Raw genomic sequence first — 230,686 nt, forward strand, 5'->3', positions numbered from 1 at the left:
CGCGACGACAAGGTCATCGACTGCGTGCTCGACGTCTTCCGCGGCCTCCGATTCCCCTCCGCCGCGGACAGCAAGGGCGTCGCCAGCGTTGTCTATCCCGTCGTCTTCGGTGTGGACGACAACCGCTCTTCGGCCACCTCCTCCAGGTGACGCAGAGCGCAACCGCCGGCGGCCAGGCGCTGGTGCGCTGCCGTCCGAGCGGGGCCTTCATCAAGCACGCTCGCGGCGCGACGTGCAAAGTTATTTCCTTCTCTGAAGCCAGAGGGTAAGCATTTCCCTGATGAAGCTCTCGCTCTCCGAGCTCCAGGACATCCGCCGCACCCTCGCGGCGCGCACCGTCTTCGGCCTCTCCACGCCGGGCACCGAGATCGCCGCGCTCCCTGCCTACCTCGCGCCCCCGCCGGACGGGATGACCGGCCGCGCCGTCGTTGTCGACGCCGGCGGCACGAACCTCCGCGCCGCGATCGTGGAGCTCGCGCCGGGCGGCGTGTCGCGCATCGTGGCGGGGCCCGAGCCGGCGAAGTTCCCGGGCGGGCCGGAGATCACGGGCGACGCCTTCTTCGATGTCCAGGCGGCGCTTGTCGAGCGCCTCGGCGCCGTGCACGGCTTGCCGGTGGGCTATTGCTTCTCGTATCCGTCGGAGACGCTGCCGTCGCTCGACGCGCGGCTGCTCCGCTGGACCAAGGGCGTCCAGGTCGCGGGGGTCGAGGGCACCAGCGTGGGCGAGCGGCTCGGCCGGGCGCTCGCCGCGCGCAAGCTCCGGCCCGGCCCGGTCCGGGTGCTGAACGACACGGTGGCGAGCCTGCTCGGCGGCGCCTTCGCGCACGGCGGGTCGCAGCCCGCGGCGTTCATCGGGCTCATCGTGGGGACGGGGACGAACATGGCCACGTTCCTCCCTGCCGGCCGGATCCCGAAGCTCAAGACCGGGCACTTCGTCGCCCCGATGGCGGTCAACCTCGAGAACGGCAACTTCAACCCGCCGCACCTCCAGCCGTTCGACGCCGAGGTCGACGCGGGCTCCGAGAACCCTGGGGCCCAGCGCTTCGAGAAGGCGGTGTCCGGGGCCTACCTGCCGCGGCTCTTCGCGCGGCTGTGCCCCGACCACGTCCCCCTCGCGAGCTCTGCGGATCTCGTGCGGCTCCGCGACGAGGGCGCGGGCGACGCGCGGCGGGTCGCCGGCGAGCTGCTCCAGCGCTCCGCGGACCTCGTGGCGGCGGCGCTCGCGGCGGTCGTGGACGTGCTCGAGACGCCGCCTGGGGTCGGCATCCTCGCGGAGGGGAGCCTCTTCTGGGGCGACCCGCGCTACGCGCCGCGGGTGCAGGAGACGCTGCGCTCCCTCGTCGGCTCGCGCGTCGAGCCCCGGATCGGGCGGCTCGAGCACGTCAACCTGATCGGCTCGGCCTGCGCCGCGCTGTTCGCCTGAGCGCCCGCGCCGCCGCCCCGCGCGGCGCGGCCCCCCTGCTGGCCCGCTCGACGCGATCCGGGGGACGATCCGAGCGCATCGAGATCGGAGGGTTCACACATTTCTGGCCGTATCCGCCGTTTGCGACCACCATGGCGCAGCGTGGGCGACATGGGAGGGCCTGGCCGGTGAGGTGCGAAACAGCAGCGGGCTGCGGCCTGGCCGATCCCGTCGTGCGCCGCCGGTTGTCGCGGGCGGGCCCTGGTAGCCAGAATGGCTATTGTCATTAAAGAGATGCTCCCGTCGAACCGCAAGCTCGCGTTCCGAAGGCAGCCGCACCTTGTCGATGACAGCGGGAGCGTCGGCGTGTGGATCACCCAGCCGGCCGGGATGCTCGTGCAGCTCCTGCGGGATACGGCGGCGACGGGCGACATCGCGCGCTTCATCTCGGTCGACGCGTACCAGAAGCTCGTGGGGGTGATGCGCCCCGGGGAGCGGGCTTACTTCCTCTACGACATGGCGCACATGGTGCGGTACGAGACCGAGGCGCGCGTGATCCTGACCCAGTGGGGGCTCAGCGTGCGCGAGCGGATCGAGCACATCGTGGTCCGGCCGCCCCCGGAGATGAACAAGCTGGGGCGCATGGGCATCCAGACGATCGCGGCGGCGATGAGCCTCGCGGGCGTCCAGCTCGACGTCGTGGACGACCTCGAGCCGTTCCTGCGGGAGCGCAACCTGCGGCCGCGGATCAGCCTGACCTGAGCGGGGTTCCGGGGGCCGGGCGGCTCGGATGGCCCTGCTCAGGCCTGCGATGTCAGGACGGGAGTCTGGCGAGGATCAGTGCCCGCCGCCGGTGCCCTTGATGTCGAGCTGGGGACGGGAGGGGTGCGGCCAGTCGAGGTGGAAGAACTTGCCGCGCGGCTGATCCGTGCGCTCGTAGGTGTGCGCGCCGAAGTAGTCGCGCTGCGCCTGCAGGAGGTTCGCCGGCAGGTGCGCGGCCCGGTAGCCGTCGTAGTACGAGAGGGCGGACATGAACGCCGGGGCCCAGACGCCGTTCTGCGCGGCGATCGAGACCACCTTGCGCCAGTTGGACTGACCGTTCTTGATCTGCTCGTTGAAGTACGGATCGAGCAGGAGGTTCGTCAGCCCGGGATTGCGCGTGTACGCCTCCGTGATCTTCTGGAGGAACCGGGCGCGGATGATGCAGCCGCCGCGCCAGATGCTCGCGATCGTGCCGAAATCGAGCTTCCAGTCGTACTCGGCCTGGGCCGCGGCCATGAGCTGGAACCCCTGCGCGTAAGCGCAGATCTTCGAGCAATACAGCGCGTCGCGGATCGCGGTGATCGTCCCCTGACGGTCCTTCACCGGGGTCGGGGTCGGGCCCACGAGCTGCTTCGAGGCCTCGACGCGCTCGTCCTTCAGCGCCGACAGGCAGCGCGCGAACACCGCCTCGGCGATCGCGTTCGCAGGAATGCCCATGTCGAGGGCGTTGCTGCTCGTCCACTTGCCCGTGCCCTTCTGGCCCGCCGTGTCGAGGACGAAATCGACGAACGGCTTGTCCTTCTGGACAGGGTCCTTCTGCTGGAGGATGTCGGCGGTGATTTGGATGAGGTACGAGTCGAGATCGCCGCTGTTCCACTCGGAGAAGACGCGCGACATCTCGTCCTTCGACATCCCGAGCAGCCCGTCGAGGAGCGTGTACGCCTCGCAGATGAGCTGCATGTCGATGTACTCGATGCCGTTGTGGACCATCTTCACGTAGTGGCCCGCGCCGTTCGGCCCGATGTACGCCGTGCAGGGTACGCCGCCCTCCACCGGCTTGCCGGGCGTCGCGCCCTCGAGCGGCCTGCCGGTCTGGGGGTCGACCTTGGCGGCGATCGCGCGCCAGATCGGCTCCAGGTGCTTCCAGGACTCGGGGTCGCCGCCGGGCATCAGCGAGGGGCCGAAGCGCGCCCCGACCTCGCCGCCGGAGACGCCGGAGCCGAAGAACTTGCACTGCGACGCGTACTCCTTCTCGCGCCGGATGGTGTCGGTCCAGAGCGAGTTGCCCAGATCGACGACGATGTCGTCCGGCTCGATCCCCGCCTCGAGGAGCTGCTTGACCACCATGTCCACCGGCGGACCGGCCTTGACCAGGATCACCGCCTTGCGCGGCTTCTTCAGGGCGCGGACGAAGTCCTTCAGCGTCTCGCAGTAGACAAGGCCGCCGGGGGTGCTCGGGTTGCGGGCGACGAAGTCCTTCGCGACCTGCACCGTGCGGTTGAACACGGCCACCTTGAACCCGTGGTCGGCCATGTTGAGCGCGACGTTTTCGCCCATGACGGCCAGCCCGATCATGCCGATGTCGCAGCTGGATGTGGCATCATTCATCCCAGTTCTTCTCCTTCACACATTGCTCATGCTCCGTCAGCGACCGCTCTGTTGTGCGGATCGGCCGGCTCAGCAAGGCATCGTCCCGCGCGCCGTCGATCTTTGGGTCGGCTGGCAGCCACGGCCGCGCATTCTGAGCAGGCCAGCGGCGCGGCGTCCAGCGCCGTCGCGACCGGCCGGCGCGCGCGTCCCGCCCGCCGCCGCGCGCCTCCCGCCCGCGGCCGCGCCGCCGCGGCCGCTGTGGAGCCGCGCTCGGGCGCCGTGGTACGCTCGCGCCCGTGCGACCGGGCCCGGCGCTCGTAGGTCTCCTGCTCCTCGCCGCCGCCTCGGCCTCGGCCTGCATCCCCCCCACGTACAACGTCCGCGCCGCGCGCGCCTTCGCGAACGAGGACGCCCGCCGCGCGATCATCGACGATCGCACGGTCGATCTGGAGCGAGCGGCCGCCCTGGCCGACGAGGTCCTCGCGCGCACGCCCTACGCCCCGGGCGACGCGTGGATCGCCGCGCTCCGCCTCGACGACGAGGAGGGCGAGCGGCTCCGCGAGCGCTTCGAGGAGGCGCCCCCGTACGACGGCGAGCACGAGGTCCCGCTCGCCAAGCTCTACCGCGCGAAGCTCGACGAGGCGCTCGCCCGCGCGAGGGCGCCCCGGCCGTCGCCGCCCGCGTTCGCGCGGCTCTTCGACGCGCTCGCCGCGCTCGCGGCGCCGGCGCCAGACGCGACCGCTGCGGGCGGCGCGAGCGCGGCGAGCGGCCTGCCCGCCGCGTGGGAGGCGCTCGCGGAGCACGCGAGGGCGCTCGCGGCCGAGGAGCGGACCGTGGCGCGGCTCTCGGCCGGGAGGCCCCTCGGCGCCCCGGACACGCCCGAGATCGCCGCCGCACGCGGGGGGGCCGCCGCGCGCCGCCGGGCGCTCGCCGGAGCGCAGCGCGACATCGCGGGCGCCGCTGTCGCGCTCCGCGCCGCGAGCGCGGGGCACGAGCCCGCCGCGACGATCGCGCGCGACGCGCTCCGCGCCGTGTCGTTCCTCCTGCGCATGCACGTCGAGGCGCTCGCCGTGGCGCCCTACGTGGTGAAGCAGGCCCGGCGCGTCGCGCGCGGCGAGCCCGGCTACGCGGCCGCCGTGGCGCGCGCCGAGGCGCTCTCCCGGGTGCTCGAGGAGCAGCGCGAGGCGCTCGCCGCCTGCGCCGAGGCGCTCTCCGTGCCGGCGCGGACGCCGCTCGAGGACACCGCGGGCTTCGAGATGCAGGAGAGCCTGCTCGATCAGGGCAGGGCGATCAGCCTCGACGCCGTCCACCTCCGGCTGAAGAGCGACGTCGAGCTCCTCTTCTTCCACCAGATCGCGAGCCCGAACTCGTCCGGCGGCATCAACGATTACCGGGGCAGGACCCGGCGGCTCGCCTACGACGTCGACCCCGTGTTCATGGTCGGCGGCCGGGCGGTGATCACGTACGACTTCGAGCACGTGCGCGACGCCGCGCGCCTCAACGCCGGGTTCAAGACCGACCGGCTGTTCTCGTCGGGGGGCGACATCCGCTACGACAGCTCGCTCGGCAAGCTGATCGGCCTGAACGGCCTCGCGAGCGACGTCTTCGACATCGGCGCCGACCTCGTCGGCATCCGCACGAGCCTCAAGGTCGCGCGGTTCACCTCGGGCGACGTGGCCGAGATCGCCGTCGATCCGGCGACCGGGCGCGACGCCGGCGTCGTGGCGAGCGCTCCATTTCAGCTCCTCGTCCGCCAGATCGACGTCGGCTTCGACATGACGAAGCTCTTCCCGGAGGCGGCGGACGATCTCTATCTCGAGGAGCTGCTCGCCGGCTTCCGGTACATGGATTACAAGCTCCCGCGCATCTTCTATGAGCTCCGCGAGCGGGAGCCGGGCAAAGGAGATATCTACCTCTTCGAGCGGCAGAGCCCTGCCCAGAGCGTGACGTCGCGGTTCTACCAGGGCGGCTTCAGCCTGCGGATGGGCAACGGCGAGTGGCCGCGCCTCGCGCCGTTCGGCGACATCGGCCTGTACGGCGGCGCCGGCCCGGTGCGCTACGCCTTCTCGGGGGACCCCTCCGTCCCCGGCGGCGAGCGCGACGTCGACGAGGCGACGATGATCGCGTTCTCCGGCAACCTGTCGGTGGGGCTCCGGCTCCGGCTGACCTCGTACCTCAGCCGGCTCCGCCTGCTCACCGAGCTGTCCTACAACGTCGAGGCGGTCGGCCAGGGGATCGTGTCCAGCATCCACGCGACGAGGCGCGGCGACGAGACGACCTACACGATCGGCCGCAAGATCGACATCGGCGGGTTCGACCTGTTCCACGGTCCCCGGCTGCTCGCGGTGCTCGTGCTCTGACGAGGGCCCGCCGGGGCGCGGCGGCGCGCGCCGCGTCCAGCGGCAGCAATGGATCGTCGATCCAGCGCTCGGACGCTCACCGTGATTGACCTCGCGATCGTTGTAGGGACGTCGACCACAACCAGTTCCCGAGTGCAGGCGCGCGACCTCATGGTGTAAGCTCGATCGACGCGGTGCACCCATGTCGCTGAGCTTCGTCGAAGGGAGGCTGTTCGCAGGCAGGTACCGCGTCGTGCGCAACATCGCGACCGGCGCGATGGGCGCGATCTACGAGGTCGTCCACATCGAGACGGAGCGCCGGCGGGCGCTCAAGGTGATGCACCCGCACCTCGCCGAGAACCCGGAGTTCCATGCCCGGTTCAAGCTCGAGGCGCGCGTCGCCGCCCGCATCGCGACCGAGCACATCGTCGAGGTGTTCGACGCCGGCATCGACGAGGAGACCGGCATGCCGTTCCTCGTCATGGAGCTGCTCCGCGGCGAGGAGCTCAGCAAGCGCGTCCGCCGCGCCGGGCGCCTGTCGCCGGAGGAGACCGTCGCCTACCTGCGCCAGACGGCGCTCGCCCTCGACAAGACGCACGCCGCCGGGGTCGTCCACCGCGATCTCAAGCCGGCGAACCTCTTCCTGGCGGCGAGCGACGACGACGACCAGCTCCGCATCAAGGTGCTCGATTTCGGCATTGCCAAGCTCGTCGCCGAGACCGCTGTCGATTCGGCGACGACCGCGGCCCTCGGGACGCCGCTCTACATGGCGCCCGAGCAGTTCAGCGGCGCGTCGATCTCGAAGGCCGTCGATCTCTTCGCTTTCGGCCAGATCGCGTACACGCTCCTCGTCGGCAAGGCCTACTGGCTGAACGACATGCGGGAGTTCAGCAACACGCTCGCGTTCGCGGTGATCGCGATACACGGCCCGCAGGAGCCCGCGTGCACGCGCGCGGAGGCCGACGGGGTGAAGCTGCCCCCGGCCTTCGACGCCTGGTTCGCGAAGGCGACGGCGCGCGACCCCGAGGCGCGCTTCTCGACGGCGTGGGCCGCGGTCGAGGCGCTCGCCGCGGTGTTCGACATCGCGCCCGCGCCGGTGCTGTCCTCGCGCCTGTTCACGGCGGACGCGTCGGTCCCGCGCGGGGGCCAGGGGGCGCCGCCGTCGATGCGGGTCGCCGCCCAGTCCTCCAGCACGGGCGTGGAGACCAGGATCGAGGCCCCCAGGCCCCGGAGCCGGTCCGCGATCGCGTTCGTTGCGCTCGCGCTGATCGGCGGAGGCGCCATCGCCCTGGCGTCGCGGGGCGGGGGCGCGCCCGCCGCTCCCGGCGACGCGGAGCCCCCGCAGGCAGCCCGGGCAGCGACCTCCACCCCGTCCTCCACGGCGACCTCGTCCGGGCCGGTCCCCGCGCTCGACGAGACCTCCGGGGCGGCCAGAGCGCTCGAGCTCGCGGCGCCTGCGACGCCCGCGGCGACCGCCTCTTCGCCGCGCGAGGGCGGCGACCGGAGGCCCGTCCCCGCGGCGGCAGCCGCCGGCGCGAGGTCCTCGACGCCGCCGCCTCGCGAAGCGCCGCCGGCCAGCGCGGCGCCGCCGGCCAGCGCGGCGCCGTCGGCCAGCGCGGCGACGTCGGCCAGCGCCGGGCCCGCGCCGTCCGCCTCCGCGCCGGCCAGGCCCCGGGAGTCGCTCTACTCGGCGGACTGATCCCGCTGTCTGCGCGGCGGGCCGGCGCAGCGGCGGCGGAGCGACGACTTTCTTCCCTGGGGCGACACCAGGGATGGTATCTCATGCGCAACCGATGCGCCTCGTCTGGTCCGGGCCTGTGGTGGGCGGCTTGCTGAGCATGGCTATCGCCGCTCCCGCCAGCGCGCAACCCGACGCCGTCGCGGTGGCCGAGTCGCTGTTCAACCGCGGTCTCGCGGACATGCTGGCGGGCCGGTATGCGACAGGCTGCCCTGCCCTCAGCGAGAGTCACCGGCTCGACCCTCGCCCAGGGCGGCTGTTCACGCTCGCCGAGTGCGAGGCGCGGTGGGGGCGCATCGCCACCGCCGTCGCGCGCTACAACGACTTTCTGGCGCTGTATTCCCGCATGTCGGAGGCCGAGAAGCTCCAGCAGCACGAGCGCTACAGGGTCGCGGTCGAGCAGCGCGACGCGCTCGCGCCGCTCGTGCCGCAACTCACGCTGTCGCTGCCGGGCGACGCGCCCCAGGGCACGGTCGTGCAGCGCGACGGAATCACCCTGGGACAGCCGTCCCTCGGCATCGCGCTCCCCGTCAACCCGGGAGAGCACGTCGTGACGACGAGGGCGCCGGGCGGGCCCGTGCACGAGGTGCGGTTCACGATCGACAGGTCGGAGTCGAGGACGATCGAGCTCGAGGTGAAGCTCCCCGACGGAGCACGGCCGCCCGTGACGCCGCAGGGTCCGGGCGATCAGGCCATCGTGCCGGCGGGGGCCCGCGGCGCCCGCCCTGCGCTGCCGCCGCCGGACGCGGGGCCGAGCGGCCGGCGCGTCGTGACCTACGTGGTGGGCGGGCTCGCCGCGAGCGCGCTTGTCTTCGGGTCGGTGACGGGGTGGATGGCGCTCGACGAGAGCAGCGTGGCGGACAGGGAGTGCAAAGACGTCCCCGGTCAGCCCGGCGTGGCGACGTGCAGCGCCGTCGGGCACGCGGCCGGCAAGCGCGCGAACGACCTCGGGCTGGCGAGCACGATCGGCTTCGGCGCCGGCGGCGCGCTCGCCGTCGCGGCGGTGCTGCTCTTCCTGACGGAGCCGCCCCCGCCTCGCCCGCAGGTCGGGCAGGTCGGGCAGGTTGGCGCGACGCGCTTGTCGCTGCTCGCGGCGCCTACCGGCGGCGGCGTCGCTGTGCGCGGCCACTGGTGAGCTCGCTTGCGCGCCTGATTCGTCGAAATCGTGCGATCCGCAGGGGAGCACGGCGAATTGTAGTATCGATAGAAAACTACAGGTCGACACGCCCGGGCGGGGACGCGGTGACGAAGGAAAGGCAACTCATGATCACGAAGACCACGATGGCGATGTTCGGGCTCGCGGCGGCTGGCCTGCTCGCGGGCTGCACGGAGACGCTCGATTCGAAGCAGATCCGCACCGGGGGCATCTCGGCGACCCTGGAGGCGACCGCCGAGAGCGCGTCGTCGACGAGCCTGAAGGCCACGCTCAAGGTCGGCGGCGACGAGAGCAACACGTACGTCATCCTGAGCGGCGGAGACCGGATCTCGGCGGCGGCGGACGGCGAGGCGGTCGAGATGTCGGCCCAGGGCAGCGGGGTCTATGTGGCCCAGTTCGACGTCGGCGCCGGAGACACCGAGTTCACTGTGTCGCTCGACCGCGAGGACGACGACGACGCGCCGAACAACGCCGGGACGCTCCCCGACCCCTTCGACCTCGAGGAGCTGCCCGGCGACCCGGTGCCGCGCGACGAGGAGATCACGATCGCGTGGGCGCCGAGCGGGTCGGGCGACGACATGGTGATTGAGGTGAACGGCGACTGCATCTTCCGGGAGAGGATCGACGTGGGGGGCGACCCGGGGACCTACACAATCGCCGCCGGCGAGCTGGAGCCGACCCGCTCGCAGGATCCCGAGAGCTGCGATGTGGACGTCGTGGTGAGCCGCACGCGCAAGGGCACGACGGACAACGTCCTCGACCCGGAGAGCTCGTTCGAGCTGAGCCAGGTCCGTACGGGCCGCTTCACCTCGGCGCCCTGAGGCGCCCCGCCGCGCCTATCTGTAGAAGGCGACGTCGTCGATCCATATATCGAACGCCTGCCCCGCATCGAAGCTGAAATAGAAGCCCCAGAGCTGGTCCATGGCGGGCGCTTCGAACTGATCGCCGAACCCTCCCTGCTTGAGGCACTCCACAGGAATCTTGAAGTGCTTCCAGTCGTCCGCCAGCAGGACGTGCCGGTGGAAATGGTCGTAGCATCCATCCGCCTCGACGTCGCAGATGCCCCCCGTATCGCGCGTCTGCCGATCGATGAACATCACCTTCATCCTCCTGGCGGAGCTCTCCTCGGCGCGGGCCCAGAAGGTGATGCCACGGTACTCGGAGGCGTCGCCGAAGCCATCGTTGTACAGAAAGAATGCGACGCTGGCTCCATACTCACGGAAGCCGTCATTGGCGCCGGTGTGCACGGCAACATGGCTATCGCCGCGCGGAGGGTCAACGGTGCTCATGAGGTCGGCCTCGTTGTCAGGCTCCCGGATTCCTTCCGGTGACGGATCGTTGTCCATGAACCAGATCCCTGCCCGAGGGTTCTCCTTCTCCCCCGGGAGGATCGAGAGGTCTCCGTCCTCCATGTCGTCGATCATCGACCCATCCAGGAGCTCCCCCGGCATCACCTCGAGGACCTCGCAAGGACCCGCGCCGCCGCCTCCGGTGGCGGTCTCCCCGGCGCCGCCGTCGCCTGAGCCGCCTCCGCCGCTCCCCGTTGTCGCGCCCCCTGTCCCGCTGCCCGTGGTTGCGCCCCCGCCGCCGCTGCTCGCGGTCGCGCCGCCGCTGCCCTGGGTTGCGCTCCCGCCGCCGCCCTCGGAGGCCCCGCCCTCGATCTGGTAGTCCTTGTCGAAGCCGAAGATCTGCGCACATCCGAGCCCGAGCACCGCGATGGCACATTCACCGGCGCACCACGCGAAGGCCAGCATCGTCTTGGTTTTCATGGAGGTCATCCCGAACGTTGAATAGACCAATCTACGATCGTATTCACCCAGATGAAATGGCGGACGTGGCGGAGGGCCATGGCTGCCGCGGCCCGGCCCTCGACGCGCCGGTCGGCGCCGATTCCGCGGCGCGGCGACGAAGCTCGAGCGTGCGCTCCCCACATCCGGGGAGCGATGTGGGGAGCCCTGGAGCGTCAGCCGAACAACGCGGCGTAGTCGTCCTCGCGAAAGCCGACCAGCACCTTGTTCCCCTTCACCAGCACGGGCCGCTTGACGAGCTTCCCGTCCTCGGTGAGCCACCGCGCGACCTCCTCGTCGCTCGCGGCGTCCACCCGCGCCTTGCCGAGCGCGCGGTAGCTCTGCCCGCTCGTGTTGAGCCACCGGCGCACCGGGAGCCCGCTCGCCGGCACCCACCTGGCGAGCTCCTCGGCGGTCGGCGGCTCATCGACGATCGGCCGCACGGCGACGTCGACGCCGCGCTCGCCGAGCCACTTCAGCGCTTTCTTGCAGGTGCTGCAGCCTGCATACGACAGGATCTGAACCTTGCTCATGCCGGCCTTCTGCCCCCACCGCCGGCAAAGAGCAAGCGGCTCCTCGACGGAGATGAGAGAAGAAGAGAATCGAACCACAGAGGCACAGAGGGCACAGAGGAAGAGAGAAAATAAAATTCTCATCCTCTCTTCCCCTCCTCTTCTCTTCTTCTCTTCCTCTGTGCCCTCTGCGCCTCTGTGGTTCAAAATTCTTCTCCCATTCACTCCGCGCGGCGCTCGGTCAGGCGCCCGGCATTGAGCGGGTCCGCGACGAGCACGACGGCGGGACCGGCCGAGCCGCCGGCGTTGCGTCGGGCGTTCAGCGGCATCCGCCGCGCCGCTCGCGCCGGTTGTGCCGCTCACAACCAGGGCGCCCTCGCCGCCGGCGGGCCGATCGGGCCGCCCGCCTCCGATGGAAATGCGGGAGAGGCGCCGTCGTCGCCGGCGTCAGCGCAAGCGAGGGCCACCGCAGCGGCGATTTCCCATCGCGGGGGAGAAAAACGAGCTCTCCAGAGCAAAGACCTCGATCCGCGGGCGAGAAAAGCCCGGTTGGATACGGGTCGCCAGCGCGCCGCGACGCCGCCCGCCGCGGACGAAATGCCGCGGCGCGTGGCGGGGCGTCTGGTATACGTGCGCGGAAAGGAGCCGCCTCTGGCGGCAGCGACCCCTCGTGATCCGCCTCGATTCCATCAGCAAGCAGCACGGTAAGCAGATCCTCTTCCTCGAGGCCTCCGCGGCGGTGAACCGCGGCGAGAAGGTCGGCCTCGTCGGCCCCAACGGCTCGGGCAAGACCACGATCTTCCGCATGATCACCAAGGAGGAGGCGCCCGACGGCGGCCAGGTCGCGATCGACCGCGGCGTCACCATCGGCTACTTCAGCCAGGATGTCGGCGAGATGAAGGGCAGGAGCGCCGTCGCCGAGACCATGGACGGCGCCGGCCCCGTCTCCGTCGTCGCCGCCGAGCTCCGCGAGCTCGAGGCCGCCCTCGCCGACCCCGAGCGCATGGATGAAATGGAGAGCCTGATCGAGCGCTTCGGGCAGGCGCAGGCCCGCTACGAGGAGCTCGGCGGCTACGCGCTCGACGCCAGGGCGCGCGAGATCCTCGCCGGCCTCGGCTTCAGCCAGGCCGTGATGGACGACGACGTGGGCAACCTCTCGGGCGGGTGGAAGATGCGCGTCGCCCTCGCGCGCATCCTCCTCATGAGGCCTGACGCGCTCCTGCTCGACGAGCCGACCAACCACCTCGACATCGAGTCGATCATCTGGCTCGAAGGCTACCTGAAGCAGTATCCAGGCGCGCTCGTCATGACCTCGCACGACCGCGAGTTCATGAACCGCATCGTCACCAAGATCATCGAGATCGACGGTGGCGAGCTCACCAGCTACTCCGGCAACTACGAGTTCTACGAGCAGCAGCGCGCCATCAACGAGCAGCAGGCCGAGGCGCAGTACGAGCGCCAGCAGGCGATGCTCGCCAAGGAGATGCGCTTCATCGAGCGCTTCAAGGCCCAGGCCGCCAAGGCGGCGCAGGTGCAGTCGCGCGTGAAGAAGCTCGAGAAGATCGACAAGGTCGAGCCGCCGAAGCGCAGGAGGACGGTCCGCTTCGAGTTCAAGCCCGCCCCGCGCTCGGGCGACGACGTGGCGCGCCTCGAGGGGGTCAAGAAGACGTACGGCGGACGGCCCATCTACGACGGGCTCGACCTGCTGATCCGCCGCCGCGAGCGCTGGTGCGTCATGGGCGTGAACGGCGCCGGCAAATCCACCCTGCTCAAGCTCATCGCGGGGGCGGCCGCGCCGGACGCGGGCGCGGTGAGCGTCGGCGCGAGCGTCAAGCTCGGGTATTTCGCGCAGCACGCGATGGAGCTGCTCGACCCGACCCGCTCGGTCTGGGAGTCGATCGTCGCGAGCTTTCCCCAGGCCTCGATCGGCTCGCTCCGCACCCTCGCCGGCGCATTCGGCTTCTCCGGCGACGACATCGACAAGCCGTGTCGCGTCCTCTCGGGCGGCGAGAAGGCCCGGCTCGTTCTCGCGATCATGCTCTACGACCCGCCGAACTTCCTCGTGCTCGACGAGCCCACCAACCACCTCGACATGGCCACCAAGGAGATGCTCGTCGGGGCGCTCGCGTCGTTCGAGGGCACCATGCTGTTCGTCTCGCACGATCGCCGCTTCCTCGCCGCGCTCTCCAACCGCGTCCTCGAGCTCATGCCCGACGGGCCGCGCGTCTACGGCGGCGGATACCTGGAGTACGTCGCCCAGAGCGGGCACGAGGCGCCGGGCCTCCGGAGCTGAAGCGCGCCCTCGCGACGCGCGCCGCGCAGCCGCACGATCTCCGCCCAGGCTCGACTCACCCTCATCGATCCGGATCGGCGCGCGGCGCGAGGTGAACACATGCTCAAGGTTTCGCGCTATCGTAAAGGACCGCATGGATCAGCTCGGTAGACCGAACGAAGAGCGGCTCTCCGACTTCATCCGGCGCCACCGCGACGCGATCCTGGAGGCGTGGAAGCAGCGGGCGTACGCCCTGAGCCCGGCCAAGCTGCCGTCGGATCCGATGCTCACCGACCATATCCCGGGCGTCCTCGCCTATGTGGCGGAGGTCGCGGGCGGCGCGGGCACCGGCGCCGAGGTCGACCAGAAGCTCCGGGGCAACCCCGGCCATCACGCGCTGACCCGGCTGGCCCAGGGGTACGACCTCGCCGAGGTCGTGAAGGAGTACGCGGCGCTCCGCGCCGTGATCCTGGAGCTGTGGGGGCGGGAAGGCGGGGGCGGCGGGGGGGGCGAGCTGATCCGGCTGAACGGCGCGATCGACGACGCGATCGCCGACGCGGTGACGCGCTACCAGGAGGCGCGCGTGCGCCTGCTCCAGGCGCTCGACGCCATCTCGACGGCCGCCCTCGGCAGCAGCGACCTGGACGCGTTCCTGAAGGCGCTCATCCGCGCCACGCGCGAGGCGGCCGCGGCCGTCGACGTGGCGATGGTGCTGCTCGCGGACGGCGACGCCCTCGAGGTGCACGCGACAGCGGGCCTCGACGACGGGCCGCTGCTCGGCGCCCCGCTCGAGGCGGCGCGGGAGTTCGCCCGCGCGGTCCTCGCGCTGCGCGGGCCCGCGTCGCTCGACGCCGCGCTGCGGACGCTGCCCGTGACGGCGCGGGAGCTCCGGTCGAGGGGGCTGCGCGCCGTCTACGGCGTGCCGCTGATCCACGAGGGGCGCGCCATCGGGGTCGCGATCCTCGGCTCGCGCAACGCCGAGGAGTTCTCCGAGGAGGACATGCTGATGCTGCGCACGATGACCAGCCGGGCGACCGGGATCATCGTGCAGGCGCAGCTCGTCGCGAAGGAGCGCGCCTCGCGGCACCAGGCCGACGACGCCCGCGCGCTGCTCGCGACGGTGATCGAGCAGATGCCGGCGGGGCTCATCATCGGCGAGCGGCAGACGGGGCGCGTCCTGCTCACGAACCGGCAGGCCACGGAGATCTTCCGGCAGTCGTTCGATGGCATCCAGAGCATCGAGGGCTACATCGGCCGCGGCTTCCACCCGCGGTCCGGCAAGGCGTACGAGACGTGGGAGTGGCCGCTCTCGCGCACGGTCACGACGGGCGAGGTCGTGGACGACGAGGAGATCGACGTGCTCCGCGGCGACGGCACGTGGGGGCGGATCCTCGTGCGCTCGCGGCCGGTCCTGGACCCGGAGGGGCGCGTCTCGGCGGGCGTCGTGACGTTCTTCGACATGACCGAGCGGACGCGCGCCGAGCAGGCGCAGCGCTTCCTCGCGGCCGCCAGCGCCTCCCTGAGCGACAGCCTCGACTTCCAGGGGACGCTCGACCGGCTCGGCCGCCTCACCGTCCCCGAGCTCGCGGACTGGTGCGTCATCCACACGCTGCCGGAGGTCGAGGCGGCGCGGCGGGTCACGGTGACGCACGTGAACCCGGAGGAGGTCCGGCGGGCGCGCGCGCTCCTGCGCGAGATGGATCCGCCGCCGGGGCTGTCGGCGGTGATGGATCAGGTCCTCGGCGGCGAGCGCCCGGAGCTCTTCCGGGACTTCTCCCACCCGCTGATCGCGCCGCTCGCCGAGCACGCCGGCTTCCGCCGGCTCGTCCGCGAGCTCGGGATCACCTCCGTCATGCTGGTCCCGATGGTGGCGCGGGGCCGCGCCTTCGGCTGCATCGCGCTGGGGACCGCGGCGTCCGGCCGGATCTACGACGAGGCGGACCTCGCCGTCGCGCACGATCTGGCGCAGCGGGCCGCGCTCGCCGCGGACAACGCGCGGCTCTACGAGGCAGCGCAGCGCGCGATCGAGCTGCGGGACAACGTGCTCGCCACCGTGTCGCACGACCTCAGGAACCCGCTGAGCGCGATCATCACCGCGGCCGCGGTGATCACCAAGCGCGCGGCGGCGCGCGCCGGGGACAAGGGCGACGCGAAGGCGATCCAGGCGATCCAGCGCTCGGCGCACCGGATGGACAGGCTGATCCACGACCTGCTCGACTTCGCGAGCCTGCGCGCGGGCCGGCTGGAGCTGCGCCGGCAGCCGCAGGATCCGCGGGACATCGGCCGGGAGGCGGTCGAGACGTTCGAGCCGCAGGCGCAGGAGAAGGGGGTCCGCCTGGCCGCGACGTCGGACGAGGACGTGCCGCTCGTCGTGTGCGATCGCGACCGCGTGCTCCAGGTGCTCTCGAACCTCCTGAGCAACGCGCTCAAGGTGACAGGCGCCCAGGGGGCGGTCACGGTGCGGTGCGAGCGCCGCGAGGAGCACGTCGTCTTCGCGGTGGCGGACACCGGGCCGGGCATCCCGGAGGACGAGCTGCCCTACCTGTTCGAGCGGTTCTGGCGCGGCCAGCGGAACGGCTACAAGGGCACAGGGCTCGGCCTGGCGATCGCCAGGGAGCTCGTCGTCGCGCACGGCGGGGCCATCGGCGTGGAGAGCCGCGTGGGGGTGGGGACGACCTTCAGGTTCACGATCCCGTTCGGGAACGGCGCGGACTGAGCCGCGGGCGCGACGGCGGGCGGGCTCGCCGGCGGAGGAGTGGACGATCGAGCGCGCCGGCCCCAGGGGTCCACGGAAGGAGGAACCATGGGAGACGAGAAGACGCAGGACCAGCTCGGCGCGCCGCGCCCCGAGCGCGAGGTCAGCGAGGCGAAGCAGCCTCACCCGCAGGCGGATGTCCCCGGCGTCCGCGGGCCGATCACGTCGGCAGGTGAACGAGAAGACGCTCCCCCCGGCGAGGTCGAGACGTGGGGCAGCGAGGGCGGCGCCGGCTCGTACGAGGGCGGGCCGATCGTCTCGGACACGAAGCTCCCCGCGGGCAAATCGGGTCGCAAGCCTGCGTAACTGAAGAGGATTTAGGCGACGGCGCGGCCCGCGGCGGGCCGCCGGCTCACGGCTGCTGCAGCTGCCGGGGGCGGGGCGCGCACCGCTGGATGTAGGCCGGCTCGGGGCAGCCCTCGTGGGTCAGGATCTCGTCGTCCTGGCACTTCACGAGCGCCGCCCGGATGTCGAGGCACCTCCCCGGCCCCGCCGCCACGCACCGGTGCTCCGTCGTGGTCCCGAGGGCGCAGCCGTCGACCTGCCCCTCGGGGCAGTCGAGCAGCGGGCCGGTCGCGCAGTCGTTGCCCTGCCTGGCGACCGTGTCGTCCGTCGTCGACGTGCCCTGGGTCGCTTGCCGCGGGGTCGTGCAGGCGGCGCTCGAGGCGAGCGCGAGCCCCGTGAAGAGGAAGAGCAGGCCCCGCCGGGGCGAGCTGCTGCGCGTGTTCATGCCGGCGTTCTCCGTGGGTTGAGGGCCGGCCGGAACCCGAAAGGCAGGTCGCCGCCCGGCGCGTCCGGCAGACTACTCCACGGAGCGGCGCCTCCCCGGCTGTTTCGCCCCTCCCCCGGCCCTGTGCGGCCCGCGCGCCCCGGTCAGAACGCGCCGCCGCCGTGCGCGAGCAGCGCCCAGCTATCCCCGCCCGTCGGGGTCGCGGCGCCGCGCACGGCGAGGTCGTCGAAGAACGCGGGGCGGAAGCTCAGCCGGGCGCCCAGCTTGACGTTGCGCGTGACGAGCCGCTCCACCCCGGCGGTGAGCGGCACCGACAGCGCGAAGGCGTCGCCGCCCTCGCCCGCCCAGCCCGTGTAGCCCACGCCCGCGACGACGAACGGCTGCACGATCGCGTCGCCGGCGCGCAGGACGTTGTAACGCACCCCCGCGTCGAACGAGGTCATCACGAGCGACCTCCCCACCGTCGCGCGCTCGTTCACCGAGCCGATGTAGTTGCCCTCGATGGCCACGCGCGGCGACATGGTCCCTGTCACGCGCACGTTCCATGTGGGCCCGACGCCCGCGGCGCCGCCCACGTACCCGAGCATGCCGAAGCCGCCCTCGACCGCGAGCGCGGGCTCGGGGATCCGCCGGATGAGCGGCCGATCCGCCGGGGGGACGTTGCCCGCCGGCCGATCGCGCTGTTCCGCGCGCCCCGCGTCCTGCGCCCCCGCCGCGCCGGCGAGCGCCATCGTGGTGGCAGCGACGGCCATGGCCGCCGCCGCGCGTCGTCGCGTGCTCATGCAGTCCTCCCCTGTTGGACCCGTTGACCGGTGTTCCGACTACGACGACCGCCGCGTGCACACCTCAGGCCATGTGTAGCTGTGCAGCGCAGGTCCGGCGCCTCCGCCGCGCGCGCCCGCGCCCGTGCGGCCGCAAGGCCCCCGGCGTCACGCTGCGCGCCCGTCCGCCGTGCGCCGTCGCGGCGCCGCCCGTGAGCCGTCGCGGCGCCGCCCGTGAGCCGTTGCGGCGCCGCGGGGGGTCTGAGATGAAACGGGGCTCCGGACGCCGCCGGGAAACCGGATCACGCCTCGCCCGTAGGGGGTGCAGGCCCGTCGATGACGAGAACCAGAGGAGCACACGATGCTGTCGAAGAAGAGCATTTACGAGACCCTCGCCGCGCTGAGCACCGGCGCCATGGTGATGAGCGGCTGCGGCGGCGCGCAGGCGCCGGTCAACGCCACCGAGGTCCCCGCCGCGCCGGAGTCCGCCCCGGCGCCGCCCGCCGATCCGGCCGCGCCCGCCGCCCCGGCCGAGACGACCTCCGGCGACGCGGCCGCGGGCGCGAACGTCGCCGCGCCGGCCCCCGCGCCGCCGACCGACGTCCAGTCCGCGGCGACCTCGCCGATGGCCGCGCCCACCGCCACCCCGGCCCCCACAGCGCCCACGCCGCCCGCCGCCGCCGCCCCGGCGGCCAAGCCCGCCGCGAAGAAGGCGGCCGGCAAGAAGCCCGGCCACGCTGGGTGCGGCCAGGGCACCTGCGGCTGACCCCGGCCGGCCCGCCCTCCCCGTGCCCCCCATGACCGGCAGCGCGCTCACCGGCGTCGGCCTCGGGCTCCGCTGGGAGTTCCTCGATGAGGTGCTCGAGCTGCTCGACGGCGGCGCGGCGCTGCCCGTCCCCTTCTTCGAGCTCTCCCCCGAGAACTACATGCGCCGCGGCGGCTACTTCCCCGCCGCGATCGAGCGCGTCCGGGAGCGCTTCGCGATCCTGACGCACGGGCTCACGATGTCGGTCGGCGGGGTCGACCCGCTCGACGCCGGCTACCTGCGCGAGCTCGGTCGGTTCCTCGGGCGGCTCGACCCGCCGTTCCACAGCGACCACCTGTGCTTCTCCGGCGTCGACGGCAGGTTCGTCCACGACCTCCTGCCGCTGCCGCTCACCTCCGCGGCCGCCGCGCACGCCGCGGCGCGCATCCGCGAGGCGGAGGACCGGCTCGAGCGGCCCATGGCGATCGAGAACATCACCTACTACCTGGTCCCGGGCCGCGCCGCGCTCGACGAGGCCGACTTCCTCGGCGAGGTGCTCGAGCGCGCCGGCTGCGGGCTGCTGCTCGACGTGAACAACCTCTACGTGAACGCCCGGAACCACGGCGTCGACGCGGCCGCGCTGCTCGAGAAGATCCCGGCCGGCCGCGTCGTGGCGATGCACGTCGCGGGGCACGAGTGGCGCGACGACGCGGGGGTCCTCGTCGACACGCACGGCGCGCCGGTGATCGCGCCCGTGCTCGACCTGCTCGCCCGCGCCGTCGCGCGGACAGGGCCGGTGCCTGTCGTGCTCGAGCGCGACAACGACGTGCCGCCGCTCGAGGCGCTGCTCGCCGAGCGCGCCGAGGTCGAGGCGGCGTACAGGCGCGGGCTCGCCGCGCGGGGGGGCGGGGCGTGAGCGCGGCGCGCGGGACGAGCGAGGCGCGCGGGACGAGCGAGGCGCGCGGGACGCCGGGCCAGCCGCCGCCGGAGCTCGCGGCGCTGCAGCGGGCGCTCCAGCGCAGCGTGAGCGAGCCGGACGAGGCGGCGATCGCTGCCGATCCGCGCGCGTGGCTCGCCCGCGCCGGGCTCGAGGGGGCGGACCTCGAGGCGATGGCCTCGCTCCCGCCGGGGCGGCTGCTGCTCTACCGGAGCCTGATCCGGCGCGGGCTGACGGGCGCGATCCGCGCCGGGATCCCGCGGACCGCGGCGCGGCTCGGCGCGCGGTTCGAGGCGGACGTGGCGCGCTTCCTCGAGGTGGAGCTGCCCCGGTCGCGCTACCTCCGCGACGTCGCGCTCGAGTTCGTGGGCTTCGCGGCGCCGCGCTGGGCCGAGGACCCGGAGGTGCCCGCGTACCTCGCGGATCTCGCGCGCCACGAGCTCGCCGCCTTCGCGGCGTCGTGCGCCGAGCCCGACGGCGACGAGGCTGGCGGGCCGCCGGGCGCGGCGGGAGAGCCGGGCGCGCTGGACGCGGCCGGCGGGCCGGCGTCCGGCGAGGAGCTCTCGCTCGACCGGGGCGCGCGCTTCCAGCGGGCCGCGGCGCTCCTGCGCCACGAGCACGCGGTCCACCGGCTGGAGGACGGCGAGGCGGCGCGCGACGTGCCGGCCCGCGAGCCGACGAGCCTGCTCGTGTACCGCGACGCCGGGCACGAGGTCCGCTTCCTGGAGCTCACGCCGCTCGCGGCCGAGATCCTCGGCCGGCTCCTCGCGGGCGCCGCGCTCCGGGACGCCGTGGTCGAGGGCTGCGCCGCGCTGGGCCGCCCGGTCGACGGCCCGGTGCTGGAGAGCACCGCGGCCCTGCTCAGCGACCTCGCCGAGCGCGGGGCGCTCCTCGGCGCCGCCGCGCCGTCGCGCTTGCCCCGCGGCGCGGGCCGTGGGTAACGCAGGATCCGAGGACGTCGATCGACCCATGCAGCGCAAACTCTTCTGGCTGGCGGCCGGCCTGTGGCTCGGGTGCAGCAACTCCGGCGGCGGCCCCCCGAAGGGCGGGGCCCCCTCGGGAACCAGCGGTGACAGCATGGGCCAGGGCAACGGCATGGGCAGCAGCGGCGCGAGCGGCAGCAGCGGCGCGAGCGGCAGCAGCGCGAGCTCCGGCGGAGCGGACGGCGGCCCGCGGCCGGCGAGCGCGCCCCGGGTCTACGTCGGGGGTCGCAAGGGGATCTTCGTCTTCCGCCTCGACGAAGCCGATGGCGCGCTCTCCGCTGTGCAGGGCCCGATCGACGCCGAGATGAACCCGACGTTCCTCGCCGTCGACCCCGCGCGCCGGCGCCTCTTCGCCGTGAACGAGCTCGACGAGGTGGACGGCGTGATGTCGGGCTCGGTCAGCGCGTTCCGGATCGGCCCGGAGGACGGGACGCTCGCGCTCATCAACAGGGCCTCGTCGAGGGGCCAGGGCCCTGCCCACCTCGCCACCGATCGCGCCGGGCGCTTCGTCCTCGTGGCCAACTACGGCGGCGGCACCGCGGCGGTGCTCCCCGTCGGCCAGGACGGCGCGCTCGGCCAGGCGGTCGACGAGGCGGCGTTCGGGCCCCGGGCGCTGTCGCACCACGCCGTGACCGACCCGGCGAACCGCTTCGCCTTCGTCACCAACCTCGGGTCCGACGCGGTCGCCCAGTTCACGTTCGACGCGGACACGGGCACGCTCGAGCCGAACACCCCGCCGACCCTCGCGCTCCCCGCGGGCACGACCCCGCGGCACCTCGACTTCCACCCGAGCGGCCGGTTCGCCTACCTGATCAACGAGAACGCCGGCTCGATCACGACCCTGAGCTACGATCCGGCGCGCGGGGCGCTCTCCGCCGTGGCCACCGTCTCGACGCTGCCCGACGGCGCGAGCGCCGAGGAGAACGCCTGCGCCGAGGTCGCGGTGGCCCCTTCGGGCAAGTTCGTCTACGGCTCGAACCGCGGCCACGACAGCATCGCCATCTTCGCTGTCGACCCCGAGCGCGGCACGCTCACCCTCGTCGGCCACGCGCCGACCCAGGGAAGGACGCCGCGCCATTTCCAGCTCTCGCCGACGGGCAAGCTGCTGCTCGTCGCGAACCAGCGCTCGAGCACCATCGTCGCGTTCCACGTGGACGAGGCGACCGGCGCCCTGCGGCCGACCGGCCGCGTCACCGAGGTCCCCGAGCCCACCTACGTCGGGATCGTGGCCTCGCCGGGCCCGTGATCGCGCGCCGCGCAGCAGGCCTCGCGCTCGTCGCCGCGGCGCTCGCCGCGTCGGCGCTCGTCGCTGCGGCGCGCCCCGCGCGCGCCTCGTCCGGGGAGCAGACGGCGTCGCTGAGCTGGGTCCGGCTCGCCGGCGCCGAGGCGTGCGTCGGGGCGCGCGCGCTCGCGCAGGCGGTGGAGGCGCGCCTCGGGCGCGCGGCGCTCGTGTCGGCCGCCCGGGCCGAGCTCACGATCGAAGGGCGCATCGAGCCGGTCGGCTCCGGCGGGTGGCGCGCGGTGCTCGCGGTCGCCGATGCGGACGGCGCGCTGCTCGGGACGCGCGAGATCGCCACGGCGTCGCCGCGCTGCGGGGCGATGGACGACGAGCTCGCCCTGGCCATCGCGCTCATGATCGACCCCAGCGCGAAGCTGTCCCCCGGCGCGCCGCCCCCGCTGACCGCCCCGGCGCCGCTTCCGGCGCCATCACCCGCGCCCGCTACCGCGCCGCCGCCGCCGGCGGTCATCGTGCAGCGCGTGCTGGTCCCGGTCCCGCCGGCGGCGCCTCCGCCGCCGGCGCCATGGCGCGTCGAGGTCGGCGCCGGTCCGCTCCTCGGGCTCGGCCTCCTCCCCTCGCTCGGCGTCGCCGCCACGGTGCGCGCGCGCCTCACGCCGCCCCGGTTCTTGTCGTTCGAGGTCGGGGGGGTCGTCTGGCTCCCGGACGAGGCGACCAGCGGCGCCTCCGCGACGCGCTTCTCCTGGGGCGAGGGGTTCGTTTCCGCGTGTCCCGTCGCGCTCGGGAGCGCCACGCGGCTCTCGGCATGCGCGGGCGTCCGCCTCGGCGCGCTGCGCGTCGGCGGCGTCGGGTTCAGCGTCGACCACGCCGACGAGCGCCTGACCGCGGCCGGCGCGCTCGACGTCCGCCTCACCCGGCGGCTCGTCGGCCCGCTCACCGCGGGCGGCGGCCTCGGGCTGATCGTGCCGATCGTGCGCGACACCTTCTACTACACCGACGCACAGGACCAGACCCGCGAGGTGTTCCAGATGGCGCCGCTCGCCGGGACGGCGGACGTCCTGCTCGGCGTCGAGCTCCCTTGATCCCCGGACTCCTCTGGTTCCTCTGGTTCCTCTGATTCCTCTGATTCCCCTGATTCCCCACGATTCTCCATGATCTGCGCGCGGTCTCGCTTTCTTTCATAAAAGCTCGCCTTCGCGACCATCCAGGGCAGGGGCCGGCGTTCCTTGCGCCCCGGCCTCTCGCGATGACCCTCGAGGAGATTTTCGAAGAGAACGCGGCGTACGTGTGGCGCGTGCTGCGCAGGCTCGGCGTCGGCGAGGCCGACGTCGAGGACGTCTGCCAGGAAGTCTTCCTCACGGTGCACCGGAAGCTCGGCACCTTCGACGGCAGCTCGGCGCTGCGCACGTGGCTCTACGGCATCTGCCTGCGGCTCGCGTCGGAGTACCGGCGGCGGCCGCACCGGAGGCGCGAGGAGGTGGCCGAGGCCGTCCCCGAGCAGGTCATGGCGGCGCCGCAGGACGAGACGCTCGATCGCCGCCGCGCGCTCGACCGGCTCGACGCGGCGCTCGACCAGCTCGACGACGACAAGCGCGCGGTGTTCGTCCTGCACGAGATCGAGCAGATGCCGATGGCGGAGATCGCGAAGGCGGCGGGGTGCCCGCTGCAGACGGCGTACTCGAGGCTGCGCGCGGCGCGGGCGCAGATCGAGGCGGCGATGCGCCGGCACGAGCTCGCCGCGCCGCGGGCCGGGGCCGCGCGGGTGACCGAGGGGAGCAACGTATGAGCGGCGATCCTCGCAGGCAGATCGGCGCGGGCGGCGGCTCGGACGTGCTCCGCGTCGCCCTCGAAGCGGCCCGGCGCGACGCGCCGGACAGGGCGCAGCTCGCGCGGCTCGCGGCGCGGCTTCCGCTCGGCCTTCCGGGCGGACCGGGCGGCGGCGAGGGCCCCGGCGGCCTGCCGGACAGCGGCGCCCCGGCGACCGGCGGCGCGGGCGTCCCGGCGACCGGCGGCGCGGGCGCCCCGGCGACCGGCGGCGCGGGCGCCCCGGCGACGCTCGCTCCGTCAGGGGTCGCTGCGACGGGGGCGGCCGCGCCGGCGTCGGTGCTCTCCGGCCTGGCGGCCGGCGCGGCGCTCGGCGTCGTCCTCGTCGGGGCGGTGTGGCTCATGCCGTCGCGCTCGCAGGCGCCGCCCGCGCCGCTCGCGCCGCCCGGCGCCGCGGTGGTCGCGAGCGCAGCGACGGCGGGGGCCGCGGCAGCGCCCGCCGCGGGAACGGCGGAGGTGCCCGCGGACGTGCCCCCGGCGCCCCCTGCGGCGGAACCGCCGCGCGCGCCGCCCCCTGCGGCGGAACCGCCGCGCGCTCCTGCTCCGGAGCCAGCGCGCGCCCCGGCGGGCGCGCCGCTGCCCGCGCGCGCGTCCGCCTCGACGACCGGCGCGCCGGCGGCGCTGCCCGACGCGGAGACGGAGCTCGGCCTGCTGCAGCGCGCGCAGGAGGCGCTCGCGGCGCGCCCTGCGGAGGCGCTGGCGCTCGCCGACGCCCACCTCGCGCGCTTCTCGGGCGGCGCGCTCGCCCAGGAGCGCGAGGTGATCGCTGTCGGCGCGCTGAAGGCGCTCGGCCGCGGCGGCGAGGCGCTCGCTCGCGCGAACCGCTTCATCGCCAGGCACCCGAGCTCCGCCTACCGCCGCAGGCTCGAGATCCTCGTTCCGGAGCTGAGAGGCGCGCACCGGTGACAGCACGCCGCGGGCTGCCATCCCCCTGGCGAGGCCAGGGCGCCGGTCGGCGGATCTCTCGAGGTCGTCGACTCGCGGCGTTGTCACGCCGGACGTCGGTGGTGGCGACCGCGCTGCCCGCGGCAAAGGCAGCTTCCTCCAGGGCACGATCGAGCTCGTGGGCATCGGTGCCGCGAAGCTCGCGGTGAAGCTCGAGGGGACGACACCTTCGATATCCACGTCAGCGGCGTCCGCAGCGCGCTCCGCCGCCCCTGAGCGCCGCCCGCCGTCTTCTGCGCTGCGCTGAGGCTCATCGTCCTCGCTGCCGCTGCCTCGAGCGGAGCAGCGCCGCCGCCTCGATCAGGCGCACCGTCATACCCGGACGAGGCTCGATCGGGAGATCATAAAAACAGACGAACGACGCCATTCATGGAGTGACAACGGGCTGCGCTGACAGGCCCGGGGAGATATGAATGCGACGCCTCGTGAACACATCCATTTCATTGTTCCTTGGGCTGATGATGCTCCAGACCCTCGGCGCCGGATGCACCGCCCAGGTGGAGGTCGGCGATGACAGCGGCGACGGCGGCGATAAGGCCGGGCCCGATGATGACGCCGACGGGTCCGGGTCGTCCGCGAGCAGCGGCGGCGCCGGCGGCAACTCCAGCACCGGGGGCGGCTCGCCGGTCGGCGCCGGCGGCAACTCCAGCACCGGGGGCAGCTCGCCGGTCGGCTCCGGCGGCAACTCCAGCACCGGGGGCAGCTCGCCGGTCGGCGCCGGCGGCAACTCCAGCACCGGGGGCAGCTCGCCGGTCGGCTCCGGCGGCAACTCCAGCACCGGGGGCGGCTCGCCGGTCGGCTCCGGCGGCAACTCCAGCACCGGGGGCGGCTCCGGGCCGGCGACGGCCGGCGCGATCGCGCTCCTCGGGAGTCAGCTCCCCGATCCATCGGGTGAGCCCGGGAGCAGCTCCGCCACGGGCGGCGGACCTTCCCCCGATCCGGACGATCTCTACGTCCTCATCGGCGCCCCGGCGCTGTCCTGCGCGCATCCCTACGCCGGCTGCGACGCCTGGCACGCGAGCTTCATCATTCCCCCTGCGGCGCAGGTGCCCGGCGTCTACACCCTCAACGGGCGGGATCTGACATCGTCCTTCGGTGTGAACGGCCCCGACAGGGGCGGCGAGACCTGCGCGGCGTTCGGCGGCACCTTCGGCCCCGGCACGCTGGAGATCGTGAGCATCGACGCCACGGAGGTCGTGGTCCGGCTGAGCGGCACCCCTACCTCCGAGTTCGACGCCAACGGCGAATACACCGCGACTCGATGCCCCTGACGCCCCTGGCTCCGTGATGGAGAAGAATTTGAACCACAGAGGCACAGAGGGCACAGAGGAAGAGAGACAGAGAAAGAGAGAGATATAGAGAAGACTTTCATTCTCTCTCCCTCTGTGCCCTCTGTGCCTCTGTGGTTCGTTCTCTCTGGTTCTTCGAACCTCCTCGACACGGAGCTACGTCGCCGAGAGGCGCTTCTGCATCTCCTCCGGAGAGACGGCCTCGATCCGGCTCGCGACCCCCCAGCGGTGGCCGTACGGATCGCGGATCCAGGCCATCCGGTCGCCGTGCGGCTGGTCCTGCGGCGGGCGCTCGATCGTCGCGCCCGCCGCCGCGGCCTGCGCCACGAGCGCGTCCACGTCCTCCACGTAGACCACGACGCTCACGCTCGTGCCCCCCAGCGTCTGGGGGCCGACGGCGCCGAGATCAGGGTACTCGTCCGACAGGAAGAACCGGGCCCGGCCGATCGACAGCTCGGCGTGGCCGAGCCGCCCGTCGGGCATCTCGATGCGCGAGGCCGCGCGTGCCCCGAACGCACGCTCGTAGAAACCGATGGCTTCCGCGGCATTGCGCGTGCTCAGGTAGGGAAAGCACGTCTGACCTTCGGGGACGGGGTGGACCTGGCTCTTCGTCATCGTCGCGCTCCTTCATGCTCGCATCGCGCACGGGCGATCCGGTTGACCGCCAGCATGGAGGATCGCTCCGTCCAGGTATTGGAAAAATTTTACCTGCACGCCGGCCGGCGCCGGCTCTCGCGCGCGAGCCCGGCCTGGTTCCGCCCGCCAGAAGGCCGTCCAGGGATGGCCGGACTTTGCGCCGCTCCGCGGCGGCGTCGCGCGGGCGGCCCTGGTTTTGTTCCCTCGGGGCTCCGCCCGAACCCCAACGTCCGCTTCGCGGCCGCCCCTGGGATACGCCCTTTTGGCTCTTCTGTCCGGGCACTATCTCCGCCCCTCGGGGCAGGTCATCCGTTCGATGTGCAGATCCACGCCCGAAGGATCTCCAGGATCTCCTGGAGATTGCCGGGCCCACCATAGCCATGGAAGCGCCCATCCTTCACATCACATCGTACCCAGTCATCATCACTTCTCTCTTCCGAGACGGGCGCGGGCGCCTCGACATTACCCACGTCAGCCACGACGGACCATCCCGGGTTGTCCAACGTCTCAACCCGAACTCCGTTCTGGTGCTCCCACTGTCCATCGCATCGCGACCGGTACCATCGTTGAAGCCAGGTTAACGTGTCCCTCTCCATCGCCGTCTCCTAGCGCAGCAATCCTTCCCGTCGGGCCAGCTCGCGCGCCGTCCTGATGCTCGGACTCGACCTCCAGGCTGAAGACGCGCTGCACACTCGGTAGCACATCCACACCGGAAACTGGTCCTCCCCCGCTTCCGCGGACAGTTTCACTATGCCGCGAACGCGAGCCCCCAGAGGGCAGGACGAATGAGCAGCGCCTTCAAGATGGCGGGGGGACTCGCTCGGTTCCGATCAGGTTTGCTGAGGAACAAAAGACCAAGCCCCTCGGAAAAATTGCCGTACGTCAGGAGGAGCGATGTGAGGCATCACGTTCGTGCATCCTCTTCCAGCATGGCCTGAAGTTCCGGATGGGAGAGGAGCAGGGCCAGCAAGTTGGCTCGTCCCCCAGCAGCAGCGTACAGGAAGTACTCGCATGCGTCCGAGGGTTCCTCATGCCATGTGGTCACGACTTCCAGCGCGTTTCTAGTCTCGATGATGTTGTCGAGCGCATCATGAAGCTGCTCGGCTTCGTGCCCCACGCAGCAGAACTCTACGCACCCGAGATCGATCAGGTCCTTCGTTATCGCCTCCGCTTGCTGCCGCTCCGGTGGGTTAAAGACGGGCAGGAGCGTTACGAAAGGTCGCTGGATCGAGTGGTCGGCAGATGCTCCCAGCGAGCTGATAACGAGCTTCCGGTTTCCTGCGAGGGTGATGCTACGCGCTGCCATATCAATTGCCCCCTTTGAGCTTCTCGATGTTCTCCCTGCCCGGCGTCGAGCTCGCGTCCGGAACCCGCGGATCGTCATGGCCTTCCACAGTCACGCACCGGCGTCGTCGGCGCCCCCGGCGGACCGTGGCCCGCGTCCCCGTCCGCGCGCTTGATCCAGTCGCGCAGTGCCGTCTCGGTCAGGTCGAGATCCTTCGTCACCTGCCGATGCTCCGGTCGCCCGCCTTCGCCAGCCACCCCGTCCCCCTCGGGCCAGCCGTTGAGGCCCTCTCACCCGTGTGATGGGCATCAACCAGCCCAAGCGAGAGTGCATCAACCAGCTTGATTTTCAACAGACGCCAATATCCTGTCGGGGGAGGAGGCTGTCCCGCACGAGACCGCATGAATCCGGTGGGTTCCTGGGTGTCCGGACAGCCTGCGGTCACCACATCGTCAAGTTCCGTTTCTACGATTCCGTGATGGGCAAAAAAGTCGCCTGGAGGGCTCTAAATAAACCGCTTCCAAGATCCCAGCTTGCTCCATCCTTTCGAGAAGGTGCTCCAGACTCTTCTCGTCATCTGTGGCGACGTGCTCTCCGTCGAAGGTCAGGGTGGTTACTCCTATCGACTCCAAGTATTGGAGCAAACGCCAACCATCGACCGCATCCGGGAATAGGGCAACACCAACGTGAGCATCTACGATCGCCCCTGGGATTTCAAACGAGACGCCCGCTCCATGTCTAACATAGCTCCATCGCTGGGTCCCGACGCTCAGCTTTCCGGTTCGCTCGATGTCTGAGAATCGCTCCAAGTCATTCGGACGAACCTCGTCCAGGAAGCGCTCCACTAGTCGGCGCTGGAGATCGCAGAACGCAAGGACGACCGGTGCGGCGTTTCTACTAGAATCCACGATCATCGAGCGTCCCCGCATAGTGTCTGAAGAGTTGAGTAGCTTCCTCCGGCGAGTAGGGCTGTCGCACCCTAACAGGCACGTTCTTCACAGGGACTTTCGGCGACGCAGCCGCAGCGGCCCGATGGTGTCCATCCGTGATGTAAAGTGCCCCATCCACCTCTACCGCATCGATGGGCTTTGTGGCGTCGTATCCCTCTTTCCTCATCGACTTCGCGAGTTTTTCCACCTTATTTCGTGAGTCGAGACCGTGCGTGGGACGCAACGACCTCGCGTCGACCATTCGTGTTCCACCCGCGGCGCCCCCACCGCACGGCTCGGTGTTGTGGCTGAGGACGCGGAGCTCGGAGACGAAGTACTCATGCTCGGACTCGACCTCCAGGTTGAAGACGCGCTGCGCACCCGATAGCACCTCCACCCCGGAGACCGCAAGCGTGCCCGAGGCGGTCCTGACTTGCTCGCCCGACTGCAAGGTTGTCCGCCCTCACCCAGTCGCCGCGATCGACCGAGTAGAACCGGTGCGATGACGTCGCCTCGACGACCTCGCCCTCTCCGCTGAAGCGAAGCCGGACGATGTCGTTCGCCGTCTGGTTGATCGTGCTGAGCACGACCCGACCAGGCCCGACCGCGATCTGCGGGGCTGGCCCGATGTGCTTCACCACCGCCTCGCCGGCCAGCGAGATCTCCTCGTACGCCAGCCAGACCGTCCGCCCCACCGCAACCCCGTTGGCCGCGAGCCACGACGGCGGCCTGAGCAGCCGGATCTGGATGGTATCGCGCGCCCCCGCCCGGCTCGGCATCTCGAGCTCGACCAGCCGCCAGCTCTCGTCGACGAGCGTCTCGCTCCGGCCGTCCGACGTGAGCACCCGGTCGCCCACCGAGACGGTCTCGATCGGCACCAACCCGGACGAGGTCGCCACCTCCGTACCGGCGACGAAGCACAGCCCCGGAGCACTGCACATGCTGCCGACGCAGTTATCCGCCTGCTTGCCGAGATCGGCGACATCGTCCATGCGCCGGCCGGCGTCCGCGAGCTCGTCGCCGTGCTTGGCGACGACCTTGGCCGCGTCTGCGCCCGTGTCGACCGCCTTGCGCATGTCGTTCAGCTTGTCGGCACCTCGGGCTACCTTCAGCGCGGCGCCCGCACCGCCGGGCACGACGGGGAGAGCCAGCGCCAGCGCGTCGAGCGCCACACCGCCGGCGTCGAGCGCCGCGCTCCCCCAGTTGCCCTTCTGCACGTTGTCGACCAGCGACACAACGCCCATCCCCAGGCTGAGCGCGTCCCATGCCGACTCGATCCACTCCCCGTTCGGATCGACATAGTTCGTCGGGTTGTTGCCCGTGTACGCGTACAGGCTGAGGTTCACCGGCGCGTAGACCCCGAGCGCGGGCTGCCCGCTGAAGTACTGCGCGACCATCGGATCCGGGCTCAGCCACTGGCTCTGGCGCCCGTCGTAGTAGCGCGCTCCGAAGTAGTGGAGGCCCGTGCCGATATCGAGCTCCTTGCCGCTGAACGTGTAGCGGCGGGCCAGCTCGTAGCGAGAGTCGGTCTCATCCCGCCAGAGCTCGCCGCTCGGGAAGTACTCGTTGTGCTGGATGAGCGTCTGCTCTTCGTTGCTGGAGTACTGCGTGCTCCTGAGGTGGTCGGTGTGGAAGTACAGCGTCGGCGGGTAGTTCAGCCAGGCGCTGTCCATCTTGGACGCGAGCTGCGTCCCACCCGCGTACACGTGCTTGGTGAGGTAGCGGCCGTCGCGGATCGTGAGGTCCTGGCTGATGTACGCCGTCTCCTCCTGGCCCACGACGTCGTGCTTCGAGATCGCGCGCTGCCCCTCGCCGTCGTAGAGGTTCCTCGAGCGGGTCTGGTTGAAGAGCTTGATCTCGCTCGCGAGGTTCTCTTCGTTCCAGATGATCTCGCGGCTGGAGCGGCCGTCCCGCACAAGACGGCCTGCATCCAGTGGGCTCCTGAAGTGCCCCATCGACCTCTACTGCACCGAAAGGATTTGTGCCCCGGATCCCAAGCGGGCCCAGCCCCGGTGCCCGATGATGGCCAGGAGAAACGATCCCACCTGGGAGAGTGGTCGGCGTTCGCGCTCGATGTGCTCGCTCCTGTGGCGAAGAGGATCCAGGAGCGCGTGCTGGGCTCGTGCTACCTGCGCGCCGATGACACCGGGATACGCGTGCTGGATCAGGATCATCCAGCGGGGGTGAAGCGAGGGCACATTTGGTCCTTCGTCGGGGCGGAGCTCGTCGCGTTCGTCTACGCGCCGGACTGGAGGGCGAAGCATCCGGCGGCGCTGCTGCGGGGCTTCACGGGCTACCTGCAAGGCGATGGCTACGCGGGCTACGGCGCGATGCTGCGCGGAGACGACGATGGCGAGATGATCGTGCCCGAGGTGCGCCGGCTCGGCTGTGGAATGCACATCCGCGCGAAGTTCGAGAAGGCGGCGAAGGGCGGTGACGTGCGGGCCGCCATGGCGCTCGCGTACTTCAAGGCGATCTACCGCATCGAGGCCGCCTGCAAGGCCGAAGCGCTGTCCGCGGAGGCACGCCTGGCGCGCCGGCAGGAGCTGTCGCTCCCCGTGGTCGACGATCTATACGAGTGGGTTCACGAGCTACACCTGCGGCTCGTGCCGAATACACCCCTTTACGTCGCAACCCAGTACGCCATCAACCAGGAGGCAGCGTGGCGGCGCTGCTTCACGGACGGGCGTTTCGAGATCGACAACGGTGAAGTCGAACGGCGGATAAGATGCGTGGCGCTCGGGAGAAAAAACTACTTGTTCGCAGGCTCGGACAAGGGAGCTGAACGCCTCGCTGTCGGCTACACGCTATTTGGCTCGTGCCGGATGTACGGAGTCAACCCGCTCGCCTGGGCGACAGACGTGATCGGCAAGCTGCAGGCAGGCTGGCCGCGTGAACGGCTGGACGAACTGCTGCCCGACGCGTGGGCGCGCTCGTTGCCCGCTGCTACGGCCGCCGGCGACGCCGGCGCGCCCTGAACGACGCGGAGCTCGATCCTTGCCACCGAGGCGCCGGAGGGGGGCACCTCGCCGGCCCTCTCGTGCCCGCCCGCGTCCGCTCGCGTCCGCTCGGCCCCTGGGTAGTCGCCGCCCGCGCCCAGCATCGTCGACCCCGGCGATCACCGCAAGGGGTCGCGCCTATGGCGATGGCTGGGCGCTTACGGCCGGACCCGCACCACCCGCCCGTTGGGCAGCGCGATCTCGATCGGCTCCGGCGCGATGGGCGATGCGTCGGTCACCACGTGGACCGGCAGCAAGCTCGGTGCCTCCCCCGACGGCGACGACCGCGAGGGCCCGTCAGCCCTCAGCTTCCAGCGCCACCAGTACAGCTGCTTCGGCTTGTATCCTTCGCGCCGCGCGAACTTCTCGGCACTCAGCCCGCTCCGCTGCCATCGCTCCACCCGCTCGGCCCACTCCGCCCTCGTCGCCATCGCTTCCTCCTGCGTCGCGATGGGGACAGGTAACCGGCGCCGCCGGGGTGGTCACGATGGCCTTGATCGGACGGATACTCTGCGCCCGCCGAGGTGCCCCGGCGCCTCGCCTCGCTGCAACCGCGGTGAGCGGAGATCCACGTCGACGATGGCCATCACGGAGCCGGATCTTCCGGCCATCAAACAGCCTGCTCGGTAACACCTTGTTCGAAGTGGCCGAGTTGGTGCTACCCGACGACCCGTTGCGGCTTCGAGGACTGTTCCAGAAGGGTTACAACAATCGGGAGGGCGGTTGGTTCATCCTGGTGGGGGCGGAGAGCTCACGAGGATTGCTTCCTCATAACCAAGTTCGCCCTGAGCTTCCTTCTCCGCCAAGATCTTCTGCACCCTCTCGAGCTTGTCCCCCGGCGGAACGCTAACGGCGATCAGGTTGTGAGATGCATCAAGCTCCGTTTCGCAGCCGAGCTCTTCTAAAAGCTTTCGGAGCTCAGATGGATCGTTCTCGTAGTAAAGGACACGGAGAAGTGAGTTTCCGGAGCGCTTGATCATCGAGACGTAAAGAAGCTCATCGCCATCTCCAGCTTGATACCTCACCGTATCGCCCAGCGCTACGTCACGGCAGAAGAACGGTATGTTGTCAATAATCGCTGAGTTCTCATCGACGAGGGTGACCCATACCCTTTCGTAGTCAACGGGAGGATATCCCTCCTCGTCTCGCTCCAAAGGGAATACAAGTATTCCTCTCTTCATTTGTCCCACTTCTCCCGATTATACGATCTGAAGGATGGGCTTACCTTGCGCCTTCCGGCGCCCACGCTTGGCTTTGATTCGCGCAAACGACCGATGCGAGCGCAGGTCCCGCTATCTCTGCTGCGCGCCCTCTCGCGCTCCGGCTCTTCGGCCAAGTAGTCGGGGAAGGGAAAGCCTGAGCTCGATTCAGCTCTCGGACACAGGTGATTCCTGCGCCAACTCGAACAGCCGGTGAGCGAAGCGCCCCGATGAGACGACAGGTCGCAGCAGGCCACTCCGCGCCATTTGGTCCATCAGTTTGTCCATTTCATGCTTGGCAACGGAATACTCGATACCTTCAAAATGCACGGATGCAACCCCGAGCGATTCTAAGTACTCGAATAACCTCCCACCATCGATCCCTTCAGGATATTCGGCCATGGCGACATGCGCATTTACTCGAATACCCTCCAAACGGACGAACGTAACCCCTGCCCCGTGACGCTGGTGCGACCACGATGCGCCGGATTCCATCAGATATCCGTTGGAGATATCGAGAAATCTCTCCCGATCCTTCGGTCGATACTTGTCCAAAAATTTCCGCACCAACCGTCCTTGGAGCGACGCAAACTGCTTAACAAGGTACTCCGCGCTGCTCTCTGTCACTCAAAACCCCTTGTCGTCCAGAGTAGACGCCCAACCTCGAAACAAGTCCTGTGCCTCCTCAGGCGAATGGGGGGCCCGAACGTTGACAGGAACCTCATTGAGCTTCTTCTTGATAGCCGCGGCTTGCCGATGATGGCCGTCGACGATGTAGAGCGCTCCGTCACTTTCAACCGCATCGATTGGATCGAACGGACCAAATCCTTTATCGCCACCCATATGCTTGCTCATCTTCTCGGCCTGACTCTTGCTGGATAGCTGCTCTGTCGGGCGGAGGGCGCGCGGGTTCACCTTTCGAGCTTCAGTTCCTCCACCTGCACCTCCCCCACCGCACGGCTGGGTGTTGTGACTGAGGACCCGGAGCTCGGAGACGAAGTACTCATGCTCGGACTCGACCTCCAGGTTGAAGACGCGCTGCGCACCCGGTAGCACATCCACCCCGGAGACCGCAAGTGTGCCGGTGGCGGTCCTGACATGCTCGCCCGTCTCCAGGTTATCTGCCCTCACCCAGTCGCCGCGATCGACCGAGTAGAACCGGTGCGATGACGTCGCCTCGATGACCTCGCCCTCTCCGCTGAAGCGGAGGCGCACGACGTCGTTCGCCGTCTGGTTGATCGTGCTGAGCACGACCCGACCAGGCCCGGCCGCGATCTGTGGCGCCGGCCCGATGCGCTTCACCAGCGCCTCGCCGGCCAGCGAGATCTCCTCGTACGCCAGCCAGACCGTCCGCCCCGCCGCGACCCCGTTGGCCGCGAGCCACGACGGCGACCTGAGCAGCCGTATCTGGATGGTGTCGCCCGCCCCCGCCCGGCTCGGCATCTCGAGCTCGACCAGCCGCCAGCTCTCGTCCACGAGCGTCTCGCTCCGGCCGTCCGACGTGAGCACCCGGTCGCCCACCGAGACGGTCTCGATCGGCACCAACCCGGACGAGGTCGCCACCTCCGTACCGGCGACGAAGCACAGCCCCGGAGCACTGCACATGCTGCCGACGCAGTTATCCGCCTGCTTGCCGAGATCGGCGACATCGTCCATGCGCCGGCCGGCGTCCGCGAGCTCGTCGCCGTGCTTGGCGACGACCTTGGCCGCGTCTGCGCCCGTGTCGACCGCCTTGCGCATGTCGTTCAGCTTGTCGGCACCTCGGGCTACCTTCAGCGCGGCGCCCGCACCGCCGGGCACGACGGGGAGAGCCAGCGCCAGCGCGTCGAGCGCCACACCGCCGGCGTCGAGCGCCGCGCTTCCCCAGTTGCCCTTCTGCACGTTGTCGACCAGCGACACAACGCCCATCCCCAGGCTGAGCGCGTCCCATGCCGACTCGATCCACTCCCCGTTCGGATCGACATAGTTCGTCGGGTTGTTGCCCGTGTACGCGTACAGGCTGAGGTTCACCGGCGCGTAGACCCCGAGCGCGGGCTGCCCGCTGAAGTACTGCGCGACCATCGGATCCGGGCTCAGCCACTGGCTCTGGCGCCCGTCGTAGTAGCGCGCTCCGAAGTAGTGGAGGCCCGTGCCGATATCGAGCTCCTTGCCGCTGAACGTGTAGCGGCGGGCCAGCTCGTAGCGAGAGTCGGTCTCGTCGCGCCAGAGCTCGCCGCTCGGGAAGTACTCGTTGTGCTGGATCAGCGTCTGCTCTTCGTTGCTGGAGTACTGCGTGCTCCTGAGGTGGTCGGTGTGGAAGTACAGCGTCGGCGGGTAGTTCAGCCAGGCGCTGTCCATCTTGGACGCGAGCTGCGTCCCCCCCGCGTACACGTGCTTGGTGAGGTAGCGGCCGTCGCGGATCGTGAGGTCCTGGCTGATGTACGCCGTCTCCTCCTGGCCCACGACGTCGTGCTTCGAGATCGCGCGCTGCCCCTCGCCGTCGTAGAGGTTCCTCGAGCGGGTCTGGTTGAAGAGCTTGATCTCGCTCGCGAGGTTCTCTTCGTTCCAGATGATCTCGCGGGTGGCGCCGCGGAAGGTCCATGTCCGCTGATTGCCGCTCGCGTCGTACTGGTACACGCGATCGTCGCGCTGCGTCTCCACATGGAGCTTCTCGGAGGTCTTCGTGACCGCGTGAGGCCGGGGCCCCGCGTAGGTGTAGATCGCGTCGTACGTCTGCTCGGGGATGAGGTGATCGTTCCGCCACCCGTCAACTTCGCCATCCTGTCCATCAAGCGGAGAAGTGTCCGGCACCTGCCGCAAGCTGTTGTTCGTCTTCCTGGTGATGTTGTGGATGTCGTCGTACTCGAACGCCTGCGTGTAGCGATGCCTCTCATGGGACCTGGCCTGCACCGCGCCGGCCGCCTGCGTCAGGCGGTCCAGCGCGTCGTACTGGTACGTGTGCTTCAGGTTGCCGACGAGCACGCTGCCGTTCATCTGGTTATCGAACGGCGCGTCGTTCCGCAGCTCGGTCACGTTCCCGGCATGGTCGTACGTGTAGTCGAGCCGCTGGAACGGCCTCGCCGGCTTGTTCTGCTGACGCAGGAACGGGTCGCGATGGTCCGCGTTGACGTTGGCCAGCCTGCGCGTGCGCGGCTTGTACTGGTACGTCGTCTCGATGAAGTTGCCCGCGATGAGCCGGACCTTCTGCCCGAACTCGTCGTAGCCGATGTGCGCGAGGTAGATGGTGTTCGGCGACTCGTCGGGGTGCTGCTCGTTGATCTCCGTGTTCAACCCGAGGATGCTCTTGAGGTTGCCGCCGGCGTCGTAGCTGTAGCTGATCACCTCGCGGCTCGGATCGCCGAGCGGCATCTGGTCGGGGTTGGTCCCGACCCGCAGGTCCGGGAAGAGAATGCGCAGCACCCGTCCGAACGCGTCGAACTGATGCTCGACCTGGTAGCGGTAGGGACCGCGGTGCGGCTCCCGCAGCCGCGGGAACGTCACCTGGAGCTGGACCCTGTTGCCCTGCCGATCGTAGCGGAAGGTGCGCTCGCCGGCCTCGCTGGTCTCCGTCATGACGCGACCGGCGACGTTCCCGTTGGCGTCCCCCGCGAGCGACGGACCACCGTAGGTGTAGACCCGCGGCGTGCTCGTCGGATACGTGACCTGCCGCAGGCGATTGTAGTCGTACTGGTAGGTGATGCGCTGCGACGACGCCCGCAGCTTCGCTGTCTGCTTCTCCCGCAAGTTGCCGACCCGATCGTACTCCCACTCGATGAGCCCGGCGTCAGGGCTGTTCAGGCTCACCATGCGCCCGAGCGTGTCGAACGTCGCGGTCGTGACGTTGCCATGAGCGTCCTCGACCTCGACCAGGTCGCTCACGGCGTTGTAGCGGTACTGGGTGACGATCGGCGTGCCGTCCGCTGGATTCGCGCGCTCGGTCATCTCGACGACACGATCCATGACGTCACGGTGCTGGATGGTCATCCCGCTGTCGGGCTCCGTGACCGTGGTGCGGAAGCGCAGGACTCCCTCCTGGTCCAGCCCGAAGCCGTAGGTCGTATGGATCTCGACGAAGTTCTGCCCGATGTCCTCATGATCGGAGGGCGTCGTCAGCTTGGTCACGCGCCCGAGGGCGTCGTACTCCCACGTCGTGAGGAGCTCGTCCGAGTCGGATACGTCCACCAGGGCGGTGGCGGCCTCCGTGCTGAAGACGGGCTGGCCCTGCGCCTCCCGGCGCCCGCGCTCGTCGAACTGGAGATAGCCGCTGACCATCATCCCGACCTCGGTGTGGTCGCCGAAGTCCTTCTCCAGATCTTTCTTCGTCTGAATGACGCGGTCGAAGCCGTCGATGAAGGTGACCGTCTCGACGTAGTCGTGGAGCTGGGGCGGGGTCGTGGGCGCGTTCCGGGAGATGTCCTTGTGGCCCATGATCGCCCAGAACGGCGCGGCAGAAGCCCCCGGCTGCAGCCCGTACACGGCGCGCAGCGTGGGGACCACGCCCTCCTGCGCGACGGGATCCTCCACGAAGTCGTTCGGCCCCCACACCGCGATCAGGCGGCCGAAGGCATCGTACTTGTACCTCGTTCCGTGGCCGTTCAGGTCGGTCGTTGTCTCGACAGCACCGAACAGGTAGTTCGGGCTGCTCTCGGACGTGTAGCCGAACGAATCCGTGATGCTCGTCCGGTAGATCCCCGTGGCGTCGTACAGGTAGGTGAGCTCGTAGTCGTTCGGATCGATCAATTTGTGGATGTTGCCGAGCTCGTCCCGCTCGATCGTGACCGTGCTCGCGGCGTCGTTGTACGTCGCGGTGGAGCCCGGAATGCCGCCCCCGGTGATGTGATGGCTGAACGTCTCGAGCGCGCCCGTCGTGGGATGGTAGGTGGCCCGCCGGTCGCGCAGCACGGCGCCTGACGCGCTTCCGCTGCGCGCCACCACCCGGTCCGGCTGCGCGAGATACAGCTCGCTCGGGCTCGAATACCCGAAGCCGCGCGTGTCGTACTCGACCTTGTAGAACAGGTCGTCCGCGGTGCCCTCGTCGGCGCTCAGGAAGAGCGTATCGAGGCCGCCGTGGTCGAAGCTCCAGGTCCGCTGCTCCGCCGTGGACTTCTGAGCCGTCGCCTCTCCCTCGAACCACTCCGTCGTGCGGTGCGTCTCCGCGGGGAAGAACGAGCCGACGATGGGATCCGGCTTTGCCTGCACGCTCGCACCGCCGGGTGTCGGGTCTTCGTACGTGAACGTCTGGCGCGTGTAGGGGACGAGATCGCCGCTCGGCGTGAAGCCGCGCTCGATCGTCTGATGGACAAGCCCACGACGGTAGTAGTCCTGATTGACGTAGTGCGTCTCGATCTGCGAGCCGTCGCCCGAGCCGTCCACCCACTCGCCCTCGCTGTCCTTCACGCCGCGCGTCATCGTGACGATCGACGATCCGTAGTCCTCGCGCTCGAGGCGATCGTACTTGCCCGTCTGCGCGCGGGCGGCTCCGCCCGCCGGCGCCGTGTAGTCCAGGGTCTGACCGAGGGCCTGGCCACGGCCGTCCACCGAGACGACCGAGACGAGGGCGTAGCTGTTGCCCGGCAGGTCGACGCTCGGCTCCGCCTCGTCGCCGACCTCGTTACCATACCGCTCGTACTCGAGCTCGAACCTGCCGTCGAAGGGGCGATTGACGGCCTTGAGGAGGTTGGCCCTCCCGAGCTGGTTCAGCTTGACGTGGACCTGGGCCTGGCCGTCGACCTTGGCGACGTGGTCGACCAGCCCGTCGCCGTTCACGTCACGCCAGGCCACGTCGCTGCCGCCTGCCGTGTCGTTGTAGAAGCCGTAGACGCTGCCGCAGACGAAGAAGTAGCAGATCTCGGCGTCGAAGGTCGCGCTGTAGTCGCGCGAGCTGGAGAAGGTCAACGCCTCTTGCTTGCGCTTGTTGGCGTCGAACGTCTTCAGGATGTCCGAACCGACGGTGGCGAATTCATCCTCCACGTCGCTCGGCCATGGCGGGAGCTCCCACGCCTGCTCCGTGTCGAAGCGATCGCCCAGGTTCAGCTTGACCCGAAGGTGCGGGTCATACGGCAGCCGGCTGACGTGATCGAGCAGGCCGTCGCCGTTGACGTCGATGAAGTCCACCGCCTGCCGGTTGATGCTGTAGACGTACCCCGCGCCGACGTGACCGCCGCCCCCGAAGAGGCCCACGCTGAACGACGCGCCGACCGAGACGCCTGCGCTGAGCGAGCCGGTGTCCTCGTAGCGCGCCGCGTTCGGACCGGTCTCGACGTCCATCACGTTGATGGCATTCAGCACGTCCTCGCGGAGACCGATGCCGCTGGCACTCCAGTCCGGATTCGGCCACGCGATCGGCGCCGTGAGGCCGTAGCCGGTATTGAGGCGCACGACGGGATCTCCGCCTTCGGGGCTGAAGGACACGCGGTCCGGCAGGCCGTCCTGGTTGATGTCGAGCAGCTCCGTCTTCGCGGAGCTCACCGCGTAGTCGAGCCCGACGGAGAAGCTCGTGGACATGACCGCGCGTGTCCGGCCGCGCGTGTCCGTGTCCGGGACCGCCTGGTCCTTCTCGTCGCTGCCGCCGAGCGACATGCTCGCCTTGAAGCGCATGCTCTCCTGGTCGACCTCGCGGAACTCGTCGAAGTCGACCGCGCGCTTGGAGGTGAAGCCGCCGCCGGTATTGAACAAGACGCCGTTGCGCGTCACCAGGTCGGGCAGGTTGTCCCCGTTCATGTCGAGGAAGTCGACCTCGCCCGTTGTGTCGGCCGCGCCGATCCCCACGCTCGCCACGCCGAAAGCGCTGGCGTCCAGGCCATAGGTCCACGTATCGGAAAGCCGCAGCGCCTCGATGCCCGCGCTCCCCGAGAAGCCGCGGCCGGCCTTCGTGCGCCCGGGCGAGAACAGACCGCTTCCCACGAAGCTGTTCTGGCCACGCGTGCTGTACACGGGACCAGCGCCGCCTGCCATCCCCGCGCGGGAGATGGTCGCGAAGAAGAAGGGCGACGTGTCGCTGCTCACGTTCGCATGCTGGATCGCAGCTTCGCTGAAGGTCTGGTCGCCGCGATAGTCCCCGAACGACCACCGGTGATAGCCGCCCGCCATCATGTCGTGCGTGGGCGCCGGCGCCTCGGTGTCCCCGAAGTTCGGATCCAGCCAGCGGACATTGACGGGCGCGAGGTCCCCTCCGGTCGAGGGATCCCAGTACACCTGGCCATCACTGGGCGTCGCGCCGACGCGCATGAGAGGCGACTTGGAGATCAGGGTGAAGTAGATGGGCTCGCCCGGGGTGATGCCGACCGGAGCGGCGAGCGCGACGGGGCCCGTCGCCGTGGGGCCGAGGCACGCCTTCGAGAAGAGCTTGTTGACGCCCTGCACGAGGGCGCACACCGGGTGGCTCGTGACGCCCTTCATGAAGGTGCCCGCGCTGGTCGAGCCCTCCGCCGTCACCGGCGCCGTCGGCGCGCCGGCCTGCCACATGAAGACGGCGATGTTCACCTCCGGCCGGTGCACGATGAAGCTCACGGGCACCGGATCTTCCGGCGTCGGATCGTTCTCGATCTCGCAGACGAACGTCTCCGGATCTTCCTCGGAGGGACCGCACCCGAGCACGTCCCCCTCCACGTAAGCCTCGGCCTCCGGGTCGGGCCGGCTGTAGCGCGTGTACTCGACGACGGGCTCCCAGCCCACCCGCTCGGGATCCACCGGCGAATCCGACTTCAGCTCGAAGTAGAGCAAGTCGCCCGTCTCGACGCGGACGCCGGTCGCGGTGACCTGATACGCCCCTTCGAAGCCGGCGGCCAGGGGGGTGCTCGCCACGAGCTGCGCGTCGTTCCACTGGGCCGCAGTGGACGACACCTTGTAGACGTTGAGCTCGACGTCATCGGAGGTCGAGAGCTTGGTCCCCCCTCCGAGCACGCTGACCTCGCCCGGCGCGTTGGGGATCCAGGGCCGCTTCGGCATGCCCACGAGGCGGAAATCGTCGGCCAGCGACGTGCGGTAGACGAACGCGCCGTACACCTCGCGGTCGTCGACGCGGCCGGCGGGGATGCCCTGGTACGCGATCTCGGGAGACCACTGCACGAGGTCCTTGCGCGGGTCGTCGACGGCGCTCACGCGGAAGTAGAGGTCGTCCCCGACACTGAGCGCCTCCTGGAGCGGCGTGGAGCCGTTGCAGGCGTTGCCCGCGGTGGGCACGCACGGCGCCAGATCGTCCCCGGCGAACGTCCGGGTCCAGATCGGCGGGAGCGCGTCGTTCTTGAGGATGGAGACGGTGACCCCGTCGCCGCCCGCCGCGCCCTTCTGGATGGCGCCGCCGATCTGCACCGCGCCGGCGAACGGCGCCTTCCAGCGCGCCAGCGGGTCGACGAGGAAGAAGCTGCTCTTCTGGTTCTCCAGGCGGTCCGCGTTCGCGAACGCGATCATCGACTCGTCGTACGCGCCGAACGTCTCCTCGCCTCCGAAGCGGTCCTTCGCGCCCTTGCGGACCTTGATGGCGCCGTCGCTCACCCACACCTGATCGACGAAGCCATCGCCGTTGATGTCGGAGAGGATGTGGCGATCCTCGGCCTCCGTGTGGGCGAGGCTGCCGCCGAGGCCGAGAGCGCCGCCGAGCACGGAGATCCCCGCTCCGGCAGTCCAGCCGCCGGTGCTCGTGTATCCGAGCGAGTTCTCTACGACGCCAGGGATGCTCTTGTAGCTCAGGTGATCGAAGGGGGGCAGGAGGCGAGGCGCCGTGTTGACGCTGCTGCTCGTGCCGCTGAGGAGGTCGAGCATCCCGTCGCCGCTGACATCCAGGAGCGAGCGGCGCACACGGCTGTGCCCGCTGGAGCCGCCGAGGCTCGCGTTCGCGGAGATGACCGCAAAATTGACGCCGATGCCGCCGCCACCGCCGAAGCTCGAGCCCTTCGTCCGGGAGAGCCCGAAGTCCGTGCGCAGACCCGAGCCCGACTTCAGCGTGCCCCAGACCTCGGGCTCCCCGAAGGGGACCGGGGGCGTCTCCTCGTACTCGAAATCGTGCTTGTACAGCTCGGTGCCGTCCGTGCCGAGCAAGCCGACCTCCTCGAGCAGCGTCTTCTGGAAGGCGCCGAGCGTGTAGCGGAGATCGTAGCTGCGGATGACCGTGGCGCCGAAGGCGACCTCGACGCTCTCCAGGCGGCGCGACGTCTTGATCGGGAAGCCGGCCCGCGCGTCGACGCTGCGGTCGGGCCGCGTATCGGCAGCGTCGAGCACGAAGCTCACGTCGTAGGTCCCCTCGCAGTCGTCCTCGACCGCCGACCCGATGGCGCCGTAGCAGATCTTCTTCGGATAGACCTGCGGCATCGAGACGCCGGACATCGTCGGCTCGTCGTGGAAGTACTTGAACACGATCCGATTCCCGAACCGGTCCTCGGCGTACTCCAGGTTCCACTTGAAGATGCGGCTGGCGTCGTTGGGGTCGGCGAGGCGCGCGTTCGCTGTCTTGCCGTAGACCGACTTCACCCCGTTCTTGTCGGTCACCTCCCAGTAAACGATGCCCGGTTCGCCGGTCGGCAGCCGCAGGATGCGCTGGAACGCTCCCTCGACGCGGCGTTCATACCGCATGCCGCCCGCAGCGGGAGCGACGGCGGTGAGCTGCGCGCCGTCGAGCGCGTAGCGCACCGAGCCCGCGACGGAACCAGGGTGATCGTTCTGGATCTTGGTACCATCGTAGTCAGGGACGCCGAAGCGCGTGTCGTGCTGGATGCTCGAGATCTCCAGGTCCCAGCCGATGCCGAGCCAGCCGTTGCCCCGGGCGCTCGAGTACGTGAGCGCCAGAGCGGGGTTGAGGCCGTTGCGACCCGGCGGCACGCGCAGCGGATAGCCCAGGTTCGCCGTGCGCTGCGGGTTCGCGCTCGGCGGCTCGATCGAGTCCACGCCGGCCGAGGGGCTGCCGAGCTCGATGCCGTTCATCTCATCGGGCAACGTGTTCTTGGGCCCCGGCGCATCCGGCGCCGGGAGCGTGGCGTTCATGAACTCGGTGAAGTGGTCGGTCTCGCTCACCATCACGCCGCCGCTGGCGTCCGCCACCTTGGGGATCGCGCGCCACAGGCCGACCGGCACGTCGAAGTAGAGGGTCGAGATGCTGCGCATCGTCGCCGCAGGCGGCATCCCCTCCCGGTCGAACGGCAACGTGAGCCGCACGGGCCGCTTGAAGCGCAGCCCCGCCGGGCCGAAGCGGAAGCTGCCGCTGCCCGGCACGACGTTGACGAGCCCGCGCCCGGCGGGCGAGGCCTGGTCGCGCGTCAGGGGTCGAATCGTGATGCGCACCGGCTCCGAGACCGCCCCCGCCGGGATCTCGAGCGTCGCGCCGGCGTGGTGCAGTGTCTTCGCCTCCTCCGGCGTGACCCACTCGCCGTAAGGCGCCCCCACGTCGGGCGTGAGGCCGCCAGGCGCGGCCGCGAGCGCGCTCCTGTCCAGGCACGGCCCGAGCTCGACCTGGCGGGCCACGGTGGAGCCATCGGCGAGGGTGGCGCGAAGCTGAACCGACCACGCGGCCCCTCCCCGCGCCTCGGGGACGCTGAGCTCGAAGGCGCCGTCGCCGCCCAGCTCTGCGGGCGTGAGGGCGCGATCCTCGACGCTGACGCTCGTCACCGCGGCGCCCGCGCCGTGCACGAAGCCCCGGACGTAGGCTCGCCCCTGCTCGCACTCGCCGTGCAGCGGGTAGGCGATGCGGAGCTCCGGACGCGCTTGCGCCGGCAAGGCGCTCGCGGCCACGCGCAGATCGCCGATCCGCGAAGATTGTTCCTTGCCGCCGTGGAACGAGAAGCGAACCGCGTCGAGCGCTCCGAACACGCCCGCCGCGTCCCATTGATGCCAGCCGGGCGAGAGGCCTCGAAGCGGAATCTCCAGGCGCTCCTTCCCCCCTCCGGCGATGGCGATCAGCTTGCCGTCCGACGGCTCGATCAGGCGGAAGCCGAGCGTGTGGGGGGCCGAGGGTTCGGCGAACGCGGCCGTTCCGAGCTGGGTCGCCTGCGCCGAGGGCGTGCGCCCTGCGATGCTCGACAGCTCGGCGGGGGAGACCGCAGCGTAGCTGCCGCCGTGCGGGATGCCGACCACGCGCACGTGGCTCACGCCGTAGCTCGACACGGAGCCGTGCTCAACAGAGCTCCGCGGCGCCCCGAACACCACCTGATTCACGCCCTGCTTGAGCCACGCGGGGTTGATCTCCTCGACCTGCAGACCGGACTTGGCGCTGGCCGGCGGGAGCGCCGCCGACGCGCGCTCGGCCGCCCCGTTGATGCTGCGCGGCACGCCGCTCCAGTGCGACACGCCCTCGAGCTCGTAGACCAGGAACGCGCGCGACAGCGACCGCGGCTCGGCAAAGACGTCGACATCGAACGTCCGGGCGCCTTCCCCGCCCTCGCCGACGCGCGCCGTGGCACGTTCGGAGGAGAAGACGAGCGCTCCCGGGAAGCCGTTGCTCGTCACCCGATCGGCCCACTGCGCTTCCGGCAGCACGCCCACCGGATCGCGAGCGCCCCAGAACGCGAGCTCTGCAAGACCGGCCTCATCCCCGGGGAGCCACTCGATGAGCGCCCGCTCGGCCAGGACGGGCAGCGGCATGCGCAGCGGGGCGAGGGCGCCCGACAGCTCCAGCGCGCGGTGCTCCACCCCCTCGAGGACGCGCTCGCCCCCGGCGCCATCCACGGTGATGGTCAATGCGCCCCGGGTCCGCCCGAAGCCGCTGACCTGGTGGATCCAGGTGGGCTCGGCGAAGCGGACCTCCACGCGAATCGGGGCTCCCGAAGGAGAGGACAGCGTCGTCCGCGCGTCGCCGTCGAAGAGCGACCAGGCAGCGCTCGGATCCGCGTTCGCAGGGGCGTCGAGCCACTGCGCCGAGGCCACCGCCGCGACGGTCGTCGCGTCGCCCGAATCCGGGAGCGCGGTCGCCGCACCCCGCTCCACGCTCGCCGGCGCCGCAGCGCCAGATAAGCCAGCCTTCGCGGACTCGATCTCACGCAACGCATCGTCGAGCGGGAGGCTGGGCTCCGCCGCGCTCGCCCTCGCGCTCGGCGCTCGGGACGATGTCGCGGCCAGCGCGGCGATCGGCCCCGCGAGCCCCAGCACCTGGATCAAAACGAACGACGTGGTCCGAGCCCTCTTGGATCGACCGATGACATTCAGCATAGTGCGCTTCCTCGCAGCTCGCTGGTCAGCTGCTCACTCCCATGACAAACGAAGCGAATCTTCACTGAGCCGCGCTCCAGAAGGCCGTGTAGCCGCCCCTCACGCGCTCGAATCGACGGTCCCATGGCCTCACAGCCCGCCGGTCCAGGTACACGTCTGGAACTCCTGTCGCGCGGCGGTGATGGCCTGCCGGCACACGTGCGCCAGCGCTTGCTTCTTGAAGGGGCTTTCGGCCAGCGTCTTCCACGCAGTCCGCTGACGGCGGATGCCGTTTTGCTGCTGGGTGAACTGGTGCGACGGCAAGGTCACCTGCATGCACATCTCGAACTGGTCGAGATAGCTGTCGCACTCCGTGACGCCGGTGCTGCCGTCGTTGGCGGTCAACGAATTCGACGCTCTGCCGGCCCCCGGCGAAGCGCCGTCCTCGCATGCGAGGAGCAACAAACAGAGGGCGCCCAGCCACGAGGCGCTGCGCAGCGGCGCGCTCGGGAGCCTGCTGGAGCCCGCAATCTTCAGCCGAACCGGCGGCCGCACGCACGTCGCCGCCGCACCGCGCCCCTGGGCGCTGCTGCCATGTTGCTGCATGTCGCTTCCTTCCCGAATCGTCCCGGTCAGGGACCAATGCCTAGAGCCAATGGGGCTCTGACGCTCCGCCGCGTCACATCGCGCAGGAGTCTCCGGGCGACGTGACCCACCGCCCCGGAACCACAGCGGAGCATGTAAGCACCGCGACAAGCAAACTGTCTAGCGTGACGCGCGCTGACAGCAAGAATTGGTCGGCTGACCAGCGCGCGCAGCGTGCCTGTACGGTGGGATGGCCGCTACGAGGAGACGGATCTTCGGATCGCGTCTGGATTTCCTTCTATGAAACGCAGCATCAAGACAGATCCCCCGATCGCCGACCTGACACTGTGACGCCGTCGGTGCCCCCGAGCCTCGGGCAGCCCGGGATCGGAGGCCGTGCAACCACGATGCGTCCTGGTCCCCTCGCGAGCGCGCTGGTGGTGCCCTAGTTTGAGGACTCCCGCCCTAGTTTGACTCCGACTCTCGCGTGACGGGTTAAGGTCGGCCCGAAGTAGTAGTGCAGCCCGCGTCGGCGCCAACCGACCGGGCTGCGTGGCCGAACTCTCGCTCGCACGAGGTCCGACAGTGCAACTGTACTTGATCCCACCCGACGGTGGTCAAGGCGAAGGTGCGCCCGCGCGCCGCCGCCGCCGCCGATCCATCCCCTGCCTCTCCCTCACCCCGACCCAGCGCAAGCGCCTCCGCGCAGCTTTGCGCAACCTCCGCGCCGCGTACGGCTCGTGGTCCTGCCTCGCCGAGGTCATGGGCATGTCCGTCGTCGCGGTCGAAGCCATCGCGAACGGCCGCGAGAACGGCTCTCCAGCGACCGCGCAGCGCGCCGCCAAGGCGGCCGGCCTGACCGTTGAGCAGCTCCTCGGCGGGCTCGCTGCGGCGGACCGCTGCCCCACGTGCGGGAGGTCAGGGTGAGGCGCCCGCGGAAGGGGGCACAGAGCCCGCCCGCCGCACGACACGCCAGCCAGCACCCGCCGATGGAGGCCATCCTTCGGGAGCGTCGCCTCATCCGCGCTGTGCTCCATGCGGGCGGCGTCGCCGCTCGCGACCGCGCCGACGTAGAGCAACAGGTGCTCCTCGCCGCGTGGGACGCCGTGCGGCGCAACATGTACCGGCCCGATCCGGCCGATGACCCGCGCCGCGCGATCCAGCGGTGGCTGTTCGGAGTCTGCTGGAGGAAGGTGTCGCACCACGTCAACAGCGCGTGGAGCCGCCGCGCCGTGCTCCACGCGCAGCCGCTCGGCTTGCTCCGTGAGCCCGTCGGTCCGAACCTGGAGGCGCAGGTCGCCGCGCGCGAGGTCCTGGAGGCACTGACCGAGCTGAAGCCCTGGCAGGTCGAGGCGCTGCTCTCTGTCGACGACCCGGAGAGCCTCGTCCAGTACGCCAAGCGACGCGGCATGAGCCCGGGGACGGCGGCGTCGAGGCTCAGGATCGCTCGGGAAGCACTCGATCTGAAGCTCCGGAGGCGCCGATGAAGCTCCGCGATCCGAAGCGCCCCGTGGCTCTCACGCTCCCCGGCCGGCCGGTCACGCGGCGCGTCTCCCCTGCGGACATCGAGCGCTACCTCCTCGAGCGCGGCTACCGCGGCGTCCGCTCAGCCCAGCCCGGATCGCCCCGGGACGTGGCGATCGTGTGGCTCCCGCCCACCGGGCCGACCTACCCCGACCGCTACGTGGAAGGGCCCCGCGTGCGCTCCCATCGCCTGGAGGAGGCCATCAAGGCCATCGCCCGCATCGAAGGGCGCACGCCGGGAGAGGTGTTGCTGGAGATCTCCGCGATGGCGCGGATGGCTGAGGACGGCGGGTAGACCAGCCGCCCGCCGAGCCCCGGTCTCTCGCTCGCGCCAACTGAACAAAACGACAGCGGCGCCGCCGGCCTGAGCCGTGGCGCCGCTGTCGCCCCCCTCTGAGTTGCCAGGCGCTATAGGCTAGCGCTTAGCGTCGCAGGTGTGGGTTCGGTTTCCGCCTCGGCGGCTGCCGAGGCTTCACCGACTTGCCCGGCAGGGGCCTTCGCCCCTCGTGCCGGACGCGCGGCTTCTTGCCGCGCTGCTTCGTCTTCTTCATGTCAAAGACCCTCAAACTGGAGAAAACCAGCGCGAATGGCGCCGCTCTCGCGCAGGAGGACCTTGACTCAGTCGTAGAAAAGCCGTAGCCTACGACTTGGGACTGTTTGGAGTCGTTGGTCCGTCACTACGCGGAGCAGCGCGGAAAAGCAGCATTGAAGGCTCCTCGGCGGCAACCTTGGAGCTTTCGCTGCTTTTGGACGGCTCGGTCCGGCGGCGATCGATCTAGACTAGCCCTACACGTCGTCCTCCTGGTTAGAGGCGGCGTCGACCTCCGACGGATTCACGCCGGCAGGCGGATTCTCGCGGAGGAAATAAAGCCACATCCCCGTGCCCGGGTCCTTGCGCGCGCGCGCAAACGGGCCGCCGCGTTTGGCTGAGCGGCTGAGGACCTGCTGGACGTAGTCGTGCTTCACGTTTGGGTAGAGGCGCTCCAGCTCGGAGATAATCTTGTGTGCTGTCAGCCCCTCAGCGGTGGCCTCGCGTAGCACCCGGTAGATCCTGCCTGTAGGCCCCGCTTCAGGCGCCGCGGCCCTCACCTTTTCTCGCTCCAGCAGCAGTTCGCGCTCGAATCGCTGGCGTGCGCGCTCGAGTTCGCGCTCGCGTTCGCGCATCGCGAGTTCGCGCGCGCGTTCGATTTCGAGTTCCCGCTCGCGAGCGAGAGCGCGAGCGCGCTCTCGCTCGCGCTCAGAGTGCGCGAGTTTGATGTTCTGGTCGGATGGCTCGGCGGTGCGATGCTGGGGAGCAGGCAGGAGTGCCGTGCCGCCTTGCTCGGGGGCGGCAGTCGACACGTGCGCGTCAGACAGCGCGGGGCTCGCTGGTCGAATGCCCGGCGCAGCCGGCGTGGCGGGCATCGCTTCCACCGCGATCATGAGACCGCTCAGGATGCGGACGCGGGTGACGACGTCGAACTGGCGCAGGCGTTCAGCCAGCTCCTGCTCGACGCGCCGCACCTCGCGCTCGTGCTCCAGTTGTCTCGCGATGTCCATGGTGGACCCATCCATGGATCGGCTCGGTCGTGGGCGCAAGTGATCGAGTGATCATTTGCCAACCGGAGCCCATCAACACGATGGCCACGGGCGCGATGAGAATTGGCACGATTATTGCTTAATCAAGTCAATTCGCGTGAATATTTCGTGGAGGAGCGCCGGAGTCGACGCGTGAGCCACTGGCTGGCTGCCGAGCGGTGTTGACTGACGAGGGCCCGACGCCGATCACTGCCGGCGCTGAGCAATCCTACTGTGTAGACTGATGTGGTCTTAGATGGGATTCGCAGAATCCGAACACGATCCACCTTTGACGTAAATGTGCGCTGTAGGCACCCGGTCAACGCAGTAGGCCTGGTCGGCCTCGTGAGCAATGACGACTGCGCCGACGTCCGCGACGTGCGTGCTCTACGCGCCCCGCTTCTTCGCCGTCTTCGGTGGAGGCTCCGGCGGCATGTGCTGCGCTGGGTCCCAGCCCTTCGCGCGAAGCTCCCGGTTGAGAAGCTCCCGGAACGCGGTGCCCTCGGTCGCGCGCGCCTCAATCCCCTGCGCGCGGAGCGCAACTGCCCGCTGCTTCGCGAGCCACTTCAGCCCGGCGCGCTCCTCCTTCGTGAGCCGGATCGTGACGTTCTCCGTGAGCCTGACCTCGCCGTCGTCGATGTCCATGTAGGGCTTCGTAGCGCTCCAGGCTGGCCGATGCACGACGCGCGCGCGACGTTGCACGACGCGCGTCGTGCGACGCCGCACGGCGGTCACGCCGCCCTCTTCGGCGCGTCGCACGCGTCCCAGCGTACGGTGACCTCCCAGGGGCCGCGGTCGGGCGAGAAGCCAGCAGCGCGGAGCGCCTCGGCGATGAGGACGAGCATGCGGATCTCGGCGCTGCGGCTCGACGCGCTGAGGATCTCGATGGCCGCGGTCGTCCCGTGCGCGCGGCGGACGACGATCGTCTCCCCCTCAGCGAGCGCCGAGAAGCGGCCGCTCTTGAAGGCGAACGAGATGCGGAAGGCCTTCGCGATGGCCGGGATGATCGTCTCGTTCGCCGTCGTCGTCATGCCCAGAACATGGGCACTACGTCGTGCGTGCGCAAGACATTGCACGACCATTGTCTTGCAAAAGGTAGGATAAGGTACGCGACGCCGCGGCACATCGCGACCGAGGCCAACTGAACGCACACAACTGAACTGCCGTAGAGTTACGCGGTCACCTCATAGGCCTGTAGCGTACATCCATGGCAGTGACCTACAAAAAGGTACAACAGGTATATGATCTCGCCAGAGATCATGTCGAGATCTCCATCGGAATCATCAAGAACCTAATGTCTAAGGTTCATTCATTAATGTCGTGGGATGGGCCATTTACCTATGCAAACGTGAGCCCCACAGACACAACTCGCGCTGTCGACTCCTCGTTTCTTGTCGACGCGGAAGGCGTCGTGACATGCGCGATAGAGCTCACGATAAAGTCCGGGAAGAAAGGGAGCAACGAAGCGTCGTCGCCAAACGACCTGACGCTGCTGCTCCCAGTTTCATTGTATACCGACCCTCACAGCGCAGACCGCGTGATGACAATCGGGCGTGTACAGGCCAAGTGGGACGTTAATACGCTCGAGAGCGACGCCGTCGCGACTGTGCGCTCGGCATTTATCAAATGCCTAGCGCAAGAGATGCGCAGATCGATCATTCGATCTCAGTATTTTGCTGACACGCCACGTAACCAATGATACCGCCGGCGGCGTCGAGTATGGGTCTGTACGCCGCGCGGCCTACCAACGCATAGCCAACTAATCTGCCTGCGACATATAGCGGCAGCTTGCCGCTGCTGATCGCGCGCCCAGACCCCAGCGCTTCGTCGGGGCCGCCTTGGACGACCTGGAGCCACCCCCGCCCGTTCGGCAGCATGCGCTGGCCGCGGCGGCCGAATCGTGTCTCGTGCGACATCCGCATACATGGATCGCCAGCGATCCACAAACAAGCGGAATTACCCAGATTCGTCGAACAGGCTCAACTGCACCATCCTGCGCGGCCCCGGTGCGGGCGGCGGATCTGACGGCGGGGGCTCCGGCTCCGGCTCAGGCGACGCCGCGACAGAGGCCACGGGCGGCGGCTGCGGCGCCACGGGCGCTGACGGGGCCGACCCGCCCGGCAGCACGCGCAGCCACCCACGCCCGGCCGGGAGCTCGCGAGCCGGCCCCTGTGGCTTCGGGATGGTGAGCGGCTGCGGCTCGGGCTTCTCGCCCGCGGGCTCGGCCAGCGCGGCGACCATGAGCATCTCCAGCGTCCACACGGTGTCCGTGACGCCGGCCGCCATCGCCGGGGTGACCCGCATGTTCCGCGGGATGTGGCAGAGGTTCGTGTAGACGTAGTGCAAGGCGATCGCGGCGCTGTGCCGAGAGAGCTTCTTCGAGAACGCGAGCGTGCGGCGGCGCAGCCTGGCGTTCCACTGCCGCGCCGTGAGGTTGCTCCGCTCGATCGCGTAGTTCGTCGCCTTCGCGGGGTCCGGCGTGCCGAACACGGCGCGCTTCTGGATGAAGTCGACGCCGCGCGGCACCGCGTACTTCTCCGAGACGCCCGGCTTCCCGGGGCGCGAGGAGAAGTTCTTGACGGTCTGCATGTACGGCACGGCCGGCCCGAAGTTCGCGGCGATCGGCTGCGCGTACAGCCCGAGCCCGTCGGTGGTGATCTGCGGCATCACCGCGAGGCGCGCGCGCACGTCCTCCACGAGCGCATCGGCGCTCTCCTGGTCACGCTTCCCGACGTGCCAGGCGATGATAAGCTTGCTGGTCCGGCAGATGGCCGCCCACGTCCACTGCTCCCCGACGTCGGCCCCGTCGCCCTTCGCGGCGTCCACCTTGATCTGGCGCTTGCGGCACCAGGAGTGCTGCTCGTCGAGGTCTACGAGCGGGCAGGTCAGGTCGCGCACCAGCCGGTCATGGAGCCGCGCGCAGCCCTCGCCGACGAGCTGACCGAACCGGCCGATCGTGTCCTGATGGACGCCGGTCATGCGCGACGCCGCGCGGATGCTGGTGCCGTTCACGAGCGCGGCGAGCACCTCTAGCCGCCGCTCCGCTGGGAGCACGTTTGCCATGGGCCTTGCACCTCTCCGGACGCGAGCCCATGATCGCAGTGCGACGTGCGTCGGGTGGGCCACCATCCGGCGTTCCGCAGCCCCGCCTCGGGTTCCAGCCGAGGCGGGGCGCTTTGCCTGTGCAAGTGATTATAGCCTCTGTTTCCTGCGTCTCCAGCGCCGCTAGGACACCGGGTGTCCTAGCCTCCCTTACGGATCCAGCGCAAAACAAGGGGCGTTGTGCACAGTCAAGGGGAACGGGCGCGCCGTGTGACACGGCTTGTCCTGCGGGCGGCTGGGTGCCTTGGCATGCGCCTGGTGACGGCTTCCTCACGACGATAGCTGCGGCCAGTCGTGCCGCGCGTACTGCCGGACCTTGGCCCTCGCTGGCGACGGCATCGTCGCGGTAACGCGGGACTGCGACGGCTGGGCAGTACACGGTTCAGATTCTGGACTATCTGGACCAGGCAACTTACGGACATCGCGGTGCCGGGGCGGAATGCACACACGAACTCCATTTGCATCTGTGCAAGGCAGCGACGAGCCCATGCGTCTGTGCGCATCAATGCAAGAGCACGATCTTGCTGGAATGTGCCGGGCGGTTTCACGCACTGAACGGGCGGCACGGTTTATGGACCGACGAGGCCGGTCGCACGTGATGCGACGGCACAGCGCTCGCGACCCGGAGGTTGACCGGATGGGTGATTCGGCGATCGTGAAGTTCACGTTTCATGGGGACGTACTGGATGTGGTCCCTGGCGATGGGGCGGTACGCGTTGCCATTCGGCAGGTGTGCGAGGGGCTCGGGGTCGATTTCTCCAGGCAGCTGCGCAAGCTGAAAGAAGACCCGGCGGCAACCGTGGACATCATGTCCACGGTTGCAGAAGACGGGAGAATTCGCGAGGTTGCGTGCATCGACATCCGATCGCTACCGCTCTGGCTGGCGACCATCCATCCGAGCAAGGTCAAGCCGGAGGTCCGAGCCAAACTCGTCGCCTACAAGCGCGAGTGCGCCGAGGTCCTCGCCGACCACTTCCTCGGCCGGCGTGCCGGCGACATCCTGGAGGAGAGCCGCGGGGCCGCAGCGGCGGTCCCCAGTCTGCTGCAACGCATTGAGGACCTCGAGGATACGCTCACCTCGCTGCCGAAGGTGGTCACCGACCGCCCCATGCTCGGCATCGGGGCGGCGCGGCGGTACATCCTCGACCCGTTGCGCGAGATAGCGCGCCTAAAAGCGGCTGCGATCGAAAAGGCGGGCGACGCCGTCGTTGGTAAGCTGCGGTTCCTGGCGGACCGCTCGCTGCGCGCTGAGCTCGGGTTCTCGCTCGCGCCAGCGCACACCTGGGCGAACTTTCCGACGGCGCGCCTCGGGGAGGCTTGCGTTGCGATCGCGCGCATGAGGGCGGAGGCGCTGGTACTGCTCGGTGTGGTAAACGCCTCGAAGCAGCTGAAACTGAAACAAGTTCAGTAAGGTGCACCACGTCGCCTGTGGCCAGCCGGCCGTGGTGTCGCTTCGCAGGCAGACCATGCCGAGCCGGCCGTGGCGACGGGGCGCTCGCCTCATGGCGGGATCCTGTGGTGAGGACGGGTGGGATAGAGGATGGCGCGGACGCGGGTGCGTCGAGACCAATACTTGCCGGTGGTCAGGCCGCCTGGGTGCCGTCTGCCCTAATTAGGGCACCACCAGCGCGCTCGCCCGCGACCACAACGCGTCCTGGTCCCCCCGCGAGCGCGCTCGCCCACGACCACAACGCGTCCTGGTCCCCTCGCGAGCGCGCTCGCCCGCGACCACGATGCGTCCTGGTCCCCTCGCGAGCGCGCTCGCCCGCGACCACAACGCGTCCTGGTCCCCTCGCGAGCGCGCTCGCCCGCGACCACAACGCGTCCTGGTCTCCTCGCGAGCGCGCTGGTGATGTCCGGAACCACATAGGCTCCATCCGCATTCCGGACACTCGCGCGGCGGATCCCGGACACCCCGCTCTACTGAAGCGAATCTGAAGCAACTGAGGGCGCTCAGCCCGGAACCTCGAACGCAGCCCGCGAAGGGACCTAATAATGCAGTGCATCGAGAATGACGCGACAGTGCCCGCCGACGCAGGTGCGAACCTGCCCGACTTCTACACCTATGTGTGGCTAGATCCTGATTGGGAGCGCCGCTACATCGCTGCTTCCCCAGAGGGGCAGCGCGCCATGCGCACGAGCGGCGTCAAAATCCAGTACCGGCACGCGCCGGTTACGACAGGTCGTCTGATGGTTCCTTCCCCTCGTAGACCGCTCCACACGCCGGGCACGTGAAGCGGCCACCTGACCTGATCTGATTGAACGGGACCGTCATCTGGTGCCCGCAATTCTCACAGTTGATCTCTGCCGGCGGGATCTCGTCGAAGCCTTCAAGCTCGATCTTCATGGGCGCCTCCCTGTTGCGCGACCCTACCACGTATTCAGCTCTGCTCGTCAGCGACGGGTTCGTCACCTCGACTCGCGCATGTAGATCAACCCGAGGTCACGCCCATGACTCGCGATCCTGCACTCTTCGAGCCGACGGCAGGCGTCTCCGGTAGCTCCACGACCTTCGACAGGGTGTGACCGCCGTGTTCCAGGATGAGCCGCGCTCGCATGCGGCTCACTGTACCAGACATATGGCGACGTCGTCGCCGGAGGGTAGTGCCGTGTCCAGTGATCGATCAGATGTCGTCGAGTGGGTATCGCCAGAAGAGATTCTGGAGTTCGTTCTGGCGACCATCAACTCAGCCCGGCGGCTTGACCCCGTGCCCCCGCAGCATGGCGTCGAGCCCTGCCTGGAACACCTCCCGGAACAGGTCTTCCGGGTCGGTCTTCGTGATGGATGCGAGCGTGGCGAATCCATCGCCGTCGACTAGCTCGTCTATCATCTTGTGCTCTCGCGACGACGTGTTCTCCTCGTTCCACCCGGCACGGCGTGCCCTCCAGGCCGCTAGGTTCACGGCGCCATTCGGCAACTGCTCCTCGTTCATGATCGCAGCGCGAGCCTCCGCTCGCTGACGCGCAATCTTGGACGCCTCAAGAGACGCCTGCCGCGCAAAATCAGCGATTAACTCGTCGGTCATCTGTGGGCCGCCAATGTGCCTCAAGCGAGCCTGCCATGGCACCATCGCCTGGTGCAAGTCACGCGTAAGACCCTGTAGGATGTCGTCCTTCATGCGCCGTCCTTCCCCGCGATGTTGCCCGCATCATCGGCGCGCGGGCGTTCGCCTGTCAATCGGCGGATAGACAGCGGATCGATGCGGCGACGCTGGCACGGGTTCCACGCCATCCGCTGGCGCTCGCGACCGACGACGAGAAAACGCCGTCAAACAGGCTGTAATCGCGCACGAGGGCTAGGACGTCCGCTGTCCGACCGGGCTCATCAAGAGCGAGCCGGCGATCTCTAAAGTGGTAGACTAAGGGCCTTAGCGAAAGCGCCCGTCCGTAGCTGGTAACTACGGACGGGCTGCAACACACCCCGTGGAGGCCCACAGAGCGCGCGTCGCAGCCGCATCATGGGCCGACCCGGGGAGAGAGGCAAGGCCCGTCATGCCCGCTCCGCTCCCGTTGGAGACGCGCGTCCGCGTCGCGTCCGCTCTCGTGGAAGGCAACTCGATCCGCGCCGTCGCGCGCATGGTCGACGTCGACAAGGGAACCGTGATGGCCCTGGCGCTCCGCCTCGGCGAGGGCTGCATCCGGCTCCACAGCCGCAAGGTGCGCAACCTGGCGGCGCATGTGATCCAGATGGACGAGATGTGGAGCTATGTGCAGAAAAAACAGGCGCGCGTGACCGCGAAGGACGCCGTCGAGCACGGCGACGCCTACCTCTACGTCGCGCTGGACGCGAACACGAAGCTGGCGATCTCCTACCACGTTGGCAAGCGCGACGGGGAGAACACAGAGGCGTTCGTCAAAGACCTTCGCGCGCGGCTCACGGTCGTCCCGCACGTCACGAGTGACGGCTGGCAGCCGTACATCGAAGCGATGTTCGCAAACTTCCGCGGCTCGGCGGACTACGCCCAATGCGTGAAGAACTACCGCGGTGGACCGCAGCGCTCGCCCGACCACAGGTACGAGCCGAGCCGGGATGTCTTCGTCACCAAGACACCCGTCTTCGGCGCACCCAAGGACGAGCTCATGAGCACGAGTTTCGTCGAGCGATTCAACCTGACCACGCGTCACACGGTCGGCCGCACGCGCCGCTTGTGCTTGGCGTTCTCGAAGACGATTCGCGGGCACCGCGCCGCGATCGGCCTGGGGATCGCCTCCTACAACTGGGTCCGCGCGCACGGCACGCTCGGCACCACCCCGGCCGTTGCGGCTGGCCTGGCAGAGCGCCCGTGGACCCTCGCCGAGCTCGTCATAGCGGCTCTCGCCGAGGACGACACGGCGCCGCCCGTCCCGCAGCCGCTCAAGTTGGAGCCGCGCCCGGGGGAGGAGCCTACGCCCGCTCGCGAACTCCCGGGCGGCAGGGGATGGCTCCGGCTCGTCTCGGGCGGGTCCGGCTCGTCGGCGCCCTCTGCCCCGCAGCCGCCGCCCGTGGCGCTCGTCGCGGCCCCTCCGGAGCCGGAACCCCCGCCGTCAGAGCCGTCTCCCGCGCCGCAGCCGAGGGGGATGGTCCAGCTGAGCTTGTTCGGCGACGCCGAATAACTGCACGCGTTGGCGCTACTTATTAGTTTAGTTGTTGCAGTTCCGTCGGTAGCGGATGTCGCGCCGTCGTCGATCTTCCTCCGCCGTCCCCTGCGCACGCAACCCGAGCCACCCAAGGGTCGACCTCCAGGCATGGACGATCGCCTCCCGGAGGGGCTCGCAGCGAGAGCCTTCCCGATCCCAGCAACGAGCCAACCTGGACGCCCTGATCGTACTCCAGTGTGGATGGAATTGTGGTTGTGCACCAAAGTGAAACTGCGGACGTGCCCGGACGGTTGGGCCTCCGTCCAGCAGAGGCTGGATATGTTCTCCGCGGACTCCGTCCTGTCGAGTTTTTCGCCTAGAAGTCAGGCGCATGTGCCACCCACGATCTGGCCAGCGATGTCAAGTAGCTGGCATGCCATCCCAGTGGCCGCGTGCGGTCCGGCGAATTACAATCCTGTCGCCATGTACCGCCCCACGAACATCGGCCAGAACGACGGGTCGCCCCAGGCTGTGAGCGAGGTCGACGGCGGCTCGCGTCACGCGCGCAGTGGGTTTCGCAAAGCACTTGCACTGGCGCTGCAAGCTGCCCGACAATCCGAGCCCATGCCGGCTTACAAGTACGAGGCCAGCCTCCGGGCCATCGACGGCTGCCCGCCGCCGTGCTCTCTCCCGAACGGGGTGGCATTCCGCGTCGTGCACAACCCAATTCGTCCGCTGGATTTCGAGCCCAAGGCTGCGCAGCCGAACGACGATGACGCAGTTGAGGAGGAGCCCAAAACTTGCGGAGACTGGGGCCTGTCGATGTTCACGTCTCTGGCTTCGATTCAGAAGAAGTGGGGGAAGCTGATCGGCAAGTATCCACATTTGTCGAATGACGTTGGGGATCACGTTGCAAGTGGGCAACTGACTCCGTCGCATGGTGGCGTGACCAAGCCAAACAAGGAGCACCACTTTAACCTTTATGAGTTCCACGGCGCAGACCTGCCCACCGTGTTCACGGTGGTTGCACGGATCAATGTGATCGTGCCGAACGCGCCAGGGGCGTACAATGCAACTCGTTAGCGTCGGCTATGAGCTTGGCCAACTACCAGTTGAGCTCACAAAAGAGCGCGTCCTCGAATATTTCGAAGGCGAGCGGTTGGTGCTGCTGCGCTCCGGAGCAAAGGACCCATATCTTAAAGTTTGGTCGAACACAGACGGTTACTTGGCTCGCTGGTTCATTTTTCGCCTTATGGACAGCGATGTAGCTCGGTTTCTGCACCGAGATCGATCGCTGCGCGAACTGATCCTCGGTGCCAGAGACGGCCACGTGTATCTAGTAGACACGAGAGGGGCGTCGATTCGTCGTGTTGCCTTCTTACGCGTGAAGGATATCCCAGAGCCTGACCTGCCGTCAGAGGAGTCATACTACGACGACACGTTAACTCCAGAGTGCACGGCGAACGCGTCGACAGACCAACTCGTGCTGCTGGACGGCGACTGGGACGCGACCAAGCTTGCGGCGTTCGAGCGTAGATATGCCCAGATCTATGCATTTAATGCGCTTTTTGGCTCGGAGAGCGGCAACGACATCATGTCGCTGGAGAATCGCTTCGGCAACCATACGTTCACTGGATCTGGGTGGTCGTACGTGCACGCATTTGATCAAATTGTGGCGTCGTCGGCTGACAAGCCACAATTTGTGGCTATACAGGTTTCGTCGCCTGGGATGGTTCGCTACGGAGTCGACGCAGACTATGGGGCGCGCGTGCGCAGCGCGCTAGCCACAATGAGAGATGAATTTGAGGAGGTCGAGAAGAGGTATGGCGCACTTCACGACAACCTTTTGTGGGTTACGAGGCAGGCTCGTACTATCGAAGACGAGGAAGTACTGGACAGTTTTTTGTCTGCCCCAAACGAGGCAATAAAACAACCAGCTATATGGCTCGCCAACAAGCTCAATCTTGATCCGGAACGTGTGTGGTTCGTGTGCAGCTACGATGTTACGGCTGGAGAGTTGGTTGCAGCCTACTACCGCAGACTACGGGAGCTCTATAAGTGGGAGCTCGACACTCGTGCTGTCGTCGTGTAGACGCCTACTAGTCGCGCCGCACGAAATGACGCTCCACGGCATCAAGGATCTGCAAGGCGCCGCGCGCCTCGGCGACGGCTTCGCGCTCGGCGCGGGTCCTCGCCTCCATCTGAGCGGCGAGGACGTCGGCCCAGAGTCGCTCGCGGTCCCATGGGTAGACGGGGTAGCCCTCCAGGGCGCGCGCCCGTTCGGCGAGGTAGAGGAGGTCCTCGGCGATCAGCACGCGGCGCTTCTCGCGCTCGTCTCGGGCGCTCATCGGCGCCACCGCCTGATCTTGAGGGCCAGCGCCTCCCGAGCGATGCGCAAGCGGCTGGCCGCGGTGCCCGGGCTCATCCCGCGCCGCTTGGCGTACGCGACGAGCGACTCCGGGTCGTCCACGGAGAGCAGCGCCTCGACCTGCCACGGCGGCAGGCTCGCCAGCGCTTCCAGCACCTCGCGCGCCTGGAGCTGCGCTTCCAGGCGCGGACCGACGGGCTCGCGAAGCCTGCCGAGAGGCTGCGCATGAAGCACCGCACGCCGTACCCACGCGCTGTTGATGTAGTGCCCGGCCTTGCGCCAGCTGATGCCGTACAGCCACTTCCGGAGCGCCCTGCGGGCGTCCTCTGCGGGGTCGGGCCTGAACATGCCGCGACGCACGGAGCGCCACGCGCCCATGAGCACCTGCTGCTCCACGTCGGCACGGTCGCGCGACGGGACGCCGCTCGCGATGAGCACGGCGACGATGACGCTGCGCTCCGCAAGGATCGCCTCCATCGACGGGCGCTTCCTGGGATGTCGTGCGGCAGGCGGGCTCTGCGCCCCCTTCCGCGGGCGCTTCACCCGCTCCTCCCGCACGAGGGGCAGCGGTCAGCTGCGACGAGTCCGCCGAGCAGCTGCTCAACGGTGACGCCGGCCGCCTTGGCGGCGCGTTGCGCGGTCGCAGGGGAACCAGGGGCTCGCCCGTTCGCGATGCTCTCGACCGCGACGACGGACAGGCCCATCACTTCGGCGACGCATGACCACGAGCCGTACGCGGAACGAAGGTTGCGCAGCGCGGCACGGAGGCGCTTGCGCTGCGTGGGGGTGAGGGAGAGGCAGGGGATGGATCGGCGGCGGCGCGCGGGCGCACCTTCGCCTTCTTGCTCGCCCGATGGCGAACGGACTACGGTCAACATGTCGGACCTCGTAAGAGCGGGGTTCGGCCACGCGGCCCGGGGTGCTACCAACACCCGCGGGCCGCACTACTTCCGGCGGAAAGCCTACGGACCGATCACGAGGTCACAACAGATATCAGCATTCCGGACACTGCATTTTCAGGTTCCGGACACCTGATCTCGCAAGGTGCCTATTCCGGACACTACCAGCGCGCTCGCCCGCGACCACAACGCGTCCTGGTCCGCCGAGATGGTTCTTGTGGAGAATGCTTGGCTTTTGACGGCGACGTGAGCCGCCTCACAACCTCAAGCGCGGCTCACGCCGGATCGGCCAGGGGCTCCTCTTCCGGTTCCGGCGGCGCCTCCATGGACGGCGCCGACGGCGCGGCGGGCGCCTCGGGGACGTCGGTGGCGCCGCCGTTCGAGCCTGCCGGCCGCGACTCCCACGCCGCGAGCGGCGCGAGGAGCGCCGCGCTGACCGCCTCGCTGCCGGGCACGTCCGGGTCCGCGTGCGCGGCGACCCGGGTCGCGTAGTCGCGGAGGGCGGCGAGCGTCGCCAGGAACGCGGCGCGCACGTCGCCCGTCGGAGCGCTCTCGGGCTTCGGCGCGGTGATGTGCAGCGCCCGGCCATAGGCCTCGTGCGCCTCCTCCAGGTGCGCGAGGAAGCCCTCGCCGCCGAGCTTCTTGAACGTGCTGTCGTGCCGCGCGCCGCGGATCGCGTCGAGGCGCGCCTTCGATTCCTTCCATTCGAGCTTGTACGGGAGCCGGGTGAACGAGAGGCCGTCCGGGAAAAGGAGCTTGAAGAGCTCCTTGGCCTCATCGAGGCCCGGGTTCCTCTCCGGCGGGAGCTTGCACCAGCCTCCGAGCCAGTCGAACGTCCCGCTCCACGCGTTGTCGAGGAGGCGATCGGCCTTCGGCTTGGTCCTCGTCTCGACCGGATCGCCCCCCTGCGGCCGGGTGAGCGCCTCGAGCGCGGCGACCGCGGCGACGAGGCGCCCCCTCGATCGCCCGATCGCCTCCGGGAGCCTCTTCGGCTTGAGCTGCTTCTCCCTGGCGTCAGCCACCGTGATGAGCTCCGTGGCGAGCACGACCGACTCGGCGGCGGTGAGGCGGGGGAGAGCGACGAGATCCTGGGAGGTGAATGAACGTGCCATGGTGGACTCCTTCCCTGAGACGGCCTGATCAACCAGGCCGGGGCGGAACGCCATGGCAAGAACGGAGCCGCGCACGGCACCACGAGGCCTCGCGCTCTTCACCGCGCCGCGCAGGCCTCCGGCCCGGCGCGGCCAGGCATGGCGTGGACTGGTCGGCCTGGCCGGACCTGGCCGGCCTGGCCGCGCGCAGGCCAGCGCCGGCACCAGCACCAGCACCAGCGCTGCGCGCCGGCACCAGCGCTGCGCGCCGGGCCCTCCGGCCCCGGAGCGCACGCTCCCCGGGACCGCCGTTCTACTCGGACTCTCCGCTTCAGAAGCTCGCGTCGAGCTGGAGGCGGGCGACGTGGCGGCCCTCGGAGGCGTCCTCGCCGAAGATGTAGAAATAATCGCCCTGGAGCTTCAGGGCATAGCCGTTCAGATAAACATTGAGCCCGCCGCCGACCTGCTTGCCCTGCGCGGCGACGAGATCGACGAGCTTCGGATCGGTGCCGCGCTCGGCGAAGATCTGGTCCCAGCGCGCGGCGAGCTCGAGGTGGTCGGTCAGCAGATAGCCCGCCTGGGCGAAGTAGCCGTAACCCGACCGGGTCCACTCCCGCACGGGCGCGCCGTCGACCTCGCCCTCGAAGGAGTCCCGCTCGGCGTGGCGCACGATGGCCTCGGCCGCGAGGGAGAAGCCCGCGTATTTGAAGACGAGATCGGCCGCGCCGTGCAGGTAGTCGGCCGCGCCGAGCGAGAGCGTCGTGCCGAAGGTGCTGTTCTGGCGGTTGGTCTGATGGTTGTAAGCGCCCGTGACGCCCACCGCGAGCCGGGGCTTCGCCTCGCGAGAGAGGTCGCCGTCCTGGTCGTCGTCGAACGCGCCGAACGGGCTGACCGCGAGCCGCGCCACCGCGAGCGGGCCGTGCTCCTGGGCGCCGAAGCGATTGCGCCCCTCGCCGCCGCCAACGAAGAGGTTGTACGACAGCTTGCCTCCGAGGCCGAAGAGATCGGGCGACGAGAGCATCAGGCCGACGTCGCGATCGAGGTTGAACTCGCGGACGGCGATCGGGCGATCGGTCTGCTGGAGAGAGACCTCGCGCAGCGTCCGCGCCCTGTTGAACGGGGCGAGGAACTGGCCGACGCGCACGTTGAGATCGCGGATCCCTGTGTACTCGACGAAGGCGTCGAAGATCGGAGAGGGGCTGTCCTTCTCGAAGTCGTTGCCGCCGAAGGCGAGCTGCACGTTGTACTTGAGATCGGGCGAGACGAAATGGCCGCTCGTCGTGAGGCGCACCGTCCTCACGTTGATCTCGTGCGTATCGTCCTCGTCCGTGTGCGTGATCGTCTCGCGGACCTGCACGCGGGCCCGGATCGTGGACGAGAAGCCGCCGTCCGCCGTCTTGACGGTGAAGCCCTTCCCCGGCGCGGCCGTCACGCTGGCGTCGCGCTTGTCCTTCTTTTCCTTCGCCTCCGGCGCCTGGCTCTCCGCCGCCCTGCGCTCGGCGTCGAGGCGCTCCTGCAGCGCGCGCTGCTGCTGCTCCAGCTCCGCGACGCGGCGACTCAGCTCCTCGACGCCGCCCGCCACCACGGGCTGACCGGGCGCCGGGTCCGCGACAGGCGCCGGGATCGCCGGCGGGGCCGGGGCCGCCGGCGGCGGCGCGGCCGGCGGCGGCGCGGGCGCCTGCGCAGACGCCTGCGAGGGGAGCGCGGCGGCAGCGAGCGAGAGCGCCGCCGCCGCGTAGATCGTGTGCGACTTCGTTCCGTTGATCGATTTCAAAGCGGCTTGTCCTCGGATCCAACCGTCTGCCGACGACGCGTCCGGCAGGCACGGGCCGCCGGCGGGAAGGCGCACCACGCCCCCGCCAGCGGCCGACCATCGCTCCCCGGCCTGCGCTTCGCGCCACGCGCGCAGACGCCGGGCCGCTGTCACCAGCGCACAGCCGGACAGCAACGGCACCAGCGGGGAGCCACCGTAACTCGTCCAATATAACGGACACCGATCCCTGTCAAGCTTCTCAGGACACACCCTACGCGCCGAAATTCGTCACGTGCGCTGCGACACGCGCCGGGATCCATCCGCCATATCGGACACGCGGGGGCGCGCCGCGGCCCCGCTGTCGGCTCTGCTCCGAGGCGGCGCGGCGCGCAGCGCGCGGCGCGCGCCGGGGCGGCGAGGGCGCCGGATCGCGCGAGAGGGTTCCAACGGACCGCGGGCCCACTAAGATGGCCTCGACGCAGGCGCGAGACGCTCGACCGGCGCCCCGCCGCGCTGCGCAGGGACTTCATGAGCCAGAACCCGGACCGCAGCGATCCGATCGACATCGCCGGCACCCTCATCGCCGACAAGTACAGGGTCGAACACGCCGTGGGCGAAGGCGGCTTCAGCGTCGTCTACAAGGCCGAGCACGTCATCTGGAAGCAGCCCGTCGCCCTGAAGTGCTTCACGCTCCTCGCGGGCGCGCCGCCGGAGCAGCGCGACCAGCTCCTCCAGTCGTTCATCCAGGAGGGCAAGCTCATGGCCGAGCTCTCCAGCCGCTCGGCCGCGATCGTCCAGGCGCGCGACATCGGCACGTTCAACGCGCCGGACGGGCAGTGGCTGCCCTACATGGTCCTGGAGTGGCTCGACGGCAAGCCGCTCGATCGGGTCCTCCACGAGGAGGCGACTCAAGGGCTGCCCGCGCGCGACCTGTACGCGACGGTCGCGCTGCTCGAGTCCGCGGCGGTCGCGCTCGAGCTCGTGCACTCGCGGGGCATCGCGCACCGCGACATCAAGCCGGCGAACCTGTTCGTCATCGGCCCGCCGCGCGACGCCTCCACGTTCGTGAAGGTGCTCGACTTCGGCATCGCCAAGGTGATGGCCGAGCACGCGGCGGCGGCGACGGCGCTCGCCCACACGGGCAAGGACATCACCGCGTTCACGCCGAGCTACGGCGCGCCCGAGCAGTTCAGCCGCACCCACGGCGCGACCGGCCCCTGGACCGACGTGTTCGCGATGGCGCTCATCATGATCGAGGTGATGCTGGGCGGCGCGCCGGCGCTGGAGGGCGACGACTACCTCCAGCTCGCCGTCGCGAGCCGCGATCCGTCGCGCCGGCCGACCCCGCGGACCCTGGGGCTCGCCGTCAGCGACGAGGTCGAGGCCGTCTTCGAGAAGGCGCTCGCCGTGGCGCCGGCCGATCGCTTCCCCACCATGGGCCGCTTCTGGGCGGCGCTGCACCGGGCGGTCTTCCCGGACAACCCGGGCTGGGCGGTCGCCACGGGCGGCGTGCCCCAGGGGCCCACGTCCGGCGCGCCGACGGCCCGCGCCTCGGCCCCGCGGATGTCCTGGCCGCAGATGGCGCCGACGATGGCGGCGCCGACGACCGCGCCGTCGCCGGGGACCGCTGTCTCCGCGCCGCCGGCGTCCGGGGCCGGCGTGAGCACGACGGGCGGCACAGCGAACGACGCGGGGGCGCAGCGGCCCGCGGCCACGGCGGCGCCGCGGTCGCGCGGCGCGCTGGCGCTCGGGGGCGCCGCGGCCGTGCTCGCGGCCGGCGGCGTCCTCGCGTGGAGCCTGCTCCGCGGCGCGCCGCCCGCGGCGGAGGACGCGTCGCGGAGCGCCCCGGTCGCCACCGCGTCCGCCGCGGCGGCCGCGCCGGTCGCGCCGGTCGCGGCGGTCGCGTCGGCCGCGCGCAGGACGGAGTGTCCTGCCGGCATGGTGCTCGTGCCGGGCGGCAAGTTCTTCATGGGCTCCGACGAGCCGGATTTCAGGCTGTGGCAGCCCGCGCACAAGGTGACGCTCGACACGTTCTGCATCGACGTCCACGAGGTGACAGCGGGCGACTACAAGGCGTGCTCGGACAAGGGGGAGTGCAAGCGGCCGCCGGCCACGCCCGATTTCCCGAAGCTGGACGGGGTGTCCGCCGCCGAGCACCAGAAGACGCTGACCGCCCTGGCCGAGCTCTGCACCTTCGGCAAGCCAGGGCTCGAGAAGCACCCGATCAACTGCGTGCCGTGGAGCCTCGCGGACGCCTACTGCGACGTCCACGGCAAGCGCCTGCCGACCGAGGCCGAGTGGGAGTACGCGGCGCGCGGCTCCGACGGGCGCAGGTTCCCCTGGGGCGACGAGCCCGGGGATCAGACCTTCATGAACGCGTGCGGGGTCGAGTGCACGGCGTGGGAGAAGGCGCGGGGGCTCCGGCCGACCACGCGCATGTACGACGCCGACGACGGCTTCTTCGGCACGGCGCCTGTCGGCTCGTTCCCGAAGGGCAAGACGAGGTTCGGCGCCGACGACGTTGTCGGCAACGTGTGGGAGTGGACAGCGGACTGGTTCGAGACCTACAAGGACGAGGAGCAGGTGAACCCGAAGGGGGCGCCGGCCGGCGATCGCAAGGCGATCCGGGGCGGCGGCTACAACGGCGGGGTCCCGCTCTGGCTCAACCCGGCGTTCCGCTACCACCAGGTCGCGACGGCGAGCGCGCCGGGCATCGGCTTCCGCTGCGTGACGAACCTGTAGCCGTGCCCGTCCCCGCGTCGCAGCTCGCGAACCCGTCGATCGCCGGCCCGCTCGGCACGCTCGCGTTCTCGCAGGTGCGGCCGCTGAGCTCGTCGCTCGCGCTGCGCGCGATCCGCTGGCACCAGAGCCTGGAGCGGCTCGGGGTGGTGCTGCCGTTCGCGATGGTGCACGACGCGGGGCTGCTCTTCTCGACGCCGCGCGAGCAGCTCGAGCTCGGCCCGCGGTGCGAGCCGAGGGAGCTCGCGACCCGGCTGCGCGACGCGGAGCGCATCCTGGAGGGGTACCGGGCGGTGCTGCGGGAGCTCGCCGAGAGCGAGGCGGCGCGGGGGGCGTCGCAGCTCCGGATGAACGACGATCTTGTCACGGTGGTGCTGTCGCGCCTGTTCGGCGCTGTCGCGGCGCGCACGCACACGCCGCCGGCGTACCGCGCGATGCTGCCGGTGGACGCGGCGCTCTTCGACGGGATCGAGCCGCAGCTCCGCGGGCTGTTCCTGTCGGCGCGGCGCGATTTCGAGCAGCGGGCGCTGGAGGCGCTCGACGTCTCGAGGCTCTACGTGCTCACGATGTCGGACGCGCTCGACATCGAGACGCTGCGGCTGTTCGGCATGCTGGGCTCGGAGGCGTCGGCCGGGGCGCTGGCCCAGGTCGACTTGCTCGCGGCGCTGTCGTCGCCGGAGGCGAACGACATCGTGAATTTCTCGCTGGAGATCCTGCCGAGCGTGCTCGAGACGAAGACGCGCCCGGCGGCGGGCACGACGGCGGCGCACGGGTACTCGGGGCTGGGCACGCGCGGCTCGATCGACAGCATGGTGCTGACGGAGCTCGCCTGGGACGACATGGAGCTCGCGCGCCGGATCGCGGACAACGAGGTGCTGTATTTCTCGCGCGAGCAGAGCCGGGATGAGCAGAAGCGCATTCATTACCTCTTGATCGACGCGTCGGCCTCGATGCGGGGGGACCGGCAGACGTTCGCCCGGGGGATGGCGATCGCGACGGGCAAGCGGCTGTTGCTGGAGGGCGAGGACGTGGCGTTCCGCTTCTTCGACGCGCGCCTCTACGAGCTCTACCGCGCGAAGAACGGGCAGCTCCCGACGGCGCACCTGCTGTCGTTCAAGGGGGAGCGCGGGCGGAACCCGGCGCGGGTGTTCGCGGAGCTCGCGACGGATCTCGACCTGACGCGGCACCACGATCCGCGGACGCCGGTGGTGCACCTGTTCACGCACGCCGCGCTCTACATTCCGCGGGACATGGTGCAGGCGGTGCTCAACCACGCGCACATCTCGGCGGTGTTCATGCTGCCTTCCGGGGGGCAGCTCGACCTCGACTACCTGGACATGCTCGACGCGCACTGGGTGGTCGACCACGCGACGGTGGCGAGCGGGGCGGCGCGGGCGAGCGCGGCGAAGGCCATTCTCGGGGAGAAGGACCGGCAGGACCGGCCCGAGGAGGGAGGTGCCGCCGCACGGCGCCCGGGGGCCCCGCCGAGCTCGCCTGTGACTTGAGCCTTATCCTGGAGGCATGAACGGAGCGGCTCGATCGCGGCGGCGCCTTCAGTGGTGCGCTATCAAGCCCAGCATATCGAACGGGCTCGCGTCGTACTCCTCCTGGGTCAGGAAGTTATCGAGGTCGAGCCACTCCATCAGGGGCCGGCATACCTGCACCTTCCACGGAGCCACGAGCGCCGCCATCTCCTCGGGGGTGCGCGGGTAGGCCTTGGTCCCGGCGAGGGACGCGGCGCCATTCACCCGCTGCGCGGCGGAGGCGCCGCGCGGCACGATGAAGCTGAGGGCCATCACGCTGCCGCGCACGCAGAACGCGTGCATCCTCCGCACGAGGTCGCGCGTATGCTCATCATCCATCAAGTACACGATACCGATGCACCCCACCGCGATGCGGCGCTCTGCGCCGAAGAACTGCGCCGCCGCCGTGAACAACGGCGACGGCTCTCGAAGATCGGCCTGGACGTAGCGCATGTTCGGCCTGTCAGCGAGGAGCTTCTCGCCGTAGATCACGCTCACCGGATCGATGTCCGAGAACAGGATGCGCGCCTCCGGCAGGTAGTCGTTGAGGTGGCCCTGCGTCGGTAGCCCCGAGGCCAGATCGAGCACGTTCGCGATGCCCGCCTCGGACCATTGCTGTCCCACGAGCTGGATGAACCAGCGGTTGAGCTTGGCCCATTTCGGATAGGTCGGCAGAATCTTCAGTATCTCCGTGGCAGCGCGGCGATCCACATCGTAGTTGTGGTGTCCTCCGAGGACGTAGTCGTAAACCCGGCCGACGTGCGGCTTGCTGGTGTCGATCTCCATCGTCTCCCCTCCTTTCGAGTCTTCGCGGCGCGCTCGTCAGCGGCTGCGGTGCGAGAGAGCAGCCCCGCGCTGCGGGAGCTGGCTGCGACACACGTCGAGCCCCTCCCGCCGCAGCGCGTAAAGGATACCGCTTTGAAGGTTCGCCAGGACGACGATGCCCGCGAGGTGCGCTTCCTGATCGCTCAGCGCACGGGCGATCTCGGGGCGAATGCCGACCAGCACCGGGTGGGTGCCGAGGAGGTCGAGCGCGCGCGCGGTGCGCACGAGCGCGGTGACGGCCTCCGCGCCCATGGCCGGCACGCCGGTCACGTCGATGATCGCGGTGCGCGCTTGCCGCTCCACCACCTCTCGCAACAGGCACTCTGTGATCCTGTCCGCTCGCTCCGTGTCGAGCTTCCCGATGAGCGGGAGCACCAGGATGTGGTCGTACACCGGCATGATCGGCGTCGAGAGCTCCATGATCACGCGGCGCAGCTCGCGCTCGCGGTTCTGTATGGCGCGCTCGAGCGCGACCTGCATCTCGTCGCGCTGGACGCCTATCTCGCACCTCTCCTGCTCCGCCACCGCGTCCACGAGCAGCGTCAGGTAGTCGTTCACGCGCGCCACCCCCTCCAGCGCCTCGGGCGTCATTCCGGGCAGGCGCGCCAGCACCTCGCGCAGGAGCGCGCGGCTCAGCCCGAGGAGAGCGCGCAGCCCGAGCCCCTGCTGCCCGAGCTTGAGCCCGAGGGACAGCACGTGCGACGTGTCGCCGGCCGAGAGGAAATGCGACAGCTCGTCAAGGATCTGCTGCGCGACCTGCGGCAGTCGGAACGGTGGGAGGCCGCTGCGGTTGTGCGCGGCGTTGTCCTTGAGCACCCTCGCGGCGCTCTTCGCCAGCGCCTGGCGCTCCGGGTCGAGCCAGTTCTGCATCGTGAGATCGGCCTCCTTGGCCTTGACCAAGCCGTGTCGTATGGGCGCTCATGGTGTAGGAAAACAGGGCACTTCCGGGCCGCGCGACTGCCGCTGTGCGCCACCCGGACGTGGATCTCGGCGGCGTGCCGCAATCTGCTTGCCATGCAGACGATTGTCGTGGCGTCGCAAGGTAATCCCCCCCTGGCTGCGGCCTCACGCCCCGTGCAGCCCTGCACATTACCAGGGTCGTGACCGTCTGTGATCCCTGACGAACTCAGCGGCGCGATCGCCGCGCCGGCGGGCCCGTACCTCGGCCCACAGGGGTGCATCCGGCATGATCAAGGCGTCGATGTCGTCTGATCATGCACCTGGCACCACGTCACCGGCGTGATGCCTTCGCGCTGGCCGGGTCGCGGCAGGGGTCGACCCCGCCCGATGCCGCCTCCGAGTCGGCGCGGGCGCGGCAGCACGCGGCGGAGCGGGCCGCCGAGGCTCGGGAGCGCGCTGCTCAGAACGTCGGCCGTGTCTGCTGCTGTGACGGCAGCGTGTCGCCAACCTGCTCCACGCCACGACGCGGGTGCTGCTCACACCACGGCGGGATCTGCGCGTGCGAGTAGAGGTCACGAACGCAGGAGCACGGGTAGCGCTCCGCATCGCCGGCCGCGGTGCGCGCTACACCCGGTACACCCACCAGATCCGCAGCACGCGCTCCCGAACGTCACGCGTCAGCCGCACGCGGTACGACCCGACGCGCATGCGCAGCGTCACGGCGTCATCCTCTGGCAATCGGTAAAAGTCGCCCTCGCCTGCCTTCGCGAAGCGCTCGACGGCCTCATCAATCCGGGCGGCGTCCAGCCAGTGGAGACGACTCAGCGCGACCCGGGCGGGCAGGGTCCAGTCGACGACTCACATCATCGAGGACGGGCCGGCGTCCGCCCGCGGGCCCGCATGATCTCCTCGTACTCCGCCAAGGCGCCTTCGGCTTCCGCCCGCCGCCGGATCTCGGCCATCACCTCTTCGTGTGGGGTAAAGGGCCCCGCCGCTCCGGCCGCGACCGCCTCGCGCTCCTCGTCCGAGATCTGCTCGTCGTAAACCACCGGCGCCAGCCGGAACGCGCGGAGGACCGGATCCTCCTCGTCGCCGAGGTCGGGGGCCATCGCGGGGGCGGCGCTGTCTCGTCGGGGGCTCATGCCAGCAGGGTACTACGGCCCCCTCGCCGGATCGACGGCGCGGGGCATGGAAAATGCGCACAGCGAGCCGGAATGCGGGCTCTCAGCCGAGCCGCTCCCGTTCCCGGCGCTCCTTGCTCGGCGATCGACGCGTCGACGGCGCGGGCGTCCGCAACGACGAGCTCCGCGGCCTCGGGGTCGTCCAGGTCCAGGCCGAGCCGGAGCATCATCGCGCTGTCGCGCGGCGGGACCGAGCGGAGGATCTCGGCGGCGGCTCAACCGAAGTACTCCGGCTCATTGCCCGACTACGGACCTGCGATCTGCTGGAGATCCGCAGCAGAACGACCATGGGCCGGAAGTCGGCGTGGTGCGTTCCGGCGCAGCTAAGTGCCCGGATCCACGCCTTCGGGCAGAATTCGGGCAGAATTCCCCTGCCCCTCCCCTGCCCTCCCCTGCGGCCGCCGCCGACCCGGAGGCCGCGGCGGCGCTGGCTCTCGTCGGGCGGCAGCTCCTCGCGACGTCGCTCGGGTGGGACGCGCTCGAGGCCGCGGCCGACGAGCGGGCCGAGAACGGCGAAGGGGGCGATCGATGACGGCCGCGTCCGTGGTCCAGCGCGTCGGGTGCAAGAGCGGCCGCATCGCCCCGCTCGCGAGGCTCCCGTGGTGGCTCGGGGCCGCTGGCCCGACGCTCGACGAGCTCGCGGCCATGCCGCCGTGGTTCGCCCGGGCGGTGTTCGGTGTGGCGGTGATCCCGCTGCCGATCGTACGCCCCATCAAGGCCGCGCCGCCGGCGCGCCGACCGCACCCGCGCCAGCCACGCACGGCGCTCGGTACCGGCGTTGTCCAGCTCGGCCGCGCGGTGTCTCCATGAGACGGCCCGGCGGGCGACCGTGGCGTCCTCGAGCACACCCGTGGCGGAACCGCGCCGCACGTCCGTCCAGCGGACAGCGGAGCTCCGGGTGCCACGGACGGGCCCGCCCACCCGCTGTGCGTCACGTCCTCCGCCGCCGGCGCCGTCCAGGCTGACGTGGACGCGTGCCTCTGCGAGTCGGGGGCAGGCGCCCGCGTGGCGGGAGAACGGGGTCGAGAACATGAAGTTCCTTCGGATCGTGGCGGCGGTGGCGAAACAGCGCCACCATGACGGCACCTCGGAGGTGGCAGGGTACGCCCGCGGCGGTGGCGAGGGGAAGCGCGACGCTGGCGTGGGCAGGCCGAGTGCCGCGCGCGCCGGCTACGGGCAGGTGACCTCCGTCGGCAGCGGCACACAGCCCGCAACGCCGCGGTGATGGGAGCAGCATCCGCGGTGCGACCCGTGGCAGCGGCAGGTGGGGCTCATGGTTCCGTCGCGGCACATCAGCCCGCGCGTCTTCTCGAAGGCGGCGCGCTCCGCCTGCAGGAGAAGAGCCTGCTTCGCCTTCATGAGGGACAGCGCCTTGCGGACGTCCGCTGCTCCTCTGTCCTTGGGCTCGATCGGGTCAAGCAGCTCCCGGGCGCGGCAGTAGGCCGTCTTCGCGTCACCGCCGTCGCTCGTGAGGACCTCGGTCGCAAGGGCGGCGCGCTCCGCCGGTGGCCTGGCTGCCTCGATGGCCGCGAGGCGCGCCTTCTCCTGCTTCCGCTCGCGCTCCCGCTGCTCTCGTTCCTGTTCCTCACGACGCGCCTGGTTCGCGCGCACGGTCCTGGCGAAGATGTCCACGTCCGGGTTCGGGCGGTGACTGCTGTCCGACAGCACGGGGCCGCTGGGGCGCTCCAGCAGGGCGCCGACAAGCGCCACAGCCACGACACCCACGATGATGAGACACCCGAGGCCGCGGACGGTGAGGCCGCGCTGGCGGGCCGGATGCTGCGGCTCGCCGCCGGGGCCCCGCGCCGGCTCTCGCAGTAGAACCTGGGCAGGCTCAGGGTGCTCTGCGCGGCGGCATGCTGCGCAGAGGCGCTGCCCCTCCGGAGCCCGCATGTCGCACCGCTCGCAGCGCGCCGGGTTGTCGTCCCCCATGCAACCAGGCTACCAGCACCCTGAGGCGACCGACTGCCGTTTCGGCGCTCGAGCCACCCCGCCGGCGCACGGCCCCTACACCCGGTACACCCACCAGACCCGCATCGTGCCGTCCCAAGGGTCGAGCGTGGCGAGGACGCGGTACTGCCCGACGCGGAGGCGCATGATGATGGCGTTGTCCGCCGGGACTCGGTACACGGCGCCCTCGCCGGTCGTGGCGTAGCGCTTCACGGCCGCGTCGACGCGCTCTCCGTCGCGCCATGGGATCCGCTGAAGCGAGGCGATGCCGGACGGCATCCACTCGATCTCCCAGCTCATCGAGGCAGGCGCGCGCGCATCAGCTCGTCGAACTCGGCTCCAGCGCCTTCGGCTTCTGCACGCCGCCGGAGCTCAGCGGTGACCACCTCGTGCGGGATCCCCTGGCCGTCCGCCCCAGCCTCCAGCACCGCCCGCTCCTCGTCCGTCAGCGGCTCATCATCGATGGGCGCGCGGAGGAATGCCTGCCACACCGGGTCGTTCTCGGGGATCCTGGGCTGCCGGGCGGGGGCGGCGCTGTCTCGTCGCGGGCTCATGTCCGGCAGGATACTACGGGCCCCTCGCCAGATCGACGACGCCGGGCATGAAAAATGCGCTCGGCAAACCGGAATGCTCGCCCTCAGCCGAGCCGTTCCTGCTCCCAGCGTGCCTGCTCCGCGATCGCGTCGTCGGCCACACGCACGCCCTCGACGAAGAGCTCCGCGGCCTCGGGGTCGTCCAGGTCGAGGCCGAGCCGGAGCATCACGGCGCGGTCGCGCGGCGGGACCGTGCGGAGGATCTCAGCGGCGGAGCGGCGGCGGGGCACGGGCGTGAGGCTACCACGCCGAGCGGGCGTCAGACGCGGCACGCCTCGCCCGCCTGGACACCTCGCCCGCCCAGCGACCTCGCGCAGCGACTGGGCGCTGCCGCGAAAATGCCCGGGATCAAGGACGCCAGTTAATAGGCGCTGACAAGAACCTCCCGAAAGATCTCCGGCGTCGAGCGATAATCTTCTTATGCGCTCGGCATGGCATGTGGAACCACGTCTCATATGCCCTCTCCGCCTGCTCCTTCGCCCTCGATCTGGTCGACCTCCTGGTCGACGCGTACGCCGGGCGCCCACCCAGCAACCTGCCGAAGCTCTTGCTCAACTTCGCGACGGTCATCCTGACGCGACCTCCGCGCCGGAGTCGCGATGCTTGAAAGAGCGCGCCCAGCTCGAGCCCGCGGACCGCCCGCTCACGGCGCCTCCCTGGGCGAGAGGTCGACGAACCGCGTGCACTCCCCGAACCACCTCATGCGGATCGTCCCCGTCTCGCCCCCGCGCTGCTTCCGGATGATGATCTCCGCGACGCCCTTCTCCGGGGCGTCGTCGACCTCCTGGCCCTGCCCCGCCCCGCCGCCACGTCGCGCCGGCGCGGGCCTGGCGTCCTCGTCGGGCGCCTGGTGGATGAACGTCACCTCGTCGGCGTCGGCCTCGAGGTCCCCGCTCTCGCGCAGGTCCGACATCTGCGGCCGGCGCCGCTGCTTCTCCGCCTCGCGGTTCATCTGGGCGAGCGCCACCACGCAGATCTGGAGCTCCTTCGCCATCGCCTTGAGGCCGCGCGAGATCTCCCCGAGCTCCTGCTGTCGGCTCAGCCCCGGCTTGCCCGAGCCCTTCATGAGCTGGAGGTAATCCACCACCACGACCGCGAGACGGCGCGCGCGCTGCCCGCCTTCGGCCGGCCGATCTAACTCCGCCGCGTACCGCAGCACGCGCGAGCGGAGCTCCGCCAGCGTGAGCGCGGGCGTGTCGTCGATGATGATCCCGAGCTGCGTGATGACCGCGGCCGCGCTGGTGATCTGGCTCCAGTGCTGCGCCTGAAGCTGGTTCGAGGCCCACAGCTTGCCGTCGACGTGGGCCTCCGCGAAGAGCATCCCGCGCGACACCTCGTCGCGGGTCATCTCCATCGAGAACACGACCGCGCCGATCTGCACCGGCTCGCGGGTCTTCGCCGCGTTGACCGCGAGCCCGCGCGCCCAACTGCTCTTTCCGCTCCCCGGGCGCCCGGCGACGATGCGCAGTTGCCCCCCGCGCAGCCCGGTGGCGCCGCCTGGTCTCGCTCCACGTGTACACGTACGCGCGCGCCGGCGAAGTCGAGGCACTGCACGTGGAGGACGTCGACCTGCGGCATCGGGTGCTGCACGTCCACCGCGCGATCGATCGGAAGCGCGGCGGCTTGAAGGAGGTGAAGACGAACATGCCCCGGCGCTTCTCCATCGAGCCCGAGCTGCTGCCGCTCCTCGAGGTCCTCGTCGCCGACGCCCGCGCGACCGGCGCCGTCCGGCTCGTCGCGGTGCCGCCGCTGCACGCGCTCGCGCCGCGCCTCCGGGCGTACCTCCAGCGCGCCGGGGTGACGCGCGCCGAGCTCTTCGCCGACGACGCCACCCGGAAGCGCCTCACGTGGCACGACTTGAGGTCAACAGGTATCACCTGGGCCGCCATCCGCGGCGACGAGCCGCTGCACATTATGCATCGGGCTGGCCATGAGCAGATGAGCACCACGATGGAGTACGTGCGCGAGGCCGAGTCGGTCGAGTTCCTCCTTGGGGAGGTCTTCCCGCCACTGCCGGCGGAGCTATTTCTGCCCGGCATTCTGCCCGACAGGGGTAGGTCTCGGGCCCAACCTGTTGTAATTCCTTCTAAATTCAGCCGAAGTACTCCGGCTCATTGCCGGGCTTCCACTTGATGTTGCACCCGATGCTCGGGCGCTGATCCGAGGGGATGGGCGCCGACGCGAGCACCGCGTCGATCGCGGCGCGGAGATCGCGGCCCGTCACCGGGACGTCGTTGCCAGGCCGGCTCTCGTCGAGCTGGCCGCGGTAGACAAGCCGGCGATCCGGGCCGAAGAGGTAGAAGTCGGGCGTGCAGGCCGCACGGTAGGCCCTGGCGACCCGCTGCGACTCGTCGAGGAGGTACGGGAACGCGTAGCCGGACTCGCGCGCCTCCCGCGCCATCGCCTCGGCGTTGTCCGCCGGATAAGCAACGATGTCGTTCGAGTTGATGGCCACGATGGCCACATCCTCCGGACGGTAATCGCGCCGCAGCTTCGCCAGCTCGTGGCGGACGTGCTTGACGAACGGACAATGATTGCAGATGAACATCACGAGGAGCGCCCGCTCCTTGGTGAAGTCCGACAGCGCCACCGGCTTTCCTGTGTAATCCGGTAGCCGGAAGTCGGGCGCCGAGGTGCCCAGCTCGAGCATCGTGGACGGGGTGCGTGCCATGACAGAATTCTCCTCTTGCTGTAACGGCGCGCACCATACCACGCGGGACGGCAGGAACCACCCGCGCCGCGCGCACGGGCGCCGCAGCGCGGCCGCTCCCCACCACCCGGTCGCTCCGGCTCGGCGCCCCCCTCGGGCGGCGCGCTGAGCCGTCGAGAGGCCGAGGGCGGCTGACCGCTCGAGGGCGCCGCGTCGGCTCACCCCGGAAGGCGCCGTCGAGGCGAAGCGCACGTCGACGGCCACCGACCCGCACACCGCCCAGGCCTCGACGGTGCTCGAGACCATCAGGGTACTCGAGCAAGGAGGATCCAGCGCGCCGCCGCCGCCATGAACCCCCCGGACTACCGGGCACGCCGGACAGCCTCGGATCAACCAACATCGCAGCAAGGTCGCTGACCGACTGCGCACGAGAAACCCACGCTTCCGTGGCTCACCGCTCCATGCACACTACATTCTTCGCATGCGGCTCCAATCGCTGGACATCTTCCGTGGCATCACGATCGTCGCGATGCTCCTCGTCAATTTCCAGGACAGCTTCCCGGCCATCTATCCGCCCCTGGCCCACTCCTATTGGGACGGCTGCACACTCGCCGACACGATATTTCCCGCCTTCCTCTTCATCATCGGCGTGACCCTGCACATCTCTCTGTCGGCGCGCCGCGCGCGGGGCGCGACCGACGGCGAGCTCGCCCGCCAGATCGTCCGGCGCGGCGCGATCTTCATCCTGCTCGGGCTGTTCCTCTCCGCGTTCCCGTTCTTCCCCGCAGAGCGCCTCACCGAGCTGCGCATCCCGGGCGTCCTCCAGCGCATCGGCGCCGCGTACATGCTCGCCGCGCTCCTCAGCCTCAGGACCACGGCCCGGCAGCAGGCCTTGATCATCGCCGCGGCCCTGATCGGCTACTGGCTCGTCCTGCGGCGCTATCCGCTCGACGACCCGCACCGGACGCTGCCCGCCCTCGTGGACCGCGCTCTGCTCGGAGGGCACATCGCGCGCAAGGGCTGGGACGCGATGGGCGTCCTCGCCACCCTCCCCGCGGCGATGACCGTGATGCTCGGGGGCCTCGCCGGCCGCTGGCTGACAACGACCGCCGGGCTCCGCGCGCGCATCGCCGGGCTCCTCGCCGCCGGCGCCGCGGGGATCGCGCTGGGCCTGCTCTGGAGCCGCGTGTTCCCCTGGAACCGCAGCCTCTACTCGAGCTCGTTCGCGCTCTTCACCGCCGGCGTGGCCGCGGTCGTCCTCGCCGCCTGCATGTGGATCGTCGATGTGCAGCGATGGCAGCGCTGGGGCGCGCCATTCCTCATCTTCGGCGCCAACCCCATCGCAGCCTACGTGGGCTCGACAATGATGGGACACCTTCTCTACTTCGTCACCAGCACAGGAGACGACGGCGCGCGGACGAGCGCGCTCCAGATCCTGTACACGCGCCTGTTCGCGTCGTGGCTCTCGCCGCTGAACGCCTCCCTCGCCTTCGCGCTCGCGGCGGTCACCCTCTGGCTCGTGCTCCTCTACCCCCTCCACCGCCGGGGCATCTTCCTCAGGGTCTGACGCGCCGCGATCACGCGATCACGCGATTACCTCGGGAAGTGGCGCTCGATCATCGAGAAGAACGCCGCGCCGCCCGGCTCGCCGCCGATGCTCCAGTACGTCACCCCACCGAGCCCGCCCTGCCGCGCGGCGACGACCTTCTCCTCGAGCGACCCGAGGTCCTCGAAGAAGAGGTGCTCGCCGCTCGCGAGCACCCGGTTGGGCGACCTCCCGGGGGCGAACCGCTCTCCCCCGTCCTCGGAGCACCGGCTCATGTGGTCGGTGCTCGTCGCGTAGACGTCGCCCGCGAGCTCCCGGCACCTGCTGAGCGGCTCGCACCCCACAACGGCGCCCCCGCCCTCCGGCGACGCCGGCCCCAGCAAGCCGTAGTTCGGCAGCCCGAGGATGAACCTCTCCCGGCGCGCGCCGCCGTCGATCCCCCCGATGTACGCGACGGTCCGCTTCAGCCACCCGAGCGGCGCGACAGGGCCCGCGTGCGGCCCGCCGCCCCAGTGGTAGTCGTAGGTCATCACGTGCACGTGATCCGCCGAGGCGCTCAGCGCCTCGTAGTCGAAAACGCCCCTCGCGGACGCGACCGCCGGGACAGCGAGCGAGAGCGTCTTTCCGCGCGCGTGGAGGGCCCGCGAGAGCACGTCGATGAACGCCGAGAACGCCGCCCGCTCGGCCTCGACTGTCTCGCCCGGCCCGAGCACGGACGCGAGGTGCTCGTAGTCGACGTCGATCCCGTCGTAGCCGTTCTCCATCACGATCGCCACGAGCCCCGCCACGTGCTGCGCCCGGAGCGCAGGGTCGTGGATCATCGCGTGCACCGCGACGACGTCGGGCCTGTCGACAGCGGCCACGAGCGGGACGAGCCGGGTGCGCCCCCCGCCGGCCGCCGTCGCGTCGAGGACGCGCCGGTCGTGGAAGCCCGCGAACGGCGTCGCCCGGCCGCGCGGGTGGTTCTCGAACGTCGTCGGCGAGGCGACGCGCCACCACTTCGGGTGGACGGCGTCGAACGCGCCGGCATGGGCCGCGAACGTGTCGTATCCGAGCTCCGTCGACGCGGGATCCCCGAGGAACTCGTGCAGCCAGCCGCAGAAGCGGTGATCGCCGGACGACGCCTCGCGCGGCGGCGCGGCGGCGAGAACGTTGGACGCGTTGGACGTGTCGGACACGTTGGACGCGTCGGGCACGTTGGACGCGTCGGGCGCGCCCGGCGCAGCCAGCTCGGCGCCCGGCGCGTCGAGGACCAGCGGCGTGCGCTGGCCCGCGTCACCGCAGGAGAGGACGGACGCAGCGGCGCAGGCGATCGGCAGAGCCAGAGGAGACAGCTTCATGTCGGCCGCCGCTCTAACAGACCGCCCGCCGCAGCGTCAGCCGGGTTCTCGCGGTTCCGCGGGGCGCCTCACGCCGCGCCCGCGATGCGCCGTTTGACGGTTCCTCCATCGCCGCGCGCCGGCGCCGCGGCGTTGTACTACGCTCGCCCGGCGCATGACCCAAGGCGTCCGCCCCCTGCACGAGCTCCGCGACGAGGCCCGCTCCGCGCTGGCCAGGAGCGATCTCTCCCGCGCGCGCGACGCGCTCTTCAGCGCCCTCCAGCACACCATCGCGCGCGAGGAGGACTACGTCGCCATGACGGAAGACCTCCGCGACGTGCTCGTCCGGCTGGGCGACCACCGCAGCGCGCTCACCGTCGCCTGGTACGCGGGCAGCGAGCACGGCCAGCGCCCCCTCCTCGCGCACGTCCCGCCGATCGACCGCGCCCGCACCATGCTCGCCTGGGCCGAGCGCGAGCAGGACCCCGAGCGGCAGAAGCGGCTCCACGCCCGCGCCGCCGACGAGTACGAGGCCGCCGGCCTCGTCGCGCAGGCCGCCATCGCCCGCGAGCGCGGCCAGGACTTCGCGCGCGCCCGCGCCCTCTGGTCGCGCCTCGCCCAGCTCCTCTCCGCGTCGGGCAGCGACCTCTACGCCGCCGGCCTCGCCCGCTTCAACCTCGCCCGCACCTCGCTCCGCACCGGCGACGCCGCGGCCGCGCGCGAGGCCGTCTTCGCCTCCGTCCACCTGCTCGAGGAGGCCGCCGACAGGTACGAGACCATCGGCCAGCGCGAGCGCGCCTTCGACTGCTACCAGGTCCTCATCGCCGTCGGGCGCGAGAGCCGCGCCTTCGAGCACGTCCTCGAGGGCTACGTGAACGTCATCCGCATCCTGCGCGAGGACCACCTGCGCTACTACGCGCTCCAGTCCTACGAGGAGGCGGTCGCCGCGGCCGAGAAGCAGGGCGAGATCTCCGCCGCCGCCACGCTCGCCCGCGAGATGGCCACGTACGCCCGCAAGGAGGGCCTCGCCGCCGTCGCCAACTTCGCCGTGCTCACGCAGGCCCGCCTCTGGCAGGAGGTGTCCGCCGTCTCGCAGAAGCGCGCCGCCCCGCCCGAGATCGCCGAGAACGCGCTGCTCGCCGCGGTGATCGCGCTCGGCGAGGCAGGGCAGTACAGCAAGGTGGGGGGCGTCTACCGCGCCCTGACGCAGCTCCCGCTCGAGGAGACCCGCAAGAAGCACTACGCCCGCGCCGGCGGCCGCTACGTCGACGCGCAGGACCTGCCGATCGACGCCTCGCCGCTGCCGGCGCACCTCCGCCACGAGCTCGGCTTCCCCGACGTCTGGCACATCGATCTCGTCGAGTGGGAGCAGGCCGGCAGCGCGAGCCAGGCGTGCGGCGACATCGTCCTCGACCCGGCGCAGTGGTCCGAGGTCACCCGCCGCCGCGCCATGCTCGCCCGGCTGACCGCGCTCGCCGTCGAGGGCGCGACGCCCGAGGCCGCGCCCGCCTCGAGGTCGCCCGCGCAGCAGCTCATCAGCCTCGCCGAGCAGCTCGCGACGGTCGAGCTCTACACGATCCTCTCGCCGCTCGAGCACCTGTTCCGCCGCCCCGAGCCGAAGATCCGGGTGGCCGTGGTCCGCGCGCTCTCCCGCTTCCTCTACAAGCGGACGTTCATCACGCTGCGCGACGCGCTCGTCGACCCCGACCCCACCGTCGTCCACGAGGCCGCGCGCGCGCTCGAGGAGCTCCGCTTCGCCCACGCCTTCGACCCGCTCGCCCGCATCTACCGCGAGTCGCAGGCGCCCGCCGTCCGCGCCAGCGCCGTGCGCGCGATCGCGAAGATAGACACCCTCGAGGCCGGCGAGCTGCTGCTCGGCATCCTCCAGCACGAGGGCGCCGAGGAGCGCGCCGCCGCCGTCGAGGCGCTCAAGCGCGCGCGCGGCATGAAGTTCGTGGAGCTCGCCCGCAGCGCGCTCGCCGAGCTGCCGACCTCCGCGCAGTCCGTTGTGCGCGAGATCCTCCAGAGTCGCGGCATCAGCCACTGAGCGCGCGATCGCACCCGCCGCCCGCCGCCCGCCAACCGAGCCGGGGTGGTCACCTGTCTGGACAGAGGCAAAAAACGGCGCCCTGTCCCCACCCCCGCTCACGCAGAAAAAACCGCCTCAGACGAGCAACCCTGCGATTGCGCGGTGCGCCAAGGGGGATTCCCTAACGACTTTGGTTCTCGCATGGGCTGCAGGGGGTGCACGGCGGCTTCCGGTCGGGATACCCTGCACGCGCCAATCCAACTCATCCCGAGAGATTCTCGGCGGATGATGTCGTAAACATGAAAGTGGACGGAGCGCTTGGGGGAGCGCTGGGAAACCGCCGTCCGGGCTCCCGATGGTGCGCTGCTCGACAACGGTCGACTTCTCAGCGCGCCACCGGCGGCTCTTCTTTTTGCGTGGACAGCCGCCGGGCGCCGCGCGCTGCGGCGCCCGGCTGCCCAGCCGCTCCGCGGGCCAGGCGGGAGAGCGCGCCGGCGCGCCCGGCGGCTGACGCTCGCGCGCCCGGCGGCTGGAGCTGCGCGCTCAGCGGCTGAAGATCGACTCGAGCGCCGGCACGAGCCGGGCGTGGCGGAACTTGTAGCCGAGCGCCTCCGCCCGGCGGGGATAGACGCGCTGCCCTGTGGTGATGATCTCGGCCGCGTCGCCCATCCCGAGCTTCACCATCGCCTCGGGCACGCGGAGCCACGAGGGCCGGCGGAGCACGGCGCCGATCGCCCGCGCGACCTCCTCGCCTGTCGCCGCGTGCGGCGCGGTCACGTTGAGGGGGCCGCGCACCGCCTCGTCGTCCAGGGCGAGCAGGGTCAGCCCCACGACGTCGTCGCGGTGGATCCACGAGGTCACCTGTTTGCCGTCGCCGATCGGCCCGCCAAGGAAGAACCGGAAGGGCGCGATCATCTTGTCGAGCGCGCCGCCGCCCTCGCCGATCACCACGCCGATCCGGAGCTGCACCGACCGGACGCCGTGCTGCTCCTCGACGGCGCGCGCCGCCTCTTCCCAGTGGACAACGACGTCGGCGAGGAAGCCCTCGCCGGGCGGCGCGTCCTCGTCGAGCACCCGATCGCCCGGCTGCGGGCCGTAGTAGCCGACAGCGGAGGCGCAGAGGAACGCGCCCGGCTTGCGCTTCGCCTTGCCGATCGCCTCGCCCATGAGGCGGGTCGTGTCGATGCGGCTCCTCACGATCTCGCGCCGCGCGTCCTCGGACCAGCGCTTGACGATCGACTCGCCCGCGAGGTGGATGACCCCGTCCACCCCGTCGAGCTCCTCGAACCACGGGCCCGGCCGGTCGGGGCTCCACGACACGACGCGCGCGCCCGGCAGCGACGCCTGGGTGCGCCCCACGTCGCGCGTCAGCACCGTCACGCGATCCCCCCGCGCGAGCAGGTCCTTCACCAGACCGCGCCCGATAAACCCGCTGCCGCCAGTGACAAGAACCGTCTTCACAGGACCGTTCTATCACGGCTCGGACGGAGGGGGCTCCCGCTTCGGACGCCGGCGTCGCAAAGGAGGCGCGCCCGGACGGCGGCGAGCTGTCCAGTCGTGACGCGGAGCGCGGGAGACGGTAAGACGCCGGACGTGATGGATGACCTAGAGACCTTCAAGAAGCTTCCTCTCGGCGGCCTCGATCGCCGCGCGCTCGTCGGGGCGCTGGCCGAGCACGGCGCGCGCGTCGCGACCGAGCAGCTCGCCGAGCACCGCGCCCGCATCAGCCCGGCCGGCGCGCGCATCGCCCCGGACACGGCCGTGCTGATCCTGGGCGGCTCGAACGGCATGACCCGCGCGCTCGCGCTGCAGCTCCTCTTCGGGGAGCGGGCCGCCGTCTTCGCCGTGCACTTCGACAGCGAGAAGATGCAGATCGGCCCGCACCACGTGAAGGCGATCACCGAGGCGGCCGAGGCCGAGGGGCTCACGGCGCGGTTCTGGAACAACGACGCCACGAAGCCGCAGGCGATCGACGAGGTCGTCGCCGCGCTGAAGGAGCGGTATCGGGCGGTGCACCTCGTGAACGGCATCGCCGCCGGCGCGATGAAGCGGTACGCGGAGCACGGGCCGACGAAGGTGAAGGACCTCGACGTCGCGTTCGACGCGGTGCTCCAGATCCCGGACTTCTCGCGCCCCGAGAACATCCGCAAGCTCGGGCTCGTCGAGGTGGACGTCGCGAACGACGCGGACATCGAGCGCACGAACAAGTTCATGGGCACGTCGTCGCTCCTGTGGGCCGAGCCGCTCGCCGCGGCGGGGCTCCTCGCGAAGGGCGAGAGCGTCGTGTCGTTCTGCGACTACGACTACCCGAGCGACGATCCCGTCTACGCCATGGGGCCGCTCGCCGGGGCGAAGCTGCTCCAGCGCAAGACCATGGCGGAGATCCGGGAGCGGTTCGGGGTGCTGACGTCGCGCATCTGCTATCCGGCCCTGGCGACGACGGCGCTCGGCGCCATCCCGGGCGGGCTGCTGATGTACGGGCTCAGCACGCAGATCCTGAAGGAGCGCGGGCAGTTCAAGGACATCATCGACCTTGCGCGCGAGACGATGGAGATCTGGCGCCCGGGCTACGACGGCAGCGATCTCCGGGTGGACGCGGCCTATCAGGCCTGCCTGCCGGAGTTCAACAAGCGCAAGGAGCAGATCGGGCCGAAGGACGTCCCCGGCGGGTTCCGGCTGCTGTACGAGAACGCCTGAAAAAGAGAGGCGCGCGGTGCCTAGGCCCCGCGCGCCTCGCTCGACGGCCCCGGCGCGGCCGCGCCCGACGCGCGGCCGGCGGCCGATCGCCGCTATCCCTCGGCCTGCGCGACCTCGGGCTCCAGCCGGGCGACCTGGCGCTTGTCGGACATCTGGAGGATGCCCAGCCAGGCGAACACGCGGATGACCTGATAGGCCGGGTCGATCTCGAACCACCGCACCGCGAAGTTGGGGCTCATCGCGTACTTGTGGTGGTTGTTCTGGAAGAGCTCACCGAGCGTCACGACGTCGAGGATCAGCGTGTTGCGCGAGTCGTCGTCGCTGTTGAAGTTGCGGTAGCCGTAGCGGTGGCCGCACCAGTTCACGATCGCGCCGTGCAGCGGGCCCATGGTCCAGTGGAGCGGGAGGAACAGGAACTGCCACCAGTGCGAGGCGAAGGCCATGTAGAAGACCGCGTAGCCCGTGCCCCAGGCGAGGCGGCTGATCCACGAGTTGCCGATGCGGTCGAGCGTGGGCCACTCGGGGTAGCCGCCGAGGAAGCGCGGCTCCACGTCGGCCTTGCCCTCGTAGATCGCGTCGTAGCGCTTCGCCGTGTCCCACATCATCGTGCCGACGTTCGCGTAGTACCGCGGCGAGTGCGGGTCCTTCGGCGTGTCGCTGAAGGCGTGGTGCATGCGGTGCAAGATCGCGTAGACCCACGGCACGAGGTACGAAGAGCCCTGCGTGAGATACGTCAGGAAGTGAAAAATCCGCTCCCAACGTTTCGACATCGTGAACATTCGATGCGAGGCGTACCGGTGCAGGAAGAAGGTCTGGAAAAAGACCGACAGCGTAGAGTGGGCGATGAGGACGACCGCGATCTCCATGCTTTGGCTTCTAGCCCGGGGGTCGGCGGCAGGGGGTCAGCTCACGGTCACGATTCCGTAAGGGGGGCCTGGATCCATGGGGTTTCGGGTTGCTTCTCATGTCGCGGTGATCGCCCGAGTCTGGCCGTGGTAACGGCGGCGTCGTGAAGGCCGTGATCATCGGGGCGGGCCGGGGCAGCCGGCTGCGTCACCTGACCGAAGAGCTGCCGAAGACGCTGGTCCCCATCCTCGGCCGCCCGATGCTCGACAGCGTCCTCGACGCGCTCGCGGCGGGCGGCTTCAAGCGGTCGGACGTCGTGTTCGTCTGCGGCTACAAGGCCGACGTCATCCGCGCCGCGTACCCGGATCTGACGTACGTCGAGAACCGCGACTGGGAGCAGAACAACATCCTGCTGTCGCTGCTCTGCGCGCGCGAGCACCTCGAGGGCGGCTTCGTCTCGACGTACGCGGACATCGTCTACCGGCCCGAGATCGTGGCCGATCTGGTGCGCTCCCCGCACGACATCGCGCTCGCCTGCGACACGGACTGGCGGCGGCGGTACGTGAACCGCTCGCAGCACCCCGAGACCGACGCCGAGAAGCTCCGCGCCGACGGCGCGGGCCGCGTCGTGGAGGTCTCGCGCCGCATCCCGTCGGCGTCGGCGACGGGCGAGTTCATCGGGGTGATGAAGCTCTCGGCGCTGGGCGCCTCGCAGTTCCTGGCCGCCTTCGACGCCGCGCGCGCCGCCTTCTCGGAGCGCCCGGAGTTCCGCGAGGGCCGCACGTTCCGGCGCGCCTACCTCATCGATCTGCTCCAGAGCATGATCGAGTCGGGCGCCGCGCTCCACAAGGTCGACACCCACGGCGGCTACATGGAGATCGACACCCTGGAAGACGCGTCGCTCGCCGACGCGTGGTGGCGCGGCGGGACCTAGAGGGCGTCGGTGAAGTCCGCGGCCTGCGCGAGGAGCCCGGGCAGGCCGCCGGTGTGGAGGAACAACACCCGCTTGCCCGAGAGCTCGCCCCGCTCGGCCATGTCCCAGAGCCCGGAGAACGCCTTGCCCGTGTACACCGGGTCGAGGATGAGCCCCGAGAGCCGCGCGACCTTCAGGATCCGCGCGCGCTGCACGGGCGTCGACGCCCCGTGGGCGGGCCCCTTCGCGGAGTCGTCGATGACGAGGTGGGCGGGCGCGCCGAGGCGCGGATCGAGCGAGCGCGCGTCGTCCATGATCTCGAGCGCGACGCGCGCGAACGTCGCCCTGTCCTCGCACACGGCCATCGCGCGCACCTCGCCGGCCACCTCGTAGCGGGACGCGCCGAGCGCCGTGCCGGCCGCCGTCCCGCCCGAGCCGCACGCGTGCACGATGACGTCGAACGGCTTGCCGCCCGCGAGGCCGAGGTCGAGCTGCTTGCGGATCTCCTCCATCGCGCGCACGTAGCCGAGCGCGCCGAGGCCGTTCGAGCCGCCCTCCGGGATCACGTAGGGCCGGCCGCCCGCCGCGCGGATCTCGGCGGCCGCCTCGGCCATCACGGCCTCGCGGCCCCGGTACGCCTCGGGCGAGATCAGCCGGATCTCCGCGCCGGCGAGCCGGTCGAGCAGCACGTTGCCCTCGAGCGGCGCCGGGGCCGACGGGACGGCGGTGCGCAGGAACAGCACCGCGCGCAGGCCGAGCGAGGCGCAGAGCAGCGCTGTCGCGCGCGCGTGGTTCGACTGGAGGCCGCCGCAGGTGATCACGCAGTCGGCGCCCTCCTCCTGCGCGTCGGCGAGCAGGTACTCGAGCTTGCGGATCTTGTTGCCGGCCTCCGCGCCCGCCGTCATGTCGTCGCGCTTCACGTGAAGGTCGACGCCGAGCGCCTCGGCGAGCCGCCGCGGGCGCTGGATCGGGGTAGGAAGGTGGCTCAGCGCGAGTCGCTTGCGCATCGTGTCTCTCCCATCTCTCTCTGCCGGGGGAAGCGCTGCCGGGGGAAGCGCTGCCGGGGGAAGCGGACGGCGGCCGGCGCCGTCATCCGACCTCGACGAGCCGCGCGCCGCTCTCCACGGCGGTGCCGGGGGTGGCGTAGATCTTCTTCACCACGCCGCTGCGCGCCGCGCTGAGCTCGTTCTCCATCTTCATCGCCTCGACGACGACGAGCGGCGCGCCGGCCAGCACCTCGTCGCCCTCGCTGACGAGCACCTTCAGGACCCGGCCCGGCATGGGCGACGTCACGAGCCCCTCGCCCGTGGCCGGGCCGGCGCTCGCGGCGCTGCGCAGGTCCCTCGCCCGCTCGCTCTCGACCCGCGCCGTGAAGCGCCGGCCGTTCGCGACAACGCCGACGTCGGGCGGCGCGCCGTCCAGCCGGAGCTCCACGCCGCGGCCGTCCAGGCGCAGGTGCACCGAGGCGCCCTGCCCGAAGGCGTCGGCCGCGAGCGTGCGCCCCTCGACCGAGACCTGCACCTGCCCGTCCGGCAGGTGGGTGACGTCGACGGGGATCTCTCGGCCGGAGGGGAGGGTGACGTTGTATCGCATCGCGTCTGGTTGACCTCTACACGAGCCTCCGGCGGCCGGGGAGCCCTGGTCGGCTCAGTGGATCACGCCGAGCTTGAGGGTGAGCAGGTACTGATCGGGGAGCTCGGCGCCCGCGGCGTCGTCGAACGCGCCGCCGGGGAAGAAGGCGCCGGCCTCGGTGCCGAGCTGGATGGTGACGAGCCTGCCCATCGCGATGCGCGCGTCGACGCCGATGTCGAGCTCGACGCCGAGATCGTGGCGGCGCCGGTCGCCGCCGTCGTAGCTGGAGAGGCCGCCGCCCGCCCTGGCAGGGCCGTACGGGTCGACGAGGTCGGCGGTCGTCTCGGCGATGACCGCCCCGGCCTTCAGGTCGAGCCAGCGCGCCGGCCGCACGATCATCCGCGGGTTGACGTAGGCGGCGCCGAACACGCCGCCCTTCGAGGGCAGCCACCGGATGCCCGGCTCGGGGGACGCGGCGAACAGCTCCCGCTCGGCGATCGTTGCCGCGCGCGCCGTCTTCCAGGCGAGCACATGGTCGAACAGGATGAGCCCGACGTTGTGGCTCGGGTCGAACGTGAACCGCCGCGCCACGCCGTCGCGCGGGTCGTCGTCGCCCGAGGCGTAGCCGGCCTCGATCTCGGTGACGAGGCGCCCGAACCGATCGGCCGGCCGCGGGCCGCGCCCGGCGACGTGCACCGCCCCGAGCATGGCCGCGCCGCCGATCGAGCGCACCGCCACGGGCGCGCGCTGGTCCCCCGGGCCGGAGGGCGGCGTGGGCCCGCTCGGCGCGAACGACGTCGCGCCGAAGATCGCCGCGGCCTCGAGCTCGCCGTAGACGTGGGCGCCGCCCCCCGGCACCGGCGCGTCGAACTTGCCGGTCACGTCGAGCACCATCGCCGCGAGCATCTCGGTGAACTGGGCGAGGCTCGTCTTCGCGCGGCGCTCGCGCGTCTGCCGCCGCAGGGCGCCGTGGACCCCGATCTCGCCGCGCCGCGCGCGCCAGAGCGCCGACACGACCGCCTGGAGGGCGCGATCCCCCTCCCCTTCGTCCTGCCCGTCGACGTCGTTTCCGAGCAGGTCGGCCGCGCTGTCCTCGAACACGAGGTCGGCAGCGACGGTCACGACGAGCGGCCCGGTCCGGCCCATCGGCGTCGCCGCGAAGAGGACGCGCTCCATCAGCGAGCCGCGCTCGGGGTCGCCGAAGAGGGTCGCGCGCTCGCCGTCGTTGGCGAGGAGCCCCATCCCCCAGTGCGCGCCCTGCTGGCCGACCCGGAAGACGCCGGCCGACGTCGGCACCTCCAGGTAGAGGTAGCGCGGGTGCACCTCGTACCAGGAGAGCTCGGCGCGCGCGTCGCGCACCTGCTCGACGTGCCGCGTTGTGTCCCCGGCGATGAGCCCGCGGACGACGTCGATCTGCGCCACGATCGAGGCCTTGTCGGCAAAGTGGAGCCGGGGCGAGAGGCGCAGCCAGTGCGCGATGTACTGGTGCTGCCCGAGCGTCGTCGCGCCCGGATCGGACAGGGGCGGCGCCCGCAGGCGGAGGTCGGTCATGGCCCGGTAGCGGAGCTGGTACTCGCCCTGCAGCGAGAGCGTCGTCCGGTCCGGGTCGGGCGGGGGCAGCGGCGCGCGGCCCGTGTCGAGGACGAGCCGCTCGTCGAAGTCGCCGGCGGCCGGCGGTGCGCCGCGATCGGCGGTCGCGTTCGCTGTCGCGATCCCGGCGGGCTGGGCGGCGGCCGGCGAGACGAGCCCGACAGCAAACGCAAGCGTGGCGGAGAAGGCGAAGGCGAAGCGCATCGGAAGCAAGCGGTCGCGCACCGGCGCCCGGCCGGGAAACGCGCCGGGCGGAGGATAGGCGGATCGATCGCGGCGGGGCACCGGATTCTTCCGTCGCCGGCGGGCGCCCCGGGAGCGCGCGGCCGCGATCCGGGCTCCGGGGGCGAGCGGGACCGGGCCAGGGCGCCGGAAGGAAAGGGAGAAAGCGCCGGCGCCTCGGGCGGTTGTGTCCGGTGCCGTCGCTCCGGCCAGAGCACGGTTCCGCGCGCTCCAGGGGCGCGCTGCCCGGGAGGCATGGTCCGGTCCGGGCGGGCGGCCGGACGGCGCCGTTCATGGCCGCGCGCGCGCCTTTTCTCGGGGCATCCGCCGCTCTAGCGTGCGCCCTCGTGACCCTCTCCACGCCGCACGCATCCGCTGTTGCTCCCTCTCCGTTGCTCCTGGGCCGCCCGCTCTCGCTCGCCGATCTCGAGGACGTCGCGCGGCGCGGCCGGCCGGTGGCGATCTGCGCCGAGGCGCGCGAGCGCGCCGCGGCCTCGCGCCGGGCGATCGACGCGATCGCGGCGGCGGGCGACGCGGCGCCGGCGGTGTACGGGATCAACACCGGGTTCGGCGCGCTCGCGGAGACGCGCATCGCCGATCACGACATCCGGGCGCTCCAGCGCAACCTCGTGCGGAGCCACGCGTGCGGGGTGGGGCCCGATCTGGGCGACGTCGAGGTGCGCGCGATGATCGTCCTGCGCGCGCAGGTGATCGCGCTGGGGCACTCGGGGGTGCGCACGGAGGTGCTCGATCTGCTCGTCGAGCTGCTCAACCGGGGCGTGTGCCCGCGCATCCCGGCGCAGGGCTCTGTCGGCGCGTCGGGCGATCTCGCGCCGCTCGCGCACCTCGCGCTCACGCTCATCGGCGAGGGGGAGGCGCGCTTCGAGGGGCAGCTCATGCCGAGCGCGGTGGCGCTCGGGAAGGCCGGCCTTTCGCCGATCGAGCTCGCCGCGAAGGAGGGGCTCGCGCTGATCAACGGGACCCAGTACATGACGGCGCTCGGCGCGCTGGCGCTGCGGGACGCGGCCGCGCTCTGCACTGTCGCGGACATCGCCGGCGCGGTGAGCTTGGAGGCGCTCATGGGCTCGAAGCGCCCGTTCGACGAGCGGCTCATGCGCGTCCGCCCGCACCCGGGCCAGGCCGGCACCGCCGGCAACCTGCGCGCGCTGCTCGGGGGCAGCGAGATCATGCAGAGCCACGCGGACTGCCCGAGGGTGCAGGACGCCTACTCGCTCCGCTGCATGCCCCAGGTGCATGGGGCGACGCGCGACGCGATCGCGTGGGCGGCCGAGGTGCTGACGCGCGAGGTCAACAGCGTCACCGACAACCCGACGGTGTTCCTCGGAACGGGCGGAGAGGGCGGACAGGGCGGCGCGGAGCTGATCTCGGGCGGCAATTTCCACGGGCAGCCGGTGGCGCTCGCCCTGGACCTCGCCGCGATGGCGGCGGCCGAGCTCGCGAACATCAGCGAGCGGCGGGTCGAGCAGCTCGTGAACCCGGCGCTCTCGACGGGCCTGACCCCGTTCCTGGCGCCGCGCAGCGGGCTGCACTCGGGGTTCATGATCGCCCAGGTCGCGAGCGCCTCGCTCGTCAGCGAGAACAAGGTGCTCTGCCACCCGGCGAGCGTCGACTCGATCCCGTCGAGCGCCGGCCGCGAGGACCACGTGAGCATGGGCAGCATCAGCGCCCGGAAGCTCGCGCAGGTGATCGAGAACGTCCGCAGCTCGCTGGCGATCGAGCTGATCACGGCGGCGCAGGGGGTCGACCAGCGGCGCCCGCTCCGGCCCAGCGCCGGCGTCGCGGCGGCCCACGCGGCGATCCGCCGGGTGGTGCCGGAGCTCGCCGAGGACCGGCCCCTCTACCGCGACATCGCGGCGGCGGCCGAGCTCATCCGGGGCGGGGCGCTGATCGCGGCTGTCGAGGAGGCGGTGGGGGCGCTCAACTGATTTTTTCTGTTTCCTACATTACAACCAAGACGATCCTGTGGAAATCTTACGCGAGTCACGGGAATGCAAATGCTCCATCGAACGGCGAGTTGCTGTACATTGGCGCAGTGCTCATTCCGGTCAGCACCCCGCCGTTTCCATTCGATGCCGTGCGAGATCTGCTCGGGGTGGTCCGGGCGATCTATGCGGCGGCGAAGGACGGGGGGGCGTCGCGGGAGGAGCTCGCCCGGATCGCGCGGGTGGGCCGGGAGCTGAGCCGGGCGCTGGACCTGGCGGGGTCGCCCCAGCAGGGAGCGTCGGGTCACGCGGCGGCGTGGAAGGTGGCGGACAAGGCGATGCTCCAGGTGAACGACCTGGTGGATCCGCTCACGCCGGCGGCGCCGCTGCTGCTGGCAGCGCGGAGCCGGGTGACGGGAGGGCGGCTGGCGGTGCGGAGCAAGCCGCAGGGGCGGTAGGCGGGGGGCGGGGGCGCGGGCGCGGGCGGGTGGGGGGATTCCGAGGTGATCGGCCCACCGCGGCGCTGAAGGACAGCCTGGGGGCACCGGGACGCCTGCGGCTGCGGACAGGGGGCCATCGCAGCGACGCGTGAACAACACGCCTGGGCGCTACCGGGACGCCAGAAGAGATCGGCCCATCCCAGCAGCGCGCGAAGAAAGCCCGGGGGGTACCGAGCGCCAGTCGACATCGACGCAAGCTCCTGCGCGGGGAGAAGAACAGCCCGAGGAGCCTACCAGGGTGCCAGGAGATATCGGCCCATCCCCCACACCGCGCAGAGGCAGCCCGGGAACCTGCCGGGGCGCCAGGAGCACGGTGGAGCCGGTCGAGACGGAGTGAACCGTCTCCGAGAGGCTCTCGGTTGGGCCTGACGAGCGGGGCAACTCCGGCCCGCGCCGTTCAACGTGCTTGTTACAGTGGCGTAGATTTTCAGCTACGGCCGAAGAACCTGCGGCCGCGCGACCGCTCGGCGTCGCGCCGGATGCCCTGCATCACGACGCGGATGAGCTCCCGGGAGTAAGCGCGCCTGTCGTGGCGCTTGTGCTCGGGAAGCTTGACGCCCAGAGCGTGCGCAAGCCGTTCTACGTTCTCTACCCTGGCCTCACGCAAACAGTCGATGTCCAGATCCATGTACCGTGGCGCTCCCATTAATCGAGTCCACTTGGTTTGTCGAGCCCAGCGAACACGGGAGCGAGCTGCCGGATGGCCTCCCTTCAGGCCGAGACAGGACGCCATCGGCCGCGACGGCCGCGAAGGCCGCGAAGGCCGCGCGACGTCTCGGGCAGGTCGGCGTCACGAGGCACGAGGGACAGAGAGCGACACGGCCCCGTTCGAGGCGAGCATGCAGCTCAGGCAGCCGCCGCCGTGGGAGGTTGATGGCATCGCGCTGACGGGGCGGCAGGGAAGCGCGACACAACCTCGGACGCTGTGAGACGCCGTGGGCGCCGGCAGAGCGTGTATCCAGCGCAGCCCCGGACGAGCGCCGCAGCAGGAGAGAAGAGAGGAGAGAGAAGAGAGCGCGACGCAGACGGCTGCGAGACGCCCAGGAGGCGGCCAGGCAGAGCGGTGCCAGCGGCTCGGCACCTCCAGGTCGAGGCTCAGCTCACCTGGCAGCTCGCAGCAGCTCCCAGCGTGGAGCCCAACCGGCCCGGGGAGCTCGGCGCGCCGCACATGAAGGTAGCCCCGGCCGGACTCGAACCGGCACGCCCGTACGGGCCGCGGATTTTAAATCCACCGCGTCTGCCATTTCGCCACGGGGCCAAGTGATTGAATTTGCTTTGATTTTTGGTATCGCCGTGCCGTCCCCACCCTGTTCTGTGCCGTTTCCCGTGGCTTTTCCCCTGCCCCCGAGCTCGGGGATCCCCTCGGCGAGGGAAGCTAGCTCGCCAAGGCCCAGTTCTGCAAACGTCCTGGCCGCCCGGCGATACCTCTGGCGCCTGACAGAGCTCCGGTGCCAGGTCCGGTCGGCAACCCAGGTCTCGCTGCGGCCGTTCGCGAGGGCGACGGTGATGAAGGTCGAGCGCGCGTCGTGGGCGCGGACCTGCTGGCGGTCGCCGGAGCCCTCGAAGAGCTCCGGGCGGTCGATGCCGGCATGCTGGAGGTGGGCGCGGAAGCGCTCGGCGGCGTGCTCGACGCTGAAGCGGTCGCCGTCCTCGTTGACGAAGAGCGGGGCGGAGGGGGGCGGGTTGCCGCGGAGGGTGAGCCAGGCGCGTAGGCCTGGGGCACGCCGGGGGAGAGCGCCCACGCGCGGGGATCGTTCGTCTTGTTCTTCTCGAGGCGCAGCGCGCCGCGATCCAGGTCGATGTCTTGGATTTGGAGGCGCGCCGCCTCACTGATGCGCGCGCCTTCGCGGTTCAGGAAGCCCCAGAGCACGCGCCGGCACAGCGGGATCGCCGTGCAGGCTAGCAGGCGCGCGTCCTCGTCAGGGTAGAGGCACGCCTTCGCCTTCGCGGGGCCGAGCTTCGGGAGGAAGCCGCGGGGGAGCGGGTTCGTCGCGAGCAGACGGCAGGGGAAGACGGCCTTCGCCATCATGCGGTGCAGGAGCTGCGCGATGTGACGGCGCGACGCAGGCGACATCGACGGCAGCGCACGCATGACGCGCTCGGCGTCGTCGAGCGTGAAGGACGCAACGGGGATGCGGCCGGCGATCGGGTCGACGTGGCGGTCGAGACGGTGGACGTCTTGCTCCACGCTGCGCTTCGGCTTGACGTGGTCGGGGGACATTCGCGCGAGCTCACCCGAGGTCCAGAGCTCGCCGAACTGCTGGACGGTGACCTGCTTCGGTACCGAGCCGCCACCGGGAGCTACCTTCGCTTGTGCGCCGCCTCTGCAGACGACGTCGACGGCCTCGATGACGTCGCGGAGCGCCCTGCCCTCGCATACCGCCGCACGCTCCAGCAAGGCGACGATCGCGTCGCGCGTGACGTTGCGCGAGGCGCGCCGCCGCGTGGCGAGCTCGGCGACGAGCTCCTTGCGCTGCTCGGCCTGCTTCTCGGTCAGCTTGGGATCGAGCGGGAAGCTCTCGCGGTCGTTGTCGCCGACGAGGACGCGGACGTGGAGCCGGTCAGCGGCGTTGCGGAAGAGTGATCCCGTGGGCCTGCAGGGCATGGCGTTCCTCCTCTACCGCGATTCGCGGCTCCGCTCACGCCTGCGGTGGCCCGCCAGCGTAGGGGCCCGGCACGAGGCCGGCCTCACGGAGCACCGCCGGTGCGCCGCCCCCTGGCTCGGCGTCATCCGCCGCGCGCTCCGGGAGCGCGGCGGCGGCGTCATGCTTCGTCTCGAGCCGGGTCGAGCCGGGCGATGAACGCCGCTCGCCCGACAAGACGCAGCACTCCGGGGCGCATCACCGGCAGTGGGATGGTCGGATCGAGGACCCGTCGCGGGGAGCTCTCGAGGCGGAAGACCCGCCGTTCCGTCGAGGATTCCGCTGTTGCACCCCAGAGATGGGCAGGGGCAGCCGAGGACGGGTCTCATGCACGGCAGCCGGGTACTGACGAGCGGCAGCTTGGTATACTTCTCGTTTACGACGTCACCCCGCAACGCTGGTATGCTCGTAATATGCGCTCCTACCGCCGCGCCCGCTCCGCCGCCGAGATCCTCCGCTCCGTCCCGCCGCGCGACCGCGCCCGGATGCTCCGGTTTGGCCTCGACCTGGACGACCCTGAGCACGCGGCGCTCTTCGTCTCGGGTGTCCGCGCCGCAGACGACGCGATCGCGGCGCAGGAGCGCTGGGAGCGGGAGAACGCGTTACGTTGAGGTGGAATCTCGCACGAAGAGATCGTCGCCAAGGTAAGAGCGCGCCGGCCTCGATGACCTGGACCTTCCGCCGCTGCTCTCGAAGCTCGGCATGGAGCCCTGCTACGATGCCAGCGTGCCCAGGCGCAGGACCGCTGAGATCACTTCTGTAAACGTCGCTGCGCTTGCCAGCGCCGCCCGACGCGGCGAGGTCCATACCGATGTCGAGCTCGCCGTCGTCGGCGCGTGCCTCGTGCTGGCCGGGACGATCACCGTACAGCTCGAGACGACCCGCGTGGCCTCCGGCGGCCTCCCGCTCTGAGCGCGTTGTCCCGGATGCTCCGCGCAGGCGGCCGTGCTCTACCTCGCTGCGCCGGGCCTGGTCCGGCAGCCGCGGGACGACCGCCGCAACCCCGGTCCGCTCGTCCCCCGCTGGGGCTCGACGCGGTGCCAGGTCACTGGCCAGCCATCTCCGAGCCGTCGATCCTACCCCCGCCCCAGCGAAGGAGGGAGCTGCTCCCCGCCCGAGTGGCGTCGCCGTCGAGAGCGTGCCGAAGCCGGGCCAGCGCCGCGCCCGAATCTGGCGCCACGCCCACCGCCGTGCCGCTGTCGCCCCGACCTCGACCGGTTGGGGCCGAGAGCCGGAACGCGCCCCCAGCGCGATCCCCTCATAGGATTCTCGTCCGGCCTGTCTCAAACCTGTTGGCATTCTCCGTCATGGAGATCCATGCCGTCGTCCTCCCGGGACGTGCTTACGACTATTCAGGAAACCGAAGCGTCTCGTGGACCTCGCCGCTCTCTCCAACCGTCGTGCTGCCATCGTGGTTCCAGCTGGTGCCGCCCTTGCCCGGCTGTCCGGTCTCGATGGTGACGCGCTCGAGCGTGAGCTGGTCCTCGTCGATATAGGCGACGCCGATCGAGTCGCCGCCGCGCCCCGGGCCGCCGTAGCCGCCGGGCCCTCCTTGGCCGCCCCGGCCGCCGAAACAGTAGGTGAACTCATCCCCTAGCTTTCCGCCCGGTGCGCCTCGACCGCCTCGGCCGCCGTCCTGAGGCTCCCCGCCGTCGCCGCCTGTGCCGCCAAAGTCCGCCGTGATCTTGGTGTCGCGCACGGTCAGCCGGGCGTGAACCGCGAGGACGCCGATGGACGGCTGCGCGTTCGCTCCCCCGCGGCCTCCGCGGCCTCCGCAACCACCGCCTCCGCCGGAGCCTCCTCCTGGGCCTCCCTTGGAGGCCACGCCGCACAGGGCGAGCCCGCCCCGGCTACCGCCGCCGCCGCCGCCGCCCTGGCCCGGCGTGCCCCAGGTCCCCTCGCCCCCCGTGTCGCCCTTCCATCCTGTGTCGGTGAGGCGCCCGATGCCCTTGCCGGGCGCGCCCTGCGTCCCCGGAGCCCCCGGGCCGCCGATGGATCCGACTTCGCAACTGCGATTGTCCTGCTCCCCGATACCACCGCTCGGGGGCGGCAAAAGGTCGGCGGGTCCACCCTCGCCTCCATCCTCCGCGCTGTCGGGCCGCCCGTCCCCGCCCTTGCCCCCGGTGCTCGTGACCCCGTTCTCGCACCGGTTCACGACCGCAGGCCCGCCGGCGACGACGGCCGCCGAGCACGCGTCCGCACCGAACATGCCATCCGGTCCGTCCGGTTGCTTGTACGGCCACTCCTCGCCAGGACTGCCTCCATTTCCCCCGCGGGAGGAGATCTCGCTCCGCAAGATCTCCACCGCAGTGTTGGACTGAACGAGCACGCCGACCTCACCCGCCGAGCGGACGTAGAGATCGGCGAGCGTCGACACCCCGTCCGCGGCCCCCCTGTCCTCAGGGGCTGCGGGCTCGACGATCACCATGGGGCCGGAGACCCTGTTGTGAGAAAACTGGGTCCGCGGGAGCCGGGCGTCGCGCACCCAGTCCCAGCAGTTGAAGCCCCCGCGGAGATCCACGCCGGAGGGCACCCTGATCTGACCCACCACGAATCCCTCGTTGCAGAGGAACACGCGCCCTCGTCCAAGGCGCGCGAGCTCGATGGCGCGCGTGACCGTGTACACCGGCTTCGCCTTCGTGCCCGGATTCCTGTCGTCTCCGCCACCGACGTTTCCGGCGAGGAACACGCCGCAGCCGTCGTCGAGGATACCGGCCGCGACGTGCTCGACGCAGACCGACTCCGGGGGCGGTTCGTCGTCGCACGAGGTGCCTTCACAAGGCGTCACGCCAGGGTCGTTCACGCCGGGCGCAGTTCCGCAGCCGGTCGCCCACGGGGACAGCAGAAGGATCAAGGTAGCCGCGGTGCTGTTTCTCATGTGCGTCTCCTGACCGGTGCCGCCAGCACAGGGCGGTTCATCGAGGCGGTTCCGGGGCCGGCGCATCGAACCGGTACCAGAACAGCGAAATCCCGTCGTGCGCATGGCCGAGCTGAATTTCCGGGGCTGCATTGGCGCCGAGCCCCCCGGTGCCGGCTTGTCCGGGCGAGACCGTCGCATCCTGCGAGATGGCCACGGAGGCGCCCACGGAGCCGATACCGAGCGAGTGACCCCCGAGACCGCCGCCGGCATCGCCCCCGCGGCCGCCGTTGCCACCAAAGCCGCCGCGGCACCCTCGCGACGTGTTGGTCAAAAGACCGTGGCCCCCGAGACCGCCGTCGACGCCAAAGCCTCCCCACTGGCCCGTTCCGCCGACCCCGCCATCGCCGCCCTTGGCCCCGAGGACCTCGCCGGACTCGACCGTGAGCTCGCTCCCCTGCAAGGCCACGATCGCGATGCTCGCGCCGCCGTAGTCGCCCCCCTGCCCCCCTTTGCCCCCGCACCCGCCGCTTCCCCCCGAACCGCCGGCCGCGCCGCCCTGGGGCCGACCCGCCGGACACTCGTTCATGAGGCCGCGCCCTTTCCCGCCGCCACCCCCGCCGCCGCCCTGACCGACGCCGCCTCTCTCCCCGTCCTTCCCGCGGACGCCGACCCATCCGTCGAGGCCCAGACGGCCAGCGCCAACCGCTCCGGGAGCGCGCCCCGCATCGGCGCCGTTGGCTCCGTTCTCCCCATCGTTGCAGGCCATGCTGACCGCGCCGGAGCCGCCCAGGCCGCGCTCGGGCGGATTCCCCGCCGGTTCCGGAAGCCCCGAGGCACCATCGCCGCCCGTCTCGAGCCCGCCGTCGCCTCCGTAGCCGCCCGTCGACTCGATGCCATCGCCACACGCCGTCACAACCGGATGGGCGCCCTGCGCCACATCCGCGGCGCATGCGTCCGCGCCGTCGTTCCCCACCACGCCGGCACTCGCGCGGAAGCTCGGCGCGTCCTCGCCCGGCGCGCCATCCTTGCCATCGCCTGCGAGGATCGCGCTCTCCCGCACGATCGCCCTGGCTCCGGGGCTCAGGATCATCGCGATCGACGACTTGCCGTCGCTCGCTGAGGCGTCGGCCGCCATCACGCGCACGCCGAAGATCGTGGACGTCGCGTCGTCGCCCGCGATGAACGCATCGTCTCCCCCGAGGACCCGCAGCGGAATCCCCACCGGCGGGGCGATGATCGTCGGGTGATCCGGTCCGCCAAACGACCCCTCATAGGACCACTCGCCGCCGTCGCAGCGACGCCCGCCCCAGAGGTTGACCCCCGAGGGCAGCGTGATCGCCTCCTCGAACGCCCCGCCGCACGCGTACACGCGCCGGGTCGGCGCCTCTCCGTTGCCTCGTCCGCTTGCGGCGAGCCCGATGGCGTGCTGCAACGTCCTCACCGGCGCGCCCTTCGTGCCAGGGTTCCTGTCGTCGCCGTGCTCGCTGACGAACACCCCACACTGGTCGAGCCCTGGCGCGGTGCCGGGATCTCCCTCGCACGGGTCCAGCGCAGCCTCCGGACCGGCAGGACACGCCAATTTTTCCCCGCAATCATCCGAATAGGAAGTGCAAGCTGTCAGCGTGCTGGCTCCCCACATGCAGACTGCGGCAGCGACGACCGAAGTCACAGCGCCTTGGCCTGCCAGCGAGCCCATCCCTCCGGCTCCCCGTGCGCTCACCATAGCCCCTCGATTCGCGCACCGATCTCGTTCCCGTTCGCCACGGGCGAGACACGGACATGATCCCCAGCCGGCGAGGATCCCAGGACAGAGAAGTCCGTGAAGAAGGACGCGGCGGTCACCGCACCGACCACACCGCCGATGATCATCGTGGCCAGACCCGCGCGGCCGGACAGGTTGCGCGCGTCCTGCAGCCTCGCCAGCTCGCCACATGGCGAGTTCCGAGGCGCTTGCCAGCACATCGACGAGCTCGACGACGGCTCGCTCAGGAGCCGGTCACGCCGGGCGCTCAGGTCGTCGTCGAGCCTGCCCGCACGGATCATGAGGACGGCGCCCACCGACACGCCGGCCGTCGCGACCGTGATTCCCGCGATGCGCAGCGTCCCCGGCCAGGACGCCCACGGGCTGGGGGGCTGCGGGCGCGCGGCGGGCGGGGCGCTCACGGCCTTCGGCGTCTCCGGCGCTCCTTTTGCGCTGCTCACCGCGGTGCGCGGCAGTTGCATCGCGATCTCGAGCTCCGAGCCCGCGTCGGCGCTGACCACATGCAGCGCGTCCTCACGGCCGGGCGCCCGGGCCCGCACCATGTGGCGCCCGGGTTCGAGGAACAGCTTGTAGGTCCGCGCGGTCCGACCGATGGATTTGCCATCAATGAATACCTCGGCATCCGGCGGATCGACGGACAGCAGGACTCGAATGAGGTAAAATGCTGCCTTCACCTGTCCGGCTTCGAATCGTAGCCGAACCTCGTCGGTGAGCGCATGACCCTGCTCAAGGCTCCAGGTCAGGTGCTCCGCCGCATCACGGTACTTGCGGAGCGCGAGCTCACAGAGGCCGAGCTCGCCGGCGAGCTCCGCGCGCTCCTGGCTTGCGCTGGGCACCGCCTCTGCAGCGTCCAAAGCCGCCTTGTAGGCGTCGTAGGCCTCGTTCCACTTTCCTGATTTGCGCGCTTTCCGAGCACGGCGAACAAGGTCCTTCACCGTCGATTCGTCGGTTCGTGCCGGCGTCGGATGCCGTTCCTCCGCGTCGGCCGAGCTGGCCAAGGCCGTTGAAGCGCCAAACGCCAGAAGAACGAACAGCAGGTGCCCCCGGCAACGCATCCAGGGACGGTACTTACGCCGGGCGCGCACCGTCAACCGAGACCAGGTGCCGGAAAGTCGCGCCACAGGCGAGAATTCTTGGACGCATGACGGAAGGGATCCGTTCGTCCGGTGTGTCAATCATGTTGTAGCCAACCAGGGCAGAAAGTAGCATCGTCACCCACATTATCTCACTAAAATGATCTCGTCCCTGCATTTTGCTGACCCCGAGGGGGCGGCTCAAACGTGCTACCGGCGTGGACAAGCCAGCGAGCCTCTCCAGCAGCTTCGAGCTCTTCCGGCGCATCGCGCGGCGCCTGGGGGTTCCTGCGCGCCACGCCGAGGACGTCGCGCAAGACGCGCTGCTGCGCGGGCTCGAAGCGGACCAGCGGATCGACCTGGGTGGGGATCCAGCGGCCTACCGCGTCGCGATTGCCGCCAATCAAGCGCGCGACCATGTGCGCAGGGCGCGCCGTCGAGGAGAGGTCCTGACGTCATTCGACCAGAGCGAAACTGGAGCTGAGCTCCCGAACCCCGAGGAGCTGCTCCGCCGGCGACAGCGGCACGCGCGCATGCGCTGCCTCATCGACCGGGTGGACCCGAAGTACCGGCACCTCCTGATCAGGCACGACCTCGATGAGATCCCGCTCGCCCAGATCGCCGCCGAGCTGGGCCTCACCACGGAGGCGGTGAAGACGCAACACCGCCGGGCCCTCGAGCGGTTGGAAGAGGAGAAGCGCCGCTGGATCGCCGAGGAACGTGCGCGCGGACGGGATGGGGATGCGTGTGTGCCGCTCGCGTTCGGGCTGCACCGTCGCGAGTCGTGGCCGACCACGCTGCGCCGCCTGGCCCTCCGGATCATCGTGCAGGGTGCGCTCGTCGCCCTGACCGGAACGCTCGTCGCCGGGGTCTCGCCCAGCTTGGAGCCGTGGCTGTTGCCTGCAACGGTACGCGCTCCGGGGACCACGCCGGTGGCGCAGGAGGAAGCCGCGTCCGCCCAAGAAGGCGACACGAGTGCCGCCACCGCGCCCGTCGCATCCGCCGCTCGGGAGGCCTCGCCGTCGACGTATCGCGTCGACGCGCGCGCTGATGCTGCCGTCCACCAGATGCCCGCGCCGTCGATCCCGACCGCTCCTCGTGCTTCGACTCCGGGGAGCGCCGTGCGCAGCACCGTCAGCGAGCGCGAGTGGAGCCTGATCCGCGAGGCCCGGAGCGCGCTGGACGCGCACAACGCCATTGCCGACCTCGAGGCGCGCCGGCTGCTCGAGGCCCATGCGCGGGAGTTTCCGCGAGGGCGGCTCGTCCGCCAGCGCGAAGCGCTGCTCAAGCAGATTCGCTGACGTAGCGGTTGTCCGTCGACGGACAGGAGGCGGCGGCCTTGGCGATGTCTTCGGACAGCACAAGGCAACACGAAGCCGAACATTTGGCCGACCGGCCTCGCCTGGACCTGCCAGCGACCGATCTGCGCGGCGTTGGCCAGCGGCCGCGTAGCCGAGCCGCGTTCCCCGTTGCGGCGCGCTTCAACAGAGGGTCCCCCTCGCGGGCTCGCTGCAGCGCTAGCACCTGGCTCATCTGGTCGCCCCCGCCTCCACCGCCCGCGATCCGCCGAAAGGCCCAACAGCGTCGTGACGGAGGCGGACTCCCGAGAAATAAGACGAAATCGCCATAAGCGCCGGCTTGACGTAGCTTCCGAGGGGTGACGGCGAAGTAATCGCCGTCGGTCGCGCGTCGATGCGTCGGCGCGCTTTTCCATGCGCTTCTTCAACCGAGGATGACACACATGCACAACGTGCGTTCCGACATCAACGAAAGCAAGAACCTCCATGAGGACCCGGGACACGAGCAGTTTCCAGTGGACACGCGCGTCATCACGAAGATCCGCCTTGTTACTGATGGGGTGGGGGGCGACCTTGTGCGAATCGTGGTGATGAACGATCAGACGACGGCCCAACGCGCTCCCTACCGCGAGTACCACCACGGCAACACCGGCATATCCATCGACACCATCGCCTCGCTTACCATGCAAGCCGACAGGATCGAGGGGACACAGCAGGCGATCGACAGCTTCGTCGGAGCCATGCCGCTGCATCTCGACCTCTCGCAGTCCGCCAGCTGGTGCTGCGGTGTGTACAACCCCTCCGAGTCGCGCAAACGTCTTTACAAGGCGACGGACCCTGACGACAGCACCAAGATGATCGGCCTACTCGTCGAGCAGGATGCGCAGGGTAATCTCGCGAAGGTTACATGGTACAAGACGCAGGCCGCGAAAGCGCTGTTCAGCGCTACCCCCGGCGAGCTCAGCTTCGAGCTGGTGAAGGACGAGAACGGCGCCCCTAGCCTGGATCCGAACGACATCGGCGGATGGACTTGGTACTACACCACGAGTGTCTGCGGCGGCTCGTGAGCCTGGCGCATCACACGGTGATCTGTCGCGCCAGGCGGAACCCCAGCACGCCGTGACGCCTTGTGGGGGGCTCGGAGTACCGGACCGCGAGGCGCATCAGGTCGCCAGCCGAGATCCACGCCCCTCCGCGCGCTGGACGGAAGGCGGGATCGTCCTCCGGCGCGACCTCGACCTGTACGACGTCGCCCTCCACGCGCGGACCATCGAGGTACCATCGCTCGACGCACCAGTCGCGCACGTTGCCCGCCATCCCGCGGACTCCATAGGGGCTGACGTCGGTGCGATACTCGTGCACGGGCATCAAGCTCTTCCGCTCCGGGTGGCTGCCCGACACGCACGCCCACGTGGGCTCGACCTGATCCCCCCATGGCATGAACCGCCCATCGACGCCGCGCGCCGCCTTTTCCCATTCCAGTTCGCTCGGGAGCCTCCACGGAAGGCCGGTCTTGCGCGCCCAGTACGCTGCATAGGCCATCGCCGCAGGCCAGTCGACGAAGACCACCGGCAACGCACGCTCGGTCTCGGGCGACTTGAGGCTGTAGCGTCCCGAGCGCGCATCAAGCAGGTAGGCCAACGGCGCGTCGTCGCTCATGGTGGCGCCGAAGGGCTGAATTGGACAGTGCCGGCGCGCATCGGCAGCACGTCCTTCCTCGACCAGTGTGTTAAGAAACGCGACGAACTCGGCGTTCGTGACGGGATGCTGTTTGATCACGAACCCGTCGAGCCAGACGCGCCGCCGCGGCAGGCTCTCCCCCGCGCGCGGGTCGCCGCCGGCGATGAACCACCCTCCCGGGACATAGACGTCGTCCGCTCCGAGCTCGTCTTCCCGAAGGAGGCGGATCGGGTACGGCGCTGTCCCTCCAGGGCGGACGCCGTCCCAATGCTCGTCGCCTCCGAGCGCCACCGGGTAACGAACCTCGCGATAGCCAGGCGCCGTGAGGAGCAGGAGGTAGCTGCCACGCCGGAGGCCGAACTCACGGAGCGGCGCGATGGTTGTGAGCGCATTCTCGTCGCTCGGCATCAGGTAGCGGCCGACCGACTCGTAAGGCTTGATGGCGACGCGAGCGCCCTCTGGCGCGGTCACCAGCGTGAGCCGCGCATCACCGCGGAGGAGCGCCTCGTAGCGAGCGCGTCCGCCTTCGGGCAGGTATCTGGCGTGGTCCTCGAGGAGCGCCGCGAAGCGGGTCGCCGCGGGCTGGTCGTGCTCGGCGTGGGCCCGCAGCAGGCTCTCCGCGTAGTGCTCGGCGAGCGCGGCGTGCGCCTGTGTCATATCGGGGACCTCGTTGAGCGCCGAGCGCAGCTTCTGTGTCCAGTAGATCTCCTCTCGCAACGCCTTCTGCTCGATCGCCGCCGCCTCGTCCTCGAGCCTCCAGCCCTCCGCCTTTTCCTGGGCTCGGTGGAATGAACGGAGCCCGTCGAGGATCTCCCGCGACCGCGCCCTGCGCTGGTCGGCCTCCGCCCGCATGCGCGCGATCCGCGCGCAGTGCGCGTCGCGCGCATCCTCCACGATGCGCGCCGCGCGCTCCTGACGATCGGCGCCGTCGAGCCAGTCGCGCACCGCCTCCATCAACGCGCCGGCATCAGCGTAGCGGCCCGCAGGCGCCCGCTCCATCGCCCTGCGGCACAGGGCATGGAGCTCCTTCGGAACCTCGATGCGCGCGACCTCCTCGATCGGCCGCGGCGGCCCGCTCTGGACGCGCTCGATGGTCTGCTCAGGCCCCTCTCGCTCACCGCGCGGAGGTGCGTACGGCGGTCGACCGCTCAGGATCTCGTACAGCACGGCGCCGAAGGCGTAGACATCGCTCGTCGGACCCATGGCCGCGATCTCGCCGTGAGCCTGCTCCGGAGACATGTAGAACGGCGTGCCGGCGACGCGCGTCCGCACGCTCGTCTCCGAGAGATCCGGCGCAGCCGGACCGGAGGCCGCACCCCCGGCCCACGGGACCGCCACGCTTCCGCCGAGGTCGCGGGCGAGGCCCCAGTCCATGACGTGCACCTCGCCCAGGTCGCCGACCATGAGGTTCTGAGGGCTGATGTCGCGGTGGATGATGCGCTGGGCATGGGCGTGGGCCACGGGCTCGCAGAGCCGACGAAAATCGTCGAGCAGCCGGCGCAGGGTTCGCACGAACTCGGCGCCTCTGTGGCTGTGCAGCGCGTCGATCCGCCTGCCGATCGTGTCGCCGCGTACCCGCTTCATGGTGAACCAGATACGGCCGTCCGGCAGCTCGCCCCAGTCGTAGAGCGGGACGATGCCCGGGTGCTGCAGCTGGGCAGTGAGCGTGACCTCTTGCCGGAAGCGCGCGCAGTCGTCCGGCGAGCTCCTCGACGGGAGCTGCATCTTCAGCGCGACGCACCGCCGGACGTGACCGTCCCAGGCCTCCCGCACCTCGCTGAACCCACCGACGGCGATCAGCCCGACGTCGATATACCGGCGCTTGAGCTCCTCCGGCGTGGACGGCGCCGGGACGGTGGGATGGGGGTCGCCGATGCGCTGCGTCGGCGTCCGCGGGAGCGCGTGTTCGTACAGCTCCGTGAGCTCGCGGAGCGCTTCCCCGCCGATCCCGTACCGCTCCGCGATGACGCATAGCCGCTCGATCATGGTCCTTCCCCGTCCGTCAAGGGCATTGTACTGCACGAGCAGTGTCCATTACCATGCGCGCGATGGGAATCCTCCGGCATGTCTCTTCGGGAAGGTCGGTGGTGCTGGCCGCCCACTCCGTCGCGGGCCGCGCGCCGAGCTCTGCCGTGCGCCTCGCCGATCACGCCGCTTCGAACGATCACGCCTCGGTGTCCTGGAACGGCGAGCGCTGGCAGGTCCGCGATCTGGGGAGCACCAACGGCACCTTCGTCGACGAGGTCCGCGTTCTTCCCAGGGACAAGGCGGACCTCAAGCAGGGGTCCGTTCTCCGGCTTGGCAGCGACGCCGAGAGATGGGAGCTGACCGACGATCGTGGACCTGTGGTCGTGGCCCGCGCGGTTGCCACGGGTGAGGTCCACCAGGCGGTGGACGGGCTGCTCGCGCTTCCGGACCAGGACAACGTCCTCGCATCCATCATCACGGACTCCACGGGCCGGTGGCTCATGGAGGGCTCAGATGGGTCGCTGCGCCAGGTGACGGACGGGGAGGAGGTCACGCTCGCGGGACAGAGGTGGACACTCACGGTGCCTCCTGCCTCGCCCGTCGTCGGGACGTACAAAACGAAGCCATCCTTCTCGCTCGCCACGTGCACCTTACGCTTTCATGTGAGCCGTAACGAGGAGCACGTGCGCATCGAGGCGGTCGAGGGAGAAGAGACGCTGCCGCTCGGCCAAATCACACCCTTCTATGCCTTGCTACTCCTCGCTCGCGAGCGGGCGAAGGCGGCCGAAGAAGCAAGTCTGCCCGTTGACGAGCAGGGGTGGATCGATGTGTCCACACTAGCGGACTGGCTCGGCGTGGAGGAGACATACCTGAACGTCCTCCTTTACCGCGCACGCCAGGCCTTCACCAAGGCCGGCCTGGGGTCTGCGATCGTCCAGCGGAGGCGGGGGGAGATCCGGCTCGGGACCGGACGTGTGGAGGAGCACAAGGCGTAGCCTCTGCGACCGTAGCACTCTGCGAGTGCTACTATTCCCTCCCTAATATACGGACCCCTCGACGTCCAGCGCGAGCGCTCTTCCACCTGAGCGCGCGACGGCCGACTCGTGCTGTCCAGCCGCCCGGGAATGCGATGACATTCCAGTGCGGGCCATGAGCGCTGCGAACCTTCGCGCTTCGATGCGCGGATCGCTGATGCACGCTCCGGACTTGAAATGATGTGAAATAAATCTCGCCTTGCAGGCGGCGGTCCCCATTCTATCTTCCGGATGCTCCGCTGCGCGCCACCCGAGGACGGACGCGCGGAGATCGGGATCTGGAGGATCGATGGGTAAGCTGTGCGCGAAGAGCAGGAGCACGCGGGCGAGCCGCCCCTGCACAGCTCTCACCAGCCCAGAGCTCGAGATCTCGGTGGTGCGCGTGTTCATCCCGGTCCTCGAGCGGCTCGACAACGTCCTCGATTACATCCCCGGCGCGCGCGCAGCGGCGCCTTTCGGAGCGCAGATCATGAACCTTTGCATCCTCACAGGTCCCACCCTCCCCGCTGCGGAGGGCCAGCAGCAGATTGACGCTATCTTCCTGCCGCCCGCAGCTCGAGGCGATATCTACTGCGCGGCGCTGAAGAGACCCGTCGTCATCGGCCTCATCAACGGCTACTTCGAGCGCGTCCCGTCCGTGTCCCACAAGGATGACCGGGGGGACCAGAAGCTCTCCGACGTGCTGGCGCTCCTGGAGGTCCTGAACGGTCGCTTCACGGGTGCCGTCGAGCCGAAGCAGGTGCGATGTCATGTAGAGCCGTTCGACGCATCGAAGCTGATCCGCGGGCGGGTGCACCGCCGCGCGGCGAGGGCCACCGCGAGGGTGATGGAGGTAGGCCAATGAGCTCCAACGGACAGGTCGTCCTCTCCGGCCTGGGCACTTACGTCCTCGGCCGGCTCCTGTTCCGTGACAAGGGTTTCACCGCACACGAAATCGCGAAGATGCTGACGTTTCTTTTCAAAGGTAGGCGAGATCGAAACGATACGATCCGGCTCATCGAGAACGAACTCATCGACTTTGTGCAATCTGGTCTCGCCATACACGTGAGGCGATCTTCCTATCAGATCACCGGCGACGGCCAAAAGGCCATCCGCGATACCCTTCACCTGAAGGACCACAGAAAGGTAACCTGGACGGAGCTCAAGGATCGCATAGCGGCCCGGATGCTCGACAAGGAGACGTCAGCGGCGAAGGACCGGAGGGACATTGCCGTCGACGTGCCTCACGCAGAGGCCGCTAGCATCGCGACGCTCCTCGCCAGCGCCTTCCGCCTCAACCTCGGCCAGGCCCCATCGCTGCCGCGTGTGCTCGGCGCGGTCGCCTGGAGCGCCATCGGCGTCACGACGGCAGATCCCTTCACCGTGGACGCGGTCATGCGGGTGCTGCTGAGCCGTCAAGCCGACGCGCCTCCTCAGGGCACGCTGAAGCAGGCGATCGACCTGCTCGTGAGAAAGGCGTCGGCCCTCGGCACGGGAGCGCGCGGCCTGCTCGCCCCCCAGACAGCCGCGCTGCCAGCGGACGAGTCCGCCTTCGCCGCGCGCGTCCTCGAGGCGGCGCGGGCATCGAAGACCGGGCGGTTCGGGGACAACAAGGTCTTCATCTCGCACGTCCTCCGGCGCCTCGCCGAGGACGGCGTCGCGATCGGCGACTCGGACGCGTTCAAGGCCCGGCTGGTCTCCGCGCATCGCCGCGGGCTCCTGGCGCTCAACCGCGCCGACCTGGTCGAGGCCATGGACCCGGCCGACGTCGACGCCTCGGAGACCCGGTATCTCAGCACGACGTTCCATTTCGTGCGCATCTGACGTGGGGAGCGCCGGCGAGGTCCGCGCGCAGGGCGCGCGCGCCGCCGGCGTCGACGAGCAAGAGGGAGAAGGGGTGCACCATGACGAAGCAGGACGCCCTGCTCGACGTGTTCCTGTCGACAGCAAAGAAAGACGTGTTCCACTCCGTGGAGCACCGCGGGCAGATCTGGCGCGAGGATCCGTTCGACGTCGATTCCGTGCATGAGGAGGCCCGCACGGCCTTCCAGCGGCTGCTCACCCAGGTGACGACCCCGCCCGGCCTCGACGCGGGCCGGATCCTGCTGCTCCTCGGCGAGTCCGGCAGCGGAAAGACGCACCTCGTGCGCGCTTTCCGGAACCACGTTCACCTCAACGGGCTCGGCTTCGTCGGGTACATGCAGATGACCACGTCGGTCACGAGCTACAGCCGTTACCTGGTGAGCAACCTCGTCGACTCGCTCGACCAGACCTACTACGAGGCGCTGGGGACCGGCTCGGGTCTGCTCCGGCTCTCCAACGCGGTCGCGGCGAGGTGCGGTGATCCCGAGTCCATCCGTTCCTTGAACGAGCGCGAGGACCTGGACGAGGGCGAGGTCGTCGATCTCGTGGAGCGCGCCGCCGACAAGCTCATCAGGCATCCCCGCTACGCCGACCTCGACCTGGATCTCATCCGCGCCCTGCTCTATCTGCAGCGGCAAGATCCGGCGCTGAAGAAGCGGGTCGTGAAGTACCTGCGCTGTGAGGTGCTCTCGGAGCGGGAGCAGAAGCTCCTCGGGGGTCTATCACCGAAGCGCGAGGACGAGGACGCCCAGCGCGTCGTCGAGGAGCTCGGCCGTTTGATGTGGGCGTGCGACTCCCGCGCTCTCGTCCTCTGCGTCGACCAGTTCGAGGACGCGTACCGCGTCAACGATGCCGAGTCCCTGTTCCGGCGGGTGATGTCGTCGCTCTGCGCGGTCGCGGATCAGGTGCCCTCGTCCATCATCGTGATCGCTTGCCTCAAGGATTACTACGACACGATGCGCGTCCGCCTCACCCGTTCGACGCTCGATCGGGTCGAGCGTGACCCGGCGCCTGCTCTTCTGGTCGCGGAGCGGAGCAACGAGGAGGTTGAGCAGATCATCCAGAAGCGCCTCGCCTACCTGTACGAGACGGCAGGGCACGCGCCGGCGGACGGCGCGGTCGATCCCCTCTACCCCATTCCCCGAGAGCTCGTGGAGCAGCTCTCCGGGATGAGCGTCCGCGCGGCGCTCAACGAGTGCCAGATCTTCCGGGATGCGTGCATCGACGCCGGCCGGATCGTGGCGCAGTGGGGCACGAGCGCTCCTCCCAGCGCACGGCCCCGGCCCCCAGCGGCTCAGGACATCCGTGCGGCCAAGGAGAAGATCGAGCAGGAGTGGAACGACTTCCTGGCACAGTTCGAGGACGACCCGTCCGGGGACGACGCCGAGATCGCCTCCCTGTTCGCGTGGGCGGTGAACCATTGCGCCGAGGAGATCGAGAGTGGCATTCGCTTCGATGCCCGTCCACGCGACAGAGCCATCGAAATCGACATCCGGGTCCCGATCCCGGGCGGAGCGGCTCGCGTCGTCGAGGAGGTCCTCGTCGTTGTCTGCAACCAGGCACCCCAGGGCGGCGGGCTCCGAATCCAGTTCGAGAATGCGCGTAAGCGCGCCGGGCGCCGGACCCTCGCGCTTCTCCGCTGCGGCGAGTTCCCGCGCAATCCGAACACGCAGGTGCACTCGGTGCTCGCCGAGATCCTCAAGAACGGCGGCCGCAAGGCGGTCTTCGAGGAGAGCGACCAACGCACGCTGGCCGCGTTCCACAGGTTCCACGAGACCCACGCGCGACGCGAGCATTTCCTCGATTGGCTCAGGGAAGAGAACCACATCTCGCGCCTCTTGCCGCTCATCCACGTGCTGGATCTCGACCGCCTCGACCGGTTCGAGCAGCAGCTCCCACCGTCCGCCCCGGCGCCTCGGTCGCGGGGGGCCGCGCCGTCGCCCTTCGATACGTCACCTGCGAGCCCGGGTGCACCGCCACCGGCCGCCGGTCCCGACGGCGCGATGCCAGGCGGCGCGGACGGAGCGGCGCCACGGGAGGCCCTCTCCCTCGCGCTCGGCACGACGGGGGAGCTCGTCTCCCACAAGCTCACGCTCGACGCCGGGCAGCTCACGGCGCACGCCGCGTTCCTCGGCAGCACGGGGAGCGGGAAGACCACGCTGGCGCTGAACCTGATCGAGCAGCTCCTCCTCCACGGCATTCCCGCCATCCTCATCGACCGCAAGGGGGATCTCTGCGGCTATGCGCGCCAGACGCTCTTCACCCGCGCGCAGCCGGACGCGGCGCTCGACGCCCGGCAGCGTGCGCTGGCGGAGCGGCTCGACGTCGCCCTCTTCACGCCGGGCCACCCCGGCGGCCGCCAGCTCGGGCTCTCGCTGATGCCGAGCGGCATCGAGGCTCTCCCGGACCTCGAGCGCGATCAGGCCGCCGGCTATGCGGCGCACGCCCTCGGCGACATGCTCGGTTACAAGCAGACGCGCAAGGACAAGGGTCTCCGTACCATCCTTGTCCAGGCCTTCCAGCTCTTCGCGGCTCACGGCGCCTCGCGCAAGCTCGACGTGACGTCGTTGATCGAGCTCATCGCCAACGAGGATCCGGCCCTCGTCGCTACCCTCGGGCGGCTCGATACACGGCTGTTCAAGGACCTCGTGCATGACCTCGAGGTGCTCAAGCTGAACACCTCGGACCTGCTCTCGATGGATGGGGAGGCGCTCGACGTCGAGCTGCTCCTCGGTCTCGGGCCCCAAGCTCAGCCTGGAAAGACGCGGCTCAGCATCGTCAGCACGAAGTTCTTGGGCGACAGCGCGCGCGTCCTCTTCTGGGTCGCGCAGCTCCTGCTCGCGCTGAGCCGCTGGGTGAGCCGCGCGCCGTCGCCTCACCTGCGCGCGGTGGTGTTGCTCGACGAGGCCGACATGTACCTGCCGGCGCAGTCACAGCCAGCGACCAAGGCGCCCATGGAGAACCTCCTGCGCCGCGCGCGCTCCGGCGGCCTCGGCGTCCTGCTCGCGACCCAGAGCCCTGGCGACCTCGACTACAGGTGTCGTGACAACCTCCGGAGCTGGTTCGTCGGTCGGGTGACCCAGCAGACGGCGCTCGACAAGATGAAGGCGCTCCTGAGCGACGCCCGGGTGGACGTCAGCGCCCGCATCCCCGGCCAGGAAGCAGGCGAGTTTCATCTGCTCCAGGATGGACGGGTGACGGCCTTCAAGAGGGATGTCCCGCTGCTCCGCGCCGAGCAGGTGCCAGAGGGCGAGATCTTGAAGCTCGCGAGGCGCCGCCCGCGCGACGCTGCCCGCTGAGCCGGCGGGGGCGAACGCGAGGCGTACGTTTCTATCGTTGGATTCATTGGTGTCCATCGGCGCGAGGAGTGACACAGTGAGCAGCGCAATCAAAGATTTCGAAGAAGAACGATCCAGGCACACCGAGCTGCTCGGGCGCAACAACGTGGTCGAGAGGCTCCGCTGGCTGATTGACGACAGCGCGCCGCGTGGCGGGTGGGTGCTATTCCTCGGGAGCGCCGGCGCCGGCAAGAGCGCCATCATCAACCGCCTCCTCGACCTGTTGCCCCAGCACACGCCGCACCATTTCATCCGGCGCGATCACGAAGACTGCGATCGACCCGACGCGGTGGTGCACAACCTCTGCGCGCAGATCGAGCGGGTCCACCCGGAGCTGGCGGACGCCGAGCAGTCCGCGGATACCCGGCTCGGGGAGCTCTTGCGGCGCGTCTCGAAGCGCCACCTCGTACCTCGCGGCGACAGGCTCGTCGTGGTCATCGACGGGCTCGACGAGGCGGCGAAGGACCGAAGCGGCAAGAGCCTCTTGCCCCGCTTCTTGCCGCGCGTGCCGCCGAAGGGCGTCGTGCTCCTCGGCGCCTCGCGGCCGATGTACCGCCGGCACGACTGGCATGGCATCCTCGAGCACGCGCGCACGCTCGACCTCGATGACGAGGAGTGGGCGCCCTCCAACGAAGCCGCGTGCCGAGCCATCTGCGAGCAGCGCTCGCGCTTGCTCCCCACGCCGTTCGACGCCTCGCTCATCGACGTGATCGTGCGCAGCGCGCGAGGAAACATGCTGTACGCCAGCGGGATCTGCGACTGGCTCGCCGGTCAGCCGCCGGCGCAGCGCACACCGTCGCGCATCTTGCAGGGGCTCACCCCCTTTCTCCGCCAGATCTTCGACGAGCTCCGCGACCTGGACGAAGCGCGACGCGGGCTGATCCTCAAGGGCCTCGGCCTCGCCTGCGCGGCGCGCGAGGCGCTCCCGCCGCACGTCTTCGGCGAGCTGCTCGGCAGTGATCCGGCGACCGCCGCCGGCGACGAGTTCCTGCGCGCCACGTTCCACCTGCTGCGCAGGGAGCCGGCGCACTGGCACGACGACAGCCAGTTCGGCTATCGGCTGCGTCACGAGCACGTGCGCGAGGTCTTCGTCAACGAGCTCGGAAAGCGGGTGATCCGTAATCATCACCTGCACCTGCTCGGAGGACTCGCGGCGTGGCCGCCCGACGAGGGAGACCCGGCCGGACGGCGCTACGCCCTCCGGCATGCGGTGATGCATCGGATCGAGGCGGGCGACGTGGATGGCGCGCAGCGCCTGTGCGTCGACGTCGGCTATCTGGACGCGAAGTGCCGCGAGCTCGACGTCACCACCATCGAGCGGGATCTGGAGGCAGTCATCGGCGCGTCGGAAGGCGGCGCTACCTTCGATCTCACGGCCGTGCTCGCCGCGGTGCGCGCGGAGGCGACCCGGCTGTCCGCCTACCGCGATCAGGGGCTGCTCCCCTCGCTGCTCTACAACCGTCTGCGCTGCGCCGGATGGCCCTCCGAGGAGATCGCGCGCATGCTCCACTTCGAGGGGAACCTGCCTCCGCTGCGCCTTTTGCACGGGGTGCGCCTCGGACCGACGCCGCTGCGCACGTTCTGCGAGCCGACGAAGGCGATCGTCGCGTGCGTCGTGAGCCCGGACGGCCGCTGCGCCCTGTCCGCCTCGGCCGATCGCGTGCTGCGCTACTGGGCGCTCGTCTCCGGCGAGGTGCTCGCGACGCTGCAAGGACACAACGACGAGCTCACGGGCTGCGCGCTCACGCCGGACGGCGAGCTCGCGCTGTCGACGTCGGTCGACATGACGGCGCGGCTCTGGCACCTCGCGACAGGCAGCTGCATCGGCGTGCTCGACAACCGCGGTCGCTGGGCCACCGCCTGCGCGATCAGCCACGACGGCCAGACGCTCGTCGTCGGCTCGGACAACGGCGTCATCATGCTCTGGGACAGAGGCTCGCTCCAGATCATCGGCACGCTGGGGGGTCACGGCGACTACGTGACCGTGTGCATCACGACCCCCGCGGGTCAGCTCATCTCCGGCTCGCGGGACGCCTCGGTGCGCGTCTGGGACCTCGCGTCCCGAGAGTGCCTGTACGAGCTCTCCCCCACGGGCGCGGCGCGCTCTTCCTCGCCGGCAGCCTCGGAGGAGGGTTGGATCACCGCGCTCGCCCTCATGCCGGGCGGCGAGCAGGTGCTCGCCGCGAGCGGGGACGGCACGCTCTCGCGCTGGGATCTCGCCCTCGGCCAATGCCTCCAGCGCGTGGGTTCGGGACAGGGCCGCGTGGACGCGCTCGCGATCCTCCCGTGGGGCGGCCACCTGCTCTGCGGGATGGCAGACGGCGCGATCGCCGTCTGGGACCTCGCCGCCGAGCGACGCATCCTGCGCCTCGCGGCGCACGCGAACGCGGTGTCCGCGTGCGCCGCGACGTCGGACGGCCGCCGGATGCTCTCCGCGTCGCACGACCGCTCGGCCAGGCTGTGGGAGCTCGGAGGTCCGGAGAGCCTCATGGCCCAGGACGGGCACGCCGCGCCGGTCACCGCGGCCGCGGTGACCCTCGATGGCCGGCTCGCTGTCTCGGCGTCGGAGGACCGGCTGCTCAAGGTCTGGGACGCCGCGACTGGCGGGTGCCGCGCCACGCTGACGGGGCACGCCGACCTGGTGACTACCTGCGCGATCTCTCCCGATGGGCGCCGCGTGCTCTCCGGCGCGCGGGACGGCGGCGTGCTGCTATTCCACCTGGATCTCGAGCGCGCCGAGGTGCGCGTGGAGACCGCCAAAGCACACCAGAAGCTGGTGAGCGGCTGCGCGTTCCTGCCGGACGGACGGATGATCACCGCCTCTCGCGACGGCGCGATCTGGATCCGCTCCGGGGCGACGCTCGATCAGCCCTCGCAGCTCGGCGCGCACGACGGGCCGATCAGCGGCATCGCGCTGACCCCCGACGGGAAGCGGCTGCTGTCGTTCTCGCGGGACGGCGCGGTGAAGCTCTGGCACCTCACCGACGCCTCGCGTGCCCCCTCGTCGATCCGCCTCACGGGCGGGCTCCTCGCCGGCGCGATAACGCCGGACGGAGGGCGCGTGGTGCTCGCCCGCGCCGACGGCCAGATCGAGGTGCGCGAGCTGCCGAGCTTCGGCTATGTCCGCCAGATCGCCTGTCACACCCGGCGTGTGTTCGGCTGCGCCGTCTCGCCTGACGGCGCGCGCGTGTTCACGGCATCCGAGGACGAGACGGTGCGGGCCTTTTGCCTGGAGACGGGGCGGCCTCTGGGAACGCTGGTCGGCACCTCTTGGTTCCGGTGCGTCGCGGCGTGCTCCGGGTTGATCTGCGCCGGGGATGAGGAAGGCAACCTCTGGATGATCGTCGATGGCTTGGCCGCTGTCGACCCCCGCGCGAAGAGGAGCGCGAGGCGGCGACCCACGCTGTCCGACAGCGATAGATACCGCCTCCGAGACAAGCTCGCTGCGCTCTACGACACCGAGCACACTGCGCGGCGCATCGCCAGGGAGGCGGGGATCAGCCTGCAGCTGGTCAGAATCGCCGGGGGCATCATCGACATCTGGGACGCCATCCTCGAGGAGGCAAGAAAACAGCATCGCCTCAAGAATATCGTACTTTGCGCGCTTCGAGAATATCCCGACGACGACGATCTCCTAGAGCTGGCTCGCTGAGAGACCCACGTTGCGGCCTGCACGCGGCGACGACGCCGGCGTACTCCACCGGAGAACGAGGAGATGATCAACCAGGCTCTTTCCCCCGAAGCGATGCGCACCTTGCGAGAGGCTCTTTCGTGGAAATACCCGTCCGACCCCGAGGTGCGCCGGTTCCTCTTTGATATCAAGCTCGACGCGACCCGCATCGCCTTCCACAACCGAGCGGACCTCACCTGGCACAGCGTCCTCGACGAGGCGCAGAAGCGGGGCGTACGGTGGGTCTTCGCGGTGCTCGACCGCGCTATCGAGGAGTACCCCGAGGACGAGATCCTCAGGCGCTTGCGCGAGGGCGCCGCGGTGCGCTACGCCGAAGCGCCGAGCATCACCTCGCTTCCGTGGCGGGGCAGCGGCGGTCCAGCGCTGGAGAAGATCCTCGGCGCCCAGAGCGCGCTCGTCCCGGTGAACTTCCTCCAGATCGGCACACGCCGAGCGCAGGCGGTCGCGCGCATCAAGGTCTCCGGCTCGCTCGGAACAGGCTTTCTCATCCCCGGTGACCTCCTGGTGACCAATCACCACGTCCTCGGTGGCCGAGACGCCGCTGCCAACGCGACCGTCCAGTTCAACTACCAGAAGACGGTCGAGGGCCGCGACGCGGAACCGGAGGAGCTGCGCTTCGACCCTGACGCCTTCTTCGTCACCTCCAGCGATGACGACTGCACGATCGTCAAGGTCGCGGGCGAGCCGTCCGCACGCTGGGGGACGATCGCGCTCCAGTCGGCCCGTGTCGAACTCGGTGAACGGGTCAACATCATCCAGCACCCCGGCGGCGACCAGAAGCAGATCTCATTCTTCCACAACCTGGTTGCTTACGTGGGCGAAGGCCGCGTGCAGTACCTGACGGACACGCTGCCCGGTTCATCCGGCTCGCCTGTCTTCAACAAACACTGGGAGCTCGTCGCGCTTCATCACAGCGGCGGATGGCTCCTCGAGCCAGGAACCAAGGACCGCTTCTTCCGCAATGAAGGGATCCATGTCGATCGGGTGGTGGACGTGCTCCGCAGGTGCCGTTGAGGTACGGAGCTCATCCCCTGCCGATCCATCCAGGGGCGTCATCGGCGAGGTGGCATTCAATGAAGGCTCGCAGACGCCCCGCATCTCGGAGGTACACGGCGACGAATCGAACCATACTTCTCTCGGGGCCTATAGCGTCAGATTCGCACACGAATCACGCGCGACAACACTTACCAAAGCCATAGCCAATGGGCCGCAACGTCGACCGGGAGGCCGCCCTCAACACGATGTTCCACATAGCACAGAAACGTTAGCCTTGAAACTTCAACGAGCTGGTCTGGCAGCAAGGAGAGACGCACATGGCAGAACGACAGGTTACGAGGACGGGCAAGAACACCAACGGCGACATCACCAGACTCTGCAATCACGGGGAGCATTGGTCGCCACGAACGAAGAGCGAGGCCATCCGCGACATTGATTCGGGAGTTCACACGTACTTCGTTTCCTGGCCCGACGGGCGCCGGACCGAGGTCCGGGTCGTGAGTGGACCCACAGGCAGGTACCTGCGGACGGACCGGGACTCCACAACACGAAACAACCTGGCCGACCTCCCGGACTGCTGAGCACACAGGAGAAGAACACATGGCCTATTTCATGACTCGCATCGAGCTGCACTCCGCTACCCCGGACGACTACACCACGCTGCACGCCGCGATGGAGGCGGATGGATTCAGCAGGACCGTGCCTGCTGCGGACGGCAAACACTACCATCTTCCATCGGGCATGTATTTCCTCGCTTCGTACGCGGACACGGCCGCAACTGTACGCGATCGAGCGAACGCCGTCGCAGCCGCGACTGGCAAGATCCGTGAGGTTCTCGTCACCCAGGGAACGAGCGCCTGGATAGGGCTGACGGCGGTTCAGGCGACGAGTGCCTCGTCGAGAGGTTACTTCCGTTGACGGGTAAGACAGCCTGATGCGCGGCTGAGGTGCATGAATCAGAGAGGCAGCGCCACCTGTCTCGGGAGCCTGTTCAGTGTTCCCGCGTGCTCCGGCTGTCGTCCAGCCATCGGACCGGCGCACAGCACCCGCCCGGAGATCCGGCCTTCCGGTGCCCGGCCGAGTCGGCCGACCTCGGGCCGTGTGACTGCTCGCGGCCTCCGCTCCCCACGGCGCGCACTGGAGGCGCCCCTGCTCTCGGCATAGGATGCGCAGCCGCATGCGCACGCTCCTCGTGGGGCTCTTAATCCTCGTCTTGGCGACCGGTCTCGCCGTCCGCCACCGCCGGCGGAAGCGGCGCTCACGCGCGCTTCCGCGCGGCGCTCGCCTGGATACCACCGTGGTCATGCACACGGCCGGCGCCGACGCCATCCGGCGCGGGCAGCGGGTCGTGCTCCCGGAGCATGTCGTGCTCGCTGCACTCTGCGACCGCCGGGTGGCAGCGTTGGCCGAGTCGGCCGGCGCGAACGCCGCGTCCTTGCGGCGCGAGCTGGATCAACACCTCCCGGGGCCAAGCGAGACGCCGGTGGACATCGACGACATCGCGCTCTCACCGGCGGTGGCAGCGATCGTGGACCGCGCCAGGGCGAGGACGGCGGCGTGGCGGGCCCCGTCGCCAATCGATCTGGTGGTCGCGGCGCAGTCGGCGGGGGAGGGCTGCTTCGCCGCCGCGTTGCTCACGAGGGCGTGTCGCGATCTCGACCGGGCGAGCCTCGATCCGCCCCGCTCCCCGGAGCACGGCGGCCCCGCAGAAGAGAGGGTCGAGGTCGTGTTCTGGAACGACGACGTGACCACGATGGAAGCCGTGGAGCGCTTGCTCGTCGAGTGCTTCGGAAAGGACGAGGTGGAGGCGACGCATTTCATGCTGACCGTGCACTTCGCGGGCTCCGCCGCCGCGGGCGCGTATCCGCCGGACGCCGCCGCCGCGCTCGTGGCGCGCGCGACGGAGGTCGCTCGCGAGCGCGGCATGCCGATCCGCATCACGCTCGGTCCGGCGGCAGAGGAGATGGGCTTCACGTGGGCGACCGAGCCCGCCGGGGCGGCGGCGGGACACGGCGGCGAGCCGCGCGCGCCGTAGCGGATGGCCGGCACCGCCGCCGGCTCATTGCGTGACCGGCTCAGCCGCCGACGTCGCCAGCGCAGTAGGTCTCGCAGGTGTCCACGCCCACCGCGAGCCGTGGCACCGTCGCGACGTGGCACCGTCGCGACGAGGACGCTGAGGGATGCATGCGCCTGCTCGGCGTCTCGAAAAGCCGCGCGTAGCGGCGCCGGCTTCACCGTCCCCGCTCTCGCGCTCACGGTCGAGGTCGAGCGCTTCGGCCGCGGCCTCGTCCTGCGGAGGCGTCGGCCCTCCCAGCAGCTGCCCGATCGCCTCATGCGCGACGCGCGCCATCTCAACATCGCCGGCCACAATGGCCGCGCGCAACCCATCCCCGAGCTGCACAAGCAGCGTCGCCCTCACCGACGCCGCCCTCGCCCACGTCCCTTCCCCGAAACGCTCTCCCCCCGCCCCACTCCCCCCGATCGAATCGCCACGCGCCCCCTCTGAATCGTCACACCCCCGCTCCAACCGCGTCGATCCGTCGCCACCCCCCTCCGATTTCCCCGGCAATTTCCCCACTTCGCCCCCATCCCCCCGCCCCAGACCGCCTTTTAAATCCACCGCGTCTGCCATTTCGCCACGGGGCCAAGTGATTGAATTTGCTTTGATTTTTGGTATCGCCATGCCGTCCGCACCCTGTTCTGTGCCGCTCCCTGTGGTTCCCCCCCCGCCCCCGAGCTCGGGGATCCCCTCGGCGAGGGAAGCCAGCTCGCCAAGACCCAGTTCTGCAAACGTCCTGGCCGCCCGGCGATACCTCTGGCGCCTGACAGAGCTCCGGCGCCCGGCCCGGTCGTCGATCCAGGTCTCGCTGCGCCCGTTCGCGAGGGCGACGGTGATGATGGTCGAGCGCGCGTCGTGGGTCCGCACCTGCTGGCGCTCGTCGGAGTCCTCGAAGAGCTCCGGGCGGTCGATGCCGGCGAGCTGGAGGTGGGCGCCGAAGCGCTCGGCGGCATGCTCGACGCTGAAGCGGTCGCCGTCCTCGTTCACGAAGAGCGGCGCGGAGGGAGCCGGGTTGCTGCGAAGCGCGAGCCAGGCGCGCAGCGCTGGAGCGACGCCGGGGGAGAGCGCCCGGACGCCGGGGTCGTTCGTCTCATTCTTCTCGAGGCGCAGCACCCCGCTGTCGAGATCGACATCCTGGACCTGCAGGCGCGCCGCCTCGCTGATGCGCGGGCCCACTCGTGCAGGTAGCCCCAGAGCACGCGCCAGCACAGCGGGATCGCCGTGCAGGCCGGCAGGCGCGCGTACTCGTCAGGGTAGAGGCACGCCTTCGCCTTCGCGGGGCCGAGCTTCGGGAGGAAGCCGCGGGGGAGCGGGTTCGTCGCGAGGAGACGCCAGGGGAAGACGGCCATCGCCATCCTGCGGTGCAGGAGCTGCGCGATGTGACGGCGCGACGCAGGCGACATCGACGGCAGCGCGAGCATGACGCGCTCGGCGTCGTCGAGCGTGAAGGACGCGACGGGGACGGGGGCACGACCTGCGCTCGGGTCGACGTGGCGGTCGAGGCGGTGGACGTCTTGCTCCACGCAGCGCTTCGGCTTGACCTGGTCGGGGTAAATGCGCGCGAGCTCGCCCGGGCTCCAGAGCTCGCCGAACTGCTGGACGGTGACCTGCTCCGGTACCGAGCCGCCGCCGGGAGCTACCTTCGCTTGTGCACCGCCTCTGCAGACGACCTCGATCGCCTCGATCACATCGCGCAGCGCCCTGAGCCGGTCAGCGTCGTTGCGGAAGGGCGATCCCGTCGGCCTGCGGCGCGTGGCGGCTCTCCTCTACCGCGATCTGCTGCCTCGCTCACGCCTGCGGCGGCCCGCCGGCGTACAGACCGGCACGAGGCCCGCCTCACCGAGCACCGCCGGCGCGCGGCCCCCTTGCATGGCTCTGCGCCGACCCGCGGGCAGTTCTCGAAGCGGAAGCCCCTCCGTCCCCGTAATGATTCCGCTGTTGCCCCCCGAAGACGGGCAGCCGACGACGGTCTTCATGGCCCCGGCGGCTGGGTGGTGACGAGCGGCCCCTTGATCTACTTCTCGTCCACGATGTCAGCCCGCAACGTCTGGTATGCTCGTAATATGACGTCCTACCGCCGCGTCCGTTCCGCCGCCGAGATCCTCCGCTCCGTCCCGCCGCGCGACCGCGCCCGGATGCTCCGGTTTGGCCTCGACCTGGACGACCCTGCGGACGCGGCGCTCTTCGTCTCGGGTGTCCGCGCCGCGGACGACGGGATCGCGGCGCAGGAGCGCTGGGAGCGGGAGAACGCGCTACGCTGAGGGGGTCCATTCCGCGCTGCGGCCTGCGTTTTCCAGCCCTGGCGCCGTCGATCCAACAGGCGTCCCGTCGTGGCCCTGCCCATGAGCCCTCGACGAGCCAGCACCACAGCCGCCGTCCGCCAGGCCGCTCTCCTCGAGGGCGATCCCGTCCGGCGGGCGTTCCTTCGCGCCCGTGGTCGAGAGCGATACGATCACCGACGAGGAGCGTGACGCGCTCGCGAAGGCAGCGGACGGCCCCTGGATCCCGCACGAAAAGGTCATCGCGTAGGTAAGCACGCGCCGGCCTTGATGACCTGGAGAGTCGACTGGACTCCTGCGGTGCGTGCATGCGGGCAGGACGTATCGGCACGAGGTCCCGCGTGGAACCCTGACAATCGCCGCCGCGTGCTGGCCTCAAATCCTGCTACGCTGCCGGCGTGCCAACGCGCACGACCGCTGAGATGGCCTCTATCAACATCGCTGCCCTTGCCAGCGCCGCCCGACGCGGCGAGGTCGACACCGATGTCGAGATCGACATCGCCGGCGCGTGCCTCGTGCTGGCCGGGACGATCACCCTGCCGCTCGAGACCACCCGTGTGGCCTCGGGCGGCCTCCGGCTCTGGGCGCGCTGTCCCGGATGCTCCGCGCGGGCGGCCGTGCTCTACCTCGCAGCGCCGGGCCTGCGCTGCCGTCGCTGCGCCAGGCTCGTCTACCCTGCGACACGGCAGCGTCCCGAAGAGCGCGTCCTCGAGCGGGCGCTCGCACGGCGAACGAGGGCACGGGCCGCGCTCGGCGCTGGGCCAGACCCGCGGGAGCCGATCCCGCAACGACCGCCGGGCGTTTCCTCCTCGACATGGGCGCGCCGTCTCGACAGGCTCCACGAAGCCGACGTCGCGGTGCAAGCCGCGCTCGCCGCTGTCGTCGACCAGATCGGTACCCGCCCTGGAGCGCTCGCTCAGGAGGCCGCCGGCCTCGCTGCGCCGCCGGCCGCGTCCATGCCTGAGGCGCCTTCGACGAAGGGCCGGCGACCGCGCGAAAGCACGCGCTGAGAGGCCTCCGGAGATATCGAGCGTGGAGGTGTGATCCACACTCCCCCCGGTCAGCCACACGCGCCCGCGTCGAGCCGATGGGAGCACCAAGCGGACCCGCTCTATTTCGACGGCAGCCTGCCACGGCTGTCCGATGAACGCTACGCCGCCGTGGGCCCCGGCCACAGCTTCAGCGCCATATCGAACAGCTCCCTGCCGCGCACCTCGATGCTCGACCCGTCCCGGGTGGCGAACCCATGCAGCTGCATGGTTGATCGGCAGCAACGAAGAGACCAGGAGTTCCGGTTTCTTGACCTTCCAGGCGCTGTTCGAGACTGTCGAGTTCAGCGCCTGCGTGAGGATGGTCAGGTTCCCGAGGGTGTGAATCGCGGCGCCTCTGCGGCGGGTCGAGACGGCCCGCGGATCGGTCGCATCGCTACTGACGAGCTCCTCGGAGGTCATCCCCGCCGTCCCGTCTGCCAGGGTCCAGTGTTCGATGGGCGCTCAGCGTCTCGAAGATGACCTGCGCGTCGTCCCCCCTCTCGAGAGCGATCACGACCACCTGCAGCGCGTTCTCGAGGGCCTGGAAACACGCCTCCACCCGCGCCGCGAGCGGTTGAGCCGCGGGTGCTTCTCCTCGAGCGCAGCGAGGGATCCCGCGCCGATAACATCCTTGAGCTGCTGGCGATCGAGCAGGGCAGGCCAACCTTTGAACCGGTCGGCGTCGGGCTCGGCCATCATTCCCTTGTTCAGGGGCGCGAGAAGCAGCATCCGGGTCGCAAGTGTACTTACATGATGGGAAGTCGGGCTGCCGTCCTACCTCGGATCGGAGGCCACCGACGTATAAAGAAGCGCTGTCGCTGCCACATCAGCATCGCGTGACTCGAAACCTGGCGACAGCAAGGCTCGATGCGGCTATATGGGTCGTTCACGGAGGCCTGCTCCCGTGCCCCAGAACATCTACGACGATCCCGGGTTCTTCGAGGCCTACTCCCAGCTCCGCCGCTCCGTCGAGGGCCTCCCCGGCGCGCCGGAGTGGCCCGCCCTGCAGGCCCTCCTCCCCGACCTGACGGGCCTGCGCGTTGTCGACCTCGGTTGCGGCTTCGGCTGGTTCTGCCGGTGGGCGCGAGAGAACGGAGCGGCCCATGTGCTCGGCCTCGACGTATCCGAGCGCATGCTGCAGCGGGCCAGGTCAGAGACCGCGGACGAGGCGATCGCCTACGCGCGGGAGGACCTGGAGCGCCTGGACCTGCCGGATGCGGCGTTCGACCTTGCCTACAGCTCCCTCGCCCTCCACTACATCGAGGACCTCGACGGCCTGCTCTCGACGGTGCGCCGCGCCCTGAGGCCGGGAGGGCGCCTGGTCTTCTCGGTCGAGCATCCGATCTACACGGCGCCGAGCCGCCCCGGCTGGCGCATCGAGGCGGACGGTCGCAAGACCTGGCCCGTCGACAGCTATCTGGCGGAAGGCCCGCGCACGACAGACTGGCTGGCCGAGGGCGTGGTGAAGCAGCACCGCACGATAGGCGCAACGCTCAACGCGCTGCTCCGCGCGGGCTTCGCCATCGCGCACGTGGAGGAATGGGGCCCGACCGAAGCGCTGCTCGCCGCCCGGCCGGAGCTCGCGGAGGAGCGCGAGCGGCCGATGTTCCTGCTGGTAGCCGCCCAGCGCTAGCGCGCGCCCTCGGCTCCACGACATCGACGTCGCGCCAGCCCCGCTCGACGCCTTGACGCGGGCGCTCCACCGGGGGCTACCGCGCTGCATCGAACCCCCTCCCCCGCCGCCGCGGCGAGCTGCTCGGCCTTGTCCTGGGCGTGGCGGTACGGCGCGCCGTAAGTGACGCCAGCCCGACGCGCCGCCTCGCGCGGCGAGACGCCGGACACGTCCCCTCCCTGATCAGATGACCGCCGGGTCAGTCCCCGCCGACGCCCACGTCGCGCCAGCGGATGTCCACCCGCTTCGCGCCGAGCTGGGTCGCGAGCGCCGTGAGCTGCCGCTCGGCCTGCGCCCTCGCGCGCGCCATCACGTCCCCCTCGAGCGCGGCCTTCTCGATCGCCGCCGTCGCCTCCTTGCGGGCCCGCGACTCGAGCTGCTCGTTGCGCCGCGCGAGCAGGCTCGTCGACCGCGTGTAGACGTACGTCCCTTCCTCGTCGAGCCGCGTCGAGAAGACCTCCGGCGCCGGCAGCGTGATCCGCGCGACGCCGGTCTCCGGATCCATCGCGATGTCGTCGTCGCCGAGCCGCGCGAGATCGACGCCGATGGTGACGTGGCCGACCGCGACGAGCAGGAGCGCGTCCGTCGCCTGCACCAGGCCGAACAGGCGGCTCTGGCGGTCGGTCAGATCCACGACCTTCTCGACGTGCACCTCCGTCGTCTCGAGCCGCGCCAGGTCGCGGATCGCGATGACGAGCGCAGGAGACGGCCGCACGGCCACCCCGCTCTCCGGCGCGGGAGCGCGGAGGCGCGGCGCCACCACGAGCGCGCCGAACCCGACCGACGCGACGATCGCGGCGACGAGCAGCGCGATCCGCGCGGCGCGGCCCACGCGCGCGGCGGGGCGCGGCGCGTGAACGGCGACCGAAGCGTAAGGATCCTGGAGCGGGCCTTCCATCGGGGGCTACCTCGGCGATCGCGGGCGCAGCAGGCGCCCGCGGCGGCCCGGCTGGACAGACCAGGCGGGCCGCGCGTCCTCGTGAGAGAGTACCGAGAACAGGAAGGCCGTAACGCGAGAAGAAATCAACCCGCCGCCGCGCGGCAGGGCGGCCCGCTACGCCGCCGGCGCCGTGGACCGCAGCGCGTGAGCGACCGTCCCCGAGGACGAGAGCGCCCGCTCCAGCGTCCAGTCGTCGACCTCGCCCTCGGCCGCCTGCTCGATCGCGAGGCGCACGTCCCGGCTCGCGCACCCCTCGGCCGCGATCCGCAGCCGCTCCACCGTGTGGTCGTCGCGCGACGACGAGAGCGCGAGCGCGGCGCCGATGCGGAGCTCGGCCGGCGCGCCGCCGTCTTCGAGCACCGCGTACGCCTGCTCCCGGGTGAGCTTCGCCGTGCGGTAGTCGGCGCCGGCCTCGTCCACCAGGCGGCGCAGCGCCGCGCGCCACGCGGGCGCCGCCAGGCCGCGGCGCTCGAGGAGCGCGCCCGCGCGCCTCGCCTCGGGGGCGCCGCGCCCGGTCCGCTCGCGGAGCAGCGCGAGCAGGTGCTCGCGGCGCCGCTCGGCGAGCACCATGCTGAGCCCCGTCTCGCTGGGATCGCGCAGGAGCTGCGGCGGCACGATCGTGAGCGCGACCTCGTCGCCCCCCGCGAGCGCGAGCTCGACCCCGAGCGCCGTCTCGTCGATCCGCTCGATGCAGGCGTAGGGGATGAAGCGCTCGCCCGCGTCGTCGCGCAGCGAGAGCCCGTCGCTGCCGGCCACCAGCACGCGGGGCGCGGCGCCCTCCCGGAGCAGCACGGCGAGCGCCCACGCCGAGGCGCCCGTGACCACGCCGAGCGAGAGCGCCACGTCCGGATCGAGCACCGACCAGCAGATCAGCGACACGAGCGCCGCGACCCCGACGAACAGCCGCCGCCGGAGCGGCGGCGCGACGTCGTCATGGAGCCGGACGCTCCACGTGCCCTGCTCCCGGCCGGCGGCGATCACGCCGAGCAGCCGCTCCGCGTCGGCCGCGTCCTCGACGCGCACGCGGATGACATCGCCGTCGTCCGTCTTCAGGGCGACCTCGCCGCCGCAGCTCGAGAGCCGCGCGCTCGTGAGCGAGAGGAGCGGGAACGCGCTCCGATCGCCGGGGCGCTCGATCCACAGCGCGTTGCTCACCCGGACGACCGACGCGCCGGACGAGCCGAGCGCCGCCCAGAGCCACGCGAGCGGCGCGTAGAGCATGCACGCCACGCAGAGCAGCACGAGCAGCGACCCGAGCAGCAGGAGCGGCATGAGGAGCGCGATCGCGAGCCGGCCCGCCAGCGGCTCCACGAGCGAGGCGACGGCGAAGAGGACGAACAGCCAGGCCAGCGCCGAGGTGAGCAGACGGCTGACGAAGCGGGCGTCTGCATAGGGCTGGATGAGAACCCCGCAGCGCTTGAACACGCCGTCACTTCCAGCGGTTCCTGCCACCCCATCACGGTGAAAGCGCCCGCCCGCAAGTTCAAGCACACAGCGCAATTTCAGCGCAGCGGGAAGTCACACGCTGTACGGCGGCGGCCGCCCAGGGTGCGCGTACCTGGGTCCCGTCCCTCAGTACGCGTCCGCCGGCGCGCGCGCGTCCGCCGGGAGCGTGAGCGGGAGCATCTCCACGGCCGCGTCGCCGCCGTCCAGCCACTGGTACCGCGCGAGGTTCGAGAGGACGCGACCCACATAGGTGCGCGTCTCGTCGTAGGGGATCCGCGCCACCCACACGTCGGTGTCCCGGTCGATTTTGCCCTCGAGCCAGTGCGACACGGCCGTCGGGCCCGCGTTGTACGCCGCTGTCGCGAGCGGCAGGCTGCCCTCGAACGTGCGCAGCAGCTTGCCGATGTAGAAGCCGCCGAGGCGCAGGTTGATCGGCGCGCTCTTGAGCTGATCGAGCTCGAAGCCGAGCGAGAGCTCGCTCGCGGCTTTCCTGGCCGTCGCCGGCATGAGCTGCATCAGGCCGACGGCGCTCGCGGGGCTCACCACGACGGGATCGAACGCGCTCTCCTGGCGCATCAGCGCGTGGACGAGGCCCCGCGGCAGCCCGTGCTGCGCCTCGAGCGCGCGCACCTCGCCGACGTACGGCTCCGGATAGACGCACTCCCACGTCCAGCGATCGGCCTGCGAGGGCGCGCGCTGGAGCGCCGCGGCGGAGATCGCCTGCGTGCCCACCCGGTAGCGGCGCTTCGCGGGCGAGAGCATGCCGTACATCCTGCAGAGCGCCTCGCTCTCCTGGCCCGCGTACGGCGCTGTCGCCGCGCGCTCGTTCTCGGCGAGGTGCGCCTCCGCGTCGCGATCGAGCCCCATCGACGCGAGCAGCGCCGCGGCCGGCGGCAGCTTCACCTCCACGGGCGGCGCGTCCGCGAGCGACGCCGGGACGAGCAGCGGCGGCGTCGGCGCGCCCACCGCCGCGAGGCGCGACCGCGCGAGCAGCGCGCCCCACGAGAGCGGCTGCTCCCGCATCACCTGCGTCCAGAGCCGCACCGCGCCGTCGCGATCGCCGCCGCGCAGGGCCGCGAGCCCCGCGAGCTCGCGCAGCTTCGCCGCGTCGGCCGCGCGCGCGTCGCGCGCGAGCTGCTCGAGCGGCTGCCGCGCCCGCGCGGCGTTGCTCGTCGACAGCATCGCGAGCGCGCGCTCGTAGGTCGCGTCGCGGCGCCGCTCGCTCCGCGGGTAGGCCGAGAGGAACCGGCCGTACTGCGCGACGGCCTCGGCGTAGCGACCGACCTGCATGAGCAGCCGCGCCGAGAGCAGGCTCGAGAGCTCCCCCCACCGGGTCTTGCGGAACCTGCGCGCGACAGCGAGGTGCCGCTCGATCGCCTCGCCCTCGCGCCGGAGCCGCGACAGCGAGCGCGCCGCGAGGTGGAGCTGCTCGGCCTGGCGCGCCGACGGCGACGCCGCGACCTTGAGGAACGCCGCGGCCGCGCCCTCGTAGTCGCGCGCCTGGTAGAGCGCCGTGGCGCGGCGGTGGTGGAGCTCCGCCGCGGACACGCCCGAGATCTTGTCGAGCTCGGCGATCGCCTGGGACGCGCTGCCGGCGGCGACCATGGCGTCGGCCTTCTGGAGCCGCTCCTCGGGCGAGAGCGGCCCCGGCACCGCGGCGAGGAGCGCCGCGGCCTCGCGCCCGTCCGCCGACTTCGGCGCGCTCTTCACGATCCACCGGAGGTCCGCGAGCGCGAGCTCCGCCGCGGCGGCCTTCGCGGGGCCCTTGTCCCCAGACCGCTCGGCCGCGTCGCGCGCGGCGAGCAGGACGCGCGCCCGCGCGAGCCGCGCCGCCGCCTCGTCGCGCGATTTTCGCGCGCGCTGCGCCGCGACGACGGCCTGGTCCGCGAGCGCGCGGGCCTGCGCGAGGTCGCCGCCCTTCATGGCGGCGACCGCCGCGCGCGCGAGGCCGGTCGCGCCGCCCGCGCGCTCGAAGTACGCCGCCGCCTCGAGGAACGGGCCCACCTCGAACGCCGCCTCGGCGCGGTAGCGCGCCACCTCGCGGGCGAGCAGCGGCAGCGCCTGCTCGAGGCCGTCGAGCAGCTCGACCGCCTTGCCGTGGTCGCCGAGCTCGAACGCGACGCGCGCCCGCGCGAACTTCACCGCGGGCAGCGCCCGCTGCTCCGCGGGCAGCGCGTCGATCCGCTCCGCCGCCTCGGCCCAGCGCTCGAGGCGCACCGCCTCGATCCACGCGCCGTCCATCACCGGCGACGCGACGGCCGCGACGGCCGCGGCGGCCCCGCTCACGGCGGACGGCACGGCCGGCGGCGCCGCGCGCGCGGTGCTCTGCGACGGCGGCGGGCCGGCCGCGTGGTGCTCCGCGCACGCGGCGAGCGAGAAGCCCAGGACACACGCGGCGGCGAGCCGGCGGCGCGCTCCCCGTGACGACGGCTTCGGTGGCGACGGAGCCCGTTTCATAGCCGACCCGGCGCGGTGGACGACCCGCCGGCAGCGCGCCGTGAGGACAGAGGGCCGCGGGACGGCGGCCTCCGCGCGCAGGCCGCTCGCGCCGCAGCGCTCGCGCTGCCGACCCCTCTAGCTAGCAAGCTTCAGCGCCAGGTCGCAAACAAAGTGTCGGGCCCGACGCGATCCACCGCTTGCCGATCTCGACGTCCTCCTCGAACAGGAAGGCCGCGACCTCGTCGAGCGAGCCGGCGCGGTTCGGCGGCGCGCCGAGGCGGAGCGCGGCGGCCTTGCCGAAGGCGGCGGCCACCGGGTGCGGCGAGCTCGCGAGCCGCAGCAGCTCGGGCACGAGCTCCGCCGCCCCGAGCTCGCCCGCGAGGATGGCCGCCAGCGGCCGCGGATCGGCGGGGCAGTCGTAGCTCCACGAGAGCGCCGAGCGCAGCGCCGCGATCGTCTCGGGCGCCGCCGCGCGCGCCGCCGCGGTGCGGTAGCCGCCCCCGGGCAGCGCGCGCTGCGCCGAGCCGCGGCGGGTCGCGCACACGCCGTCCGCCGCCTGCAGCAGGGCCGCGGCGATCGGCTCGGTCACGCCGTCGCCGAGCGCCGCCTGCCCCTCGATGTCGGCCGCGACGGGCCGCGCCGCCTCCTGCGCGTAGCCCTCGAGGTTGGCGAGGAGCCGCTCCAGGTCGACGGCGCCCGCGGCGCGGCCGGCGAGCACGTCGCGCGCTGTGTGCACGGTCACGAGGCTCGACACGATGGCGGGCGTGCCGCCGCGCATCGTGTGGGAGACGTCCACGCTCACCCGCTTCACGGCCGGCCACCGGAGCACGCGCGGCGCCGTGTCCGGGTCGACGACGATGCCCCAGGGGACGACGGCCATCGTCACCTCGCGCGCGCCGCGCTGGGCCTGGAGGCGATGGTCGGCGCGGACCAGCGCGAGGACGCCGAGCGCGCTCCCCATCGCCATGAGCCCCAGCGAGAGCGTCTGGCTCCCGGCGCTCCAGATGGCCGCGGAGACGCCCGCGAGCCCCGCGGTCCCCGCCGCGGCGAGCGCGCCGGTCGAGCCGGGCTCCGGGTGGAGGCACACGTAGCGGAAATCCGGCGGAGGCAGCTTGCGCAGCACGGTGACGACCCCGGACCACGAATCTAGGCCGCCGCGCCCCCGCGCGCCACCGGATGCGCGGGCGGAGGCGCGCCCGCGACGCATGCCACGGCGCGTCGGAGGCGCGCCGGTGCAGCCCGAGCGGCAGACGCAGCCGCAGCCCCCCGGCGCGCGGCCGCGCGCGGCGCGCGGCGTCGGCTGCCAGCGCCGGCGTGGATCCACGCGCGCTGCGCGGTGATAGCTTCGCGGGCGGTGCTCCTCTCCCGCGTCCGCCTCGCCCACGTCGGCCCCTTCGATGACCTCTCGCTGTCCTTCGAGGACGCCGCCGGCGCGCCGCGCCGGCTCGTGGTCCTCTTCGGCGGCGACGGGGTCGGCAAGACCTCGATCCTGTCCGCGATCGCGTCGACGCGTCCCGGGTACGCGATCGCACAGCAGAGGCCGCGCGCCGACGACGGCGCGACCCCGCTCGTGGTCACCGACTGGTGGCTCGGGACGGACGATCCCGCGCGCGCGCACCCGCTGCGCGTCGCGAGCCCGAACGCGCGCCTCGACGAGCCCGAGGACACGGCGCTCCTGCGGCGGCGGGAGCAGTCGCTGTTCGAGCGGCGCGCGGCGGAGGGGGGCTTCGTCCTCGTCGCGCTCTCGGGCGCGCGCTGGTTCTCGCGCACCTCGGTCATGCTGACGACGCCCGAGCGCAGCGTCCTCCGCTACGACGTGCGCGCTGCCGCGAGCTTCGACGACGCGACGCGCACCGACCTCGCCCGCGAGACGAAGCAGGTGCTCTCGTTCCTCCCCGTCGCCGCCGCGCTCGCGCGCGGCCGCTCGGCGGACAGGCCGGACGCGGCGCGATCGCACGCCGAGCCGCACGCGCAGGCAGCGCGGCTCGACGCGCTCGATCGCGCGCTGAGGGAGGTGCTCGCGGCGCTGCTCGAGGGCCACGGCGCGCGGTACGTGGGCGTCGACCCGCTCCGGCTCGAGCCGATCTTCGAGCGCGCGGACGGCCAGCGCGTCGACTTCGACGACCTCGGGCGGAGCGCGCGCCACGCCATCGCGTTCGGCGCGCTGGCGCTCCGCGCGCTCGCGTCGGCGCACCCGAGCGGCGATCCGCGCCTCGCCGAGGGGGTGGTGCTGATCGACGACATCGATGCGCAGCAGCCGGCGCACCGGCAGCGCTCGCTCCCCGCCCGCCTCCGCGCGGCGCTGCCCAACGTGCAGTGGATCGTCACGACGTCGTCGCCGGCGATCGCGCTCGGCTGCGAGCTCTCCGACGTGATCGCGCTCCGCCGCGAGCCCTCGTCGGGGCGCGTCGAGCTGCACGAGGGCCCGGACGCCGTGCTGCACTGAGCGGCAGCGGCGGCGCGGCGCCGGCCTCGCGTGGTCGTGGCTCGCGCGCCGCGCGCGTCAGGCGAGCGGCACGGCGAGGAGCACGATCTCCTTGCCGCGCACCTCGACCTTGTAGCGCATCGGCTTGCCGTGCTTCTGCCCGAGCTCCTGCTCGCTCGCCTTGAGGCGCGCGACGAACGCGTCGCGGGTGATGTGGTCCACCGGGTCGCCGAGCGACCTCTTCGCGGCGATGTACTCGGCGAAGATGCGCGCGTTGTAGGCGTCCTCCGGCTCCTCGAGCAGCGCCTTGGCGTCGGCGGGGATCTCGTCGGCGGACAGCGCGGCCATCCGCTCGTCGACCTCGAGGGCGTCCCGGAACGACGCCGACGTCGGGGCGCGCGACGGGCGCCCCTCGGCGTCGGTCTCGTCCTCCTGCACGCCGAGGAGCTGGTTCAGGAGCGAGTTCAGCCGGAACACGAGCCCGCCGAGCTCGGCGTGCTCGATCCCGAACCGGAGGTCGGTCCGGCCGTTCATGATCGCCAGCAGGCCGTCCTCGATCTCCGAGACCGGCTGCGAGATGTACGCGTCGAGGAAATAGGCGGCGATCACGACGAGCACGAGCCCGAGCGCCGTGACGCCGAGCATCGGCCACAGCAGGGAGCTCGCGAGCCCCGGCGTCCTGAGCTGCGCGATGCTGAGGAGCACCGCCCGCCGCCCGTCGCCGTAGCCGTCGAGCGCGTGCCCGACGGCGCTGTACTCGCCGGACAGCCCGCCGATGTCGACCATCCGCCCGGAGCTCAGCGCGTGCAGCGCGCCGTCCTTCGCCGGCGACGCGGTGAGCGCCGCGACGAGCTGCGGCGGGGCGTCGCGCGACTTCGCCACCACGTCGAGCCCTTCGCCCGACTGCATCGCGACGACGAGCAGGCGCCCGCTCGTGCGCTCGCTCGCGTTGGTCAGCCGCTCGTCGTTCAGCGCGGTGCCCACCGCGACGGCGCCGATGATCTGCCCGTCGTCGTTGCGGATGGGCGCGTACGACGCGAGGAGCTGCTCGTTGCGCGCCCGGCTCACCCACACGTCCGAGCCGGTCACGCCCTGCTCGATGGCGCGCTTCAGCGACGGGTAGACGGCGCCGATGTTGTCCCCGCGCATGAGCGCGGAGGCGTTCCGCCCGAGCACCACGCCCTTCGTGTCGACGAGGACGACGAGGGACGGCGGGGTCCTCGCCAGCTCGGGCGAGGCGGCGACCGCCTCCCGGATGGCGTTGGCGGCGCTGGTGGCCGCCTCGGCGCGGGCCGGGGCGGTGCCGGCGTTGAACGGCTCGCGCAGCTTCGGGTCGCTCGCGTGGGAGGCGAGCCACCGCTCCAGCACGAGGCCGTCCACCTGGAGCTGCGCCATCGCGGCCGCGAGCGCGCGGGGCGCCTCGCCCGGGCTCGCGATCTGCCCGAGGGAGGCGCGCGCGAGGGCGTACGCGAGCCCTCCGACCATGAGGACAATCACGGCGAAGACTGCGATGATCTTTCCGCGCATCCTGCGTCTCCACTCCTTCTTTCCAGGGCTCAGGGCAAGCTACCATCCGCTGCGGCGCTGCTACAACTCTCCACCCAGCTCATGGTGCACTTGAATCAGCCGCACTCCGAGGCCCCGCGCCTCCACGTCGTCGACGACGCGCTGTTCGAACAACACCGCGCGCGCGGCGCGCACCCCGAACGCCCGGAGCGCCTCGAGGCCGCCCGCCGCGCGATCGAGCGCTGCGCCGCGTCCGGCCTCTCGCTGGAGCGCGTCACGTCGCGCGACGCCACCGAGGACGAGCTCGCCCGGGTCCACGCCCCGCGGTACCTGGAGTCGCTCGGCCGGATCAGCGGCCACTACGCGGCGCTTGACCCCGACACCTACGTCGTCCCGCGCTCGGTCGACGCGGCGAGGCGGGGCGCCGGCGCCGCGGTGGCGCTGGTCGAGGCGGTGCTCGCGGGCCCCGGTCAGCTCGGGGTCGCGCTGCTGCGCCCGCCCGGCCACCACGCCACGCGCGAGGCCGGCATGGGCTTCTGCCTCCTGAACAACGTCGCCGTCGCGGCGAGGGCCGCGCTCCACAGCGGGCTCTCGCGGGTGGCGGTGATCGACTTCGACGTGCACCACGGCAACGGCACGCAGGACGTCTTCTGGGACGACCCGCGGGTGCTGTTCTGCTCGCTGCACCAGTGGCCGTTCTACCCGGGCACCGGCTCCGCCGAGGAGATCGGCGCCGGCGAGGGCGCGGGCTACACGGTGAACGTGCCGCTGTCCGACGGCGCGACGGACGCCGTCTACGAGGCGGCGTTCGACGAGATCGTCCTTCCGCTGCTCGACGAGTACGCGCCCGAGCTGATCCTTGTCTCGGCGGGGTTCGACGCGCACGAGCGCGATCCGATGGCGGGGATGAAGCTGTCGCGCGGGGCCTACGCGGCGATGGGCCGCCGGCTCGCGGCGATGGCGACAGCGAAGGCGCGGGGGCGGCTCGCCCTCTTCCTGGAGGGCGGCTACGACCTTGCCGCGCTCGAGGGCTCGCTGACGGCGGCGCTGCTCGCTGCATCCGGCCGCGAGCCGGCCGAGGAGCTGGCGGGCGCGCCCGGGCAGCCGGGGCAATCGGCGCCGCCGGCGGCGCAGCGCGCGCCGATCTCGACGCGCCACCGGGCGGATCTGGACCGGGCCCGCCGGGTCGCGATGCGCCGGTGGGCGACGCTCTGAGCGGCCGGCCGGAGGGCGCGCCCGCCCGGGTACGGGCCGGACGGCCGAGGGCGGGGCGGGGCCGTGCGGGACGATGGGGCCGAGGGCCGGCGGCCGCGGCCCGCGCCGGGAGCGACGCCGGGCGCCGGGGCCTCCCCGGGGGGCGGGTTTGAAAAAACAGTGACGTGTCGGTGCGGTACCCGATTGCACTCCGCGCGGAGCTGAGTATTCTGCCAGGCCTTCGCAGCCCTCGGGCCGCGAAGAACGGTGGGTATAGCTCAGTTGGTAGAGCACTGGATTGTGGCTCCAGTTGTCGCGGGTTCGATTCCCGTTACTCACCCCATGTAGAACAGGCCCGATGCCGCCCAGCAGCGGGCGGCACGGACGATGGGCCGCGCGATGACGAAGCTGTAGGCCACCGAGGTCGGCCTCTCGGCTCATCGCGCCCCGAGCGCTGCACCCGGGCACGACGGCTGCGGGGGCTCGAGCGCGCCCTGCGCGTCGCCACCGGCGACGGCCGTCCGCGAGCGACCGCCTGACGTGCGATGGCCCGAGGTGCGCCGCACGTCGAGCCCCCGGTCGACTCGAGGACCGCGCCGCGACCTCGCGCGCCCTGCGCGTCGGGAGTGACGCCGCCTCGGCGCTCGGCTCTCCTCCATGAGCTCCATCCACGAGCTCGGAACATCCCCCCCCCCCGGACCGACGCCCCTCCAGGCGCGACGCCGATCCCGGCCCGGGCGCTGGGCCGAGGCAACCTGTCCGTCCTTGAGCGCGCCCGCACGGCATGGCGAACGCTCGATTCAATAAGCGCGCTTCGCGCGCCCCCGAGACATCGATTCCCTGGATATCCATCCATCGCGGTGAGCCGCTCTCCCATCGCCCGGAGACAGCAAGTCTCTTCTCCGTAACCAGTTCGCCACACGACCTGCGTAGCGTCCCCGCGCATGAAAACCACTCTCCCTGGGGGCCGCACGCTGGCCGCGCGCCTCCTGCCTGCTGCCCTCCTCGCGCTCGGCGCGCCGGGCCTCGCTTCATGCGTCGTCGACTCGAGCGACGCCGCGGATCATGCCGAGTTGCCGGCCCCCGGCGACGTCGATGTCGTCCGTCCGCTCAAGCTGTCCGAGCGCGCCCGCGTGCCCGAGAAGGAGCCGGGCTTCGTCGCCGCGGAGCTCAGGGACCACGAGCTCGTCATCACCCATGACGGCACCCTGCCGCCGTTCGCCGCGGGCGATGTGCTCGGCGGCACGGCGGGGGACGGCTACCTCGCCCGGGTCGTGCGCGTCCGCGCGCTCGACGCGACCCGGGTCGCGCTCGAGACGACGCCCGCCGACCTCACGGAGTTCATCACCGAGGGGCACTTCCACGTCCACTACGACGCCCGCGAGTACGCGCGCGCCCTCGACGAGCACCTCGCGCGCGCCCGCGAGCTCGGCGAGGAGGACGGCGACCAGATCGCGAGCCAGGCAGAGGCCCTGAAGATCTCGTCCGGCGCGTCGCTGAAGCTCCTCGAGCTCTCCTCGGCCTCCCTCCCCGCGTCGTGCGGGGTCACCGCGCACGGGGCGGCGGTCCTCGACGTCACAGCCGAGCTCTCTCCGGTGCTCGATTTCGAGGTCCACGTCGGCCCGAGGGGCAAGATGAACCCGGTGCCGGAGCTGAAGCAGCTCCGCTTCGTCGCGTCCGGCAGGCTCGACGTGAGCGCCAAGCTCCACGGCGCCGGCACGGTCACGGGCAGCTGCGCTGTCGATCTGCTCGAGCTCGCCGGCGGCGTCCCGAGCCTGCCGCTGCCCACGCTGACGTTCTGGGTGGGTCCGGTGCCCGTGGTCGTCACGACGAACGTCGTGCCGACCGCGACGGCCGATCTGGCGCTGTCCTTCACGGCCGCCGAGATCGAGGCCGAGGCGCAGACGACCGCCGAGCTCGAGGCCGGGGTCGACTACAGAGACGAGACGTGGAGCACGATCTGGGAGCCCTCGTGCTCGGCCTCCGGGACGGCGTCCGTCGGGGCGCCCGGCGCGATCACCGCGTCCGGCAAGGTGAGCGCCGGCGCGGAGCTCCGCGCGCGCCTCTACGGCGTCCTCGGCCCGAACGTCGGAGTCCAGGCGTACGCGCGCGTCACGGCGGAGACAGCGCCCCCCTACTGCTCGTACGACGCGCGGGTCGACGGCGGCGTGCGCGCCTATGCCGAGGCGGAAGCCGGCGTGTCGGTCGGCCCGCTCGACCTCACGTTCAAGACCCTCGATCTCGTCGATCTCGAGCTCTTGCACTTCGACGGACCGCGCGCCTCGGGCCCGCTCCGCGACGCGCCCGAGTGCGACGCGGAGCCCTGATCGCGGCGCCGCTCCGGCCGGGAGGCGGCGCGCGCCCCGCCTCCCGCGCACGCCCGCGCGCTCCCCGGGCTCAGCGGTCCGCGCACGCCACGTAGTCGCAGGACGCGAGCGCCACGCACTCCTCGGTTCGCTCCACGAGGCCCTCTCCCTCGAGGCCGAGGCACGCGGTCTCACAGCTCGTCTGGCTCGGGGGCGGAGCGTCGTTCTCCTCCGCGCAGAGGATGCGGTGCTTGCAGAGCTCGCTGCACGCGTGCAAGTCCTCTTCGTCCTTGCACCCCGCGACAGCAGCGGCCAGGAGGCCGAGCGCGGCGGCGAGGACGAGGGACATCGATCGGAGTTCTGCGTTCTTCATGGGCAGCTCACCTCGGTTGTGGAACGGCGACTCTCCCGCGCGAGCGACCCGACGCCGGCCGGCAGCACCCGGGTCAGCACACGAGAGGACGAGCGCGGGACCGGAAACGGTACCAGCGCCCTGCATCAGGCCTGCAAGCCTCACCATGAGGCCGCGCCCTCGAGCCGAGCATAAACGAAATTCGTGGGCACCGCGCGCGACGCCGCGGCGGGGCGCCCTGCGACGCGCGCGCGCGTCGTCGGGCGCCCCGCGCTCCGGAGCGACGTCGCCGCCGCGCCGCCGCGCTGGCCCGATGCGCCGGGCGTGGTACATTGCGTCATGGGCGTTCCTGACGCGCCCGCCGAGCTTGAGAACGAATGCCCGCCAAGGAACCCGATACCCTGCTCGAGGCCGATCCAGCCCGGTGGCCGGATCGCGGGTGGCCCGAGTCGACGCGGCTTCCGCTCGTGCTCGTCGTCGATGAGGACAGGAGCGCGTGGCAGCCGCTCGGGGCCCTGCTCTCGGAGCGGTACCGCGTCGTCGTGTGCGCCTCGGCCCTGGACGGGGTCGCCGCCTTCACCGAGGACACCTGCGCCGTGATCATCGATGTGCGGATGTCGGGGCAGGACGGCTTCTGGGTGTGCGACCAGATCCGCAAGGTGCAGCCGGAAGTGCCGGTGATCTTCTACTCGGCAGCTCAGGACGAGAAGGACTCGTTCGCTGTCATCAACGAGCACCGGCCGTTCGCCTGCGTCGACAAGCACGGCGCGGCGCAAAAGCTCCTCGACGCCCTCGAGAAGGCGACGCGGATCTTCCAGAGCACCCTCCGCAGCAGGCGGATCATCGAGCGGCTGCAGCGCCGCCGGCAGGAGGCGGTCTGACGCCGCAGCCCGAGCCGCAGCCTCGACCCGAGCCGCGGCCGCCGCCGCAACAGGGCGAGGCGCGATCGGGCGGCGGCCGGAGCGACCTGTGGCGCACGCTGGTCCAGCTCGTGCTCAGCCTGGGCGCGCTCTTCGGGCTGATCGCGCTCGCGGCGCACCTCGCGCGCGACCAGCTCGACGCGCTCGGCCGCGGGTTCGTGCAGCGCTTCGGCCTCGCCGGGATGTTCGTCGGCACCTACCTCGCCGACGCGTTCTCGTTCCCCATCCCGCCGCAGTTCTACATGCTGACGGCGATCTCGTCGGGAGGGTCGCAGGTCGCTCCCATGGTCGTGATCTCCGTGGCCTCGCTCCTCGCCGGCTACACGGGTTACCGCCTCGCCAATCACCTCACGCGTTTCCGCCTCTTCGCGGCGCGCCTCGAGCGGACGCGGCCCAGGATCGATCGCCTGTTCGAGCGATATGGATACTGGGCCATCGCGATCGGGAGCGTCTCGCCGGTCCCCTTCTCGATGCTCTGTTATCTGTCGGGGCTGTACCGCATCCCGCCGCGCTACTTCTTCACCCTGGTGCTGTTCCGGGTGCCCCGGCTCCTGATCTTCTATGCGCTCATCCGGCTGGGATGGGCCCAGTGAGCCCTGGCGCGCCATCACCCGAGCTCGCACCTGGCTCACAACGACGGTAGGCCCGACGAGACCCTGCTCGTCGCGCGGCCCGGGGGAGCGCCGACTACCGGGGGCTGTCCGTCTCCTCGGCCGACTGGTTCACCCGGACGCGCTCCAGGATCTGATCGACCATGCCGAGGTCGATGCCGGAGCGCTCCACGGCGTTCCTGGAGAACAGCCGAGTCGCCTCTTTCGCGAGCTCCTCGTCCGGGAGGAACGGCCGCGCGGGCGACCGCGGCGCCGGGAGGCCGATCTCCTTCTCCAGCTCGGAGATCGCCCGGATCATCTCCTGGTAACAGGCAGAGGCGATCTGCACGGAGAACGGGAACACCTGCACGTTCCCCCGGCCGGCGCGCACGGCGTGCAGCGTCGCGGCCACCTGCTCGGCGAACTGGCGACTCCCGAACGCGTTGGCCATCTGCGCGTACATCGCGAGCGACTCCTGGTCCGCCGCGAGGTCGTCCTCCTTCGTCCGCTGCGCCCCGGACGGCGGCACCGTGGACCACCGGACGACCATCCGCCCGTACTCGTCGAGCGCGCACCGCTGGAGCGTCAGGCGCTCGAGGAGCGCCTCTCGCCGCTGTCTCTGGGCCTCGGTGCGCTGCTCGTGCTCGGCCCGGCGCTCCTCGCTGAGCTCTGACGATCTGCGCGCCAGGTAAGCGCCGATGAACAGGGCGACGCCGTTGCTCACAGCGATGAAGAGCATCTCCAGAATCTTGGGATCCATGCCGTTCTCAAGACTTCTATCACGTTCGCGCCAAACGCAGTGATATGCCGCACGAGACGAGGAAAAGTTGGCCCCCGCCGCCGTCCCGTGCAGGTGCGCCGCCATCCCACAGGCGGCCGCAGCGCAGGCGCGGGCGAGGCGAGCGCGCGGCTCGCCGGCAGCTCGATCGCGCGGCGCGGCGCTCACGCGGGCGCGGCGGCGCGATGGCCGCGCGGGCGGCCGTGATAGGATGTCCGCATGACCGGTTCAGCCGACGCCGGAGCGGGCCCGCACCTGGCCGGGCTCGATGGCACGCTCCGCGAGGCGCTCGAGAGGAGCCTCGCCGACCGGCTCGCGGGGGGCCCCGGGGCGGAGCTCAACCTGGACAACGCGTTCTGGGGCGCCCCCGCGCCGCGCGATCTCGGCGAGGCGCTCACCCGGCTCGGGCCGACGTGCCTCAACGTGGTTGTGCGCATCTTCGAGCGCCTCCGTGACATCGACCCTGCGCTCGGGCTGTCGAGGCAGATCATGTATCTTCGCAACGTGTGGTTCGGTGGGAGCGCCGGATTCAAGGTGGTCTACGCAGAGCCGGCCGCGATGCGCGAGCGCCTCGACGACCGGCTCGCGGGAGCGGGCGGCCGCCGCATGGCGCGCGACACGATCCTCGGGGGGATCGAGCACCAGCGGGGCGCGCTCTTCGGCGCGCTGCCGGGGAGCATCGCGTCGCTCCTCCGGGGCGGCGAGCCGCTCGACGCGGACAGCTGGCGCGAGGTGCACAGGCCCGACGAGGAGGCGGTGCACATCTGCGTGGGCAAGCTCGAGCCACGGCTGCCGGAGCTCGACGACATCCACCTCGACTGGAAGTCCCCCGTCGTGGGCGTGAACGAGGCGACTCGCCGCTGCCGGTATGGCTTCTTCATCGGCGTGGTCCACTGGACGCAAGCGCGGTTCGGGCTCGGCAAGCCTGTGTTCCCGCTCCAGCGCATCGATGACAGGATCGCCGCCCTGTCGGGGCGCAGCGACGCGCCGGCGCCCTGGGCCGAGTTCGTGGCGCGCTGGCGCGACGCGCGGTGGACGCTCGCGATGCGGGGCGGCGACGGCGCCCAGGAGGCGCTGCAATGGCTCCGCGCGTGCGAGGAGCTGGCCCCCGCGCAGCGCGGGGACGGCTAGGCCGTGCCCTACCCCGCTCCCGAGGGCACCGAGCTGATCGAGCACCTCGGCGCGGGCGCCACCTTCGACGTGGCGCTGGTCCGGCTCCGCGACGCGCCGCGGCGTCCCACGCACGGCGCCACGCGGGATTCCACGCTTGTCTGCAAGCGCCTCGCCCCCGGCGCCCTCCACGCGCACGCCGGGCGCGCCGCCATGGTCCGCGAGGCCAAGGCGCTCGCGCTGGCCCGGCACCCCGCCCTGCCCGCGCTCGCGCGCGTCGGCGCCGACCGCCACGGCCCCTTCCTCCTCGAGACCCGGCGCGAGGGCGCGTCGCTCCGTGACGTGCGCGACGGCTGGCGCGTCCGAGGCCGCCCGCCGCCCGCCTCGCTCGTCGTCCACGTCGTCAGGACCGCGATCGAGACCCTCGCCGAGCTCCAGGAGCTCGAGGACGCCGGGGGCCCGATCCGCTTCGCCCACGGCGACATCGGCCCCGATCACGTGCTGCTCGGCCCGCTCGGCGACATCGGCCTCGTCGACCTCGGCGCCGCGCGGTTCCGCGGGATGGAGCCGGAGCTCGAGACAGCCGACAGGGGCACGGCCCCGTTCGTCGCGCCCGAGATCGCGCGCGGCGAGTCGCCGCCGACGCCGGCCGGCGACGTGTATGCGCTGGCGGCGACCCTCGTCGCGTTCGCCACCGGCGCGCCGCTCACGCGCGCGCGCGACCAGGCCGCGGTGCTCGTCGAGATCAGCGAGTCGGGCCTCTGCCTCGACGCGCTCGCGGCCGCCGACGCGCTCTCGCCCGGGCAGCGCCGCGCGCTCGCCCGCGAGCTCGACCGCGATCCGGCGCGCCGCGCCGGCAGCGCGCGGTCGCTGCTCGACGCGTTCGACGCGGCCGCGCCGCGGGGCGAGGGCGGCCCGGACGTCGCGCGCGCCCACGTCCCCCTGGCCGCCAAACCCGTGGACGCAAGCGGCGCATGAGATAAGTCTCGACCGCATGAAGCCCCACCTAGGTCACGACAGGCTCGCCCTCGACACGCTCGCCATCCACGCCGGACAGCCGCCGGATCCGACGAGCGGCGCGGTCATGACCCCGATCGTCCTCGCGAGCACCTTCGCCCAGGAGCGGCCGGGCGACCACAAGGGGTTCGAGTACTCGCGCAGCGGCAACCCCACCCGCAAGGCGCTCGAGGCGTGCCTCGCCGCGATCGAGGGAGGGCGCCACGGCTTCGCCTTCGGCAGCGGCTCCGCCGCGAGCGCCACCCTGCTCCACACGCTCCGGCCCGGCGACCACGTGCTCTCGGGCGACGACGTCTACGGCGGCACCTTCCGGCTCTTCGACAAGGTCATGCGGCCGATGGGCATCGCCTCGACCTCGGTCGACATGAGCGACCTCGACGTCGTCCGTAAGGCGCTCACCCCGGCCACGCGGATGATCTGGATCGAGACCCCGACGAACCCGATGCTCAAGATCTTCGACATCGCCGGGCTCGCCGAGATCGCGCGCGCGCGCGGGGCGCTCCTCGTCGTCGACAACACCTTCGCCACGCCGGTGCTCCAGCGGCCGCTCGATCTCGGCGCCCACGTCGTGGCGCACTCGACAACGAAGTACCTGAACGGGCACTCGGACGTCGTCGGCGGGGCGCTCATCACGTCGGAGGACGCCCTCGCCGAGCGGATCGGGTTCCTGCAGAACGCGATCGGCGCCGTCCCGAGCCCGTTCGATTGCTACCTCGTGCTCCGCGGCATCAAGACGCTGGGCGTGCGCGTCCGCCAGCAGTGCGCCTCGGCCGCGGTCATCGCCGCCAGGCTCGCCGAGCACCCCGCCGTCGAGGCGGTCAACTACCCCGGCCTCCCCACGCACCCCGGCCACGCGCTCGCCGCGCGGCAGATGCTCGCGCCCGGCGCCATGATCTCGTTCGTCGTGCGCGGCGGCCTCCCCGTCGCCTCGCGGTTCCTCGAGCGGCTCGCGATCTTCGCCTGCGCGGAGAGCCTCGGCGGCGTCGAGTCGCTCGCCGAGCACCCCGCCATCATGACCCACGCCTCCGTGCCCGCGGCGGCGCGGGACGCGCTCGGCATCGCCGACGGCCTGCTCCGGCTCTCGGTCGGCCTGGAGGCGACCGAGGACCTCTGGGGCGACGTCGCGCAGGCGCTCGAGTGACGCCTGCGCGCGCGACGACGCCGCGCGCGGCCGCCGTTCGGCCGGGCGCGGCCGCCGTTTGATCGCGGGCCCCGGAGTACGATAGAAGCGATGTGCGGCCTCGGGGCCGCCATCTACCACCGGAGCTTCCCATGCGTCTCGCCCGCCTCGGCTTCGTGCCCGTGCTCGGCTTCCTCCCCCTGCTCGGCTTCGGCTGCAGCGACCCGGCGCCGCCCACCCCGCGCGGCGCGTTCTCGATGAACTTCGCCGACCCGGGCGCCTCCTGCAACGCGGCGGGTCACTCGGCGACGCTCGGCGACGTGACCTCGGCCCAGCGGGTCCGGGTGCTCACCGACGGCGAGGAAGGCTCCACGATCGACTGCTCCGTGACCGGCTCGGGCACCTTCCAGGTCTCCGCGCAGGCGAGGAACCCCGCCACGGCCGCCGAGATCCGCGTCAACATCCCCGCCATCACCCCCGCGGCGACCCAGGAGATGCCCGCCACTGGCAGCATCAGCTTCTCCTCGGCGAGGACGGGCGGCGAGACGTTCGTCTCCGATCCGGCCGACCCGTGCCAGTTCTGGTTCGTCCCCGAGAGCGAGCAGGGCGTCAACGCCGGCGAGATCTGGGTCGTCTTCGAGTGCCTGTCGATGCTGAACGACGGCTATTCGTGCGAGCTCAGGCGGGGCGCGCTCGCCTTCGACGGCTGCGGGAGCTGAGCCGCGCCGGGCGGCGCGCGGGTCGCTGATCCCGCGCGCGCTCCGAGGGCGCGCGGGAAGCGCGGGGCGCTGACGGCGCGCCCCGCGTCGGCGCTCCTCAGCTCTTCTGGGGGCGCGAGGCCGACGCCGCCGGGACCGTCGATCGCTCGCCCGAGCTGAGCTGCTGCGAGTCGGCGGGCGGGCCGATCGTCGCGCTGTTCGGGAGCGCTGCCTCGTCCTGATCGTCGATCCGGATCACGAGCGCGGTGATGTTGTCCTCGCCGCCGTTCTCGTTCGCCTTGGCGATCAGGCGGCGGCACATCTCCGGCACCTCGTCGGTCGAGCTCACGATCTGGAGGATCTGATCGTCCGAGAGCATCCCGCTCAGGCCGTCGGAGCAGAGCAGGTACACGTCGCCGGGCTGCGGCTCGTCGCTGATCAGGTCGACGGCGACGCTGTCGTTCATCCCGAGCGCGCGGGTGATGACGTTGCGCGGCAGCTCGGCCCGCTGCTCCTCGGTGAGCTCGGGCATCGCCAGGATGTAGTCGTTGAACAGCGAGTGATCGCGCGTGAGCTGGCTGATCGAGCCCTTGCGGACGCGGTAGGCGCGGCTGTCGCCGACGTGGCCGACGTAGATGCGGTTCTTCTTCTTCGAGAAGAGCGCCCCCACGACCGTCGTGCCCATCCCGGCGCAGTCGCGGGACCGGATGCTGCGCTCGAAGATCTGGCGGTTCGCGACGCGGATGCCCGCCTGGAGCCGGTTCTCCTCCTCCGATAGGCTTGTGTCGAAGTGGAATGGCCAGGTGGCGTCCTCCCGCGACGTGGACCGGAAGAAGTCCGCGATCGACTCGGTCGCCAGCCTGCTGGCTACGTCCCCCGCGCGGTGGCCCCCCATGCCGTCCGCGACGATGAACAGGTCATACTCCGACAGGACGGCGTAGCTGTCCTCGTTGTGGTCGCGTTGGAGACCAACGTCCGTCATTCCTGAAGCGATCGCTCGCATAACCTCGGGAATCCTTGAGACGGCTCCGGGCCTTCGGCTTCGAACACCAACCGTTTCATGCTACCGAAAACCTGTCAAGCAGGGCCTCTCGCGCCGCAATGGACGTCTCGAGACGCCCGCTCGCCGACCTTCCTGATCCTACCGACTCGGACCGGGGGGACCGCAAGCCTCTTTTTCATTGGACGCTTCATTGTCGTCGCGGGCACCGGCGCCCGTCTCGACTCCGGGCCACGCGCCACGCCCCGGCCTCGCCCGGAGCGCTACCAGAGGCCCCCGCAGCGTACCGCCGCCGCCTCGCGCTCTGCCGCGCCCCCGGAGCCCGCGTCGCCGCGGCCCCGGGTCACACGTCCAGGATGTCCTTTTCCTTGTGCGCGATCACAGCGTCGACCTGCCTGGTCCCCTCGGCCACCACGTCTTCGACCTTCTTCTTGGCCCGCTCGGCCTCGTCGCCGCTGACCTCGCCGTCCTTCTCGAGGGCGTCGATCATCTCGTTGGCGTCCCGGCGGTGTTTCCGGATCGCAACTTTACACTCCTCTCCGTTCTTCTTCGTGAGCTTCACCATGTCCCGGCGCCGCTCCTCCGTCAGCGGCGGGATTGGCAGCCGGATGAGGTCCGCGTCCGTCTGCGGGTTCAAGCCGAGATCGCTCTCCCGGATTGCCTTCTCGACCGCCTTGACCTGGTTCTTCTCCCAGGGCTTGACCGTGATGAGCCGCGGCTCCGGCACGGACACCGTGGCCATCTGCACGATCGGCGTCGGCACGCCGTAATAGTCGACGCGGAGGCTGTCGAGCATGGCCGCGTTCGCGCGCCCGGTGCGCACCTTCGCCAGGTCCCGCCGGAGAGCTTCGATGGCCTTGTCGATCCCTTCGCGCAGCTCCTTGATGACATCCTCGAGCATGATCCGGCTTCCTCCGTGTGGGGCTCGCCCAGCCCGCCCTCTTTGCGGGCGGGGGCGGAGCTTACCGCGTATTTCTGGGGCGGCGGAGAAATCGATCCACCCGGCGCGCGGGCCGACGTCGCGCGTCGCGATCGCAAGGTCGCTCGCCCCCGCCCGGGCGCGGCGAGCGGCGAGCGGCGAGCGGCGGGGACCGAGCGCCGCGCGAGCCGCCGTCCCCGCCTGCCCGACCGAGGCGGGTGCGGCGGCGCGACGGCGCAGCGGCTGCTGGCCTCGCGCCGCGCGCCGCGCGCCGCGCGCCGGCCTGGCGCGCCTCCGCTGCCACGATCGCGCCGAGCTGTAGTAACTCTGGGAGGCAGGGCGACCCGATGCGCGATCTGGACTGGAACAGCTTCGACGTCCTCGTCGTCGACGACGAGCAGGACAACCTCGATGCGTTCCGGTTCGCCTTCAGGAAGTCGTTCAAGCTCCATTACGCGCTCGGCGGCGCCGAGGCCCTCTCGCTGCTCGCTCGGCTCGATCCCTCGGTGATCGTGGCCGACCAGCGGATGCCGGGGATGAGCGGTATCGAGTTCCTCAAGCAGGCGAAGGAGCGGAGGCCGGACGCGGCGAGCGTGCTGCTCACCGCCTACGCGGACATGGCGGTGCTCATCGACGCGGTGAACTCGGGCGTGGTCGACCGGTACATCCAGAAGCCCTGGAACTCGAAGGAGCTCGCCGTCGTCCTCCGGCAGACGATCGCCGGGGTCGCGACCCTCCGGGAGAACCGGCGGCTGCGCGAGCAGCTCGCGCACTACGCCGGCTACCTCGAGCGCGAGCAGCGGGATCCGATCGATTTCGGCGAGATCGCCGGCGAGAGCGAGGCCATGCGCGAGGTCTCCGCCCGGATCGGCGAGGTGGCGAAGGCGGCGACGCACGTGCTGATCGAGGGCGAGGAGGGGGCCGAGAAGGAGGTCGTCGCCCGGGCGATCCACGTCGGCTCCCCGCGGGAGGAGCAGCCGTTCGTCAAGGTGACGTGCGCCGCGTTCCGGGGCGACGCGCTCGAGCGCGAGCTGTTCGGCTGGCGGCGGGGCGCCTTCGACGGCGCGTTCGCCGAGCGCGCGGGCCGGCTCGAGCTCGCCCACCGCGGGACGATCTACCTCGACGAGCCGGCGCCGCTCGCGCCGTCGCTGCAGGCGAGGCTGCTCCGCGTGCTCACCGACGGCGAGGTCGAGCGGATCGGCTCGACGGAGACCACCCGCGTCGACGTGCGCGTCGTGCTGTCGCTGACCCCCGGCATCGAGGAGGCCTGGGCGCGCGCGGGCGTGCTGCCGGAGCTCGTCTCGCGGCTCTCGGTGTTCCCGCTCAGGCTGCCGCCGCTCCGCGATCGGCGCGAGGACATCCGGGCGCTCGCCGAGCACTTCCTGCGCAAGTACGCGCGCCGCAACGCGCGCGCGGCCACCTCGCTCTCCGAGGAGGCGATCGCGAAGCTCACGGCGTACGCGTGGCCCGGGAACGCGCGCGAGCTGGAGAACGTCGTCGAGCGCGCCGCCATCCTCTCGCGCGGCGACGTGATCCAGCCCGAGCACCTCGCGTTCACGGCGCGCCCGCAGCCGACCGAGCCGCCCGCCCGCGCGCGTCATGGCGCCGCGCCGGCGGCGGGCGAGGCGGACGCGACAGGGAAGGCGCTCGCCGCGCCGGCGTCGTCGCGGCCGAAGGTCGACCTGAGCTCCCAGCTCGACGACATCGAGCGGCGGGAGCTGCTCGCCGCCCTCGAGCGCTGCGGGGGGAACAAGGCCGAGGTAGCGCGGCAGTTCGGGATGCAGCGCACGACTCTCTATTACCGGCTGAAGCGGCTCGGCATCGACACGTGACGCCCGCGGCGCGGCGCGGGTCGGGCGCGGCGCTCCACGCCGCCGCGCGGCGCCCTGCCGCGCGCGGCGTCGTGGGGCGCCGCGCCGCCGCGCCTGTCGACGCGGGCGGCGAGTTGCGGCAGATTGCGGCCACATGCTGAAGGTCGGGGCGCGCGCGCCGGAGATCGACGAGGTGGCCATCGACGGCCAGCGCTTCGTGCTGTCGAAGCAGGGCGGGCTCTGCACCGTCGTGTACTTCTTCCCGAAGGCGTTCACGCCCGGGTGCACTGTCGAGGCCCAGCTCTTCCGCGACAACCACGCCGAGATCGCGCTCGCGGGGGCGAGCATCGTCGGCGTCAGCACCGACGACCAGAAGACGCAGTGCCGCTTCGCCGAGGCGCACAAGGTCCCTTATCCGATGATCGCCGACCGCGATCGCGGCGTCTGCCGCGCCTACGACGTCCTCTGGCCGATCGTCGGGATCGCCCGGCGGATCACCTACGTCATCTCGCCCGCGATGGAGATCGCGGCGGTGTTCCACCACGAGCTCCAGGCCAGGAAGCACCGCGACGACGTGCTCGCGTTCATCGACGCGCGCTTCCGGGCCGCGCGCCCCCCCGCCGTCTGACCGGAGCCCGCCGTGCCCCCCACCCCCGAGCCCCGCGCGCTCCTCGATGGAGCGGCGCCGCTGCCCCGCGACTTCTACGCCCGCCCCGCGCTCGTCGTGGCCCGGGCGTGCATCGGCAAGGTGCTCGTCCACAGCACGCCCGAGGGCATCGCCGCCGGACGCATCGTCGAGACCGAGGCCTACCGCGGCCCGGAAGATCTCGCCGCCCACAGCGCCGGGGGACGCCGGACAGCGCGGACGGAGGTCATGTTTGGCCCGCCGGGCTACGCGTACATGTTTCTGCTCTACGGCATGCACTGGGCGTTCAACATCGTCGTGGCCTCGGAGGGGAAGCCGCACGCGGTGCTCGTCCGCGCCGTCGAGCCGGTGATCGGCCTGTCGCTCATGAGCCGACGGCGGGGTATCGCGCCGGGGCGGATCGAGCTGACCAACGGGCCGGGGAAGCTGTGCCAGGCGCTGGGCCTCGACCGCGCCGCGTACGGCATGGATGTCTGCGGCGCCCGGCTCTCGCTGCTCTCCGGCGCCGCGGGCCCCATCGGCAGGTCGCCCCGCATCAACGTCGACTATGCAGGTGCGTGGGCGGAGAAGCCGTGGCGCTTCTACGAGCGTGGGAATCGCTATGTGTCCGTTCCGCCTCGCCATTGAGGGGGCGTGAGGCGGCGGACACTCGAAGCGCTCGCGCCCGGGCTCGAGATCGCGCGACAATGGGCGTATGGGATTCTGGCCTTTCGGGGGGCGCGAACCTGCCAACGTCGAGAGCGCATCGCAGGTGGTGACGGCGGCGGCGCGCGGCGAGAACGTCAGGGGTAAGTTAACGCTCTATTTCAAGGAGCCGCAGACGCAGAGCACCGCGGACAGGGCCGCGGAGCGCTGCGCGCAGGTCGCCGGAGATCTGCTGCGCGAGATCGCGGCGCAGGCGTCGCTCCTCGGCAGGGAGGCAGAGCTCGCCGCCTCGATCGCGGCCCGGGCGCCGCGCGGCGTCCCGGCGCTGCGCGCGATCGAGCTCGCGGCGCTGCACGTGGTGACCGACCGCACCACGCAGTCGCGGCGCGCCGGGTCGAGCCCGGTGCTCGTCCACGATCCGTCGCGGAGCGCGGGCGGGGGCACCCCGTCGAGCCGGCCACCGCCGAGCGGTCCCGGCTGGGGCGCGGCGCCCGCGAGCAGCCGCGGCCTCGGGCTGATGTCCGGCGCCTCGCCTGTCATCGACCGCAACGCGCCGCCGTCGAGCGTGCCCCCTCCCAAGAGCGTGCGCTCGCCGCCGAGCTCCGGCGCGCAGCGCCTGCGCGGCGCCGGGGCGGGCAACGGGCGCGGGTCGAGCCCCGGGCTCATCGGCTCGCCGCCCACGGTGATCGCGGCCGCGCTCGCGCCGCTCCTGCGCGACGCGTCCGCGCGGCTGCTCATCGGGTGCCTGCGGGCCCACGAGCTGATCATCGTGCGCCGCGTCGCGATCGACCCCGGCGCGGCCGACGTGCTGGCCGCGCTCCTGCCGGTCTCGGACGCGCCGCCGGGCGAGCTCGAGGCGAGCCGGGCCGCCGAGCTCTCCCGCTGGCACACGACGCTCGGCTCGCCCGTGATCAGCCAGCTCCGCGCGGAGTCGTGCGCGATCAGCGCGCAGAAGGCGCGCATGGCGCTGGGCACCGCGGGCATCGCGCCGGGCGTCGTGGCGGAGCTGGTCGACGCGCTCTGCCGCACCGCCTTCCCGGGCCTCGCGCTTTCCGGCGCCCAGGTCGATCGTTATGCCGAGCAGGACCTGAGCGAGCTGGCGGCCGAGAACGTGGCGCGCGTCCTCCGCCACCCGAACTCGAAGCAGCTCCGGCTCGCGCTCGGCCCGCTGCTCGACGCCGTGCACGGCGACATGGACGCGATCTCTCGCCTCGCGAAGGCCTCGCTCGGCAGCGCGCCGTGACGCGCCGCGACCTCGCGGCTCACCCGACCGCACGTTCCCTTCTCCGCTCGCCGGCGCTAGAACGCGCAGGTGCGACGACAGGGTGCCTCCGATGAGCGTTCTTCTTTCCGCGGATCCCAGACACGCCAGGCTCTCCACCGACCCCGTGGAGCGCTCCTCGGTTGTCTCCCCCTGCTCCTCGCGCACCTCTGCGCGTGCGGCTCGGCAGAGCCCGCCGCCCTGCCGCCCGCGCAGCCCGGGGCGAAGGAGGCCGTCGTGAGCGCGGGCGGCGCCCGGGCCGGGGCGGCGGGCGCGGAGCAGGCGCTCGCGGCGCTGTCGACGCGCGTGCTCGAGGAGCACCTGCGGGACGAGCCGGTCCGGGCCACCGAGGCCGGCGACCACCGGTACGACGCCCTGTGGCCCGACGTCAGCGAGCAGGGCGAGGCGGCGCGGCGGCGCGCGCTCGAGGGCGCGCTGGCCGAGCTGCGCGCTGTGCCCGCGGAGGCGCTCGGCCTCCAGGGCCGCGTCGACGCGGCCATGATCGAGAACCAGCTCCGCTCCGCGCTGTTCGCGATCGACGAGCTCCGCGAGGCGACGTGGAACCCGATGGTCTACACCGGCCTCGTCGGCGACGGGCTCGACCCGCTGATCACGCGCAGCTTCGCGCCGCTCGAGGAGCGCCTGCGGAGCCTCGGCGGCCGCCTCTCGGGCGTCCCCGCGCTGGTCCGGACCGCGAAGCAGCGGCTCACGGCGGCGCCCCCGCGGATCTACACCGAGACGGCGATCACGCAGAACCAGGGGCTCATCGCGCTCTGCAAGGACGAGCTGCCCTCGCGCTTCGCGGAGGTCCCGGCGCAGAAGGCCGAGCTCGAGGCGGCGGCGAGCGCCGCTGCCGCGGCGCTCGAGGACTTCCAGGCGTTCCTCGAGAAGGACCTGCTCCCGAGGAGCACCGGCGACTTCCGGCTGGGCCGCGCGCGCTTCGAGGAGAAGCTCCGCTTCGCGCTCGACGACGCGTCCGTCGACATCGACGAGGTGGTCAAGGACGCCCGCGCGCTGCTCGCGCAGACGCACGCGGAGATGCTCGAGACCTCGAGGGAGCTCTGGCCGACGCTCTTCGGCAAGCAGCCCTTCCCGAAGGTCGAGACGCGGGACGAGAAGATGGCCGCGATCCGGAGGGTCCTCGACGCTGTCGCGGCCGAGCGCCCGACGAACGCCACCATCGTGAAGGAGTCGGAGAAGCTCCTCGCCGCGGCGACGGCGTTCGTCCGCGAGCGCGATCTCGTGCGCATCCCGGACGAGCCGTGCCAGGTCATCGAGATGCCGGAGTACCGCCGCGGCGTCGCGGTCGCCTACTGCGACGCGTCGGGCCCGCTCGAGCCGAAGCAGGAGACGTTCTTCGCGATCGCGCCGACGCCGGAGGGCTGGCCGCGGGCGCGCGTCGACTCGTTCTACCGCGAGTACAACCAGAGCATGCTCGCCGAGCTCACGGTGCACGAGGCGATGCCGGGCCACTTCCTGCAGCTCATGCACAACAACAGGTTCCCCTCGAAGATCCGCGCTGTGTTCTCGAGCGGCCCGTTCGTCGAGGGGTGGGCGGTCTACACCGAGTGGCTGATGGCCCACCACGGCTTCGGCGGCCCGAAGGTGCGGCTGCAGCGCCAGAAGATGGTGCTGCGCCTGGCGGTGAACGCGCTCCTCGACAACGGGGTGCACGCGGGCGCGATGGACGAGACGGAGGCGCTCGCGCTCATGACGAAGGAGGCGTTCCAGGAGGAAGGCGAGGCCGTCGGCAAGTGGCGGCGCGCCCGGCTCACGAGCGCGCAGCTCACGACCTACTACCACGGCTTCACCGAGATGATGCGCCTGCGCGCCGAGCACCAGGGCAAGCCGGGCTTCACGGAGCGCGCCTACCACGACCGGCTGCTCAGCTACGGCTCGCCGTCGGTGCGGCACCTCAAAGCGCTGCTGGCGGAGTAGCGGCCGCGGGCGGGGAATGGCGGCCGCGGGCGCGGCCGCCGCTCACACGGGGTTGATCGAGCCGCCGAGCTCCACGAAGCGGGTCTTGGGGAACGCCTTCGCGCAGCTCTCCAGCTGCCAGTCGCCCTTGAAGAGCACGACCGCGCTGCCGTGCACGTCGAGGGCGCCGTAGCCGTAGAGGTTCGACTCGAGCTCGGCGAGAGGCACCGGCTCGCCCTCGACCCAGCGGGCCATGCTGAACGAGAGCCGCTCGATCCGGGCCTCGACGCCGTACTCGGCCAGGAGCCGGTGCTTCACGACGTCGAACTGGAGCTCGCCCACCACGCCGAGGATCGCCTCGCCCTCGCGCCCCTCCGGCGGCCGGAAGAGCTGCACCGAGCCCTCCTGCGCGAGCTGATCGAGCCCCTTCTTGAGCTGCTTGCGCTTCATCGGGTCGACCATGACGACGCGGCCGAACTGCTCCGGCGGGAACTGCGGCAGCGCGGCGTACTTCACGGGCGAGCCGCTGCAGAGGGTGTCGCCGATGAGGAAGAGCCCCGGGTCGAAGACGCCGATGATGTCGCCCGCGAAGCCGTCCTCCACGAGCGTGCGCTCCTGGGCCATGAACTGCACCGGGTTGGTGAGCCGGATGTCGCGGTCGAGGCGGACGTGGTGCACCTTCATGCCGCGCTCGTACTTGCCGGAGCAGACGCGGAGGAACGCGATCCGGTCGCGGTGGGCCCGGTCCATGTTCGCCTGGATCTTGAAGACGAACGCGGTGAAGCGGTCGTCGTCCGGGGCGATGGGGCCCTTGTCGCTGCCGCGCGGCGCGGGCGGGGGCATGAGCTCGATGAAGGCGTCCAGGAACTGCGGGAGGCCGAAGTTGGTGATGGCGCTGCCGAAGAACATCGGCGTGACCTCGCCGCGGGCGAGCTTGTCGCGGTCGAGCGCGTCGCCGGCGGCGTCGATGAGCTCGATGTCCTCGCGGAGCTGGCGGGCGCCCTCCTCGTCGACGGCGTCGACGAGCTCGGGGGCGTCGAGCGACACGACCTCCATCGGGGCGATCTCGGCGCCGTGCGCGACGAGCTCGAACAGGAACACCTGCTTGCGCTCGCGGTGGTACACGCCGCGGAACTTGCCGCCCGCGAAGATGGGCCAGGTGACCGGGTAGACGCCGATGCCGAGGACCTCCTCGACCTCGCCGATGAGCTCGAACGGGTCGCGGCCCGGGCGGTCGAGCTTGTTCACGAACGTGAAGATCGGCATCTGCCGGAGCTTGCACACCCGGAAGAGCTTCTTCGTCTGCGTCTCGACGCCCTTGGCGCAGTCGAGGATCATGATGGCCGCGTCGGTCGCCATGAGCGCGCGGTAGGTGTCCTCGCTGAAGTCGGCGTGGCCGGGGGTGTCGACAAGGCTCAGGAGGCGGCCCTTGTACGGAAACTGAAGGACGCTGGTCGAGATGGAGATGCCGCGCTCGCGCTCCATCTCCATCCAGTCGCTCACGGCGTGGGCCCGCGCCTTCTTCGCCTTCACGGCGCCGGCGAGCTGGATCGCGCCACCGTAAAGCAGGAGCTTCTCGGTGAGGGTGGTCTTGCCAGCGTCGGGATGGGAGATGATCGCGAACGTCTTTCGGCGGGCGATCTCGCGGGTGAGCGTCGGGTCGGGCACAGCGGCGGGGCAGGATAGGAGCGGTGGGGGCTGCGTCAACCTCTCCTTGTCCTGGATCCAGAGGGCAACGGCCGGGGCGGGAGGGGGTGGTTCGCGGGCGGGCGGGCGGGGGTCCCCCCACGAACTCGGGCCTTTTGGGGGGCTAGTGCCAGAGGAACGGGGGGCTCGATCCGGGAGGTGGTGACTGCGGTGCGGGCCGGCCCTCGGATTCGTGGGGCCCACCCCCGCCCGCCCGCCCGCGAACCACCCCCTCCCGCCCCGGCCCCCGTAGCGATCGAGAACCACCTCGCAGGGATGGAGGACCACCTCGCCAGGGATCGAGAACCACCTCGCAGGGGATGGAGGACCACCTCGCAGGGGATGGGTCACCACCTCGCCAGGGATGGAGGACCACCTCGCAGGGGATGGATCACCACCTCGCGAGGGATGGATCACCACCTCGCAGGGGATGGGGGCTTCGTTATTTCGCGGCGCGAAGGGAGAGGGTGACGGTGACGCCGACGGGGTCGGCGCTGGGGGCGCCGATGGCGCGGTTCTTCAGGAATTGACGGATGCAGCGCTGGGCGTCGGGCGTCACACCGCGGGCCTCCAGGATCTCGACCCCCTCGGCACGACCACGGGCACGGACCAGGAACTGGATCTTGACGCTGCCCGATGCGCCGGAAAGCCCGCCATGATCGGCGACGCACTGCGCGAGATCGGGGGAGACCTTCTCGAGACGCTTGGCCACGTTCGGGACGTCGCCGTTCATGAACTCGGGCTCCCTGATCTCCACGACGGGAGGCGGGGCCGAGACGACGGCGGCGTCCGGGGCGCCGCCGTCGATGGGGCCGGCGTCGCCGCCATCCGGGGGCGGAGCGCCTGCGTCGTCCGGAGGGGGCTCGGGCTGCGGCGGCGGCGGGAGCCAGCCGGCATCGGCCTCGCCCGGCTCCAGACAGCGCACGAAACCACGGTGCGGATCCTCCAGCGCGCCGTGCGGACACCGCGGGCCCCCAGCGTCCTGCGTCGCCGCTGTCACCCAGCCATGGCCCGACGGATCCTGCTGCGACGCAGGGGACGCGCCACCCTCGGCCACGGCGCTGACACACGCGCCGACGGCGCCCATCGACAGCGCCAGGGAAACCGCCCACGGACCCAGACGCCCACCTGCTGCTCTCCACCGCATCAGGCGCCTGTGATACTGCGGAACGGACGCGCGTACAGGAGAAACAGCGGGCGGCGCGAAGAGCTCCCAGGAACCTAGAGGGCGATGTGAGCGAGCGACCCCGCCGACGCGTCCCAGAGCGCCCGGGCCCGCGACAGCACCGCGGCGTGCGCGCCGGTCCCCACGGCCGGCCCGGTCACCGAGACCTCACCGCCCGCCCCGAGCTCCACCCGCTCGACCCCCGCGTCCGGGAACTCGCCCCGGAGCTCCCGGGTCATCCGCTCCGCGATGCGATCGAGGAGGCGCGACAGCCGCTCGGGCGTGATGTCCCGGAACACGAGCACCTGCGGGAGCTTGAGCTCCGAGACAACACGCGCGCGGTCGGACAGCCCCGGCTCGCCGAGCCGCCGCTCCACCAGCGCCGCGAAAACGCTCCCGTACGCCCGGTCGACCTGCTCCCGCCGGAAACCCTCGTCGATCGTCGGCCCGAGCCGCGTCTCGAGCTGCGCGACGCCGTTGAGCCCGTTGGCGAAGCGCCCCTCGTTCTGCGCGAAGTACTCGCCGCGCGCGGCCAGGTCACCCGCCAGCGACGCGAAGTGCTCGCCCATCGTGGAGAGGGCGCGCAACACCAGATCGGTGAACCTGAGCTCCTCCCGGATCCACCCAACGTCCGTCACGCGATCGGCCATGAACGGCCAGGCGACGAGGTTGTAGTAGTTGTTGAAGTCGAGCAGGTACTTCAGCCGGTAGAGCTCGAAGCTGCCGAACATCGGGTACATGCGCTCGTAGAGCCGGAGCGTGCTGTCGTACTTGAATCGATAGTACGCGTCATACGCCGCGACCTTCTCCTCGAACCCGGCCCTGTCGCCGGCCACGTCGGAGAGGATCATCTGCGTGATGAACTCGTTCGCTGTCGCGATGAAATCGGATCCGGGGCTGTAGAACGGATCGGTGAACGCGCCCGCCTCGCCCGTGACCGCGTAACGGTCGGTCGAGAAGTACTGCGCTGCGTGGTAGGGCAGGTGCGCGTAGCTCTGGAAGTCCTCGAGCTCCGCCCCCTCGAGCAGCTCGCGCGCGGCCCGGTGGGCGCCGAGGAACCGCTCGAAATCCGCGCGCGTGCGCGGCCCGGGGAGCGCCGCGCCCGAGCCCTCGCCGATCCGGTCCTTGTCGAACACGACGCCCACGCTCATCAACGCGGGTCGGGGATCCGCGTTCGCGGTCCCCTCCAGGTCACCCGCGAGCGGGATGAACCAGATCCAGTACCCGTCGTACATGAAGTGGTTCGTCGACAGGTGGCGGGAGGTGTACCGCGCGCGCGACCGCCACGCGGCGTCGGTCACCGCGTCGAGCCCCGCGACGCCTCGGTAGCGGCCCCACGCGGCCGCCGTGTTGAGGCGCGTCTCCTTGTGGACCTTCACGCCGAGCTTCCGGAAGAGAACGTGCCGCCGCCCCGAGGCGTCGCACACCCAGCGGCAGGCGACCTCGCGCCGCTCGCCGCCCTGCTCGTAGACGACCCGGTGCCGCCCGCGACCGTCGATCGCGACGTCGACCACCTTGGCGCCGAGCTCGACCTCCGCGCCCGCGGCGCGGTTCATCGTGACGAGATCGCGCTCCAGCCGCGCGCGCTCGAGCTGGAAGCTCGGGTGGAACGGCATGTGGTCGGAGCCGATCTCGCTCATCCGGGGGAGCGGGAGATCCTTGCCCTCCGAGTCGAAGAAGAAGCGGAGCCCGTTCTTGGGGAGCTGGTGCTGGTAGAGGTACGTGCCGAGGTTCAGCCGGCGAACCATGTAGTTGGCCGCGACCTCGACCGTGCTCTCTCCGACCTTGTAATCCTCCATCGCCGCGGCGGCCTCGAGCACGAGGACCCCGAGATCGGGGCACGCGAGGCGGAGCTGCCGCGCGAGGAGGCCGCCGGCGATGCCGCTGCCGATGATGACGATGTCGACGTTGCGCATGACGCCGGCCCTTATACCGCGGCCGCCGGCCCGGGCTCGCCGAGCAGCTCGGCGCGGAGCGCGGCCGGCATCGCCGCGGCCTCGTCCGGGCGGAGCAGCCCGTCGCCGTGGACGATCGACGCCGAGAGGCGCCCGCCGAAGCGGCTGAAGATGACCTGGAAGCCCGGCGGCGAGACCACCGCTGGCAGCGGGTAGGCCGAGCGCACAGGCAGCCCCGCGAACCGCTCCACCGTCACGGCGCCGGGGTTCGAGACGATCAGCGAGGCGAGCTCCCCCTGGAACGGCTGGTCGCCGAGCCAGCGGTACACCGGCCCGGGGAGCCAGCGCGCCAGATCGAGCGCGGCGACCATGGCGAGGTCGAGCCTGTCGCGCACCATCGCGCGCTGCTGCTCGGCCAGGCGGGCCACCGCGCGGGCGTCGTCGTGAAGCTCGTCGCGGCCGAGCGAGAGCAGGACCATCGTGAGGTGGTTGCCGAAGAGCCGCCGCGAGCCGGCCTTCGGGTCGAGCGAGAGGGGCAGCGGGATCACGTGGTGCGGCGGGGCGAAGCCGCGGGCCACGAGCGCCCTGTCGGCGAGCCGCGTCGCCGCGATCAGCAGCAGGCTCGACTCGGCCAGGCGCGCGCGCTGCCGCACCCGGACGTCGAAGGCCCGGGTCTCGTCCGCCGAGAGCGTGAGCCGGTGGACGCGCGAGACGGCGGCCCGCGCGCCGATCCTGTCGCGCGCGCACGCCCGCGCGAGCGACAGGATCGGCGCGCGCCCGAGCGCCAGCACGTGGGCCTTGTAAGCGCGCGCGAGGGCGAGCCGCTCGTCGCGGCCGAGGGCGGCCAGCAGGCGCTCCGGGGTGTCGTGCCGCTCCTGCCAGAGAGGCGGGTCGTCCGGCGCGTCGCCGCTGCCAGAGCCGAGCCAGGCGACAAGCCTGTCGGCGCCCCTGCCGTCGGTCAGCGCGTGGTGGTGGCGGAACACCACCGTGTCGCCCTCCCCCGCCGCGCGCACGACGTCGAGCGCCCACGGTCGCTCCACGGAGATCCGGTCCGCGAGCAGCGCCTCGACGCGCGCCGCGCGCTCGCGCTCGCCGGCCACCTCGTGGAGCCGCGGCGCGGGGGCGCGCCGGTGGTGATCGACAACCCAGCGGGGCCGCCCGGCCCGGCCGAGGACGCTGTTGTCGAGCCGGAAGCGGAGCTCGGGCAGCACCCGGGTCGCGCGCTCGAGGCGCGCCGCGAGTCGGCCCACGTCGAGGCGGCCGTCGAGCTCGAGCACGTACAGGCAGTGATTGCCGGCCTGGCCGCGCGATCGCATGGCGCGATCGTTCATGAGGTGGAAGAAATCGATCCCCCCGAGCAGAACGGTCGATGTCATGGTCTCCGCGGGGCGCCGCCGGTCGGTGGAGCCGCGGGCGACCGTAGCAGCCAGGCCGGCCGCGCGACCAGCAGCCGCGAGCGCCGGATCGGTCATCCCGCCCACGCCGCCGCGCTTTCCCGCGCGCGGCCGCGGTTTGCCGACGATTGGTCTGTAACTCCAACCACTTGCAGCGCACCACCGCGCCCCGGCGCCCGGCGCGCAAGAAAACGTAAGTATCCGCTTCGTGGATACGGCGGCCGGTCTATATCCCGCCCGTGAATCTCTCGGCGATCGACGTCAACCTCGTGATCGCGCTCGACGCCTTGCTCCAGGAGCGCAGCGTGACGCTCGCGGCCCGCCGGGTCGGCCTCAGCCAGCCCGCCATGAGCCACGCGCTGACGCGGCTGCGCGAGCTCTTCTCCGACCCGCTGCTCATCCGGGTCGGCCGGCAGATGGCGCTCACCTCGCGCGCCGAGGCGATGACCCCGCAGGTCGCGGCGATCATGCTCGATCTCGCGGGCCTCTTCGGCGGGACGACGCCGGCCTTCGACCCCGCGACGAGCGACCGCGCCTTCCGGATCGCCACGACCGAGTACGTGGAGCTCCTCCTCCTGCCGCAGCTCAACGCCGCGCTCGCGCAGGGCGGGCCGCGGCTCGCCGTCCACCTGCTCCCCCTCGACGCCCGCGCGGTGGACGCGCTCCGCCACGGCGAGATCGACCTCGCGATCGGCGTCCTCCCGCCGGACGGCCTCCCGTCCGACCTCCGCCGCGCGGCGCTCTTCGAGGACCGCTTCGCCGGGCTCGCGCGCGCGAGCCACCCGACCGCGCGCGGGCGCGTCGACCTGCCGACCTACACCGCCCTCCCGCACGTCGTCGCCTCCCGGCCCCGCGCGCAAGGCGCGCACGAAGGCGTCGCGGACGACCTCATCGCCGCGCGCGGCGTCGCGCGCCGCGAGGTCATGGTCGTGCCGAACGTGCTCCTCCTGCCGCACGTCGTCACGGCCTCGGACCTCGTGGCGACCGTGGCCACGCGCCTCGGGCGGGCGTTCTCGAGCGTGCTGCCGCTCCGCACCTTCGACCTGCCGTTCGAGCTGCCGCCGATCGAGATCGCCATGGCGTGGAACAGCCGGACCGAGCACGACCCGGCGCGCGCGTGGCTGCGCCGGCTCGTGATGGACGCCGTCCCGCACATGCGCGAGCCGCCCCGGCGGAAGCGCGTCTGACCGGCGAAGAGGCGCGCCGCGCCGGGACGAAGGCGCGGCGCGCTACCGGCCGAGCGCCTCGGCGCGGTTCACGATCCGCGGCGTCAGGAAGATGACGAGCTCGCTCCGCGTGTCGCTCGCGCGGCGCCGCTGGAAGAGCAGGCCGAGGATGGGGATGTCCCCGAAGAACGGCACCTGATCGAGGTTCCGGCCTGTGTTGCGGGTGAAGATCCCGCCGATCACCGCCGTGTGCCCGTCCATGATGAGCAGGTCGGTCTCGGCCTCGCGCTTCAGGATGGTGGGGTCGCCGCGGGCCGAGGTCTGGTTGAAGTCGGGCTCGTCGCGGTTGATCTTCACGTGCATCGCGACGCTGCCGTCCGAGGTGACGTGCGGCTTCACGAGGAGCTGGAGCTTCGCCTCCTGGAACGTCGTCTGCACGCCCTGGGCGCTGATCTGTGAGAACGGGATCAGCGTGCCCTGGCTGATCCGCGCCTCCTTGTTGTCCAGCGTGAGGATGCGCGGGCTCGAGACGATCCGCAGCATGCCGCTCGCCTCGGCCGCGGAGAGCCGGACGCCGAGGTTGACTGTGTTGTTGATCGAGCCGAGCGTGAAGCCGAGCGCGCCGCCGGTCCCGGTGCCGACGATCGCCGGCAGGTTCACCGCGAAGTTCGGGTTGGCGACCTGGTTCGCGAACGGCGAGAGGCCGCCGGTCGGGGTGTTCGAGTCGGTCGCGCCGCCGGTCACGCCGATCGCCGACGGGAACACGAGCCCCGTCGGGTTGCCGGTCGCCGCGCTGAACGTCCCGTCGCCGCCCCACTGGATGCCGATGTCGCGCACGTAGCGGCTCGTCGCCTCGACCACGCGCGCCTCGATCAGCACCTGCGGCGTCTGCGTGTCGAGCGAGCGGACAAGCTCCTCGATCTGGTTCAGGTTGCCCGCGACGTCGCGCGCGATGAGCACGTTCGTCCGCTCGTCGACAGCGAGCGAGCCGCGCGGCGACAGCATGTCCTTCGAGCGATCCTGGAGGTCCCGCGCGTCCGCGTAGTTGATCGGGATGAGCCGCGTCTCGATCGGCGCGAGCTGGAGCTCGCTCTTGCGCCGCGCGATCGCGAGCTCCCGCTCCTTGTTGAGGTCGGCGATCGGCGCGACGCGGATCATGTTGCCCTGGCGGACCACGCCGAGGCCCTTCGCCTGGAGCACCGTCTCGAGCGCCTGGTCCCACGGGACGTTGCGCATGCGGATGGTGACCGTCCCGCTCACGTTGTCGGCGGTCACGATGTTGACCCGCCCGACGTCGGAGATCAGCCGGAGGACGTTGTGGATGTCCGCGTCCTTCAGGTCGAGGTCGATGCGCCGCCCCGTGAACCGCCGCTGCTGCCCGGCGATCGCGGGCATGAAGGCGCCGGCCTGGTCCGGCTCGACGAGCGACTCCTGGCTGCTCATCGGTTGGTGGGGGCTGCGCCCGGCGAAGCTGGGCTCTGCCCCCACCCCCCCGTCCGCCCCCTCGAACGACGTCTCGATCCGCGGCGCGCCGCCGTCGAGCGCCTCCTCGCGCGCGACCGTGCGGGTCCGCCGCGCCGCGCGCCCGTCCGCGCCGATCCCGGAGAGGGTCGAGGGCAGCGCCCCCCGCGCCACGCTGAGCACGAGCGCGTTCCCCTCGCGCGCGACGGCGCCCGCCGCGCCCTCGGACTGCTCGACCTCGACGACGACCTTCGAGCCGTCGCTCTTGCGCCGGAACGTCGAGATCGCGCGCACCGGGCCGCCGAAGGCGCCGACGTCGAGCGTGCGCTGGAGCGCGTCCGGGAGCCGCACGCCGCTCAGCTCGATGACGCGTCGGCCCCCCTTGCCTGTCGACTCGCGGTAGCTCGGGATCGACGAGAGCTCGATGATGACCCGATCGATCGTCGCCTGGTGCTCGAAGCGCACGTCGGTGACCGCCGCCGGCTCGCGGGCCGGCGGCGCCGCCGCGGGGCCGCTCGGGGCCCGCGCCGCCATGGGCGCGGTCGCGGCGGCGGCGGCCAGCTCGACAACGAGCGCGCCCTGCTCGGCGCGGATCCGGTAGGCCGCCGGGCGCGCGAGCTGCACGAGCAACCGCGTCGTGCGCTGGGCCGCCTTGCCGAAGCCCTGCGTCATCACCCCGGCCACGATCGCGTTGCCGTCCGTGATCGCGCCGGGCGCCCCGCTCATCTCGGCGCCCTCGAGATCGATGAGGAGCCGCTTGCCGCCGTCCGCGATCCTCGCCGAGAAGCGCGGCTCGCCGCTCGTCGCCACCACGATCTCGGCCCTGTCGTCCGCCGGCGCCGCGAGCCTGACGTCGCTGACCTTGATCGGGGCGGCGGCGCCTGCGTCTCCTGCAGGAGCGCCGAGGCTCAACATCACCCCGAGCACCGCAGCACGGCGAAGCGCGCCCCGCTTCGGGCGATAGTCTCGATTGCTCTTCATTGCACTCCCGCTTCGCGGTGACGCGAGGTCGCGTCACGCTGCCGGGAGGCTACTTCGGGTGCCCGGGGTGGGCCCAATTCGTGACGTTCACGGGCTGCCGAGGAACGACCCGTCGTCGTCGCCGAGCGGCCTCAGCGCGATCACGCGCGTGGTCGGCGGGATCTCGGGGTGCGACGGGTCCTCGCGGATGAAGACGACGTCGGAGTCGCGGATCCTGTCGACGCGCCAGTTCACGGCCACGTCGACGCCGGTGGGGCCGCCGGCGTGCACGATCTCGGCCTTGCCGACGAAGTCGCCCACCTTGATCACCCACCCGAGGCCGGTCGGGTCGGTGATCAGCGCGCGGGCGGGCGCGCGCGAGACGACGCCGACCAGCTTGAGCTCGTCGAGCGCGAAGCGATCCACGAGGACCTGCCGCTGGATCGTCACCCGCCCCCGGGCCTGCGTCGCGAAGAGCGACTCGAAGCTCCGGAACGGGTCGCGGCTCCTGTCGCTCTCGGAGAAATCGGCCTCCTGGAACTCGCGGAGCGGCAGCGGCGGCATCTCGGGCGCGCCGGCGTCCGCCGCCGCGGACGCGGACGCGCCGGCCGCGGGGGTGCGCGGCGGCGAGGCGGTGGCCTGCGGCGAGCCCGCGCCGGCCTTCGTGGTGGAGGTGACGATCTGCTCGTCCTCGCACCCCGCGAGCGCGAGGGCGAAGGCCGTTGTCGCCCCGAGGGCGAGCGAGAGCGCGCGCACGGCCCTCACCGGACACCTCCGCCGCCCCGCCGCTTCACGCCGCTCGTCGGGGTCTCCCCCGCGCGCACGGCGCGGAACGCGGTCGCGAGGCACTCCACCTCGACCTCGACGTCGGTCCCCACGACCTTCGGCTGCTTGATCTGGACCTCCTCGAGGTTGATGATGCGGTCGAGCTGCCCCACCCCGTGGAAGAACTTCGCCACCTGGTGGAACTTGCCGCTGAGCGTCAGCTTCATCGGCACCTTGGCGAAGAACTCCTGCGGGACCTCCTCGGTGGGGCTCCAGGACGTCAGGTTGACGCCGGAGACGGTCGCGACGCCCTGGATCGCGGAGAGGAAGGCCGGCGTCTCGGACTCGTCCGGGAGGATCTTCTTCTGCTCGCGGCTGAGCTGCTCGCGCCGGGTCTTCTCGTCGAGGTCCTTCTGGTAGGCGGCCTTCGACGCCTGCGCCTTGGTGAGCTCCGCCTGGAGCACCTGCTGCTTCTGAACGGCGCCCTCGATCTGGGAGTCCACGTCGGCGTAGAAGCCGACGAAGTACAGGATGCCGACGAGCGCCGCGAAGAGCGCGCCGACGCCGACCTTGGCGAGCGGCGGCAGCCGGTCGAGCGCCGAGCCGGCCTGCGCGGGGTTGGGCTTCGTGGCCATCAGTACCTCACCTTGAGCTGCAGCGCGAACGAGACGAGCTCGAGCCGCGACGCCTTCTCGTTCTCTTTCTTCCCCGGCAATAGCTGCACGTCATAGAAGTACGACGACAGCTTCAGCCGCTGAGCGAGCTCGTAGACGTCGGTGCCGTCGCGCGCGAGCCCCTCGACGCGCACCGTGCGCTCGGACTCGACGTAGCTCGTGAGCCACAGCCGCCGGCTGTCCCACGACGGGTTGTAGACGGCGAGCGGGTTCTCCTTGCGGAGCTGCGCGAGCTTGTCCGGGTCGGCGGTCGGGCCCTTGCCGTTCGTGAGGAGCTGCGCGAGCTCGAGCAGCACCGCCGTCGGCCCGCTGCGCGCCGCCTGGAGCTTCGCGATCGCGTCCTCGCGCGCGCGGAGCACCTCGAGCGACTTCTTGATCTCCTCGTGGTTCGAGACGAGCGTGCGGATGTCCTGGATCTGGCTCTGGAGCACCGTGTTCTTCCGCGCCTGCTCCTCGAGCTCCTCGACCTTGGTCTGGTGGAAGAGGAAGAGCGCGACGATCTCGAGGATCACGACGCCGAGCGTGATGAGCAGCCAGCGCTGGCTCGCCTGGGGCGGGGCCCCGCGGGCGCGGCCGCGCTGCGGGAGCAGGTTGACGCGGATCACGAGCGCTTCTCCCGGTCCTTGCGCATCGCGAGCCCGAGCGAGACGCAGAACTGCGCCGCCCGGAGCCGGAGCAGCTCCTGGTTCACTTCCTTCGCTTCCACGGTGATGCGCTCCATCGGCTGGATCAGCTCGACGGCCACCCGGGCGCGCCGACCGATCGCGGCGGGCAGCGCGGGCAGGTTGGACGAGCCGCCGGTCAGGTAGATGCGGTGCATGTCGCCCTCACCGCTCGTGGCCAGGAAGAAGTCGAGCGAGCGCTGGATCTCGCCGGCGATGGAGTCGCACACCTGCTCGATGGTCTCGATGACCTGGGCGGGCACGCCGCCCGGGCCCGAGGTGACGCTGGCGCACTTGAACTCCTCGGCCTGCTCGAAGCTGATGCCGAGCTTGCGCTGGATCTGCTCGGTGATGTAGTTGCCGCCGTTGCCGATGTCGCGGGTGAACGCGCTCGCGCCGCGCGACACGATGTTGATCGACGCGAGGCTCGCGCCGACGTTGATGATGGCGAACGTCTGGTCCGGCGGGACGCCGCGGTTCACCTCGAACAGGTTCTGCACGGTGAACGCGTCGATGTCGACCACCATGGGCTTGAGCTTCGCGGTCCTGGCGATCTGGGTGTAGTCGTTGATCTCGTCGCGCTTCGCGGCGACGAGCAGGAGGTCCATCTGCCCGGCCTCGGGGCGGCGGCGCAGCACCTCGTAGTCGACGTGCACGTCCTTGATGTCGAAGGGGATGTGCTGCTCGGCCTCCCACTGGATCTGCTCGTCCAGCTCGGCGGCGGTCATGAGCGGCACCGTGATCTTGCGGATGATGACCGCCTGGCCGCTGATGCTGAGCGCGATCTCGCGCTGGCGGATCTTGGCCTCCGAGAAGGCGCGGCCGAGCGCCTCGACGATGGCCTGCGCGTTCATCACGTGGCCGTCGACGATCGCCTGCGGGGCGAGCGGCGCGTAGCCGAGCCGCACGAGGCCGTAGCCTTTGCGACCTTCCTTGATCTGAGCGACCTTGATCGCGCTCGATCCGATGTCGACCCCGATCAAGTTCTTGCCTTCCGACATCCCGTCCGTCCTGGTCCGCGCCCGCCACGGTGAAGAAAGGAGAGCCCTGGCCGCGTTGCCCGGCGCTCGCGCGCCCCGTCCCCCCTGTTGGCTGATGGCATCTGGTCGCTTCCAGCGAAGCTTCGCACCACCGCCGATCGCTGGGCAAAAAACCGCTTTACGCTTGCCTGCCGCCCGCCTATCGAAGCCCGATACGCGGTGCGGCGCCCCCGGGTTGGCCGGCCGGCGCGCGCCAGCCCAGGGTAGCACCGTCCGGGGCTCGGTCGTCGGGCACGGATGAGGTCAGGTCAGAGTCCCCTCATGCATCCGGACTTCTCCCGTTTCCGCGCCCCCCGCGCCCCCCGCGGCCTCCGCGGGCTCCACGCCAGCGCCGCGATGGAGCCCCGCCCCCGGTCCTCGCGGCTGCGCTCTGCGCTCGCCGCCCTCGTCGCGGCCTTCGTCCTGATCGCGGCGCCCGGCGCCGCTGTCGCCGACGACGGCGAGCACACCGTCTACGCCGGCCAGACGCTCGGCAAGATCGCGAAGCGGTACCGGATCACCGTCGACGCGCTCCGCGAGGCGAACGGGCTCAAGCCTGGCCAGAAGATCCACCCGGGCCTCGTCCTCGTGATCCCCGAGCGGGGCAAGCCCGGCGCGCGGTCCACGCCGGCCGCGTCGGGCCGGGGCGCGGCGCGGCGCGACACGCCGGAGCGGAGCCGCAGAGCGAGCGCGAAGGAGCGGGCCGCCGAGGCGCATCCGCGCGGCAAGGGGTCGGCGAAGCGGGACGCGAAGGCCGATTCCCGGTCGATGTCGCCGAGCAAGCGCTACGAGCAGCGGCCCAAGCGCCCCGGATGGGTCCGCCTGGCGCGCGGCGCCGAGCGGCTCGAGCTCCGGCTGCTCACGCCGAAGGGGCGCCTCGTCCCCAAGGCCCTCCCCAAGCTCAGCCGGCTGATGCGCGCGTCGCCCACCGCGTCGATCCCGATCGACCCGCGCCTCGCCGCGCTCATCGGCATGGTGAGCGACCACTTCGGCGGCAGGACGATCCGCGTCGTGAGCGGCTATCGACCCTACTCTCCTACCCAGTACACCCCGCACTCCAACCACAACTTCGGTCGCGCCGTCGACTTCATGGTCGAGGGCGTGCCCAACACAGTGGTCCGCGATTTCTGCCGTGGGTTTCGCAACGCGGGTGTGGGATATTACCCCAACTCGACGTTCGTTCACCTGGACGTCAGATCAGATAAGGTCTACTGGGTGGATTACTCGAGGCCTGGAGAGCCGCCGCGCTACGAGGGCGCGAGAGGCTCTGTCGGGGCCGACGAGGCAGCGCGGGATGTCCCCCTCTCGGCCGAAGAAGAGGTGTATGGGTCAGGCGGGCCCCGCGCCACACCTCCGCAACCCGTGAATACTACGGGGACAAACCTGGATGCGGGGAGCAGCGTCGGGGACACACAGAAGAGCCTGGGTTCAGGAGCACCCACCCCGGTTCCGGCCGCTCCGCCGGGTGGAAGGTGAGCTGCCCAGGCCGCTGGCTAGTATCCACACACTGAACATCCGCACCAGACACAATTGCGCGGCTCCAGCTTGCACGCTGCGAGAGTTGTGGCACCAATCCACCTCACGTGCAGCAATCGACCCGACTGCAGCGGGAGGGGTTTCCTCCTCTCAGGTCACTCCCCCCGTGCTGTGACGGGGAAGAGTTCGTCCAGCCGGTCATCATGGGCACGACGTGCCCGGTCGACACGTGTGACAGCGCGCTGATCGAGGCGTCTGCGGCGCTCGGCCTCCAGGCGCTCGAGACGCTCGATGCGGCGCAGGGCCTCCCGGCGCAGGAGCCCGCCGCGGCCCGGGCGCACGATGCGTGGGAGTCGACGGACGTCGCGCCGAGCTGCGAGAACGACTTCTGGGAATCTGCGGAGACCGCGACTGCCTGTTCGGTCGAGGAGACGTGGGGAGCGGCGGAGCCGGAAGACGTCGCGAGCGGCCCGCCATGCTGTACCGACGCGGCCTGCGCGAGCGGGCCGCGGGACCGCGAGCCGCTCCGTCCCGAGGTGCTGAAGGGGTACTTCCCGCTCGTGCGCAAGCTGGTGCGGCAGGTGTCGCGGCACCTGCCGCCCAACGTGCAGCGCGACGACCTGCTCAGCGCGGGCATGCTCGGGCTCGTCGACTCGCTCCGCAAGAACGGCGGGAGCGACGGCGAGACGTTCGCCGGCTACGCGAAGCTCCGGATCCGCGGCGCGATCGTCGATGAGCTCCGCGCGCAGGACTGGCTCTCGAGGCGGGCGCGCGAGGCGGTCGAGGCCGCCGGGGCCGCCAGCGGGGTCTGCGGATCGACGGTCTTCGTGAGCCTCAGCGAGGTGACGCCCACCGAGGAGTCGGCGCACATGGCCGGGGGCGACGACCCGATCGAGGCGATCTCGGCGCAGGCGACCCGGCAGGCGCTGGCCTTCGCGATCGCCAAGCTCCCCGAGCGGGAGCGGCGCGTGATCGGCATGTACTACTTCGAGGGCGCGAAGCTGAAGGACATCGGCGCGGAGCTCGGGGTCGGCGAGCCGCGCGTGTCGCAGCTCCACACGCGCGCGCTCGGGATGCTGCGCGGCATGCTGTCGCACGCCTGACCGCCGTCAGGTCAGCCGATCAGGGGGGCACATCGCCGGTGAGCCGGCGCGCCCGGCCGGGCATCGCGAGGCCGACGGCGAAGAGCGCTGTCTCGTCGTAGGCCTGCTGCAGGGCGGGGTCGCCCGAGGCCCGGTGCACGAAAGAGTTGCGGTGCGCGCCGCGATCGAGCGCGACGACGCGGGCGCAGCCGAGGTCGAGCAGCGCCTCGGTCGTCGCCTCGTCGCTGTCGAACGTCGTCGTGGCCACGAGGAGGGTGCCGTCCTCGAGCACGCAGGCAGCGCCGCGCCGGCGCATGGTGCCGATCTCGCGCGCCTCCGGCCGCAGCCTGCCGTCGTCGGCGGTGAGCGGCAGCTCGGTGGCGTCCATGTCCGGCGCGAGCTCGACGCCGCCGGCCGGGCGGATCTCGACGCGGCCGCGGCGGACCAGCAGCAGGCCCCCCTCACCCCGGAAGCGGAGGCCGATCGTGCCGCCCACGGCGAGCCCGCGCGGGCCGCGCCGCCGGCCGGTGCCGACGCCGATCGCCGCCAGCACCTGCTGCCGCTCGTCCCCGGGCACCTCGGCGGCGAGCTTCGGCGCTGTCCGCGGCGAGATCTCGCGCGAGCCGGCGCGGAGGCGGAACAGGAACCGGTCGGGCGCGAAGGCGTGCACGCGGACCTGCGCGCCGAGGTGCACGGCGCTCGCGGCGAACACGGCCGGGCTCCACGCGGGGGGCGGCTGCGCGCCGCCGTCCTGGGCCCAGTCCACGCGCTCGCCCGGGAGCGACAGGTCGGGCGGCGGCGGGCCGTCCGTCGAGCGCGACTCGAGATAGAGGAAGGGGCCCGGGGCGGCGGACGCGACGTGCGCCGGGGGCGCGATCGACATCGCGGGCGCGAGGCGCTCGGCGGTCAGGCTGCCGTCCTGCTGGGCGCTCAGGAAGGCGACCCCGAGCGGGTCCGGCGCCGTGCCCAGCGAGACGCCGGCGACGCAGCCGGCGCGCGCGAGCGCCGCCCTCAGCGCGGCCGCGTCGAGGGCGGCGCCCCACGCGTGGACGACGAAGCCGCTGCCGGTCACGCACAGCGCCGCGCGCTCGACGACGAGGCCGTCGCCGTCGCCGGGCGAGGGCGCCGCGTCGCGCGGGGCGCTCGCCGCGGGCGCGGCGCCGAGGGCGGGGAGCGGGGCCGCGGCGCTCGCCGCCTCGAAGAGCGAAGGGCCCTGCCAGAGCGCCCAGGGAAAGCGCGTCGGCCCCTCGCCGCGGAGCGCGCCGGCGCCCGGCGCCGCGGGGCGCTGCCACAGCGCCCAGGGCACGCGCTGGAGCTCGCCGGCCGACGGCCACGCGCCGACATAGGGGCGGCCCGAGACGTCGACCCCGAGCGTCGCCGCGCCGTCGCGCGGCGGCACGAGCGCGCGGCCGCGGACGACCATGCCGAGCGCCTCCGCGTCCGCGTCCGCAGGCCGCGCGACCGGATCGCGCGGCCCGTGGACGCCGAGGCCGATGGCGCCGCGGAGCGTGGACGCGTCGGGGAGCTTCCCCGTGCCGCGCGGGCCGACGGTGGGCCGGGGCGCCTCGAAGCCGGCCTGCAGGGTGAACTTGATGTGCCGCGTGTCGATCGCGAGCAGGTGGACGCGCATCTCCCGTCGCTCCGGGTCGGGGCGGACGGTCGTGGCGACAAACGGGCTCGCCGGGCGCTGCTCGCCCTCGATCCCGGGGAGAACGCGCGGGAGCGACGGCGCCACCAGCGTCCAGGCCCCCTCCCCCGGCAGCGGGGGATCGACCGCCGGCGCGACCGGCGGCGGCGGCCAGAGCGAGGGCCACCCCTGCGGCGCGGGCTCCGGCGACGCCGGACCGTGCGTCAGGTACGCGCCGGCGGGCTCGGCGCGGAGCCCCGAGGCCGCGCTGTCCGCGGCGAGCGCGAGCCGCTCGACCGCGGCGGCGGCCCCCGGGCCGAGCAGGCGCCCGGCGGACGGCCCTGCGAGCGCCGCGAGCGAGGGCACGCGGCGCGGGACGCGGTGCGCGTGGGCGCCGAACGGGTCGTTGCCGCCCGTGTCGAGCTCACCGGTGCCGGCGCTCAGCGCCGCCGGCACCGCCTCGGGCCCGAGCGCCATCACGAGGGCCTCGTCGGCGAGGTCGAGCCGCGCCGACGCGGGCGGGCTGTCGAACCAGATCTCGGTGCGCGACGCGCCGTCCACGCTGCCGGCCTCGATCCAGCCGTCGATCGCCGCGCGCAGCCGCTCGCCGAGGGATCGCGGGCGCGCGTCGCCGGCGAGATCGAGCAGCGTGATCCCCTGGACGGCGCCGAAGGCCGAGGTGGTCACCGCGACGCGGCGGCCGCGGGCCACGAGGTTGCGGTCGTCGCCGAGGGGCGTCTCGGTCAGGTTGCAGACGCCGCCGAGGCTCACCGGCCGCCCGGAGCGGGTGAGCCGCACGCGCGCGCGGTACAGGTCGGCGGCGCCGCGCCCGTCCGGCGCGCGCTCGGCCTCCGCCGCCTGCGCCGCGCCGTCGGCCGGGCGCTCGGCATCCGCCGCCTGCGCCGCGCCGTCGGCCGGGCGCTCGGCATCCGCCGCTCGCGCCGCGCCTTCCGGCGCACCCTCCGCGTCCGGCGGGCGCGCGACGCCCAGGAACAGCACCCGGCGGCCCAGCAGCGCGTCGGAGAAGAACCCGCCGCGCTCCTCCCAGACGAAGTCGTCCGGGCTGACCGTGCCGCCGATCGCCTCCCCGAGCATCCCGGCGATCGCGTCCGCGGTGCGGGGGGGCGGCGACGGCGTGGAGAGACGCGCGGCGGCCCCGACAAGGGCAACGCCGAGCGCGATCGGGAGCCGGCCGCGCAGGTGATCGGCCCATCTGGAGAGCGATCTGTCGGTCATCCCTGCGCGAGCGCGCTCCCTCCTCCGACAGCGCCGGCCTGGGCCGCCGCGGCGCGCGGGCGGATCCCGAGGAGCTGGCGCGCGCGATCCGGATCGACGACCTCGCGGCCGATGCTCCGCGCGAACGCGGCGGCGCGCGCGACAAGCGGCGCGCTCCCCTCGGCGAGCACGCCCTTGTCCAGGTAGATGTTGTCCTCCAGCCCCACCCGGGCATGCCCGCCGAGCTGCATGGCGAGCTCGGTCATCGGGCGCTGGTGGCGGCCGACGGCGGCCACGCCCCAGGTGGCGCCTCGCGGGATCTGGCTGATCATGAAACGGAGCACGTCCTCTCGCGCCGCGATGCCGCCGGGCACCCCCAGCACGAACTGGAAGTGGAGCGGCTCCTCGAGGAGCCCCCCGGCGAACAGGCTGAGCGCCTCGTGGATATGGCCGACCTCATAGCACTCGAGCTCAGGGATGCTCCCCGCCGCGCGGATGCGCGCCGCCATATCCCGGATGAGCGGCCGGGTGTTGTCGAAGATCACGTCGCCGAAGTTGATCGTGCCGCAGTTCAGGGTCGCCATCTCGGGCTTGCAGAGCAGCGGCTGAGCGCGCTCGTCGACGCTCATCCCGACGGCGCCGCCCGTCGACGTCTGGATGATGACGTCCGTCGTCTCCTGGATGGCCGCGATCGCCTCGGCGAACAGCGCGCGCGACTGGCTCGGCGACCCGTCCGGGTTCCGGACGTGCAGGTGGATCACCGCCGCGCCCGCGTCGCGGCAGCGCGCCGCCTCGTCCGCGAGCTCGCGCGCCGTGACGGGCAGGTGCGGCGTCTGGGCGCGGGTCGTCTCGGCGCCCACGATCGCCGCTGTCAAGATGAGGGCGCTGTTCGGCGGCGTGACGATGATCCGGGGCGGCGGCGTGATGATCGGCCGCGGCTCCGGGAGCTGCGCGTGGTCCGGGGGCGGCGCCGACAGCGCCGGCAGGACGAGGCGCGGCCGACGCTGGAGCTCCTTCGGGACGACGCAGGTCCCGAGCGCCCGGCAGACGATGAGCGGCTCGGCCAGCGCGTCCGCCGCCGAGGGCGCCACCCCGGGTTCGCGGACGCTGGCGACGACCTTGCGCGCCTCGAAGGCCATCGCGCGCGACGTGGCGCCGACCTTGGTGACCACCCCGGTCGCCTCGATGAAGTCGCCTGCTCGGACCGGGGCGAGGAACTCGACCGCCTCGTACGCGCGGAAGAGACCCTCGTCGCCGTCCAGACGGATGAGGAGCTCGGTGGCGACGTCCCCGAAGAGCGCGAGAATACGCGCGCCGTCACACAGCTCCCCCGCGTAATGTGCGTCGTGCGCGCCCATCCTGACGCGCAGCGTGACCGTGAGACCAACCCCAGTGCTCATGGGCGTGAAGACTCAACAGTCGACAGTCGGTAGTCAACAAGGGAAACTCCCCCCGCCGATGAACCTCGTAGAAGCCAGAAATCTCCCGCGCCACGTCGGAATCATCATGGATGGCAACGGCCGCTGGGCCGAGCTGCGCGGCGAGCCGCGCGAGGCCGGCCACAAGGCCGGCAGCGCCGCCGTGCGGCGGATCGTGCGCGTCTGCCGGAGGCTCGGCGTCGAGGCGCTGACCCTGTACGCCTTCAGCGAGCAGAACTGGGCGCGGCCCCGCAACGAGGTCGACGCGCTCATGGGGCTCCTGCGGGAGTTCCTGATGAGCGAGCGCGGCGAGATCCTCGAGAACGACATCCGCCTGGTCGCGATCGGCGACATCAGCCGGCTCCCCGAGTTCGTGCGCGAGGTGCTCGACCCGCTCCGCAAGGCGTCCTCCGCCAACATGAGGATGACGCTGGCGCTGGCGCTGTCCTACGGGGCGCGCGAGGAGATCGCCGCCGCGGCGCGCGAGCTCGCGATGGAGGCGGTCGCCGGCCGGCTCGATCCGGAGGCGATCGACGGCGCGCTGCTCGCCGCGCGGCTGCCGAGCCTGAGCGTGGGCGAGCCGGATCTCATCATCCGCACCGGCGGCGAGCAGCGGCTCTCGAACTTCCTGCTCTACGGCGCCGCGTACGCCGAGCTGTCGTTCACCGAGCGGCTGTGGCCGGACTTCACCGAGGACGATCTCTTCGCGGCGATCGCGACCTACCAGCAGCGCGACAGCGCCACCGAGCCGCAGCGCGACGGCGCCGCCGGGCCCGCGCGCGGGGCGCAGGGCGGGGGCGGCGGCGGGGGCGAGCCGGTCGGCGCGCGCGACGTCGGCCGGCCGTGGCGCGCGCGCGAGCTCGCCTCTCACAACGGTTTCCGGACGGGAGTCTGACGCTTGGCTGCTTCCAACCTCGCGATGCGGGTCATGACCGCGATCGTGGCCGCGCCCCTCCTCCTCTCGCTGCTCTACCTCGGCCCCGCCTGGGGGTGGGCGGCGCTCGTCGCCGTCGCCTCGGTCGTCGGCGCGCTCGAGCTCTTCGCGATGACGCACGCGGACGATCGCGCCTCGCGGTTCGTCGGCGCCGCGCTCACCCTCGGCGTCGTCGGCGTGATCTGGCGCTACAGCAGCTCGCCGGGCGCGCTCCTCTCGCTGATCTTCCTGCTCCCGTTCGTCGCGATGCTCGTCACGCTGGTGCGGCTCGGGGAGATGCGCACAGCGGCCCTGCGCGTGCTGGCGATGACGTTCGGCCCGCTCTACGTGGGCGGCGGGCTCGGCGCGCTGGCGCTGCTCCGGCGCGACGCCGGCGCCGACGGCCCCTCCTTCGTGGTGCTGGCGCTGCTGCTCTCCTGGTTCTCCGACACGGGCGCCTACTTCGCCGGCCGCTTCCTCGGCCGGCGCAAGCTCTACGAGGCGGTGAGCCCGAAGAAGACCGTCGAGGGCGCCCTGGGCGGCCTGCTCTTCGCGGTGCTCGGCGCGCTGATCGCGCACTTCTGGTTCCTGCGGTCGCTGCCGCTCGTCGACGCGCTCGCGCTCGCCATCGTCGCGGGCGGCCTCGGGCAGGCGGGCGACCTCGGCGAGTCGTTGTTCAAGCGTTCCTTCGGGATCAAGGACTCTGGCGGGATCGTGCCCGGCCACGGCGGCATCCTCGACCGCGTCGACGCCCTGCTCGTCACCGGGACGATCACGTATCTGTATGTCCTGTGGGCGAGGACCTGAACGACACCGCGCGCCGCGCGGCGCAGCGGCCTCCAGCGCCGCGCCCGCCGCGTCCGCGCCCCGCGATGCGGTCCAGCCGCCGTTAACGCGGCGCCGCATCGCGTATTCCCGGCCTGACGCAGTGCCCCGACTCTCCGGACATATCATAACGCAGCGCGTGAAAGCGCCCCCGCCATTGAATCGGTGGAGGGCGGGCACTAGAAAGTTACAGAGCCATGGAAGATCAATTCAGTGCCAAGTCCACGACTCCGCCGGTGAGCAACCCGCCGGCACCGGGTCAGAAGCCCAAGTACGAGTTCTTCAAAGTCGTCCAGGGTTACCTCGACGAGGCTGCCCGCCTGATCGAGGTGCCGGGTTACATCACCACGATCTTGAGCCAGCCGAAGAACGAGATCATCGTCAATTTCCCGGTGCGGATGGATGACGGCAGCATCCGGCTCTTCAAGGGCTACCGGATCCAGCACAACAACCTCCTCGGGCCGTTCAAGGGGGGTGTTCGTTACCACGAGTCGGTGTCGCTCGACGATCTCAAGGCGCTGGCCGCGATGATGACGTGGAAGTGCGCGCTCATGAACCTGCCGCTCGGCGGCGGCAAGGGAGGCATCAAGTTCAACCCGAACGAGGTGTCGCGCGCCGAGCTCCAGCGGATCACGCGCCGGTTCTTCCATGCGCTCGGCTCGAACATCGGCCCGGAGACGGACATCCCGGCGCCCGACGTCGGCACGGACGCGAAGACGATGGCGTGGGCCATGGACACGTACATGAACACCGTCGGCCAGCTCTTCAAGCAGGCGGTGAAGGGCGTCGTGACGGGCAAGCCTGTGGCGTCCGGCGGCACGTACGGCCGCGAGAAGGCCACGGGGCAAGGGGTCGTCCATTGCATCACGGAGTGGGCCGAGGACAACGACGTGAACCTCGGCGGCTCGACGCTGCTCGTGCAGGGGTTCGGCAACGTCGGCTCGAACACGGCCGTGCTCCTGTCGAAGCTCGGCGCCTCGACGGTCGCTGTCGGCGACCACACCGGGTATCTGTACAACCCGGAGGGGTTCAACCCGCACAAGCTGCAGGACTACGTGAGGAAGCACCGCTCGATCGCGGGCTATCCGGCGGGCAAGCCGATCAGCCGCGAGGAGTTCTTCCGGCTCAAGGCGGACATCTTCATCCCGGCGGCCCTGGAGAACCAGATCGGCGTCGAGGAGGCGAGCTCGCTCCAGGTGCGGCTCGTGGCCGAGGGCGCGAACGGGCCGTGCACGCCCGAGGGCGAGAAGGTCCTCCTGGAGCGCGGGATCGACATCCTGCCGGACGTCCTCGCCAACTCGGGCGGCGTGACGGTGAGCTACTACGAGTGGGTGCAGAACAAGCGCTCGGAGACGTGGACGCTCGAGGAGGTCGACGCCCGGCTCGAGAAGGCGATGAAGCGGGCCTACCGCGAGGTGGCCGAGACGGCGCGGCAGAAGAAGTGCACGCTGCGGCTCGCGGCGTACGCGGTGGCGCTGCAGCGGCTCGCGGCGGTGTACGGGGAGCGGGAGATCTTCCCCTGAGATCCCTCGCCACGCCAGAGTCGAAGTCCCTCCGGAGAGTCGGAGTCGCTCTGGAGGGGAATCGGCTCGAGCGAGGTGGGAAGTTCGTCCGGCGTGACGGAATGCGCCCCTCCAGCGCAGCGCTCATCGCCGCGGCGCGGCGCCGCTCGACGAAGGCGCCGGGCTCGGGGCGCGCTTGATCTCGGCCGACCGGCCGGCGACCTGGAGCGCCGTGCCCTGGACGGCGTGCTTGTACTTCACATAGCCCAGCGCGATCACCCGCTGCCCGCGCGGATCCCCGACCTGGCTCGTGACCTCGCCGACGGCCGCGCCGTCGGGCAGCGCGATCGCCGCGCCCGCGGGCAGCTCGCCCTCCCCCTCGACGGAGAGCTGCACGAGCCGCTTCTTGGCGTGGCCGCGCATCTGGAGCATGAACACCGTCTCCTGCCCCAGGTAGCAGCCCTTGGTGAACGAGACAGCGCGCTCCTCCAGCGAGGCCTCCTGCGGGAAGTTCTGCTCGTCGAAGTCGACGCCGAACCGCGGGACGTTGTTCTCGACCCGGAGCACCTCCCACGCCGCTGCGGTCGTGGGCTGGAGGGGGCCCGCGTCGGCCGGGGCGAGGAGCGCCGCGACGACAGCGCCCTCGGCCGTCCGCGGCGCCACGAACAGCGCGCCCCCGAGGCCGGTCCAGTCCACGATCGCGGCCTCCGCGCCGGCCGCGCGCCCGGCCGCCGCGAGATCGGCGGCTCGCGGGCCGTGGGCGAAGACCCAGGCGTGCTCGTCGGAGGCGTCCTGGAGCTCGGCGTCCTCCATGATGAGGTAGCGCTCGAAGCTCTCGCGGAGCCGCTCGATCCGGTCGCGCAGCGCGCCCACGTAGATGCGATCGGCCGCGACAACGATCCACACCTCGGCGAAGATCTTCCCCGTCTTCACCACGTTGAGCCCGTACGCCCCGCCCGCGGGCGGGGCGGCCTTCGCCCCGGCGGGCAGCGGCTTCTGCGGCGCGAGATCGCAGGTCACCAGGCCGTTCAACCAGCTCTGTCGGTCCGATCCGGTGACGATCAGCGTCCCGAGCTCGGGCATGGCCTGCACGAGCGCTCCTTCGCGGAGCGCACGCCGCTCCTCGTCCAGTTCATGGGTCGGGTCCATCGGGGCCGGATCGTGGACGCGGAAGCCCGGGCCGTCGAGGGGCGGCGCGACATTTCGCCGGCCATCGCTCCCGTCTCGTCAGCGCGCCGCCGCCGCCGCCGTCCGCCGCGCGCTAGGGATCGACCTCGGCGACGAGCGCCGGGAACTGGGGCGAGGTGTGGACCGCCGGCGGGACGATCGCCGCGTCGACATGACCCACGAGCCGGCGGAGCGCGTCGGCGTCGGCCGAGCGCACCTCGGCGACCACCGTGAGCGTCTTCGGGAGCGACGCCACGCTGGCGATCACCGCCTCGGCCGAGTCGCCCCGGACCAGGACCGCGCGCGCGCCGACCTTCGCCGCGGCCTCGGCCCCCTCCGGGCTCTCGGCCAGCGCGAGCGGCAGCATGCGCATCGTCCTCGCCCCCTTGGCGAGGCGGTCCCACTCGTCGAGCGGCAGGAGCGCGTCGATGCAGACGCCGTCCGCCCCGTGGTAGCGGGCCGCGAGCGCGCCTTCGCGATCGCTCACCGTCGACAGGCAGAGCGACGGCACGGTCTTCGTCGCGCGCGCGGCCCCCTGCAGGGCAGGCCCCGCCTCGGCGAACGCGAGCGCCGAGATGTTGAGCTCATGCAGCCGCGCCGCATCTTCCGCCGGCGCCTCCGAGCCAACGAGCCCGACAAGGGCCATGCTCTTTCTGCGGGTGGAGATCACCTGGAGAAGATCGCGTGTGGACGGGACGATCGATCCCGCATCGAAATCAGGCATGGGACGGCCGGTAGACGAGCCTGACGCGCGGGTCAAGCGAGGGATCGCTCGCTCTCCTCGAGCTCGGTCCTGGAATCCATGGCTGGAACGTCCTGCACGCGCATCCACACGGCCGTCTGATCACCCTCGTAGCAGACGCTGCCTTCGTGACGGAACTCGAACTCATAACGGATCATGTGCCGCTTCACACCGAGCCGCGAGCGCGTCGCCACGCACGTCGCCTCGATGGGCGCGCCCGGCTGGACGAGCTTGCGAAAGACCACCCGGTGGATGTTGGTGCCATAACCGATCCACCCCGCGCGGTGCCGCAGGCCGAGCAGGTGGTAGGCGTGCACGAAGCCGAGCATCCCCGTCGCGTGCACCAGGATCGCGCCGGCCACGTGGCGCGGGTGCAGCAGCGGGTGCGCCCGCTGCGCGTCGACCAGCGGCATCGGCCTGTCCGTCGGCATGCGGCAGCGCACGAGGCTCCGCGCGGCGTCCACCTCCAGGAGCTCGTCGAAGAAGAGCACCGAGGGGTCGTAAGGCAAGTCCGCGAGGAACTCGGCGTCGAACGGGCCGAGCTTCACAGGGTGGGGCGCGCCGCTCGCAGCGCCGGGTGCAGGGGTCGTCATCGGTGTGGCTCTGGTCCCGGATCCCCCCGGGAGCGCTCCTAGCAGCGGTGAATCGCGCGGGCAACGGGTCGCCCGCCCCGCGAGAAAAAACAGAGGATCATCGGAATGCGCGCGACGTGCCCGAAATCATTGGTGCTCCACTGATTTCAAGGCGTCATCGCGGGTCTGAGGCTAAGTTTCTGTGATGCACAGGACAGAATTCCTCGATCGCTTCATGGACGATGTGAGGGCGGGCCTGAGCGCGTCGCCCAAGCACCTCTCGCCGGAGTATTTTTACGATGCGCTCGGCTCGCACCTGTTCGAGGCGATCTGTCAGCTCCCGTGGTATCCGCTGACGCGCGCGGAGCGGGCGCTGCTCGAGCGGCACGCCGAGGAGATGGTCGCGCCGTTCGGGGAGGGCACGTCGATCGTCGAGCTCGGCTGCGGCTGCGGGGAGAAGCTCGCCCTGCTGGCGGCGCCGCTCTGCAAGCGGATCCCGCGCCTCGGCGTCCACCTCGTCGACGTGTCGGAGACGGCGCTCGATCTCTCGCGCCGGACCCTGGGCCGCCTGCCGCGCGTGGAGACGTCGGCGCACCGGGCGCGGTACGAGGAAGGCCTGGCCCTCGCGACGGCGCGGCGGACGCCGGGGGCGGGCGACGGGGGCGCGGTCCTCGTGCTGTTCCTCGGCTCGAACATCGGCAACCTGGACCCGGAGGCCGCGGCGGCGTTCCTCGCGACCCTGCGCGCCTCGCTCCGCCCCGGGGACGGGCTGCTGCTCGGCGCCGACCTCGTGAAGCCCGCCGCCGACCTCGCGCTCGCGTACGACGATCCGCTCGGCGTCACGGCCGCCTTCAACAAGAACCTGCTCGCGCGCATCAACCGGGAGCTCGGCGGGACGTTCGACCTGCGCTCGTTCGATCACCGCGCCGCGTGGAACGCGCAGAGCGCGCGCGTCGAGATGCACCTCGTCAGCCGCAGGCGGCAGGCGGTCCGCGTGGGCGCGCTCGGCATCGAGTTCGCCTTCGAGGAGGGGGAATCCATCTGGACAGAGAGCTCGTACAAGTACGAGCCGGACGGCGTTGTGCGCATGGGGGAGCGCGCGGGCTTCCGCTGTTTCAAGCAATGGATCGAGCCCAACGGGCGGTTCTCGACGACGCTGCTCCTCGCCGAGGAGCGCGCGGCGGGCCGATGAGCCCGCGGGCTCAACGCGATGCGTCTCGCGGCGGGGTCCGCGACGAGGCGCGATCGCGCCTCGGGGGATGCCTGACCGCGAAGGCGTCCTATTTGACGCGTTGCCTGCCCTCGCGTAACGACATGCGCCATGTCAGGCAGCCGTAACCCTCGCTGGCCTGCGGCGCTCGCGCTCAGCGGGTCGCTGCTGGGCCTGGCGTTCAGCGCCTCGTCGACGTTCGACTACATCCGGCACCTCGACCGGCAGGTCCACGACCTGCACTGCAGCTTCATCCCCGGGCTGAGCGCGCAGGAGGGCGCCGACACGGCTTGCCGCGTGGCGATGTACAGCCCCTACTCGGCCCTGTTCCGCGAGGACTTCTGGGGCGGTATCCCGATCTCGCTGTTCGCGCTGGGCGCGTTCGCGTTCTTCGCGGCGTTCGCGCTCTACGTGCTGCTCTCGGGCCAGCACGCGCCGCGGCGCGCGGCGCATTTCCTCTTCGCCGCCGGGCTGACGCCGCTCGCCGTGTCGATCATGATGGCGATCATCTCGGCGGTGCGCCTCGGGGTGTTCTGCAAGACGTGCGTCGGCATGTACGTCTCGTCGGCGCTGCTCGCGGCCGGCGGCGTCTGGGCGTTCCTCGAGGACCGCCGGCAGGCGCGCGCCGCGGCCTGGTCCAGCGCGGCGCCGCGCGCCGGCTCGGCGCCGGTGGGGCCCACGGTGCCCATGGCGCCCCTCGGCGCTGTCGACGGGCCGGTCGGGCCGGGCGCCGCGCCCGCGCGCCGCATGGGCTCGAAGCTGCTCCTGCCGGGGTGGCTCGTCGCGCTCGCCGTGTGCACGGTGACGCCGGCGCTGCTCTACGCGAGCGCGCTGCCGAGCTACGCGAGCTACCTGACCGGCTGCGGCAAGCTGGAGAAGCCGACCGAGCCGAACGGCGCGCTGCTCCACGTGAAGCACGCGGGCGCGGTGCAGCCGGCGACGATCTTCGTCGATCCGCTCTGCCCGACGTGCAAGGCGTTCCACCAGCGGCTCGTCTCCGAGGGCGTGTTCGACAAGCTCGACGTGACGCTGGTGCTCTTCCCGCTGGACAGCGACTGCAACTGGATGCTCGACCGGCCGGTGCACCCGGGCGCGTGCCTGCTCTCCAAGGCGATCATGTGCAGCGATCACCGGGCCATGGATGTGCTCGAGTGGGCCTACGACAACCAGGAGGAGCTGCTGGAGGGCGCGAAGGCGGCGGCGGGGGCCGCCAACGTGCAGGCGGCGATCCGGCAGCGCTGGCCGGGGCTCGACGTGTGCATGGACTCGAAGGAGACGGCGCTGCGGCTGAACCGGATGCTCCGCTACATCGTGGACAACAAGCTCCCGGTCTCGACGCCCCAGATGTTCCTGGGGACGACGCGGCTGTGCGACGAGGACACCGACATCGGGCTGTCGTATTCGATACGGCAGCTCGCGCCGGCCCTCCGGACGAGGTGAGGTGGTCATGAGAGGCGCAGGGATCATCGGGATCGTGGCCGGTTGCGCGATGCTTGTCGCGTCCGGCGTGACGGTGCACGGGCAGGTGCAGGCCGCGTCGGCGCGCCTGAAGACGGGGGTGGCCGCGGCGGTGCGGCCGGCCGTGGCGATCGCCAACGACGCGGAGGCGCCGTACTGCACGCCGGCGTTCAAGACGGTGCTGCAGCGGGTGCTCAACGCGTGCGGCCTGGTCGGCGCCGAGGCGCGGCGCGGGTGCCAGCCGGCCGACGTGAAGACGCTCGCGTCGATCAGCGACGACGACTTCAACGCGCTCTTCACGCCGCTGAAGCAGCGCGGGGGGGTCGTGATGTTCGACGACGGCTCGGAGAAGCTCGACGACGACGCGAAGAAGATGATCGAGGAGATGTGGCTCGATCGGCGCGGGGCGCGCTACTTCTTCATCGTCGCGCGGGCGTCGAAGACGGGGACGCCGGAGTTCAACCGGACCCTGTCGCACAAGCGCGCGAACAGCGTGCTCTTCGACATCGCGGACACGACGAAGGAGCAGGACCTGGACAAGAAGGTCGGGATGCTGTGGCTCGGGAACGAGTTCGCCCAGCTCGGGGCGGAATACTGCCAATGGAACGTCTCGCGGAAGAACAAGGCATGTACGGCAGAGGCCATCAACCGGAGCGCGTTCGTCTCCTGGGTGGACTGCCAGCTGTGAAGAGGAGCGGGTCTGTCCGCGGCGCCCTCGTCGCCCTGGCCTTGGCCGCGGGGCTCGCGGGCGGGTGCGATCAGGAGAAGAGGGCGGATCTGCCGCCGCCCCCGACGCCCGGCCAGGGGCGGAGCAACGCGGTGACGGCGCCGGTCGTCGCGGCGACCGCGAGCACCGCGGCGACAGCGACGGGGGCGGCGCCGGCAGCGCCGCGGCTCCTGTGCGCGGGGCAGTCGCCGCGGCCGGCGCCCTCGTCGGGGGGGCTGACGGCGGTGGCCGCCAACGGCGCGGACGCGCCGCCGGCGAACATCGGGTTCGGCGTCGGCAAGTGGGTGTGGGTGAATTTCTGGGCGGCGTGGTGCAAGCCGTGCCTGGAGGAGATGCCGCGGCTGCTCGGGTGGCAGCAGAAGCTCCGTGCGGCCGGCGTGATGATCGACCTGGCGTTCATCTCGATCGACGACGACGAGCGGCAGCTCTCGCGGTTCCTGGAGGCGCAGCCGGGCACCGGGGTGCGCGCGTCGTACTGGCTCCCCGAAGGGCCCCAGCGGACGGGGTGGCTGCGGGCGCTCGGCGTGAAGGAGACGACCGAGCTGCCGATCCACGCGATCGCGGCGCCGAGCGGGCAGGTGACGTGCGTGATCCAGGGGGCCGTGGAGGACAGCGACTATCCGACGATCGCGGCGCTGTTCGGGGTGAAGAAGTAGGCTGTGCGCAGAAGCAGGGGAGTTTCGGCGAGAGGTCTATCCTCGACACACCAGAGGTGGCTCGATCTCTTCAGATCATGAGTCCAAGGATCATCCGATTCACGGCGATGTCCTTGTCTCGTCTCACGATCGCTCAGCCCCCCGGCGCTCTCCCTGCGGCTGCCCGTGCGCGCCGCCGGGGCGCTCCGGGGAGCCGCTGCGCGCGCCGGCCTCGTGCGCGAGCAGCCAGCGCTTCCGATCGAGGCCGGCGGAATAGCCCGTGAGCTCCCCGTTGGACCCGACGACGCGATGGCACGGGATCACCAGACAGACCGGATTCCGGCCGTTCGCCAGGCCGACGGCGCGGGACGCGGACGGCTTTCCGAGCGACGCGGCGACATCGCCGTAAGTCCTCGTCATTCCAGGAGAAATTCGCTGAACCTCCGCCCAGACGCGGCGCTGGAACGGCGTGCCGCCGGGCTCGACGGGGATGCCCGCGAGCGCGCCGTGGTCGCCGCCGAGATACGCCCTCAGCCGGCTGGAGAAGCCCGAGGGGTCCGCGGCGGCGCGGAGCGCGACGGCGCCATACCGCGCCTCGAGCGAGCGGCGGAAACGCGGGGCGCAGTCCGCGAAATCGAGGCCGTGGAGCGCGCCGCCCCCAGCGGCCAGCAGCAGGATCCCCATCGGCGACTCGACCTCATCCAGCGAGAGCTCCACGCGACACCTCCCTCTGCGCGGGCCGCGCTGCCTGCGCGTCCGCCGTCCACAAGAGCACCGCGGCGTAGGCGCGCCACGGGCGCCACGCCTCCGCCATCGCCAGGAGATCCGCGCCGGAGACGCCGCCGAGCGCGCGCCGCAGGGCGAGATCCGTGGCCGGAAACGCGTCCGGCTCGCGCAGCGCGCGCATCGCGATGTAGTGCGCTGTCCACTCGCCGATGCCGGGCAGACCGGCGAGCGCGCGCACCGTCTCCTCCAGGCCGCGCGAGGCGTCGAGCGCGACCTCGCCGCGCGCCACGCGCGCCGCCAGGGCGGTGATCGCCGCCGCCCGCGCCCGCGGCAGGCCGAGGTCCGTCAGGTCGGCCGCGGCGAGCGCCTCAGGCGTCGGGAAGACGAAGCGGAGCCCCTCGCCGCCGCCCTCGGGCAGCGGGGCGCCGCGCAGCGAGAGCGGCTCGCCGTGGCGCGCGACAAGCCGGCCGGCGAGCTGCGTCGCGGCGCGCACGCTCACCTGCTGGCCGAGGATCGCCCGCACCGCGAGCTCGAAGCCGTCCCACGCGCCCGGCACGCGCACGCCGGGCGCCGCCGCAACGAGCGGGGCGAGCCGCGGGTCGGCCCCGAGGTGCGCCGCGATCGCGTCGGGATCCGCCCCGAGGTCGAAGAGCCGCCGCAGGCGCTCGGCGCAGTGGATCAGCCCCTCGGTGCCGGGCAACCGCAGCCGCGCGAGGAGGCAAGGCTCGCCGGGCACCGGGCGCACCTCGACGACGCCGTGCCCGCCGGCCACGCGCACCGCGCGGCGATACACGCCGGGGCCCGCGGACTCCACGCCGGGGATCGCGCGCGCCCCGAGGAAGCCCGCGAGCGCGCCCCAGTCGAGCGGCGGCCGGAACGGGAGGCGCAGCGCGATGTCCGGCGCGCCGTCGGCCTGCGCCGCGCCCCCGCCCCGCCGCGACGCGGCCTGGCGCAGCTCGCGAGGCGTCCGCGCGTAGGTGGCGCGGATCGCGTCGTTGAAGCGGCGGACGCTCGAGAACCCCGACGAGAGCGCCACCTCGGTCATCGAGAGCGCTGTCTCGTCGAGGAGCTTCTTCGCGAAGAGCAGACGCCGCGTCTGCGCCACCGCCAGCGGGGAAGCGCCGACGTGCCGCAGGAAGAGCCGCCGGAGGTGGCGCTCGCCCACGCCGAGCCGCGCCGCGAGCGCCGGGGCGTCCGCGTCGTCCAGCGCGCCCTCCGCGATGAGCCGGAGCGCCCTCGAGACGACCGCCGACGTGCCGAGCCACGCGGGCGTCCCTGGCGCGGCCTCGGGGCGGCAGCGCAGGCACGGGCGGTAGCCGGCCTCCTGCGCGGCGGCCGCCGAGGGGAAGAAGACGCAGCGCTCCCGCTTCGGCGTCCGCGCCGGGCAGATCGGGCGGCAGTAGATGCCCGTGGACAGCACACCCGTGAAGAAGCGACCGTCGAAGCGAAGGTCGCGGGTCTCGAGCGCGCGATAGCAGGCGTCCTCGTCGAGCCGCATGCAGAGCGTCGTAGCGCGATCGCCGCCGCGCCTCTGGCGGTTTTCGGACCCGTGAGGACGGGCGCGGGTGGCGGCGATCGCGGCGCCCAGGCGGGGCCGCAGCGCGCCGCGGCGCGGGGGCCGGCGCGCCGGGCCAGACGGCCCCGGCGGGGATGGTACGCTCGGCCCGCATGAAGAGCGTGTTCGACACCCTGGCCGTCACGGGACACGAGCAGGTGCTGTTCTGCGCCGACGAGGCCGCCGGCTACCGCGGGATCATCGCCGTCCACAGCACCGTGCTGGGCCCGGCGCTCGGCGGCACGCGGCTCCTCCGGTACGCGAGCGACGAGGACGCGCTGATCGACGCCCTGCGCCTGTCGCGCGGCATGACCTACAAGAACGCCCTCGCCGGGATGGACGTCGGCGGCGGCAAGGCGGTCGTCCTCCGCAGCGGCGCGGAGCCGCTCGACCGGGAGCGGCTCTTCCGCGCGCACGGGCGCTTCATCGAGCGCCTCGGCGGCAGATTCGTCACCGGCGAGGACGTGGGCACCACCCCCGCCGACATGGAGCTCATCCGGCGCGAGACGCGCCACGTCAAGGGCCTCGCCGGCGAAGGGGGCGACCCGTCGCCGTGGACCGCGCGGGGCGTGCTCCGCGCGATCCAGGCCGCGGCCCGCCACCGCTGGGGCAGCGACGACCTCGCGGGCCGCACCGTCGCGCTCCAGGGCTGCGGCAGCGTCGGCAGCCGGCTCGCCGCGGAGCTCCACCGGCTCGGCGCGCGGCTCATCGTCGCGGACGTCGATCCGGAGCGCGCGCGCCGCGTCGCGGCCGAGCTCGGGGCCGCCGTCGCGCCGCCGGACGCGATCGCCGCGGTCCAGGCCGACGTCTTCGCCCCGTGCGCGCTCGGCGGCGTCCTCGACGACCGCGCCGTGCAGGCGCTCGGCGCGGAGATCGTCGCCGGCGCGGCCAACAACCAGCTCCTCGAGCCGCGCCACGGCGACGCGCTCGCGGCGCGCGGCGTCCTCTACGTGCCCGACGTCGTGGCCAACGCCGGCGGCGTGCTGAGCGGCGGCGCGGACCTCTTCGGCTGGTCGCGCGCGGAGGTCGAGCGCCGCGTCCACGCCATCCACGACACGGTCCTCCTGGTCCTCGAGAGGGCGAAGGCCGACGGCACGCCGCCGCACGTCGCCGCCGAGCGGCTCGCCGAGCAGCGCCTGCGCGAGCGCGCCGCCGCGCGGTGACCGCGCCCGGCGCGCCCGGCGCGCGCTGCCGATCGCCCGGGCGCCCCTCAGCGCGCCGGCCCGGCCACCGGCTCGGCGGCCGGGCCGTTCTTCATCGCCTTGACCGACTCGACCATCAGCGACAGCGCGAGCCCGAGCAGCGCGATCCCAACGAGGCCGTTCAGCGTCGTCGCGTTCAGCGTGAGCCCCTCGGCGCGCACGGCGGCGAACGCGCCCCGCACCTGGAGGATGAGGGCCCACACAGTGATCGTCATGACGAACACCATCGGGATCGCCGTGTACCAGATGCGCCGCTTCTCGCGGTGCAGCCAGACAGTGACAGCGAGCAGCGTCAGCGCGGCGAGGAGCTGGTTGCTCGTGCCGAACAGCGTCCAGAAATCGAGGTACGCGGGCCGCACGCCGGGCGCGGGCGGGCGCGCGGTCATGATGAAGAGCGTCGGCGGCGCCAGCGAGAGCGCTGTCGCGGCCGCGGACAGCACCCTCCCCTTCCAGTGGAACAGCTCCTCGAGGATGTAGCGGCTGAGGCGCGTCGAGACGTCCAGCGTGTCGAACACGAAGGTGGAGAACGCCATCGCGCCGAACGTGGCGGCGAAGAGGAAGTGTTCCTTGCCGATGATCACGGTGAGGAACCTGCCGATCCCGTCGCCGTAGATCTTGCCCGGCCCGGGCAGCTTCGTCCCCTGCGCCACGATGACGAGCGTCGCGAGCGCGATCAGCGCGACGAACGCCTCGGCCAGCATCGCGCCGTAGCCCACCGCGTGGGTGTGCGTCTCCTTCGAGATCTGCTTCGACGTCGTCCCCGAGCAGACGAGCCCGTGGAAGCCGGAGCAGGCGCCGCAGGCGATGGTGACGAACAGGAACGGGAAGAGCATGCCTGTCGCGCCGCCGGCGTTCCACGTTGTGAACGCGGGCTGCCGCAGCTCGAACTCCCCCGGGTACCGGAGGTTCCCGAAGAAGATCCCGATCACGCCGACCGCGAGCGCGATGTAGAGGACGAACCCGCCCAGGTAGCCGCGCGGCTGGAGCAGCAGCCAGACCGGCAGGAGCGAGGCAACGAAGCAATAGACGAGGATGATGAGGCCGAACGCGCGCTGCGGGTTGTCGACCGGCAGCACGAACGCTGTCGAGATCTGCGTGCCCATCCAGACCACGAAGAGCGTCGCCGGGACGAAGATCAGGGTGGTGAGCCAGAGCGGCGGCTTCAGGTACCGATCGACAACGCCCATGACGAGGGAGAGCGTCAGGTAGGCGGCGCTCGCCGCCGCGACGGCGCCGCCAGGGTTGAACTGGAACGTGCCTCCCTCGAACTCCTCGGTCTTGCCGACGAAGGTGCTCGCCGTGATGTCCGTGAAGGCGACGATCACGTAGGAGAGCGCGAGCCAGATGAAGATCATCATCGACAGCCAGGCGCGCCGGCCGATGTGCCGCTTCGCGATCTCGGCGACGCTCTCGGCCTCGTGGCGGACGCTCGCGATGAGCGCGGAGAAGTCGTGCACCGCGCCGATGAACACGACGCCGAACGAGATCCAGAGCACGCACGGGAGCCACCCGAACGCCTGGCCGGCGAGGATCGGGCCGGCGATCGGCCCCGCGGCGGCGATGGCGCTGAAGTGCTGCCCGAAGAGGTAGAACGGCTTCGTGGGCACGTAGTCCTCGCCGTCGTTCACCTTGACCGCGGGGGTCACCGCGCCGTCGTCGAGCGCGTAGTTGCGCGCGACGAGCCTCCCGTAGAAGCGGTAGCCAAGGCACAGCACGACGATGACGGTCAGGGCGAGCAGCGGCAGCACGCGGCGGAGTATAAGGCCATCCGCGCGTCGCTGTGATCCTGCAAACGAGAGGCGAGAGGCGTGAGGCGAGGCGCTCGCTCGGGACGATGACGATACCGAGCGCAGCCCCCGCTCAGGAGGGCAGCATCAGGGGCGCGCGAACCTTCGCCGCGACCTCATCACCGCGGAGCCGCGCGACGAGCGCGAGCGCGAACGGCAGCGCGGTGCCCGGCCCCTGGCTTGTCACGAGCTGCCCGTCCTCGACGACCGGCCGCGCGACGAGCTCGCCGTGCGCCGACACCACGTCGTTCACGGACGGGTGGCACGCCATCCTCCTGCCCTGGAAGAGCCCGTGCGCCGCGAGCGCGATCGGCGCCGCGCAGATCGCCCCGACGGCGCGGCCGGCCTGCGCCTGCGCGTGAAGGCGCTCCCCGACGGTCGGCGAGGAGGCCAGCCGGTCGGCGCCGCCCTTGCCGCCCGGGAGGACGACGACGTCGAAGTCGCCCGCCACCGCCGACAGATCCGCGTCCGGCACGAGGCGCACGCCGCGGCTGCAGCGCACCGGCTCCGGGCCGTCGAGCCCGGCGAGGACGACCTCGATCTCGGCGCGCCGGAGGACATCGACGATGATGGTCGTTTCCATCTCCTCAGCTCCCTCGGCCAGGATCACGAGCGCTCGCGGTGTCTTCATGCCCGCCGGCATGGCGCCGCGGCCCGCCGGATGCAAGCAGGCGTGAACGTGCGCGGACGCAGCGCGACGCGGGCGGACGCAAGCCGACGCGCGCCGACGCAGGCCGACGCTCGCCGCGGAAGCCCCTTTGCCTGGGAACGGCGACGCGCTAGGGAGGCGGGGCATGATGGAGCCGTCCGACGATCCGTTCGGCCTCGCGGGCCAGACCATCGAGGGGAAGTACCGCGTCGCCGCCGTCATCGGCGACGGCGGCTTCGGCGTCGTTTACCGCGGGGTTCACGAGGGGTTCGGCGAGCTCATCGCCATCAAGTGCCTGAAGCTGCCGACCTCGCTCGACGCCGCGCAGCGCGACGCGCTGCTCGAGACGCTGCGGGGCGAGGGGCGCATCCTGCACCGGCTATCGCGGGCCACGTCCGGCATCGTGCAGGCGCTCGACGTGGGCGCGTTCACCACGCAGGCAGGCGTGTGGGTGCCCTACCTCGTGCTCGAGTGGCTGGAAGGCCAGACGCTCGGCCAGTACCTCCGCGACCGGCGCGAGCGCGGCCAGGCCGGCATGTCGATCCCCGAGGCGCTCCAGCTCCTCGCGCCGGCCGCCCGCGCGCTCGCCGTCGCGCACGCGCACAAGGTGGCGCACCGGGACGTCAAGCCGGCCAACCTGTTCCTCACCGACGTCGGCGGGGTGCTGACGCTCAAGGTGCTCGACTTCGGCATCGCCAAGGTGCTCGCCGACCACCCCACCTTCACCGAGGCGCTCGCGGCGACCCGGCAGGGGCCGAGCGCGTTCACGCCGCGCTACGGGGCGCCCGAGCAGTTCAACAAGGCCCGCGGCGCGACGGGCCCCTGGACCGACGTGTTCGCGCTCGCGCTCATCTTCGTCGAGCTCGTGAGCGGCCAGCGCGCGCTCGAGGGGGACGACCCCACGCAGCTCTACATCGCCTCGGCCGATCCGGCGGTGCGCCCGACGCTGCGGACGCGCGGGCTCCCGGACGCGCCGGAGGCGATCGAGCGCGTGCTCGACAAGGCGCTCTCGATCGAGCCCAAGCACCGCTTCACGAACGCGGGCGAGTTCTGGGACGCGCTCGCGGCCGCGGCCCGCGGCGAGCGCCTCGGGTCGGGCGCGGAGTACGGCGCCGGGCTCGGCGCTCCCGGCGCGGACCACGGCGGAGGGCTGTCGACCGCCGAGTACGCGGCCGCGCGGGGGCTCGGCGTCGCCTCCGGAGACGCCGGCTCGCCTGTCGAGCCGACGATGCTCGCCGACGCGCGCGCGCCCGCCCCGGCGCGGCCCGCCGTGGTCAAGGTGAGCCACGGCGGCGCAGGCACCACCGGCGGCGCGTCGGGCGCGGCCAGCGCGCTGGCCACGGGGGGCTCCCGGACCGCGCAGGTCGACGACTCCATGATCGAGACGGTCGCGCCCGCCGGATACCCCGCGGCCCGCCCGCCGCCCCCGCCGCCCGGCGCCGCGCCACCGCCCGGCGCCGCGCCGCACGTCGCGCCCCTCGCGCCCCTCGCGGGCGCCCCCCCGCACGCCGCCCCGCCGCCGCGCGGCCGCAGCCCCGCCCGCGCGGCGCTGCCCTGGCTGCTCGCGACGCTCCTCCTCGGCGGCGCCGGCGCGGCGGCGTACTTCCTCACGCAGACGCCCGCCAGGAAGCCGACGCGGGCGCCTGCCGCGCGCGCCTCGGCGGCGGCGCAGCCGACCGGGCGCGCCGCCGCGGGCGCCGCCGCGGCCACGGCGGTCGCCACCGCCACCCCTGCGGCGAGCGCCTCGGCCGCTGTGTCGGCCGCCGCGCCCGCCGCGCCCGCCGCGCTCCCGGCGCCGCCGGCCGACATGGTCTACATCGCGCCGCTCACGACCACGATCGGCGCCGCGGGCGAGGCGCGCCAGGTGACGCTCACCCGCGGCTTCTACATCGATCGCAACGAGGTCACCGTCCGCGCCTACCGCGCCTGCATGCAGCAGCGCATGTGCTCGACGGCGGATCACGTCTCGCTGACGCCCGAGGCCCTGCCGGGCGCGCAGGCGCCGGCGCCGTCCGAGGACCAGCGGGAGGCCGAGACGTGGTCGCGGCGCTGCAACGAGCCGCGCAACCTGACCGGGCACCCGATCAACTGCGTCGACTACTCCCAGGCCGAGAGCTACTGCCGCTTCCGGGGCCGGCGCCTGCCGACCGAGGCGGAGTGGGAGGTCGCGGCGCGCGGCGCCGCGGGGCGCGCCTTCGTCTGGGGCGACGACGCGCCGACCTGCGAGCGCGCCTGCTACGACCGCAACGAGGGCTGCCTCGCGCGCGGCACCGAGGTCGCGACCTGCGCGTCCGGCGCGCACCCGAGCGACCGCACGCCCGAGGGCCTCTACGACCTCGCCGGCAACGTGTCCGAGTGGGTCTCGGACGGCCTCGTCTTCCCGCCGCCCGGCGGCGAGGACCCGCAGGGCGACCCGTCCTTCCCGCTCAAGGTGGTCCGCGGCGGGAGCTTCCTGGACGGCCCCGAGAAGCTCTCCGCCACGTACCGCACCGCCGCCGCGCCCGTGACAGCGCACGCCTGGATCGGCTTCCGCTGCGCCATGGACATCGCCGCGCCGGAGGACGCCGCGGCGCCCGGCGTCGCCCCGGCGCCCGACGTCGCCCCGGCTCAGGACGGCGCGCCCGCCCCCTGATCGCCGCGCGCCGGCGCCGGACCGCCCGCGGAGCCCGCGAGCAGCACGATGGCGAGCGCGCCGGCGACGATGAGCGACAGCGCGAACGGCAGGCTCGTCGCCGCGGCGATGTGGCCGACAACGGGCGGGCCGCCGAGGAACGCCAGGTAGCCGAACGTCGCGACCGCCGCGATCGACGTGCCCGTGGGGCCGGTGCGCGCGGCCGCGCTGAAGACGGTGGGGACGACGCACGAGAGCCCGAGCCCCACGCTCGCGAACCCGATCAGGCCGGCCATCGGGTGGCCGATCAGCAGCGCCGCGGCGAGCCCCACGGCCACGAGGACGCCTCCGCCCCGCACCACCGCGACCGGGCCGAGCCTGCTGCTCACCCCGTCGCCGAGGAAGCGGCCCGCCGCCATCGCCACCGAGAAGGCCGCGAACCCCGTCGCCGCGAAGGCCGCCGTCGTGCCGAGCGTGTCGCGGAGGTACACAGCGCTCCAGTCGGCCATCGCCCCCTCGCCGAACATGCACAGGAAGGCGATCGCGCAGAGCGGCCACATCGCGCGCGGCGGCAGCACGAACGGGTTCTTCGGCGGATCCCGCGCCGGGACGCCGGGCCGCACCCAGCCCGAGAGCAGCACGACAAGGAGCAGCGCCGCCACCGCCGCGAGCGAGAGGTGCGCGGCCGGCGTCACCCCCGCGTGCGCGAGCCCCCCGCCGGCCGCCGCGCCGGCGAGGCCCCCGACGCTGTAGAGGGCGTGGAACGACGACATGATCGGCCGCCCCCACGCCTGCTCCACCTCGGCGGCGTTGGCGTTCATCGACACGTCCATCACGCCGTTCGACGCCCCGAAGAACGTCAGCACGAGGAACAGCTCGAGCGGAGACCGCGCGAGCCCCGGCCCGAACAGGCTGATCGCGAGCGCCGCGCCCGAGGACACCGCCACCGCGCGGCTCCCCAGGCGCGCGACGAGCCACCCGGCCATCGGCATCCCCAGGAACGCGCCGAGCGCCGGCGCGAGCAGCACGTTGCCCAGCGTCGCCTCGCTCAGCGCGAACGCCCGCTTGAAGTCGGGGATGCGCGTCACCCAGGTGCCCATGCAGAAGCCGTTGGCGAGGAAGATCAGGAGCCCCGCGATGCGCTGCGCCCGGACCCGCGCGGCAGACGCCCGCTCCCCTGTCACCATGGTCGTCTCCACGTCACGCTCCCCTGTCACGAGACAGCGGCCCGCGCGAGGCGCTCGCCGGCGCCTGCCGCTCCGCCACCGCCGCCGCCGCGCCCCGCGCCTACCGCGCCGCGTCCGCCGGCGATGCCCCGTCCCGCAGCCCGAGCGTCTCCTCGCGCGCCGACAGGCACGCCTCGCTCCCCACCACGAACGCGCGGCAGTTGTCCGGCCGCAGCTCGTAGATCGCGCAGCGCCTGTCCTCGCAGAGGTGCTGGCAGCGCCCGCTCGCCGCGAAGCGCAGCGTGATCTTCCCGTCCCGGGCCCGCTGCACGTACGCGCGCCCCGCGAGGTCGCCCCGCCCGGCCACGCGCCAGCGCGAGAGGTCCGCGTCGTCGAGCACCACGTTGGCGTCGTGGCAGCAGGCCCCGCACTCCAGGCAGTCGAGCGCCACCTCGCGGACGGCGCCCGGGTGCACGCTGTCGCGCTCGCACCAGTCGAGGACCGAGCCCTCGTATTGACGCTTCACCCGCGCCGTCGCGAGCCCCTGGGCCGGGCCCTCGGTCACGCGGCGGAAGCGCTGCTGCTCGATCGACAGGAGCGACCACAGCCCGAGCTCCGTGAGCTCCCCCTTCGCGTCGACCGAGAGGAGGAGATCGACCTTGTCGTCCGGCAGGACGATGGCCGCGTGTCCGCCCGCCCTGACGTGCGCCGCGGCGCGGGCCAGGAAACGCGGACGAAACCGGCGCCATACAGGGCGCGACACGACATAGGCAGACATGCGGGAGCATCTTCGCGCCCCCGCCCCGCGCTGCCAAGTCCCGCCCTCGCCCGGCGGGCGCTCTGCTATGTTGAAAGGGTGGAGCAGGACAAGAAGATCGTCATCGTGAAGACTGGCGAGCCCGTCCCTCCGGTCCTCGAGCGGCGCGGCCAGTTCGCGGCCCTGATCGAGCAGACGATCGGCGCCGCCTGGCGCGGCGGATACGCCACCTTCGACGCCCGCGCCGACGAGCCCCCCCCGCCGGACGGCCCCGGGACCGCCGCGTTCGTCATCACCGGCTCGTCGGCCAACGTCCCCCACCGCGAGCCCTGGATGCTCCGCACCGAGGCGTGGCTGCGCGACGTCGTGCGCGCCGGCACCCCGACGTTCGGCATCTGCTTCGGCCACCAGATCCTCGCTCAGGCGCTCGGCGGCGAGGTCATCCGCAACCCGCGCGGCCGCGAGATCGGCAGGATCCGCGTCCAGCGCCGCGCCGACGACCCCCTCTTCGACGGCCTCCCGTCGAGCTTCGAGACCCACGCGACCCACCTCGACACTGTCGGCGCGCTGCCCGACGGCGCCCGGAGCCTCGCGTTCAACGAGCTCGACGACCACCAGGTGATCCGCTTCTCGAACACCTGCTATGGCGTGCAGTTCCACCCCGAGATGGACCACGACGTCATCGCCGGTTACATCGCGTGGCGGCGCGAGGTCCTCGAGGCCGAGGGCCTCGACGTCCCGGCGCTCCTCGCCCGCATCTCCCCGGATCAGCTCGGCACGCGGACCCTGATCAACTTCCTCGCGCACATCGTCGAGCGGTACGAGCGACGTCCCCGGTCGGCCTGACCGGCGTCATCACCCTCCTGACTGACGCGCCGGTCAGTCCGCCTTCGCCCGGGCGCGGCGGCCGCGCGCCGGGCTCGGCCGCCCGGGCGCCTCGGGCGCGGCGTCCCCCGGCGCGGCCGCGCGGTCGCCCAGCGCGCCCCGCTCCTGCCGCTCGCCCAGGCCGTCCTGGGGCTCCCCGCGCTGCGCCGCGAGCGCGAGGTCCATCCGCAGGTAGCCGCGCCGGAGGAGGTCGTAGAGCGCCGTGACGATCCGCTCGCGCGGGCGCGCCTGCTCCTCGAGGGCGTTCTCGAACAGCACCTCCTTCAGCGCGCCGATCGTGAAGGTCGCGTAGAGCTCGGTGTCCCCCGGCTCGATCATGCCGAGCCGCTGCCCTTCCGCGAGGCTCCGCTCCAGCAGCAGCTTCACCTCCTGGCGGAACGCGCGCAGCTCCTTGACGAACGCCGGATCGAGCCCCGCCGCGTGCGACAGGAGGATGCTCGTCAGCGCCGGATCGTCGAGCAGCACGGCCACGATGGCGCGGATGTTGTGCTTGATCTGCGCCTCCACGTCCGCCGACGGATCCACGCGGAGGATCGCGCCGCCGAGGCGCGAGAACAGCCCGCTCACGAGCTCGCCGAACACCGAGCGCTTGTCGGGGAAATACAGGTAGAACGTCCCCTTCGCGACCTTGGCGAGCGCGACGATGTCGTCGACCTTCGCCTCGTGATAGCCCTTCTCGGAAAACACGGTGCGCGCCGCGCGCAGCAGCGCTTGGCGGCGCTCGGACTTGTTCATGGGCCGGTCGCTTTACCATCACCGGCCCGTCACCTGGGGCGCGAACGCTGACCCGGACGTCAGCCGGGGACGCCCCCTGAAAAGCCCCGAAAAAATCGCGGCACGCCGCACAGACACGCCGCGCCCGACGCGGCGGCGGAATCTTGCGCCCGGGACAATATTCCCGAGAAAAGCCGCGCAATGGCCGATCTGCGACGACCGAGACACACCGAATCTTTTTGATTTTCCGGGCATCCCGTTGTAGCGATCACGACTGACCAGCCAGTCAGTCCGACCGCTGGTGGCCGGCGACGGCAGTGGGAGGAGCCCCGATGGGAAGGCAGATCCAGGATCCGGTCGTGGTCGGCATCGACGTCGGATCGACGACGGTGAAGGCGGTCGTGCTCGATCCGCAGACGCTCGAGATTCTCTGGAGCGACTACCAGCGGCACCAGACGAAGCAGCCGGAGAAGGTGCTCGAGCTCCTCGAGGCCATCGAGGCGACGTTCCCCGCCTCCCCCCGGGAGCGCTGGCGGGTGTTCATGACGGGCTCCGGCGCGGCGCCCCTCTGCCCCGGCCTGGGCGCCAAGTTCGTCCAGGAGGTCAACGCTGTCACGCTCGCTGTCGAGAACCTGCACCCCGACGTGGGCAGCGTCATCGAGCTCGGCGGGCAGGACGCGAAGATCATCATCTTCCAGCGGGACGAGAAGACGGGCGACAAGACAGCCGCCCCGTCGATGAACGACAAGTGCGCCTCCGGCACGGGCGCCACCATCGACAAGTGCATGATCAAGGTGGGCCTGCCGTCGTCCGAGGTGGTGCAGATCCACTTCGACGACTCGAAGCTCCACCACGTCGCTGCGAAGTGCGGAGTCTTCGCCGAGACGGACATCGTGAACCTCGTGAAGAGCGGTATCCCCTCCACGGAGATCCTCTGCTCCCTCGCCGACGCGATCGTCCTCCAGAACCTGTCGGTGCTCACGCGCGGCTCGACGCTGAAGCACAAGGTCCTCCTGCTCGGCGGCCCCAACACCTACCTCCCGTTCCTCCAGGAGTGCTGGCGCAAGCGCATCCCCGAGACGTGGGACGAGCGCGGCTACGCCTGGCCGAAGGACCGGCCGGTCGAGGAGACGATCTTCGTCCCGGAGAACGCGCAGTACTACGCGGCGTTCGGCGCGTGCGTCTACGGGCTCAAGGAGGCCCCGGAGGTCGGCCTTTACGGCGGCAAGGCGGGGCTCATCGAGTACATGACGAACGGCCGCAAGGCGCGGCTCGGCGAGAGCGCGGGCCCGCCGCTCGTGAAGACCCGCGACGAGGTCGAGGACTTCCGCAAGCTCTACAGCATCCCGAAGTTCACGCCGATGAAGCTCTCGCCCGGCCAGGTGGTGCGCGGGGTCATCGGCCTCGACGGCGGCTCCACCTCGTCGAAGGCGGTGCTGATCGACGAGGACGGCAGCATCGTCTGCAAGGCCTACCAGCTCTCGAAGGGCAACCCGATCCAGGACGCGAAGGAGCTGCTCGCGCAGCTCCGGCAGTACGTGTTCGATCAGGGCGCGACGCTCGAGGTGCTCGGGTTCGGCGGCACCGGCTACGCGGCCGACGTGCTCCAGGAGTGCATGAGGGCCGACGTCAACATCGTCGAGACCGTCGCGCACATGATGAGCGCGGTGAAGTTCTTCGGCGACGTCGACGTCATCTGCGACATCGGCGGACAGGACATCAAGGTCCTGTTCATGAAGAACGGCGATATCGCGAACTTCCGCCTCTCCAACTCGTGCTCTGCGGGCAACGGCATGTTGCTCCAGGCGATGGCCGACCAGTTCGGCCTGAAGGTGACCGAGTACGCCGACACCGCGTTCGGCGCCGAGCTCGCGCCGAAGTTCAGCTACGGCTGCGCCGTCTTCCTCGACACCGACCGGGTGAACTTCCAGAAGGAGGGCTTCTCGAAGGAGGAGCTGCTCGCCGGCCTCGCCCAGGTGCTGCCGAAGAACGTGTGGCAGTACGTCGTGCAGATCCCGCGGCTCGCGGCGCTCGGCACGCGCTACGTGCTCCAGGGCGGCACGCAGTACAACCTCGCGGCCGTCAAGGCGCAGGTCGATTACATCAAGGAGCGCGTCCCCGGCGCGGAGGTGTTCGTCCACCCGCACACGGGCGAGGCCGGCGCGCTCGGCGCGGCGTTCGAGACGCTCCGGGTCGTCAAGCGCCGGGGCCGCTCGACGTTCATCGGAATCGACGCGGCGATCGCGCTCGAATACACGACGAAGAACGACGAGGAGACCGTCTGCCACTTCTGTCCGAACGAGTGCAAGCGGACGTTCATCGACACGAAGCGGCCGGACGGGACGACGAGCCGCTACATCTCGGGCTTCTCGTGCGAGAAGGGCACGGTCGAGAGCGAGCAGGCGATGCTCGCGCTCGTCGCCGAGCGGAAGAAGATCGCGAAGCAGTTCCCGAACCTCGTCGACTACGAGTCGAAGCTCGCCTTCCGGCACTTCTACGACACGGCGCCGCTGCCCGAGGACGGGGCGCCGGTGAAGGACGTTGTCGTCAAGAAGGGCTTCCTCGGCATCCGCCGGGTCGAGACGACGCGCCCGTTCCGCCGGAGCGGCCCCGAGACGCGCGAGCGCCTGCGCCGCACCCGCATCGGCATCCCGCGCGTGCTCAACATCTACTCGACGGCCCCCTATTACCGGGCCTACTTCGAGGCGCTCGGCGTCCCCAAGCAGAACGTCGTCTTCAGCGACGCGACGAGCGAGGAGATGTGGGTCGAGGGCGGCAAGTACGGCTCCATCGACCCGTGCTTCCCCTCGAAGGTGGCGCAGGCCCACATCCACAACCTCCTGTTCAACCACCACGCGGACGAGAAGAAGCTCAATTACATCTTCTTCCCGATCCTCACCCACGTGCCGAGCTTCGGCGAGGGGGTGATGGACAAGACGAGCTGCCCGATCGTCGCCGGCGTGCCGGACGTCATGAAGGCCGCGTTCACGAAGGAGGTCGACTTCTTCGCGACGCGCGGGATCGAGTACCTCGATCCGCCGCTCACGTTCTCCGAGATGACGCTGACGGCGCGCCGGATGTTCGAGACGTGGGGCCCGCGGCTCGGCATCACCGAGGACGAGAGCGACCACGCGCACCGCGAGGGGATGCGGGCGCTCTCGCAGTTCGAGCGCGATCTCCAGGACAAGGGGCGGGCGATCCTCGAGACGGTCGAGGCCGAGAACCGGGTCGCCATCCTGATGGTCGGGCGGCCGTACCACTCCGATCCTGGCCTCAACCACGGTATCCCGGAGGAGTTCCAGGTGCTCGGCTATCCGATCCTCTCGGTGCGGTCGATCCCGCGCGACATGGAGTACCTCGCGAGGTACTTCAAGGAGGAGATCGCGAGCGGCCAGCACCCGCTCGACATCAACGATGTCTGGCCGGAGAACTACTCGGCGAACAGCGCGCAGAAGGTCTGGGCGGTCAAGTTCGCCGCCCGCCACCCGAACGTCGTGCTGCTCGACCTCTCGAGCTTCAAGTGCGGCCATGACGCGCCGACGTACGGCATCATCGACAGCATCGTGACCGCGAGCGCCACGCCGTACGCGGCGCTGCACGACATCGACGCGAACAAGCCGGGCGGCTCGATCAAGATCCGCGTCAAGACCTACGCGCACAGCCTCAAGCTGCACGAGGAGGCGCTCGAGGACGCGGCGAAGAAGAAGGCGCAGCTCGCCCAGCGCATCGACGAGAAGCGCCTCGAGCTGCTCCGGCTGAAGCGGGAGCAGCAGGCGGCGCGCAAGATCACCGATCCCGCGCTCGAGAAGGAGATCGCCGCGCTCGCCGATCGGGTGCGGAGCTACGTCGCGCCCGAGTCGCCGCCCGAGGCGCCGAAGACGGGGCTGGTGCAGCTCAAGAAGAAGCAGTCCGACGGGACCGTCGTCCCCTTGGAAGCGTGAAATACGGCCGAGGTCGAGGGGGGACGGCGCGGCCGCCCCTCCCCGCATCCAAGCGAAGGGAAGCCACGCCATGGAACAGACGAGCACGCAGAAGACGCGCCTTCCTCTTGTGGGCGAGACGAGATCCAACAAGGCTGACATCGACATCGAGGCGGAGCTCCGGGCGTTCGAGGAGGCCGAGCGGGAGCGGCTCGGGCTCAAGGCCGAGCGGCGCCAGTGGGTCGACAACATGCTCAAGCCGAAGATGACGAAGAAGGAGCGCGACAACGTGACGCTCCTCATCAGCGGCCTCACCGCCGCGCAGGACTTCCTGTGCGAGGGCGCGCTGAAGGGCCTCGGCTACAACGTCAATTACTTCGGGATGAGCGACAACGCCGGGCTCCAGGCGGGCAAGGAGTTCGGCAACCGCGGGCAGTGCAACCCGACCTATTTCACGGTCGGAGGCCTGGTGAAGTACCTCATCGACCTGCGCGACAAGCAGGGGATGTCGACCGAGGACATCATCAAGAACTACGTGTTCCTGACCGCGGGCGCGTGCGGCCCCTGTCGCTTCGGCATGTACGTGACCGAGTACCGGAAGGCGCTCCGCGACGCCGGCTTCGACGGCTTCCGGGTGATGCTCTTCCAGCAGACGGGCGGGCTCTCCCAGGCGACGGGCGACGACGTCGGCCTCGAGATGAACCCTGCGTTCTTCATCGCGATCATCAAGGCGATCGTCTGCGGCGACACGCTGAACGCGCTCGGCTACCGCATCCGGCCTTACGAGATCGAGCCCGGCGCGACGAACCGCGCGATGGAGAACGCGAAGCGCATCCTCTACAAGGCGCTGTACGAGCAGACGAACGTCTTCCGCGCGCTCTACGAGGCGCGCAAGGAGTTCGAGGCCGTCCGGGTGGACAAGCTCCGTCCCAAGGCGAAGACGTCGATCATCGGCGAGTTCTGGGCGATGACGACCGAGGGCGACGGCAACTACGCCCTGCAGAAGTTCCTCGAGAGCGAGGGCGGCGAGAACGACATCCAGCTCACGACAGCGTGGCTCCTCTACAACATCTGGGAGTGCGCCCGCGACACGCGCGAGCGGCGCGACCTGCGCGGCGCCGACGAGGGCAACTACGGCCTCGCCGGCCTCGACGAGTTCGGCGTGGCCAAGCGCCTGGCGACGATGCGCCTCGCCGAGGGGGCGCTGCGCGTCGGCTTCCAGGCGTTCGCGCTGCCGCTCGGTCTCTTCGACTACCACCTCCCCGACATGGAGCTCGTGGCGGACGTGGCGAAGGACTACTACTCCAACGACCTCCGCGGCGGCGAGGGGCACATGGAGGTCGGCAAGCTCATCGTGAACGCCGTGAAGTCGAAGGCGCACGTCACGGTGAGCGTGAAGCCGTTCGGGTGCATGCCGTCGTCGGGCGTCTCCGACGGCGTCCAGTCGCTGATCACGTCGCGCTACCCCGGGACGATCTTCTGCGCGGTGGAGACGAGCGGCGACGGCGCGACGAACTTCTACTCCCGCATCCAGATGTACATGTTCAAGGCGCGCATCCTGGCCGAGCAGGAGCTCGTGCGCGCCTACGAGGAGGCGGGCGTCACGGAGGCCGAGGTGCGCGCGTTCCTCGAGAAGAACCCGAAGTACGCGAGCCCGCTCCACCACGCGCCGCACCGGGTCGCCGGCTCGGCCGCCAACCTGGTCTACGAGGTGGCGCCGCTCATCAAGCAGTCGGCCGCCGAGCGCGCCGTGGTGAAGGCCAAGGCCGCGGCGGGGGCGCTCCGCGACGCGGTGAAGGCCGCTCCGGAGAAGGCGAAGGCCGCGACGGCGTTCCTCACGGACCCGGAGACGCTCACCCGGGCGCGCGAGGACGTCGCGCTGGTCCGCGACATCGTCGCCGGCAAGGCCGCCGAGCGCTTCAGCCCGCTGGTGAAGCGCCTGGCCGGCAAGGCGTACTTCGAGAACAACCCCGAGGTGCCCCACGTGGCCTACACCGGCGAGCCCATCGCCGCCGAGTGAGCCGAGCGCCGGGCGGCTCGCCCGGCGCCTCTCCTTCTGCCCTCCAGCTCGAGCTCAGCCCGCCCCTCGCAAGAACCAGTCGACGGCGTCGCGCGCCATCTCCGGGGGCACCGTGTGCGGCCCGTCGAACTCCCGGTAGCGCAGATCGTGGCCCGCGCGCCGGATGAGCGGCGCGAGGCGGCGGCTGCACGGGTCGATCCGCAGCACCTTGTCCTGCGTGCCGTGCGAGACGAAGATGCGCGGGCGGCCGCGCTGCTCCGCCGGGGCCATGAAGCCCGGCGAGAACGCGATCACGTGGGTGAACAGGTCGCCGTTGGTGAGCCCGAGCGACAGCGCGTAGGACGCCCCGTCGGAGAAGCCGCCGATCGCTACCCTTGACGCGTCGACGGCAGCGTCGCGGAAGAGCTGGCCGAGCGCGCGGTCCAGGAAGGCGACGTCGGGGCCGTACGCGTCGTCCGCGAGGATGTCCCAGGTGGCGTGGCGGGAGTCCGGCGCGAGGAGCAGCAGGCCCGCCTCGTCCGCGAGGTCCTTCAGCAGCGCGATGGCGTGGTGCGCGTTGCCCCCCGCCCCGTGCAGCAGGACCGCGAGCGGCGCGGGGCGGTCGGCCCGGTACCCCGCCGGGACGTAGAGCAGCCCGTCGCGCCGCGGCGACAGCCCGAGCGGCCTCAGCCCGGCCGAGAGCCCGCCCTGCGGCCTCGTCTGCGGCCGCGCGCTCAGGCGAGAAGGGTCTTGAGCCATCACGTGATTGTCGCGCAGGGCCTCGACAGCCATGCATCCTCCTCCTCTGAACGTCAGATCACCGCCAATCGCCGCTCTCCCGCCTCTCTCATGTCATGCAGAGCGCGTACCAGCGCCGGTCGCCACGGCTGCACGCGCGAGCGGAGGCCTGGTAACCGGGCGCTCGTGGCAGAATGCATCATGTCGAGGGCGCCTGTCACAGCGCCCCAGGCAGGGGCGTGGCGCCGGGCGCGACGGCCGAGGTCAGGGCGACGCGCGGCGGGCCTGCGCGCCGGCGGGCGGCCCGGCTGCAGCGTCTCCGCGGCGAACAGCGGGGATCCACGCGGGTCGCGACGCGCGCGCGAAGTTCTGCTAGACATCGCTCGCCATGACCGAACTGCGCTCGTTGTCCCCGGATGCACTCGCCTCGCTCACCAAGGAGCTCGAGGCCCGTTATGATGCCTTTGTAGCCCGCGGGCTCAAGCTCGACATGACGCGCGGCAAGCCGTCGTCCGAGCAGCTCGATCTCGCGAACGGCATGCTCGCCCTGCCCGGCGCGAACGACCTCATCGCCTCGGACGGCTCGGATACGCGCAACTATGGCGGCCTCGACGGCCTGCCGGAGATGAAGGCCATCTTCGCCGGGATGCTCGAGGTGCCCGCGGCGCAGGTCATCGTCGGCGGGACCAGCAGCCTGACGATGATGCACGACGCGGTGGTCCGCGCGCTCGTCCACGGCGTGCCCGACGGCAACGGCGCCTGGGCGAAGCAGCCGAAGGTCAAGTTCCTCTGCCCGAGCCCCGGTTACGATCGCCACTTCGCGATCTGCGAGCACCACGGCATCGAGATGATCACGGTCGATCTGAACGACGCCGGGCCCGACATGGCCCAGGTCGAGCGGCTGGTCGCCGAGGACGCGTCGATCAAGGGCATGTGGTGCGTCCCGAAGTACAGCAACCCGACCGGCACCACGTACGCTCCCGAGGTCGTCCGCCGGCTCGCGAGCATGAAGGCCGCGGCCGCGGATTTCCGCCTCTTCTGGGACAACGCCTATGCGGTCCACGACCTCTACGCCGAGGGCGACAGGCTCGCGGACATCGTGTCGGCGTGTCAGTCCGCGGGCAACCCCAACCGGCCGATCGTCTTCGCGTCGACGTCGAAGATCTCGTTCGCCGGCAGCGGCGTCGCGGCCATGGCGTCGAGCCCCGCGAACGTGGCCGACGCGAAGAAGCACCTCGGCATCCAGACCATCGGCCCGGACAAGGTGAACCAGCTCCGGCACGTCCGATTCTTCAAGGATTACAAGGGTTTGCTGAGCCACATGCAGCGGCACGCCGAGCTGCTGCGGCCCAAGTTCGAGGCGGTGACGAGCATCTTCGAGCGCGAGCTCGGCGGAAAGGGCATCGCCACCTGGACCACGCCGCGCGGCGGCTACTTCGTCAGCCTCGACACCCCGGACGGCTCCGCCAAGGAGGTCGTGCGTCTGGCCGACAAGGCGGGCGTGAAGCTCACCGGCGCCGGTGCGACGTACCCGTACGGCCGCGATCCTCGCGATCGCAACATCCGGATCGCGCCGTCGATGCCGCCGCTCGATCAGATCCGCGTCGCGATGGAGGTCGTCGCGGTCTGTGTCCAGCTCGCGAGCGCGCGCAAGCTCGCTGGCTGATCTCCCTCGCTGCCCCCAGCTCGCGTTGCGAGCGACAGGCCGCCGTGCCACGCTCGGCGCTTCCTCAACGGGAGCGCCTCATCATGCAGCAACTCACCACCGAAGGTCAGCGGAGAGTTTCCGAGCTGTCACAGCGCTATTTCGTCAGCACCGACGCGGTGATGACGCTGCTGCAAGCGCTCGTGAACGGTCATGGGACGATGGCGCAGTTCTACCACCCCGAGCTCGGCGGCGGGGGGCAGTGGATGCAGGGCGGCATGACCATGATCGGCGACATGTTCAACAGCGGCCTCAAGTCCAAGGTGGAGGGCCTGTGTTCGGAGCTGTCGAGTCTCCTGGCCAGCCAGCCCTTCGCGCCTGCGCCTGCGAGCTATCAGTCCCAGACGCAGGGTGGACAGCAGCAGCAGCAAGGTGGCAGCGGCGGATTCGGTAGCTCGCCGGTGAGCCTGTTCGTCCCGGCGTCGGGGGGTGGTTCGGGGAGCTGGTGGCCCGGGGAGCTCGGGGTGCCGAGCTCCACCGGATCGCAGAACGACGTCCGGTATGCCTACTTCCCCGGCGCGCGGCGCCTGGCGGTCGACGTCAACGGGCGGGTCAGCGTCTACGATACGCTCGATCACCAGATCGGCGGCGTATCGCAGCAGCAAGGGTCGGGGTCGTCGGTCACGTTCACCAGCCAGTATGGTGTGGTGAGCGTGCTGAGCTTGCCCATCGTGTCCGGCGACCTGGCCGTGCAGCAGGCGCCAGGGGCCGGGTACACGGCCTCTCCGGCGCAGCAGGCCGAGGCTGTGATGCCGCGCGCCTCTTCGGCTCAGGAGGCGGATATCTTCGGCGCGATCGAGCGGCTCGCCGAGCTGAGGCAAAAGGGGATCATCACCGAGCAGGAGTTTGCTGCGAAGAAGACGGAGCTCCTGAGCAGGCTCTGATCGCGAGGCTCGCCGTCTCGCATCCTCCGTCGCACGTCTGCCGTCTCACGTCTCGCATCCTCCGCCTCACGTCTCACGTCTCACGTCTCACGTCCTCCGTCGTCCCTCTTCCGTCTCGCGTGCTCGTCTCTCGTGCGCGTGCGCGTGCGCGTGCTCGTCCTCGGCCGTGCCGCTAGACGTCTCACGGAGACGGGAGAGGGGATGGATCGGGCACGCGCACGACAGACGCGCACGCGCACGAGAGACGAGATGGATCGGGCACGCGCACGACAGACGCGCACGGAGACGGGAGACGAAAGACGGGAGAAGAAAGACGAAAGACGAAAGACGGGGTAAACGGTCTCCCGGCGCTTTCTCGCTATCTCGCCAATCGACGAGACCACCGCTCAAAAGAGAGTGCTTCCCCCCACCCCCTCAGGGGCCATGGCACACCGCCTCGATGTTGTGCCCATCAGGATCGAGCACGAAAGCCCCGTAGTAGTTCGGGTGGTACTGCGGCCGGAGCCCCGGCGGTCCGTTGTCGACTCCTCCCGCCTCGAGCGCCGCCCGGTAAAACGCGTCGACATCGGCGCGCGTCTTCGCGATGAAGGCGACGTGCAGCGTGCCCTGAAGGGCAGCGCCCGTGCCAATCCAGAAATCCGGCTTGCCATTGGCCCCCAGGCCGGCATGGCTGCCCTCTCCGCCGGTCATCTCGGGCGTGATCTCCATCACGAGCCCGTAACCAAGAGGGGCCAGCGCCGCCTGGTAGAAGGCCTTACTTCGCGCAAAGTCCGAGACGGGAAATCCGAGGTGGTCGAGCATGGGGGCCATCATCGCCCGGCCCGCCGCGCCCCGAGCCAGGAATCAGCGCAGCCCCGGCAGACGGCGCGCGCGCGGCCTACCTCGCGGGCCGCGCGCCCTCGCGCTCGAGGCGGCGGAGGACCTCCTCGAGCGCTTCCTGGGTGATGAGGCCCACGTGCCGGAACGCCTCCCTCCCCTCGGGATCGAGGATGACCACGCTCGGCACGTGGTGCAGCCCGGCGAACGGCCCCTCGCCGGCGATCGTCGGGGCGTCCGCGAGCGCCACCGGGTACGGGAGCTTCATCGCGGCGACGAAGGCCTCGACGAGCGGACGGTTCTCGCTCGCCTCGAGGACGAGGAGCGCGGCGTTGATCCGCGGCGTGTGATCGCGGAACAACCCCGAGAGGAACCGCGCCTCGGCCTGGGACGCCACGTCGTACGTCGCGACGAAGCCGATCACGCTGAACCTGCCCGCCAGCGAGGCGGTGGAGAGCGCGCGCCCGTCGAGCGTCTCGTACGAGAAGGTGCGCACCGGGCCGCGCGCCGCGACCTCCGCGGTCGCCGGCGGGCCCGCCGCGGGCTCCCGGACGGCGTCGCCGCTGCCCGCGCAGCCGATCGCGAGCAAGACCAGCGGCAAGCCGACCGGCGCGAGCGGCCTCACGGCAGCGGATCTCCCTCGAGGTGGGCGTCGAACAGATCGGCGCAGAGCTGCAGCGAGGCCGGGAGCTCGGCGCCCTTGCGCTGCTGCGCGAGGATCGCGTGGCACAGCTCCTCGATGACCAGCTTGATCGGCGTCGCCTCGAGCTGCGCGCCGTCGAGCAGCATCCCGGGACCGGGCGCCTCCTCCGCGCGGACGATCGGATCGTGCCGCGCCCACGCGACGCCGTCCTCGGGGAGGTAACGACACCAGAGCACCCGCACGAAGCGGAGGTAGAGCGGCGTCACCAGCGCCACCACCCGATCGCCCCCCGCGGCGATGCCGCGCAGCGCAAAGCCGCCGACCGGACCCCACGCGCGCTCCCCCTCCCCGATCGCGATCTCGATCCGCAGGCGGCGCTCCGCGTCGCTCTCGACCGACAGGAGCGGCGCGTAGATCGCGACCGGCGGGACCGGCAGCTTGGGCGCGTCCTCCGCGAGGACGTCGAGCCACGCGTCGCGCGCCTCGGGGCCGAGCTCCCCGTACACGTGCGCCGCCGCGATGGCGGCCTCGGCGTCGGTCGCGAGCGCGGCGAGCCACTCCCGCCACGCGGCGAGGATGCGCGGATCGAGCAGCGCGCCCGAGGCCGCGGGCAGGCCCTGCGCCGCGCCCTCGTGGACAGCAGGATCCAGCGCAGACTCCTGCGTGAGATCGACCGAGCTCGGCTCGCGGCGCTCCGTCATGCCTGCCTCAGCGTGGCGCGCCGCGGCGCCGCACCCCGACGTCCCGCTCCAGATCGAGCAGGAGCTCGGCGAACTCGGCGCCCCGGCCGAGCGGCGCCGCGAGCGTGAGCTCTCCGCCGCGATCCGCGAGCAGGAGCGCGATCCCATCGCTCGCCTCGACGATGCCCTTCACGAACACGACGTCCGCCGGATGCACCAGCACGTCCTGCACCAGCATCCCCGCGCTCGCCTCCGCGATCGAGAGAGGGCCGCGAGCAGGCCCGAGCGTCTCCGCGGAGGCCGCCGAGGACCGCTCGCCGGCCGGAGACGCAGAGGCGACTGGCCTGGAATTGCTGTCGCGCCGGCGCATTGGAGGGCGGAGCTAAGCACCGCTCGCGGGAGGGATCCAGCGGGCACGCCGGTCAAAGAAGGGCGGGGATGACCGGCGCCCGCCCCGCGTCAAGAGGCCACGATCGTCCGCCGATCCGCGGCCCCCGAGCCGCTATCGAGGAGACCGAAGCGCTTCGCGAGATCGTCGGGCCGCTCACCTTCGAGGGCGCGGAGCTCGTGGGCGCGCTCGACGGGCACGACAACGAAGCGCCACGGCGTCGCCGCGAGATCGCTCCCCTCGATGCACCGGGCGACGTGCGCCGCGTCGAGCGCCGCGCTGATCGTCGTCTCGAGCACGCCCTCGTAGAAGGCGGACAGCTCGATCGATCCGGACTCGACAGGCGGCCGCACGAAGCACGCGACGCGCGGAGGGTTCACGGAGAAATCCGCGGCGAGCCGCCCCATCCCGAGCTCGGCGAGCGCCTGGTCGAGCGCGCCCACCGCGAGCAGCACCGGCGCCTTGTCGAGCGCGGCCGCGCCCGCCTCGACCACCGTGTGCTCCGCGACGCCCGCGATCTTGCGGCCGACGCCGCGGCCGAGCTCCCGCGCGGCGCCCTGGCCGACCCGCGCGAGCAGCGCGGCGACCTGATCCCACGCGAGCGGGAACATGGCGCCGAGCGGGCCGTTCAGCCGGCCGCGCTCGCGCTCGTGGCGGATCGTCGCCGGGCGCTCGTGCTCGTCGTGCTCGAGCGGGACGCGGTGCACGGTCATGAACACGCGGTTCACCGGCGCGCGCGCGAGCTGGACGTGGACGTCCTGCGCCCCGTGCAGGAAGTGGAAGCGGAACGCGAACCTGTCGGTCGCGCCGGGCGGCTGCTGCGCGAGCGCGCGGAACCGGCCGAGGAACGCCTCGACCCGGGTGCAGGGCGCGATCTCCTGGAAGAAGCTCCTGCCCACGACCCGGTCGGACGGGAGGCGGCTCATGCGCTGCTCGTAGCGGTTGTAGAGCAGCACGACGCCCTCCTCGTCCAGCATGATGAAGCCGTACGGGAGGTCGTCGACCTCCTGCGAGGTCATCTCGGCGAGGCGCTCCACGCTGGCGGGGAGGGGCTCCGCGGGGCTCTCCGGCGCCTCATCCATCGTCGACGTCTGGGTCATCGCTCGACTCCTTCGAACAGGACGCTCGCCCAGCCGACCTGCTCGACGAGGCGCGTGAGCCCGCCAAGGACCTCGCGGATGCGACGGCGCTGGAAGCGCGAGGGCACCTTCTCCGCGGCGGCGTCGAAGAAGGCGACGATCCAGGCGGCGACCGCCTGCGGGATCGCCGAGCGGGCGCGATCGATCTGGGCCACCGAGACGAGCGCGTCGCCGCTGATGGCGAACGCGTCGAGCGCGCCGTGGAGCTCGCGCGACGTGGTCCAGGACGCCGCGAGCAGGCGCGACGTCGTCGAGGGGCCGAGCCAGGCGCGCGCGTAGGCGGTGCAGGCGTTCACGACCGCGGCGGCGAGGGCCACGTCGGCCGCGTCGTCGGACGGGAACGCCGGGGGGCCGTGGCTCTCGCGCTCGGCGCGCTGCGGTCCGCTCGCCTCGCTCGCGACGACCTCGAAGGTCGCGCCCTGCCAGCCGCCGAGCGCGACGAGCGCGTCGGTCCAGCGCTCCGAGGGCCGCACGCCGTCGGCGCGGGCGTGGACGGGCCGCCCGGCGTCGACAGTCACCTCGGCGCGGAGCGCGCCGGCGCGCACGCGGATGAAGCAGCTCCGGCTGCGCGACGCGAGCGAGGCGAGGAGCCCGTCGAGCCCCACGTCGTCGAGCTCGCCGCGCAGGATGACGCGGCTCCGCTGCCGCTCGGACTGCGCCGCGAGCCGCTGGACCTGGGCGGCGAGCACCGAGCCCGGGACGTCGTCCGCGAGCGCCCCCGAGAGCTCCGCCATCGAGAAGATCGCGCGCGACGAGCTGACGCCGATCACGGGCGGCGGGCCGTCGAGCGTCGCGCGGAGCGAGCGGGCCATGTCCAGCAGCGCCGCGGGGCTCTGCGCGCAGGCCACGGCCGCGTCGACCCGCAGCGCGTCCGGCGGCGGGCGGCTCGGCGAGATCTCGCAGGTGACTACGCGCATGCGGGCCTCGCGAAGCGCAGCCGCGACGCGGTGGGCAAAGGGCGTTGCCGGCGCGGAGGAGACGACGATGTCGAACATGGCGAAATCGACTCTATGGCCACGATCATTCTACGTCAAATAGCATCAACAAAGATTATACATACAGGACCCTCGGGAGCGACATGAAATCGTCCGTAAACTCAGGTATCCATGGCGCAACTTTGGTGAACTGGGCCACCGGATGGCCCGGGAGCGCGTGTATGGAACAAACTTTGTACAAACATGATGTGCACCGGGTACCCGCCGCAGGGGTCGGCGGAGCGCGGCGGGCTCCTTGTCGGGCCGGGAGGGAGAGGCCGCCGCGACCGGCGGCGGGCAGGCTCTGGAGAGGGGGGATCGCGCGCGTGGACGCCTGCGGGGTGCGTCGCGCGGGGCGAAAGCGTCGCGAGGGGCGCTACACTCCCGCCGATGTCAGCCCCCCGATCCTGCAGCGAGCGCATGGCGGAGCGCCGCGAGACGTGCCCGGCGCAGCAGCCGAAGACCGCCGTCGACGATGAGGAGCTCGAGCGCGAGCGCGATGAGAACGATGACAAGCTGATCGACCTGCCGCCGCTCGGGCACGACGAAGAGGAAGAGCGCGACGAGGGCTTCGAGGAGCTCCTGCAGACGCTCGACGACGCGGAGGGCGGGCTCGACGACGTGAACGCGAGCGACCTGGAGGTCGGCGTCGAGCTCGCGGAGGACGAGGACGGGGTCGGAGAAGACGAGGCCGCGGAGGAGGGCGTCGACGTCGGGGCGCTCCACGAGGGGATCGCGGACGCCGACGCGGGCTCGTGGCTGTCCGACGAGGCGGCCGGGCACGAGGACGACGACAACGACGATCTCGACGCGCACGGCGGGGCGCACGGCGACGACGGCGGCGCGGAGGGGACCGGGGAGGATCCGTCGGACGACGTGGACGAGGGCGAGCTGCCCGCGCTCGACGCCGATCAGGACGGCGCGTACGAGGGCGAGGACCTGCTCGCGGAGCTGCCCGATCTCGCGGACGATCAGGCGCCGGTCTGGGACGCGCTGCCGTGGGTCGTCGTCGAGGGCGCCGGCGCGGCGGTGCCGTGCAGCACGCTCGCGGCGGCCGGCGGCTACGTCGTCGCCGGAGGCGCAGGCCCCGAGCCCGGGACGAGCGAGCCGGCCGCGCGATCGGGAGGTCGCGCGCGGCGCGCGGACCGCACGGGCGGCGACCGCGGGACCGTGCTCGTCGTCGACGCGGGGGCGCTGGCCGCGCGGCGCGCCGGGGTGGACGCGTCGGCGTCGTCGATCGCGCTGTCGGACGCCGCGCTGCTCATCGCCACGCGCCGAGGCAACCTGCTCCTGAGCGACGATCGGGGGAAGACGGCGAGCCCGCTGGGCGCGTGGGGGTCGGGCGGCGCGCCGGTGACGCTCGCGATGACGCCGGGGCGGCTCTGGGTGCTGTCCGGCAAGACGCTGTGGTCGCCCGCGGCCGGGGCGGTCGTTGTCCCGCCGGAGACCGGCTCGGCCGTGACGCCGGGGTCGGCGCGCCGCGAGGCGGCGCCGGCGCCGGCGCGCGGGGCGCTGTCGCTGTCGCTCGGGCCCGCGCTGCGGGACGGGGTGCTCCGGATGAGCGCGAGCGAGGGGGTGATCGTGGCGCTCACGAGCACCGAGGCGGGGCCGCAGCTCGAGCGGCTCCGCGGCGACGACGAGGGCTCGCCGGCGGTGCCGCTGTCCGGGGCCGCGCGGCGCGCGGCGGAGGCCGACGACGGGCGGCTCGCGGCGGCGTCGGGGGGGCGGTCGGTCGCGCTCTCGGGGGCGGGGCTCCTGTGCGTGTCGCGCGACGGGGGCGAGACGTTCCGGGTGATCGAGGGGCTGCCGCTGGTGGTCGCGCTCGCGTTCGCGGGAGACCACAGGGGCTCGGCGCTGCTCGCGCTGGTCGCGCGCGAGGGCGAGCGCCGGGCGCAGCTCGTCCATGTGCCGTCGAACGCGGCGCCCACGCTGATCGCCGAGATCGAGGCGACGCCTCACGGGGCCGCGGAGGACGACGCGGCGGGGATGCCGCGGGCGGCGATCGCCTGGGACGCGTCGCGCGAGGTCGTGTGGGTCGCGTGCTCGGCGGGGCTCCTCGCGCTCACGAGGCAGCGGAAGCACTAGGAGCTCCGGGGACGCCCGGCCCCCGGAGAGGGTGTTCTCCGGGGGCCTACGGTGGACGGGGGGAGCTCGGGTCTGCGCGGTCGCGGGGAGCGATCACCCCTCGACGAACGATGCGTGGAGGAGGCGCTGCGCGGGGGCGGCGTCGGCGGCGTCGACGAGGGCGCCGAGGCGCAGCGGGCCGGCGACAAGGAAGCGGGGCGCGATGCTGGAGCGCTCGAGGACCTCTGTGAAACGGGCGAGGGGCTCGGCGGTGGCGGTGAGGCCGTCGCCGACGACGCTGACGGAGGCGAGGCCCTCGATGAGCTCGAGGGAGGGAAGGAGCGCGGTGAGCTGGCGCTTCGCGCCCTGCCAGTCGGGCACGTTGAGGAGCGGGAGCACGAACGCGCCGCCGCCGGGTCCGAGCGAGAGATCCCGGAAGCTCACGCCGAGCTCGCCCGCGGCGCGGACGAGGGCGTCGAGCCGGAGACCGCCGGGGGCGCGCGCGAGGACGACGTTGGCCTCGGCGACGATCGCGCGCGCCGCGATCGTCGGAGACGCTGCGCCGGACGCGAAGCGGCGCACGACTGTCTCGCGCGCGCCGGGGGCGGCGTCGAAGGTCGACCGGGCAAACAGGGCAACGCCGGAGCGGCGCGCCCACTCGACCGCCTGGGCGCAGACCACCTTGGCGCCGCACTCGGCCATCTCCTGGAGGACCGCGCAGTCGAGCTCGGGGAGGTGACGGGCGTCGGGGACGACCCGGGGGTCGGCCGAGTACACGCCGTCGACGTCGCTGTAGATCTCGCAGCGCTCGGCGCGCAGCGCCGCCGCGAGCGCGACAGCCGTGGTGTCGGAGCCGCCGCGGCCGAGCGTCGTGATCTCGCGGCGGTAGCTCATGCCCTGGTAGCCGGCGACGATCACGATGCGGCCACGGGCGAGCTCGTCCTCGATCCGGAACGGGCGGACCTCGATGATCCGCGCGTCGAAGTGGCGATCGTTCGTGAGGATGCCGGACTGGGAGCCCGTGAACGAGATCGCCTCGAAGCCGCGGGCCTGGATCGCGATCGAGAGGAGCGCCATCGAGACGCGCTCGCCCGTCGAGAGCAGCATGTCGAGCTCGCGCCGGGGAGGATCGCCGCCCGCGCCGCCCGCGGCCGCGGCCTGCCGCGCGAGGGAGAGCAGGCCGTCGGTGGTCTTGCCCATCGCGCTGACAACGACCACGACGTCGTTGCCAGCGCGCTTCGCGGCCACGACGCGGTCGGCGACCTTGCCGATCCGGTCGACGTCGGCGACCGACGAGCCGCCATACTTCTGCACGAGGATCGGGCGATCTGCCCTCGCGGGCGAGGCGCCCGGCTCGCACGGCGAGCCCCCAGGGTGGATGCGGTTCGGCGGCTCCTCGGCCATGCTGCACCTCCAGGCGCAGCGCGCGCTGCGCAGGAGATCCGGCTATCACGGGCGAAGGGCGCGGGCCAAGCGCGCGGCGGGGACGCGCGGCGGCGACGGGCGCGCTGTGAGCTGGGCCGCCGAGGCGAGGCTCAGGTTGAATCGGCGTGGAGCAGCATCTCGTAGAGCTCCGCCTCGGCGTCGCGCCCCTCGCCGCGCGCCCTCGCGGCGAGCCGCGCGAGCACGTCGCGACGGCGCGGCGCGACCTCCTGCCGCGTCGCCTCGTCCCCCTCGTCCATGCGCGCCGAGAGCAGGGCGAGGAGGTCGAGATCGCGGCCGAGCCGGGCGAGCACGTCGGCGAGCGCCATCGCCACGCCCTGATCGGTGGGATCGGCGCGGAGGCGATCGGCGAGCCGGTCGGCGAGGAGCTCGTCGTCGAGGGCGAACCCGCGCAGGAGCGGCGACTGGCCCTCCGCCAGCGTGACGCTGGGCGGGCCGGGCGCGTTCAGCTCGGTGGACGTGTCCCCGTTGTCGAGCGTGGGCATCTCCTCGATCAACCCAGGGTCGACAGGGGCCACCGGCGGCCAGTCGAGCAACCCGCGGTCGACCGGCGTGGGGGCCGCCGGCGGCCGGGGGACGAGGGGAGGAGCCGCCGGCGCGGAGGCGATCACCACGGGCTCGGGCGGGAGCGTGCGCCGGCGCGGCGCGGGGACGTGGACCTCGATCCGCTGCTCGGTCGCGCGAGGGCGCGGGGGCGACGGGATCGGGGCGGCCGCGGCGGGCGGCGCGGCCTGGTGGGGGGCGATCTCGCCCGAGACGCGACGGAAGGAGGCGAGGACGCCCGGGTCGCGCGGCCGGAGGCGCAGCGCGAGGCCGAGGTGGCGCTGCGCTGCGAGGAGATCACCGCGGGATCGCTCCTCGATCTCGGCGGCCTCGGCGAGCATCGCCGCCACGGCCGCGTGGCCCTCGCCGAGCAGCGCGCCGCGGCCGCGGGCGGAGCCGGCGTCGTCGGCGGCGCGGCCCTGGAGCGCGAGCTCGACCGCGTCGCGCAGCCGCCCGAGCGCGACCGACGCGCCGCCGAGATCGCCGAGCTCGGCGCACCAGCGGCCCTCGAGCAGGCGCGCCTGCAGCGCCTCCGGCTCGCCGGGCGGGATGGCCCGCACGCGCGCGACCGCCGCCGGAAGATCGCCGGCGAGCTCTGCCAGGCCGCGGCCGAGCTCCAGGTCGAGCGCGCAGGCGGGCGCGCCGCTGCGCGCGGCGAGCGCGCGCGCGCGGGCGAGGAGGTCGAGCGCGCGCCTCCCCTCCCCGGCCGCGCGCAGCGAGCGCGCGAGGCCCGCGACAGCGTCGGGGCTCTCGGGCGCGTAACGGAGCGCCCGCTCGAAGAGCGCCCGCGCGTCGGCGGCGTAGCCGCGCGCGAGGATCATCTCGGCGGCCCTGCGGTAGACGGCGTGGCGCGCGTCGGGGCCGCGCGCGGAGGCCTCGAGATGCTCGGCGTCGGCGAGGGCGCCGCGCACGTCGGCGACGTCGAGCCGCGCCTCGAGCCGCGCCCAGCGCAGCGACTCGAGCCCGGGGGCGCGCGTGACGCCGAGGTTCAGCGCGTCGAGGCGCACGTCGAACGTGTCCGCGAGCCGCGCCGCGCGCAGCCAGGCGAGCGCGGCGAGCGGGCCGTAGGGCTCGGCGTGCGCGGCACGGGCGAGCGCCGAGAAGGCGCCGTCGCGGTCGCCGACCGCCTCGAGGAGCGCGCCGCCGAGGAGGCCGGCGTCCACGGCGGGCATGGCCTCGACGACGGTGGAGAGCGCCCCCTCGGCGCGATCGCCGATGACGAGGTCGAGCCAGGCGAGGCGCGAGGAGATCTCGGGGTGCCGCGGGGCGCGCTCCAGCGCGGAGAGGTAGTTGTAGCGCGCCTGATCGAGCCCGCCCGCGAGCGCGAGCTCGTCGGCGGCGCCCGCGAGCTCGGCCGCCTCGAGCGCCCGGAGCGCGCGGTCGCTCAGCGCCGGAGGCATCTCGCCGAGCGCGCCCTCGGCGCGGAAGCGGCCCGCCTCGGCGGCCACGGCCGTCCACTGCACCCCGCCCACCGCGGGCGCCCTCGCGCCGGCCGCGGGGAGGAGCAGGCGGACGATGCGCTCGACAGCGGCGTCCAGCACGACAGCGCCCTCGACGACGCGCCCGTGCGCGCCCGCGATCAGCGAGAGCGCCCGGAGCGCGAGCGCGTGCGGCGGGGCCTCGAGGCCGATGCCGCGGGCGCGCTCCGGCAGGAGCCTGAGCGCGCGCTCGCCGGGCGCGACGGCGACCTCGAACGCGAGCGCCGTCTCGCCGGATCGCAGCGCGACAAGCGCGCCGTCCTCGATCGGCGCGATGAGGAGCTGCGGGGTGCCCTCGCCGAAGAAGCCGCGGAGCCGCGGCGCGGCCCAGCCGGCGAGGTCGCTCCCCTGCGCCTCGACGGCGATCCGGGCGAGCTGGCCGCGGCGGTGGCGGAAGCGCGCGACGCCGCCGGAGAGGTCGACGGGGAACCGGATCCCGGCGAGCCGCACGACGAGCTCGGTCACGCGGAGCGGGCCGAGCGCGAACGGCTCGCCGAGCTCGATCGCGAGCGCCCCCTTGCTGACGGCCAGCCGGAGGACAGGGCGGTCGTCGGGCGGACGCGGGGCCGCACCGCCGCCGGGCGCGAGCGCGCGGAGCGACGGCGGAAGGCCCAGCGCGCGCGCCGACCGGCCGCGCCTCTGTCCAGCAGCCATACCCGCCAAGGCTATCAACCCTGCGGCAATTCAGGCGAGTTCACGGCAACCGAGCGTGGAAACGTGCGTGGAGGGCGCGCCGAGGGGGCGCGCGGGGCGCTCGGGCGCGGGGGGCGCCCGCCGCGCGGGCGGCCACGGCGGCCGGGCTGCGCGGGGGGGTCACGGCGGCCGGGCTGCGCGGGGCGCCGCCGGGCGCGGCGCGCTCACGAGGCGAGCGCCGCCGGCAGGCCGGTCAGAGGTCGCCCTTGGCGAGCTTGTCCTTCATCTTCTGGATCAGCGCCGGGAACCCGTCCTTCTTGATGATCTTCGTGAACTGCGCGCGGTAGCTCCCCACCAGGCTGACGCCCTCGGTGACGATGTCCCGCACGAGCCAGGTGCCCCCCTTCTGGGAGAGCTTGAAGGCGATCTCGACCGGCTCCTCGCGCGCGTCCTTCCTGGAGACGGCCCGCGTCTTGACCGTGATGACGCCGGCGTTCTCGCTCTCGCCCATGTACTCGATGTTGAAGTCGAGCGTCTTCTTCAGGTTGCGCTCGTAGGCCTTGCGCACGAGCTGCTTGAGCAGATCGCTGAACTGCTTCTTCTCGGCGTCGGTCCGGGCGGCCCACTCGCTGCCGAGCGAGCTCTCGGCCAGCGCCGAGTAGTCGAGCATCTCGTCGAAGATCGCGCCGACCTTCTTCTGCCCCTCGCCCCCGCCCTGCTTCAGAAGGTCGAACAGGACCGTCTGCTTGGCCTTGACGACGTCCGTCGCCGGCCCGGCGTTCGCGAGGCCCACCTGGCCGAGCGTGAGCGCGAGCAGCGAGAACGTCGCCGCGAAGAGGTGGTTCATCCTGCGTGTCACGTGGGGTTCTCCTTGCTCTCCATGAACATCGCGAAAAGAGACGGTAATCCGCCGGCGCTGATCCGCCCTCGAGGGGCAGACGACGCTCGTCGCGCGCTATTCATGAGCGGAAGCGAGCTCCGCCGCAATCTCCCGCGGCGACGGCGAGGGGCTCCGCCGCGCCTTCCGCGAGCGGCCGGTCCGGGATCTTCACCCGGAAGGCGGTGCCCTCGCCCTCGCGGCTGTCCACCTCGATCGCGAAGCCGTGATCGTCGAGGATCCGCTTCACCACGGCGAGGCCGATGCCCATGCCGTGCGTGCGGGTCGTGAAGAACGCGTCGAAGAGGCGGTCGCGGGCGCCCGCGGGGATGCCGCGGCCCTGGTCGCGGATCTCGAGGGTCCAGGCGCCTGCGTCGCGCCCGAGGCGCACCGCCACGGCCGCGCCCGGCGAGCTCGCCTGGATCGCGTTCCGCACGAGGTTCCAGACGACCTGGCGCATCTGCGCGGCGTCGGCTGTCACGGGCGCGGACGGCGGGCCCTCGAAGCGGACCTCGACGTCGCCGCCGCGGCCCGAGCGCCCCGCGAGCACGACGACGTCGCGCGCCGTCACCGAGAGGTCGACGGCCCCGAGCGCCGGCGCCCGGGGGCGCGACAGGTCGAGCATGTCGCCCACGAGGTCGTTCAGGCGCGCCGTCTCGCGCTCGATGATCTCGCAGAGCTTCCGGTCCTCGTCCGAGAGCGTGCCGCCCGTGCGCAGCAGCTCGATGGATCCCGCGATCGAGCCGAGCGGGTTGCGGATCTCGTGCGCCAGCCCCGCGGCGAGGCGGCCCAGCGCCGCGAGCCGCTCGGCCTGCTCCGCCCGCGCGGTGGCCTGCACGAGCCGGCCGCCGGTCGCGCGCAGCCGCTCGGCGAGGTAGCTCGCGAGCAGCGTGACCACCATGATCGCGAGCAGGTTGACGAACATGGGGTACCGGAGCTCGCCCCAGGTCGTCACGTAGGCCCCGGAGGGCTGATCCGGCGGCACGCCGACGAGGTGCAGCCCGAGCGCGGCGCACAGCAGGAGGTAGGCGGAGGCGCCGGACCCCGCCGCGACGAGCGCGCCCGGGAGCCCGAGGAGGATCGCCCCCGTGAGGCAGGTGAGGCCGTAGAGCGACGTGGCGCCGCTCGTGGCCCCGCCGGTGATGTACACGAGCGCGGTCCAGGTGATCTGATCGGTGACGAGCTGCGCCCGGGCGATCGCGCGGAGGGCGCGGTTCATGCGCAGGAACACCGCGTAGATCCCCGAGACGCCGTACGCCGCGGCGACCGTCACGAGCGCGACGATGCTGGAGAAGCCGCCGGGGGTGAAGCCGCCGAGGTACACCGCCGCGGTCACGACGAGGAAGACCGTGAGCACCGCGAGGCGCAGCGCGATGAGCCAGGTGAGCCGGCTCGCGAGCGACGCCTCGTCGCCGGCGGGAGCGACGGGCGGGAGGGGCGCGGCGGCCGGCGAGGCCGGGGGCGGACCCGCCTCGGCCCCATCTCGCGGCGCGCCGGCCTCGCCGCCCGGGCTCGCCGCGGGGGCCGACGCCGACATCACTCCGCCTTGATCTTGCCGGCGAGATCGAAGATCGGCAGGTACATCGAGATGAGCACGACGCCGACCATGCCGCCGACGACGACCATGAGCAGCGGCTCGAGCAGCGACGTCAGCGCGGAGACGGCGACGTCGACCTCCTCCTCGTAGAAGTCGGCGATCTTGTTCAGCATCGTGTCGAGCGCGCCGGTCTGCTCGCCGACCGCGACCATCTGCACGACCATGCCGGGGAAGACCTGCATCTCGCCGAGCGGCTCGGCCATGTTCTTCCCCTCGGAGATCTTCTGGCGCGAGTACATGAGGCCCTCCTCGACGACGACGTTGCCGGCCGTCTTCGCGACGATGTCGAGCGCGTCGAGGATCGGGACGCCGGAGCCGAGCAGCGTGCCGAGCGTGCGCGAGAACCGCGCCACGGCGATCTTCTGCATGACCGGGCCGATGATCGGCAGCTTGAGCAGGACGCGGTGCACCATCCGCTTGCCGACCGGCGAGCGGTAGAAGTAGACCGCGCCGACGACCCCGGCCACCGTCAGCACGACGATGAGCGGGAGGTAGGTCACGAACGCCTTCGACGTCGCGATGACGATCTTCGTGAGCTGCGGGAGCGCGTCCTTCGCCCCGAACTCCGCGAACATCGTCTCGAACGACGGGATGACGAACGACATCAGCACGATCATGACGACGATCATGATGATGATGACGGCGACCGGGTACGCGAGCGCGCCCCGCACCTGGCGCGCGAGCTTGACGCGCTTCTCGATGTAGATCGCGAGCCGGTTCAGGATGCTGTCGAGGATGCCGCCCACCTCGCCGGCCTGGACGAGGTTCACGAACAGGTCGTCGAAGATCTTCGGGTGGCGCCGGAGCGCGTCGCTGAACGTGGCGCCCTGCTCGACGGTGTTCTTGATGTCGCGCAGCGCCGCCTGGAAGACCTTGTTGGGCTCCTGGTTCGAGAGGATCTCGAGGCACTGGACGAGCGGGAGGCCCGCGTCGATCATCGTCGCGAACTGGCGGATGAACTTGACGAGGTCCTTGGCCTCGACGCCCGAGCCGAAGCTCAGGCTGAAGTTGAGCTGGGCGCCCTTCTTCTTGACCCGGGTCGGGTTGAGCTGCTGGGCGCGGAGCCGGTTCTGCACCGCCGCCTCGTTCTCGGCCTCCATCGTGCCCTTCCGGATCTCTCCGGTGCGGCCGCGCGCCTCCCAAACGAACTCCGCCATAGTGCTTCCGGTCTTCTCCCTGGTCCACGACGGGTCGAGCCGACGCGCCGGGGCGGCCCCGCCTCTCGGGGACGCCAGGATAAAGTTCTGCGAGGCCGGGGGTCAAAGACGGTGGGGCGTTCTCTGATCCAGGTGGCGGGGCGGTGGGTCGACGTGGGACGTGAACGGCGGGGAGCGCTGTGCCGAGCAGCACGCGCCGGCGGGGGTCTCCGCGCGGCGGGGGCGGGTAGGCGCTCGGCCATCCGCCAAGACGGGGACCAGAGCGCTTGCGCTGAGAACACCGCCCGGCATGTCTCCCTTCGGGCCATGCCTCCTGAGACGTTCCGTCGCGCGCCACACAAGGCGCGCCTGAGACGTGGAGCCCCCTGACACCGGATGGCACCTCGGTCGGTGCTCGACGCGCCCACCCGCCCCCGCCGCGCGGAGACCCCCGCCGGCGCTCACCACGATGCCGGGATCCGGCGTCCAGGAGCAACGAAACGCCGGACACTGGCACGGGCTGTCACAATTCGCCCCCCGGACATGGGAGATGCGCCACCTGGACCCGGGAGTGTGTCACCCGGACGTTCAGGGGCGTCATCTGGACATCGACGTGTGTCATCTGGACATCGACGTGTGTCATCTGGACATCGACGTGTGTCATCTGGACATCGACGTGTGTCATCTGGACATCGAGGTCTGTCATCCGGACATGCTGCGGGTCGACCCGGCATGACCAGCCCTCGGTGAGAGCCCCCGGATCTCCCGCGAAGCTGCCGTAGATGCGGAGCCCGCGCTCGCGGGCGAGATCCGACGCGCGGTGGAGGTCGAGCCAGCCGGAGCCCTCCACGCCTCGCCAGCTCCGACACGGGGAAAGGCCGTCCTCGATCGATGCCCGACACGCCTCGAAGGTCTCTGCCACCCAGTCGATCTCGCTGGGTCGACAGATCGTGCTCGATGGACTCCAGGGTCCCGTCCCGCAGCCCCTGCAGGTACTGCAGCACCGAAGCCAGACCCCCACCGTCGTACTCCACGCGCGGGATCTCCTCCTCGGAGTAGTGCTCCGCGGCGAGCGTCTCGGCGTGCAGCTTGAGCCGGACGACCGATCCGAGCTTCGCCTCACGGGGGCCTCGAAAGAAGAGCCGTTCTTCTGCGTGGTCGTTGCCGGGCAGACGGATCTCCGCCACCTGCCCGTCCTTGCCGAACCACAGGTGGAACGAGTCAGATCCCAGCTCGTCCTTCGTAGCCCCTGCACGAAGACCGAACCGCCTGCCATCCACCAGGACGGCTTCCAGCTCGAGCTCGGTGGCGTCCGGCTTGGCGAGGAGGTTTTCCAGTGCGCGCTTGTCCGTGAAGAGCGCCCCCGGACGGCCGGTCTTGAGCTTGAGTTTCTTGGAGCTCAGGGTGGCAAGCTGGAGCAGGTAGTGCATCCCCTCCAGCACGGTGCTCTTGCCCACGGCGTTCGGGCCGACCAGCACGTTGAGCTGCCCGAGAGGCAGCCTCACGTCTTGGAGCAGCTTGAAATTCTTGAAGCTTGCTTCCGCTAGCATCGCCGCTTTCTCGTTAGCCCGAGATCGGTGCCGGTTACAGGAGCCTCGCCGCGCCGCTGCGGCGCGGCGCCGTGGACTAGGAGGCCCTACGGCGCGCATGACCAGCCTTCGACAGCCCTCGCGCGCACACCTGCGCGCAATGCACCGGGCGGACGCGGGCCGGCCCGCCGCCGGCGGCCGCGCTCACCGGCATCGCCTAACCAGCAGCCTTACCCGCGGCCGCGCTCCGCGACGTAGCGCACCGCGCCGTGCACCTCGCGGAGGAGCGCGCCCTGCTGGCGCTCGACGCGCATGAGCTCCTGGTGGACCTCCCAGGCGCCGACCGGCGCGACAAGGACGCCGCCGTCGGCGAGCTGCTCCTCGAGCGCGGTGGGCGGCTCGGCCAGCGCGTAGGTCACCGCGACCTTCCACGGGCGCTCCGACGGCAGCGCCCGACCGACAGCGAGCACGCGCTCGGCGAGCGAGCGCCCGTCGCCGCACAGCAGCGTGACGCTCGCGCCCTCGTAGGAAGGCCCGGCGCTGCTGCACGCGAGCGCCTCGTCGTCGCCCCGAGGATCCGGCCGCGCGCCGAGCTGCCGCGCCGCGCGCACGTGCAAGGCAGGGTCGATCTCGATCGAGGTGACGTGCCCGCTCGGACCGAGGATGCGCCGCGCGAGCGCGGCCCCGTAGCCGGTCCCCGTGCCGAGCTCGAGGAGGCGATCGCCCGGCGCGAGGCCGAGCAAGCTGTAGGTGAGCAGGTACGCGTGCGGCGCGCTCACGGTCGCGTGCCCGGCCCGATCGAGCGGCAGCGGGGTGTCGTCCGCGGAGGCCGCGAGGTCCTCCGGCAGGACGAAGCGCTCGCGCGGCACGAGCAGGATCGCGTCGAGATAGCGCGCGGGGAACTCGAACCGACGCGCGAGCTCGGCCACGAGCGGCGCGCGCGCCACGCGCCCCGCCTCGGCGAGCTCGACGTCGTGCGCGATCGCCGCGTCGAGCTGCTCGGGGACGGGCGACCAGCGATCGGGCCGGCGACCGTCGTACCGCGACGCCAGCGCGGCGAGCGACGCAACGGCGGCCCGTGGTTCGGTGCTCGTGGGGGAAGTCACGGCGGGATCCTGAAGCAGGACCGCCCGCGCCGCTCGCGATTTCCGGGGGGTCGTTCCGCCTTTCTCCGGGCCCGATCGGGCCGCCGCCCGAGGCCGTTTGACACGGGCGCACGGGCGGCCTTTTCATCGTCGTGCATGCCCCTCGTCGATCTCACGGCCGTCGCAGCGCTCGTGGTCGAAGAACACAGCGCCGCCCCCTGCGCGTGCGTCGCCGCCGCCGTGCACACCCGAAACAACGTCCAGTACGGATTCGGCGCCGCCGGGCACCTCTGGTTCGAGAGCAGCCCGCCGGCCAATGCGCGCGGCGCGGCGCCGCCCGCGGCGACGAGCGACGCGATCTTCGATCTCGCGTCGGTGACGAAGCCGCTCACGGCGCTCGCCCTCGCCCGGCTCGCGCGCGCCGGCGCGGTGAGGCTCGACGAGCCGCTCGGTCAGGTGCTTCCAGAGCTCGCGGGCACGCGCTCGGCCCGCGTGCCGCTCGAGCTGCTCGCCGCGCACCGCGCCGGGCTCGAGGCGCACCGCGTGCTCCATCCGCCCGGCGACGACGCGCCGATCGATCCTCGCCGCGCGCTGCTCGAGTGCGCGAACGGGCGGCGCGAGGCGTGCGCGGGCCATCCGCCGGACGAGGGGTTTCCGCCTGTCTACAGCGACCTCGGCTACCTGCTCCTCGGCGCGGCGCTCGCGCGGCGCGGCGCGGCCGAGCTCGACGAGATCGTCGCGCGCGAGGTGACCGGCCCGCTCGGGCTCGCGATCGCGCCGGCGCGCGCGCTCAGGCGCCGCGATCCGCGGTTCGACGAGCGCGTCGTGCCCACGGAGGACGTCGCGTTCCGCGGGGGCGTGATCCGCGGCGCGGTGCACGACGACAACGCGTGGACGATCGCGCGCGACGCGATGGCCGGGCACGCGGGCCTCTTCGGCGACGCGATGTCGGTGGCGCGGCTCGGGGTCGCGCTGCTCGAGGCGCTCGCGGGCGAGCGGCCGGCGTGGCTCACGCGCGACGAGCTCTGCCGGCTCGTCGCGCCCCGGCCGGGCGGATCGCTGCGCGCCGGGTTCGACGGCAGGAGCGGCGAGAGGCCGAGCTCCGGCGCCCGGTTCGGCCCGAGGACCTTCGGCCACCTCGGGTTCACCGGGACGAGCCTCTGGATCGATCCGGACGCGGGGCTCGTCGGCGTGCTGCTCACGAACCGGGTCCACCCGACGCGCGCCTCCGACGCGATCCGCCGCGCGCGGCCCGCCGCCCACGACGCGATCGCCGAGGCCATGGCGCGGGCGCGATGACGCGCCGACGGTTGCGCACCGCATCGCACCCGCGTTTTCACGGGTGGACGCCGACCGATGCTAGGCTGCCGCCGTGTCCCACGGCGCCGCCCCCGAAGAGCTGAGCTCGTCCCCCGGGCTGCTGCGCGCGCCCGCCGAGGTCGCCCGCGCGCCTTCCGCGCGGTCCCCCGAGCCGCCCGCGGTGGTGCACGCGCCGTCCGCGCCGCCGTCCGCGCCATCCGCGCCGCCCGCGGTGGTGCACGCGGCGCCGCTCCCGCGGAGCCCCGCCGCGACGCCGCGATCGTTCCGGCAGAACGCCGCGCAGAGCGGCCGCTTCATCCGCGCCTACCTCACGACGTTCACCGTCATCGCGAGCTACCTCTGGTTCGCCTTCCTGAGCCGCCTCCTCGGCGAGGCCTGGGCGCAGGGCCGCGTCGACGAGGTCCACGCGAGGAACGCGCGCCGCATCGAGCGCACCATCGTCGAGCTCCAGGGCCTGTTCATCAAGGTCGGCCAGATGCTCAGCATCATGGCGAACTTCCTCCCCGCCGCGCTGCGCGCGGGGCTCGAGGGGCTGCAGGATCAGGTGCCGCCGCGCCCCTACGAGGAGATCGCGGCGCGCATCGCCGACGAGCTCGGGCGCCCCATCGAGCAGCTCTTCGCCCGCTTCCACAGGGAGCCGCTCGCGAGCGCGTCGCTCGGCCAGGTGCACGAGGCGTGGCTCATGGACGGCACGCGCGTCGCCGTGAAGGTGCAGCACCGCGACATCGACGAGATCGTCCGCCTCGACCTGCTCACCATCCGCCGCATCATGGCGATCATCGCGAACTTCGTCCCGGTGCAGGGGCTCGACGCCTACTACCACCAGATCCGCTCGATGATCCTGGAGGAGCTCGACTTCGTGCGCGAGGCCAGGAACATCACGCGCATCGCCGACAACTTCGCGAACCAGCCGCAGGTCCGGTTCCCCCGCCCCATCGACCCGTACTGCACGCGCCGGGTGATGACGACGACGTTCGTCGAGGGGATCAAGGTGGGCGACCTCGCGGCGCTCGAGGCGCACGGCGTCGACCGCAAGGCGCTCGCCCGGCAGATCGTCCAGGTCTTCTGCCAGCAGATCTTCGTCGACGGCGTCTACCACGCGGATCCGCACCCGGGGAACATGCTGGTCGGGCCGGGCGGGGAGCTCATCCTGCTCGACTTCGGCGCGGTCGCGGAGCTCTCCCACGAGATGCGCGAGGGCATCCCCGAGTTCCTCGAGGCCGTGATCCGCCGCGACACGGACGGGATCATCAAGGCGCTGCGCAAGATGGGCTTCCTGTCGCGGCGCGACACCGTCGACGTGAGCGAGCGCGTCGTCGAGTTCTTCCACCAGCGCTTCCAGGACGAGGTGAAGCTCGAGTCCTTCAACCTGAAGGACATCAAGCTCGACCCGCAGAAGGGCATCGAGAGCCTCATCGACCTGCGGCGCATGAACATCGGCCTGAAGGAGCTCTCCGGCGCCTTCCACGTGCCGCGCGACTTCGTGCTGCTCGAGCGCACGCTCATCCTGCTCACCGGGGTGTGCACGCAGCTCGATCCGGACCTCAACCCGATGGATGTGGTGCGCCCCTACGTCCAGGACTTCGTCCTCGGCAACCGCGACTGGGCCCAGATCGCGCTCGAGGCAGCGAAGGACATGGGGATCAAGGCGCTGACGATCCCCGACGACCTGCGCAAGTACCTCACGCGCGCCAACCGCGGCGAGGCCGAGGTGAAGGTCCGCGGCCTGTCGCAGGCCGCGTCGCTCGTCTACACCGGGGTGCGCCAGCTCATCTATGCGGCGCTCGCGATCGCGGCGGGCTTCGCGGGGCTGGAGCTCTACCTCGCTGGCCACGCGGCGCTCGCGCGCTATTGCCTCTACGGCGCCGCGGCCGCCGGGGTGCTGCTCGCGGGCAGCCTCCTGTTCACGAAACGAGGGTGACGACAACTCCATGAGCTCCATCGATCTGTCGCAGTACGAGGCCGACATCGCGGCCGCCGAGGCCGAGGTCACGCGGATCCGGGAAGAGAACGCCCAGGTGGCCGAGGAGCACCGCGGCGATCGGTCGGCGGACGCGCACGAGGTCCTCCGCCGCGGCGCGGCGTCGCTCGCCGCCGCGCGCGAGCGCCTGGAGGCCGCGCGCGTGGCGCTCAAGCTCGCGCTGAAGACCGGCTCGCCGCACGGGCTGCTCGCGCAGGAGGGGGTCGTCTCGGGCTCGGTGGCCGTCGCCATCCCGCCCGGCACGCCGAGCGGCGAGCGCGCCCGGATCGTCGAGGCGGCCGTCGCGGCCGAGCTCACGGGCGTGGCGCGCGAGCTCGGCGTCGTGCTCGCCTCCCCCGCGGACCGCTACACGCGCGAGCGCCCGGGGCGCGACGCGGAGGGGCGCACTATCCTCGACGTCGCCGGCCACGTGGAGGGCGACGTGCTCATGCCCGCCGTCTCCAGGGCGGCAAGGAACGCGCGCAGGGGCTGAGCGCCGCGCTCAGGCCTTCAGCGCGGCGACGATCGCCGCGGCGCGCTCCTCGACCCGCGCGCGCAGCGGGGCGAAGCGCGCGTCGGACCGGGCGCGCTCGAGGACCGCGCAGCGCTGCATCCAGAGGGCGTCGAAGAGCCCCGCCTCCACCGCGCCGGCGAGCACATGGAAGAGCGCCTCGTCCTCGCCGAGGTAGGCGAGGACCTCGGCGTACATCTGCAGGAAGAGCGGGCGCAGGCGGCTGCCCGGCTCGCAGGCGTCCGCCTTCGAGCGCAGGAACGCCCGCTGCTCGTCCGACAGCCGCGACGTCGCGAGCACGTCGCGGTAGATGCGCGCGTACTGGATCGGGATGGTCTCGGTCGCGAGCGGCAGGTCGTCGATCGGGAACGGCCGGGCGCGCCACAGCCCGAACCGGGCGCCCATCACCGCCTTGTGGAAGCGGCTCGACGGGTCGTCGGCCGGCAGGTCGAGCAGCGCGCTGGCCCCCGACCAGTCGCCGAGCAGCGCGCGGCCGCGCGCGAGCTCCCAGCGCGGGAACAGCTCGCTCGGATCGAGCGACAGCGCCGTGTCGAGCCGGAAGACCGCCTCCTCGACGAGCCCCGCCTCGAGCAGGATGCGGCCGAGCAGCTCGTGCGCCTTGGCCAGGCTCGGCGCGCACTGGAGCGCCTTGCGCAGCGCCGGCACGGCGGCGACCGGGTCGCACGCGCTGAAGCGGACCGTCGCGAGGGCGACCCACGGCTCGCCGAGCGAGGGCGCAAGCGCGATCGCCCGCTCGGCGGCCTGCTGCGCCTTCGAGAGCTGCGCCCTGCCGTCGCCCCGCGCCGCCATCAGCCGCGCCGAGGCGATCGCGTAGCCGGACAGGATGTTCGGGTCGTTCGGGGAGAACGACAGCGCCTCCTCGAAGAGCGCCACGGCCGGCGCGGCGTCGCCGTACCAGAGGTGCCGCAGCTGGTGGCGCGCGCGCAGGTAGAGGTCGATGGCGCGCGGGTCGCTCGGCGCCTCGCGGTCGCGGCTGGCGACGTCGACCGTGAGCGCGTCAGCGATGGCGGCCGCCGCGTCGTCGCTCACCGCGAGCAGCGCCTCGGGCGAGCTGTCGAACCGCTTCGCCCAGAGCTGGAAGCCGTCCTCGACGCTGATGACGCGCACTGTCACGCGCACGCCGCCGAACGGGAGGCGCGACCCCGGCCGCGAGTACGGCGCGGCCGTCTGCGAGCGCGGCCCGTCCTGGGCGTGGCCGCCGCCGCTGCGGCGGATCGACCCCTCGACGACGACCTGCACGCCGAGCTCGCGGCCGACGTCCCTGGGGTCGCGGTTGTCGAGCTGCACCCGCGCCGCCGCGGCGCGCGGCCGCACCTTGAGGCCGGCGGTCATCGAGAGCGTGTCGGTGAGGTCCTCGGTGAAGCCGTCGGCGAGGTACTCGTCGTCGGGCGCGCCCACGTTGCGGAACGGGAGCACGGCGACCGTCTTCAGCGCGGGCGTCGGGTCGGACGACGGCGCCGGCACCGACATGGGCATGGGCGCCGCCAGCGTGGGCGACATGAGCCGCTGCTGCGCCGCGGTGACCGCCTCGGGCGCCGCCGCGACCCGGGTCGGGCTCTGCTCGATCGGCTGCGGCGCCGTCGGCACGCCCGTGGCCGCAGAAGCGGCGGCGATCGCCGAGGCGAGGGACTGGGCGGGCTGCGGGGCCATCGACACCCGCGAGCGCGCGAGCACGAGCGCGCGGTGCGCCTCGGCGGCGCTCGCGTAGCGCTCCTCCCGCCGCATCGCCATGCACTTCAGGACGACGTCGGCCACCGCGGCGGGCACGTCCGGACGGACGGCGCGCGGGTCGGGCGGCGGGGCCCTCAGCCTGGACATGGCGGCCGCGATCGCGCCGGCGCCCGGCCAGGCGCGCCGGTGGGTCAGGCACTCGAAGAGGATCATGCCGAGCGCGTAGATGTCGGTGCGGGCGTCGATGTCGGGCTCGCCCGTGAGCTGCTCCGGCGACATGTACGCGGGCGAGCCGAGCACGAAGCCCGACGACTCGCCGGCGCTCGGCCCGGACGAGGCGCGGGCGATGCCGAAGTCGGTGATGACGACCCGCCCGGTCCGGTCGAGGAGCACGTTCTCGGGCTTGAGGTCGCGGTGCACGATGCCCGCCGCGTGCGCCGCGCCGAGCCCGTCGCAGAGCGCGCAGCCGATGCCGATCACCTGCTGCGCCGGCATCGGGCCCGTCCGCGCCAGGACGCTGTGCAGCGACTCGCCGTCGACGCACTCCATCGTGAGGAACTTCTCGCCGTCGTGGTCGCCGAAATCGAACGTCCTGGCGACGTTCCTGTGCGTCACGCGGCGCGCGAGCTTCACCTCCTGCCGGAAGCGATCGATCATCCCGGCGGAGTCAGCGAGATCACGCCGCAGCATCTTGAGGGCGACCACCTCGTCGAGCTCCACGTCGCGGACGCGGTACACGCTGCCCATGCCGCCGGTGCCGAGCAGGCTGAGGATCTCGTAGCGCCCGGCGATGCGCTGCGGCGCGGAGACGAAGCCGGAGCCGTGTCCCTGCTCGCTGCGCGGCTCCGTGCGTGGCGCGGGCTCGGAGGCCGTCAATCGCCTGTCGCTCACGCGCTCAGTCTAGCCGCGCCGGAGGCTGGAAGTCAGCGCGAGCGAGACGCTGGACAGAAAACACTGGATTCGGCGCTGGCCGCTCACCTCGACACACCTTCTTCCTGCTTCCGCTCCCGGCGTCGGTCCGTTATATGTACGTGCCCCGCGGGGGGACGAATGCAGCATCGCACCAAGCATGAGCCGTCGTCCGCGCTGCTGGAGGTCCACCTCGACCCCGGCGAGGCGTTGACGGCGGAGGCGGGGGCGATGGTCGCGCGCTCGCCGAGCCTGCGGACCGAGGTGCGGCTCAACGCCGGGCGCGGGGCCGGGTTCTTCGGGCGGCTGAAGGCGTTCTTCATCGCGCTGCTCCGGAAGTTCGCGGGCGGCGAGACGTTCTTCGTGAACCGGATCGAAGCGCCGGGGGCCGCCGGGTGGGTGTGGCTCGCCCCGCCGCTCAGCGGCCGGATCAAGCACGTCGCCCTCCGGGGCGAGACGATGCTCTTCAGCGCGGGCTCCTACCTCGCGAGCGCGGGCGACATCGACGTCAAGGTGCGCTGGGGTGGGCTGCGCGGCGTGCTCGCGCGCGAGGGCATCTTCTTCATCGAGGCCTCCGGCGTCGGCGATCTCTGGATCACGAGCTACGGCGCGATCGAGGAGCTCCCGTGCGACGGGTCGCTCGTGGTCGATGGCGGGCACCTCGTCGGGTTCGACGCGTCGCTCGCGCTCAAGATCAGGAGCCCTGGCGGCGGGCTCATGGGCCTCGTGCTCTCCGGGGAAGGTGTCGTGTGCGAGCTCACCGGCCGCGGCCGCGTGCTGATCCAGTCGCGCAGCGCCGGCGCGCTCGTGGGCTGGCTCGCGCCGCTGCTCCCGCCGTGAGCGAGCGAGCGAACGAGGAAGACAGAGATCGACAGGCGTCCGATGCAGGTGAATCTCCTCTACCGCCCCTCCCAGGCCCTCGCGCAGTGCCGGCTCGCCCCGGGCGAGCGCGTGATCGCCGAGAGCGGCGCGCTCGTGGGCATGTCGACCCACGTGCGCGTGGAGACGCAGGCGGGCGGCATCATGTCGGGTCTCAAGCGGATGCTGGCTGGAGAGTCGTTCTACCGGAACACGTTCACGGCGGAGGGCGCGCCCGGAGAGGTGCTGTTCGCGACACCGCTCTCCGGGGACATGGCGGCGCTCGAGGTCGGCGACAGGCAATGGTGCGTCCAGAGCAGCGCCTATGTCGCGTCGAGCCCCGACGTCGAGGTGAAGACGCGCTCGGGCGGGCTGCGGGGGTTCTTCTCGGGGGCGGGGCTCTTCGCGCTGGAGACGGCAGGGCAAGGTCAGATGATCATCGGCGCCTTCGGCGCGCTCGAGGAGGTCCCGGTGAGAGGCCACGTCATCGTCGACACGGGCCACCTCGCAGCGTGGGAGTCGACGCTCTCGTGCCGGATCGGCAAGAACACGTCGACGTGGCTCGGCACGTGGCTCTCGGGCGAGGGGCTCGTCTGCCACGTCGAGGGGCACGGCAGCCTGTGGGTCCAGTCGCGCAACGCCGGCCGGTACGGCGCGGCGATCGGCGCGCGGCTCGCCCCGCGGCAGCCTTGAAGGGACCGGGGAGACGGACGGAGACCACGTGCGCGACGACATCCGAGACAACCCCGAGTTCGGCGTGCTCCACGTGACGTTCGAGCACGCCGGCGAGCAGATCATCGCCGAGAGCGGCGCGATGGTGGCGCGCGACCCGGCCATCGACATGAAGACGAGCCTGCAGGGCGGGCTCGCCAGCGCGCTCAAACGCAGGTTGACGGCCGGAGAGAGCCTCTTCCAGAACACCTTCACGGCCACGGCGCCCATGCAGTCGATGCGGCTCGCCCCCGCCCCCGAGGGGTCGATCGAGCGCATCATCCTGCGCTCGGGGATGGAGGTCTTCCTCCAGTCGGGCGCCTATCTCGCCTCCACGCCGGGCATCACGCTCGACACCAAGTGGCAGGGGGCGAAGGGCTTCTTCGCCGGCGGCCTGTCGCTGCTCCGGGCCTACGGAGAGGGGCTGATCTGGTTCTCGAGCTACGGCGGTATCCACACGATCGACGTCGGCCGGGAGCACGAGGGATATATCTGCGACAACACACACCTGCTCGCGTTCACCGAGGGCCTGCGGTACCAGGTGCGCAAGCTGGCCGGCCTGAAGGGCCTGTTCCTGTCGGGCGAGGGGCTCGTCTGCGAGTTCCAGGGGCACGGCAGGCTCTGGCTGCAGACCCGGAACCCGGGGGCGCTCTCGGCGTTCCTCCACCCGTTCCGGCCCGTGGGCGGGGGCCATTGAGCCGCTGCACGACGAGAAGCCCGCGGTCCAGGGCGGAATGCCTCGGGGGCGCGGGCGCTCCGCGGCGGCTGCGCGCGGGCGCGGCCGCCGCGGAGCGTCCGCGCCCGGCCGGCCGGCCCTCGGCAGCGCGCCCCGCCGCGCCGGCGCGCTGCGGGCCGCGCGGATCGCGCGGATCGCGCGGCGGTTCGCGGATCGCTCCGGCGCGGGCAGGCGGACCGCCGGCCCACGCCGGGCGCGCCCGCGCGCCGTCCGGCGCTCTGGCCGATGGATCTGGCCGATGGACACGCCTTGGTCCCGGCCGCCCGGCAGAGGCTGGCGCGCCGTCATTGCCTTCCCGGAGGCGGACTCGCTAAAGTAGTCCCGCCTCGCTGAGGAGGCTCGTGCGGCGAGCGGTGGGTGCCATGGATCCACGGGGGCTCGCGGAGCGAGCCTGGCTTCGCCTGAATGCCCCGAACCCGCTATGTGGAAGCTGACGATCGAGGATGACGAGGGGAAACAGACGGGGCTCCCCCTCGCCCATGAGGAGTATGCGCTCGGTCGGGGAGAGTCGAACTCGATCCGCCTGACCGATCGCAACGTCTCGCGCCGTCACGCGACGCTGGCCAAGAACGGCCAGGGCTGGGTCATCCGGGATCTCGACAGCTACAACGGCACGTACGTCAACGGCGCGCGCGTCACCGGCGAGCAGCACCTGCGCCACGGCGATCTCGTGCAGCTCGGCGACTACCGCATCGAGATCGTCGATGAGGCGCTCTCGTCCGCCGTGACGAGCCCCACGCCGCCGCCGGGCAGCCGCAGCACGGCGCACCTGCCGCTCCACACCCGCCCCAACCGGCTCGTCATGGTCGTCGGGCCGACCCCGGGCGCGGAGTTCCCGCTCGACGGCGAGCGCTTCACGGTCGGGCGGTCCGAGGACGCGACGATCTCGATCAACCACAGCTCCGTGAGCCGCCTGCACGCGGAGCTCATCAGCCTCGGCAACGGCCGCTACGAGGTCGTCGACAAGCAGAGCGCGAACGGCGTGCGCATCAACGGCGTCGAGCTCAAGCGAGGCCTGCTCGAGGCGGGCGACGCGCTCGAGCTCGGCGACGTGCGCCTCCGCTTCGTCGCCGCTGGCAAGATTTTTCGCGCCGGACCGGACGGCTCGCCCGGCGCGGGCTCCCCGCCGGGGTCGTACGGGAGCGTGGCGCCCGCTGTGCAGTCGTCGCGCTCGATGGGCGGGGCGAGCAAGGCGATGGGGATCCTGCTCGCCGTCGCCGTGATCCTCGCGATCGCGGTGGTCGCGATCACCCGGGCCCGCTCGAACGGGCCGGTGCCCCAGCCGGAGGCGCCGTCGGTCGCGCCGGAGCTGGGGGGCAGCGACGCGCAGCTCCTCGACGCCGTGCTGGAGCGGTTCCAGGCGGGGGACGTCGAGGCCGCGCACCGGAAGCTGCAGGAGATCGCCGAGACGTCGCCGGTCCGGGAGACGCAGCGCTTCAAGGATGTCGAGAAGCAGATCGAGGAGCGCTGGGCGGAGCGGATGTTCCAGCAGGTCGAGCAGGCCGGGACGAAGGCCGAGAAGCTCAGGCTGCTGAACGAGATCGCCAAGACGACGAGCGTCCCGGCGGCGCTCCGCGAGAAGGTGGCCGAGCTGCGGCGGCAGGTGGACCCCGACGCGCCGCCCGAGCCGGAGCCCGCGCCGCACGGCGGCCCGCCGTCGTACTGGCCGTCGCCGCACGCGCCGGCGCCCGCGCCCTCGGCCTCGGCCTCGGCCTCGGCGCCCAGGGCGGCGGAGTCGGGCGCGGCGCAGGGCGGCTCTCCGCTCGACTCGAGCACGTACCCGGCGCAGCGCAGGGCGCTCGAGCCGAAGGTCTGGGGCGGGCGCGCGTCGGCCAGCGAGATCAAGCTGCTGCGCGCGATCTGCATCCACCAGGGCGACGCGAGCTGCCGCGACAAGGCGACCGCGGCCCTGGACAAGCTGGAGAAGCGCATCCCCTGAGCGGGGCCTTGTACCGCCGAGCGTTTCTCTCCTCCGTCCTGTCCGCGCGTCGATGACATCCACCCGCAGCACAAGCGCCCCCGAGCCGCCCGCGCACGAGGCAAGCGCCCACGAGGCGCCCGCCTACGGGCCTCCGGCTCACGATCCCTCGGACAACGACGCGCCGGCGACCTCGCCGCCGCGGAACGGGCTCGCCTCGCCCGCGGCCGTGGCGCTGGCGACGCTCGCGCTGCTCGTGCTGGTGCCCTACGCGCACCCAAGCCTGTGGCGGCTGCGGCTGCTCACGCCGCTGCCCGAGGGCAAGGGGCTCGTCGTGGTCCCGGCGCCGGCGCCGACGGCGTCGGTCGGGGAGACGACGCTCGCGATGGAGACGACCGAGCAGGCCGAGCTGCGCCAGCCCGAGGAGGTCGCGCTCCCGGCCGCGGCCGTCGAGCTCATGCCCGCCGCTGTCGCCTCCGAGGGCAAGCCGCCGCGCCCGATCGAGGACCCGAGCGGCAAGGCGATGACGCCGTTCTTCCGCGCGCTCGCCGCGGTGGAGCGCAAGGCGCCGGGGTCGATCGCGCGCGTCACCTACTTCGGCGACTCGATCGTGGCGAGCGACTTCGTGACGGCGACGCTGCGGCGCAAGCTGCAGAAGCGGTTCGGCGACGCGGGCCACGGCTTCATGCTGATGGCCAACGCCTGGCCGGGATATTTCCACAACGACGTGGTCCGCTTCGCCGGCCCCGGCTGGCAGGTGAGCCGCGTGGTGGGCCCGTTCGCCAAGGACGGGCTCTACGGGCTCGGCGGCGTGTCGTTCCGCTCGCAGGGCGCGGGGGTGTTCTCGCGCTTCGCGACAGCGGAGACCGGGACGTACGGGCGCGCTGTGTCGCGCTTCGCCGTCGACTACCTGAAGCACCCCGACGGCGGGCGGATGGAGGTCAAGATCGACGGCGAGAGCCGCGAGATGATCGACACGCGGGCCGACGAGGCCGCCTCGGCGATCGCCACCTACGAGGTCCCCGACGGCCCGCACACGCTCGAGGTGCGCGCGCACGGCCCGGGGGTGCGCGCGTTTGGCGTCTGGATGGAGCGGGACACGCCGGGGGTGGTGCTCGACGCGATCGGCATCCAGGGCTGCCGCATCCGCTTCCTCGACAAGAGCGACGACGCCCATTTCGCCGAGCAGCTCCGCGCGCGGAGCCCGTCGCTGACGGTGTTCCAGTACGGCATGAACGAGAGCGAGGACGGCGAGCTGTTCCCGCTCGATCAGGTCGAGTCGACGATGAAGGCGGTGCTCGACCAGGTGCGGGCGGCGCTGCCCGAGTCGTCGTGCCTGCTCGTCGGCCCGATGGACCGCGCCGACAAGAAGGGCGAGGTCTACCGCAGCCGCCCGGTGATCCCGAAGCTCGCGGCGATCCAGCGCCGGGTGGCCGCGCAGGTCGGCTGCGGCTACTTCGACACGTTCGGCGCGATGGGCGGCTCCGGCTCGATGGGGATCTGGGTGCAGCGCGGGCTCGGCGGCGCGGATCTCGCGCACCCGTCGGGCGCGGGGGCCGAGGTGATCGGCCGCTGGCTGTACCTCGCCCTGATGGAGGCCTACGAGGGCTGGAAGGCGAGCGCGGCCCGGCCCTGAGGCTACGCGGCCTTCGCGGCCTCCGCGGTCCCCTCCTCGTCCGCCGCGCGCCGCCGGTGCTCCCGGGCGATGCCGGCGACGACGGCGAGCCACGCGAGCGCGAGCGCGATGTTGATCATCGCGAAGTGGCGCGTGGAGAGCGCGAGCAGGTGGCCGACGATCACCCCGCCGGCGGCGAGCACGTCGCCCGCGCGGACGACGAAGGTGTCGATGGCCGCCTTGGCGCTGTACTTGGCGTCGCGGCCGACCGGCAGGAAGAGCGCCTGCCGCGCTGTGTTCTGGATCGAGTAATCGGCGCTGTTCTCGGCGATCTTCGCGACGCGCACGACGGCGAGCGCCGGCAGGACGGCGAGGGACGCGTAGCCGAGGAGGGCGATGGTCGGCAGGATGAACAGCGCGAACCGCACGCCGAGGTACTTGAAGATGCGGGAGACCAGGAAGAGCTGGACGAGGACGCCGAGGGTGTTCACCCAGTAGAAGAAATCTCCCTTGAACGTCCCGATGACCGCGCCGAGCGCCTTCTTCTTCCCCTCCTCGGTGTGCGGGTGGACGAGGCCTTTCTCGGCGCCCTCGACGACCTTGCCGCCCGCCTCGACGTCGAACGCGCCGCCCTTGACGGCGGTGATCTTGCCCTCGACCAGGCGCGACGCCTGCGGGTCGACGAGGTAGACAGGCGCGCCCGCCGCGAGCGGGGCGGCCGGATCCGCGCCGGGGGCGGCCGGCTCTGAAGCGCCGGGCGCTCCGTCGCGCGGCGCGTCGCCTGGAGCGAGCGCGCTCGTGGCGGACTCGATCAGGGTGCGATCGAGGATGTACTCGCCGGTCGAGTTCACCCAGTTGAGGACGAGCGTCAGGCCGGCGATGAGCAGGAGATAGCGGTCGCCCGCGATGATCTTGAAGCCGCCCGAGGCGCCGCCGGGCGGCTCGTCGGCCTTGCCCTGGGCGCCGCCGGGGCGCGCGAGGTCGTCGCGGTGGACGAGGTAGGTGAGCCACAGGCAGACGAGCAGCACGCCCGCCGCGACCAGCATCATGTTGTAGGGGCCGATTGGCACGTAGATGCGCTTGGCGATCTGCGCGCCGAGCATGGCGCCGAGCGAGCTGCCGATACCGACGATGGCGAAGAGCCGCTTGCCCTGCTCGGGGTCGTAGACGTCGTTGGCGAACGACCAGAACTGCGCGATCACGGTGAGGTTGAAGCAGCCCACCCACAGATAGAAGGGCACCCCGAGGGGGACGCCGAGGCGCGCGAGGAAGTAGAAGAGGACGAGGTTCCCGGCGAAGAAGAGCGTGAGCGCGGTGGTGAGCTGCATGCGCCCGAAGCGCCTGGCCATGGCGCCATAGGCGCGGACCACGCCGACGAGGAGCAGCGCCTGACCGGCGGCCGCGTAGGCCTTCACCTCGGGGCCGTCGAGGTCGAGCTTCTGGCCGCCGATCTCGAGCCCGCCGCCCGCCAGGATCAGCGGCTCGCGCACCACCTTGAGGAGGTAATAGCCGGTGAGCAGGAGGAAGACGTTGAGCGTGAGGACGAGGACGCTGAACACCTCGCGCGGCTTCACCTCGGCGAAGATCGACAGGAGCCGGTGAAGCCCCCGGGGTTGTGTCTCGCTCTCGCCAGTGCTCGCCACGCGCCGCTCCATCCCGGGAAGACCGCCGATCTGGCGGCACCGGAACAGGACCGATGCCCGAGCGCGGCAGGCTATCGAGCCCGCTCCCGGCCGGCAACCTCCCTCACGGCGCAGGGCTTGTGAAGCGCCGTACAGGGACTCGACACACGCGGGCGACGACAGACAAACGTCGTCCGGGTCGGGAACTCCGCTATGCTGCCGCGCCGCGACGGGTTCGCGCGCGAGAGGCGAGGCGGATTGGGCAGGAGAGAGAAGGGATGGACGCGCGCGCTCGGCACGGTGCGGCGGCGCGCGGCCGCGCTCGCGAGCTGTGCGCTGCTGTCCATGGGCGCCGATGCGCTGGCCATGCCGCAGGCGGGAGGCGCGGCGCCGCAGGCCGGGGCCGCCGCGCCAGAGGCGGGCGCCGCCGATCCGCAGGCGGGGGTCGCCGATCCGCGGGTGCCGGCGCCCGCCGCCGCGCCGCCGCCGGGAACCCAGGGGGCACCGCCGGCGGCTCCCCGCGCGGCGGCGGCGCGGCCTGCTGCGGCCGCGCCGCAGGCGCCGAGCGCGAGGCGGCCCGCGCCGGACTACGATGGTCGCGCGGACGAGGGGACCAGCGCAGGCGACGTGCTGCTCTGGGTGCCGCGCGTCGTGCTCTTCCCCGCCTACCTCGTCAGCGAGTACCTGGTCCGGCGGCCGCTCGGCTACCTCACCGTCGCGGCGGAGCAGGGCAAGTGGATCGAGGAGCTGAAGGACATCTTCACCTTCGGGCCGAACGACAACATCGGCATCGTCCCGACGGCGTTCCTCGAGTTCGACTTTCGCGCGAGCATCGGCGTCTATTTCTTCTACGACGACCTGTTCTTCCCGGGTAACGAGTTCCGCGTCCACGCGGCGACCGGCGGCATCGACTGGCTGAGGCTCACGGTGGCCGACCGCATCCCGCTCGACGAG

188 protein-coding genes, 2 tRNA genes and 4 pseudogenes (2 of these 194 only partly in view) are annotated in these 230,686 nt (G+C 71.6%); 96 read left to right on the top strand and 98 right to left on the bottom strand.

The window, feature by feature from the left end; genetic code table 11:
- From WMF42_RS31120 to WMF42_RS31130, 3 genes are all read left to right on the top strand, one after another.
- Positions 1-150: the final stretch of a hypothetical protein gene (locus WMF42_RS31120; RefSeq protein ID WP_437686379.1), read on the top strand. Its footprint begins 900 nt before the window's first position; 150 of the gene's 1,050 nt are visible here — the last part of the coding sequence; the start codon falls outside the window, past its left edge; the stop codon is at positions 148-150.
- Positions 151-280: 130 nt separating this feature from the next.
- A complete protein-coding gene (locus WMF42_RS31125; protein WP_061613091.1) occupies positions 281-1,423 on the top strand; it encodes a hexokinase family protein in 1,143 nt (380 codons plus the stop codon).
- A gap of 252 nt (positions 1,424-1,675) precedes the next feature.
- Positions 1,676-2,164, top strand: a complete 489-nt coding sequence (locus tag WMF42_RS31130; protein WP_061613092.1) for a hypothetical protein — start codon at positions 1,676-1,678, stop codon at positions 2,162-2,164.
- Between the two features lie 75 nt (positions 2,165-2,239).
- On the opposite strand, the gene gndA is transcribed toward WMF42_RS31130, so the two are convergent.
- Positions 2,240-3,772, bottom strand: a complete 1,533-nt coding sequence (gene gndA / locus WMF42_RS31135) for an NADP-dependent phosphogluconate dehydrogenase (protein ID WP_061613093.1) — start codon at positions 3,770-3,772, stop codon at positions 2,240-2,242.
- Positions 3,773-4,050: 278 nt separating this feature from the next.
- On the opposite strand from gndA, the gene WMF42_RS31140 reads away from it, so the two are divergent.
- The 4 genes from WMF42_RS31140 to WMF42_RS31155 all read left to right on the top strand — a co-directional run bounded on the left by WMF42_RS31140 (position 4,051) and on the right by WMF42_RS31155 (position 9,808).
- Complete coding sequence (locus WMF42_RS31140; protein ID WP_437686380.1) at positions 4,051-6,114, top strand: hypothetical protein; 2,064 nt, start codon at positions 4,051-4,053, stop codon at positions 6,112-6,114.
- Between the two features lie 181 nt (positions 6,115-6,295).
- Positions 6,296-7,792: a serine/threonine-protein kinase gene (locus WMF42_RS31145; RefSeq protein ID WP_437686381.1), complete on the top strand. Its 1,497-nt coding sequence runs from the start codon at positions 6,296-6,298 to the stop codon at positions 7,790-7,792.
- 139 nt (positions 7,793-7,931) lie between these two features.
- The gene (locus WMF42_RS31150) at positions 7,932-8,966 is read left to right on the top strand and encodes a hypothetical protein (RefSeq protein ID WP_437686382.1); all 1,035 of its coding nucleotides are present in this window, start codon (positions 7,932-7,934) and stop codon (positions 8,964-8,966) included.
- Between the two features lie 128 nt (positions 8,967-9,094).
- Positions 9,095-9,808 (top strand): hypothetical protein, encoded by a 714-nt coding sequence (locus WMF42_RS31155; RefSeq protein ID WP_437686383.1) that lies wholly within the window; start codon positions 9,095-9,097, stop codon positions 9,806-9,808.
- A 15-nt stretch (positions 9,809-9,823) separates the two neighbouring features.
- Here WMF42_RS31155 and WMF42_RS31160 read toward each other — a convergent pair whose 3' ends face one another.
- Both WMF42_RS31160 and WMF42_RS31165 read right to left on the bottom strand, forming a co-directional pair.
- Complete coding sequence (locus WMF42_RS31160) at positions 9,824-10,756, bottom strand: hypothetical protein (RefSeq protein ID WP_155799085.1); 933 nt, start codon at positions 10,754-10,756, stop codon at positions 9,824-9,826.
- Between the two features lie 194 nt (positions 10,757-10,950).
- Positions 10,951-11,307, bottom strand: a complete 357-nt coding sequence (locus tag WMF42_RS31165) for an arsenate reductase family protein (protein ID WP_061613055.1) — start codon at positions 11,305-11,307, stop codon at positions 10,951-10,953.
- A gap of 649 nt (positions 11,308-11,956) precedes the next feature.
- Here WMF42_RS31165 and WMF42_RS31170 point away from each other — a divergent pair.
- From WMF42_RS31170 to WMF42_RS31180, 3 genes are all read left to right on the top strand, one after another.
- Positions 11,957-13,579 carry an ABC-F family ATP-binding cassette domain-containing protein gene (locus WMF42_RS31170; RefSeq protein ID WP_434042195.1) on the top strand — a complete coding sequence of 541 codons (1,623 nt, stop codon included), beginning with the start codon at positions 11,957-11,959 and terminating at the stop codon, positions 13,577-13,579.
- Between the two features lie 133 nt (positions 13,580-13,712).
- Complete coding sequence (locus WMF42_RS31175) at positions 13,713-16,274, top strand: ATP-binding protein (protein WP_434042196.1); 2,562 nt, start codon at positions 13,713-13,715, stop codon at positions 16,272-16,274.
- A gap of 87 nt (positions 16,275-16,361) precedes the next feature.
- Entirely contained in the window at positions 16,362-16,619 is a 258-nt protein-coding gene (locus WMF42_RS31180; protein WP_061611768.1) for a hypothetical protein, read from the top strand.
- Positions 16,620-16,665: 46 nt separating this feature from the next.
- Here the strand turns inward: WMF42_RS31180 and WMF42_RS31185 are convergent, their stop codons facing one another.
- Together WMF42_RS31185 and WMF42_RS31190 are read right to left on the bottom strand one after the other, a co-directional pair.
- The gene (locus WMF42_RS31185) at positions 16,666-17,043 is read right to left on the bottom strand and encodes a hypothetical protein (protein ID WP_061611767.1); all 378 of its coding nucleotides are present in this window, start codon (positions 17,041-17,043) and stop codon (positions 16,666-16,668) included.
- A gap of 143 nt (positions 17,044-17,186) precedes the next feature.
- On the bottom strand, positions 17,187-17,825 hold the full coding sequence (locus WMF42_RS31190; protein WP_061611766.1) for a hypothetical protein: 639 nt from the start codon (positions 17,823-17,825) through the stop codon (positions 17,187-17,189).
- Positions 17,826-18,165: 340 nt separating this feature from the next.
- On the opposite strand from WMF42_RS31190, the gene WMF42_RS31195 reads away from it, so the two are divergent.
- The 8 genes from WMF42_RS31195 (at position 18,166) to WMF42_RS31230 (ending at position 25,746) form a co-directional block, all read left to right on the top strand.
- Positions 18,166-18,570, top strand: coding sequence for a hypothetical protein (locus WMF42_RS31195; RefSeq protein ID WP_437686384.1), 405 nt, complete (start codon positions 18,166-18,168; stop codon positions 18,568-18,570).
- 31 nt (positions 18,571-18,601) lie between these two features.
- The gene (locus WMF42_RS31200; RefSeq protein WP_061609765.1) at positions 18,602-19,465 is read left to right on the top strand and encodes a DUF692 domain-containing protein; all 864 of its coding nucleotides are present in this window, start codon (positions 18,602-18,604) and stop codon (positions 19,463-19,465) included.
- Positions 19,462-20,427 carry an HvfC/BufC N-terminal domain-containing protein gene (locus WMF42_RS31205; RefSeq protein ID WP_437686385.1) on the top strand — a complete coding sequence of 322 codons (966 nt, stop codon included), beginning with the start codon at positions 19,462-19,464 and terminating at the stop codon, positions 20,425-20,427. The genes WMF42_RS31200 and WMF42_RS31205 overlap by 4 nt, the downstream gene beginning before the upstream one ends.
- 28 nt (positions 20,428-20,455) lie before the next feature.
- A complete protein-coding gene (locus WMF42_RS31210; protein WP_437686386.1) occupies positions 20,456-21,715 on the top strand; it encodes a lactonase family protein in 1,260 nt (419 codons plus the stop codon).
- The gene (locus WMF42_RS31215) at positions 21,712-22,788 is read left to right on the top strand and encodes a hypothetical protein (protein WP_437686387.1); all 1,077 of its coding nucleotides are present in this window, start codon (positions 21,712-21,714) and stop codon (positions 22,786-22,788) included. The genes WMF42_RS31210 and WMF42_RS31215 overlap by 4 nt, the downstream gene beginning before the upstream one ends.
- Before the next feature lie 164 nt (positions 22,789-22,952).
- Entirely contained in the window at positions 22,953-23,492 is a 540-nt protein-coding gene (locus WMF42_RS31220) for an RNA polymerase sigma factor (RefSeq protein WP_437686388.1), read from the top strand.
- Positions 23,489-24,436, top strand: a complete 948-nt coding sequence (locus tag WMF42_RS31225; RefSeq protein ID WP_437686389.1) for a hypothetical protein — start codon at positions 23,489-23,491, stop codon at positions 24,434-24,436. The genes WMF42_RS31220 and WMF42_RS31225 overlap by 4 nt, the downstream gene beginning before the upstream one ends.
- A gap of 464 nt (positions 24,437-24,900) precedes the next feature.
- Positions 24,901-25,746 carry a hypothetical protein gene (locus WMF42_RS31230; protein WP_437686390.1) on the top strand — a complete coding sequence of 282 codons (846 nt, stop codon included), beginning with the start codon at positions 24,901-24,903 and terminating at the stop codon, positions 25,744-25,746.
- Between the two features lie 174 nt (positions 25,747-25,920).
- Here WMF42_RS31230 and WMF42_RS31235 read toward each other — a convergent pair whose 3' ends face one another.
- The 7 genes from WMF42_RS31235 to WMF42_RS31265 all read right to left on the bottom strand — a co-directional run bounded on the left by WMF42_RS31235 (position 25,921) and on the right by WMF42_RS31265 (position 30,530).
- Positions 25,921-26,379, bottom strand: coding sequence for a VOC family protein (locus tag WMF42_RS31235; RefSeq protein ID WP_061611469.1), 459 nt, complete (start codon positions 26,377-26,379; stop codon positions 25,921-25,923).
- 326 nt (positions 26,380-26,705) lie between these two features.
- Positions 26,706-26,996: an immunity 53 family protein gene (locus WMF42_RS31240; RefSeq protein ID WP_081426888.1), complete on the bottom strand. Its 291-nt coding sequence runs from the start codon at positions 26,994-26,996 to the stop codon at positions 26,706-26,708.
- 308 nt (positions 26,997-27,304) lie between these two features.
- Positions 27,305-27,706, bottom strand: a complete 402-nt coding sequence (locus WMF42_RS31245; RefSeq protein WP_437686392.1) for a hypothetical protein — start codon at positions 27,704-27,706, stop codon at positions 27,305-27,307.
- Between the two features lie 74 nt (positions 27,707-27,780).
- Positions 27,781-27,906, bottom strand: coding sequence for a hypothetical protein (locus WMF42_RS31250; protein WP_267888050.1), 126 nt, complete (start codon positions 27,904-27,906; stop codon positions 27,781-27,783).
- A gap of 231 nt (positions 27,907-28,137) precedes the next feature.
- The gene (locus WMF42_RS31255) at positions 28,138-28,614 is read right to left on the bottom strand and encodes a DUF6896 domain-containing protein (protein ID WP_437686394.1); all 477 of its coding nucleotides are present in this window, start codon (positions 28,612-28,614) and stop codon (positions 28,138-28,140) included.
- The gene (locus WMF42_RS31260; protein WP_437686396.1) at positions 28,583-28,876 is read right to left on the bottom strand and encodes a ParB/RepB/Spo0J family partition protein; all 294 of its coding nucleotides are present in this window, start codon (positions 28,874-28,876) and stop codon (positions 28,583-28,585) included. Before WMF42_RS31260 ends, WMF42_RS31255 begins: the two co-directional genes overlap by 32 nt.
- 76 nt (positions 28,877-28,952) lie before the next feature.
- Positions 28,953-30,530, bottom strand: coding sequence for an RHS repeat-associated core domain-containing protein (locus WMF42_RS31265; protein WP_437686398.1), 1,578 nt, complete (start codon positions 30,528-30,530; stop codon positions 28,953-28,955).
- 123 nt (positions 30,531-30,653) lie between these two features.
- Between WMF42_RS31265 and tnpC the strand changes: the two are divergent.
- Positions 30,654-31,592 (top strand): annotated as a pseudogene (tnpC, locus tag WMF42_RS31270) (IS66 family transposase); the annotation flags it as partial.
- Positions 31,593-31,771: 179 nt separating this feature from the next.
- On the opposite strand, the gene tnpA reads toward tnpC, so the two are convergent.
- The 5 genes from tnpA to WMF42_RS31295 form a co-directional block, all read right to left on the bottom strand.
- Positions 31,772-32,044, bottom strand: coding sequence for an IS66 family insertion sequence element accessory protein TnpA (tnpA, locus tag WMF42_RS31275; protein ID WP_437686400.1), 273 nt, complete (start codon positions 32,042-32,044; stop codon positions 31,772-31,774).
- A 297-nt stretch (positions 32,045-32,341) separates the two neighbouring features.
- Positions 32,342-32,794 carry a DUF4265 domain-containing protein gene (locus tag WMF42_RS31280; RefSeq protein WP_081426063.1) on the bottom strand — a complete coding sequence of 151 codons (453 nt, stop codon included), beginning with the start codon at positions 32,792-32,794 and terminating at the stop codon, positions 32,342-32,344.
- 186 nt (positions 32,795-32,980) lie between these two features.
- Positions 32,981-33,439 (bottom strand): DUF6896 domain-containing protein, encoded by a 459-nt coding sequence (locus tag WMF42_RS31285; protein WP_437686401.1) that lies wholly within the window; start codon positions 33,437-33,439, stop codon positions 32,981-32,983.
- Positions 33,440-44,923 carry a SpvB/TcaC N-terminal domain-containing protein gene (locus WMF42_RS31290; protein ID WP_437686403.1) on the bottom strand — a complete coding sequence of 3,828 codons (11,484 nt, stop codon included), beginning with the start codon at positions 44,921-44,923 and terminating at the stop codon, positions 33,440-33,442. It abuts the gene before it with no gap.
- A 129-nt stretch (positions 44,924-45,052) separates the two neighbouring features.
- Positions 45,053-45,508, bottom strand: a complete 456-nt coding sequence (locus WMF42_RS31295; protein ID WP_437686405.1) for a hypothetical protein — start codon at positions 45,506-45,508, stop codon at positions 45,053-45,055.
- A gap of 690 nt (positions 45,509-46,198) precedes the next feature.
- Between WMF42_RS31295 and WMF42_RS31300 the strand changes: the two genes are divergently transcribed.
- The 3 genes from WMF42_RS31300 to WMF42_RS31310 all read left to right on the top strand — a co-directional run bounded on the left by WMF42_RS31300 (position 46,199) and on the right by WMF42_RS31310 (position 47,306).
- A complete protein-coding gene (locus WMF42_RS31300) occupies positions 46,199-46,414 on the top strand; it encodes a transcriptional regulator (RefSeq protein WP_437686407.1) in 216 nt (71 codons plus the stop codon).
- A 62-nt stretch (positions 46,415-46,476) separates the two neighbouring features.
- Positions 46,477-46,974, top strand: a complete 498-nt coding sequence (locus WMF42_RS31305; RefSeq protein WP_437686409.1) for an RNA polymerase sigma factor — start codon at positions 46,477-46,479, stop codon at positions 46,972-46,974.
- Positions 46,971-47,306: a hypothetical protein gene (locus WMF42_RS31310; RefSeq protein ID WP_437686411.1), complete on the top strand. Its 336-nt coding sequence runs from the start codon at positions 46,971-46,973 to the stop codon at positions 47,304-47,306. Before WMF42_RS31305 ends, WMF42_RS31310 begins: the two co-directional genes overlap by 4 nt.
- Positions 47,307-47,797: 491 nt before the next feature.
- On the opposite strand, the gene WMF42_RS31315 is transcribed toward WMF42_RS31310, so the two are convergent.
- From WMF42_RS31315 to WMF42_RS31325, 3 genes are all read right to left on the bottom strand, one after another.
- A complete protein-coding gene (locus WMF42_RS31315) occupies positions 47,798-48,550 on the bottom strand; it encodes a hypothetical protein (RefSeq protein WP_437686413.1) in 753 nt (250 codons plus the stop codon).
- A gap of 405 nt (positions 48,551-48,955) precedes the next feature.
- Positions 48,956-49,213 (bottom strand): hypothetical protein, encoded by a 258-nt coding sequence (locus tag WMF42_RS31320; RefSeq protein ID WP_437686415.1) that lies wholly within the window; start codon positions 49,211-49,213, stop codon positions 48,956-48,958.
- A gap of 86 nt (positions 49,214-49,299) precedes the next feature.
- Entirely contained in the window at positions 49,300-49,599 is a 300-nt protein-coding gene (locus tag WMF42_RS31325; protein WP_437686417.1) for a hypothetical protein, read from the bottom strand.
- Positions 49,600-49,775: 176 nt separating this feature from the next.
- On the opposite strand from WMF42_RS31325, the gene WMF42_RS31330 reads away from it, so the two are divergent.
- A complete protein-coding gene (locus tag WMF42_RS31330; RefSeq protein ID WP_437686419.1) occupies positions 49,776-50,267 on the top strand; it encodes a hypothetical protein in 492 nt (163 codons plus the stop codon).
- A gap of 257 nt (positions 50,268-50,524) precedes the next feature.
- On the opposite strand, the gene WMF42_RS31335 is transcribed toward WMF42_RS31330, so the two are convergent.
- The gene (locus WMF42_RS31335) at positions 50,525-51,631 is read right to left on the bottom strand and encodes an IS1 family transposase (RefSeq protein ID WP_437686421.1); all 1,107 of its coding nucleotides are present in this window, start codon (positions 51,629-51,631) and stop codon (positions 50,525-50,527) included.
- A 676-nt stretch (positions 51,632-52,307) separates the two neighbouring features.
- Here WMF42_RS31335 and WMF42_RS31340 point away from each other — a divergent pair.
- Positions 52,308-53,081, top strand: a complete 774-nt coding sequence (locus WMF42_RS31340) for a phage antirepressor N-terminal domain-containing protein (protein WP_434042711.1) — start codon at positions 52,308-52,310, stop codon at positions 53,079-53,081.
- A 762-nt stretch (positions 53,082-53,843) separates the two neighbouring features.
- Here WMF42_RS31340 and WMF42_RS31345 read toward each other — a convergent pair.
- Together WMF42_RS31345 and WMF42_RS31350 are read right to left on the bottom strand one after the other, a co-directional pair.
- Positions 53,844-54,017 carry a hypothetical protein gene (locus WMF42_RS31345; RefSeq protein WP_437686423.1) on the bottom strand — a complete coding sequence of 58 codons (174 nt, stop codon included), beginning with the start codon at positions 54,015-54,017 and terminating at the stop codon, positions 53,844-53,846.
- A gap of 340 nt (positions 54,018-54,357) precedes the next feature.
- Positions 54,358-54,789 carry a hypothetical protein gene (locus tag WMF42_RS31350; protein WP_437686425.1) on the bottom strand — a complete coding sequence of 144 codons (432 nt, stop codon included), beginning with the start codon at positions 54,787-54,789 and terminating at the stop codon, positions 54,358-54,360.
- Between the two features lie 373 nt (positions 54,790-55,162).
- Between WMF42_RS31350 and WMF42_RS31355 the strand changes: the two genes are divergently transcribed.
- The 3 genes from WMF42_RS31355 (at position 55,163) to WMF42_RS31365 (ending at position 58,319) form a co-directional block, all read left to right on the top strand.
- Positions 55,163-56,263 (top strand): IS1 family transposase, encoded by a 1,101-nt coding sequence (locus WMF42_RS31355; protein ID WP_437686427.1) that lies wholly within the window; start codon positions 55,163-55,165, stop codon positions 56,261-56,263.
- A 447-nt stretch (positions 56,264-56,710) separates the two neighbouring features.
- Positions 56,711-57,310 carry a hypothetical protein gene (locus tag WMF42_RS31360; RefSeq protein WP_437686429.1) on the top strand — a complete coding sequence of 200 codons (600 nt, stop codon included), beginning with the start codon at positions 56,711-56,713 and terminating at the stop codon, positions 57,308-57,310.
- Positions 57,297-58,319, top strand: coding sequence for a hypothetical protein (locus tag WMF42_RS31365; protein WP_437686431.1), 1,023 nt, complete (start codon positions 57,297-57,299; stop codon positions 58,317-58,319). Before WMF42_RS31360 ends, WMF42_RS31365 begins: the two co-directional genes overlap by 14 nt.
- Before the next feature lie 7 nt (positions 58,320-58,326).
- On the opposite strand, the gene WMF42_RS31370 is transcribed toward WMF42_RS31365, so the two are convergent.
- From WMF42_RS31370 to WMF42_RS31390, 5 genes are all read right to left on the bottom strand, one after another.
- On the bottom strand, positions 58,327-58,542 hold the full coding sequence (locus WMF42_RS31370; protein ID WP_437686433.1) for a hypothetical protein: 216 nt from the start codon (positions 58,540-58,542) through the stop codon (positions 58,327-58,329).
- A gap of 29 nt (positions 58,543-58,571) precedes the next feature.
- Positions 58,572-59,138, bottom strand: coding sequence for an RNA polymerase sigma factor (locus tag WMF42_RS31375; RefSeq protein ID WP_437686435.1), 567 nt, complete (start codon positions 59,136-59,138; stop codon positions 58,572-58,574).
- Positions 59,135-59,473: a transcriptional regulator gene (locus WMF42_RS31380; RefSeq protein WP_437686436.1), complete on the bottom strand. Its 339-nt coding sequence runs from the start codon at positions 59,471-59,473 to the stop codon at positions 59,135-59,137. The genes WMF42_RS31375 and WMF42_RS31380 overlap by 4 nt, the downstream gene beginning before the upstream one ends.
- 296 nt (positions 59,474-59,769) lie before the next feature.
- Complete coding sequence (locus WMF42_RS31385; RefSeq protein WP_437686438.1) at positions 59,770-60,606, bottom strand: hypothetical protein; 837 nt, start codon at positions 60,604-60,606, stop codon at positions 59,770-59,772.
- A gap of 310 nt (positions 60,607-60,916) precedes the next feature.
- On the bottom strand, positions 60,917-62,359 hold the full coding sequence (locus WMF42_RS31390; RefSeq protein WP_437686440.1) for a porin: 1,443 nt from the start codon (positions 62,357-62,359) through the stop codon (positions 60,917-60,919).
- Positions 62,360-62,866: 507 nt separating this feature from the next.
- Between WMF42_RS31390 and WMF42_RS31395 the strand changes: the two genes are divergently transcribed.
- Positions 62,867-65,080, top strand: coding sequence for an SUMF1/EgtB/PvdO family nonheme iron enzyme (locus WMF42_RS31395; RefSeq protein ID WP_437686442.1), 2,214 nt, complete (start codon positions 62,867-62,869; stop codon positions 65,078-65,080).
- 2 nt (positions 65,081-65,082) lie between these two features.
- Positions 65,083-66,582: a hypothetical protein gene (locus WMF42_RS31400; protein WP_061611671.1), complete on the top strand. Its 1,500-nt coding sequence runs from the start codon at positions 65,083-65,085 to the stop codon at positions 66,580-66,582.
- 48 nt (positions 66,583-66,630) lie between these two features.
- Here WMF42_RS31400 and WMF42_RS31405 read toward each other — a convergent pair whose 3' ends face one another.
- From WMF42_RS31405 to WMF42_RS31415, 3 genes are all read right to left on the bottom strand, one after another.
- A complete protein-coding gene (locus tag WMF42_RS31405; RefSeq protein WP_437686444.1) occupies positions 66,631-67,386 on the bottom strand; it encodes an SAM-dependent methyltransferase in 756 nt (251 codons plus the stop codon).
- A gap of 36 nt (positions 67,387-67,422) precedes the next feature.
- A complete protein-coding gene (locus WMF42_RS31410) occupies positions 67,423-68,325 on the bottom strand; it encodes an STAS domain-containing protein (RefSeq protein WP_233562382.1) in 903 nt (300 codons plus the stop codon).
- An 863-nt stretch (positions 68,326-69,188) separates the two neighbouring features.
- A complete protein-coding gene (locus tag WMF42_RS31415; protein WP_155798871.1) occupies positions 69,189-69,467 on the bottom strand; it encodes a hypothetical protein in 279 nt (92 codons plus the stop codon).
- Between the two features lie 567 nt (positions 69,468-70,034).
- Here WMF42_RS31415 and WMF42_RS31420 point away from each other — a divergent pair.
- On the top strand, positions 70,035-70,316 hold the full coding sequence (locus tag WMF42_RS31420) for a hypothetical protein (RefSeq protein WP_437686447.1): 282 nt from the start codon (positions 70,035-70,037) through the stop codon (positions 70,314-70,316).
- A gap of 360 nt (positions 70,317-70,676) precedes the next feature.
- On the opposite strand, the gene WMF42_RS31425 is transcribed toward WMF42_RS31420, so the two are convergent.
- The 5 genes from WMF42_RS31425 to WMF42_RS31445 form a co-directional block, all read right to left on the bottom strand.
- Complete coding sequence (locus WMF42_RS31425; protein ID WP_437686449.1) at positions 70,677-71,231, bottom strand: hypothetical protein; 555 nt, start codon at positions 71,229-71,231, stop codon at positions 70,677-70,679.
- 282 nt (positions 71,232-71,513) lie between these two features.
- Positions 71,514-71,756 carry a type II toxin-antitoxin system RelE family toxin gene (locus tag WMF42_RS31430; protein ID WP_437686451.1) on the bottom strand — a complete coding sequence of 81 codons (243 nt, stop codon included), beginning with the start codon at positions 71,754-71,756 and terminating at the stop codon, positions 71,514-71,516.
- A complete protein-coding gene (locus WMF42_RS31435; RefSeq protein ID WP_437686453.1) occupies positions 71,753-72,010 on the bottom strand; it encodes a hypothetical protein in 258 nt (85 codons plus the stop codon). Before WMF42_RS31435 ends, WMF42_RS31430 begins: the two co-directional genes overlap by 4 nt.
- An 83-nt stretch (positions 72,011-72,093) precedes the next feature.
- Entirely contained in the window at positions 72,094-72,279 is a 186-nt protein-coding gene (locus WMF42_RS31440) for a hypothetical protein (RefSeq protein WP_437686455.1), read from the bottom strand.
- A gap of 413 nt (positions 72,280-72,692) precedes the next feature.
- Positions 72,693-73,598 (bottom strand): replicative DNA helicase, encoded by a 906-nt coding sequence (locus tag WMF42_RS31445; RefSeq protein WP_437686456.1) that lies wholly within the window; start codon positions 73,596-73,598, stop codon positions 72,693-72,695.
- Here WMF42_RS31445 and WMF42_RS31450 point away from each other — a divergent pair.
- Positions 73,532-74,182, top strand: a pseudogene (locus tag WMF42_RS31450) (site-specific integrase); the annotation flags it as partial. The gene WMF42_RS31445 and the pseudogene WMF42_RS31450 sit on opposite strands and share 67 nt — an antisense overlap.
- Here the strand turns inward: WMF42_RS31450 and WMF42_RS31455 are convergent.
- Positions 74,142-74,720: a thioredoxin family protein gene (locus WMF42_RS31455; RefSeq protein ID WP_061610236.1), complete on the bottom strand. Its 579-nt coding sequence runs from the start codon at positions 74,718-74,720 to the stop codon at positions 74,142-74,144. The pseudogene WMF42_RS31450 and the gene WMF42_RS31455 sit on opposite strands and share 41 nt — an antisense overlap.
- 460 nt (positions 74,721-75,180) lie before the next feature.
- Between WMF42_RS31455 and WMF42_RS31460 the strand changes: the two genes are divergently transcribed.
- Complete coding sequence (locus tag WMF42_RS31460; RefSeq protein WP_437686459.1) at positions 75,181-76,266, top strand: acyltransferase family protein; 1,086 nt, start codon at positions 75,181-75,183, stop codon at positions 76,264-76,266.
- 26 nt (positions 76,267-76,292) lie between these two features.
- On the opposite strand, the gene WMF42_RS31465 is transcribed toward WMF42_RS31460, so the two are convergent.
- Positions 76,293-77,585 carry a glycosyl hydrolase family 18 protein gene (locus tag WMF42_RS31465; protein WP_437686461.1) on the bottom strand — a complete coding sequence of 431 codons (1,293 nt, stop codon included), beginning with the start codon at positions 77,583-77,585 and terminating at the stop codon, positions 76,293-76,295.
- A gap of 154 nt (positions 77,586-77,739) precedes the next feature.
- On the opposite strand from WMF42_RS31465, the gene WMF42_RS31470 reads away from it, so the two are divergent.
- Positions 77,740-79,611: a HEAT repeat domain-containing protein gene (locus WMF42_RS31470; RefSeq protein ID WP_061610239.1), complete on the top strand. Its 1,872-nt coding sequence runs from the start codon at positions 77,740-77,742 to the stop codon at positions 79,609-79,611.
- Between the two features lie 525 nt (positions 79,612-80,136).
- Here WMF42_RS31470 and WMF42_RS31475 read toward each other — a convergent pair.
- On the bottom strand, positions 80,137-81,054 hold the full coding sequence (locus WMF42_RS31475) for a TIGR01777 family oxidoreductase (RefSeq protein WP_061610240.1): 918 nt from the start codon (positions 81,052-81,054) through the stop codon (positions 80,137-80,139).
- 135 nt (positions 81,055-81,189) lie between these two features.
- On the opposite strand from WMF42_RS31475, the gene WMF42_RS31480 reads away from it, so the two are divergent.
- Positions 81,190-82,290, top strand: a complete 1,101-nt coding sequence (locus tag WMF42_RS31480; RefSeq protein WP_061610241.1) for a hypothetical protein — start codon at positions 81,190-81,192, stop codon at positions 82,288-82,290.
- Between the two features lie 92 nt (positions 82,291-82,382).
- Here the strand turns inward: WMF42_RS31480 and WMF42_RS31485 are convergent, their stop codons facing one another.
- Entirely contained in the window at positions 82,383-83,156 is a 774-nt protein-coding gene (locus WMF42_RS31485; protein ID WP_061610242.1) for an acyl-CoA desaturase, read from the bottom strand.
- Between the two features lie 143 nt (positions 83,157-83,299).
- On the opposite strand from WMF42_RS31485, the gene WMF42_RS31490 reads away from it, so the two are divergent.
- Entirely contained in the window at positions 83,300-84,070 is a 771-nt protein-coding gene (locus WMF42_RS31490) for an NTP transferase domain-containing protein (RefSeq protein ID WP_061610243.1), read from the top strand.
- On the opposite strand, the gene WMF42_RS31495 is transcribed toward WMF42_RS31490, so the two are convergent.
- The 3 genes from WMF42_RS31495 to WMF42_RS31505 all read right to left on the bottom strand — a co-directional run bounded on the left by WMF42_RS31495 (position 84,067) and on the right by WMF42_RS31505 (position 87,415).
- Complete coding sequence (locus WMF42_RS31495; RefSeq protein ID WP_437686465.1) at positions 84,067-85,056, bottom strand: D-cysteine desulfhydrase family protein; 990 nt, start codon at positions 85,054-85,056, stop codon at positions 84,067-84,069. The two genes, WMF42_RS31490 and WMF42_RS31495, sit on opposite strands and share 4 nt — an antisense overlap.
- 82 nt (positions 85,057-85,138) lie before the next feature.
- The gene (locus WMF42_RS31500) at positions 85,139-85,642 is read right to left on the bottom strand and encodes a biotin/lipoyl-containing protein (protein WP_061610245.1); all 504 of its coding nucleotides are present in this window, start codon (positions 85,640-85,642) and stop codon (positions 85,139-85,141) included.
- A 54-nt stretch (positions 85,643-85,696) separates the two neighbouring features.
- Positions 85,697-87,415, bottom strand: coding sequence for a hypothetical protein (locus tag WMF42_RS31505; RefSeq protein WP_437686467.1), 1,719 nt, complete (start codon positions 87,413-87,415; stop codon positions 85,697-85,699).
- Between the two features lie 410 nt (positions 87,416-87,825).
- Here WMF42_RS31505 and hutH point away from each other — a divergent pair, with 410 nt between their 5' ends.
- Both hutH and WMF42_RS31515 read left to right on the top strand, forming a co-directional pair.
- A complete protein-coding gene (gene hutH / locus WMF42_RS31510; protein WP_437686468.1) occupies positions 87,826-89,379 on the top strand; it encodes a histidine ammonia-lyase in 1,554 nt (517 codons plus the stop codon).
- Positions 89,380-89,486: 107 nt separating this feature from the next.
- The gene (locus tag WMF42_RS31515) at positions 89,487-89,834 is read left to right on the top strand and encodes a hypothetical protein (RefSeq protein ID WP_437686470.1); all 348 of its coding nucleotides are present in this window, start codon (positions 89,487-89,489) and stop codon (positions 89,832-89,834) included.
- A gap of 469 nt (positions 89,835-90,303) precedes the next feature.
- Here the strand turns inward: WMF42_RS31515 and WMF42_RS31520 are convergent, their stop codons facing one another.
- Complete coding sequence (locus tag WMF42_RS31520) at positions 90,304-90,504, bottom strand: hypothetical protein (protein ID WP_061607041.1); 201 nt, start codon at positions 90,502-90,504, stop codon at positions 90,304-90,306.
- A 547-nt stretch (positions 90,505-91,051) separates the two neighbouring features.
- A tRNA-Leu gene (locus WMF42_RS31525) sits at positions 91,052-91,134 on the bottom strand.
- 268 nt (positions 91,135-91,402) lie between these two features.
- Between WMF42_RS31525 and WMF42_RS31530 the strand changes: the two genes are divergently transcribed.
- The 4 genes from WMF42_RS31530 to WMF42_RS31545 all read left to right on the top strand — a co-directional run bounded on the left by WMF42_RS31530 (position 91,403) and on the right by WMF42_RS31545 (position 93,430).
- Complete coding sequence (locus WMF42_RS31530) at positions 91,403-91,588, top strand: hypothetical protein (RefSeq protein ID WP_437686472.1); 186 nt, start codon at positions 91,403-91,405, stop codon at positions 91,586-91,588.
- 320 nt (positions 91,589-91,908) lie between these two features.
- Positions 91,909-92,460: a hypothetical protein gene (locus WMF42_RS31535; RefSeq protein ID WP_437686474.1), complete on the top strand. Its 552-nt coding sequence runs from the start codon at positions 91,909-91,911 to the stop codon at positions 92,458-92,460.
- Positions 92,461-92,931: 471 nt separating this feature from the next.
- Positions 92,932-93,129: a hypothetical protein gene (locus WMF42_RS31540; RefSeq protein WP_437686476.1), complete on the top strand. Its 198-nt coding sequence runs from the start codon at positions 92,932-92,934 to the stop codon at positions 93,127-93,129.
- Positions 93,130-93,220: 91 nt separating this feature from the next.
- On the top strand, positions 93,221-93,430 hold the full coding sequence (locus WMF42_RS31545) for a hypothetical protein (protein WP_437686478.1): 210 nt from the start codon (positions 93,221-93,223) through the stop codon (positions 93,428-93,430).
- A 436-nt stretch (positions 93,431-93,866) separates the two neighbouring features.
- On the opposite strand, the gene WMF42_RS31550 is transcribed toward WMF42_RS31545, so the two are convergent.
- From WMF42_RS31550 to WMF42_RS31560, 3 genes are all read right to left on the bottom strand, one after another.
- Complete coding sequence (locus WMF42_RS31550) at positions 93,867-95,396, bottom strand: hypothetical protein (RefSeq protein ID WP_437686480.1); 1,530 nt, start codon at positions 95,394-95,396, stop codon at positions 93,867-93,869.
- A gap of 37 nt (positions 95,397-95,433) precedes the next feature.
- Positions 95,434-96,873 (bottom strand): hypothetical protein, encoded by a 1,440-nt coding sequence (locus tag WMF42_RS31555; protein WP_437686482.1) that lies wholly within the window; start codon positions 96,871-96,873, stop codon positions 95,434-95,436.
- 221 nt (positions 96,874-97,094) lie between these two features.
- Positions 97,095-98,261 (bottom strand): PEGA domain-containing protein, encoded by a 1,167-nt coding sequence (locus tag WMF42_RS31560; RefSeq protein WP_437686484.1) that lies wholly within the window; start codon positions 98,259-98,261, stop codon positions 97,095-97,097.
- Positions 98,262-98,431: 170 nt separating this feature from the next.
- Between WMF42_RS31560 and WMF42_RS31565 the strand changes: the two genes are divergently transcribed.
- Both WMF42_RS31565 and WMF42_RS31570 read left to right on the top strand, forming a co-directional pair.
- On the top strand, positions 98,432-99,514 hold the full coding sequence (locus WMF42_RS31565) for a sigma-70 family RNA polymerase sigma factor (RefSeq protein ID WP_437686486.1): 1,083 nt from the start codon (positions 98,432-98,434) through the stop codon (positions 99,512-99,514).
- Between the two features lie 440 nt (positions 99,515-99,954).
- Positions 99,955-100,578 (top strand): hypothetical protein, encoded by a 624-nt coding sequence (locus tag WMF42_RS31570; RefSeq protein WP_437686488.1) that lies wholly within the window; start codon positions 99,955-99,957, stop codon positions 100,576-100,578.
- Positions 100,579-100,588: 10 nt separating this feature from the next.
- Here WMF42_RS31570 and WMF42_RS31575 read toward each other — a convergent pair whose 3' ends face one another.
- Positions 100,589-103,177 (bottom strand): SUMF1/EgtB/PvdO family nonheme iron enzyme, encoded by a 2,589-nt coding sequence (locus WMF42_RS31575; protein ID WP_437686490.1) that lies wholly within the window; start codon positions 103,175-103,177, stop codon positions 100,589-100,591.
- Between the two features lie 62 nt (positions 103,178-103,239).
- On the opposite strand from WMF42_RS31575, the gene WMF42_RS31580 reads away from it, so the two are divergent.
- The 9 genes from WMF42_RS31580 to WMF42_RS31620 all read left to right on the top strand — a co-directional run bounded on the left by WMF42_RS31580 (position 103,240) and on the right by WMF42_RS31620 (position 116,095).
- Entirely contained in the window at positions 103,240-104,154 is a 915-nt protein-coding gene (locus WMF42_RS31580) for an FHA domain-containing protein (RefSeq protein ID WP_437686492.1), read from the top strand.
- 328 nt (positions 104,155-104,482) lie between these two features.
- Positions 104,483-105,037, top strand: a complete 555-nt coding sequence (locus WMF42_RS31585; protein WP_437686494.1) for a hypothetical protein — start codon at positions 104,483-104,485, stop codon at positions 105,035-105,037.
- Positions 105,034-105,996 (top strand): hypothetical protein, encoded by a 963-nt coding sequence (locus WMF42_RS31590; RefSeq protein WP_433928279.1) that lies wholly within the window; start codon positions 105,034-105,036, stop codon positions 105,994-105,996. The genes WMF42_RS31585 and WMF42_RS31590 overlap by 4 nt, the downstream gene beginning before the upstream one ends.
- An 80-nt stretch (positions 105,997-106,076) precedes the next feature.
- Positions 106,077-109,334, top strand: a complete 3,258-nt coding sequence (locus WMF42_RS31595) for an AAA family ATPase (protein ID WP_437686496.1) — start codon at positions 106,077-106,079, stop codon at positions 109,332-109,334.
- Between the two features lie 76 nt (positions 109,335-109,410).
- On the top strand, positions 109,411-113,025 hold the full coding sequence (locus WMF42_RS31600) for an AAA family ATPase (protein ID WP_437686498.1): 3,615 nt from the start codon (positions 109,411-109,413) through the stop codon (positions 113,023-113,025).
- 63 nt (positions 113,026-113,088) lie between these two features.
- Positions 113,089-114,078, top strand: coding sequence for a trypsin-like peptidase domain-containing protein (locus WMF42_RS31605; protein WP_433928285.1), 990 nt, complete (start codon positions 113,089-113,091; stop codon positions 114,076-114,078).
- Between the two features lie 299 nt (positions 114,079-114,377).
- Positions 114,378-114,641, top strand: coding sequence for a DUF3892 domain-containing protein (locus WMF42_RS31610; protein WP_437686501.1), 264 nt, complete (start codon positions 114,378-114,380; stop codon positions 114,639-114,641).
- 19 nt (positions 114,642-114,660) lie between these two features.
- Positions 114,661-114,978, top strand: a complete 318-nt coding sequence (locus WMF42_RS31615; RefSeq protein ID WP_437686503.1) for a type V toxin-antitoxin system endoribonuclease antitoxin GhoS — start codon at positions 114,661-114,663, stop codon at positions 114,976-114,978.
- Between the two features lie 259 nt (positions 114,979-115,237).
- Positions 115,238-116,095, top strand: coding sequence for an ATP-dependent Clp protease adaptor ClpS (locus WMF42_RS31620; RefSeq protein ID WP_437686505.1), 858 nt, complete (start codon positions 115,238-115,240; stop codon positions 116,093-116,095).
- A gap of 24 nt (positions 116,096-116,119) precedes the next feature.
- Here the strand turns inward: WMF42_RS31620 and WMF42_RS31625 are convergent, their stop codons facing one another.
- Positions 116,120-117,295 (bottom strand): tyrosine-type recombinase/integrase, encoded by a 1,176-nt coding sequence (locus WMF42_RS31625; RefSeq protein WP_437686507.1) that lies wholly within the window; start codon positions 117,293-117,295, stop codon positions 116,120-116,122.
- Between the two features lie 887 nt (positions 117,296-118,182).
- Here WMF42_RS31625 and WMF42_RS31630 point away from each other — a divergent pair.
- Complete coding sequence (locus WMF42_RS31630; RefSeq protein ID WP_061608661.1) at positions 118,183-118,380, top strand: hypothetical protein; 198 nt, start codon at positions 118,183-118,185, stop codon at positions 118,378-118,380.
- Between the two features lie 1,301 nt (positions 118,381-119,681).
- Here the strand turns inward: WMF42_RS31630 and WMF42_RS31635 are convergent.
- A pseudogene (locus WMF42_RS31635) lies at positions 119,682-119,849 on the bottom strand (GmrSD restriction endonuclease domain-containing protein); the annotation flags it as partial.
- 484 nt (positions 119,850-120,333) lie between these two features.
- Here WMF42_RS31635 and WMF42_RS31640 point away from each other — a divergent pair.
- Positions 120,334-121,062, top strand: coding sequence for a class I SAM-dependent methyltransferase (locus WMF42_RS31640; RefSeq protein WP_061608658.1), 729 nt, complete (start codon positions 120,334-120,336; stop codon positions 121,060-121,062).
- A 238-nt stretch (positions 121,063-121,300) separates the two neighbouring features.
- Here the strand turns inward: WMF42_RS31640 and WMF42_RS31645 are convergent, their stop codons facing one another.
- The 4 genes from WMF42_RS31645 to WMF42_RS31660 all read right to left on the bottom strand — a co-directional run bounded on the left by WMF42_RS31645 (position 121,301) and on the right by WMF42_RS31660 (position 127,049).
- Positions 121,301-121,999: a DUF4230 domain-containing protein gene (locus WMF42_RS31645; RefSeq protein WP_437686509.1), complete on the bottom strand. Its 699-nt coding sequence runs from the start codon at positions 121,997-121,999 to the stop codon at positions 121,301-121,303.
- Positions 122,000-122,155: 156 nt separating this feature from the next.
- Positions 122,156-123,466 (bottom strand): hypothetical protein, encoded by a 1,311-nt coding sequence (locus WMF42_RS31650; RefSeq protein WP_437686511.1) that lies wholly within the window; start codon positions 123,464-123,466, stop codon positions 122,156-122,158.
- 147 nt (positions 123,467-123,613) lie between these two features.
- Positions 123,614-125,944 (bottom strand): transglycosylase SLT domain-containing protein, encoded by a 2,331-nt coding sequence (locus WMF42_RS31655; protein WP_437686513.1) that lies wholly within the window; start codon positions 125,942-125,944, stop codon positions 123,614-123,616.
- 121 nt (positions 125,945-126,065) lie between these two features.
- Positions 126,066-127,049 carry a hypothetical protein gene (locus WMF42_RS31660; protein WP_437686515.1) on the bottom strand — a complete coding sequence of 328 codons (984 nt, stop codon included), beginning with the start codon at positions 127,047-127,049 and terminating at the stop codon, positions 126,066-126,068.
- A gap of 231 nt (positions 127,050-127,280) precedes the next feature.
- On the opposite strand from WMF42_RS31660, the gene WMF42_RS31665 reads away from it, so the two are divergent.
- Complete coding sequence (locus tag WMF42_RS31665; RefSeq protein WP_437686517.1) at positions 127,281-128,372, top strand: hypothetical protein; 1,092 nt, start codon at positions 127,281-127,283, stop codon at positions 128,370-128,372.
- Between the two features lie 57 nt (positions 128,373-128,429).
- On the opposite strand, the gene WMF42_RS31670 is transcribed toward WMF42_RS31665, so the two are convergent.
- Positions 128,430-129,878, bottom strand: a complete 1,449-nt coding sequence (locus WMF42_RS31670; protein WP_061606584.1) for an MXAN_5187 C-terminal domain-containing protein — start codon at positions 129,876-129,878, stop codon at positions 128,430-128,432.
- 81 nt (positions 129,879-129,959) lie between these two features.
- Here WMF42_RS31670 and WMF42_RS31675 point away from each other — a divergent pair, with 81 nt between their 5' ends.
- The 3 genes from WMF42_RS31675 (at position 129,960) to WMF42_RS31685 (ending at position 133,378) form a co-directional block, all read left to right on the top strand.
- The gene (locus WMF42_RS31675) at positions 129,960-131,072 is read left to right on the top strand and encodes a histone deacetylase family protein (protein ID WP_437686519.1); all 1,113 of its coding nucleotides are present in this window, start codon (positions 129,960-129,962) and stop codon (positions 131,070-131,072) included.
- 246 nt (positions 131,073-131,318) lie between these two features.
- Positions 131,319-131,394 (top strand) — tRNA-His (locus WMF42_RS31680).
- Positions 131,395-131,995: 601 nt separating this feature from the next.
- Entirely contained in the window at positions 131,996-133,378 is a 1,383-nt protein-coding gene (locus WMF42_RS31685) for a hypothetical protein (RefSeq protein WP_437686521.1), read from the top strand.
- 70 nt (positions 133,379-133,448) lie between these two features.
- Here the strand turns inward: WMF42_RS31685 and WMF42_RS31690 are convergent, their stop codons facing one another.
- On the bottom strand, positions 133,449-133,730 hold the full coding sequence (locus tag WMF42_RS31690; protein ID WP_437686523.1) for a hypothetical protein: 282 nt from the start codon (positions 133,728-133,730) through the stop codon (positions 133,449-133,451).
- Positions 133,731-134,086: 356 nt separating this feature from the next.
- Here WMF42_RS31690 and WMF42_RS31695 point away from each other — a divergent pair, with 356 nt between their 5' ends.
- Positions 134,087-134,590 carry a response regulator gene (locus tag WMF42_RS31695; RefSeq protein ID WP_061611521.1) on the top strand — a complete coding sequence of 168 codons (504 nt, stop codon included), beginning with the start codon at positions 134,087-134,089 and terminating at the stop codon, positions 134,588-134,590.
- 110 nt (positions 134,591-134,700) lie between these two features.
- Positions 134,701-135,222: a YqaA family protein gene (locus WMF42_RS31700; protein ID WP_437686525.1), complete on the top strand. Its 522-nt coding sequence runs from the start codon at positions 134,701-134,703 to the stop codon at positions 135,220-135,222.
- Between the two features lie 94 nt (positions 135,223-135,316).
- Here WMF42_RS31700 and WMF42_RS31705 read toward each other — a convergent pair whose 3' ends face one another.
- Positions 135,317-135,979 (bottom strand): hypothetical protein, encoded by a 663-nt coding sequence (locus WMF42_RS31705; protein WP_061611522.1) that lies wholly within the window; start codon positions 135,977-135,979, stop codon positions 135,317-135,319.
- Between the two features lie 237 nt (positions 135,980-136,216).
- On the opposite strand from WMF42_RS31705, the gene WMF42_RS31710 reads away from it, so the two are divergent.
- The 4 genes from WMF42_RS31710 to WMF42_RS31725 all read left to right on the top strand — a co-directional run bounded on the left by WMF42_RS31710 (position 136,217) and on the right by WMF42_RS31725 (position 139,963).
- Entirely contained in the window at positions 136,217-137,128 is a 912-nt protein-coding gene (locus WMF42_RS31710) for a hypothetical protein (RefSeq protein ID WP_437686527.1), read from the top strand.
- Between the two features lie 3 nt (positions 137,129-137,131).
- Positions 137,132-138,085: a protein kinase domain-containing protein gene (locus WMF42_RS31715; RefSeq protein WP_437686529.1), complete on the top strand. Its 954-nt coding sequence runs from the start codon at positions 137,132-137,134 to the stop codon at positions 138,083-138,085.
- A 16-nt stretch (positions 138,086-138,101) separates the two neighbouring features.
- Positions 138,102-139,265 (top strand): cystathionine gamma-synthase, encoded by a 1,164-nt coding sequence (locus tag WMF42_RS31720; RefSeq protein ID WP_437686531.1) that lies wholly within the window; start codon positions 138,102-138,104, stop codon positions 139,263-139,265.
- A gap of 131 nt (positions 139,266-139,396) precedes the next feature.
- Positions 139,397-139,963, top strand: coding sequence for a hypothetical protein (locus WMF42_RS31725; RefSeq protein WP_061611526.1), 567 nt, complete (start codon positions 139,397-139,399; stop codon positions 139,961-139,963).
- A 97-nt stretch (positions 139,964-140,060) separates the two neighbouring features.
- Here WMF42_RS31725 and WMF42_RS31730 read toward each other — a convergent pair whose 3' ends face one another.
- Together WMF42_RS31730 and frr are read right to left on the bottom strand one after the other, a co-directional pair.
- Positions 140,061-140,924, bottom strand: coding sequence for a Stp1/IreP family PP2C-type Ser/Thr phosphatase (locus WMF42_RS31730; protein ID WP_437686533.1), 864 nt, complete (start codon positions 140,922-140,924; stop codon positions 140,061-140,063).
- A gap of 361 nt (positions 140,925-141,285) precedes the next feature.
- Positions 141,286-141,843 carry a ribosome recycling factor gene (gene frr / locus WMF42_RS31735; RefSeq protein ID WP_061611528.1) on the bottom strand — a complete coding sequence of 186 codons (558 nt, stop codon included), beginning with the start codon at positions 141,841-141,843 and terminating at the stop codon, positions 141,286-141,288.
- 365 nt (positions 141,844-142,208) lie between these two features.
- Between frr and WMF42_RS31740 the strand changes: the two genes are divergently transcribed.
- From WMF42_RS31740 to WMF42_RS31760, 5 genes are all read left to right on the top strand, one after another.
- The gene (locus WMF42_RS31740; protein ID WP_061612680.1) at positions 142,209-143,693 is read left to right on the top strand and encodes a sigma-54-dependent transcriptional regulator; all 1,485 of its coding nucleotides are present in this window, start codon (positions 142,209-142,211) and stop codon (positions 143,691-143,693) included.
- A 133-nt stretch (positions 143,694-143,826) separates the two neighbouring features.
- Positions 143,827-144,300 (top strand): peroxiredoxin, encoded by a 474-nt coding sequence (locus tag WMF42_RS31745; RefSeq protein ID WP_061612681.1) that lies wholly within the window; start codon positions 143,827-143,829, stop codon positions 144,298-144,300.
- Between the two features lie 12 nt (positions 144,301-144,312).
- Positions 144,313-144,945 (top strand): DNA-3-methyladenine glycosylase, encoded by a 633-nt coding sequence (locus WMF42_RS31750; RefSeq protein ID WP_061612682.1) that lies wholly within the window; start codon positions 144,313-144,315, stop codon positions 144,943-144,945.
- A gap of 67 nt (positions 144,946-145,012) precedes the next feature.
- Positions 145,013-146,206 carry a hypothetical protein gene (locus tag WMF42_RS31755; RefSeq protein WP_061612683.1) on the top strand — a complete coding sequence of 398 codons (1,194 nt, stop codon included), beginning with the start codon at positions 145,013-145,015 and terminating at the stop codon, positions 146,204-146,206.
- Between the two features lie 255 nt (positions 146,207-146,461).
- Positions 146,462-148,162 (top strand): DUF885 domain-containing protein, encoded by a 1,701-nt coding sequence (locus WMF42_RS31760; protein ID WP_437686537.1) that lies wholly within the window; start codon positions 146,462-146,464, stop codon positions 148,160-148,162.
- Between the two features lie 42 nt (positions 148,163-148,204).
- On the opposite strand, the gene WMF42_RS31765 is transcribed toward WMF42_RS31760, so the two are convergent.
- The 4 genes from WMF42_RS31765 to WMF42_RS31780 form a co-directional block, all read right to left on the bottom strand.
- Positions 148,205-149,809: a peptide chain release factor 3 gene (locus WMF42_RS31765; RefSeq protein ID WP_061612684.1), complete on the bottom strand. Its 1,605-nt coding sequence runs from the start codon at positions 149,807-149,809 to the stop codon at positions 148,205-148,207.
- A gap of 460 nt (positions 149,810-150,269) precedes the next feature.
- Positions 150,270-150,560 (bottom strand): hypothetical protein, encoded by a 291-nt coding sequence (locus WMF42_RS31770; protein WP_155798473.1) that lies wholly within the window; start codon positions 150,558-150,560, stop codon positions 150,270-150,272.
- Positions 150,561-151,048: 488 nt separating this feature from the next.
- Positions 151,049-152,908 carry an NAD(P)/FAD-dependent oxidoreductase gene (locus WMF42_RS31775; protein WP_061608919.1) on the bottom strand — a complete coding sequence of 620 codons (1,860 nt, stop codon included), beginning with the start codon at positions 152,906-152,908 and terminating at the stop codon, positions 151,049-151,051.
- 11 nt (positions 152,909-152,919) lie between these two features.
- The gene (locus WMF42_RS31780; protein ID WP_437686539.1) at positions 152,920-154,263 is read right to left on the bottom strand and encodes a wax ester/triacylglycerol synthase domain-containing protein; all 1,344 of its coding nucleotides are present in this window, start codon (positions 154,261-154,263) and stop codon (positions 152,920-152,922) included.
- A 257-nt stretch (positions 154,264-154,520) separates the two neighbouring features.
- On the opposite strand from WMF42_RS31780, the gene WMF42_RS31785 reads away from it, so the two are divergent.
- Complete coding sequence (locus tag WMF42_RS31785) at positions 154,521-155,468, top strand: LysR family transcriptional regulator (RefSeq protein ID WP_434042332.1); 948 nt, start codon at positions 154,521-154,523, stop codon at positions 155,466-155,468.
- Between the two features lie 42 nt (positions 155,469-155,510).
- Here the strand turns inward: WMF42_RS31785 and pilQ are convergent, their stop codons facing one another.
- From pilQ to pilM, 5 genes are all read right to left on the bottom strand, one after another.
- Positions 155,511-157,889 carry a type IV pilus secretin PilQ gene (gene pilQ / locus WMF42_RS31790; protein WP_437686542.1) on the bottom strand — a complete coding sequence of 793 codons (2,379 nt, stop codon included), beginning with the start codon at positions 157,887-157,889 and terminating at the stop codon, positions 155,511-155,513.
- A gap of 87 nt (positions 157,890-157,976) precedes the next feature.
- A complete protein-coding gene (locus WMF42_RS31795) occupies positions 157,977-158,633 on the bottom strand; it encodes a pilus assembly protein PilP (RefSeq protein ID WP_437686544.1) in 657 nt (218 codons plus the stop codon).
- The gene (locus WMF42_RS31800) at positions 158,630-159,268 is read right to left on the bottom strand and encodes a type 4a pilus biogenesis protein PilO (RefSeq protein ID WP_061613027.1); all 639 of its coding nucleotides are present in this window, start codon (positions 159,266-159,268) and stop codon (positions 158,630-158,632) included. Before WMF42_RS31800 ends, WMF42_RS31795 begins: the two co-directional genes overlap by 4 nt.
- Positions 159,268-159,912: a PilN domain-containing protein gene (locus tag WMF42_RS31805; RefSeq protein WP_061613028.1), complete on the bottom strand. Its 645-nt coding sequence runs from the start codon at positions 159,910-159,912 to the stop codon at positions 159,268-159,270. The genes WMF42_RS31800 and WMF42_RS31805 overlap by 1 nt, the downstream gene beginning before the upstream one ends.
- Complete coding sequence (gene pilM, locus WMF42_RS31810) at positions 159,909-160,970, bottom strand: type IV pilus assembly protein PilM (protein ID WP_061613029.1); 1,062 nt, start codon at positions 160,968-160,970, stop codon at positions 159,909-159,911. Before pilM ends, WMF42_RS31805 begins: the two co-directional genes overlap by 4 nt.
- 300 nt (positions 160,971-161,270) lie before the next feature.
- On the opposite strand from pilM, the gene WMF42_RS31815 reads away from it, so the two are divergent.
- Both WMF42_RS31815 and WMF42_RS31820 read left to right on the top strand, forming a co-directional pair.
- A complete protein-coding gene (locus WMF42_RS31815) occupies positions 161,271-162,464 on the top strand; it encodes a DUF882 domain-containing protein (RefSeq protein WP_061613030.1) in 1,194 nt (397 codons plus the stop codon).
- A gap of 203 nt (positions 162,465-162,667) precedes the next feature.
- Positions 162,668-163,567, top strand: coding sequence for a sigma-70 family RNA polymerase sigma factor (locus WMF42_RS31820; protein ID WP_437686547.1), 900 nt, complete (start codon positions 162,668-162,670; stop codon positions 163,565-163,567).
- Between the two features lie 19 nt (positions 163,568-163,586).
- Here the strand turns inward: WMF42_RS31820 and WMF42_RS31825 are convergent, their stop codons facing one another.
- A complete protein-coding gene (locus tag WMF42_RS31825; protein ID WP_437686548.1) occupies positions 163,587-166,409 on the bottom strand; it encodes a hypothetical protein in 2,823 nt (940 codons plus the stop codon).
- Positions 166,406-167,788: a 3-keto-5-aminohexanoate cleavage protein gene (locus WMF42_RS31830; RefSeq protein ID WP_437686550.1), complete on the bottom strand. Its 1,383-nt coding sequence runs from the start codon at positions 167,786-167,788 to the stop codon at positions 166,406-166,408. Before WMF42_RS31830 ends, WMF42_RS31825 begins: the two co-directional genes overlap by 4 nt.
- Before the next feature lie 58 nt (positions 167,789-167,846).
- On the opposite strand from WMF42_RS31830, the gene uppS reads away from it, so the two are divergent.
- From uppS to WMF42_RS31845, 3 genes are all read left to right on the top strand, one after another.
- Complete coding sequence (gene uppS / locus WMF42_RS31835) at positions 167,847-168,701, top strand: polyprenyl diphosphate synthase (protein WP_437686552.1); 855 nt, start codon at positions 167,847-167,849, stop codon at positions 168,699-168,701.
- Positions 168,702-168,704: 3 nt separating this feature from the next.
- The gene (locus tag WMF42_RS31840; protein ID WP_437686554.1) at positions 168,705-169,526 is read left to right on the top strand and encodes a phosphatidate cytidylyltransferase; all 822 of its coding nucleotides are present in this window, start codon (positions 168,705-168,707) and stop codon (positions 169,524-169,526) included.
- 215 nt (positions 169,527-169,741) lie between these two features.
- Positions 169,742-171,067 carry a Glu/Leu/Phe/Val family dehydrogenase gene (locus WMF42_RS31845; RefSeq protein WP_434042342.1) on the top strand — a complete coding sequence of 442 codons (1,326 nt, stop codon included), beginning with the start codon at positions 169,742-169,744 and terminating at the stop codon, positions 171,065-171,067.
- Between the two features lie 123 nt (positions 171,068-171,190).
- Here the strand turns inward: WMF42_RS31845 and ygfZ are convergent, their stop codons facing one another.
- The 3 genes from ygfZ to WMF42_RS31860 form a co-directional block, all read right to left on the bottom strand.
- The gene (gene ygfZ / locus WMF42_RS31850; protein WP_437686556.1) at positions 171,191-172,195 is read right to left on the bottom strand and encodes a CAF17-like 4Fe-4S cluster assembly/insertion protein YgfZ; all 1,005 of its coding nucleotides are present in this window, start codon (positions 172,193-172,195) and stop codon (positions 171,191-171,193) included.
- 112 nt (positions 172,196-172,307) lie between these two features.
- Positions 172,308-172,937 (bottom strand): hypothetical protein, encoded by a 630-nt coding sequence (locus tag WMF42_RS31855; protein WP_437686558.1) that lies wholly within the window; start codon positions 172,935-172,937, stop codon positions 172,308-172,310.
- 32 nt (positions 172,938-172,969) lie between these two features.
- The gene (locus WMF42_RS31860) at positions 172,970-173,548 is read right to left on the bottom strand and encodes a hypothetical protein (RefSeq protein WP_437686559.1); all 579 of its coding nucleotides are present in this window, start codon (positions 173,546-173,548) and stop codon (positions 172,970-172,972) included.
- 184 nt (positions 173,549-173,732) lie between these two features.
- Here WMF42_RS31860 and egtD point away from each other — a divergent pair, with 184 nt between their 5' ends.
- From egtD to WMF42_RS31880, 4 genes are all read left to right on the top strand, one after another.
- A complete protein-coding gene (gene egtD / locus WMF42_RS31865; RefSeq protein WP_437686561.1) occupies positions 173,733-174,719 on the top strand; it encodes an L-histidine N(alpha)-methyltransferase in 987 nt (328 codons plus the stop codon).
- A 129-nt stretch (positions 174,720-174,848) separates the two neighbouring features.
- On the top strand, positions 174,849-176,177 hold the full coding sequence (locus WMF42_RS31870) for a vitamin K epoxide reductase family protein (RefSeq protein ID WP_061606664.1): 1,329 nt from the start codon (positions 174,849-174,851) through the stop codon (positions 176,175-176,177).
- Between the two features lie 7 nt (positions 176,178-176,184).
- On the top strand, positions 176,185-176,883 hold the full coding sequence (locus WMF42_RS31875) for an OmpA family protein (RefSeq protein ID WP_061606670.1): 699 nt from the start codon (positions 176,185-176,187) through the stop codon (positions 176,881-176,883).
- Positions 176,880-177,578 carry a TlpA family protein disulfide reductase gene (locus tag WMF42_RS31880; RefSeq protein WP_437686564.1) on the top strand — a complete coding sequence of 233 codons (699 nt, stop codon included), beginning with the start codon at positions 176,880-176,882 and terminating at the stop codon, positions 177,576-177,578. Before WMF42_RS31875 ends, WMF42_RS31880 begins: the two co-directional genes overlap by 4 nt.
- A 123-nt stretch (positions 177,579-177,701) precedes the next feature.
- Here the strand turns inward: WMF42_RS31880 and WMF42_RS31885 are convergent, their stop codons facing one another.
- Together WMF42_RS31885 and WMF42_RS31890 are read right to left on the bottom strand one after the other, a co-directional pair.
- Entirely contained in the window at positions 177,702-178,274 is a 573-nt protein-coding gene (locus tag WMF42_RS31885; RefSeq protein ID WP_061606666.1) for a methylated-DNA--[protein]-cysteine S-methyltransferase, read from the bottom strand.
- Positions 178,255-179,781 (bottom strand): AlkA N-terminal domain-containing protein, encoded by a 1,527-nt coding sequence (locus tag WMF42_RS31890; protein WP_437686566.1) that lies wholly within the window; start codon positions 179,779-179,781, stop codon positions 178,255-178,257. Before WMF42_RS31890 ends, WMF42_RS31885 begins: the two co-directional genes overlap by 20 nt.
- Positions 179,782-179,951: 170 nt before the next feature.
- On the opposite strand from WMF42_RS31890, the gene WMF42_RS31895 reads away from it, so the two are divergent.
- A complete protein-coding gene (locus tag WMF42_RS31895; protein ID WP_437686568.1) occupies positions 179,952-181,001 on the top strand; it encodes a Glu/Leu/Phe/Val dehydrogenase dimerization domain-containing protein in 1,050 nt (349 codons plus the stop codon).
- A gap of 47 nt (positions 181,002-181,048) precedes the next feature.
- Here the strand turns inward: WMF42_RS31895 and WMF42_RS31900 are convergent, their stop codons facing one another.
- Positions 181,049-182,788, bottom strand: coding sequence for a carbon starvation CstA family protein (locus WMF42_RS31900; RefSeq protein WP_437686570.1), 1,740 nt, complete (start codon positions 182,786-182,788; stop codon positions 181,049-181,051).
- Positions 182,789-182,900: 112 nt separating this feature from the next.
- A complete protein-coding gene (locus WMF42_RS31905) occupies positions 182,901-183,458 on the bottom strand; it encodes a DJ-1 family glyoxalase III (RefSeq protein ID WP_267888110.1) in 558 nt (185 codons plus the stop codon).
- A gap of 163 nt (positions 183,459-183,621) precedes the next feature.
- Between WMF42_RS31905 and WMF42_RS31910 the strand changes: the two genes are divergently transcribed.
- Complete coding sequence (locus WMF42_RS31910) at positions 183,622-186,108, top strand: SUMF1/EgtB/PvdO family nonheme iron enzyme (protein WP_437686573.1); 2,487 nt, start codon at positions 183,622-183,624, stop codon at positions 186,106-186,108.
- Here WMF42_RS31910 and WMF42_RS31915 read toward each other — a convergent pair.
- Complete coding sequence (locus WMF42_RS31915; protein ID WP_437686574.1) at positions 186,084-187,286, bottom strand: MFS transporter; 1,203 nt, start codon at positions 187,284-187,286, stop codon at positions 186,084-186,086. The two genes, WMF42_RS31910 and WMF42_RS31915, sit on opposite strands and share 25 nt — an antisense overlap.
- An 88-nt stretch (positions 187,287-187,374) precedes the next feature.
- Positions 187,375-188,031 (bottom strand): YkgJ family cysteine cluster protein, encoded by a 657-nt coding sequence (locus WMF42_RS31920; protein ID WP_061613205.1) that lies wholly within the window; start codon positions 188,029-188,031, stop codon positions 187,375-187,377.
- Between the two features lie 78 nt (positions 188,032-188,109).
- Between WMF42_RS31920 and WMF42_RS31925 the strand changes: the two genes are divergently transcribed.
- Complete coding sequence (locus WMF42_RS31925; RefSeq protein WP_061613204.1) at positions 188,110-188,856, top strand: glutamine amidotransferase; 747 nt, start codon at positions 188,110-188,112, stop codon at positions 188,854-188,856.
- 33 nt (positions 188,857-188,889) lie between these two features.
- Here the strand turns inward: WMF42_RS31925 and WMF42_RS31930 are convergent, their stop codons facing one another.
- A complete protein-coding gene (locus WMF42_RS31930) occupies positions 188,890-189,630 on the bottom strand; it encodes a TetR/AcrR family transcriptional regulator (protein WP_437686577.1) in 741 nt (246 codons plus the stop codon).
- A gap of 311 nt (positions 189,631-189,941) precedes the next feature.
- Here WMF42_RS31930 and WMF42_RS31935 point away from each other — a divergent pair, with 311 nt between their 5' ends.
- Positions 189,942-193,550, top strand: a complete 3,609-nt coding sequence (locus WMF42_RS31935; RefSeq protein ID WP_061610024.1) for a BadF/BadG/BcrA/BcrD ATPase family protein — start codon at positions 189,942-189,944, stop codon at positions 193,548-193,550.
- Between the two features lie 70 nt (positions 193,551-193,620).
- Complete coding sequence (locus tag WMF42_RS31940) at positions 193,621-195,549, top strand: hypothetical protein (protein WP_061610023.1); 1,929 nt, start codon at positions 193,621-193,623, stop codon at positions 195,547-195,549.
- A 54-nt stretch (positions 195,550-195,603) separates the two neighbouring features.
- On the opposite strand, the gene WMF42_RS31945 is transcribed toward WMF42_RS31940, so the two are convergent.
- Positions 195,604-196,320, bottom strand: coding sequence for an alpha/beta hydrolase (locus WMF42_RS31945; RefSeq protein ID WP_437686580.1), 717 nt, complete (start codon positions 196,318-196,320; stop codon positions 195,604-195,606).
- 334 nt (positions 196,321-196,654) lie between these two features.
- On the opposite strand from WMF42_RS31945, the gene WMF42_RS31950 reads away from it, so the two are divergent.
- The gene (locus tag WMF42_RS31950; RefSeq protein WP_061610022.1) at positions 196,655-197,932 is read left to right on the top strand and encodes an aminotransferase class I/II-fold pyridoxal phosphate-dependent enzyme; all 1,278 of its coding nucleotides are present in this window, start codon (positions 196,655-196,657) and stop codon (positions 197,930-197,932) included.
- Positions 197,933-198,015: 83 nt separating this feature from the next.
- Positions 198,016-198,855 (top strand): SHOCT domain-containing protein, encoded by an 840-nt coding sequence (locus WMF42_RS31955; RefSeq protein WP_437686582.1) that lies wholly within the window; start codon positions 198,016-198,018, stop codon positions 198,853-198,855.
- A gap of 414 nt (positions 198,856-199,269) precedes the next feature.
- Here WMF42_RS31955 and WMF42_RS31960 read toward each other — a convergent pair whose 3' ends face one another.
- From WMF42_RS31960 to WMF42_RS31985, 6 genes are all read right to left on the bottom strand, one after another.
- Positions 199,270-199,656 carry a VOC family protein gene (locus tag WMF42_RS31960; protein WP_061610020.1) on the bottom strand — a complete coding sequence of 129 codons (387 nt, stop codon included), beginning with the start codon at positions 199,654-199,656 and terminating at the stop codon, positions 199,270-199,272.
- A 76-nt stretch (positions 199,657-199,732) separates the two neighbouring features.
- Entirely contained in the window at positions 199,733-200,296 is a 564-nt protein-coding gene (locus WMF42_RS31965; RefSeq protein ID WP_061610019.1) for a TlpA family protein disulfide reductase, read from the bottom strand.
- Positions 200,293-201,015: a hypothetical protein gene (locus WMF42_RS31970; protein WP_061610018.1), complete on the bottom strand. Its 723-nt coding sequence runs from the start codon at positions 201,013-201,015 to the stop codon at positions 200,293-200,295. Before WMF42_RS31970 ends, WMF42_RS31965 begins: the two co-directional genes overlap by 4 nt.
- A 7-nt stretch (positions 201,016-201,022) precedes the next feature.
- Positions 201,023-201,232 carry a DUF4911 domain-containing protein gene (locus WMF42_RS31975; protein ID WP_233561958.1) on the bottom strand — a complete coding sequence of 70 codons (210 nt, stop codon included), beginning with the start codon at positions 201,230-201,232 and terminating at the stop codon, positions 201,023-201,025.
- A 221-nt stretch (positions 201,233-201,453) separates the two neighbouring features.
- Positions 201,454-202,482, bottom strand: a complete 1,029-nt coding sequence (locus WMF42_RS31980; RefSeq protein ID WP_061610016.1) for a PAS domain-containing protein — start codon at positions 202,480-202,482, stop codon at positions 201,454-201,456.
- Positions 202,479-203,438 carry a DUF4388 domain-containing protein gene (locus WMF42_RS31985; protein WP_437686585.1) on the bottom strand — a complete coding sequence of 320 codons (960 nt, stop codon included), beginning with the start codon at positions 203,436-203,438 and terminating at the stop codon, positions 202,479-202,481. Before WMF42_RS31985 ends, WMF42_RS31980 begins: the two co-directional genes overlap by 4 nt.
- 447 nt (positions 203,439-203,885) lie before the next feature.
- Between WMF42_RS31985 and WMF42_RS31990 the strand changes: the two genes are divergently transcribed.
- Entirely contained in the window at positions 203,886-205,580 is a 1,695-nt protein-coding gene (locus tag WMF42_RS31990) for a hypothetical protein (protein WP_061610014.1), read from the top strand.
- A gap of 93 nt (positions 205,581-205,673) precedes the next feature.
- Here WMF42_RS31990 and WMF42_RS31995 read toward each other — a convergent pair whose 3' ends face one another.
- From WMF42_RS31995 to WMF42_RS32030, 8 genes and pseudogenes are all read right to left on the bottom strand, one after another.
- Positions 205,674-206,963: an aspartate kinase gene (locus WMF42_RS31995; RefSeq protein WP_437686587.1), complete on the bottom strand. Its 1,290-nt coding sequence runs from the start codon at positions 206,961-206,963 to the stop codon at positions 205,674-205,676.
- A gap of 131 nt (positions 206,964-207,094) precedes the next feature.
- Positions 207,095-209,677 carry a tetratricopeptide repeat protein gene (locus tag WMF42_RS32000; protein WP_437686589.1) on the bottom strand — a complete coding sequence of 861 codons (2,583 nt, stop codon included), beginning with the start codon at positions 209,675-209,677 and terminating at the stop codon, positions 207,095-207,097.
- Positions 209,678-209,909: 232 nt separating this feature from the next.
- Positions 209,910-210,515 carry an MlaC/ttg2D family ABC transporter substrate-binding protein gene (locus WMF42_RS32005; RefSeq protein ID WP_437686591.1) on the bottom strand — a complete coding sequence of 202 codons (606 nt, stop codon included), beginning with the start codon at positions 210,513-210,515 and terminating at the stop codon, positions 209,910-209,912.
- Between the two features lie 100 nt (positions 210,516-210,615).
- Complete coding sequence (locus WMF42_RS32010) at positions 210,616-212,070, bottom strand: sensor histidine kinase (protein ID WP_437686593.1); 1,455 nt, start codon at positions 212,068-212,070, stop codon at positions 210,616-210,618.
- On the bottom strand, positions 212,070-213,287 hold the full coding sequence (locus WMF42_RS32015; protein WP_061611072.1) for a type II secretion system F family protein: 1,218 nt from the start codon (positions 213,285-213,287) through the stop codon (positions 212,070-212,072). Before WMF42_RS32015 ends, WMF42_RS32010 begins: the two co-directional genes overlap by 1 nt.
- 502 nt (positions 213,288-213,789) lie before the next feature.
- On the bottom strand, positions 213,790-214,188 hold the full coding sequence (locus WMF42_RS32020) for a hypothetical protein (RefSeq protein WP_437694471.1): 399 nt from the start codon (positions 214,186-214,188) through the stop codon (positions 213,790-213,792).
- A 46-nt stretch (positions 214,189-214,234) separates the two neighbouring features.
- Positions 214,235-214,915: pseudogene (locus WMF42_RS32025) on the bottom strand (AAA family ATPase); the annotation flags it as partial.
- A 110-nt stretch (positions 214,916-215,025) separates the two neighbouring features.
- Positions 215,026-215,901, bottom strand: coding sequence for a protein-L-isoaspartate O-methyltransferase family protein (locus tag WMF42_RS32030; RefSeq protein ID WP_437686595.1), 876 nt, complete (start codon positions 215,899-215,901; stop codon positions 215,026-215,028).
- Between the two features lie 135 nt (positions 215,902-216,036).
- Between WMF42_RS32030 and WMF42_RS32035 the strand changes: the two genes are divergently transcribed.
- The 3 genes from WMF42_RS32035 (at position 216,037) to WMF42_RS32045 (ending at position 219,653) form a co-directional block, all read left to right on the top strand.
- Positions 216,037-217,179 carry a serine hydrolase domain-containing protein gene (locus WMF42_RS32035; protein WP_437686597.1) on the top strand — a complete coding sequence of 381 codons (1,143 nt, stop codon included), beginning with the start codon at positions 216,037-216,039 and terminating at the stop codon, positions 217,177-217,179.
- Positions 217,180-217,252: 73 nt separating this feature from the next.
- Entirely contained in the window at positions 217,253-219,121 is a 1,869-nt protein-coding gene (locus WMF42_RS32040; protein ID WP_437686599.1) for an ABC1 kinase family protein, read from the top strand.
- A gap of 10 nt (positions 219,122-219,131) precedes the next feature.
- Positions 219,132-219,653, top strand: a complete 522-nt coding sequence (locus WMF42_RS32045; protein ID WP_437686601.1) for a hypothetical protein — start codon at positions 219,132-219,134, stop codon at positions 219,651-219,653.
- A 9-nt stretch (positions 219,654-219,662) separates the two neighbouring features.
- On the opposite strand, the gene WMF42_RS32050 is transcribed toward WMF42_RS32045, so the two are convergent.
- Complete coding sequence (locus tag WMF42_RS32050) at positions 219,663-222,254, bottom strand: protein kinase domain-containing protein (RefSeq protein WP_437686603.1); 2,592 nt, start codon at positions 222,252-222,254, stop codon at positions 219,663-219,665.
- Between the two features lie 159 nt (positions 222,255-222,413).
- Between WMF42_RS32050 and WMF42_RS32055 the strand changes: the two genes are divergently transcribed.
- The 5 genes from WMF42_RS32055 (at position 222,414) to WMF42_RS32075 (ending at position 228,131) form a co-directional block, all read left to right on the top strand.
- The gene (locus WMF42_RS32055; RefSeq protein WP_434042389.1) at positions 222,414-223,112 is read left to right on the top strand and encodes a TIGR00266 family protein; all 699 of its coding nucleotides are present in this window, start codon (positions 222,414-222,416) and stop codon (positions 223,110-223,112) included.
- Positions 223,113-223,154: 42 nt separating this feature from the next.
- Positions 223,155-223,823, top strand: a complete 669-nt coding sequence (locus WMF42_RS32060) for a TIGR00266 family protein (protein ID WP_061611079.1) — start codon at positions 223,155-223,157, stop codon at positions 223,821-223,823.
- 28 nt (positions 223,824-223,851) lie between these two features.
- Positions 223,852-224,538, top strand: coding sequence for a TIGR00266 family protein (locus tag WMF42_RS32065; RefSeq protein WP_061611080.1), 687 nt, complete (start codon positions 223,852-223,854; stop codon positions 224,536-224,538).
- Between the two features lie 460 nt (positions 224,539-224,998).
- Entirely contained in the window at positions 224,999-226,516 is a 1,518-nt protein-coding gene (locus WMF42_RS32070; protein WP_437686606.1) for an FHA domain-containing protein, read from the top strand.
- 52 nt (positions 226,517-226,568) lie between these two features.
- A complete protein-coding gene (locus tag WMF42_RS32075) occupies positions 226,569-228,131 on the top strand; it encodes a GDSL-type esterase/lipase family protein (protein WP_437686608.1) in 1,563 nt (520 codons plus the stop codon).
- Positions 228,132-228,133: 2 nt separating this feature from the next.
- Here WMF42_RS32075 and WMF42_RS32080 read toward each other — a convergent pair whose 3' ends face one another.
- The gene (locus tag WMF42_RS32080; RefSeq protein WP_437686610.1) at positions 228,134-229,753 is read right to left on the bottom strand and encodes an NTP/NDP exchange transporter; all 1,620 of its coding nucleotides are present in this window, start codon (positions 229,751-229,753) and stop codon (positions 228,134-228,136) included.
- A 237-nt stretch (positions 229,754-229,990) separates the two neighbouring features.
- Between WMF42_RS32080 and WMF42_RS32085 the strand changes: the two genes are divergently transcribed.
- Positions 229,991-230,686: the start of a BamA/TamA family outer membrane protein gene (locus WMF42_RS32085; RefSeq protein ID WP_437686612.1), read on the top strand. The gene runs 870 nt beyond the window's last position; only the first 696 of its 1,566 coding nucleotides appear in the window; its start codon is at positions 229,991-229,993; its stop codon lies off the right edge, out of view.

It is taken from the genome of Sorangium sp. So ce176, from assembly GCF_051519835.1.
Lineage (GTDB): Bacteria > Myxococcota_A > Polyangia > Polyangiales > Polyangiaceae > Sorangium > Sorangium cellulosum_G.

Bases quoted from the DNA above. Each gene is read 5' to 3' on its own strand.
- WMF42_RS31125 (WP_061613091.1), top strand. From the start codon at position 281: ATGAAGCTCTCGCTCTCCGAGCTCCAGGACATCCGCCGCACCCTCGCG.
- WMF42_RS31130 (WP_061613092.1), top strand. From the start codon at position 1,676: ATGGCTATTGTCATTAAAGAGATGCTCCCGTCGAACCGCAAGCTCGCG.
- gndA (WP_061613093.1), bottom strand. From the start codon at position 3,772: ATGAATGATGCCACATCCAGCTGCGACATCGGCATGATCGGGCTGGCC.
- WMF42_RS31145 (WP_437686381.1), top strand. From the start codon at position 6,296: ATGTCGCTGAGCTTCGTCGAAGGGAGGCTGTTCGCAGGCAGGTACCGC.
- WMF42_RS31150 (WP_437686382.1), top strand. From the start codon at position 7,932: ATGGCTATCGCCGCTCCCGCCAGCGCGCAACCCGACGCCGTCGCGGTG.
- WMF42_RS31155 (WP_437686383.1), top strand. From the start codon at position 9,095: ATGATCACGAAGACCACGATGGCGATGTTCGGGCTCGCGGCGGCTGGC.
- WMF42_RS31160 (WP_155799085.1), bottom strand. From the start codon at position 10,756: ATGAAAACCAAGACGATGCTGGCCTTCGCGTGGTGCGCCGGTGAATGT.
- WMF42_RS31165 (WP_061613055.1), bottom strand. From the start codon at position 11,307: ATGAGCAAGGTTCAGATCCTGTCGTATGCAGGCTGCAGCACCTGCAAG.
- WMF42_RS31175 (WP_434042196.1), top strand. From the start codon at position 13,713: ATGGATCAGCTCGGTAGACCGAACGAAGAGCGGCTCTCCGACTTCATC.
- WMF42_RS31180 (WP_061611768.1), top strand. From the start codon at position 16,362: ATGGGAGACGAGAAGACGCAGGACCAGCTCGGCGCGCCGCGCCCCGAG.
- WMF42_RS31185 (WP_061611767.1), bottom strand. From the start codon at position 17,043: ATGAACACGCGCAGCAGCTCGCCCCGGCGGGGCCTGCTCTTCCTCTTC.
- WMF42_RS31190 (WP_061611766.1), bottom strand. From the start codon at position 17,825: ATGAGCACGCGACGACGCGCGGCGGCGGCCATGGCCGTCGCTGCCACC.
- WMF42_RS31195 (WP_437686384.1), top strand. From the start codon at position 18,166: ATGCTGTCGAAGAAGAGCATTTACGAGACCCTCGCCGCGCTGAGCACC.
- WMF42_RS31200 (WP_061609765.1), top strand. From the start codon at position 18,602: ATGACCGGCAGCGCGCTCACCGGCGTCGGCCTCGGGCTCCGCTGGGAG.
- WMF42_RS31210 (WP_437686386.1), top strand. From the start codon at position 20,456: ATGCAGCGCAAACTCTTCTGGCTGGCGGCCGGCCTGTGGCTCGGGTGC.
- WMF42_RS31220 (WP_437686388.1), top strand. From the start codon at position 22,953: ATGACCCTCGAGGAGATTTTCGAAGAGAACGCGGCGTACGTGTGGCGC.
- WMF42_RS31225 (WP_437686389.1), top strand. From the start codon at position 23,489: ATGAGCGGCGATCCTCGCAGGCAGATCGGCGCGGGCGGCGGCTCGGAC.
- WMF42_RS31235 (WP_061611469.1), bottom strand. From the start codon at position 26,379: ATGACGAAGAGCCAGGTCCACCCCGTCCCCGAAGGTCAGACGTGCTTT.
- WMF42_RS31240 (WP_081426888.1), bottom strand. From the start codon at position 26,996: ATGGAGAGGGACACGTTAACCTGGCTTCAACGATGGTACCGGTCGCGA.
- WMF42_RS31245 (WP_437686392.1), bottom strand. From the start codon at position 27,706: ATGGCAGCGCGTAGCATCACCCTCGCAGGAAACCGGAAGCTCGTTATC.
- WMF42_RS31255 (WP_437686394.1), bottom strand. From the start codon at position 28,614: ATGCGGGGACGCTCGATGATCGTGGATTCTAGTAGAAACGCCGCACCG.
- WMF42_RS31260 (WP_437686396.1), bottom strand. From the start codon at position 28,876: ATGGTCGACGCGAGGTCGTTGCGTCCCACGCACGGTCTCGACTCACGA.
- tnpA (WP_437686400.1), bottom strand. From the start codon at position 32,044: ATGGCGACGAGGGCGGAGTGGGCCGAGCGGGTGGAGCGATGGCAGCGG.
- WMF42_RS31280 (WP_081426063.1), bottom strand. From the start codon at position 32,794: ATGAAGAGAGGAATACTTGTATTCCCTTTGGAGCGAGACGAGGAGGGA.
- WMF42_RS31290 (WP_437686403.1), bottom strand. From the start codon at position 44,923: ATGCTGAATGTCATCGGTCGATCCAAGAGGGCTCGGACCACGTCGTTC.
- WMF42_RS31295 (WP_437686405.1), bottom strand. From the start codon at position 45,508: ATGCAGCAACATGGCAGCAGCGCCCAGGGGCGCGGTGCGGCGGCGACG.
- WMF42_RS31305 (WP_437686409.1), top strand. From the start codon at position 46,477: ATGGAGGCCATCCTTCGGGAGCGTCGCCTCATCCGCGCTGTGCTCCAT.
- WMF42_RS31310 (WP_437686411.1), top strand. From the start codon at position 46,971: ATGAAGCTCCGCGATCCGAAGCGCCCCGTGGCTCTCACGCTCCCCGGC.
- WMF42_RS31315 (WP_437686413.1), bottom strand. From the start codon at position 48,550: ATGGACATCGCGAGACAACTGGAGCACGAGCGCGAGGTGCGGCGCGTC.
- WMF42_RS31320 (WP_437686415.1), bottom strand. From the start codon at position 49,213: ATGGACATCGACGACGGCGAGGTCAGGCTCACGGAGAACGTCACGATC.
- WMF42_RS31325 (WP_437686417.1), bottom strand. From the start codon at position 49,599: ATGACGACGACGGCGAACGAGACGATCATCCCGGCCATCGCGAAGGCC.
- WMF42_RS31330 (WP_437686419.1), top strand. From the start codon at position 49,776: ATGGCAGTGACCTACAAAAAGGTACAACAGGTATATGATCTCGCCAGA.
- WMF42_RS31335 (WP_437686421.1), bottom strand. From the start codon at position 51,631: ATGGCAAACGTGCTCCCAGCGGAGCGGCGGCTAGAGGTGCTCGCCGCG.
- WMF42_RS31340 (WP_434042711.1), top strand. From the start codon at position 52,308: ATGGGTGATTCGGCGATCGTGAAGTTCACGTTTCATGGGGACGTACTG.
- WMF42_RS31345 (WP_437686423.1), bottom strand. From the start codon at position 54,017: ATGAAGATCGAGCTTGAAGGCTTCGACGAGATCCCGCCGGCAGAGATC.
- WMF42_RS31350 (WP_437686425.1), bottom strand. From the start codon at position 54,789: ATGAAGGACGACATCCTACAGGGTCTTACGCGTGACTTGCACCAGGCG.
- WMF42_RS31355 (WP_437686427.1), top strand. From the start codon at position 55,163: ATGCCCGCTCCGCTCCCGTTGGAGACGCGCGTCCGCGTCGCGTCCGCT.
- WMF42_RS31360 (WP_437686429.1), top strand. From the start codon at position 56,711: ATGTACCGCCCCACGAACATCGGCCAGAACGACGGGTCGCCCCAGGCT.
- WMF42_RS31365 (WP_437686431.1), top strand. From the start codon at position 57,297: ATGCAACTCGTTAGCGTCGGCTATGAGCTTGGCCAACTACCAGTTGAG.
- WMF42_RS31380 (WP_437686436.1), bottom strand. From the start codon at position 59,473: ATGTTGACCGTAGTCCGTTCGCCATCGGGCGAGCAAGAAGGCGAAGGT.
- WMF42_RS31385 (WP_437686438.1), bottom strand. From the start codon at position 60,606: ATGGCACGTTCATTCACCTCCCAGGATCTCGTCGCTCTCCCCCGCCTC.
- WMF42_RS31395 (WP_437686442.1), top strand. From the start codon at position 62,867: ATGAGCCAGAACCCGGACCGCAGCGATCCGATCGACATCGCCGGCACC.
- WMF42_RS31405 (WP_437686444.1), bottom strand. From the start codon at position 67,386: ATGGAGATCGACACCAGCAAGCCGCACGTCGGCCGGGTTTACGACTAC.
- WMF42_RS31415 (WP_155798871.1), bottom strand. From the start codon at position 69,467: ATGAGCCCCCGACGAGACAGCGCCGCCCCCGCGATGGCCCCCGACCTC.
- WMF42_RS31420 (WP_437686447.1), top strand. From the start codon at position 70,035: ATGACGGCCGCGTCCGTGGTCCAGCGCGTCGGGTGCAAGAGCGGCCGC.
- WMF42_RS31430 (WP_437686451.1), bottom strand. From the start codon at position 71,756: ATGAGCTGGGAGATCGAGTGGATGCCGTCCGGCATCGCCTCGCTTCAG.
- WMF42_RS31435 (WP_437686453.1), bottom strand. From the start codon at position 72,010: ATGAGCCCGCGACGAGACAGCGCCGCCCCCGCCCGGCAGCCCAGGATC.
- WMF42_RS31455 (WP_061610236.1), bottom strand. From the start codon at position 74,720: ATGGCACGCACCCCGTCCACGATGCTCGAGCTGGGCACCTCGGCGCCC.
- WMF42_RS31460 (WP_437686459.1), top strand. From the start codon at position 75,181: ATGCGGCTCCAATCGCTGGACATCTTCCGTGGCATCACGATCGTCGCG.
- WMF42_RS31465 (WP_437686461.1), bottom strand. From the start codon at position 77,585: ATGAAGCTGTCTCCTCTGGCTCTGCCGATCGCCTGCGCCGCTGCGTCC.
- WMF42_RS31470 (WP_061610239.1), top strand. From the start codon at position 77,740: ATGACCCAAGGCGTCCGCCCCCTGCACGAGCTCCGCGACGAGGCCCGC.
- WMF42_RS31480 (WP_061610241.1), top strand. From the start codon at position 81,190: ATGGATGACCTAGAGACCTTCAAGAAGCTTCCTCTCGGCGGCCTCGAT.
- WMF42_RS31485 (WP_061610242.1), bottom strand. From the start codon at position 83,156: ATGGAGATCGCGGTCGTCCTCATCGCCCACTCTACGCTGTCGGTCTTT.
- WMF42_RS31495 (WP_437686465.1), bottom strand. From the start codon at position 85,056: ATGCGCAAGCGACTCGCGCTGAGCCACCTTCCTACCCCGATCCAGCGC.
- WMF42_RS31500 (WP_061610245.1), bottom strand. From the start codon at position 85,642: ATGCGATACAACGTCACCCTCCCCTCCGGCCGAGAGATCCCCGTCGAC.
- WMF42_RS31505 (WP_437686467.1), bottom strand. From the start codon at position 87,415: ATGCGCTTCGCCTTCGCCTTCTCCGCCACGCTTGCGTTTGCTGTCGGG.
- WMF42_RS31520 (WP_061607041.1), bottom strand. From the start codon at position 90,504: ATGGATCTGGACATCGACTGTTTGCGTGAGGCCAGGGTAGAGAACGTA.
- WMF42_RS31540 (WP_437686476.1), top strand. From the start codon at position 92,932: ATGCGCTCCTACCGCCGCGCCCGCTCCGCCGCCGAGATCCTCCGCTCC.
- WMF42_RS31545 (WP_437686478.1), top strand. From the start codon at position 93,221: ATGGAGCCCTGCTACGATGCCAGCGTGCCCAGGCGCAGGACCGCTGAG.
- WMF42_RS31550 (WP_437686480.1), bottom strand. From the start codon at position 95,396: ATGAGAAACAGCACCGCGGCTACCTTGATCCTTCTGCTGTCCCCGTGG.
- WMF42_RS31570 (WP_437686488.1), top strand. From the start codon at position 99,955: ATGCACAACGTGCGTTCCGACATCAACGAAAGCAAGAACCTCCATGAG.
- WMF42_RS31575 (WP_437686490.1), bottom strand. From the start codon at position 103,177: ATGATCGAGCGGCTATGCGTCATCGCGGAGCGGTACGGGATCGGCGGG.
- WMF42_RS31580 (WP_437686492.1), top strand. From the start codon at position 103,240: ATGGGAATCCTCCGGCATGTCTCTTCGGGAAGGTCGGTGGTGCTGGCC.
- WMF42_RS31585 (WP_437686494.1), top strand. From the start codon at position 104,483: ATGGGTAAGCTGTGCGCGAAGAGCAGGAGCACGCGGGCGAGCCGCCCC.
- WMF42_RS31590 (WP_433928279.1), top strand. From the start codon at position 105,034: ATGAGCTCCAACGGACAGGTCGTCCTCTCCGGCCTGGGCACTTACGTC.
- WMF42_RS31595 (WP_437686496.1), top strand. From the start codon at position 106,077: ATGACGAAGCAGGACGCCCTGCTCGACGTGTTCCTGTCGACAGCAAAG.
- WMF42_RS31605 (WP_433928285.1), top strand. From the start codon at position 113,089: ATGATCAACCAGGCTCTTTCCCCCGAAGCGATGCGCACCTTGCGAGAG.
- WMF42_RS31610 (WP_437686501.1), top strand. From the start codon at position 114,378: ATGGCAGAACGACAGGTTACGAGGACGGGCAAGAACACCAACGGCGAC.
- WMF42_RS31615 (WP_437686503.1), top strand. From the start codon at position 114,661: ATGGCCTATTTCATGACTCGCATCGAGCTGCACTCCGCTACCCCGGAC.
- WMF42_RS31620 (WP_437686505.1), top strand. From the start codon at position 115,238: ATGCGCACGCTCCTCGTGGGGCTCTTAATCCTCGTCTTGGCGACCGGT.
- WMF42_RS31630 (WP_061608661.1), top strand. From the start codon at position 118,183: ATGACGTCCTACCGCCGCGTCCGTTCCGCCGCCGAGATCCTCCGCTCC.
- WMF42_RS31645 (WP_437686509.1), bottom strand. From the start codon at position 121,999: ATGGAAGGCCCGCTCCAGGATCCTTACGCTTCGGTCGCCGTTCACGCG.
- WMF42_RS31655 (WP_437686513.1), bottom strand. From the start codon at position 125,944: ATGAAACGGGCTCCGTCGCCACCGAAGCCGTCGTCACGGGGAGCGCGC.
- WMF42_RS31670 (WP_061606584.1), bottom strand. From the start codon at position 129,878: ATGCGCGGAAAGATCATCGCAGTCTTCGCCGTGATTGTCCTCATGGTC.
- WMF42_RS31675 (WP_437686519.1), top strand. From the start codon at position 129,960: ATGGTGCACTTGAATCAGCCGCACTCCGAGGCCCCGCGCCTCCACGTC.
- WMF42_RS31685 (WP_437686521.1), top strand. From the start codon at position 131,996: ATGAAAACCACTCTCCCTGGGGGCCGCACGCTGGCCGCGCGCCTCCTG.
- WMF42_RS31690 (WP_437686523.1), bottom strand. From the start codon at position 133,730: ATGAAGAACGCAGAACTCCGATCGATGTCCCTCGTCCTCGCCGCCGCG.
- WMF42_RS31695 (WP_061611521.1), top strand. From the start codon at position 134,087: ATGCCCGCCAAGGAACCCGATACCCTGCTCGAGGCCGATCCAGCCCGG.
- WMF42_RS31705 (WP_061611522.1), bottom strand. From the start codon at position 135,979: ATGGATCCCAAGATTCTGGAGATGCTCTTCATCGCTGTGAGCAACGGC.
- WMF42_RS31710 (WP_437686527.1), top strand. From the start codon at position 136,217: ATGACCGGTTCAGCCGACGCCGGAGCGGGCCCGCACCTGGCCGGGCTC.
- WMF42_RS31720 (WP_437686531.1), top strand. From the start codon at position 138,102: ATGAAGCCCCACCTAGGTCACGACAGGCTCGCCCTCGACACGCTCGCC.
- WMF42_RS31725 (WP_061611526.1), top strand. From the start codon at position 139,397: ATGCGTCTCGCCCGCCTCGGCTTCGTGCCCGTGCTCGGCTTCCTCCCC.
- WMF42_RS31730 (WP_437686533.1), bottom strand. From the start codon at position 140,924: ATGACGGACGTTGGTCTCCAACGCGACCACAACGAGGACAGCTACGCC.
- frr (WP_061611528.1), bottom strand. From the start codon at position 141,843: ATGCTCGAGGATGTCATCAAGGAGCTGCGCGAAGGGATCGACAAGGCC.
- WMF42_RS31740 (WP_061612680.1), top strand. From the start codon at position 142,209: ATGCGCGATCTGGACTGGAACAGCTTCGACGTCCTCGTCGTCGACGAC.
- WMF42_RS31745 (WP_061612681.1), top strand. From the start codon at position 143,827: ATGCTGAAGGTCGGGGCGCGCGCGCCGGAGATCGACGAGGTGGCCATC.
- WMF42_RS31755 (WP_061612683.1), top strand. From the start codon at position 145,013: ATGGGATTCTGGCCTTTCGGGGGGCGCGAACCTGCCAACGTCGAGAGC.
- WMF42_RS31770 (WP_155798473.1), bottom strand. From the start codon at position 150,560: ATGAACGGCGACGTCCCGAACGTGGCCAAGCGTCTCGAGAAGGTCTCC.
- WMF42_RS31775 (WP_061608919.1), bottom strand. From the start codon at position 152,908: ATGCGCAACGTCGACATCGTCATCATCGGCAGCGGCATCGCCGGCGGC.
- WMF42_RS31780 (WP_437686539.1), bottom strand. From the start codon at position 154,263: ATGACATCGACCGTTCTGCTCGGGGGGATCGATTTCTTCCACCTCATG.
- pilQ (WP_437686542.1), bottom strand. From the start codon at position 157,889: ATGAAGAGCAATCGAGACTATCGCCCGAAGCGGGGCGCGCTTCGCCGT.
- WMF42_RS31800 (WP_061613027.1), bottom strand. From the start codon at position 159,268: ATGGCCACGAAGCCCAACCCCGCGCAGGCCGGCTCGGCGCTCGACCGG.
- pilM (WP_061613029.1), bottom strand. From the start codon at position 160,970: ATGTCGGAAGGCAAGAACTTGATCGGGGTCGACATCGGATCGAGCGCG.
- WMF42_RS31815 (WP_061613030.1), top strand. From the start codon at position 161,271: ATGCATCCGGACTTCTCCCGTTTCCGCGCCCCCCGCGCCCCCCGCGGC.
- WMF42_RS31820 (WP_437686547.1), top strand. From the start codon at position 162,668: ATGGGCACGACGTGCCCGGTCGACACGTGTGACAGCGCGCTGATCGAG.
- WMF42_RS31825 (WP_437686548.1), bottom strand. From the start codon at position 166,409: ATGACCGACAGATCGCTCTCCAGATGGGCCGATCACCTGCGCGGCCGG.
- WMF42_RS31830 (WP_437686550.1), bottom strand. From the start codon at position 167,788: ATGAGCACTGGGGTTGGTCTCACGGTCACGCTGCGCGTCAGGATGGGC.
- uppS (WP_437686552.1), top strand. From the start codon at position 167,847: ATGAACCTCGTAGAAGCCAGAAATCTCCCGCGCCACGTCGGAATCATC.
- WMF42_RS31845 (WP_434042342.1), top strand. From the start codon at position 169,742: ATGGAAGATCAATTCAGTGCCAAGTCCACGACTCCGCCGGTGAGCAAC.
- ygfZ (WP_437686556.1), bottom strand. From the start codon at position 172,195: ATGGACCCGACCCATGAACTGGACGAGGAGCGGCGTGCGCTCCGCGAA.
- WMF42_RS31855 (WP_437686558.1), bottom strand. From the start codon at position 172,937: ATGCCTGATTTCGATGCGGGATCGATCGTCCCGTCCACACGCGATCTT.
- WMF42_RS31860 (WP_437686559.1), bottom strand. From the start codon at position 173,548: ATGACGACCCCTGCACCCGGCGCTGCGAGCGGCGCGCCCCACCCTGTG.
- egtD (WP_437686561.1), top strand. From the start codon at position 173,733: ATGCACAGGACAGAATTCCTCGATCGCTTCATGGACGATGTGAGGGCG.
- WMF42_RS31870 (WP_061606664.1), top strand. From the start codon at position 174,849: ATGTCAGGCAGCCGTAACCCTCGCTGGCCTGCGGCGCTCGCGCTCAGC.
- WMF42_RS31875 (WP_061606670.1), top strand. From the start codon at position 176,185: ATGAGAGGCGCAGGGATCATCGGGATCGTGGCCGGTTGCGCGATGCTT.
- WMF42_RS31890 (WP_437686566.1), bottom strand. From the start codon at position 179,781: ATGCGGCTCGACGAGGACGCCTGCTATCGCGCGCTCGAGACCCGCGAC.
- WMF42_RS31895 (WP_437686568.1), top strand. From the start codon at position 179,952: ATGAAGAGCGTGTTCGACACCCTGGCCGTCACGGGACACGAGCAGGTG.
- WMF42_RS31905 (WP_267888110.1), bottom strand. From the start codon at position 183,458: ATGAAGACACCGCGAGCGCTCGTGATCCTGGCCGAGGGAGCTGAGGAG.
- WMF42_RS31910 (WP_437686573.1), top strand. From the start codon at position 183,622: ATGATGGAGCCGTCCGACGATCCGTTCGGCCTCGCGGGCCAGACCATC.
- WMF42_RS31920 (WP_061613205.1), bottom strand. From the start codon at position 188,031: ATGTCTGCCTATGTCGTGTCGCGCCCTGTATGGCGCCGGTTTCGTCCG.
- WMF42_RS31930 (WP_437686577.1), bottom strand. From the start codon at position 189,630: ATGAACAAGTCCGAGCGCCGCCAAGCGCTGCTGCGCGCGGCGCGCACC.
- WMF42_RS31935 (WP_061610024.1), top strand. From the start codon at position 189,942: ATGGGAAGGCAGATCCAGGATCCGGTCGTGGTCGGCATCGACGTCGGA.
- WMF42_RS31940 (WP_061610023.1), top strand. From the start codon at position 193,621: ATGGAACAGACGAGCACGCAGAAGACGCGCCTTCCTCTTGTGGGCGAG.
- WMF42_RS31945 (WP_437686580.1), bottom strand. From the start codon at position 196,320: ATGGCTGTCGAGGCCCTGCGCGACAATCACGTGATGGCTCAAGACCCT.
- WMF42_RS31950 (WP_061610022.1), top strand. From the start codon at position 196,655: ATGACCGAACTGCGCTCGTTGTCCCCGGATGCACTCGCCTCGCTCACC.
- WMF42_RS31955 (WP_437686582.1), top strand. From the start codon at position 198,016: ATGCAGCAACTCACCACCGAAGGTCAGCGGAGAGTTTCCGAGCTGTCA.
- WMF42_RS31960 (WP_061610020.1), bottom strand. From the start codon at position 199,656: ATGCTCGACCACCTCGGATTTCCCGTCTCGGACTTTGCGCGAAGTAAG.
- WMF42_RS31970 (WP_061610018.1), bottom strand. From the start codon at position 201,015: ATGACGGAGCGCCGCGAGCCGAGCTCGGTCGATCTCACGCAGGAGTCT.
- WMF42_RS31975 (WP_233561958.1), bottom strand. From the start codon at position 201,232: ATGCTGGTGCAGGACGTGCTGGTGCATCCGGCGGACGTCGTGTTCGTG.
- WMF42_RS31980 (WP_061610016.1), bottom strand. From the start codon at position 202,482: ATGACCCAGACGTCGACGATGGATGAGGCGCCGGAGAGCCCCGCGGAG.
- WMF42_RS31985 (WP_437686585.1), bottom strand. From the start codon at position 203,438: ATGCGCGTAGTCACCTGCGAGATCTCGCCGAGCCGCCCGCCGCCGGAC.
- WMF42_RS31990 (WP_061610014.1), top strand. From the start codon at position 203,886: ATGTCAGCCCCCCGATCCTGCAGCGAGCGCATGGCGGAGCGCCGCGAG.
- WMF42_RS31995 (WP_437686587.1), bottom strand. From the start codon at position 206,963: ATGGCCGAGGAGCCGCCGAACCGCATCCACCCTGGGGGCTCGCCGTGC.
- WMF42_RS32000 (WP_437686589.1), bottom strand. From the start codon at position 209,677: ATGGCTGCTGGACAGAGGCGCGGCCGGTCGGCGCGCGCGCTGGGCCTT.
- WMF42_RS32010 (WP_437686593.1), bottom strand. From the start codon at position 212,070: ATGTCGGCGTCGGCCCCCGCGGCGAGCCCGGGCGGCGAGGCCGGCGCG.
- WMF42_RS32015 (WP_061611072.1), bottom strand. From the start codon at position 213,287: ATGGCGGAGTTCGTTTGGGAGGCGCGCGGCCGCACCGGAGAGATCCGG.
- WMF42_RS32035 (WP_437686597.1), top strand. From the start codon at position 216,037: ATGCCCCTCGTCGATCTCACGGCCGTCGCAGCGCTCGTGGTCGAAGAA.
- WMF42_RS32045 (WP_437686601.1), top strand. From the start codon at position 219,132: ATGAGCTCCATCGATCTGTCGCAGTACGAGGCCGACATCGCGGCCGCC.
- WMF42_RS32055 (WP_434042389.1), top strand. From the start codon at position 222,414: ATGCAGCATCGCACCAAGCATGAGCCGTCGTCCGCGCTGCTGGAGGTC.
- WMF42_RS32060 (WP_061611079.1), top strand. From the start codon at position 223,155: ATGCAGGTGAATCTCCTCTACCGCCCCTCCCAGGCCCTCGCGCAGTGC.
- WMF42_RS32070 (WP_437686606.1), top strand. From the start codon at position 224,999: ATGTGGAAGCTGACGATCGAGGATGACGAGGGGAAACAGACGGGGCTC.
- WMF42_RS32075 (WP_437686608.1), top strand. From the start codon at position 226,569: ATGACATCCACCCGCAGCACAAGCGCCCCCGAGCCGCCCGCGCACGAG.